The 223,037-nt window shown below is 65.9% G+C and carries 220 protein-coding genes, 11 tRNA genes, 1 other RNA gene, 1 pseudogene and 1 riboswitch (1 of these 234 running past the window's edge); of the genes and pseudogenes, 126 read left to right on the forward strand and 107 right to left on the reverse strand.

Annotated features, from left to right (window positions below; all coding sequences use genetic code 11):
* Positions 1-254 precede the first annotated feature (254 nt).
* The 3 genes from ACWMMN_RS04820 (at position 255) to ACWMMN_RS04830 (ending at position 2,449) form a co-directional block, all read left to right on the forward strand.
* On the forward strand, positions 255-908 hold the full coding sequence (locus tag ACWMMN_RS04820; protein WP_486423033.1) for a DUF4145 domain-containing protein: 654 nt from the start codon (positions 255-257) through the stop codon (positions 906-908).
* A 300-nt stretch (positions 909-1,208) separates the two neighbouring features.
* Positions 1,209-1,688 carry a hypothetical protein gene (locus tag ACWMMN_RS04825; protein WP_486423034.1) on the forward strand — a complete coding sequence of 160 codons (480 nt, stop codon included), beginning with the start codon at positions 1,209-1,211 and terminating at the stop codon, positions 1,686-1,688.
* A 218-nt stretch (positions 1,689-1,906) separates the two neighbouring features.
* Positions 1,907-2,449: a hypothetical protein gene (locus ACWMMN_RS04830; protein WP_486423035.1), complete on the forward strand. Its 543-nt coding sequence runs from the start codon at positions 1,907-1,909 to the stop codon at positions 2,447-2,449.
* A 49-nt stretch (positions 2,450-2,498) separates the two neighbouring features.
* Here ACWMMN_RS04830 and istB read toward each other — a convergent pair whose 3' ends face one another.
* Both istB and istA read right to left on the reverse strand, forming a co-directional pair.
* Complete coding sequence (istB, locus tag ACWMMN_RS04835) at positions 2,499-3,296, reverse strand: IS21-like element helper ATPase IstB (protein ID WP_175223704.1); 798 nt, start codon at positions 3,294-3,296, stop codon at positions 2,499-2,501.
* Complete coding sequence (gene istA / locus ACWMMN_RS04840; protein WP_233621336.1) at positions 3,289-4,767, reverse strand: IS21 family transposase; 1,479 nt, start codon at positions 4,765-4,767, stop codon at positions 3,289-3,291. The genes istB and istA overlap by 8 nt, the downstream gene beginning before the upstream one ends.
* A gap of 230 nt (positions 4,768-4,997) precedes the next feature.
* Here istA and ACWMMN_RS04845 point away from each other — a divergent pair, with 230 nt between their 5' ends.
* Together ACWMMN_RS04845 and ACWMMN_RS04850 are read left to right on the forward strand one after the other, a co-directional pair.
* Positions 4,998-5,486 (forward strand): hypothetical protein, encoded by a 489-nt coding sequence (locus ACWMMN_RS04845; RefSeq protein ID WP_486423036.1) that lies wholly within the window; start codon positions 4,998-5,000, stop codon positions 5,484-5,486.
* 12 nt (positions 5,487-5,498) lie between these two features.
* Complete coding sequence (locus ACWMMN_RS04850) at positions 5,499-6,059, forward strand: helix-turn-helix domain-containing protein (protein WP_486423037.1); 561 nt, start codon at positions 5,499-5,501, stop codon at positions 6,057-6,059.
* A gap of 178 nt (positions 6,060-6,237) precedes the next feature.
* On the opposite strand, the gene ACWMMN_RS04855 is transcribed toward ACWMMN_RS04850, so the two are convergent.
* Positions 6,238-6,498, reverse strand: coding sequence for a pyocin activator PrtN family protein (locus tag ACWMMN_RS04855; RefSeq protein ID WP_486423038.1), 261 nt, complete (start codon positions 6,496-6,498; stop codon positions 6,238-6,240).
* Positions 6,499-6,560: 62 nt separating this feature from the next.
* A complete protein-coding gene (locus ACWMMN_RS04860) occupies positions 6,561-7,052 on the reverse strand; it encodes a hypothetical protein (protein WP_486423039.1) in 492 nt (163 codons plus the stop codon).
* Between the two features lie 301 nt (positions 7,053-7,353).
* Here ACWMMN_RS04860 and ACWMMN_RS04865 point away from each other — a divergent pair, with 301 nt between their 5' ends.
* Together ACWMMN_RS04865 and ACWMMN_RS04870 are read left to right on the forward strand one after the other, a co-directional pair.
* A complete protein-coding gene (locus ACWMMN_RS04865) occupies positions 7,354-8,025 on the forward strand; it encodes an SOS response-associated peptidase family protein (protein WP_486423040.1) in 672 nt (223 codons plus the stop codon).
* A gap of 91 nt (positions 8,026-8,116) precedes the next feature.
* A complete protein-coding gene (locus ACWMMN_RS04870; protein ID WP_486423041.1) occupies positions 8,117-9,130 on the forward strand; it encodes a hypothetical protein in 1,014 nt (337 codons plus the stop codon).
* Between the two features lie 554 nt (positions 9,131-9,684).
* Here ACWMMN_RS04870 and ACWMMN_RS04875 read toward each other — a convergent pair.
* The 20 genes from ACWMMN_RS04875 to rph all read right to left on the reverse strand — a co-directional run bounded on the left by ACWMMN_RS04875 (position 9,685) and on the right by rph (position 25,835).
* Positions 9,685-10,275 (reverse strand): hypothetical protein, encoded by a 591-nt coding sequence (locus ACWMMN_RS04875; RefSeq protein WP_486423042.1) that lies wholly within the window; start codon positions 10,273-10,275, stop codon positions 9,685-9,687.
* Between the two features lie 882 nt (positions 10,276-11,157).
* Entirely contained in the window at positions 11,158-11,361 is a 204-nt protein-coding gene (locus ACWMMN_RS04880) for a hypothetical protein (RefSeq protein ID WP_486423043.1), read from the reverse strand.
* 98 nt (positions 11,362-11,459) lie between these two features.
* Entirely contained in the window at positions 11,460-12,545 is a 1,086-nt protein-coding gene (locus tag ACWMMN_RS04885; protein WP_486423044.1) for a phage baseplate assembly protein, read from the reverse strand.
* Positions 12,546-12,688: 143 nt separating this feature from the next.
* Positions 12,689-13,651 carry a hypothetical protein gene (locus ACWMMN_RS04890; RefSeq protein ID WP_486423045.1) on the reverse strand — a complete coding sequence of 321 codons (963 nt, stop codon included), beginning with the start codon at positions 13,649-13,651 and terminating at the stop codon, positions 12,689-12,691.
* 392 nt (positions 13,652-14,043) lie between these two features.
* Positions 14,044-14,607, reverse strand: coding sequence for a hypothetical protein (locus ACWMMN_RS04895; RefSeq protein WP_486423046.1), 564 nt, complete (start codon positions 14,605-14,607; stop codon positions 14,044-14,046).
* A gap of 138 nt (positions 14,608-14,745) precedes the next feature.
* Complete coding sequence (locus ACWMMN_RS04900) at positions 14,746-15,123, reverse strand: single-stranded DNA-binding protein (protein ID WP_486423216.1); 378 nt, start codon at positions 15,121-15,123, stop codon at positions 14,746-14,748.
* A 125-nt stretch (positions 15,124-15,248) separates the two neighbouring features.
* Entirely contained in the window at positions 15,249-15,647 is a 399-nt protein-coding gene (locus ACWMMN_RS04905; protein ID WP_486423047.1) for a hypothetical protein, read from the reverse strand.
* Between the two features lie 307 nt (positions 15,648-15,954).
* On the reverse strand, positions 15,955-18,633 hold the full coding sequence (locus tag ACWMMN_RS04910; protein WP_486423048.1) for a DUF927 domain-containing protein: 2,679 nt from the start codon (positions 18,631-18,633) through the stop codon (positions 15,955-15,957).
* Complete coding sequence (locus ACWMMN_RS04915; RefSeq protein WP_486423049.1) at positions 18,630-19,028, reverse strand: hypothetical protein; 399 nt, start codon at positions 19,026-19,028, stop codon at positions 18,630-18,632. Before ACWMMN_RS04915 ends, ACWMMN_RS04910 begins: the two co-directional genes overlap by 4 nt.
* A complete protein-coding gene (locus tag ACWMMN_RS04920) occupies positions 19,021-19,233 on the reverse strand; it encodes a hypothetical protein (protein WP_486423050.1) in 213 nt (70 codons plus the stop codon). Before ACWMMN_RS04920 ends, ACWMMN_RS04915 begins: the two co-directional genes overlap by 8 nt.
* Positions 19,226-19,459 carry a hypothetical protein gene (locus tag ACWMMN_RS04925; RefSeq protein ID WP_486423051.1) on the reverse strand — a complete coding sequence of 78 codons (234 nt, stop codon included), beginning with the start codon at positions 19,457-19,459 and terminating at the stop codon, positions 19,226-19,228. Before ACWMMN_RS04925 ends, ACWMMN_RS04920 begins: the two co-directional genes overlap by 8 nt.
* Positions 19,452-19,595, reverse strand: a complete 144-nt coding sequence (locus ACWMMN_RS04930) for a hypothetical protein (protein ID WP_486423052.1) — start codon at positions 19,593-19,595, stop codon at positions 19,452-19,454. Before ACWMMN_RS04930 ends, ACWMMN_RS04925 begins: the two co-directional genes overlap by 8 nt.
* 346 nt (positions 19,596-19,941) lie before the next feature.
* Entirely contained in the window at positions 19,942-20,214 is a 273-nt protein-coding gene (locus ACWMMN_RS04935) for an XRE family transcriptional regulator (protein WP_486423053.1), read from the reverse strand.
* Positions 20,215-20,364: 150 nt separating this feature from the next.
* Positions 20,365-20,688 carry a transcriptional coactivator p15/PC4 family protein gene (locus ACWMMN_RS04940; RefSeq protein WP_486423054.1) on the reverse strand — a complete coding sequence of 108 codons (324 nt, stop codon included), beginning with the start codon at positions 20,686-20,688 and terminating at the stop codon, positions 20,365-20,367.
* A 357-nt stretch (positions 20,689-21,045) separates the two neighbouring features.
* Positions 21,046-21,663 (reverse strand): hypothetical protein, encoded by a 618-nt coding sequence (locus tag ACWMMN_RS04945; RefSeq protein ID WP_486423055.1) that lies wholly within the window; start codon positions 21,661-21,663, stop codon positions 21,046-21,048.
* Between the two features lie 13 nt (positions 21,664-21,676).
* A complete protein-coding gene (locus tag ACWMMN_RS04950; RefSeq protein ID WP_486423056.1) occupies positions 21,677-22,912 on the reverse strand; it encodes a tyrosine-type recombinase/integrase in 1,236 nt (411 codons plus the stop codon).
* Positions 22,913-23,094: 182 nt separating this feature from the next.
* Positions 23,095-23,182 (reverse strand) — tRNA-Ser (locus ACWMMN_RS04955).
* Positions 23,183-23,226: 44 nt separating this feature from the next.
* Positions 23,227-24,441 (reverse strand): radical SAM family heme chaperone HemW, encoded by a 1,215-nt coding sequence (gene hemW / locus ACWMMN_RS04960; protein WP_059235584.1) that lies wholly within the window; start codon positions 24,439-24,441, stop codon positions 23,227-23,229.
* Between the two features lie 34 nt (positions 24,442-24,475).
* A complete protein-coding gene (rdgB, locus tag ACWMMN_RS04965) occupies positions 24,476-25,102 on the reverse strand; it encodes an RdgB/HAM1 family non-canonical purine NTP pyrophosphatase (protein WP_059236860.1) in 627 nt (208 codons plus the stop codon).
* A complete protein-coding gene (rph, locus tag ACWMMN_RS04970) occupies positions 25,095-25,835 on the reverse strand; it encodes a ribonuclease PH (RefSeq protein WP_059235582.1) in 741 nt (246 codons plus the stop codon). Before rph ends, rdgB begins: the two co-directional genes overlap by 8 nt.
* A gap of 173 nt (positions 25,836-26,008) precedes the next feature.
* Here rph and ACWMMN_RS04975 point away from each other — a divergent pair, with 173 nt between their 5' ends.
* The 4 genes from ACWMMN_RS04975 to ACWMMN_RS04990 all read left to right on the forward strand — a co-directional run bounded on the left by ACWMMN_RS04975 (position 26,009) and on the right by ACWMMN_RS04990 (position 30,314).
* Entirely contained in the window at positions 26,009-26,932 is a 924-nt protein-coding gene (locus ACWMMN_RS04975) for a YicC/YloC family endoribonuclease (RefSeq protein ID WP_174994328.1), read from the forward strand.
* 6 nt (positions 26,933-26,938) lie between these two features.
* Positions 26,939-27,622 (forward strand): guanylate kinase, encoded by a 684-nt coding sequence (gene gmk / locus ACWMMN_RS04980; protein WP_059235577.1) that lies wholly within the window; start codon positions 26,939-26,941, stop codon positions 27,620-27,622.
* Positions 27,623-27,680: 58 nt separating this feature from the next.
* Positions 27,681-27,884 (forward strand): DNA-directed RNA polymerase subunit omega, encoded by a 204-nt coding sequence (gene rpoZ / locus ACWMMN_RS04985; protein WP_006025620.1) that lies wholly within the window; start codon positions 27,681-27,683, stop codon positions 27,882-27,884.
* 63 nt (positions 27,885-27,947) lie between these two features.
* Positions 27,948-30,314: a RelA/SpoT family protein gene (locus ACWMMN_RS04990; RefSeq protein WP_059235575.1), complete on the forward strand. Its 2,367-nt coding sequence runs from the start codon at positions 27,948-27,950 to the stop codon at positions 30,312-30,314.
* Between the two features lie 164 nt (positions 30,315-30,478).
* Here the strand turns inward: ACWMMN_RS04990 and ACWMMN_RS04995 are convergent.
* The 3 genes from ACWMMN_RS04995 to ACWMMN_RS05005 all read right to left on the reverse strand — a co-directional run bounded on the left by ACWMMN_RS04995 (position 30,479) and on the right by ACWMMN_RS05005 (position 30,838).
* A tRNA-Arg gene (locus tag ACWMMN_RS04995) sits at positions 30,479-30,555 on the reverse strand.
* Positions 30,556-30,616: 61 nt separating this feature from the next.
* A tRNA-Arg gene (locus ACWMMN_RS05000) sits at positions 30,617-30,693 on the reverse strand.
* Positions 30,694-30,761: 68 nt separating this feature from the next.
* A tRNA-Arg gene (locus ACWMMN_RS05005) sits at positions 30,762-30,838 on the reverse strand.
* A 129-nt stretch (positions 30,839-30,967) separates the two neighbouring features.
* Here ACWMMN_RS05005 and greB point away from each other — a divergent pair.
* Positions 30,968-31,531, forward strand: coding sequence for a transcription elongation factor GreB (gene greB, locus ACWMMN_RS05010; protein ID WP_486423057.1), 564 nt, complete (start codon positions 30,968-30,970; stop codon positions 31,529-31,531).
* A gap of 88 nt (positions 31,532-31,619) precedes the next feature.
* Here the strand turns inward: greB and ACWMMN_RS05015 are convergent, their stop codons facing one another.
* Both ACWMMN_RS05015 and ACWMMN_RS05020 read right to left on the reverse strand, forming a co-directional pair.
* Positions 31,620-32,771, reverse strand: coding sequence for a porin (locus ACWMMN_RS05015; protein WP_059235572.1), 1,152 nt, complete (start codon positions 32,769-32,771; stop codon positions 31,620-31,622).
* 500 nt (positions 32,772-33,271) lie between these two features.
* Positions 33,272-33,538: a hypothetical protein gene (locus ACWMMN_RS05020; RefSeq protein ID WP_256085677.1), complete on the reverse strand. Its 267-nt coding sequence runs from the start codon at positions 33,536-33,538 to the stop codon at positions 33,272-33,274.
* A gap of 393 nt (positions 33,539-33,931) precedes the next feature.
* Between ACWMMN_RS05020 and ACWMMN_RS05025 the strand changes: the two genes are divergently transcribed.
* A complete protein-coding gene (locus tag ACWMMN_RS05025) occupies positions 33,932-34,135 on the forward strand; it encodes a cold-shock protein (RefSeq protein WP_006476615.1) in 204 nt (67 codons plus the stop codon).
* Positions 34,136-34,276: 141 nt separating this feature from the next.
* A complete protein-coding gene (locus ACWMMN_RS05030) occupies positions 34,277-35,404 on the forward strand; it encodes an exonuclease domain-containing protein (RefSeq protein WP_174993452.1) in 1,128 nt (375 codons plus the stop codon).
* 28 nt (positions 35,405-35,432) lie between these two features.
* Here the strand turns inward: ACWMMN_RS05030 and ACWMMN_RS05035 are convergent, their stop codons facing one another.
* Both ACWMMN_RS05035 and ACWMMN_RS05040 read right to left on the reverse strand, forming a co-directional pair.
* Positions 35,433-36,026, reverse strand: a complete 594-nt coding sequence (locus ACWMMN_RS05035) for a chorismate mutase (protein ID WP_174993453.1) — start codon at positions 36,024-36,026, stop codon at positions 35,433-35,435.
* 223 nt (positions 36,027-36,249) lie between these two features.
* Positions 36,250-36,396: a hypothetical protein gene (locus tag ACWMMN_RS05040; protein ID WP_009690993.1), complete on the reverse strand. Its 147-nt coding sequence runs from the start codon at positions 36,394-36,396 to the stop codon at positions 36,250-36,252.
* A 198-nt stretch (positions 36,397-36,594) separates the two neighbouring features.
* On the opposite strand from ACWMMN_RS05040, the gene ACWMMN_RS05045 reads away from it, so the two are divergent.
* From ACWMMN_RS05045 to ACWMMN_RS05060, 4 genes are all read left to right on the forward strand, one after another.
* Complete coding sequence (locus ACWMMN_RS05045) at positions 36,595-36,984, forward strand: DUF2946 domain-containing protein (protein ID WP_059235564.1); 390 nt, start codon at positions 36,595-36,597, stop codon at positions 36,982-36,984.
* Between the two features lie 125 nt (positions 36,985-37,109).
* On the forward strand, positions 37,110-39,455 hold the full coding sequence (locus ACWMMN_RS05050; RefSeq protein WP_174993454.1) for a TonB-dependent receptor: 2,346 nt from the start codon (positions 37,110-37,112) through the stop codon (positions 39,453-39,455).
* Positions 39,443-40,720, forward strand: coding sequence for a sialidase family protein (locus ACWMMN_RS05055; protein WP_342703820.1), 1,278 nt, complete (start codon positions 39,443-39,445; stop codon positions 40,718-40,720). The genes ACWMMN_RS05050 and ACWMMN_RS05055 overlap by 13 nt, the downstream gene beginning before the upstream one ends.
* Complete coding sequence (locus ACWMMN_RS05060) at positions 40,717-41,199, forward strand: TlpA disulfide reductase family protein (protein WP_486423058.1); 483 nt, start codon at positions 40,717-40,719, stop codon at positions 41,197-41,199. The genes ACWMMN_RS05055 and ACWMMN_RS05060 overlap by 4 nt, the downstream gene beginning before the upstream one ends.
* 79 nt (positions 41,200-41,278) lie before the next feature.
* Here the strand turns inward: ACWMMN_RS05060 and ACWMMN_RS05065 are convergent, their stop codons facing one another.
* The 7 genes from ACWMMN_RS05065 to pepN all read right to left on the reverse strand — a co-directional run bounded on the left by ACWMMN_RS05065 (position 41,279) and on the right by pepN (position 49,158).
* Complete coding sequence (locus tag ACWMMN_RS05065; protein ID WP_059235555.1) at positions 41,279-41,533, reverse strand: GlsB/YeaQ/YmgE family stress response membrane protein; 255 nt, start codon at positions 41,531-41,533, stop codon at positions 41,279-41,281.
* A gap of 253 nt (positions 41,534-41,786) precedes the next feature.
* Entirely contained in the window at positions 41,787-42,008 is a 222-nt protein-coding gene (locus ACWMMN_RS05070) for a hypothetical protein (protein ID WP_256085679.1), read from the reverse strand.
* Complete coding sequence (locus ACWMMN_RS05075; protein ID WP_256085680.1) at positions 42,005-43,750, reverse strand: FAD-dependent oxidoreductase; 1,746 nt, start codon at positions 43,748-43,750, stop codon at positions 42,005-42,007. Before ACWMMN_RS05075 ends, ACWMMN_RS05070 begins: the two co-directional genes overlap by 4 nt.
* 162 nt (positions 43,751-43,912) lie before the next feature.
* Complete coding sequence (locus ACWMMN_RS05080) at positions 43,913-44,722, reverse strand: helix-turn-helix transcriptional regulator (protein ID WP_174993456.1); 810 nt, start codon at positions 44,720-44,722, stop codon at positions 43,913-43,915.
* A gap of 165 nt (positions 44,723-44,887) precedes the next feature.
* Positions 44,888-44,963: transfer RNA gene (locus tag ACWMMN_RS05085), tRNA-Thr, on the reverse strand.
* A gap of 206 nt (positions 44,964-45,169) precedes the next feature.
* Positions 45,170-46,183 carry a class 1 fructose-bisphosphatase gene (locus ACWMMN_RS05090; RefSeq protein WP_486423059.1) on the reverse strand — a complete coding sequence of 338 codons (1,014 nt, stop codon included), beginning with the start codon at positions 46,181-46,183 and terminating at the stop codon, positions 45,170-45,172.
* A 281-nt stretch (positions 46,184-46,464) separates the two neighbouring features.
* A complete protein-coding gene (gene pepN / locus ACWMMN_RS05095) occupies positions 46,465-49,158 on the reverse strand; it encodes an aminopeptidase N (RefSeq protein WP_256085681.1) in 2,694 nt (897 codons plus the stop codon).
* Positions 49,159-49,345: 187 nt separating this feature from the next.
* Here pepN and ACWMMN_RS05100 point away from each other — a divergent pair, with 187 nt between their 5' ends.
* On the forward strand, positions 49,346-50,044 hold the full coding sequence (locus tag ACWMMN_RS05100) for a DUF4136 domain-containing protein (RefSeq protein ID WP_059235545.1): 699 nt from the start codon (positions 49,346-49,348) through the stop codon (positions 50,042-50,044).
* A gap of 52 nt (positions 50,045-50,096) precedes the next feature.
* Here the strand turns inward: ACWMMN_RS05100 and ACWMMN_RS05105 are convergent, their stop codons facing one another.
* The 7 genes from ACWMMN_RS05105 to ACWMMN_RS05135 form a co-directional block, all read right to left on the reverse strand.
* Positions 50,097-50,669 carry a TMEM165/GDT1 family protein gene (locus tag ACWMMN_RS05105; protein ID WP_059235544.1) on the reverse strand — a complete coding sequence of 191 codons (573 nt, stop codon included), beginning with the start codon at positions 50,667-50,669 and terminating at the stop codon, positions 50,097-50,099.
* Positions 50,670-50,763: 94 nt separating this feature from the next.
* Positions 50,764-50,885, reverse strand: a riboswitch (yybP-ykoY riboswitch).
* A gap of 74 nt (positions 50,886-50,959) precedes the next feature.
* Positions 50,960-52,279, reverse strand: coding sequence for a guanine deaminase (gene guaD / locus ACWMMN_RS05110; RefSeq protein WP_059235542.1), 1,320 nt, complete (start codon positions 52,277-52,279; stop codon positions 50,960-50,962).
* A 371-nt stretch (positions 52,280-52,650) separates the two neighbouring features.
* Entirely contained in the window at positions 52,651-53,676 is a 1,026-nt protein-coding gene (locus tag ACWMMN_RS05115) for an adenosine deaminase (RefSeq protein WP_059235539.1), read from the reverse strand.
* A gap of 18 nt (positions 53,677-53,694) precedes the next feature.
* Positions 53,695-54,699, reverse strand: a complete 1,005-nt coding sequence (gene xdhC / locus ACWMMN_RS05120) for a xanthine dehydrogenase accessory protein XdhC (RefSeq protein ID WP_486423060.1) — start codon at positions 54,697-54,699, stop codon at positions 53,695-53,697.
* Between the two features lie 612 nt (positions 54,700-55,311).
* A complete protein-coding gene (locus ACWMMN_RS05125) occupies positions 55,312-55,824 on the reverse strand; it encodes a disulfide bond formation protein B (RefSeq protein WP_059235535.1) in 513 nt (170 codons plus the stop codon).
* A gap of 138 nt (positions 55,825-55,962) precedes the next feature.
* The gene (locus ACWMMN_RS05130; RefSeq protein ID WP_342703831.1) at positions 55,963-57,339 is read right to left on the reverse strand and encodes an amidase; all 1,377 of its coding nucleotides are present in this window, start codon (positions 57,337-57,339) and stop codon (positions 55,963-55,965) included.
* 7 nt (positions 57,340-57,346) lie between these two features.
* A complete protein-coding gene (locus ACWMMN_RS05135; protein ID WP_059235531.1) occupies positions 57,347-58,027 on the reverse strand; it encodes a GntR family transcriptional regulator in 681 nt (226 codons plus the stop codon).
* A gap of 278 nt (positions 58,028-58,305) precedes the next feature.
* Between ACWMMN_RS05135 and ACWMMN_RS05140 the strand changes: the two genes are divergently transcribed.
* Together ACWMMN_RS05140 and ACWMMN_RS05145 are read left to right on the forward strand one after the other, a co-directional pair.
* Positions 58,306-59,496, forward strand: a complete 1,191-nt coding sequence (locus ACWMMN_RS05140; protein WP_059235529.1) for a gamma-glutamyl-gamma-aminobutyrate hydrolase family protein — start codon at positions 58,306-58,308, stop codon at positions 59,494-59,496.
* Positions 59,497-59,611: 115 nt separating this feature from the next.
* The gene (locus ACWMMN_RS05145; RefSeq protein WP_059235527.1) at positions 59,612-60,301 is read left to right on the forward strand and encodes a DUF2968 domain-containing protein; all 690 of its coding nucleotides are present in this window, start codon (positions 59,612-59,614) and stop codon (positions 60,299-60,301) included.
* Between the two features lie 76 nt (positions 60,302-60,377).
* Here ACWMMN_RS05145 and ACWMMN_RS05150 read toward each other — a convergent pair whose 3' ends face one another.
* Together ACWMMN_RS05150 and ACWMMN_RS05155 are read right to left on the reverse strand one after the other, a co-directional pair.
* On the reverse strand, positions 60,378-61,313 hold the full coding sequence (locus ACWMMN_RS05150) for a hypothetical protein (RefSeq protein WP_486423061.1): 936 nt from the start codon (positions 61,311-61,313) through the stop codon (positions 60,378-60,380).
* Between the two features lie 206 nt (positions 61,314-61,519).
* Entirely contained in the window at positions 61,520-61,666 is a 147-nt protein-coding gene (locus tag ACWMMN_RS05155; RefSeq protein ID WP_155627165.1) for a hypothetical protein, read from the reverse strand.
* Here ACWMMN_RS05155 and tcuC point away from each other — a divergent pair.
* On the forward strand, positions 61,665-62,960 hold the full coding sequence (gene tcuC / locus ACWMMN_RS05160; protein WP_059235522.1) for an MFS transporter: 1,296 nt from the start codon (positions 61,665-61,667) through the stop codon (positions 62,958-62,960). The genes ACWMMN_RS05155 and tcuC overlap by 2 nt on opposite strands.
* Positions 62,961-63,042: 82 nt before the next feature.
* Here tcuC and ACWMMN_RS05165 read toward each other — a convergent pair whose 3' ends face one another.
* Positions 63,043-64,881 carry a tetratricopeptide repeat protein gene (locus tag ACWMMN_RS05165; protein ID WP_422674301.1) on the reverse strand — a complete coding sequence of 613 codons (1,839 nt, stop codon included), beginning with the start codon at positions 64,879-64,881 and terminating at the stop codon, positions 63,043-63,045.
* A gap of 130 nt (positions 64,882-65,011) precedes the next feature.
* Here ACWMMN_RS05165 and ACWMMN_RS05170 point away from each other — a divergent pair, with 130 nt between their 5' ends.
* Complete coding sequence (locus ACWMMN_RS05170; protein WP_059235519.1) at positions 65,012-66,658, forward strand: FAD-dependent monooxygenase; 1,647 nt, start codon at positions 65,012-65,014, stop codon at positions 66,656-66,658.
* Positions 66,659-66,666: 8 nt separating this feature from the next.
* On the opposite strand, the gene ACWMMN_RS05175 is transcribed toward ACWMMN_RS05170, so the two are convergent.
* Genes ACWMMN_RS05175 through ACWMMN_RS05190 form a run of 4 tightly spaced genes read right to left on the reverse strand, consistent with a single transcriptional unit; the run spans position 66,667 to position 71,966 of the window.
* Positions 66,667-66,918, reverse strand: a complete 252-nt coding sequence (locus tag ACWMMN_RS05175; protein ID WP_059235517.1) for a formate dehydrogenase subunit delta — start codon at positions 66,916-66,918, stop codon at positions 66,667-66,669.
* A 7-nt stretch (positions 66,919-66,925) separates the two neighbouring features.
* Positions 66,926-69,877 carry a formate dehydrogenase subunit alpha gene (gene fdhF, locus ACWMMN_RS05180; RefSeq protein ID WP_059235514.1) on the reverse strand — a complete coding sequence of 984 codons (2,952 nt, stop codon included), beginning with the start codon at positions 69,875-69,877 and terminating at the stop codon, positions 66,926-66,928.
* Between the two features lie 17 nt (positions 69,878-69,894).
* Positions 69,895-71,469, reverse strand: a complete 1,575-nt coding sequence (locus tag ACWMMN_RS05185; RefSeq protein ID WP_340623904.1) for a formate dehydrogenase beta subunit — start codon at positions 71,467-71,469, stop codon at positions 69,895-69,897.
* Complete coding sequence (locus ACWMMN_RS05190; protein ID WP_059235511.1) at positions 71,466-71,966, reverse strand: NAD(P)H-dependent oxidoreductase subunit E; 501 nt, start codon at positions 71,964-71,966, stop codon at positions 71,466-71,468. The genes ACWMMN_RS05185 and ACWMMN_RS05190 overlap by 4 nt, the downstream gene beginning before the upstream one ends.
* Before the next feature lie 131 nt (positions 71,967-72,097).
* Here ACWMMN_RS05190 and ACWMMN_RS05195 point away from each other — a divergent pair, with 131 nt between their 5' ends.
* The 3 genes from ACWMMN_RS05195 (at position 72,098) to ACWMMN_RS05205 (ending at position 74,288) form a co-directional block, all read left to right on the forward strand.
* Positions 72,098-73,204 (forward strand): substrate-binding domain-containing protein, encoded by a 1,107-nt coding sequence (locus ACWMMN_RS05195; protein ID WP_486423062.1) that lies wholly within the window; start codon positions 72,098-72,100, stop codon positions 73,202-73,204.
* 101 nt (positions 73,205-73,305) lie between these two features.
* Positions 73,306-73,575, forward strand: coding sequence for a hypothetical protein (locus ACWMMN_RS05200; protein ID WP_059235507.1), 270 nt, complete (start codon positions 73,306-73,308; stop codon positions 73,573-73,575).
* A 362-nt stretch (positions 73,576-73,937) separates the two neighbouring features.
* Positions 73,938-74,288 (forward strand): DUF4148 domain-containing protein, encoded by a 351-nt coding sequence (locus ACWMMN_RS05205; RefSeq protein ID WP_059235505.1) that lies wholly within the window; start codon positions 73,938-73,940, stop codon positions 74,286-74,288.
* Between the two features lie 277 nt (positions 74,289-74,565).
* Here ACWMMN_RS05205 and ssrA read toward each other — a convergent pair.
* The 4 genes from ssrA to ompA form a co-directional block, all read right to left on the reverse strand.
* Positions 74,566-74,935, reverse strand: a transfer-messenger RNA (tmRNA) gene (ssrA, locus tag ACWMMN_RS05210).
* Positions 74,936-74,952: 17 nt separating this feature from the next.
* The gene (gene gph, locus ACWMMN_RS05215) at positions 74,953-75,666 is read right to left on the reverse strand and encodes a phosphoglycolate phosphatase (RefSeq protein ID WP_059235503.1); all 714 of its coding nucleotides are present in this window, start codon (positions 75,664-75,666) and stop codon (positions 74,953-74,955) included.
* A 13-nt stretch (positions 75,667-75,679) separates the two neighbouring features.
* Positions 75,680-76,378, reverse strand: a complete 699-nt coding sequence (gene ubiG / locus ACWMMN_RS05220) for a bifunctional 2-polyprenyl-6-hydroxyphenol methylase/3-demethylubiquinol 3-O-methyltransferase UbiG (RefSeq protein ID WP_059235501.1) — start codon at positions 76,376-76,378, stop codon at positions 75,680-75,682.
* A 154-nt stretch (positions 76,379-76,532) separates the two neighbouring features.
* A complete protein-coding gene (ompA, locus tag ACWMMN_RS05225; protein ID WP_006476579.1) occupies positions 76,533-77,201 on the reverse strand; it encodes an outer membrane protein OmpA in 669 nt (222 codons plus the stop codon).
* Positions 77,202-77,750: 549 nt separating this feature from the next.
* Between ompA and gyrA the strand changes: the two genes are divergently transcribed.
* The 16 genes from gyrA (at position 77,751) to cysM (ending at position 95,489) form a co-directional block, all read left to right on the forward strand.
* A complete protein-coding gene (gene gyrA / locus ACWMMN_RS05230; protein ID WP_059235499.1) occupies positions 77,751-80,354 on the forward strand; it encodes a DNA gyrase subunit A in 2,604 nt (867 codons plus the stop codon).
* Between the two features lie 83 nt (positions 80,355-80,437).
* Complete coding sequence (locus tag ACWMMN_RS05235; RefSeq protein ID WP_059236858.1) at positions 80,438-81,037, forward strand: DUF2059 domain-containing protein; 600 nt, start codon at positions 80,438-80,440, stop codon at positions 81,035-81,037.
* 155 nt (positions 81,038-81,192) lie between these two features.
* Entirely contained in the window at positions 81,193-82,275 is a 1,083-nt protein-coding gene (serC, locus tag ACWMMN_RS05240; protein WP_059235497.1) for a 3-phosphoserine/phosphohydroxythreonine transaminase, read from the forward strand.
* Between the two features lie 33 nt (positions 82,276-82,308).
* Positions 82,309-83,391: a prephenate dehydratase gene (gene pheA, locus ACWMMN_RS05245; protein WP_059235495.1), complete on the forward strand. Its 1,083-nt coding sequence runs from the start codon at positions 82,309-82,311 to the stop codon at positions 83,389-83,391.
* A 184-nt stretch (positions 83,392-83,575) separates the two neighbouring features.
* On the forward strand, positions 83,576-84,502 hold the full coding sequence (locus tag ACWMMN_RS05250; protein WP_174993466.1) for a prephenate dehydrogenase: 927 nt from the start codon (positions 83,576-83,578) through the stop codon (positions 84,500-84,502).
* Positions 84,503-84,515: 13 nt separating this feature from the next.
* Positions 84,516-85,820 carry a 3-phosphoshikimate 1-carboxyvinyltransferase gene (gene aroA / locus ACWMMN_RS05255; protein WP_486423063.1) on the forward strand — a complete coding sequence of 435 codons (1,305 nt, stop codon included), beginning with the start codon at positions 84,516-84,518 and terminating at the stop codon, positions 85,818-85,820.
* 13 nt (positions 85,821-85,833) lie between these two features.
* Positions 85,834-86,520, forward strand: coding sequence for a (d)CMP kinase (cmk, locus tag ACWMMN_RS05260; RefSeq protein WP_059235490.1), 687 nt, complete (start codon positions 85,834-85,836; stop codon positions 86,518-86,520).
* 142 nt (positions 86,521-86,662) lie between these two features.
* Complete coding sequence (gene rpsA / locus ACWMMN_RS05265) at positions 86,663-88,375, forward strand: 30S ribosomal protein S1 (RefSeq protein ID WP_059236854.1); 1,713 nt, start codon at positions 86,663-86,665, stop codon at positions 88,373-88,375.
* Between the two features lie 22 nt (positions 88,376-88,397).
* Positions 88,398-88,721, forward strand: coding sequence for an integration host factor subunit beta (locus ACWMMN_RS05270; protein WP_006486894.1), 324 nt, complete (start codon positions 88,398-88,400; stop codon positions 88,719-88,721).
* Between the two features lie 208 nt (positions 88,722-88,929).
* Positions 88,930-89,223, forward strand: a complete 294-nt coding sequence (locus tag ACWMMN_RS05275) for a lipopolysaccharide assembly protein LapA domain-containing protein (RefSeq protein ID WP_059235488.1) — start codon at positions 88,930-88,932, stop codon at positions 89,221-89,223.
* A gap of 53 nt (positions 89,224-89,276) precedes the next feature.
* On the forward strand, positions 89,277-90,449 hold the full coding sequence (gene lapB, locus ACWMMN_RS05280; protein WP_059235486.1) for a lipopolysaccharide assembly protein LapB: 1,173 nt from the start codon (positions 89,277-89,279) through the stop codon (positions 90,447-90,449).
* 90 nt (positions 90,450-90,539) lie between these two features.
* Positions 90,540-91,940, forward strand: a complete 1,401-nt coding sequence (locus ACWMMN_RS05285) for a UDP-glucose dehydrogenase family protein (RefSeq protein WP_256085708.1) — start codon at positions 90,540-90,542, stop codon at positions 91,938-91,940.
* 7 nt (positions 91,941-91,947) lie between these two features.
* Complete coding sequence (gene rfaE1, locus ACWMMN_RS05290) at positions 91,948-92,898, forward strand: D-glycero-beta-D-manno-heptose-7-phosphate kinase (RefSeq protein ID WP_155627164.1); 951 nt, start codon at positions 91,948-91,950, stop codon at positions 92,896-92,898.
* A gap of 64 nt (positions 92,899-92,962) precedes the next feature.
* Positions 92,963-93,955, forward strand: coding sequence for an ADP-glyceromanno-heptose 6-epimerase (rfaD, locus tag ACWMMN_RS05295; RefSeq protein WP_059235479.1), 993 nt, complete (start codon positions 92,963-92,965; stop codon positions 93,953-93,955).
* 73 nt (positions 93,956-94,028) lie between these two features.
* Positions 94,029-94,373, forward strand: coding sequence for a ComEA family DNA-binding protein (locus tag ACWMMN_RS05300; RefSeq protein WP_059235478.1), 345 nt, complete (start codon positions 94,029-94,031; stop codon positions 94,371-94,373).
* A gap of 213 nt (positions 94,374-94,586) precedes the next feature.
* Positions 94,587-95,489, forward strand: a complete 903-nt coding sequence (cysM, locus tag ACWMMN_RS05305; RefSeq protein ID WP_059235476.1) for a cysteine synthase CysM — start codon at positions 94,587-94,589, stop codon at positions 95,487-95,489.
* A 76-nt stretch (positions 95,490-95,565) separates the two neighbouring features.
* On the opposite strand, the gene mltB is transcribed toward cysM, so the two are convergent.
* Complete coding sequence (gene mltB, locus ACWMMN_RS05310; protein WP_174993470.1) at positions 95,566-96,909, reverse strand: lytic murein transglycosylase B; 1,344 nt, start codon at positions 96,907-96,909, stop codon at positions 95,566-95,568.
* Positions 96,910-96,952: 43 nt separating this feature from the next.
* Between mltB and ACWMMN_RS05315 the strand changes: the two genes are divergently transcribed.
* Positions 96,953-97,876 carry a histone deacetylase family protein gene (locus tag ACWMMN_RS05315; RefSeq protein WP_342703857.1) on the forward strand — a complete coding sequence of 308 codons (924 nt, stop codon included), beginning with the start codon at positions 96,953-96,955 and terminating at the stop codon, positions 97,874-97,876.
* A 29-nt stretch (positions 97,877-97,905) separates the two neighbouring features.
* Here the strand turns inward: ACWMMN_RS05315 and ACWMMN_RS05320 are convergent, their stop codons facing one another.
* Positions 97,906-98,826 (reverse strand): alpha/beta hydrolase, encoded by a 921-nt coding sequence (locus ACWMMN_RS05320; protein ID WP_342703859.1) that lies wholly within the window; start codon positions 98,824-98,826, stop codon positions 97,906-97,908.
* Between the two features lie 216 nt (positions 98,827-99,042).
* Here ACWMMN_RS05320 and ACWMMN_RS05325 point away from each other — a divergent pair, with 216 nt between their 5' ends.
* The 6 genes and pseudogenes from ACWMMN_RS05325 to ACWMMN_RS05350 form a co-directional block, all read left to right on the forward strand.
* Positions 99,043-100,077 carry a methionine ABC transporter ATP-binding protein gene (locus ACWMMN_RS05325; RefSeq protein WP_059235467.1) on the forward strand — a complete coding sequence of 345 codons (1,035 nt, stop codon included), beginning with the start codon at positions 99,043-99,045 and terminating at the stop codon, positions 100,075-100,077.
* On the forward strand, positions 100,067-100,720 hold the full coding sequence (locus tag ACWMMN_RS05330) for a methionine ABC transporter permease (RefSeq protein ID WP_059235465.1): 654 nt from the start codon (positions 100,067-100,069) through the stop codon (positions 100,718-100,720). The genes ACWMMN_RS05325 and ACWMMN_RS05330 overlap by 11 nt, the downstream gene beginning before the upstream one ends.
* Positions 100,721-100,749: 29 nt before the next feature.
* Positions 100,750-101,544: a MetQ/NlpA family ABC transporter substrate-binding protein gene (locus ACWMMN_RS05335; protein WP_059235463.1), complete on the forward strand. Its 795-nt coding sequence runs from the start codon at positions 100,750-100,752 to the stop codon at positions 101,542-101,544.
* A 227-nt stretch (positions 101,545-101,771) separates the two neighbouring features.
* On the forward strand, positions 101,772-102,521 hold the full coding sequence (locus tag ACWMMN_RS05340; RefSeq protein WP_340623907.1) for an electron transfer flavoprotein subunit beta/FixA family protein: 750 nt from the start codon (positions 101,772-101,774) through the stop codon (positions 102,519-102,521).
* Positions 102,522-102,537: 16 nt separating this feature from the next.
* Positions 102,538-103,473, forward strand: coding sequence for an electron transfer flavoprotein subunit alpha/FixB family protein (locus ACWMMN_RS05345; protein WP_059235460.1), 936 nt, complete (start codon positions 102,538-102,540; stop codon positions 103,471-103,473).
* A gap of 126 nt (positions 103,474-103,599) precedes the next feature.
* Positions 103,600-103,707: pseudogene (locus ACWMMN_RS05350) on the forward strand (acyl-CoA dehydrogenase N-terminal domain-containing protein); the annotation flags it as partial.
* Between the two features lie 191 nt (positions 103,708-103,898).
* Here ACWMMN_RS05350 and ACWMMN_RS05355 read toward each other — a convergent pair.
* A complete protein-coding gene (locus ACWMMN_RS05355) occupies positions 103,899-105,185 on the reverse strand; it encodes a D-amino acid dehydrogenase (protein WP_059235458.1) in 1,287 nt (428 codons plus the stop codon).
* A gap of 145 nt (positions 105,186-105,330) precedes the next feature.
* On the opposite strand from ACWMMN_RS05355, the gene ACWMMN_RS05360 reads away from it, so the two are divergent.
* Both ACWMMN_RS05360 and ACWMMN_RS05365 read left to right on the forward strand, forming a co-directional pair.
* Positions 105,331-105,819 carry an Lrp/AsnC ligand binding domain-containing protein gene (locus ACWMMN_RS05360; protein ID WP_012492860.1) on the forward strand — a complete coding sequence of 163 codons (489 nt, stop codon included), beginning with the start codon at positions 105,331-105,333 and terminating at the stop codon, positions 105,817-105,819.
* Between the two features lie 102 nt (positions 105,820-105,921).
* Positions 105,922-107,088 carry a PA0069 family radical SAM protein gene (locus tag ACWMMN_RS05365; protein WP_486423064.1) on the forward strand — a complete coding sequence of 389 codons (1,167 nt, stop codon included), beginning with the start codon at positions 105,922-105,924 and terminating at the stop codon, positions 107,086-107,088.
* Between the two features lie 51 nt (positions 107,089-107,139).
* On the opposite strand, the gene ACWMMN_RS05370 is transcribed toward ACWMMN_RS05365, so the two are convergent.
* Positions 107,140-107,607 carry an NINE protein gene (locus tag ACWMMN_RS05370; RefSeq protein ID WP_059236852.1) on the reverse strand — a complete coding sequence of 156 codons (468 nt, stop codon included), beginning with the start codon at positions 107,605-107,607 and terminating at the stop codon, positions 107,140-107,142.
* A gap of 109 nt (positions 107,608-107,716) precedes the next feature.
* Complete coding sequence (locus ACWMMN_RS05375; protein WP_486423065.1) at positions 107,717-108,856, reverse strand: PQQ-dependent sugar dehydrogenase; 1,140 nt, start codon at positions 108,854-108,856, stop codon at positions 107,717-107,719.
* Positions 108,857-109,008: 152 nt separating this feature from the next.
* Between ACWMMN_RS05375 and rpsP the strand changes: the two genes are divergently transcribed.
* The 6 genes from rpsP to ACWMMN_RS05405 all read left to right on the forward strand — a co-directional run bounded on the left by rpsP (position 109,009) and on the right by ACWMMN_RS05405 (position 113,138).
* Positions 109,009-109,263: a 30S ribosomal protein S16 gene (gene rpsP / locus ACWMMN_RS05380; RefSeq protein ID WP_006476550.1), complete on the forward strand. Its 255-nt coding sequence runs from the start codon at positions 109,009-109,011 to the stop codon at positions 109,261-109,263.
* Between the two features lie 42 nt (positions 109,264-109,305).
* Positions 109,306-109,983 carry a ribosome maturation factor RimM gene (rimM, locus tag ACWMMN_RS05385; protein ID WP_059235452.1) on the forward strand — a complete coding sequence of 226 codons (678 nt, stop codon included), beginning with the start codon at positions 109,306-109,308 and terminating at the stop codon, positions 109,981-109,983.
* Position 109,984: 1 nt separating this feature from the next.
* Positions 109,985-110,779, forward strand: coding sequence for a tRNA (guanosine(37)-N1)-methyltransferase TrmD (gene trmD / locus ACWMMN_RS05390; RefSeq protein ID WP_486423066.1), 795 nt, complete (start codon positions 109,985-109,987; stop codon positions 110,777-110,779).
* Between the two features lie 133 nt (positions 110,780-110,912).
* Positions 110,913-111,305: a 50S ribosomal protein L19 gene (rplS, locus tag ACWMMN_RS05395; protein WP_059235450.1), complete on the forward strand. Its 393-nt coding sequence runs from the start codon at positions 110,913-110,915 to the stop codon at positions 111,303-111,305.
* 87 nt (positions 111,306-111,392) lie between these two features.
* Complete coding sequence (locus ACWMMN_RS05400; protein WP_059235448.1) at positions 111,393-112,079, forward strand: CoA pyrophosphatase; 687 nt, start codon at positions 111,393-111,395, stop codon at positions 112,077-112,079.
* Between the two features lie 120 nt (positions 112,080-112,199).
* A complete protein-coding gene (locus tag ACWMMN_RS05405) occupies positions 112,200-113,138 on the forward strand; it encodes a CobD/CbiB family protein (RefSeq protein ID WP_059236850.1) in 939 nt (312 codons plus the stop codon).
* A gap of 64 nt (positions 113,139-113,202) precedes the next feature.
* Here ACWMMN_RS05405 and ACWMMN_RS05410 read toward each other — a convergent pair whose 3' ends face one another.
* The 3 genes from ACWMMN_RS05410 to ACWMMN_RS05420 form a co-directional block, all read right to left on the reverse strand.
* Positions 113,203-113,520, reverse strand: a complete 318-nt coding sequence (locus tag ACWMMN_RS05410) for a putative signal transducing protein (RefSeq protein ID WP_011351362.1) — start codon at positions 113,518-113,520, stop codon at positions 113,203-113,205.
* Positions 113,521-113,585: 65 nt separating this feature from the next.
* Positions 113,586-114,527, reverse strand: a complete 942-nt coding sequence (gene rsgA, locus ACWMMN_RS05415) for a ribosome small subunit-dependent GTPase A (protein WP_059235446.1) — start codon at positions 114,525-114,527, stop codon at positions 113,586-113,588.
* Positions 114,524-115,783: a M48 family metallopeptidase gene (locus tag ACWMMN_RS05420; protein WP_059235444.1), complete on the reverse strand. Its 1,260-nt coding sequence runs from the start codon at positions 115,781-115,783 to the stop codon at positions 114,524-114,526. Before ACWMMN_RS05420 ends, rsgA begins: the two co-directional genes overlap by 4 nt.
* 117 nt (positions 115,784-115,900) lie before the next feature.
* Between ACWMMN_RS05420 and orn the strand changes: the two genes are divergently transcribed.
* A complete protein-coding gene (gene orn, locus ACWMMN_RS05425) occupies positions 115,901-116,521 on the forward strand; it encodes an oligoribonuclease (protein ID WP_049030222.1) in 621 nt (206 codons plus the stop codon).
* Positions 116,522-116,537: 16 nt separating this feature from the next.
* Here orn and mog read toward each other — a convergent pair whose 3' ends face one another.
* Complete coding sequence (gene mog, locus ACWMMN_RS05430; protein WP_486423067.1) at positions 116,538-117,155, reverse strand: molybdopterin adenylyltransferase; 618 nt, start codon at positions 117,153-117,155, stop codon at positions 116,538-116,540.
* A complete protein-coding gene (gene yjgA / locus ACWMMN_RS05435; RefSeq protein ID WP_272481527.1) occupies positions 117,139-117,741 on the reverse strand; it encodes a ribosome biogenesis factor YjgA in 603 nt (200 codons plus the stop codon). The genes mog and yjgA overlap by 17 nt, the downstream gene beginning before the upstream one ends.
* Before the next feature lie 127 nt (positions 117,742-117,868).
* Between yjgA and pmbA the strand changes: the two genes are divergently transcribed.
* Complete coding sequence (pmbA, locus tag ACWMMN_RS05440; protein WP_059235437.1) at positions 117,869-119,239, forward strand: metalloprotease PmbA; 1,371 nt, start codon at positions 117,869-117,871, stop codon at positions 119,237-119,239.
* 91 nt (positions 119,240-119,330) lie between these two features.
* Here pmbA and ACWMMN_RS05445 read toward each other — a convergent pair whose 3' ends face one another.
* Together ACWMMN_RS05445 and ACWMMN_RS05450 are read right to left on the reverse strand one after the other, a co-directional pair.
* Positions 119,331-119,831 (reverse strand): dihydrofolate reductase, encoded by a 501-nt coding sequence (locus ACWMMN_RS05445; protein ID WP_486423068.1) that lies wholly within the window; start codon positions 119,829-119,831, stop codon positions 119,331-119,333.
* A 281-nt stretch (positions 119,832-120,112) separates the two neighbouring features.
* Entirely contained in the window at positions 120,113-120,439 is a 327-nt protein-coding gene (locus ACWMMN_RS05450) for a hypothetical protein (protein ID WP_174993478.1), read from the reverse strand.
* 501 nt (positions 120,440-120,940) lie between these two features.
* Here ACWMMN_RS05450 and ACWMMN_RS05455 point away from each other — a divergent pair.
* Both ACWMMN_RS05455 and ACWMMN_RS05460 read left to right on the forward strand, forming a co-directional pair.
* On the forward strand, positions 120,941-122,338 hold the full coding sequence (locus tag ACWMMN_RS05455; protein ID WP_059235431.1) for a sigma-54 dependent transcriptional regulator: 1,398 nt from the start codon (positions 120,941-120,943) through the stop codon (positions 122,336-122,338).
* A gap of 41 nt (positions 122,339-122,379) precedes the next feature.
* The gene (locus ACWMMN_RS05460; protein WP_342703869.1) at positions 122,380-123,351 is read left to right on the forward strand and encodes a thymidylate synthase; all 972 of its coding nucleotides are present in this window, start codon (positions 122,380-122,382) and stop codon (positions 123,349-123,351) included.
* A gap of 100 nt (positions 123,352-123,451) precedes the next feature.
* On the opposite strand, the gene ACWMMN_RS05465 is transcribed toward ACWMMN_RS05460, so the two are convergent.
* Positions 123,452-126,019: a DUF6600 domain-containing protein gene (locus ACWMMN_RS05465; protein WP_486423069.1), complete on the reverse strand. Its 2,568-nt coding sequence runs from the start codon at positions 126,017-126,019 to the stop codon at positions 123,452-123,454.
* A gap of 162 nt (positions 126,020-126,181) precedes the next feature.
* A complete protein-coding gene (locus tag ACWMMN_RS05470) occupies positions 126,182-126,889 on the reverse strand; it encodes an ArsR/SmtB family transcription factor (RefSeq protein WP_486423070.1) in 708 nt (235 codons plus the stop codon).
* A 189-nt stretch (positions 126,890-127,078) separates the two neighbouring features.
* On the opposite strand from ACWMMN_RS05470, the gene ACWMMN_RS05475 reads away from it, so the two are divergent.
* A complete protein-coding gene (locus ACWMMN_RS05475; protein WP_174993482.1) occupies positions 127,079-127,219 on the forward strand; it encodes a hypothetical protein in 141 nt (46 codons plus the stop codon).
* Positions 127,220-127,350: 131 nt separating this feature from the next.
* A complete protein-coding gene (locus tag ACWMMN_RS05480; protein ID WP_012328135.1) occupies positions 127,351-127,863 on the forward strand; it encodes an acyl-CoA thioesterase in 513 nt (170 codons plus the stop codon).
* Between the two features lie 46 nt (positions 127,864-127,909).
* Here the strand turns inward: ACWMMN_RS05480 and fumC are convergent, their stop codons facing one another.
* From fumC to ACWMMN_RS05495, 3 genes are all read right to left on the reverse strand, one after another.
* Positions 127,910-129,304 carry a class II fumarate hydratase gene (fumC, locus tag ACWMMN_RS05485; protein ID WP_486423071.1) on the reverse strand — a complete coding sequence of 465 codons (1,395 nt, stop codon included), beginning with the start codon at positions 129,302-129,304 and terminating at the stop codon, positions 127,910-127,912.
* A 145-nt stretch (positions 129,305-129,449) separates the two neighbouring features.
* Positions 129,450-130,838, reverse strand: a complete 1,389-nt coding sequence (gene norM, locus ACWMMN_RS05490) for a multidrug efflux MATE transporter NorM (RefSeq protein WP_059235424.1) — start codon at positions 130,836-130,838, stop codon at positions 129,450-129,452.
* Positions 130,839-130,975: 137 nt separating this feature from the next.
* Positions 130,976-131,194, reverse strand: a complete 219-nt coding sequence (locus ACWMMN_RS05495) for an RNA-binding S4 domain-containing protein (RefSeq protein ID WP_006486208.1) — start codon at positions 131,192-131,194, stop codon at positions 130,976-130,978.
* Positions 131,195-131,462: 268 nt separating this feature from the next.
* On the opposite strand from ACWMMN_RS05495, the gene ACWMMN_RS05500 reads away from it, so the two are divergent.
* Complete coding sequence (locus ACWMMN_RS05500; protein ID WP_059235422.1) at positions 131,463-131,864, forward strand: hypothetical protein; 402 nt, start codon at positions 131,463-131,465, stop codon at positions 131,862-131,864.
* Between the two features lie 131 nt (positions 131,865-131,995).
* On the opposite strand, the gene ACWMMN_RS05505 is transcribed toward ACWMMN_RS05500, so the two are convergent.
* The 8 genes from ACWMMN_RS05505 to fdxA form a co-directional block, all read right to left on the reverse strand.
* Positions 131,996-132,778: a DUF4088 family protein gene (locus ACWMMN_RS05505; protein WP_059235420.1), complete on the reverse strand. Its 783-nt coding sequence runs from the start codon at positions 132,776-132,778 to the stop codon at positions 131,996-131,998.
* A 161-nt stretch (positions 132,779-132,939) separates the two neighbouring features.
* Positions 132,940-133,278 carry an AzlD domain-containing protein gene (locus ACWMMN_RS05510; RefSeq protein ID WP_174993483.1) on the reverse strand — a complete coding sequence of 113 codons (339 nt, stop codon included), beginning with the start codon at positions 133,276-133,278 and terminating at the stop codon, positions 132,940-132,942.
* Positions 133,275-134,042: an AzlC family ABC transporter permease gene (locus ACWMMN_RS05515; protein WP_059235416.1), complete on the reverse strand. Its 768-nt coding sequence runs from the start codon at positions 134,040-134,042 to the stop codon at positions 133,275-133,277. The genes ACWMMN_RS05510 and ACWMMN_RS05515 overlap by 4 nt, the downstream gene beginning before the upstream one ends.
* Before the next feature lie 99 nt (positions 134,043-134,141).
* A complete protein-coding gene (locus ACWMMN_RS05520; protein WP_059235415.1) occupies positions 134,142-135,047 on the reverse strand; it encodes an AraC family transcriptional regulator in 906 nt (301 codons plus the stop codon).
* A gap of 62 nt (positions 135,048-135,109) precedes the next feature.
* Positions 135,110-135,595 carry a CreA family protein gene (locus ACWMMN_RS05525; RefSeq protein WP_059235413.1) on the reverse strand — a complete coding sequence of 162 codons (486 nt, stop codon included), beginning with the start codon at positions 135,593-135,595 and terminating at the stop codon, positions 135,110-135,112.
* A 126-nt stretch (positions 135,596-135,721) separates the two neighbouring features.
* A tRNA-Asn gene (locus ACWMMN_RS05530) sits at positions 135,722-135,797 on the reverse strand.
* A gap of 71 nt (positions 135,798-135,868) precedes the next feature.
* Positions 135,869-135,944 (reverse strand) — tRNA-Asn (locus tag ACWMMN_RS05535).
* A 96-nt stretch (positions 135,945-136,040) separates the two neighbouring features.
* Complete coding sequence (fdxA, locus tag ACWMMN_RS05540) at positions 136,041-136,364, reverse strand: ferredoxin FdxA (protein WP_059235411.1); 324 nt, start codon at positions 136,362-136,364, stop codon at positions 136,041-136,043.
* A gap of 287 nt (positions 136,365-136,651) precedes the next feature.
* Here fdxA and pncB point away from each other — a divergent pair, with 287 nt between their 5' ends.
* The 5 genes from pncB (at position 136,652) to ACWMMN_RS05565 (ending at position 142,622) form a co-directional block, all read left to right on the forward strand.
* Positions 136,652-137,851 carry a nicotinate phosphoribosyltransferase gene (pncB, locus tag ACWMMN_RS05545; protein ID WP_059235408.1) on the forward strand — a complete coding sequence of 400 codons (1,200 nt, stop codon included), beginning with the start codon at positions 136,652-136,654 and terminating at the stop codon, positions 137,849-137,851.
* Positions 137,852-137,939: 88 nt separating this feature from the next.
* Positions 137,940-138,602 carry a LutC/YkgG family protein gene (locus ACWMMN_RS05550; protein WP_059235406.1) on the forward strand — a complete coding sequence of 221 codons (663 nt, stop codon included), beginning with the start codon at positions 137,940-137,942 and terminating at the stop codon, positions 138,600-138,602.
* A gap of 43 nt (positions 138,603-138,645) precedes the next feature.
* Positions 138,646-140,076, forward strand: a complete 1,431-nt coding sequence (locus ACWMMN_RS05555) for a sodium:proton antiporter (RefSeq protein ID WP_059235404.1) — start codon at positions 138,646-138,648, stop codon at positions 140,074-140,076.
* An 81-nt stretch (positions 140,077-140,157) separates the two neighbouring features.
* Positions 140,158-141,147: a 2-hydroxyacid dehydrogenase gene (locus ACWMMN_RS05560; protein WP_486423072.1), complete on the forward strand. Its 990-nt coding sequence runs from the start codon at positions 140,158-140,160 to the stop codon at positions 141,145-141,147.
* Positions 141,144-142,622, forward strand: a complete 1,479-nt coding sequence (locus ACWMMN_RS05565; RefSeq protein WP_059235401.1) for a DNA recombination protein RmuC — start codon at positions 141,144-141,146, stop codon at positions 142,620-142,622. Before ACWMMN_RS05560 ends, ACWMMN_RS05565 begins: the two co-directional genes overlap by 4 nt.
* A 104-nt stretch (positions 142,623-142,726) precedes the next feature.
* Here ACWMMN_RS05565 and ACWMMN_RS05570 read toward each other — a convergent pair whose 3' ends face one another.
* From ACWMMN_RS05570 to ACWMMN_RS05595, 6 genes are all read right to left on the reverse strand, one after another.
* Positions 142,727-143,212 carry a GNAT family N-acetyltransferase gene (locus ACWMMN_RS05570; protein ID WP_174993488.1) on the reverse strand — a complete coding sequence of 162 codons (486 nt, stop codon included), beginning with the start codon at positions 143,210-143,212 and terminating at the stop codon, positions 142,727-142,729.
* Positions 143,209-143,484 carry a hypothetical protein gene (locus tag ACWMMN_RS05575; RefSeq protein WP_006476519.1) on the reverse strand — a complete coding sequence of 92 codons (276 nt, stop codon included), beginning with the start codon at positions 143,482-143,484 and terminating at the stop codon, positions 143,209-143,211. The genes ACWMMN_RS05570 and ACWMMN_RS05575 overlap by 4 nt, the downstream gene beginning before the upstream one ends.
* Before the next feature lie 39 nt (positions 143,485-143,523).
* Positions 143,524-144,819, reverse strand: a complete 1,296-nt coding sequence (moeA, locus tag ACWMMN_RS05580) for a molybdopterin molybdotransferase MoeA (protein WP_486423073.1) — start codon at positions 144,817-144,819, stop codon at positions 143,524-143,526.
* A gap of 110 nt (positions 144,820-144,929) precedes the next feature.
* Positions 144,930-145,547, reverse strand: coding sequence for a molybdenum cofactor guanylyltransferase MobA (gene mobA / locus ACWMMN_RS05585; RefSeq protein ID WP_174993490.1), 618 nt, complete (start codon positions 145,545-145,547; stop codon positions 144,930-144,932).
* A gap of 28 nt (positions 145,548-145,575) precedes the next feature.
* Entirely contained in the window at positions 145,576-146,688 is a 1,113-nt protein-coding gene (moaA, locus tag ACWMMN_RS05590; protein ID WP_486423074.1) for a GTP 3',8-cyclase MoaA, read from the reverse strand.
* Between the two features lie 130 nt (positions 146,689-146,818).
* Positions 146,819-150,001 (reverse strand): Rne/Rng family ribonuclease, encoded by a 3,183-nt coding sequence (locus ACWMMN_RS05595; protein ID WP_486423075.1) that lies wholly within the window; start codon positions 149,999-150,001, stop codon positions 146,819-146,821.
* 722 nt (positions 150,002-150,723) lie between these two features.
* Here ACWMMN_RS05595 and ACWMMN_RS05600 point away from each other — a divergent pair.
* The 4 genes from ACWMMN_RS05600 to ACWMMN_RS05615 are packed head-to-tail and all read left to right on the forward strand — an operon-like array spanning position 150,724 to position 153,796.
* Complete coding sequence (locus ACWMMN_RS05600; RefSeq protein WP_059235388.1) at positions 150,724-151,728, forward strand: RluA family pseudouridine synthase; 1,005 nt, start codon at positions 150,724-150,726, stop codon at positions 151,726-151,728.
* A 5-nt stretch (positions 151,729-151,733) separates the two neighbouring features.
* A complete protein-coding gene (locus ACWMMN_RS05605; protein ID WP_059235386.1) occupies positions 151,734-152,393 on the forward strand; it encodes an HAD-IA family hydrolase in 660 nt (219 codons plus the stop codon).
* Positions 152,390-152,791 carry a Rieske (2Fe-2S) protein gene (locus tag ACWMMN_RS05610; RefSeq protein ID WP_059235383.1) on the forward strand — a complete coding sequence of 134 codons (402 nt, stop codon included), beginning with the start codon at positions 152,390-152,392 and terminating at the stop codon, positions 152,789-152,791. The genes ACWMMN_RS05605 and ACWMMN_RS05610 overlap by 4 nt, the downstream gene beginning before the upstream one ends.
* 12 nt (positions 152,792-152,803) lie before the next feature.
* Positions 152,804-153,796 carry a S49 family peptidase gene (locus ACWMMN_RS05615; RefSeq protein ID WP_059235382.1) on the forward strand — a complete coding sequence of 331 codons (993 nt, stop codon included), beginning with the start codon at positions 152,804-152,806 and terminating at the stop codon, positions 153,794-153,796.
* Positions 153,797-153,854: 58 nt separating this feature from the next.
* Here the strand turns inward: ACWMMN_RS05615 and ACWMMN_RS05620 are convergent, their stop codons facing one another.
* Together ACWMMN_RS05620 and ACWMMN_RS05625 are read right to left on the reverse strand one after the other, a co-directional pair.
* Positions 153,855-154,577, reverse strand: coding sequence for an SAM-dependent methyltransferase (locus ACWMMN_RS05620; RefSeq protein WP_059235380.1), 723 nt, complete (start codon positions 154,575-154,577; stop codon positions 153,855-153,857).
* Positions 154,574-155,206, reverse strand: coding sequence for a Maf-like protein (locus tag ACWMMN_RS05625; protein WP_059235378.1), 633 nt, complete (start codon positions 155,204-155,206; stop codon positions 154,574-154,576). The genes ACWMMN_RS05620 and ACWMMN_RS05625 overlap by 4 nt, the downstream gene beginning before the upstream one ends.
* A 230-nt stretch (positions 155,207-155,436) precedes the next feature.
* Here ACWMMN_RS05625 and ACWMMN_RS05630 point away from each other — a divergent pair, with 230 nt between their 5' ends.
* The 22 genes from ACWMMN_RS05630 (at position 155,437) to nagZ (ending at position 175,189) form a co-directional block, all read left to right on the forward strand.
* Positions 155,437-156,072, forward strand: a complete 636-nt coding sequence (locus tag ACWMMN_RS05630; protein WP_059235376.1) for a DUF177 domain-containing protein — start codon at positions 155,437-155,439, stop codon at positions 156,070-156,072.
* A 98-nt stretch (positions 156,073-156,170) separates the two neighbouring features.
* On the forward strand, positions 156,171-156,350 hold the full coding sequence (gene rpmF, locus ACWMMN_RS05635) for a 50S ribosomal protein L32 (RefSeq protein WP_006051932.1): 180 nt from the start codon (positions 156,171-156,173) through the stop codon (positions 156,348-156,350).
* Between the two features lie 129 nt (positions 156,351-156,479).
* The gene (gene plsX / locus ACWMMN_RS05640) at positions 156,480-157,586 is read left to right on the forward strand and encodes a phosphate acyltransferase PlsX (protein WP_006476507.1); all 1,107 of its coding nucleotides are present in this window, start codon (positions 156,480-156,482) and stop codon (positions 157,584-157,586) included.
* Positions 157,587-158,576 carry a beta-ketoacyl-ACP synthase III gene (locus ACWMMN_RS05645; protein WP_034186497.1) on the forward strand — a complete coding sequence of 330 codons (990 nt, stop codon included), beginning with the start codon at positions 157,587-157,589 and terminating at the stop codon, positions 158,574-158,576. It begins immediately after the preceding gene.
* An 84-nt stretch (positions 158,577-158,660) separates the two neighbouring features.
* On the forward strand, positions 158,661-159,593 hold the full coding sequence (gene fabD, locus ACWMMN_RS05650) for an ACP S-malonyltransferase (RefSeq protein ID WP_486423076.1): 933 nt from the start codon (positions 158,661-158,663) through the stop codon (positions 159,591-159,593).
* Between the two features lie 36 nt (positions 159,594-159,629).
* Positions 159,630-160,379, forward strand: a complete 750-nt coding sequence (gene fabG, locus ACWMMN_RS05655) for a 3-oxoacyl-ACP reductase FabG (protein WP_486423077.1) — start codon at positions 159,630-159,632, stop codon at positions 160,377-160,379.
* Positions 160,380-160,523: 144 nt separating this feature from the next.
* Positions 160,524-160,763, forward strand: coding sequence for an acyl carrier protein (gene acpP / locus ACWMMN_RS05660; RefSeq protein ID WP_004197638.1), 240 nt, complete (start codon positions 160,524-160,526; stop codon positions 160,761-160,763).
* A 164-nt stretch (positions 160,764-160,927) separates the two neighbouring features.
* A complete protein-coding gene (gene fabF / locus ACWMMN_RS05665; protein WP_059235373.1) occupies positions 160,928-162,160 on the forward strand; it encodes a beta-ketoacyl-ACP synthase II in 1,233 nt (410 codons plus the stop codon).
* 11 nt (positions 162,161-162,171) lie between these two features.
* The gene (locus ACWMMN_RS05670; protein WP_059235371.1) at positions 162,172-162,636 is read left to right on the forward strand and encodes a hypothetical protein; all 465 of its coding nucleotides are present in this window, start codon (positions 162,172-162,174) and stop codon (positions 162,634-162,636) included.
* Positions 162,637-162,727: 91 nt separating this feature from the next.
* Positions 162,728-163,327, forward strand: coding sequence for an RNA polymerase sigma factor RpoE (gene rpoE, locus ACWMMN_RS05675; RefSeq protein WP_006490873.1), 600 nt, complete (start codon positions 162,728-162,730; stop codon positions 163,325-163,327).
* An 86-nt stretch (positions 163,328-163,413) separates the two neighbouring features.
* A complete protein-coding gene (locus ACWMMN_RS05680; protein ID WP_174993494.1) occupies positions 163,414-164,037 on the forward strand; it encodes a sigma-E factor negative regulatory protein in 624 nt (207 codons plus the stop codon).
* Between the two features lie 5 nt (positions 164,038-164,042).
* Positions 164,043-165,095 (forward strand): MucB/RseB C-terminal domain-containing protein, encoded by a 1,053-nt coding sequence (locus ACWMMN_RS05685; protein ID WP_059235366.1) that lies wholly within the window; start codon positions 164,043-164,045, stop codon positions 165,093-165,095.
* Between the two features lie 16 nt (positions 165,096-165,111).
* A complete protein-coding gene (locus tag ACWMMN_RS05690; RefSeq protein WP_059235364.1) occupies positions 165,112-166,611 on the forward strand; it encodes a DegQ family serine endoprotease in 1,500 nt (499 codons plus the stop codon).
* Positions 166,612-166,618: 7 nt separating this feature from the next.
* On the forward strand, positions 166,619-166,855 hold the full coding sequence (locus ACWMMN_RS05695) for a glutaredoxin family protein (protein ID WP_059235362.1): 237 nt from the start codon (positions 166,619-166,621) through the stop codon (positions 166,853-166,855).
* A gap of 196 nt (positions 166,856-167,051) precedes the next feature.
* Positions 167,052-168,845 (forward strand): translation elongation factor 4, encoded by a 1,794-nt coding sequence (lepA, locus tag ACWMMN_RS05700; protein WP_059235360.1) that lies wholly within the window; start codon positions 167,052-167,054, stop codon positions 168,843-168,845.
* A gap of 16 nt (positions 168,846-168,861) precedes the next feature.
* Positions 168,862-169,755, forward strand: a complete 894-nt coding sequence (gene lepB, locus ACWMMN_RS05705) for a signal peptidase I (RefSeq protein ID WP_011544943.1) — start codon at positions 168,862-168,864, stop codon at positions 169,753-169,755.
* Positions 169,756-169,908: 153 nt separating this feature from the next.
* Positions 169,909-171,120 (forward strand): ribonuclease III, encoded by a 1,212-nt coding sequence (gene rnc / locus ACWMMN_RS05710; RefSeq protein ID WP_486423078.1) that lies wholly within the window; start codon positions 169,909-169,911, stop codon positions 171,118-171,120.
* 60 nt (positions 171,121-171,180) lie between these two features.
* Entirely contained in the window at positions 171,181-172,080 is a 900-nt protein-coding gene (gene era / locus ACWMMN_RS05715; RefSeq protein WP_059235356.1) for a GTPase Era, read from the forward strand.
* On the forward strand, positions 172,067-172,903 hold the full coding sequence (gene recO / locus ACWMMN_RS05720) for a DNA repair protein RecO (RefSeq protein WP_059235354.1): 837 nt from the start codon (positions 172,067-172,069) through the stop codon (positions 172,901-172,903). The genes era and recO overlap by 14 nt, the downstream gene beginning before the upstream one ends.
* Positions 172,900-173,676: a pyridoxine 5'-phosphate synthase gene (gene pdxJ, locus ACWMMN_RS05725; protein WP_031400031.1), complete on the forward strand. Its 777-nt coding sequence runs from the start codon at positions 172,900-172,902 to the stop codon at positions 173,674-173,676. The genes recO and pdxJ overlap by 4 nt, the downstream gene beginning before the upstream one ends.
* Positions 173,677-173,709: 33 nt before the next feature.
* Positions 173,710-174,144, forward strand: coding sequence for a holo-ACP synthase (acpS, locus tag ACWMMN_RS05730; protein ID WP_059235352.1), 435 nt, complete (start codon positions 173,710-173,712; stop codon positions 174,142-174,144).
* 16 nt (positions 174,145-174,160) lie between these two features.
* Complete coding sequence (gene nagZ / locus ACWMMN_RS05735; RefSeq protein WP_059235350.1) at positions 174,161-175,189, forward strand: beta-N-acetylhexosaminidase; 1,029 nt, start codon at positions 174,161-174,163, stop codon at positions 175,187-175,189.
* Positions 175,190-175,360: 171 nt separating this feature from the next.
* Here the strand turns inward: nagZ and ACWMMN_RS05740 are convergent, their stop codons facing one another.
* The 3 genes from ACWMMN_RS05740 to earP all read right to left on the reverse strand — a co-directional run bounded on the left by ACWMMN_RS05740 (position 175,361) and on the right by earP (position 178,892).
* Positions 175,361-176,746 carry a sigma-54-dependent transcriptional regulator gene (locus tag ACWMMN_RS05740; protein ID WP_059235348.1) on the reverse strand — a complete coding sequence of 462 codons (1,386 nt, stop codon included), beginning with the start codon at positions 176,744-176,746 and terminating at the stop codon, positions 175,361-175,363.
* A gap of 268 nt (positions 176,747-177,014) precedes the next feature.
* Positions 177,015-177,572 carry an elongation factor P gene (efp, locus tag ACWMMN_RS05745; RefSeq protein WP_047900193.1) on the reverse strand — a complete coding sequence of 186 codons (558 nt, stop codon included), beginning with the start codon at positions 177,570-177,572 and terminating at the stop codon, positions 177,015-177,017.
* Positions 177,573-177,698: 126 nt separating this feature from the next.
* Complete coding sequence (gene earP, locus ACWMMN_RS05750) at positions 177,699-178,892, reverse strand: elongation factor P maturation arginine rhamnosyltransferase EarP (RefSeq protein ID WP_486423079.1); 1,194 nt, start codon at positions 178,890-178,892, stop codon at positions 177,699-177,701.
* A gap of 76 nt (positions 178,893-178,968) precedes the next feature.
* On the opposite strand from earP, the gene uvrC reads away from it, so the two are divergent.
* The 7 genes from uvrC to ACWMMN_RS05785 all read left to right on the forward strand — a co-directional run bounded on the left by uvrC (position 178,969) and on the right by ACWMMN_RS05785 (position 183,019).
* Entirely contained in the window at positions 178,969-181,026 is a 2,058-nt protein-coding gene (gene uvrC, locus ACWMMN_RS05755) for an excinuclease ABC subunit UvrC (protein WP_059235344.1), read from the forward strand.
* Positions 181,027-181,124: 98 nt separating this feature from the next.
* Positions 181,125-181,712: a CDP-diacylglycerol--glycerol-3-phosphate 3-phosphatidyltransferase gene (pgsA, locus tag ACWMMN_RS05760; protein WP_011544951.1), complete on the forward strand. Its 588-nt coding sequence runs from the start codon at positions 181,125-181,127 to the stop codon at positions 181,710-181,712.
* Positions 181,713-181,858: 146 nt separating this feature from the next.
* Positions 181,859-181,934: transfer RNA gene (locus ACWMMN_RS05765), tRNA-Gly, on the forward strand.
* A 53-nt stretch (positions 181,935-181,987) separates the two neighbouring features.
* A tRNA-Gly gene (locus ACWMMN_RS05770) sits at positions 181,988-182,063 on the forward strand.
* A gap of 51 nt (positions 182,064-182,114) precedes the next feature.
* A tRNA-Gly gene (locus ACWMMN_RS05775) sits at positions 182,115-182,190 on the forward strand.
* Positions 182,191-182,289: 99 nt separating this feature from the next.
* Positions 182,290-182,363: transfer RNA gene (locus ACWMMN_RS05780), tRNA-Cys, on the forward strand.
* Positions 182,364-182,677: 314 nt separating this feature from the next.
* Positions 182,678-183,019 carry a GNAT family N-acetyltransferase gene (locus ACWMMN_RS05785; RefSeq protein WP_486423080.1) on the forward strand — a complete coding sequence of 114 codons (342 nt, stop codon included), beginning with the start codon at positions 182,678-182,680 and terminating at the stop codon, positions 183,017-183,019.
* Between the two features lie 43 nt (positions 183,020-183,062).
* Here the strand turns inward: ACWMMN_RS05785 and ACWMMN_RS05790 are convergent, their stop codons facing one another.
* Positions 183,063-183,611 (reverse strand): GNAT family N-acetyltransferase, encoded by a 549-nt coding sequence (locus tag ACWMMN_RS05790; protein ID WP_059235340.1) that lies wholly within the window; start codon positions 183,609-183,611, stop codon positions 183,063-183,065.
* 50 nt (positions 183,612-183,661) lie between these two features.
* Entirely contained in the window at positions 183,662-184,285 is a 624-nt protein-coding gene (locus ACWMMN_RS05795; RefSeq protein ID WP_486423081.1) for a helix-turn-helix domain-containing protein, read from the reverse strand.
* A 146-nt stretch (positions 184,286-184,431) separates the two neighbouring features.
* On the opposite strand from ACWMMN_RS05795, the gene ACWMMN_RS05800 reads away from it, so the two are divergent.
* On the forward strand, positions 184,432-184,668 hold the full coding sequence (locus tag ACWMMN_RS05800) for a ParD-like family protein (RefSeq protein ID WP_027783949.1): 237 nt from the start codon (positions 184,432-184,434) through the stop codon (positions 184,666-184,668).
* Entirely contained in the window at positions 184,668-185,474 is an 807-nt protein-coding gene (gene map, locus ACWMMN_RS05805; protein ID WP_059235336.1) for a type I methionyl aminopeptidase, read from the forward strand. The genes ACWMMN_RS05800 and map overlap by 1 nt, the downstream gene beginning before the upstream one ends.
* Positions 185,475-185,564: 90 nt before the next feature.
* Here map and ACWMMN_RS05810 read toward each other — a convergent pair whose 3' ends face one another.
* A complete protein-coding gene (locus ACWMMN_RS05810) occupies positions 185,565-186,068 on the reverse strand; it encodes a GAF domain-containing protein (protein WP_059235333.1) in 504 nt (167 codons plus the stop codon).
* A gap of 79 nt (positions 186,069-186,147) precedes the next feature.
* Positions 186,148-187,065 carry a LysR family transcriptional regulator gene (locus ACWMMN_RS05815; protein WP_174991998.1) on the reverse strand — a complete coding sequence of 306 codons (918 nt, stop codon included), beginning with the start codon at positions 187,063-187,065 and terminating at the stop codon, positions 186,148-186,150.
* A 111-nt stretch (positions 187,066-187,176) separates the two neighbouring features.
* On the opposite strand from ACWMMN_RS05815, the gene ACWMMN_RS05820 reads away from it, so the two are divergent.
* Both ACWMMN_RS05820 and ACWMMN_RS05825 read left to right on the forward strand, forming a co-directional pair.
* Positions 187,177-188,043, forward strand: coding sequence for a pirin family protein (locus tag ACWMMN_RS05820; protein ID WP_174991999.1), 867 nt, complete (start codon positions 187,177-187,179; stop codon positions 188,041-188,043).
* A gap of 144 nt (positions 188,044-188,187) precedes the next feature.
* On the forward strand, positions 188,188-188,673 hold the full coding sequence (locus tag ACWMMN_RS05825; RefSeq protein ID WP_059235328.1) for a GNAT family N-acetyltransferase: 486 nt from the start codon (positions 188,188-188,190) through the stop codon (positions 188,671-188,673).
* A 22-nt stretch (positions 188,674-188,695) separates the two neighbouring features.
* Here the strand turns inward: ACWMMN_RS05825 and ACWMMN_RS05830 are convergent, their stop codons facing one another.
* The 3 genes from ACWMMN_RS05830 to ACWMMN_RS05840 are packed head-to-tail and all read right to left on the reverse strand — an operon-like array spanning position 188,696 to position 190,666.
* Positions 188,696-189,565 carry a cytochrome c oxidase assembly protein gene (locus tag ACWMMN_RS05830; protein WP_059235326.1) on the reverse strand — a complete coding sequence of 290 codons (870 nt, stop codon included), beginning with the start codon at positions 189,563-189,565 and terminating at the stop codon, positions 188,696-188,698.
* Between the two features lie 10 nt (positions 189,566-189,575).
* Positions 189,576-190,022 carry a copper chaperone PCu(A)C gene (locus tag ACWMMN_RS05835; protein WP_486423082.1) on the reverse strand — a complete coding sequence of 149 codons (447 nt, stop codon included), beginning with the start codon at positions 190,020-190,022 and terminating at the stop codon, positions 189,576-189,578.
* A gap of 8 nt (positions 190,023-190,030) precedes the next feature.
* The gene (locus tag ACWMMN_RS05840) at positions 190,031-190,666 is read right to left on the reverse strand and encodes an SCO family protein (protein WP_486423083.1); all 636 of its coding nucleotides are present in this window, start codon (positions 190,664-190,666) and stop codon (positions 190,031-190,033) included.
* A gap of 281 nt (positions 190,667-190,947) precedes the next feature.
* Between ACWMMN_RS05840 and otsB the strand changes: the two genes are divergently transcribed.
* Together otsB and otsA are read left to right on the forward strand one after the other, a co-directional pair.
* The gene (gene otsB / locus ACWMMN_RS05845) at positions 190,948-191,700 is read left to right on the forward strand and encodes a trehalose-phosphatase (protein ID WP_486423084.1); all 753 of its coding nucleotides are present in this window, start codon (positions 190,948-190,950) and stop codon (positions 191,698-191,700) included.
* Complete coding sequence (otsA, locus tag ACWMMN_RS05850; RefSeq protein ID WP_486423085.1) at positions 191,697-193,082, forward strand: alpha,alpha-trehalose-phosphate synthase (UDP-forming); 1,386 nt, start codon at positions 191,697-191,699, stop codon at positions 193,080-193,082. The genes otsB and otsA overlap by 4 nt, the downstream gene beginning before the upstream one ends.
* A 78-nt stretch (positions 193,083-193,160) precedes the next feature.
* Here the strand turns inward: otsA and ACWMMN_RS05855 are convergent, their stop codons facing one another.
* The gene (locus ACWMMN_RS05855) at positions 193,161-194,993 is read right to left on the reverse strand and encodes an ABC transporter ATP-binding protein (RefSeq protein ID WP_059235317.1); all 1,833 of its coding nucleotides are present in this window, start codon (positions 194,991-194,993) and stop codon (positions 193,161-193,163) included.
* 566 nt (positions 194,994-195,559) lie between these two features.
* Here ACWMMN_RS05855 and ACWMMN_RS05860 point away from each other — a divergent pair.
* From ACWMMN_RS05860 to ACWMMN_RS05870, 3 genes are all read left to right on the forward strand, one after another.
* A complete protein-coding gene (locus ACWMMN_RS05860) occupies positions 195,560-196,624 on the forward strand; it encodes a glycosyltransferase family 4 protein (RefSeq protein WP_059235315.1) in 1,065 nt (354 codons plus the stop codon).
* A gap of 236 nt (positions 196,625-196,860) precedes the next feature.
* The gene (locus ACWMMN_RS05865) at positions 196,861-197,670 is read left to right on the forward strand and encodes a hypothetical protein (protein ID WP_059235312.1); all 810 of its coding nucleotides are present in this window, start codon (positions 196,861-196,863) and stop codon (positions 197,668-197,670) included.
* A gap of 39 nt (positions 197,671-197,709) precedes the next feature.
* On the forward strand, positions 197,710-198,174 hold the full coding sequence (locus ACWMMN_RS05870) for a DUF2214 family protein (protein WP_059235310.1): 465 nt from the start codon (positions 197,710-197,712) through the stop codon (positions 198,172-198,174).
* A 93-nt stretch (positions 198,175-198,267) separates the two neighbouring features.
* Here ACWMMN_RS05870 and gudD read toward each other — a convergent pair whose 3' ends face one another.
* Complete coding sequence (gene gudD, locus ACWMMN_RS05875; protein WP_486423086.1) at positions 198,268-199,620, reverse strand: glucarate dehydratase; 1,353 nt, start codon at positions 199,618-199,620, stop codon at positions 198,268-198,270.
* A gap of 359 nt (positions 199,621-199,979) precedes the next feature.
* Between gudD and ACWMMN_RS05880 the strand changes: the two genes are divergently transcribed.
* Positions 199,980-200,729: a FadR/GntR family transcriptional regulator gene (locus ACWMMN_RS05880; protein WP_059235306.1), complete on the forward strand. Its 750-nt coding sequence runs from the start codon at positions 199,980-199,982 to the stop codon at positions 200,727-200,729.
* Positions 200,730-200,865: 136 nt separating this feature from the next.
* On the opposite strand, the gene ACWMMN_RS05885 is transcribed toward ACWMMN_RS05880, so the two are convergent.
* The 3 genes from ACWMMN_RS05885 to pdxY all read right to left on the reverse strand — a co-directional run bounded on the left by ACWMMN_RS05885 (position 200,866) and on the right by pdxY (position 205,765).
* On the reverse strand, positions 200,866-202,014 hold the full coding sequence (locus ACWMMN_RS05885; protein WP_174992006.1) for a branched-chain amino acid ABC transporter substrate-binding protein: 1,149 nt from the start codon (positions 202,012-202,014) through the stop codon (positions 200,866-200,868).
* Between the two features lie 477 nt (positions 202,015-202,491).
* On the reverse strand, positions 202,492-204,636 hold the full coding sequence (locus ACWMMN_RS05890; RefSeq protein WP_059235304.1) for a phosphocholine-specific phospholipase C: 2,145 nt from the start codon (positions 204,634-204,636) through the stop codon (positions 202,492-202,494).
* 268 nt (positions 204,637-204,904) lie between these two features.
* Complete coding sequence (pdxY, locus tag ACWMMN_RS05895; RefSeq protein WP_041492785.1) at positions 204,905-205,765, reverse strand: pyridoxal kinase PdxY; 861 nt, start codon at positions 205,763-205,765, stop codon at positions 204,905-204,907.
* Positions 205,766-205,938: 173 nt separating this feature from the next.
* Here pdxY and ACWMMN_RS05900 point away from each other — a divergent pair, with 173 nt between their 5' ends.
* Positions 205,939-207,000 (forward strand): alpha/beta fold hydrolase, encoded by a 1,062-nt coding sequence (locus ACWMMN_RS05900; RefSeq protein ID WP_486423087.1) that lies wholly within the window; start codon positions 205,939-205,941, stop codon positions 206,998-207,000.
* Positions 207,001-207,036: 36 nt separating this feature from the next.
* Here ACWMMN_RS05900 and ACWMMN_RS05905 read toward each other — a convergent pair whose 3' ends face one another.
* Positions 207,037-208,035, reverse strand: a complete 999-nt coding sequence (locus ACWMMN_RS05905; protein ID WP_059236839.1) for an LLM class flavin-dependent oxidoreductase — start codon at positions 208,033-208,035, stop codon at positions 207,037-207,039.
* Positions 208,036-208,676: 641 nt separating this feature from the next.
* Here ACWMMN_RS05905 and hpnI point away from each other — a divergent pair.
* The 5 genes from hpnI to ACWMMN_RS05930 all read left to right on the forward strand — a co-directional run bounded on the left by hpnI (position 208,677) and on the right by ACWMMN_RS05930 (position 214,008).
* Complete coding sequence (hpnI, locus tag ACWMMN_RS05910; RefSeq protein ID WP_059235302.1) at positions 208,677-209,852, forward strand: bacteriohopanetetrol glucosamine biosynthesis glycosyltransferase HpnI; 1,176 nt, start codon at positions 208,677-208,679, stop codon at positions 209,850-209,852.
* Positions 209,853-209,986: 134 nt separating this feature from the next.
* Positions 209,987-211,429, forward strand: a complete 1,443-nt coding sequence (gene hpnJ / locus ACWMMN_RS05915; protein ID WP_338083541.1) for a hopanoid biosynthesis associated radical SAM protein HpnJ — start codon at positions 209,987-209,989, stop codon at positions 211,427-211,429.
* Positions 211,430-211,432: 3 nt separating this feature from the next.
* On the forward strand, positions 211,433-212,317 hold the full coding sequence (gene hpnK, locus ACWMMN_RS05920) for a hopanoid biosynthesis-associated protein HpnK (protein ID WP_486423088.1): 885 nt from the start codon (positions 211,433-211,435) through the stop codon (positions 212,315-212,317).
* Positions 212,314-213,363, forward strand: coding sequence for an HpnL family protein (locus ACWMMN_RS05925; RefSeq protein WP_342703912.1), 1,050 nt, complete (start codon positions 212,314-212,316; stop codon positions 213,361-213,363). The genes hpnK and ACWMMN_RS05925 overlap by 4 nt, the downstream gene beginning before the upstream one ends.
* Positions 213,364-213,450: 87 nt before the next feature.
* Positions 213,451-214,008: a hypothetical protein gene (locus ACWMMN_RS05930; RefSeq protein WP_059235294.1), complete on the forward strand. Its 558-nt coding sequence runs from the start codon at positions 213,451-213,453 to the stop codon at positions 214,006-214,008.
* Positions 214,009-214,011: 3 nt separating this feature from the next.
* On the opposite strand, the gene ACWMMN_RS05935 is transcribed toward ACWMMN_RS05930, so the two are convergent.
* Positions 214,012-214,308: a BrnA antitoxin family protein gene (locus ACWMMN_RS05935; RefSeq protein WP_342703914.1), complete on the reverse strand. Its 297-nt coding sequence runs from the start codon at positions 214,306-214,308 to the stop codon at positions 214,012-214,014.
* Positions 214,292-214,588, reverse strand: a complete 297-nt coding sequence (locus tag ACWMMN_RS05940; protein ID WP_342703916.1) for a BrnT family toxin — start codon at positions 214,586-214,588, stop codon at positions 214,292-214,294. The genes ACWMMN_RS05935 and ACWMMN_RS05940 overlap by 17 nt, the downstream gene beginning before the upstream one ends.
* A 398-nt stretch (positions 214,589-214,986) precedes the next feature.
* On the opposite strand from ACWMMN_RS05940, the gene ACWMMN_RS05945 reads away from it, so the two are divergent.
* From ACWMMN_RS05945 to astD, 8 genes are all read left to right on the forward strand, one after another.
* A complete protein-coding gene (locus ACWMMN_RS05945) occupies positions 214,987-215,676 on the forward strand; it encodes an ABC transporter permease (RefSeq protein ID WP_059235291.1) in 690 nt (229 codons plus the stop codon).
* Positions 215,673-216,386: an ABC transporter permease gene (locus ACWMMN_RS05950; protein ID WP_059235289.1), complete on the forward strand. Its 714-nt coding sequence runs from the start codon at positions 215,673-215,675 to the stop codon at positions 216,384-216,386. Before ACWMMN_RS05945 ends, ACWMMN_RS05950 begins: the two co-directional genes overlap by 4 nt.
* A 20-nt stretch (positions 216,387-216,406) precedes the next feature.
* Entirely contained in the window at positions 216,407-217,201 is a 795-nt protein-coding gene (locus ACWMMN_RS05955; RefSeq protein ID WP_059235287.1) for an ABC transporter ATP-binding protein, read from the forward strand.
* Positions 217,202-217,223: 22 nt separating this feature from the next.
* Positions 217,224-218,264: a GlxA family transcriptional regulator gene (locus tag ACWMMN_RS05960; protein ID WP_059235285.1), complete on the forward strand. Its 1,041-nt coding sequence runs from the start codon at positions 217,224-217,226 to the stop codon at positions 218,262-218,264.
* A 1,035-nt stretch (positions 218,265-219,299) separates the two neighbouring features.
* The gene (locus tag ACWMMN_RS05965; RefSeq protein WP_043182068.1) at positions 219,300-220,532 is read left to right on the forward strand and encodes an aspartate aminotransferase family protein; all 1,233 of its coding nucleotides are present in this window, start codon (positions 219,300-219,302) and stop codon (positions 220,530-220,532) included.
* A gap of 30 nt (positions 220,533-220,562) precedes the next feature.
* Entirely contained in the window at positions 220,563-221,615 is a 1,053-nt protein-coding gene (gene aruF, locus ACWMMN_RS05970) for an arginine/ornithine succinyltransferase subunit alpha (RefSeq protein WP_059235281.1), read from the forward strand.
* Positions 221,612-222,643, forward strand: a complete 1,032-nt coding sequence (gene astA, locus ACWMMN_RS05975; protein WP_059235279.1) for an arginine N-succinyltransferase — start codon at positions 221,612-221,614, stop codon at positions 222,641-222,643. Before aruF ends, astA begins: the two co-directional genes overlap by 4 nt.
* A gap of 7 nt (positions 222,644-222,650) precedes the next feature.
* A protein-coding gene (gene astD, locus ACWMMN_RS05980) for a succinylglutamate-semialdehyde dehydrogenase (protein WP_059235277.1) crosses the window boundary here: on the forward strand, positions 222,651-223,037 show its 5' portion. 1,077 nt of this gene lie beyond the right edge of the window; only the first 387 of its 1,464 coding nucleotides appear in the window; its start codon is at positions 222,651-222,653; its stop codon lies beyond the right edge, outside the window.

Genomic DNA, 223,037 nt, shown 5'->3' on the forward strand with positions numbered 1-223,037 from the left:
GCGCGTCGGAACGTGCGGGGAAGGCGCACGGATAAACAAAAACCCCGTCATTCTGCAAATGGACGGGGTTGGGTGTGCTTCCTGGCGGAAGCGGTGTCCGCTAAGGATTAATACCTGGAAAGGGTTCTGGCGGAGCGCGTAGAGACAACCCACCAACCAACCCGCCAAAAAAATGGCTGAGGTAGCTCTCCTTGCCTGACTGACCTGTTTACGGCACCGTAAACGATCAAATAAATCTACGGGGATCGCCAAACATGAAGTGTCCGCATTGTGCCGTTGAAGTGCACCCGGCATTAAAAGAAGAACAGGTGAGCCGTGGCCCAACTTGGTGGAACAAAATCGGATTTCACCAATGGGCGGTTATACATATGACCTGTCCCGCTTGCGACGATGCAATTATCTTCTTGCACGGTCAGGCTGCCGAAAAGCGTCCTGAAGTTGGTCCAGTCCTTATATATCCCAAGTCTTCCGGACGTCAGCGAGCGCCGACTGAGGTCCCGGCACATATTGCAGAGGATTTCCACGAAGCGTGTGCGGTGCTGCGTGACAGTCCCAAAGCCTCCGCTGCATTGAGTCGACGGTGTCTGCAGCTAGTGCTTCGTGAGAATGGCTTCGCGCAGAAGGATCTAGCACCGGCAATCCAAGCGGTACTAGACGCGAAAATCCTTCCCGCAGCGTTGGCCGATAACGTAGATGCGATCCGCAATATCGGGAACTTCGCTGCGCACCCTATGAAGGATTCAAGCACCAACCAAATTTTGCCGGTCGAACCACACGAGGCTGAATGGAACCTTGATGTGCTCGAAGAGTTGTTCGATTTCTTCTATGTCCAGCCGGAAAAGGCACGGCAGCGGCGAGCTGCACTCGACGCAAAACTTGCTGCCGCGGGTAAGCCGCCGATGAAGTGAAACCGATGCAGTCGCAGGCACGCTGCGATCAGCGGCGGTTTCATCAATAGGTCGGCATCACTCGATGAGCAAGATTGATGGCTTGGTGAGGCGGCTTTGCGCTCGGGGGGGCGTAGCGCGAGCCGCGAGCAGTCTCTCGACTGGACGGCCGCGTATGCGATCGACCGGTTGCGGGCCCAAGACTTGGCGCCGCAAATGATCGGTCAGCGATGGGTTAGGGGACCGTGATAGGGGGAAGCCATGTTGTCGTCAAATCGAATCGATCGCGAAGCGTTATACGAACAGGTTTGGTCAATCCCAATGATCGAACTGGCAAAAAAGTTCGGCGTTTCTCGTCCTACTATCAAATGGGCCTGCGAACAACTGCATGTCCCGCTGCCGCCACAGGCCTACTGGATTCATCGTAAGCGAGGCCATCTTTTGCCCCAGTCCGATCTGCCGTCGTTAAGCCAAGGCGAACCGCGGTCCATCGCTGTCACCGAGTTGATCGAGCACGAAGCGCCAAGGCGACTGCGCAAGCAAAACAGATTGAGAGGGCAGCGAGATGCCGATCGTGCCAGGCGCGCAATTGACGAGCACATCCAGTACGAGGAACTGCTGTTTGAGGTCGAATCGTGGAATCGCGCCGAATCCATCCGTCGATACCTCGCAGAGCTTGATCGCCAAAAGCATCTTGGCGCTGCGCCATCGACCGACTATGAGAGTTGGTGCAAATGGGCTCGGGGTGTCGCCGCGGAACTCGACCCGATAGAGCGTCGCCTTCAACGCGGCGTAAGTTAAGTGGCGCATTGTGCACCGTGCTGCAAAGCGTTGCAGGGTAACGCCTCCGAAGAGTTCGACACAAACTTTCGTCGATCGATTTGTCGCGAAACGGTGCGCGAAAATGACTATCAAATCAGTTGCTTGCGCTGCTTTTCGAGCGCGCACGGTCCGTGCGTCATATCTGTGCCGAACTGAAAGGGTAATCTGTTCCTGGTAGGACCGAGAGGAGGGAAGTTGTGAGCGACGAAATTCGGTTCGAGAGAGGGGCTCTATACGAGGAAGTGTGGACCGATTCGGTCAGCACTGTATCGAAGAGGTATGGCATGTCTGACAATGGCTTGCGGAAGATCTGCCAGAAGTTGGGGGTACCGTTGCCACCTCTTGGTTACTGGGCGAAGCTGCGCGCCGGCCAGAAGGTCAAGCGGGAGCCATTGCCACGTCATGATGGACAGACGGTGTTCTACGCTCAGCCGGAAGCCTATGCCCGCCGCGTAGCGGAATCGGCAGCGGAGGCGGGTAACCGTGAAAGCATTGAACGGGAGGAGGCACGACCAGAGAGTCGGATTGCACCAACGGAGCACGGTGAGTGGCGCCATCGCCTCGTAAGGGCGTTGTCCAAGCGCTTGGCCGAGGTCGATAGGCAGATTGCGATCGAGAATGAACCGAGCCGTAATCCGTCTGGGCAGCCGAGATTTCACGCGGTCGAGTTCAACGTTACCAGGCCCGGCGGGGTATTAGATGTCGGGCCGGGCTATGTGTTGATTTCCACCGAATCTTGACCCACCGTTTTCATCTAAATCTGACCCACCCCGAGACAGCGTAGTACATCTATTCCGGTGTGGATAACTCCTCACTGCCTGCTGCTTTTGCTGCTCTTTTTCTGGTTGCCTTCGCCTTGGCAGAACTGGACTTGAAGCGCCAGGATTCATTGCCCGTTTCGACGATGTGGCAGTGATGGGTGACGCGGTCCAGCAGCGCCGTCGTCATCTTTGCGTCCCCGAACACGGTCGCCCACTCACCGAAGCTGAGGTTGGTGGTGATCGCGACACTCGTGTGTTCATACAGCTTCGAGAGCAAGTGGAACAGCAATGCGCCACCGGTCTGGCTGAACGGCAGGTAGCCCAGTTCGTCGAGGATCACCAGGTCGACGTACATTAGCTTATGGGCGATCTGGCCTTGTTTGCCGATGGACTTCTCCTGCTCCAGTGCGTTGGTCAGCTCGACGGTCGAGAAGTAGCGCACGCGCTTGCCATGGCGCTGCACGGCCTCAATTCCGATCGCTGAGGCGAGGTGCGTTTTGCCAGTGCCGGGGCCACCGATGAACACGACGTTGTGTGCGCTTGCGAGGAACGACAGGTCACTGAGTTCTCGAACCAGCGCTTCGTCGACGTGCGCCTGCGCGAAGTCGAAGCCCTTCAGGTCGCGGTGAGCTGGGAAGCGAGCGGCGGTCATCTGATAGGCGATCGAGCGCACCTGTCGCTCCGCCGTCTCAGCCATCAGCAACTGCTTCATGAAGCGCTCCGGGTCGAACTCCGTGTGACGCGACTGCGCCAGCAACTCTGGCCAGGTGCTCGCCATGCCATGCAGTTTGAGCCCCTTGAGCTGGGCGGCGATGTCGTTAGACATGACGGTCCTCCGGTGGGTTGGCACGCAGGGTTTCGTAGCGGCTCACGTCGGCGGCCGGCTCTTCGGTAAGCTGGAGTTTCGTCGTCGCGAGGTTGGTGCTCGTGGTGGGTGCCTTCAACCGGCTCAGCACGTTCAGAACGTGCTCCCCACTAGGGCGTCCCGAGTCCAGCGCTGCCTGCACAGCAAGCAGCACGGCATCGAGTCCGTGTTCGCGCACCGCGGCGAGCACCTGCGTCATGATGCGATCACCTCCCGGGTGCTTCAGTAGGTGCCGCTGCAACTGCTGCAGCGGCTGTGGCATCGTGACGAACGGAGCACCGTTGCGCAACGCGCCGGGTTTGCGTTCGACCAGCGTGATGTAATGGCGCCAGTCGTAGAAGGTCATGTGCCGCTCGAAGCTGCGTTCGTGGCGTGCGATCTCCTGGGCGTCGGCGACGACGCTGAGATATGCCGGATAGCAGCGCACGCTCACCAGCTGGTTCGTGTACTCGGTGGGCACGCTGTAGCGGTTGCGCTGGAAGTGGATGAGGCTGGTCGACGACACCCGCAGCGTCTGCTCGACATAGCCGTCGAACGGGCGTGGATTGGGCATCAGCCTGGTGCGCTCGTCCTGCAGCACGTCCTCGACCGTCAGCTCGGGCCACTGCGGGTGCCGCATCTGCCAGGCCTGACGACACTGGCCCGCGACCCATTCGTTCAGAAGCTCCAGCGTTTCCCAGCGTCGTAGCGCGGCCTCGTGCCAGATCTGGCGGCGCCGGTCCTGCACGTTCTTCTCAACGATGCCCTTCTCCCAGCCGGCGGCACGGTTGCAGAATTCCGGCTCGAACAGGTAATGGCCGCACATTGCCTCGAAGCGGGCGTTGACCGCGCGCTCCTTGCCGCGGCCGACCTTGTCCACGGCGGTCTTCATGTTGTCGTAGATGCCGCGGCGCGGAACGCCGCCAAACGCGGCGAATGCGCGGGCGTGCGCATCGAACAGCATCTCGTGACTCTGGGTCGGATAGGCGACCAGCCAGAACGCCCGGCTGGCATTGAGCTTGACGTGGGCGACCTCCAGGCGTCGCCGCAACCCGCCGATGAAGGCGTATTCGCAGCTCCAGTCAAACTGGAATGCTTCGCCGGGTTCGAAGGCCAACGGTACATAGGCCTTCCTGCGCGGGGCTTCAGCCTGCTCCTCGTGCCAGCGTCTCACGAAGGCGCTGACGCGGCCGTAGCTGCCGGCGTAGCCCTCGCCGCGGATGGCCTCGAACATGAACCGCGCCGTGCGCCGGTCACGCTTCGGGCGATGGCTGTCCGCCCGCAGCCAGCCCGTCAGCTGCGCGGCCCACTCGTCGACGACGCTCGGGCTGACGCGCTTCGGGTACTTCGGCTCAACGGCATCCGTTTGCCGAAGCCAGCTGCGCACCGTGTTCCGGGACAGGCCCGTGCGCCTAGCAATCTCGCGCAGCGGGACCTTCTCGCGGAAATACATCCGCCTGATCTTGGCCAATATGCCCACCGTGATCACCTCTGTATCCCCTGCTCAAAGATTGAGCAGGGCATTCAATCACGTGGGTCAAAATTCGATGAAAATTACTGCCTCAGGTGGGTCAGTTCTGCGTGGACATCAACAGGCAATGGCTAGCATGGGCCCGAGCATCTTGCGATGCCCTCGATCCGATATTCTCTCGGGTATCGAGAGCGAACCAGGAGACTTAGGTTATGGACGTGCGAAACGACCTGGTAGGAGACGATCGGGCGGCGGAACTGGCGCGGCGACAGGCACTGCGAGGCTCACTTGATCAATGGTGGGAGCGCCTGGAGGCATTATCGTCGACCTGGGACCTTGAGACGGTCAAGCATCTAGTGGTGCTGAACGCAGCAGGTTTTGCCGGTGTTGCAACACTACTGGCAGGCGGAAAATTACCGCAACCGAAATGGGCTGGTGCGGCGCCGTTGCTTGGATATGGACTCGGTGTCGTTTTTGCGATCGCCAATATGTATCTCGCCTCGGTGGGCTACAGCAGGATGCGAGAGGAAGTCAAAAACCGGATTGTTGCGGTTGGTGACTTATCTCAGCAAGTCGATCACGTGTTCGACCGTCTCGCCGGCGGTCGGCGCTTCAATATCGCGGGACAGGCATGTGGATGGAGCAGCGCGATGCTTGCGGTTGCGAGTACGGTGATGATCGGCGTTAGCCTCGTCAACTAACCGGCATATCTGATGAGCGATACGAGCAAGTTTGATAGCTTGGCGCGAAGGCTTCGCGCTCGTGTGGAGCGGAGCGCGAGCCGCGAGCAGTCGCTCGACTGGAAGGCCGCAGGTGCGATTGACCATCTGCAGGCTGAATGTGCGAGGTTGGTGGCCGAAACGCGATCATTGCGGAGAGATGTGGGGGAAGTAGAACGACATGCCGCCGCTGCGCCCGCGCAACCTCTCACGGATGTCGGAGTTACAGAAACACGTCCAGCGGCGACGGCGCACGCTCTTGGCTTGCAAGAAGCAGCCGATTTGCTCAACGTCTCGTACTCAACCGTTTTCGCGAATAGGCGAGCCCTGGGCTTTTTCCAGGTTGGACGCCAATGGCGTATATGGCCGGAAACGCTGCGGGAGGAAATGGAACGGCGCACCAAGAAACCGAGTTCCAGGGCTCCTGCCATTGATCCGTATCTGCCGGCTGATCGGATCCCGCCGCTTCGGCCGCATAGTTTGTCGCCGTCCGCGCGCCAGGCGCAGAAGGAGTTTGACGCGTTACTCAAGGCTCACAAACAGAGAAAAAAGTGACGATTCATGTATCCAAGCTCGAGGCCGCGCGACGCCGACTGCGCACGTCAATTCGGATGTTGTTCGACGTGACGGATCGAGTTGCAATTCACACACCGATGGGTGTGGCCTCCGTTCTTGCCGCAGATCTGGCCGCGCATCACTATCCGGGCGAGCAATAGGAGCGTTCATCAAAGCGTTAGGAGCGCAACTGCTCGCATTCCTTCAGTGCGGCTGCACGTCGCTCGTCGATGTAGTTTGCCAGGTCCTGGATGTGAACACCCTTCGCGCATTTTTGCGACCTTTCCATCCGGATCAGGGGGAGTGGAATCTCGCCGGCGGAGATCTTTCGTACGAGCGTCTGCACCGTCATCGCGCCGAAGTAGTCCCTGCAGACGAGCTCGATTGGGACAATCGCAGTCGCGTTGTACTGCGCCATCAGTAAGAAGACCGTATTCATGGGAACCGGGACCTCGCAGTTATCAGTTGCCCTCGGCGCTTTCTGAATTAGGGGTTCATATATCAACGCATTTGGGCACGTCGCATCTCCTCGCGCAAGAGATGCATGAGCCGATACAACTGTCCCTGTGCGCCGCCCAAGCCACCCTTGTTGGCAACGTTTTTGTCTGTGTATTGATACCACTCTTCGATGCGTTCGAGTGACTTGCGCAGTGCGCGGATCTCGAGGATGAGCCAGCGCACTTGAAGGTCTGTGTACTCGCGCCATAGGGCGCGCAGCTCGGCGTCCGTCGGAGCGTCAAACTCCGGAATTGCCGCCTTCATCCTGAAGCGTGGATCGGTGAGCGGCACACGGTTACGATCAATCCTCGTGCCCTCGATCGGCGTGCACGAGCCCAGGAATGCCGACCTCGCGTCCTGGTCGACCCAGAATTCAAATTCCGGTTTCGTGAGCTCGATGGGTGTCCTCAGGCGGCTCTTGTCGCCTTGGAACCCGTACTCCCAAATGTAAGCCCACTGCGGCTTGATCACGTCGCCACCACTGTATAAAAACACAGTGTATCGCGCGGTAAGATGGCGACGTCAAGTCGCAAAAATGGGGATTGCTATGGAAGGGCGTGCCGATAACGTTGACACCTACCTGTTCGGGGGCGGCATATCGATCGAGCACTATTTCGTACAAGGCGACGTTATCGGATATGTGTCAAACGGTCGGACGTTCGACTTGCATACTGGCGATGGTGATCTTCACAACGCCTGTCGGTCCCGGTTGGTAGAGCTTGGGGTGAGGGTGCTGCCGGAGCCGTGATGGCGATGCCGGTGCCGCGGCGGAGTTCGACCAGGGAGGAATCGTTCGATGTGCACCAATTACCGCACGCCACACGAAGACAACGAGCTCCGCGAACTTCGGATCGAGCCATTCAGCGACCTGTACCGCGACTTCCCGTGGAAGCCGGAGATCTACCAGGACTATTTGGTGCCGATCGTCGCAAACGTAGACGGAAAGCTCCGGCCGTTGGCGGCCGGCTTCGGTTTCTGGCCGCAGGCGCTCCAGAAAGCGAATGTCGAGAAGGCCAAGGAGCAGGGCCGGAAGCCGCCAATCATGCGCCGCACGACGAACGTGCGAGACGACAACCTCGGAAAATCGCCGTTATACGGGCCAGCCTGGCGCGCCGGGCGCCGCTGCCTGATCCCAGCCGATTGGATTTACGAGCCGTGCTACGTGACTGGGAAGAACGTATGGCACCGGATCGGGTTGGTCGACTGGCGAACGATGTGCGTCGCCGGGATCTGGCGGACGCTGACGGGCTCGGACGGGACTGAGTACCACACGATGTCGATGATCACGGTGAACGGCGAGGGACATCCGATTTTTTGCCGGATGCACAAGCCCGAAGACGAGAAGCGGGCAGTTGTGATCCTGCATCCGGACGACTATGAAGAATGGCTTACGACGTCGAACGTCGAGGCCGCACGGGCGATGCTCCAGTTGTACCCGGCTGACGACATGGTGGACGAATCCAAATAATTTTGACTTTATCGAATACATGCTTGCAAGTATGATGAATTGTGGGGTGATTCGATGATTTCTCTCGATTAGTATATTTTCGGGGTGAGTGGTGGATATTCTAAAAGAAGTAAACGATAAGATAAAATCGAATGCTGAGTGGGAGGGCGCTAAGGGCTTGCGCGCGGTCCTGGTGCATATCGAAAATGCGGAGCGGTATCACCGCAGAGCTAATGTTGAGCGTGATGATCATCTTTATACGGATGTAATTTATAGAACAAATCACGCATTCGAGGGAATACTAAAAGAAGCATATAGCGTCTTGGCCGGTGGGTCGGCGGATAGGATGACGCCAAATGAGATTGAGGAGTATTTGCTTGAGAATGACGTGTTGCCAGATAGGGTTGTGGAATTGCTGAAGAATTATCGGAGAAATTGGAGAAATCCGTCGACGCATGATTACCAGCTGTTTTTTTCTGAGCACGAAAGCTTTCTCGCGATAGTAACTGTGAGTGCGTTTGTTAGTATTCTTGTGGATCAAATGCTAAAGCAGGTTGCATATCGCGGGGGAGTTGAGGGATTGGAGGATGCTGCTGGTTTGGCCAGGCAGGAGGTCGTGGATTTCTTGTCGTTGAGGGCGATTGAAAAGGTTTGGCGCGCGTTAATCTCATTTGGCCAGCATTATGTTAAGAATTTTGGCAAAATGTCGCTTATGGATCGTAATTCAACGAATGCACAAATGGCGGCGTTCGTTACGAAGTTTGCGCCTGAGCTCGAGGTGCGTCAGGATGTAACTAGGCGAATAGGAGATCATTCGGCGACCTTCGATTTGATAATTCTAGACGGGGAATCTGAGGTTGCGATTGAAACGCGAGATCCGCGACCATATGATTTCGATGGCGGCGGCGTCGTTTTTGATGTGGCGATGGACCAGCTGGCGGAGCGCTTACGCTTGGTTCGACTCAAAGCTGGGGTGGTGTTTTTCTACCCGAATGCTGATACTGACGAGATGATTGCAATTACTGGAAGTACCGCTTGGCCAAGAGACCTTGTTCTGTGTGAAGTCCACGGTGGTCATAAGTCAGAGTATGATTTTGATGATGAAACTGGAGAGGCGGAAAAATGAACATTGACGAGGTGTTCCCATTTGTGGGGATGCCGATGGAGTTGAGATATTCGTTTTTTTCATATTTGAGAGATATGAATACGCCTTGAAATCATGTGGTTTCTTGGTTGGCGGCAAAGCGTGGTCCGATGGATGATGTTTGCGATTCCGCTGACCCAGAGTGTTACCTCTATCGCTATCTGGGTAACAGGTTTGTTGTTACCTTCCAGAGAGTGGGTAACACTTTGGGTAACAGTAGGTAGGCCAGATCCACTACATCACGGCGGATGCGTTTCCGGTTCGCTAGCGAAGATTCCGTCGCCGGGAAAGGCAAGACAGGAAAGCTTCTCGCGCTTCTTGCCTGTCTCCCGACAGTGGCGTGAGAGCGTCGCGAACGCGCTCTGATTCATCGCACGATCTGTTACCTGTTACCCAAATTTCAAACCCTGTAGCTGGTCGAAATCCGGGGGTTATTGTCCGCGCCCTGTCGATCCCCTGGATAAGGACCCGCCGCACCACCTCGGTGCGGGCGCCCCTCCGGGCCTCTCGCCTCGGCCACGCAGAATCCGGCTCCATCAAGCGATGGATGCTGTGGAAGCCGGCAGTGTTTTGGACGATCCCGCGATTACTGCGCGGCAGGCGTAGACAAAGTCACGCACAGCCGCGGCAAGGTTCGCGAAATTAACTTCGTTGAATGCGTGCATGACGCCCGACATGTCGGGATAGTTGAACGCTGATGCTCCGCCTGGAAAGCCCTTCCCGGCATTCAGGCTAGTCTCGATCGCGATAATGTCGGACTGACTCAATGCATCGCATGCGAAGGTGCCATTGAGCTCCGGAGTGCCAATACTGATCACGGTCAGCCCCCCTTGGAGGAGCGCCCTTGCTTTCTCAGCGTCGGTCAACGGCGGCTCGACGGGCGCACCGAAAGCCCAAGTACCATCGATTTCTGTTGCGATCCACCTCGGCTGCGGTTGCGGAGAAATCGACGAGATGTCCGCCATCGTTGCCACTAGGTCAGGGTGGAAGCGATCTGCGATCGGAATTTCGTCGCCGGCGCGCCAAGCAGCGATGCCAGCATTATTGAGCGGACCGTCTTCGCGATATGCCACCGGAAGAATGATCTCGACAACAACACCGTTACTGATTCGAGCATAGGTACCCATCACACGCCTCCGTATTCTTCGACGATCACAATTGCGTCACCACCCTTGCCGCCAGTGAGTGCTGCCGAGTTCTGTGTTTGGGAGGCGCCCCCGCCGCCGGCACCGTATCCAGCTGCTGGCTGGCCGTTCACCCCGGTATTCGTGGCTGGCGCACCCGAACCGATGATTGATGCCCCACCTTGGCCCGCGCCCAATGCGTTGAGCGAAGTAGCAAAAGCGTAACCACCACTCGCACCTGCAGTACCGACGATGTTTCCTCCGCTAGGCGCAGCACTTACCGTCACTGACGCCGGGGGGAACGGCGGGTTAGAGGGTCCGGCGCTCGTACCGCCATTCCCACCAGGTGCGGTCACCAGCGATCCGAAAGATGCGGATGCTCCGCTTTGACCAGTGGTACCCGATACGCCGTTCGGACCGGTAGGAGCGGTAACGACTGCAGTTGCCGGGACAGTCGATCCGGTTATCCACGCCTCCGCATACGCGCCAGCGCCGCCGCCGGATCCGATAGAAGCCTGTCCAGTGCCGGTCGCGGGCGCACCACCTCCAGCTCCACCGCAGGCCTGAACACGAACACGAAGTGCAGTGGTCCCGCTTCCCTTCGTCCAGGTGAAAGTGCCTCCGGTGTATGTGGTCACGTATAGCAAGCGACCGGTCGCTTGAGCGACCATCACTTTTATTGCGTCGCGGACCTGTGTGTAAATCGTCTTGTTCGGCGTCAGGCCGCCAGCGACCACGACGGCGCGTAGTTCTTCTTGGACCATGTTCATCCAAGATCCGCGCACGTTCGTGGCTGGCGTGCCCGCCACAGGATCTCCTTCGGTGAAGAATCCTTCCGCACCCGCTGTTTCAGGCGTGGGGAGCGAGCTCGCCGCAGTCGCGTCGTCAATTCGATACATTGTTCACCTCGACGTCGTGGCTATGTTCCTTGCTGTTTGCAGCGATACGCCCACAAGGTTGTCCGGCTTTGAGGCACTGCCCCCCCTGCGTTGCTTCGACCGGGGGCGGCGATGATGGCAGTTGCTCTTCGTCTTCATTCAATCGATTTCTCCTTTGCGCTCGATAGCGCCTGCTGAGAATTGCGGTCATCGTTGCTTCCTAATTTGAGGTACTGCCAACTTGTACGTTAGAACCCAGCGGGGGGAGGCTGTGGCTTCGCCCCCATCTAAGTCGTCAGGTTGGCGAAGTCACTCATGGACCGTGCTGCCGTCGACAAACATCGGTTGCAGAGCCGTCGGCTCCGGTAGATACGCCTCGGGTCGCATGGCCGTGATCGTCGCGGTCGTGCCGGTTTGCAGATTTCGCTGATAGGTCACTTCGCCAATGAGCCACGCCACGGGCCCGGTTCCCGACTCATCGGCCAGCTTCAGCTGCGGCAAGAGAATCGGCACCAGCGTGTTTGGCGTCCATAGCGTGCCGGCCGAATCCCGCCATGAATCCGTCGTGAGTGTCACGACGGCAGCGCGGCCATTGCGTCGATTCATCTCCCAGCTCGCGCGCCGCTTCGTCAGATCGGGATAGCCTTGGACGGCTTCGGCGAGAATTATCCGCACGCGCGGCCGCTTAACACCGTTATCAGGAACTTCAGTAATGAAGCCACCCGACGACCCAACATCCGAATACACTTGAACGGATTGGCTATAGGCCATGTACAACGAGAAGCGCTGATCCGAGGAATACTGGACGGTCGCGGCTTGCACGTTGATGCCTTGCTGAAACCCGCTTGCCGCGTGAACCGTACCGGCCTGCGCAAGCACCAGATTCCCGTCGGGCGCGTCATACACGAGCAGCGAGCTGTATCGGCTGATACGCTCAATGATCTCGTAGCAGGATTCGCCGAGAAACAGGTTGAACTGCGGTATTGCCGGCAGGTTTTTCACGTCGCATGAGACGGAGATCCCGTAGTAAGCCGAAAGCTTTGACGCTACGTCGAATGCAGATGTGCCGCTAATTTGACCGTTCGGCCACATCGCTGCGCAATCGACCAAGTCTTGGCACTTGCCGCGGCCGGCAACGCGGATCGTGTGGCTGTGCGCATCCATCGACGTGACATAGCGGTCGACATAGCCCGTGAGCACAACGTCCGCGCCAATCTTCACGACACAATCGTCGCCTGGCTGCACGACGACGCGGTCAAGCTGACCTGGATATAGTTCTGTCAAACCGAGCTCGAAGTCGCTCGGCAATCTTTCGACGCCTCTCGAAACTCTTACATCAGTCCATCCCGAGATCGACTGGCCACCGATACACAGAGAGATTTCGTCGTTGCTCAATTCTGTACTCCTATGCTGAATAGCTGGGTTTCTGCCGCCCGTCGCGCTGAATCCAGGGGTTCCAACCAGATTCGGCGTTTCCATTACGTCAGCAGATGCCGGTGTTGGCGCCCACCGCCGGCTGGGGCCCAGAGTTCAATCCCTCACTGCTCGGCAGACTGCTGCGCGCTGGAGATTTCGGCAGCCATGTTCATTTCATGAACTTCCTTCCATGGCCGGACACCGCCGGAATGGCCTTTGATTACGTACGGCTCAGCGAGAGCCTCCTCGATCGTTTTCATGCGAACCGGTGGGTCGCCTTGCATTTCCCGGAGCGGCGGACGGCCGCCGATGGGAGATCCTTTGATCTCGTATGGTTTGGCTGGCGGTTTCGGCGGTTGGAATTTCGGATGCACGCGGCATTTGCGCTCCATGTCGACGATTGGCTTAAGGGTTGTGGCGATGGCCTGCGTGTCGATGTCATCGGCGGGAAGTTGAAGGAGGTCGCTCCCTTCGATGGACGAGCCGCCAAACGCAATCGGGACGATTTTGGCGAGAGCAGGATCGACGACTTTTATCGCGCCGAGGTATTCCCGCATGAAACCGTCCGGAAGATTTGCGCTGATGGCCCGCGCTTGAGCTACGACCCTCGCCAATTGACCCACTGCGGATAGCACTTGCTCTGAGAAAACAGGAACGAGGTCCTTCGCCATAGCAGAGGCAGCTTTTTTGATTTCGGCGCGAGCAGATTCGATCGCGCCGTCAGCTGTTGCAGCTTCCGCATGAAGAACAGGCTGGATGCGCTCGCATCGTTCGAGCTCTGATTGAGCCGCCGACACTGCGTCGCGTGCCTTGTCGACCAGTTTCTTCAGTCGTGTCGCTTCCTGTTTTTTATCCGGGTCGAGAACTGCTCTCGTTTCCGCGAGCAGGTGCTCCTTCTCGAGGTCGGTGAGTCCCACGGTCGATAATTCGATTTCGGAGACGAAACGAGCTTTCTCCTCATGCAAGCGGCGCACCGCGAAGACGACGTTCTGTTGAGCATCGAGGGCGGCCTGAGCTTTTCCGAGAGCGGCCGTGACTTCAGGCGTAAGCCCGATCGAGCTTGCCAGTGATTGAACCTTTGGCATGGGATATATCCTTTCTTGGGGTGGGTGGTCGCAGTCAGCGAGTGGCTAAGTTCTGAGCGCGCGCCGCAACGCGCCGACGTTGAACCGAACTGATCGACCGAATTTTTTGGGCTGGGGCAGATCGCCGCTCTTCACCCTGCGATCGATGGACGATCGCGAAATGCCGAGGAGCGATTCGACGAACGCCGGCCCAACGTATGCTTCGTCGGTGAGGTCGGAAAATCGGGGAATGGCTGGCGTTACGTGGGCCGGCGTTAGGGCTTTTGACACGTCAGTTCTCCTGCGAGAATCTGACGCGGGCTGCTTATGTGGGAAGCGTCAGGATGTCTCGCGAACGTTGGGAGGCAACCTGACGATCATCATATGAAGGGGTGACGGCTAGCGCGAATACGTTATCGCGTTGACGTATCGGAGCGCTTCGACAATTCAACAAATCCGTCTTCGAGGAGCCAATTCGATACGGTTGCTCGTCCGCGACTCGTCATCGGTCGACCGGTTGAACTCAGATAGCGAGCCATCACCGATTCAAGAATTTCGTTTAGAACGCCGGTTTTTGTACGCGCTGTCGACGCATTTGCTAGGTCCAGCGCGTATTTTCTGACAGGCAGAATCTTTTTGTCTCTTGCGTCTACTGCAGTCCGGCCACTTTCCGATTTTGTAGTCTTGATCCCGGCTACACGCGCAGCGGCGAAGCGATCCGGCAACTCTGCGAGATACTCCAGAGAGGGCAGCACATGGCCTTGAGTTAGGGACGCAGACAGTTCACGAACGTGGTCGGCTATCTCTGATGTAGGGACGGCACGATCCGCAATGGATTCCTCGCATTTGATGATCGTCGCGTAGCAAGTGACGAACAGTGTCGCCGCCAGGTCCTTGAGTTGATCGTGAGAGAGGTTTCGAGCGTCGAGCATCGACCGATACGACAACCTGAGGCTGTCGATGGGGTTCGGTTTCATTTGCGCCTCTACACGCGCTCCATCAGACGAGATGCTGCGCCGGCGAGAGGATAGAGGGGCTCTCGGTATCGCCCCGTCGGGCTAGGCGCAGCATGGTCGATGAAGAGTTATCAAAATGGCGTTTACAAGCGCTTCGATTCACATGGGGTCATCTAGGTGATCGTCTGCGTGAGTGTCTTGAGGCGCCGATTCACCGCTTACCACCTGCCGCTTGCGGCGAACGTGGTAAGCCGTCAGAAGACCATGGGCGACCATATCGAGCGCCGGTTTCACGGTGCCATTCTTGTCAGTCCACACCTTCGGCGTGAGCGCGCCCGAGAGCGATACGCTGTCCGCGTCGCCGAGAGCGAGCAACGCAGTCTGTACGTCGTCGTTGAACGCGATCACATTCACGAATAGTGTTTCACCGTCGCCGGCAGTCGCGCGCACCTTGCATGTCACGAATCGCTTTCCGTTTTGTCCCGTCCCGATCTGGGCTTCGCCGTAGAGGCGGCCGCTTACCAAGCCATCGATCACCATTTACCCCCTGGTCGTGTGTCACGTCGAGCGGCGTTCTGCCGCATCCGCATATGATCCCATGCCCGTCAAGCTGAAGAAGCCCTCCATCGTCGCCGACTCGGGCTCGCGTGCGTCGATGGCACTCATCGATCGAACTTCCACGCCCGCTGAGCTGCTGTCTGCCGCGCCAGATCCTCGGAACGAGCGATCTGGAGGCGGTCCCGGAAATAGCTAAGGTCGGGAAGCAACGTGCTGATCGGCTGCCTCTCGATGCACATCACCATATGGTCATAGTCCGAATCTCGCCAGTGTTCCAGCTCCGCCAGCTCGTCGACGGCGATCAGGAGCTCACGTTGAATTGTCGCGAGTTGCTCCGGATTGATGCGAGGGCCCCACGGCCAGAACGGGGCACCGCTTTCCCGATCGATGAGCGCGCCTTTGCCGTCATCCGGCAGCGGCATTTTGGCGCTATCGCTCGCCAGCGCGCGGTTGTTGGCCCGATCCGCATATGGTCCGACGTGCTTCAGGTTGCGGGGGATCATCGCGCACCCCTCGAAAACTTGCGGACATTATCCTTTTTCACGGTTACAGCAGTTACAGCGGTTACGCATCCCTCATTCCCTTTATGGGTAAGGGTTTGGGCGTAACCGTGACCCTGTAACCGCGCAGAAGCGTAACCGCGTATCCGGTTACGGCGTACGTCATTTCTCGGGAGGTCGCGGTTACGGTGTGGCGCGGTTACGCTTATGCCGTTACGGCGAGCGCCTTTACTGGAAAGGCTTTCGCAACCTCGTAACCGAAGTAACCGCTGTAACCGCGATTTTTGATGTGTTGCGACAACCGATCCGTTCATTTCGATGCCTCCCATATCTTTGCGGTGAAGACGTAGACCTTCGTCGGTCCTTTGCCCGGCAGTCGTTCGGCGCGCTGCGCCCATCCATTGGAGGCCGGCCGGATCCAACTAGATTCAATCAGCGTGCGCGCCACGGTCTTCGGATCGAGGCCCGTGCATATCTCCCGCTTGAATACCTCCGGAAGTACTAGGTATTCGACACCGGTTTCCACGTTGCGCCGGAACCCGGCCCGGTTGATGGTCGGCCGATCGGATATTTCGTTGAGGTCGGAGAAGCGCGATTCCTCGTGCGCCTCGAAGAATGCCTTCACGTGCGACAGGATCGCGTCCTTTTCCTGATTGCCGGCGCCGCCTCGGCCGTCGAGCCAAACCGCGAAGCAGTCAGCAGCCGCACCCAGCGCGTCGCCCGCGCTCCAGTCGGTAATGCCTGCAGCGGTCGCGTACTCGCCGGCCAATCCGATCAGGGCGAACCGCTGGCAGACACGATGAGCCTGGCCGCTGGAATCGGCCGGCAGATTTCCATCAACAAACTGGCGGATCTCCTCCTTGAGCCAAGTTCCGATTTCATCGCGGTCGCGACAGAGCGCCTCGAGGAAGGCGACGGCCGCCGTGCCGTAATGATTCACGGCAGCTTCGTTGATCGCGGTCGACAGCTCGGCACCGCCTGCAACGCCGTGGAGGTGTTCGAATAGTCCGAACCCGGCACCCGCATCGGCCGGGATCTCGACCAGACGCACCTCTTGGCCGGCTTTCGTCTTCTTGCCGACCGATTGCAGGTGCTGGCTCAAACCGATCTCGCCCGCCGACAGGAACAGCAATTTCCAAGTTTGCCGTGCGCGTGCAGTGCCGGACCGTCCTGCACGTGCTTTGCCGCTGCCGTTGGCGAGCATGTAGGCGATTTCCCCGGCTTCGCGTGCATCGACCTGTGCGAGCTCGTCAAGCACGAGCAGCGTGTCATTGTGGAGCGAGGCCAGCCCCTCCAGACCGTTCGCCGTTGCGCGCCAGCGCTGCATGTATTCCTTGCCACCGAATACCGAGCACGCCGCTCGAAGCACCGTTGTCTTGCCAGAGGACGATTCGGCGACGAAGTTCAGGCCGCCGGATTCCTGCCCGGAATACTCGAGCATCATCGAAGCGAAGGCCGCAGACACGGACAGCAGGAGACGCGAGTTGCCGACGCAGAATCGCGCAACGCCGGCTTTCCAGTCGTCGAGCGTGCCGGACTGCGAATACGTGCGCATGATGCTCTCGGCCTGGAAGATCACGCGCTCGTTCGCCGCGCCGATCGTTCGATCGGGAAACACGAACGCGCCACCGTGCCAGCCAGTACGCGTGACGCACCGACCGCGTGCCTTCGGCTTGGCACACGTGACGTACTCGGTCAGCTTATTACGGGCCTTGTTGCCTGGCGCGATGTCGAGACCGAGCCGCGCAAGCTCGCCTCGCATGTCGGCTCCGTCCGATCGCAACATCTCCATTGGCATCGCCCAGACGTGCGGATGGCCGTCGGCGTCATTCCATTCGAGCAGGCGTCCCCAGTTTTCGGACGATCGGTCTCGGACCAATGCTCGCACATGCAGCGGTGAACAGATCCAGTGCGGTGTGCCATCGTCCTCTTCGTAGAATACGCCGCGTTCGGTTACGAGAAAGCCGGCCGGGACGTGACTGTCCGGCTCCGTGGTCGCGTCAGGCGCTTGTCGCTGGTCGACCGCGACGTCGATGCACCGCTTCACCGCGTCGAGGCTCTTGAGGCGATGCAGGTCGTTGAAATCGGATGCGCCGGCCGGACGGTCAGTGTCGAATACTGGAACGGCGAGCGCACCATCGACGGCACGCGCTGCAGCGGCCGCTTTGGTCATACCGGGATTGCCTGGCGTCTCGGTATCGTCGTCGGCGCAAATGATGATCGCCAACTCGGGGTAGCGGTCGCGCCAGGCCTTCGCCACGCTCATCAGATTGCCGGCGTTCATCGCCGCGGCAACCGGGTATTCGGTTGCCTCATGGAGCGTGCAGGCTGTCGCATAGCCCTCCGCGATGAGCAACGGGGCGCCGATACCGGGCTTCGCGCCGGTGGAGACGGCCACGAAGCACCCGCTTACACGCCCGCCAGTCTGGAACTGTTTCCCGCCAGAGGGCTGGATGTACTGGCTCGAATGATGCTCGCCGTCGATGTCCTGCAGCTTGACGACGAGCTGGTCGCGCAGTTGCTTTGCGCCGTAGGGCTTGATTTGCTTCGCACGGATATAGGCGTGGTCGGCATGAACTGTCCCGGCCTTCTCCCAGAGATTGTGTGCCTTGGCAGCAGCTTCCGTCTGGGTGCGTTGGTGGATCTCGGCCGCGACAGCCGCTTCGCGCGCGCGCTCAACTCGCCGGCGTTCGCTCTCGTCGGCCGACAGCGGGGTCATGGGCTCGCTTTCATGGTAGCCATGCTCGATCGCCCGCTTGAACAGACTGGCGATCGTGATGCCGCCCGAGCGAAACGATTTCCAGACCGATTTCGCATCGCTCTCGCTGTAGCTCGGCGCCGAGCGCGACCAATCGTCCCAGAAATCGAATCCGGCTTCGCCGAGTTCCGCTTTGATCGCCATACCCATTTGAACCCAGGTCTCGCGATCGTCGGCGGGAACGTGGCTCAGCGCTGAGCGGATACGTTCCTCTTCTACGTAAACGCTCACGCAGCCTCCTTATCTGTTGAGGATTGCAAATCTATTTGGATGTGAGGAGATCTGCTGGCCGAGAGCTCCGCTGTCAACCGAGTGCGCAGCTCGCAATCCGCCTCGCTTCCGATGTAGGCCAGGTGACCGATGACTTCGACCTGTTTCGCGATGCGATACAGTAGGCGCGCTTGTTCGTCATCCTGAAGAGATCCACATTTTTGTTTGTTGTCTCGGTCACATTCGATCAGGCCGCCCAAATCGGAAATGTGATCGCTGAGTTGCCAGGCTTCGGATGACGCCTCTTCTGCAGCACCAGCCAGATAACTAAGATCTTTGTCGGATGCCGCTTTCGCATCAAATCGAGCCCAGAAAAAGGCGAGAAGACCGGCTGCGTCGGGTTGTCGATTAGCCATGGCGGGCCTCCGAAGTCGCGACTTTCTGCATGGTGGCCGCGAAGCCACTCGCGATCTCTTGCCCGAGATTCGCCAACTGATACGCGTAGCAATCCGTTTCGAGCTCGCTGCGGATCGCATGGAACATCGCCTCGAGTTGCTCCAGTTGCTGGACAGCCGTCGACGCGAACGGCGTGGCCGGATGTATTTGTGCCACGTTAGCCATGGGACACCTCCGCACGGGCGCGACGTTCCTCGACACGGATTCGCGCGAGCTCGTATTCTTCTCGCAACATCTGCGTGAGCAAGGGAAGGGCGGTTTCGAACTGCTCTGGCTCGAAGTGGTCAGCATCGACCGACAGGCCGAAGATCGCACGACCGCTGATAGCACAGTCTCGACTTACGCCCGGGACTCGCAGGAACTTGCCCGCGTCGCGACTGTTGTTAGCCATGGGGCACCTCCGCGCGGACGAGTTCAGCCAGATTGAGCAAAGCGGTACCGAGGACGTCGATTGCATCGTTCGGACGGTCCGAAAGCGCGGCGTCCCGCAAGGCACGGCGGATGATTTCGAGAGCGGTCGAGTTCATGCGCGCACCTCCGTGGCATTGCGGTCGGCGCGGGCGGCAGCCTCGATGCGGCGCTTGAATGCGCGCTCGAATGCCGCGAGGCAGTCAGCGTAGGAGGGGATGCGGCCGAGGCCGGCGACGAGATTGTCGAACGTCGACCGACACCATTGGTTCGGGCGCGACGTGGGATGAGTCGCCAGCCAGTGTTCAGCAGCACGGGTGCCGGCAATTGCAAACAGATCCGGGCTGACGGTCAGCGTCGGTTTTGCTTGCCGACCGGTGCGCCAGGCGCTCGGAATAAGGTCGAACGGATCAGCCGACTGGGTGAGGGTATTCGGGGTGGCGGCAGCGAGCGCGCCGCCGGCGGTTACTCGCTGTCCGGCTCGATCGTCGCGCCGACCTCGCGCATCCGATTCAAGATCCGATCGAACGTTTCGGTATCCAGCTCGAGCCGAGCCATCGCAAAGAACAGCATGTGCATTCCCATGTCGCGACGATTGTTCGGATCCTCGGACAAATACCGACGCCACTGCCGGCCGTTCGCTAGGCTGAACAATTCGGCCATCTCGCCGCTGCTCATACCCAATTGCTCTTTGAGCCGTTCCAGATCCTCTGGCGAAGGGGGCGCGTATTGAGTCATTTTTTTTAGGCGCGTGCGGACGCGCACGAAGAAGGGTCTTCATGGATCATTCCTTTCGGAGTTTCGAACCACGCGGATTGCGCGGCTCTATGGGATGGAATTTAATACCCGTTGGGTACTTCGTCAAGTGGGAGTCGCTCGGGGTTTTCATCAGCGCATCTCCTTCGCATCGAACGCCCGGCCGGCGATCATCAGCGCCTGGACGAGCTCGGCGAGCTGGGACGGGCTGAGGGTGACGCCTTTCTGGCTTGGCCGGTATTCGCCGTCGTCGGCGAGATACCAGCAGCGCACGTCGAGGAACTCGCGACCACGGTACTGGCGTCGTTGGACGCGAAGGCGTTCCGATGCGCTACGGAGAACGTCGAGGAAGCAAGTCGAATAGTCGACGAGCGAGGTATCATTGCCTCGGGTCGTCTGGGTCGCGCTCTTGCCGGAGTCGCGGCCCTTTTCATTTTGGGTCGTCGGGATCGTCATGCGTGCGCTCCCGTAAGAACCGCACGCAGCTCGCCGACGTTCCAGCGGGCAGAGCCCCCGATCTTGCGGGGCTTGGGCAGTGCGCCGCGGCGGGATCGATCCCACGCGGTGGAGACGCTGCATCCACAAAGCGCCGCGACAACTTGCACGTCGACAGACGCAGCGTTGGGCAGGCTATCGAAGTTCCTGAGATTGTCTTTCGTTTTCATTCGCATCGACTCGAAAAGCGTCCGGGATTGGACGGGTCGATACGGATTTTTTACGCCGCGCGGGAAGCCGTGAACCCTAGGTGCGCGCTCAATGCAACCTCTGCGTGCGCTGATTTCAACGAGCGCGCACTGTGTAGCCTGAGCGCGCTCAGCGTCTTGACAAATCGAATTCTGAGACGTACCGGCGTGCCGTTCTAAACGCAACGGGAACAATTTTCGTGAGACGTTCCGCGGCGTCGTCCTTACTCTTGCATTCATTCCGGTGGTTTGACATCCACTCGAATGCGGCCTCCTTCAACGCTCGATTTTCGGTGTTCCGCGCATAAGCCGCTCTGCGCGCAATCTCGTTGATACTGGGCGACTCTTCTTCGTCACCGGCGGGGCGTGCCAAACCCATCGCGAGCCCCCACCAAAATGACGCATGTCCCATTTGGCTACATGCCCTCGTCGGCAGCCCGGCCAAGCTAGCAAGATTGGCAGAGTAGGCGTACCCGTACGCAATCACGATAGGAATTTCGATCAAAGGCCATGCGCCGAGTTCGCGCTTGCTCACGTGGGCAACGGCTTGATATTGCGATTCGAGTTCGGTGGCTTCGACGTCGTGGTAATCAAAGAGGTTATGGACCTCGTTTTCGAAATCATCTTCCGATTTTCCAGGAGCCATCGACAACCACAATTCCTGCAACTCGAGCATGATCTCCGTCGCTCGGTCGCCGGGCTTCTGAGCATCGCGCTCAAGATCGGCGAGGTTATTGTTAATGGTCATTGCCTTTCCTCGGTCAGTCCTGCTGCGAACTATCGCTCGTATCGCGATTGCGATCGATCGCTATGAACTCCGCCCAGTCAGCCATCATGCGACGCCGCTTTTCCAGTACATCGCCCCGCCAGTAGGCGGCCTCGGTCGCATCCGCCTTGATGTGTGCCAGAGCGACCTCGGCGAGCTCGCGCGGATAATTGGTGTATTCGCCAGCCCAGTCCCGGAACGTCGAGCGAAAGCCGTGAGGCGTCGCCTCGAGGCTCTGTCGACGCATCAGTTCCAGTAGGGCCATGTCGCTGAGCACGCTGCCCGACCGTGGGCTGGGGAACAAGAGATCCTGATCCTCATTTCGCTTGATCGCCTTGAGCAATTCAATGGCGGTGGACGACAGTGGCACGCGGTGCTCCTTCTTCGCCTTCATTCGCTCTGCAGGGATCGACCAGATGCCGCGCTTCAAGTCGATCTCGCTCCATCGTGCTCCTCGGGCCTCGCCAGAGCGCGCGGCAGTCAAGATTACGAATTCTAAGCAGCGAGCGCTAACGCCATTCGTTGCCCGCAACGCTTCCATGAACGTCACCATCTGGTCGATGGGAAGCGCGGGATGGTTTCGAACGCGCTTCGTCCGCTTCGGGGCAGATAGGAGCTTGTCGAGATTGCCACGCCATGAGGCGGGATTGGTTCCGTCGTCGCGGAAGCCCTTCACCTTGGCCCAGTCGAGGATCGCTTCGAGGCGGCCGCGCAGGCGTGATGCCGTTTCCGTCTTGGTTGCCCACATCGGCTCCAAGATTTCAATGACGTGCGCGCGCGCGATGTGCCTGACCATCAGATTGCCGATCTTGGGGTATGCGTACTCAGCGAGGGTATTTCGCCACTGGTCGCCATGCTTGGCATTCTTCCATTCCGGCGCCTTGGCCTTGATGAAGCGCTTCGCGGCTTCTTCGAAGGTCATCTCGAAAGCTTGGCTGGCTCGTAGTCGGCTTGCAATTTCTTTTCGCGCGAGTACGGGATCGATGCCGCTCGCAATTTCGTCTCGTGTGGCTTGGGCTTTTGCGTGAGCCTCCTGCAGACGAACTGCAGGGTAGGGGCCGAGGCCGATCTCGCGGCGCCGGTCTCCGACCGTTACTCGGAGCAACCAAGACTTTGTGCCGGTCGGACTGATTTGCAAGACGAGACCAGGAACACGTCCGACGGCATGCTTGCCCGGCTTCGACAGCTTCGATACGGCCAGAGCGCCTAGCTCAGTCGCTTTCCTCGGCATCGCATCGTTTCCTCATCAAATTCTCAACCCACCAACCGACCCACCGAAAACTTTACGATTATTCCGGATGGATCGCAACAATCTCGGACGATTTTGGTTTGATGTTTTGCCCGGAGGTCCTTTTGTGACAAGGGTTTGGGCGATGGATTCGGATGAATCTGGACTGACAAGGAGGAGGGTTCTGGCGGAAGCGGTGAGATTCGAACTCACGGACAGTTTCCCGTCGCCGGTTTTCAAGACCGGTGCCTTAAACCGCTCGGCCACGCTTCCACACGAGGCGGCATTGTAACCGAAATGCCGCCTCGCTCATGCCTTCAATCGTCGCGCAGGAACAATTCCTGCAGGTCGTTGAGGAAACGCTGGCCGAGCGGCGTCGGCGCGATCTGCGTGAAATCGCGCGTGATCAGCCCGCGTCGCTCCGCTTCCTTCAGCGCCGGCTCGATCGTGCTCATCGGCAGGCCCGTGCGTTCGGCGAAGCTGTGCACCGGGAAACCCTCGACGAGCCGCAGCGTGTTCAGCATGAACTCGAACGGCAGGTCGCGCGCACCGACTTCACGCTCTTCCTGCACGGCGTTGCCGGCCTTCGCCTGCTCGATGAAGGTGGCCGGATGCTTGTGGCGCGCCTGCCGCAGGATCCGGTTCGGGAACGACAGCTTCGTGTGTGCGCCCGCACCGATCCCGAGATAGTCGCCGAAACGCCAGTAGTTCAGGTTGTGCTTGCACTGATGATTCGGCTTCGCATACGCGGACACTTCGTAGCGCCCGTAGCCGGCTTCGGCCGTGCGCGCATGAATCCATTCCTGCATGTCGGCCGACGCGTCGTCGTCGGGGACGACCGGCGGGAACTTCGCGAACAGCGTATTCGGCTCGAGCGTCAGGTGGTACAGCGACAGATGCGGCGGCGCGAACGACAGCGCGGTCTCGATGTCGGTGCGGCATTCGTCGAGCGTCTGGTTCGGCAGCGCGAACATCAGGTCGAGGTTGAAGTTGTCGAAGTTCTTCGCGGCGATCTCGACGGCCGCGCGCGCCTGCGCGGTGTCGTGAATCCGGCCGAGCGCCTTCAGGTGCGTTTCGTTGAAGCTCTGGATGCCGACCGACAGGCGGTTCACGCCGCTCGCGCGGAACTGCGCGAACTTCGCGGCTTCGAACGTGCCCGGATTCGCCTCGAGCGTGATCTCGGCGTCGGCGTCGAGCGGCAGCAGCGCGCGCACGTCGGACAGCATCCGGTCGAGGCCGGCCGCCGACAGCAGGCTCGGCGTGCCGCCGCCGATGAACACGGTATGCACCTGCCGCCCCCAGACGAGCGGCAGCGCCTGCTCGAGATCGGCACGCAGCGCGTCGAGGTACTCGGTTTCCGGAAACCGTTCGCCTTTCCATTCGTGCGAGTTGAAATCGCAGTACGGGCACTTGCGCACGCACCACGGGAAATGCACGTACAGCGCGAGCGGCGGCAGCGACGTGAGCCGTACCTGGCCGGGCGACGTGAAGGTCGCGACGACGCGCGCGCCGGTTTCCGCAGCCTGGCTCATGCACCCCCCTGCAGCGAACGGGTATCGGGCACGCTCATGCTTCCTCCGCGAGCCGCGCCAGCAGCGCCTTCAGCGCCAGCGCGCGATGGCTGTGCGTGTTCTTCACGGCCGGATCGAGTTCCGCGGCCGTCGCGCCGAGCGCCGGCAGGTAGAAATACGGGTCGTAGCCGAATCCGTGCTCGCCGCGCGGCGTGTCGACGATCTCGCCGGCCCAGCGGCCTTCGGCGAACAGCGGTTCGGGATCGTCCACGTGGCGCACCAACGCGAGCACGCAGCAATAGTATGCGCGCCGGTCGTCGACGCCGCGCAGCTGCTCGACGAGATACGCGTTGTTCGCCGCGTCGCCCTTGTCGCGGCCCGCGCGCTGCGCGTAGCGCGCCGAATAGACGCCCGGCGCGCCGCGCAGCACGCGCACGCACAGGCCCGAATCGTCGGCGATCGCCGGCAGCCCGGTGAGGCGCGACGCGTGACGCGCCTTCGTCAGCGCGTTCTCGATGAACGTGCCGAACGGCTCTTCCGCTTCGGGCACGGCGAGGTCGCCCTGCGGGACGATCTCGATGCCGACCGTCGAGAACAGCGCGGTGAATTCGCGCAGCTTGCCGGGATTGTTCGACGCGAGAACGATGCGCGACAGCGGCGCGAGGGTGCGATCGTCAGGCATGGTCGGCGCCCAGGACATCCTTCTGCAGCTGCACGAGCGCGGCGATCCCGCCCTGCGCGAGGTCGAGCAGCGCGTTCATCTCGGCGCGCGAGAACGGCACGCCTTCGGCCGTGCCCTGGACTTCGACGAAACCGCCGGCGCCCGTCATCACGACGTTCATGTCGGTGTCGCACTGCGAATCTTCCGCGTAATCGAGGTCGAGCACCGGCGCGCCTTCGTACACGCCGACCGAGATCGCGGCGACGTGGTCGGTGATCGGCGAGCGCGCGAGCTTGCCGGCCGCGATCAGCTTCGACACGGCGTCGTGGGCGGCGACGAAGGCGCCGGTGATGCTCGCCGTACGCGTGCCGCCGTCGGCCTGGATCACGTCGCAGTCGATGTGGATCGTGCGCGGGCCGAGCGCCTCGAGATCGAACACCGCGCGCAGCGCGCGGCCGATCAGGCGCTGAATTTCCTGCGTGCGGCCCGTCTGCTTGCCGCGCGCGGCTTCACGGTCGCTGCGCGTGTGCGTCGCGCGGGGCAGCATCCCGTATTCGGCGGTCAGCCAGCCTTGCCCGCGGTCGCGCAGGAAGTCGGGCACGCGTTCGGAGACGCTCGCGGTGCAGAGCACCTTGGTGTCGCCGAATTCGACCAGGACCGAGCCTTCGGCGTGTTTCGTGTAGTGGCGCGTGAGGGCGACCTTGCGCAGTTCGTCGGCGCGGCGGCCGCTCGGGCGGGAAACGGAAGACGTCATGGGGAAATCGCGGAAGGAGAGGAAACCCCGATTTTAGCGCCGAACGGCGGGCGTGCCCGGCGGGGTGGTCCGCAAAAATGGGATAATGCGCGCTTCCCGCCCCGCGCTTTCCGATGCGCCGGGCGCCTCGACATATCCCTGCCCGCGAGGGCACCCAGACGGCGAGACGAACCATGATCTACAGCATGACGGGCTACGCGAACGCGACGCGCGAACTCGCAACGGCCACCGGCAACGGCGGCACCAGCGTGTCGGTCGAACTGCGCACCGTGAACTCGCGCTTCCTCGACCTCAATTTCCGGATGCCGGACGACGTGCGCGCGTGCGAACCCGCGCTGCGCGAAATGCTGATGAACAAGCTGTCGCGCGGCAAGGTCGACGTGCGCATCAACCTGCAGCGCGGCGAACAGAGCATCGGCGCGGGCGCGCTGAACCAGTCGGCGCTCGGCCAGCTTGCCGATCTCGAGCGCGCGGTGCTCGACTCGTTCCCGGGCGTCGGCCGCCTGCGCGCGGGCGAAATCCTGCGCTGGCCGGGCGTGCTGGCCGAGAGCGGCGTGTCGGCGGAAACGATCCGCGATGCGGTGCTCGCGTGCGGCAAGGAAGCGATCGGCGAGCTCGTCGTCGTGCGTTCGCGCGAAGGCGCGCAACTGGCGGCGATGCTGCTGTCGAACGTCACCGAGATGGAAGCGATCGTCGCGCGCATCACGCCGCTCGTGCCGGAGCTGATCGCGAAGCATCAGCAGAAGATCGTCGAACGGCTGCAGGAAGCGCTCGGCATTGCAGCGCCCGAAGGCAGCGCGGCGATCGTCACGCGCGAGGAAGCCGCGGAACGCATTCGTCAGGAAGTGACGATGTACGGGATCCGGATCGACATCGCGGAAGAACTGTCGCGTCTCACCGCGCACCTGAACGAAACGCGTCACGTGATCGAGAAGGGCGGCCGCGTCGGCAAGCGTCTCGACTTCATGATGCAGGAACTGAATCGAGAAGCAAACACGCTCGGCTCGAAGGCGGCGGCGAAGGAGCTGGCCGACGCATCGATGGCGCTCAAGCTGTTGATCGAGCAGATGCGAGAGCAAGTGCAAAACCTGGAGTAAAGCATCATGACCGAATCCACCCGCGACGGCCACGCGTCGCATTCGCTGCACGGCGGCGTCTATCCCGGCAACCTGTTCATGGTCGTCGCGCCGTCGGGCGCCGGCAAGTCGACGCTCGTGAATGCGCTGCTGTCGAAGGACAGCGACATCTGCCTGTCGATTTCGTACACGACGCGCAAGCCGCGCCCGGGCGAACAGGACGGCCAGCACTATCACTTCACGACCGTCGACGATTTCCGCACGCGTCACGCGGCGCACGAATTCCTCGAGAGCGCGGAAGTGCACGGCAACTATTACGGCACGTCGCGCGTCTGGATCGAAGAGCAGATGAAGAACGGCCACGACGTGCTGCTCGAAATCGACTGGCAGGGCGCACTGCAGGTGAAGAAGCAGTTCCGCAACGCGGTCGGCATCTTCATCCTGCCGCCGTCGCTCGATGCGCTCGAGGAACGTCTGAAGAAGCGCGGCCAGGACGAGCCGAACGTGATCACGCGGCGCCTGCTGGCTGCCGGCAGCGAGATCGCGCACGCGTCGGAAGCGGAATACGTGGTGATCAACGAGAATTTCGAGCGTGCGCTCGCAGAGCTCGAATGCATCGTCGCGGCGACGCGCCTGCGCTTCGCTTCGCAGTACGCGCGACACACCGAGCTGTTCATCGAGCTCGGCATCCATCTGCCCCACGCGGAATGACGCGGGGGCCGAGGGACATAAGGTAGAATAACGACTATATTCAGAAGGAATTACCAACATGGCTCGCATTACCGTCGAAGACTGCCTGAAGCAAATCCCGAACCGCTTCGAACTGGCGCTCGCCGCCACCTACCGCGCGCGGCAGCTCGCGCAAGGCCATACGCCGAAGATCGAAAGCCGCGACAAGCCGACCGTCGTCGCGCTGCGCGAAATCGCTGCCGGCCAGGTCGGCGTCGAGATGCTGAAGAAGGTGCCGGTGTAACGCGCATCCGGCCCGTTCCAGCCATGTAATCCACGCGCGCAACGACTCGACCTGGAGGCGAATATGAGCACCACCCCATCGTCCGCCTCCGCGGATTCGACCACCGAAGCCACGGCCCAGTCGCCTGCGCGCCAGTACATCGACGCGGTCCTCGAACAGTCCTTTCGGCATCTGTTCGGGCCGACCGCCACTCCGGAGCAGCCGCGCAAGCACGGCGTCGTTTCGATCGCGAAACTGACGACCGTACTTGCCGAGTATCTCGCCCCGGACGAAATCAAAGAGGTCAAGGCGGCGTTCCACTTCAGTGACGAAGCCCACCTCGGTCAATATCGCCAGAGCGGCGAGCCCTACATCACCCATCCCGTCGCCGTCGCGGAAATCTGCGCCGGCTGGAAGCTCGACGCGCAGGCCGTGATGGCCGCGTTGCTGCACGACGTGATGGAAGACCAGGGCGTGACCAAGAACGAGCTGGCCGAGCGGTTCGGCCCGAAGGTCGCCGAACTGGTCGACGGCCTGTCCAAGCTCGACAAGATGGAATTCCGCAGTCGCGAGGAAGCGCAGGCGGAAAACTTCCGCAAGATGCTGCTCGCGATGGCACGCGACGTGCGCGTCATTCTCGTCAAGCTCGCCGACCGCCTGCACAACATGCGCACGCTCGGCGCGGTGCCGATGGAAAAGCGCCGCCGCGTCGCGCGCGAGACGCTCGACATCTACGCGCCGATCGCGCACCGGCTCGGGTTGAACAACACGTATCGCGAGCTGCAGGACATGAGCTTCGCGAACTTCAACCCGCATCGCTACGCGACGCTCGAGAAGGCCGTGAAGGCCGCGCGCGGCAACCGCCGCGAAGTGATCAGCAAGATCCTCGAGGCCGCGCAGCGCGCGATGGCCGACGCGAAGATCGACGCCGAAATCACCGGCCGCGAGAAGACCATCTACAGCGTCTATCGCAAGATGCGCGACAAGCAGCTGTCGTTCTCGCAGGTGCTCGACGTGTACGGTTTCCGCGTTGTCGTCGACAGCCCGCTCGACTGCTACACGTGCATCGGCGCATTGCACGCGCTGTACAAGCCGGTGCCCGGCAAGTTCAAAGACTACATCGCGATCCCGAAGATCAACGGCTATCAGTCGCTGCACACCACGCTCGTCGGCCCGTTCGGCGCGCCGATCGAGTTCCAGGTGCGCACGCGCAAGATGCACGAGATCGCCGAGGCGGGAGTCGCCGCGCACTGGCTGTACAAGAACGGCAGCGCGGATCTCAGTGACGTGCAAAAGCGCGCGCACCAGTGGCTGAAATCGCTGCTCGACATCCAGAGCGAAGCCGGCGATTCGAGCGAATTCCTCGAGCACGTGAAGATCGACCTGTTCCCCGACGCGGTCTACGTGTTCACGCCGAAGTCGAAGATCATGGCGCTGCCGCGCGGCGCGACGGCGCTCGATTTCGCGTATTCGATCCACAGCGATCTCGGCAACCAGTGCGTGGCTGTGAAGATCAACAACGAGCTGCTGCCGCTGCGCACCGAGCTGAAGAGCGGCGACATCGTCGAGGTGATCACCGCGCCGTATTCGAAGCCGAACCCCGCATGGCTCGGCTTCGTGCGGACCGGCAAGGCCCGTTCGGCGATCCGCCATTACCTGAAGACGATGCGCCTGAACGAGTCGGTGCAGCTGGGCGAGCGGCTCGTCGACCAGAGCCTGAAGGGCTATGGCCTCGCGCTGGCCGACGTCGAGCCGGAAGTGTGGGAGAAGCTCGTGCAGTGGACGGGCAACAAGAGCCGTCAGGAAATCTTCGCGGATATCGGCCTCGGCCGCCGCGTGGCCGCGGTGATGGCCAAGCGCATCGAGGTGTTGATGAGCGGCCGCGACGCGGACGACGATCTGCCGAAGTCCGAGCGGCATCCCGCGCATCATGCGCCGCCGGTCGTGATTACCGGCACCGAAGGGATGTCCGTGCAGTTGTCGGCATGCTGCCGGCCGATCCCGGGCGACGCGATCATGGGCTACATCGGCATCGGCCTGGGCATGGCGATTCATACGACCGATTGCCGTGTCGCGCAGCGTATCCATCGCCGCGATCCGGGCCGCTGGATCGACGTCGAATGGGCGCCGCAACCGGGCCGCCTGTTCGATGTCGCGGTGAAGGCGCTCGTGAAGAACACGAAGGGCATCTTCGCACGCGTCGCGGCGGACATCACGTCGGCCGACGCGAACATCGTGCATATCGCAATGGACGAGGATCTGACGCACGAATCGACGGTGCTGCGCTTCGTGATCCAGGTCAGCGACCGCGTGCATCTCGCGAACGTGATGCGGCGCGTGAGAACCAATCCGGACGTGATGCGGATCATGCGCGAGCGCTCGACCGACGACGGCGCGCATGCGCGCCACGACGGCGGCATGCGTATCGAGCGCGAGCGGCAGGATTATTGACGCCGCGCGCGAGCGGGCGATCGATCGACGGCGGCCAGTGGCCGCCGTTTTCATTGGCGCCGTGCAACGAGTGTGCGCCGCCGCCGGGGCGGTGCGATGGTGCGAGCGAGGGAGGGGGGAGTGGAAAAGAAAAAGGGCTTTCCCGGAGGAAAGCCCTTTTAAGGTGGCGCGGCTGGCAGGATTCGAACCCACGACCCCTTGGTTCGTAGCCAAGTACTCTATCCAACTGAGCTACAGCCGCACGCAAAACGGTACTGCTTCAACTGTCGGAACCTTCTGCGATGGGAAGATCCCCAAAAAAGTGGCGCGGCTGGCAGGATTCGAACCCACGACCCCTTGGTTCGTAGCCAAGTACTCTATCCAACTGAGCTACAGCCGCACGCAAAAACAAGACTTCTACTGCTTCGAACTGAAAGGGCCTTCGATTCGGAAGGCCCTCGAAAAAAGTGGCGCGGCTGGCAGGATTCGAACCCACGACCCCTTGGTTCGTAGCCAAGTACTCTATCCAACTGAGCTACAGCCGCACGCAGAAGCGGAAGTATAGCAGGGTTGTATAAAAAGGGAAGCCTTATTCGCGAATTAGGTGCCATGACCTTGCCGGGGCGCCCTTCGTGTACCCTTGGAGCATCAGTCATCCATGTTGAATCCGCATCATGAACAAGGCGTTTGTCAAAGAGTCGGACGGCGACGACGACGATCTCGACCAGGCTCAACCCGCGATTCCGGCGGGCTCGAAGAACTACATTACGCCGGCCGGTCACAAGCGGCTGCGCGACGAGCTGCTGAACCTGATCGACGTCGAGCGTCCCGAGGTCGTGCGGCTCGTGTCGTGGGCCGCGTCGAATGGCGACCGGTCGGAGAACGGCGACTACATCTACGGCAAGCGGCGGCTGCGCGAGATCGATCGCCGCATCCGCTTCCTGACGAAGCGGCTCGATCTCGCCGAAGTCGTCGACGCGAGCCGGCAGGAGAATGTCGACCAGGTGTTCTTCGGCGCAACGGTCGATTACGAGACGCCGGACGGCGAGGATCACACGGTGACGATCGTCGGCATCGACGAGGTCGATCTCGACCGCGGCTGCGTCAGCTGGATTTCGCCGGTCGCCCGCGCGCTGATCAAGGCAAGGATCGGCGATACCGTCACGCTGATGACGCCGGCCGGCCCGCAGCCGATCGGCATCCTCGACGTTCGGTATCCGGCGCGGAGCGACGCCTGAGCGACGGCCGGCCCGGTGGTGCGGTAAAGAAAAAGCGCCCCGGTGGGGCGCTTTTTTTCTTCCGGCGTACGGTGGTGTTGCCGATTGCTCAGAAGCGATGACGCAGGCCGGCCGTGACCGCGATCTGCTTGTTGGTCGACGACGCGCCACCGAGGCCATTGACATAGGCGCCGATGCCCAGGCCGTCCGTGCTGACGCGCTGATACACGCCTTGCACGTACACGTCGGTCCGCTTGGACAGCGCGTAGTCGGTCTGCAGGTTGAACTGATTCCAGCCCGGATGACGGCCGTCCAGGAAGCCCGCGGTGTACGTGTACGACCCGGCCAGCGACAAGGCCGGCGTGAGCGCGTAGCGTGCGTTCACTTCGTAGTTGTTGAAGCGGGCAAACGTGCCGTCGAGACCCAGGCCGCTCGACACGCCCGAGGCACCCGCAGAGATGCCGAGCGCCCGGTTCACGCGCGATTGCGTGAACACGAAGCCGGCCGTTGCCGGGCCGAACGTGTAGTTCAGGCCGCCGCCGAACACGCGCTGACGCTTGCCGACGAACGTGTTGTCGCCTGCCACCGCGCCGCCGCTGTTGGTGACCGCAGCCGACGTGAGGCCCGAAATGTCATTGTTCAACTGCAGGTAGCCGGCGCCGATATTGAAGCCGGCGTAGGTGTACGACACGCCCGCGCTGTATGCGCGATTGTTCGAGAACTGGTTGCTGTTCGAGAAGCCGTACAACGCGCCGAACTTCAGGCCGCCGTAATTGACGCTCGTATACTTGACGGCGTTATTGATCCGGAACGAATTGTTCAGGTTGTCGTTATCGAACGGGTGGGCAAACTGGGTGCCGCCAAATTGGGTACCGGTCAGCGACAGCGGCCCGATGTAGTCGACGACGCTATCGTACTGGCGACCGAGGGTCACGGCGCCGAGCTGGTCGTGCGACAGGCCGACGAACGCCTGGCGGCCGAATTCGCGGCCATTCTGGCCGAGCGTGCCATTGGCGATGTTGAAGCCGTTTTCCAACACGAAGATCGCTTTCAGGCCGCCGCCGAGATCTTCCGTGCCGCGCAGGCCCCAGCGGCTGCCGTTGATCTGGCCACTGCGTTCCGACCACGAGCTGTGGCCGCCCTGGTTGTTGGTGTAGGTGATGCCGGCGTCGATCAGGCCGTACAGCGTGACGCTGCTTTGAGCATGTGCTGCGGTAACGATTACACCCGACAACGCGGTGAAGATCAGGGTTTTTTTCATGGATCTGTCTCCAAACAGGATGATATCGATCGAACCTGCGGTGGACTGGCCGTGTTTTGCTTGACGCTGCAGCCGGTCCGGCAGAACGGCGGTGCGCTTATCGGAAAGCCATCTGCAGTGTACGGAGTGCGCGGAGTGGGGACGGTTCGCGCTTTAAGCAATAATGTATTTTGGAATCCGCAAAGATCGAAAAAATCGCGCAAACGATTGCCTGTCAAGGCTTTGCGGCAGTGCAGCGGAAGAATGGGGCGATCAGGACTACGTAACGGGCGTTGCGCGATTGCGACAGGTGGTCAGCAGCAGGCAGGGGTGCCCCTAGCGCGATTATTGACACATCGGCAATAGAGGTTTGTGTGGAGCATGGATAATGAAAGGTTGTTCTCTCGCTATACTGCGATCTCTGCTTTCCGAAGCAGACTTTTTCGTTGACGGAAAAGATCTCCAAACCTTTGTCGGCGCGACTTCCCAGTCGCGCTTTTTTTTGCCCCGCTTTCCGTGCGCTATTGCGTGTACGAGCGCCGCTTGCGCTTGGCCGCAGGCGCGGCTTCCTCTGCTTCGACCGGCGGCGGCGTGTAGGTCCAGTCTTCCATCACGTAGTGACGGGCATCCAGGGGCGATGCGAGCAGGTTCTGCCAATGATCGCCGTGCCACGTCGTATCGAATTCGCTGTCGCACGGCGCCTCGCGAGCGGACTCGGTCAGGGCGCGGGACTTGCGGCGTACGCGTCCGAAGCGGCTCGCGAAGCGCTTGATTCCGTCCAGCCACATGACCTTCTCCTTCCTTTCGGCGTTGAGTCAGCATCGCAATGTCCCCGGGTTTCCGCAACCCGGAAAAAACCCGATGAATTTACCGGGTTGATTTGTCCCCGGTAGGAATTTCATACCTGCGATTATTGACAATCTGATCCCGGTAATATTGACAGGTTTTTCAGGTGAATCAATTAATCAAAGGCGATGGTGTACCGATTCCAGTGGTATTAGCGTCCTTTTGATAAAACTATCGTTAAAAATTTTCTTGACGCACCCGGATTGTCCAATTTATAAAGTCACCACTCCGTCCTCGGGCGGCGTGCTGGTGCGGGTGCTGGCGCAATGTTTCGGGATTTCGGGAAACGGCTATAAAAATAGCTTTTTTGATCTAATCGAGTGGGGAACGAAGACATGGATACCGGTATCGTGAAATGGTTTAACGATGCTAAAGGTTTTGGTTTTATTACGTCGGACAATGGTGGTGAAGATTTGTTTGCGCACTTTTCCGAAATCCGCATGGACGGCTTCAAGACGCTGAAGGAAAACCAGCGTGTTTCGTTCGACGTCAAAGTCGGGCCGAAAGGCAAGCAGGCAGCGAATATCCAGGCCGTCTGACGCGCCACGCATTGCCGATCACGTCTGGCCCCCGCATGGCGGGGGCTTTTCGTTTTTCGGGGACAGTACATTCGGGCCTGGGCTGGCCGCGGGCATGCATGCCGGTGCATACTCACGGAAGCATCGTTTCCCTGTCTTTTCATGTCCGATTCCCGTCCGTCCGATCCCGCGAGCGAACAGCCGCTCGTTTTCGTCGACCTTGAAACCACCGGCGGCTCGTCCGCCGAACATCGCATCACCGAAATCGGCGTCGTCGAAATCGGGCCGCTCGGCGTGTCGACGTGGACCAGCCTCGTCAATCCGGGGCAGGCGATTCCGCCGTTCATCCAGCAACTGACGGGCATATCGGATGCGATGGTGCGCGACGCACCGACGTTCGCGTCACTCGCTCCGGCGCTGTTCGAGCGGCTCGACGGCAAGCTGTTCGTCGCACACAACGCGAGTTTCGACCGCGGTTTCCTGCGCACCGAATTCGAGCGCGCGGGCTTCGCGTTCAATCCCGATGTGCTGTGTACGGTGCGGCTGTCGCGCGCGTTGTTTCCGCGCGAATCGCGGCACGGGCTCGATGCGTTGATCGAACGGCATGGGCTCGTTCCGGCCGCGCGCCACCGGGCACTGGCGGACGCCGACCTGCTCTGGCAGTTCTGGCGTCAGCTGCACGACATCGTGCCGCTCGAGCGGCTGCGCGACCAGATTGCGTTGACGACGCGTCACTTCCGCCTGGGCGGGGAACTGACCGAAGCGTGGCTCGATACCGCGCCGGCGGGATGCGGCGCGTACGCGCTGTTCGGAGAAGGGGATGCTGCGCTGTATGTCGGCCGCAGCGTGCGCGTGCGGCAGCGGCTGCGCGCGCTGCTGACCGGCGAGCGCCGCTCGTCGAAGGAAATGCGGCTGGCGCAGCAGGTGCGGCGCGTCGAATGGCGCGAGACCGGCAACGAGCTGGGGGCGATGCTCGCCGAAGCGCAATGGATTGCCCAACTGCGCCCGTCGTACAACCGGCGCCCGGCGGCCGATGCCGCTCGCGCGGGCGGCGCGCCCTGGCCGTTCGAAGGCGCTGTCGCGTTCGAGGCGCACGGCGAGCGCCGTCTGTTTCATGTGATCGACGGCTGGCGTTATCTCGGCGCGGCGGAATCGCTCGATGCGGCCGCGCGGCTCGTGGCCGACGGAGCAGCCGGCGCGTTCGAACCCTTTACCCACCGTTTGCTGCAGACGCATCTCGCGCGTGGTCTGCAAGTGATTCCGCTCACGGCGCTCACGCCGGCGGACTGAGCGCCGGCATCATCCACGCCGCGTCGCGTCAGCCGATCGCGCTGGCGCCGCCGCCGGAGCAGACGTGTGACAGCGCGGTATCGAGTGCCTGCGACTGTGTGGAATCGTAGCGCGTGAGCGTCTTCCAGTTCGCGATGCTGCGCGCGAGCCGCGCCTGGCAATCGGGCGCATCGCGAAGCGGCGCGACCCGTGCGAGACCCGTGAGCATTTTCTGCGTCAGACGGTCGAGTGCCGGCCGCGTGCTGGTCGCGAGATCGGGCGGCGTGCCTTCCGGCGGCTGCGTCGCGCGCCAGGTCGCGAACAGGGCGTTCTGCACGTCCTTGCTTGCCGTGATCTGATCCTCGAAGAACGTGCGCGCGAACGCGGGATCGACGCCGGCCTGTCCTGCGCGCTTTTCGACTGCGGTGAGCAGCGCTGCTTCGCGCGGCTGATCCTCGATCGCCTTGTGATTTGCCCATTTCCATCGTGCGACCGGCTCGGCGAGCGCGAGGCGCTGCGACGCGAGCGCAACGATGTTGGTGAGGGCGGTGTCGTCGCCGTCTGCGCGGGCGATATGCGGAGACGCAAGGAGGGCGACGCCGAGCGCGGCGACAGCGAGGCTGGCACGAATGGCTTGCTTCATCGGAACGATCGGGAGAGCCGGGCGGGCCGGACGTGGAAAACCAGAAGGATAGACGAAGACAGTCGCGCGGCGTAGCGTCGCGACAGGAGAATCAGCAGGCGAGCTGATCCGGCACCGTCAGGCTGTTGCAGCCCGGGTGCGAGGCGAATTGCGCGCGATGCGCAGGGATGAACCGCACGATAGCGATGATCGACACGTGGCGGTTACAGATCCGAACTGTCGTTCACTTCGGCGAGTACAGCTTGTGCTGCTCGTCGAAGAATGCCCGAACGTGTTCGGGCAATTCGGCGAGGAATTCCACGCCGACGGGTTCCGGATCCGGGCTCATCACTTGCTCGGGCGGTGGCATGCGAGTTGGTCTTTCGTCCATGATCGTTTCTCCAGCAGGTTCAATGATTATCAACCTCGCGCTTGGATTTATGCCAGTGGCGAATCGTTAGATTTTGTCTCTGTTGTATTAACGGCACATGCGCTGCGATGCGAGGTGTGATGGCCGCTATTGCATCCTGCGCAGTCGGCAGCGAACGGGTCGCTTGCTATACTTGCGCGCACTTTTTCCTGGACCGCGATGAGACGAACGACGCGATGGATCGGCCTCGTATGGCTGGCGCTGGTACTGAACGTACTGTCGCCCGTCGTCGGCTACGCGCGTCTTGCGTCGAGCGGCTCCGGCGCGCTCACGCTCGAATTGTGCAGTGCGGCAGGTGCGCGCCAGGTCGTGCTCGCGCAAGCGGGCGGCGACGCGGGCACGTCGTCGTTCGACCATGCCGGCGTGCCGCACTGCGTGTACTGTCCCGGCTTTGCGGCGAACCTCGCGCTCGGCACGAGCCTGCCCGAGATGCCGGGCTTCGTGCGGACGTTCGCCTATCGCGTGGCCGCACCGGCCGTTCCCGATTTTCCCCGCAAGGGCATCCGTCTCGCGCAGCCGCGCGCCCCGCCTGAAAACGCCCCGATCTGATTGATGTCGTCCGCGCGCCCCGGTGGCGTGCGAGCCGCCCGCGGCCGGGTCCGCGTGTCGCGCCGTGCGTGCGCGGTGCGCGCCCGTGTCCGGCGGCGTCCGATCACGTTTTCAGGAACTCACTCATGTCGTCTACCTTTGCCGCGCGGCCGTCGCGCGGCCGGCTCGCGCTCGCATGCGCGGCCGCTTTCGCGTGGCCGGCCGCGCACGCCGCCTCGACGGACGAGGCTCGCGCCGAGGCGGCCCGCGCGGGCGCCGATCGTCCCGCTTCCGCCGGCGTCGTCGCGCCGGCTGCACCGGCCGGCGATACGCTGACCGCCGTCAGCGTGACCGCGCAGCGGCAACCCGTCGATCCGGATACGCCGGCCGTCGTCACGTCGATCACGCGCGAGCAGATCGAGTCGCACACCAACGTCACCACCGAGGACGCGCTGAAGTACGCGCCGAACCTGATGGTCCGCAAGCGCTATATCGGCGACCGCAACAGCGTATTCGCGGGCCGCGACTTCAACGAGCTGCAGAGTGCGCGCGGGCTCGTCTATGCCGACGGCGTGCTGCTGTCGAACCTGCTCGGTTCGAGCTACGCGTATCCGCCGCGCTGGTCGCTGATTCCGCCCGACGACATCGCGCGTGTCGACGTGCTCTATGGCCCCTTTTCCGCGCTGTATCCGGGCAACGCGATCGGCTCGACCGTGCTGCTCACCACGCGCCGCCCGGAGAAGCTGGAGGCGTCGCTGTCGACGCAATTCTTCACGCAGCGCTACCACGACGGCTACGGGTTCGCGGACAGCTTCGGCGGCAATCATCAGACCGCGCGGATCGCCAACCGCGTCGGCCGGTTCTGGTTCGCCCTGTCGCTCGACCGGCTGGAGAACGACGGCCAGCCGATGCAGTATGCGAGCCCCAATTCCGCCTACAACCCGAAGCTGGGCGCCGCCGTGCCCGTGACGGGCGCCGCGACCGACATCGGGCCCAATGGCAGGCCGCGGACGATCGTCGGCGCGCAGACGATCGAGCGGACCGAACAGCTCAACGAGACGGTCCGCATGGGTTACGCGTTCACCGACCGCGTCGAGGCGACGCTCACGCTCGGGCATTGGGAAAACCACTACCGCCAGCACGGCGAAACCTTCCTGCGCGACGCGGCCGGCAATCCGGTCTACGGCGGCAACGTATCGATCGGCGGCCAGAACATGACCGTCGCGCCGAACGCGTTCGCGCCGCAGCGCGGCGACCAGGAGAACTGGCTGTACGCGCTCGGCCTGAACGGCCGGCTCGATTCGGGCTGGCGGCTGTCGGGCGTCGTGTCTGCATACGATGTGTCGCGCGACGTGCTGCGGGCGGCGTCGACCGTGCAGGGCGGTGCGGGCACGCTGTTCCAGGGCGACGGCACGGGCTGGCGCACGCTCGACCTGAAGGCCGAGGCGCCGGAGGTGAAGGGCCACACGTTCACGTTCGGCTATCACTACGACAACTACTTCCTGCGCAACGTCACGTACAACACGGCCGACTGGCTGGCCGGGCCGACCACGTCGCTCGCGAGTGTCTATCGCGGCGATACGCGCACGCAGGCGCTGTTCGGGCAGGACGCGTGGCGTTTCGCGCCGGGCTGGCTCGCGACGCTCGGGCTGCGCTACGAGCGCTGGGATGCGTATGGCGGCGCGCTCGGCAATGCGGGCGGCACGCTGGGTTACGCGGACCGCGGCGCAAACGCGCTGTCGCCGAAGGTCGCGCTGCAATGGGATGCGACGGACGTGTGGCGCTTCCGGCTGTCGTTCGCGACTGGCACGCGATTCCCGACGGTCGGCGAGCTGTTCCAGGGCACGATCTCGAACAACGCGATCGTCAACAACAACCCGAACCTGCGGCCGGAAAAGGCGATCGACTGGGACTTCACGGCCGAGCGCGACGTGGGCGTCGGCGTCGTGCGCGCGAGCGTGTTCCAGAGCGACCTGCGCGACTCGATCTACAGCCAGACGACGGTGTCGGGCGCGACGACCGTCACCAACATCTCGAACGTCGACCGCGTGCGCGTACGCGGCGTCGAACTCGCGTTCAGCGGCGAGAACGTCGGGCTGAGGGGGCTCGCGATCGACGCGAACGTGTCGGCAAGCAATGCGCAGATCCTCGCCGATGCCGCGAATCCGGCCTACGTCGGCTCGCGCTTCCCGCGCATTCCGCGCATGCGCGCGAACCTGCTCGCGTCGTATCGCTTCGACGAGCACTGGCTCGCGAGCGTCGGCGTGCGCTACTCGGGCCGCCAGTTCAACACGCTCGACAACAGCGACGTGAATCCGGATGTCTACGGCGGCACGAGTTCGTTCACGGTCGTCGACCTGAAGGCGCGCTACCGCCTCGATCGTCACTGGAGCGCGTCGCTCGGCATCGACAACCTGACGGACCGCCGCTACTACGTGTTCCATCCGTATCCGGGCCGCACCTTCTATGGAGAATTGAAATGGTCGCTGTGAAGTCGTTCGCGGCAGGCTGCGCGCTGTGGCTCGCGGTGCTGACGCCGGCCGGCGCGCATGACGCGCATGACGCGCACGATGCGTCGAAAGCCGCCGATCCGCATGCCGCGCACATGAACATGCAGGCCGCGCCTGCCCAGCAGAAGCAGCCGCTCGCGACGGGCGCCGCGTTCGATGCGCGTCACCGGCTGTGGGTCGCGTGGGTCGAAGGCGCGCATGTCGTCGTCGCGCATTCCGACGACGCAGGCCGCACGCTGTCGGCGCCTGTTCCCGTCAACGCGATGCCGGAGCCGGTCTACACGAGCGCCGAGAATCGTCCGAAGATCGCGACAAGTCCGGACGGGCGTGCGGTGTACGTGTCGTGGTCGATGCCGCTCGATGCGCCGTACACGGGCATGGTGCGTTTCTCGCGCTCGCTCGACGGCGGCGCGACGTGGAGCGTGCCTGTTACCGTGCACCGTGACCGGCAGGCGATCACGCACCGCTTCGACATGATGGCCGTCGATCCCGCCGGCAACATCGCGATTGCATGGATCGACAAGCGTGATCTCGTCGCGGCGAAAGCGGCGGGGCAGGCGTACGAAGGCGCGGCCGTCTACTACGCGGTGTCGCGCGACGGCGGCGCATCGTTCGAACCCGAGCGCAAGGTGACCGACCACACGTGCGAATGCTGCCGGATCGCGATGGCGATCGATCCGGCCGGGCGCATCGAGGCCGTATGGCGCAACGTGTTCCCGGGGCAGATTCGCGATCACGCGCTCGCGGTGCTGCCCGTCGTGGCGTCGGAGCAGGTCGTGCCGGTGCGCGCGACGTTCTCGAACTGGCATGTCGAGGCATGCCCGGAGCACGGGCCGGCACTGGCGATCACGCCGGACGGTACGCGCCACCTCGCATGGTTCGGCGTCGTCGACGGCCGGGCCGACGTGTTCTATTCGCGCATCGGCGCCGATGGCCAGCCGCGCGGCACGCCCTGGGCGTTCGGCGCGAATCCCGCCGCACCGGGCGAGCAGGCGTCGCATGCGGCGCTCGTCGCGCGCGGCGACGTCGTTTGGCTCGCATGGAAGGCGTTCGACGGCGACACGATGCAGATCAAGCTGCGCCGGTCGGACGATCGGGGCGAGCACTGGTCGGCGCCGCGCGTGATCGCGTCGACGTCGGGCGCGAGCGACAACCCGCAACTGCTCGACGATGCGGGCCGCCTCTATTTGTCGTGGCGCACGCGTAACGACGGTTACCGGCTGATCGCGGCGGAGGGGGCGCAATGATGCGGCTGATTGGGTTGATCGGCATCGTGCTCGCGAGCATGTCCGCGTGGGCCGGCGGCGAACTGCAGCCGCTGCGCGCGGCCGACGTCGCGCGGTTGGTTGCAACCGCGCACGAGCGGCCGCTGGCGATCGAGATCTGGTCGCTCGATTGCGGATACTGTCGCGAGAACGCCGCCCATCTGGTCGCGTGGCAGCGCCGTCATCCGGACGTGCAGCTCGCGATGGTCGCGATGGATGCGTATGACGACAACGGTGCGGCGATCGCGCAGGCGCTTGCGCAGATGAACCTGCCGCCGCAGGTTGCGCAGTATGCGAACGCGGAACCGATGCCCGAGCGTTTGCGCGCGGCACTGGATGCCGGATGGCGGGGGGAAATGCCGCGCACCGTGTGGATCGGGCGCGATGGCGCACGCGAGGCGCGCAGCGGATTGCTGACGGCCGACGTGCTCGATGGCTGGTTGCAGCACGCGAAGCGTTGAACGCGCGGGGGGCGCGCGGCGAACGGGCCGCGCGCCGGCCTGATGCGAAAACGCGCCCGAAGGCGCGTGGAGAGAAGCGTCAGGCCGCTCGCTTGAATAGCCGGATCACGAACAGCAGGATCACCGCGCCGACGACCGCGACGATCACCGAGCCGATGAAGCCGCTGCCGACGCTGATGCCGAGTATCCCGGCGAGCCAGCCGCCGATCACCGCGCCGACGATCCCGACGATGATGTCGACGATCAGCCCGAAGCCGCCGCCCTTGACGAGCAGGCCGGCAAGCCAGCCGGCGATTGCGCCGATGATGAGCCACATAATCAAGCCATGAGTCATGGTGGTCCTCTCCTTGGGTTGAGTCGAAATGACCGGACGCCGGCTGTCGCGCCGCAAGCTGGTTGAAAGCGGCGTGCGACCCGCCGCGCCGCCCACGCAATGTAACGCGATAGGCGGGTCAGAATCGTTAAGTAATGTTATGCACCCTTAAGCGGATTTTCCAGGGAATTCGTCTGGCTACGGCGCGGTTCGTGCGGGGACGATGCGCGACGAAATGAATCTGTAAGAAATGGCTGCCGTCGAAGTGCGTCGGTCACGCGTGTGACCGCCCGTGCGTTGTTGCCGGCAGGTGCGCGTCGGGCAGACCGTCGCCCGCATCGGCGATCAGTCGCGCGACAGTTGCGGCATCGCCGATCGCTTCGATCGACAGCAGTGCGAAACGGGCGAGAAAGAGCGACGCATCGGCTTCGCCGATCCGGGTCATCGTGTGGCACAGGTCGGTGTAGAGCGTGTCGCGTTCGGTGTCGGTCATCATGCGGTCTCCTGACGATCGGTTTCGGTTTCGGTGGATGTGCGCGGATGGAGCGCATGATCGAGTGCGGTGGCCAGATCGTCGGCATGCGCGTCGTGCCAGCGGCCGAGCACGTGCCCGTCCGGACGGACGAGATAGACGGTGCCGTTGCGTGCACCGTACAGGGCGAACAGCCTGCCGTCGTCGTCATGGCCGCTGCACGCCGGGTGCCGTGGTGCAGCATGCCGCGCGAGCGTGACGAGTGCGAACGGCACGTGCGCCTCGTGCAGGCGTTGCTCGAGCGCGGCGAGCGACGGATCGGGTACGCCATCGCTCGTGAAGCAGAACGCGGTGAAGCGTGGTGCGACGAGATCGGTCAGGTGGCCGCGGCGTGTGTCGTCGCCAGGTGCCGCATACAGCGTCAGCGGACATTCGGCGAGTACCGTGCCGGGTGCCGGGCCGGCCGCGAACGTGTCGCGTTCGGCTGCGTTGAGCGGTGACGCCGCATACGCGATGGCCGATGTCTGGCGCGGATTGATCAGCGAACGCAGTGCCGGATGCCGGACCGCGAGCGTCAGCACGGCCTTGCGCATCAGTTCGAATGCAAACGACGGCGGTGCCATGAACTCGGTGCTCTTCGTGCCGTAGCGCAGGTTCTCGTGCGTCGCGAATACGCGCTCGTCCGAGTAGCTGTCGAGCAGGGCGTCCGACGCGATGCCGCGGATCACGTACGCGAGTTTCCACGCGATGTTGTCGGCATCGTCGATACCCGAATTCGCGCCGCGCACGCCGAAGATCGGCACGAGGTGTGCGGCGTCGCCGCAGAACAGCACGCGGTCGTGCCGGTAGCGTTCGAGCGTCAGTGCGTTCGCCTTGTAGATCGTGATCCAGATCGGCGACCATGCGCCGCGCTCGCCCATCATGTCGAGCAGGTTCTGCACGCGCGGGATCACGTTCTCGGGCTTCACGGCCGCCTCGGCATCCTCGTCGTCGCGCAACTGGTAGTCGATCCGCCACACGTTGTCGGGCTGCTTGTGGACGAGCACCGTCGAGCCCGGGTTCGACGACGGATCGAAGTACGCGAGGCGCTCGGTGGGCCGGTCGCTGTCGAGCGCGATGTCGACGATCACGTAGCGGCCCTCGTAGCTCGTGCCCTGGAGCGACAGGCCGAGTGCATCGCGCATCGTGCTGCGTCCGCCGTCGCACGCGACGACCCGGTCGGCATCGAGCGCGTAGCCGCCGAGCGGCGTGTCGACGTCCAGGCGCACGCCGTCCGGTTGCCGCGTCACACCGGTGACCTTCGTCTGCCAGCGGATCTCGATGAGATCGGGGCGGCGGCGCGCGGCGTCCAGCAGGAACTGCTCGATGTGATACTGCGCGAGGTTCACCATCGGCGGCAGCTTCTGGTTCCCGTCCTGCGGCATCGTGAAATGCAGGACTTCATCGCGACGGTAGAAACTGCGTCCGCCGGTCCACGGCAACCCGACGCGCAGGAAATCGTCGAGCGCGCCGAGCCGTTCGATGATCTCGAGGCTGCGGCGCGAGATGCAGATCGCGCGGCTGCCGTGGCAGACCGAGTCGTCGGCTTCGATCAGCACGCTGCGGATGCCGTGATTCGCGAGGCCGAGCGCGACGGCGAGACCCACGGGGCCGCCGCCGACGATCGCAACGCGATGCCGGTGCGTATCGATGCCGTCGACGCAATCCGGCAGATGCGCGGGATGGCGCTCGGCGACGAACGGATAAGGTTTGAACGTGATGCTCATCGTTGGCTTCCACCGTGGTCGGGTTCGATGCGCACGCATCGATCGACGCGTGCAGCAGGTCGATGCAGTATGAAAGCCGGTCGTGCCGCCGGTGTCCCCATTTCGGGTACGGCGAAACACGGCGCGCGTGGCCGCGCTACGCCCGGCGCGAACGGAAACGCGTCAGGGCTGCAGGCACAGCGCAAACAGCTCGCGCTGGCTCGAAATGCCGAGGCGCCGGTACGCGCGCTTCTGGTAGGTGACGACGCTCGATGCCTTCACGCCGATGGTCTCGCCGATCTCGTGTGCGGTCTGGCCGTCGAGCACGCCGCGCAGCACGTCGAGTTCGCGCTTGGACAGGTCGGGGCACGCATGACGCAACCGCGCGAGCATCCGTTGCGGAATGCCGATCTGCGTCGCGCCGGCGAGCGCGTAGTGATGTTTCGCGGCCTGGGCGATCAGCGGCGCGAGTGTTTCGATCGCCGCGATCTCGCGCGGCTGGAACGCGCCGCTGCGATGCGCGCGGTACAGGTTGATCGACAGCCACGTCGCATCGTCGGGCTGCATCAGCAGCGCCAGCCGGTCGGATACGTCGGGGCCGCGATAGCATGCCGCGCGATACGCTTCGTGATCGATCTCGTCGCCGGCCTGCCGGTGCAGCAGCAAGTCGTGCCGGTGCGTGCCGCGATGGGCGGTCGATACGATCTGCTGGTTGCCGTCGAGTGCGTAGAAGTGCCGCGCGTAGGTGTCGGCGACGTCGCGCAGGTAGCGGCCGCCGCGACGATCGGCGACCGAGATCGTGCGCGGACGATTGCCGAACTCGTACGCGAAGATCGTGCATTGCGTGATCGACAGTGCATCGTCGAACAGCGTCAGGACTTCGGCCGCGAATGCGTTCGGCTCGCTGCCGCCGATCGCGGCGACGAGCCGCGTCGCGCGGGACACGTCCAGCTGTGCGTTGAGAGTCGGTCGCTCGAGACGCCAGGTGCGCATGATGCGGGGAAGGGGCGGAATGGTCCGGCGATTGTAATCGGCGGCACGCGGCGCGTGAGTCGGGGGATGCCCGCAAGCGGGGTGAGGCGGGGAAGGGCGCGCACGATTTCGGCGCCGGAAAAGAGAAAAGGTCTGACAAGCGATGCTTGTCAGACCTTTATGTCTTGGTGCCGGAGATAGGAGTCGAACCTACGACCTTCGCATTACGAATGCGCTGCTCTACCAACTGAGCTACACCGGCAGCAGAGAAATGAAATTATATGGTGAAATCCGAGATCTTGGCAATAGGTTTTGCGAACTTTTTTTCAGCTTGCTGCTGCTGCTTCGCGAAACCCTCGATCCGGCGGACTTCCCGCTTTCACTTCACTGTGATGCGACCGGTCAGGGCCACATCAAGAGGCGCGATTGTACTTGCGCATCGCACCTCCGTCTAGTGCTGCAGTGCAATTATTTTGCTTCGTCGTGATAGCCGGTGACGCGCTCGACTTCGTTCTTCGAGCCAAGGAACACGGGCACGCGCTGGTGCAGGCCCGTCGGCTGCACGTCCATGATGCGCTGCGTGCCGGTCGTCGCGGCGCCGCCTGCCTGTTCGACGATGAACGACATCGGGTTCGCTTCGTACATCAGGCGCAGCTTGCCCGGACGATCGGGCGTGCGCTTGTCGGCCGGGTACATGAAGATGCCGCCGCGGTTCAGGATCCGGTGCACGTCGGCGACCATCGATGCGATCCAGCGCATGTTGAAGTTGTCGCCGCGCGGGCCGTCCTTGCCGGCGTTCAGTTCGTCGACGTAGCGCTTGACCGGGTCGTACCAGTGGCGCGCGTTCGAGGCGTTGATCGCGTATTCGCGCGTGTCGGCCGGGATCTGCATGTTGCTCTGCGTGAGCACCCACGAGCCGACTTCGCGGTCGAGCGTGAAGCAGTTCACGCCGTTGCCGGTCGTCAGCACGAATACCGTTTGCGGGCCGTAGACGGCGTAGCCGGCCGCGACCTGCTGCGTGCCGGGCTGCAGGAACGACTCTTCGGTCGCCTGCTTGCCGTCCGGGCAGCGCAGCACCGAGAAGATCGTGCCGATCGACACGTTCACGTCGATGTTCGACGAGCCGTCGAGCGGATCGAACACGAGCAGGTATTCGCCGCGCGGATAGTTCGCCGGGATCGGGAAGAACGTTTCCATTTCTTCCGATGCCATCGCGGCGAGGTTGCCGCCCCATTCGTTCGCGTCGAGCAGGATTTCGTTCGACAGGATGTCGAGCTTCTTCTGCACTTCGCCCTGGACATTCTCGCTGCCGGCAGTGCCGAGCGCTTCGCCGAGCGCGCCTTTCGACACGTTGTAGCTGATCGCCTTGCACGCGCGTGCGACGACTTCGATCAGCAGGCGCAGGTCGGCGGGGAGGTTGTTGGTCTCACGTTGCTGTTCGATCAGGAACTTCGACAGCGTGGTGCGGCGGGCAATGGACATGACAGACTCCAAAAGGCCAAAGAGAATCCTTGAATGGCCGCAATTTTACCTGTCGCGCCTCCCGTGCCGCCGGCTTTTTTCGTCCGGTTACATCGCCGGGCGGCCGAACCGGCCGGGTTTCCGGCGGCACCGGCGGGCGGGTCGCGCGTCGCAGCGGCGGCCGGCCGTGCGGTCAGACCCCGTGATCGAGCCCGGTTTCAGCCGCGCTCGCGCAATAAAAAAGCCGGCGCCGCATCAGGCGGCACCGGCTTCATCGCGCGAATGCGACGCGAGCGGCGGCGTTACGCGAGCGCCTTCTCGACGATCTCGCGCACGTCGCGCGACTTCGCGCCGGCCGCGACCTGCTCGAGCGCTTCGCGCATCCGCTCGCGCAGTGCCGGCGTGAAACGGCGCCACAGTTCGAGCGAGCGCGCGAGGCGTGCCGCGACCTGCGGGTTGATCGCGTCGAGCGCGAGCACCTGTTCGGCCCAGAACGCGTAACCCGAGCCGTCCGCCGCGTGGAATTGCGCGGGGTTGGCCGCGCAGAAGCTGAAGATCAGCGAGCGCGCGCGGTTCGGATTCTTCAGGTTGAACGCCGGATGCGCGAGCAGCTTGCGCACTTTCGCGAGCGTCGGCTGCGCGGGCGTGCCGCGTTGCGCCGCCTGCATCGCGAACCACTTGTCGATCACGAGCGCTTCCTTCTCGAAACGACGATAGAAATCGTCGAGCGCCTGCTCGGCCGGCCCGCTCGCGCCCGCGGCGGCGGCGGACAGCAGTGCGCCGAGCGCGGCCGCGCGATCGGTCATGTTGTTCGCCGCGTCGTACTGCGCGGTTGCGAGGCGCACGGCATCGGCCGGATCCTCGAGTTCGGCGAGATACGCGAGCGCGAGGTTCTTCAGCGCGCGGCGGCCGGATGCCTCCGGCGTCGGCTCGTAGGCGCCGGGCGTCTGGTGCTGCTCGTACGCGGCGAGCCAGTCGGCGCGCAGCGCGGTCGCGAGCTGGCGGCGCACGAACTGGCGCGCACGATGCACGGCGGCCGGATTGGCTTCGGCCATCTGGTCGGCGAGATAGGTTTCCGACGGCAGCGTCAGCGCGAGTTCGCGGAACGCCGGCGACAGCGTCGCGTCGGTCAGCACGCGGCGGAACGCGGCGACGAAGTTCTCGCCGAGCACGAGCGGCTCGTTCGCGGCGGCACGCGCGGCGAGTGTCAGCAGCGCGCGCGTCGCGAGGCGCTGGCCGGCCTCCCAGCGGTTGAACGGATCGCTGTCGTGCGCGAGCAGGAACGCGAGATCGTCGTCGCTGTAGTCGTACTCGACGATCACCGGCGACGAGAAGTTGCGCAGCAGCGACGGCAGCGGCGCCTCCGGCACGTCGACGAACGTGAAGGTCTGCTCGGTGTCGGTGAAGTCGAGCACGCGCGTCGTGCCCGATGCGGCGGCTTCGCCGTCGAGACGCAGCGGCAGGTCGCGGCCGTCGCGGCCGATCAGGCCGATCGCGAACGGGATCAGCAGCGGCCCCTGCTGCGTGTCGCGCGCGGCCGGCGACGCGTCGCCGTAACCCTGCGCGAGCGTGACCGTGTAGCGGCGCGCGGCCGCGTCGTACGCGGTGCGCACCGATACGCGCGGCGTGCCGGCCTGGCTGTACCAGCGCTCGAACTGCGCGAGGTCGCGCCCGTTCGCGTCGGCCATCGCGTGACGGAAGTCGTCGCAGGTCACCGCGTGGCCGTCGTGACGCTTGAAGTACAGGTCCATCCCCTTGCGGAAGCCGTCGCGGCCGAACAGCGTCTGGTACATCCGCACGACTTCCGAGCCTTTCTCGTAGACCGTCATCGTGTAGAAGTTGTTGATCTCGACGTAGCTTTCCGGGCGCACCGGGTGCGCCATCGGGCCGGCGTCCTCGGCGAACTGCAGCTGGCGCAGCACGCGCACATCCTCGATGCGCTTGACCGCGCGGGCCGCCGATTCGACGTCGTCACCCGCGGCCATGTCGGCCGAGAATTCCTGGTCGCGGAACACCGTCAGGCCTTCCTTCAGGCTCAGCTGGAACCAGTCGCGGCAGGTCACGCGGTTGCCGGTCCAGTTGTGGAAGTACTCGTGGCCGACCACCGATTCGATGTTCGCGAAGTCGGTGTCGGTCGCGGTCTCGGGGTTCGCCAGCACGTACTTCGTATTGAAGATGTTGAGCCCCTTGTTCTCCATCGCGCCCATGTTGAAGTCGCCCACCGCGACGATCATGAAGCGGTCGAGATCGAGCTCGAGGCCGAAGCGCTTTTCATCCCAGCGGATCGAGTGGATCAGCGAATCCATCGCGTGACGCGTCTTGTCGAGATCGGCCGGCTCGACCCATACCTGCAGCAGCTTTTCCTTGCCCGAGCCGGTCGTGATCTTCTCTTCGATCGCGACGAGCTTGCCGGCGACCAGGGCGAACAGGTAGCTCGGCTTGCGGAACGGGTCTTCCCACTTCGCGAAGTGGCGGCCGTCGGGGAGGTCGCCCGAATCGACGAGGTTGCCGTTCGACAGCAGCACCGGGTACGCGGCCTTGTCGGCACGCAGCGTCACGATGTACGAGGCCATCACGTCGGGGCGGTCGAGGAAGTAGGTGATGCGGCGAAAGCCTTCGGCTTCGCACTGCGTGAAGAAGTTGCCGCTCGACACGTAGAGGCCCGACAGCGTCGTATTCTGGTCGGGTGCGCACGCGCTTTCGAGCGTCAGCTCGAACGCGTCGGGCACGTTCTCGACCGTCAGCCCGTGTTCGTGCGCGCGTACCGCACCGTGCGGCGCGCCGTTCAGCCAGGCGCCGAGGCATTCGAGCGCTTCGCCCATCAGTTCCAGGTGCGGCGTAGGCGCGGCATCCGGATTGCGGCGCACGCGCATCGTATTCCTGACGATCGTGCGGGCCGGCGCGAGATCGAATTCGAGCGCGACGGAATCGATGAGGAAGGCCGGCGGCGTGTAGTCGGCGCGGCGGATCACGGTGGAGGAGGCGTTGTCGGACATGGTCGTCGAGATCGGTGGAGTGGGGGACGGGCCCGTTGCGCGGGCCAGGCGAACCGGGCCATTGTACAAAGGCTTGCGGCCGCGTGCCGGGCGAACTTTTTACCGCTTTCGGCAGTCCGCGTATTATCGGCATCCCGTTACGGTTCGCGCGGTGCGACGAACGGGTGACGGATCGACGAGGATCAACATGAAACGCGATTGGATTATTCGCGGTGCGGGCTGGGCGGCGGCGCTGTGCGTGGCGCTGCTGACGGGCTGCACCAGCTATGTGACAACCCAGGTCACGGCCTTCTCCGACTGGAGCGGCAGCGACGCGACACGCACCTATGCGTTCACGCGCACCGATGCGCAGAAGAACAGCATCGAGCAGTCGACCTACGAGCCGATCGTCGCGAACGAGCTGTCCGCGTATGCGTTCCGGCAGGTGCCGCCGGCGCAGGCGCGCTATCTCGTCGGGCTGACCTATGCGGTCGGCAGCGATCTCGTGACGGTGCCGCAACCGGTCTACTACGATCCGTGGTTTGCGCCCGGGCCGTACTGGCGGCGCGGGCCGTGGGGCCCCTGGGGCCCGTGGGGGCCGATGCCGGCCGGCTATGTCGCGCAGACGTACCAGGTGTTCGACTACACGCTCGGGATCCGCATCACCGAGCGCGCGACGGGCAAGGAGGTGTACAACGTGTCCGCGCGCACGACCGGCGACAACGGCACGCTGCTGTATGCGATGCCGTTCCTCGCGCGCAGCGCGCTCGCCGATTTCCCGCTGTCGAACGGCGCGGTCCGCTCGGTCCGGCTGCCGGTCGACAAGCGCGGCGGGCCGGCGGCGCCGGCCGCCAACGAGCGCGCGGTGCCGGCTGCACCGGCGTCGGGCGCGGCCGTCGCGAAGTAGCGCAGTATCCCGCTCGGCGCGGCCGTCCGGCCGCGCCGGCCATTCCCCTCCGTCAGACCCCGATACCCAGCAGCGCCAGCACGCCGAGCACGACGAACAGCACGGCTGCGATCCCGTGCACGAGCTTGGTCGGCAGGCGGTGCGCGAAGCGGTCGCCGAGCAGGATCGCCGGCACGTTCGCGAGCATCATCCCGAGCGTCGTGCCGGCCACGACGCCGATGTAATCCTGGAAGCGTGCGGCTAGCGCGACGGTCGCGATCTGCGTCTTGTCGCCCATTTCCGCGAGGAAGAACGCGACGAGCGTCGCGCCGAATACGCCGAGCCGCGAGCGGTTGGCGTTGGCTTCGTCGGCATCGAGCTTGTCGGGCACGAGAATCCACAACCCCATCGCGATGAACGAGAACGCGAGCGCCCAGCGCATGATCGACGGCGTGACGAGCGCGCCGAGCCATTCGCCGAGTGCGCCTGCGAAACCGTGGTTCACGAGCGTCGCGACGAGCACGCCGAGAATGATCGGCACCGGCTTGCGATAGCGCGCGGCCAGAACGAGGGAAAGCAGTTGGGTCTTGTCGCCGATTTCAGCGAGGGCGACGGCGCCGGTGGAGATCAGGAAAGCTTGGGACACGGATGGGGTTCCACGGGCCGATGTTGTGCGTGCGAGCGACGATCCACGCCGCGCCGGGCCCTGATGCGGCGCGCTGTGAACCATCGGTCTCGCCAGGCCAACGTGGCTGCGTCCGCCATGGCCAAACGGCCAAGTCTGTTGACGGACGCCTCCGTCACGATGCGCGCCCGGGGCGCGGGACATCGAGCGGAGCGGCTACTCCCCAATGAGCGGCGAATTCTAGCACGGCGGATTGCGTGCGGGAAAGCGGCCGGGCCGGTGTGGGGCAGCGCTCCGGCACGCCGTTACCGTTACGCGGTGGCCGCGCGGCGCGCGGCGCCACGCTCGTGGACGAGTTCGCCGGCTGCGTAGGTGCGGTACACCGCGCGGTCGTCGCCGAGCAGCGCGAACGCGAACAGCAGTTCCTCGAGTGAATCCGCGCGCTTCGTGCGACGCGCGAGCAGCGGCGTGGCCTGCGGGTCGAGCACGACGAAGTCGGCTTCGGTGCGCGGCTTCAGCGTGCCGACCGTGTCGGCGAGGTCGAGTGCCTGCGCGGCGCCGGCCGTCGCGAGCCAGAACATCCGCGTGGCGGTCAGGTGGTGGCCCGACAGCCGTGCGACCTTGTGCGCCTCGTTCATCGTCTGCAGCATCGAGAACGACGTGCCGCCGCCGACGTCGGTCGCGAGCGTGACCGGCACGTCGTGTTCGCCGGCCTTGTCGAAGTCGAACAGCCCGCTGCCGAGGAAGAAGTTCGACGTCGGGCAGTGTGCGACGACGGTGCGCGTCTCGGCCATCCGGCGGCGGTCCTCGTCGTCGAGGTGGATGCAGTGGCCGTACACCGCGCGCGGACGCAGCAGCCCGTAGCGGTCGTAGATGTCGAGATAGCTGCGATGGCCGGGGAACAGTTCGGCCACCCATTTCACCTCGTCGACGTTTTCCGCGACGTGGCTCTGCACGAACACGTCCGGATGGCGGCGCGCGAGTTCCCCGCACGCCTCGAGCTGCGCCTCGGTCGACGTCGGCGCGAAGCGCGGCGTCAGCGCATACATCTGGCGGCCCTTGCCGTGCCAGCGGTCGATCAGCTCGGCGCTGTCGTCATAACCCGATTGTGCGGTGTCGCGCAGGAACTCGGGGCAGTTGCGGTCCATCAGCACCTTGCCCGCGATCATCCTCAGGTCTCGCGCGTCGCTCGCCGCGAACAGTGCATCGGCCGACTGCTTGTGCACCGTGCAGTAGACGAGCGCGCTCGTCGTGCCGCACGCGAGCAGTTCGTCGACGAAGAAATCGGCGACTTCGCGCGCATGCTCGGGATCGCCGAACTGGCGCTCGGTCGGGAACGTGTACTTGTCGAGCCACGGCAGCAGGCCCGGCGCCGGCGACGCGATCATGTCCGTCTGCGGATAGTGGATGTGCGTGTCGATGAAGCCCGGCACGATCAGCTTGTCGCGCAGGTCGTGGACGACCGCGTCGCGCGCGAGCGTTGCCGCGAGTTGCGCGTACGGGCCGGCCGCGACGACCTTGCCGTCGGCGACGATCAGGAGGCCGTCGGTCTCGTAGTTCGCGGCCTGGCTCGATTGCGCCGGGTCGCCGTTGAAGGTCAGCAGCTGGGAACGGAAAGCGGTTTGCGTCATGACGAATGGTCCTGCATCAAGGTAAGGCGAACAGAAGAAAGCGATCGACGCCGCACGGGGGCGGGACGGTGCTTCGCGAGCGGTGGCGGCACGTTGCGTGCGGCACGACCGGAGGCGATTGCGCGGGCGAATGCGGCGGCCGAAGCCGCCAGCCAGTGGTTGCCGGCTAACCTCGCGACCGTTGCGCTCGCGACCGATGCGGCGGCGAACGGAACGGCACACCGCGACGGCAGGCACCGGCGAGCGACGACGCATAGCGCCGTCGTCACTCGCGCACGCACGCGAGCGGCCCGGCGCAAGGCCGGACCGGTGGTCGCGAGGCGGATGCCGTTGCCGTGTCTCATCTGTCTAGCGTTCCTCGATGCGGGCCGTCACGCGGCCTGCCAGTACGCGTCGAGGCGCGCGTACAGTGCGTCGCGCTGCGCCGGTTCGATGAACGACGCCTCGAAGCCGTTGCGGATCACCGCGTGGACTTCCGCATCCGTGAGCTGCAGCCCTTCGGCCGTCGCGAAGTAGTTTTCATTGACGTAGCCGCCGAAATACGCCGGATCGTCGGAGTTGATCGTTACCGCGACACCGCGGTCGAGCAGCGCCTTCAGCGTGTGCTTCGCCATGTCGTCGAATACGCACAGCTTCAGGTTCGACAGCGGGCAGACGGTCAACGCCGTGCGCGTTTTCGCGAGGCGTTCGACGAGTGCGGCGTCTTCGATGCTGCGCACGCCGTGGTCGATCCGGTCGACCTTCAGCACGTCGAGTGCTTCGTAGATATAGGCCGGCGGGCCTTCCTCGCCTGCGTGTGCGACGAGCTTCAGCCCGAGTGCGCGCGCCTTCTCGAACACGCGTGCGAACTTGGTCGGCGGATGGCCGAGCTCGGACGAGTCGAGGCCCACGCCGATCAGCCGGTGGCGATAGCGCTCGAACAGCGGCAATGCGGATTCGAACGTCGCGAGCGCGTCCTCTTCGGACAAGTGGCGCAGGAAGCACAGGATCAGCTTGCTCGACAGCCCGCGCTGCTCGGCATCGGCGAGTGCGCGCTCGATGCCCGCGACGACCGTCCCGATCGGCACGCCGCGCTCGGTGTGCGTCTGCGGATCGAAGAACAGCTCGGTGTGGACGACGTTGTCGGCGAGCGCGCGTTCGCAGTACGCGGCCGTCATGTCGTAGAAATCCTGCTCGGTCAGCAGCACGCTCGCGCCGGCGTAATAGATGTCGAGAAACGACTGCAGGTCGGTGAACGCGTACGCGGCGCGCAGCGCGTCGATCGAGTCGTACGCGAGCTTCACGCCGTTGCGCTGCGCGAGCGCGAAAATCAGTTCGGGCTCGAGCGAGCCTTCGATATGGATGTGCAGCTCCGCTTTCGGCGCGCGGGCAATCTTGTCCTTGAATGTCGGGGTCATGGCGTCGTTCTTGGTCGGTCAGTAGGTAGGGGAAGCCTGCGCGGACGCATTCGCCTCGACGGCCTGCAGCAATTGCGCAGCCACCGAGATCGCGATCACTTCGGGCGCCTTGTCGATGATGCCTTCGACACCGATCGGGCAGCGCATCCGCGCGACCTGGGCCGGGTCGATGCCGATCGCCGCGAGGCGATGATCGAACTGCACGCGTTTTGCGTGCGAGCCGGTCATCCCGAAGTACGCATAGTCGCCCCGTCGCAGGATGCGCTCGGCCAGCACGAAATCGAGCGCGTGGTCGTGCGTCATCACGACGAAGTAGGACTGCGGCGGCGCTGCGTCGACCGCGTCGGCCGGGGCAGCGGCCGCGTCGATCGCGAGATTGCCGATGCCGGCGAGCGCGTCGGCTGGCGGGAACACCGCATCGGGCCCGTCGATCCAGCGCACGTGGCACGGCAGCGTCGCCAGCACCTTCACGAGCGCGGTGCCGATGTGCCCGGCGCCGAACAGCATGACGGGGAACGCATACGGCGCGATCGTTTCGGTCATCAGCGATACGCCGCCGGTTTCCCACAGCAGGCAGTCGGCATGCGCGGCTTCCGATTCGGGCTCGCTCAACAGCGGCGCGCCCGGCGAGGGGCCGAATGATACGCTACGCACGGTCGCGGTGCCGGCCGCGACGCGCTTCGCGAGCGACATGATCCAGCCGAGATCGCCGACGTCGAGCCGCTCGAACGCGAGCACCACGGCGCCGCCGCAGCACTGGCCGAGACTCGGGCCGAGCGCGAGCCGCTCGAGCCTGCGTGCGTGCGGCACGTGCGCGCCATCCTTCAGCAGATGCCGTGCGATCTCGATCGCCTTCCATTCCAGATGACCGCCGCCGATCGTATGGCGGGCCGTGTCGCGCGTGACGAGCATCTTGGTGCCGGCTTCGCGCGGCGCGGAGCCGTCGGTATGCGCGACCGTCACGAGCACGGCCGCTTCGCCGTGCGCGAGCAGTTGCTGCAGATCGCCGAGCCAGGCTTCCATCAGCACACCCCGTTCGGAACGACGCGGCACGACACGCGGCGCGGGCTGGCGGGCGTGGCAATGACGAGGACGGACGGGAACAGGGCAGGCCGGCCGCACGCTTGAAGCGGTGCGACGGCAGCGCGCCGACGGCGCGCGCGAACGGCGCCGCCGGACTCGCGGACGCCATGAGGGTGACGGATGCGGATGGTTTGCGTTGTCATGATGAATCCAGTCGACATTGCGGATCGGGCGCGCGTTACGCAGGGGTGGTGAGACCGCCTGGCCTCGCGCACGTAGATCGCCATCCAGTCCCGAAGATAGCACCGCCACGCGGCGCGAACATGGCCGGGCGGTGATCCGGGCTATCAGGAGGCGATCATGTCGATCATAGGCCCGCCGCGCGGGATCGGGGCGCCGATGCGTGCACATCGGGCTGGAACGCATGCGTGACGGGGCGTGGGCGCGACGGTCGCGCGACGCGCGTTCGCCCGGCGATCCGGGCGGCGGCGGAGTAGGTGTTTACGCGTGGCCGGCCGGAGAGGGCCGGCGAAAGCGCCGGTTGGCGTCGTCGGCGCACGGCCCGCGCGAGCGGGCCGTGCATGCCGGGTGGCCGGCAAAGCGGCCGGCCGGTCAGCCCGCGAGCTTGCGGCGATGGCGCCAGAGGCTCGAGACGGCCGCCACCAGGATCACGGCGAAGCCGATCAGCGCCCAGCCGGGCAGCAGGATGCCGAAGATCGGCGGGTAAACGGTCTCGCACAGGCCGGCGACCTTGAACATGCCGGGGAACCACTGCGCGGGCGGCAGGCTGTCGACGATCGGCTGCAGCGTGTCGAAGCCGCAGCTGAAGCCCGGATTCATCTGGATCGACAGGTGCCGCGCGGCCGTGCCGACGCCACCGGCCGCGGCGATCGCGATCAGCAGTTCGAGCACCCAGACGCCGCGCCAGTTGCGGATCCCGGCGGCCAGGAACGCGAAGATCCCGATCGCGGAGAAGAAGTAGCGCTGGATGATGCACAGCGGGCACGGATCTTCGTTTTTCACGTACTGCAGGTACAGCGCGCCAGCCAGCAGGGCGATGCACGCCCATCCGAGCAGCATCAGCAGGCGGCGTTCACGGCGTAGCGCAAGCGTGTAGTCGTTCATGTCGGCGGGGTTCCTCGTCGGTCGGTCCGGAAAACAATCGCGCGATTTTAGCGCGAACGGTCTGGCACGAAACTGACAGCGCGCGTGCGGCAACCTGCCGCACCGCGCGCATGGCCCGCCGGCGCCGGGCTGGCGCGGTCAGCGGATCGTGTTCAGCACGGCCTCGACCGCCTGGCCGATCGCAAGCAGCGCGTCGTCGCGATGCGGCGCCGCCGTGAGCATCAGGCCGACCGGCGCCGCGTCGCGCGGATGGCACGGCAGCGACAGGCCGCACGCGTCGAGGAAGTTGAACGCGCTCGGGTTGCGCAGGATCAGCGCATTGGTGCGCGTGAACGCGTCGTCGTCCGTTTCGAGGTCGGCGATGCGCGGCGGCACGACCGGCACCGTCGGCGCGACGAGCGCATCGAAGCGTGCCCAGACCGTGTGCGCGGCTTCGTCGAGCATCGCGGCGCGCGCGGCGAGCAGGTCGAGGTAGTCGGCCGCGCTCGCGGGTTCGCCCTTCAGGATCCGCGTGAGCACGCGCGGGTCGTACTGGTCGCGATGCTGGGCGAGCAGCGGGCGATGCCATGCGTACGCCTCGATCGGCGAGAAGCCGAAGCGGTTGATCTCCGGCAGCCGGTCGAGTGCGGGGAAGCGCACTTCGGTGACGATCGCGCCGGCGGCTTCGAGATGCTTGAGCGCGGTGTCGAGCGCGGCTGCAACGTCGGCGTCGACGCCGTCCGTCACATAGTTCGTCAGCACGCCGAGCCGCACGCCTTCGAGCGGCCGGGCGGCCGGCACGTGCGGCTCGAGGCCCGCGAGCATCCGGTCGACGAGCGCGCAGCACGCGACCGTCAGGCCGATCGGGCCGAACGAGTCGAGCGTCGTCGACAGCGGCACGCCGCCTTGCGTCGGGATCCGGCTCGCGGTCGGCTTGAAGCCCGTCAGCCCGCACAGCGCGGCCGGGATGCGGATCGAGCCGCCGGTGTCGGTGCCGAGCGCGACGGCGGCCATCCCGTCGGCGACGGAGGCGGCCGCCCCGGACGACGAGCCGCCGGAAATCCGCGCATCGCCCGGCACGTCACGGTGATACGGCGAGCGCGGATGGCCGAAATGCGGATTCAGCCCGAGCCCCGAGAACGCGAATTCGCTCATGTTGGTGCGGCCGACCAGCACCGCGCCCGCCCGCTTGAGCCGCGCGACGGCGACCGCATCGGTACGCGCCGCCGGCGCCCCGTCGAGCACGCGCGACCCCGCGCGCGTCACCTGGCCGGCGACGTCGAACAGGTCCTTCACCGATACGGGAATGCCCGCGAGCGGCGACAGCACGGTGCCCGCGGCGCGCAGCCGGTCGTGCGCGTCGGCGGCGGCGCGCGCGTTGTCGGCGTCGACTTCGGTGAAGACGGCCGCGCCCTGACCCGACGGATCGGCGATCCGCTCGAGCGCGGTGTCGACGAGCGCGCGGCTGGTGGTGCGGCCGGCCGCGAGATCGGCGGCGAGCTGGGCGAGCGGGGGGAAGGGCGTGAAAGTGGTCATGGGCGGCTCAGGGGCGAAGATGTTGAAGAAGCGTGGAGCGGAACGAATCGATATGGCCTTCGACGGCTGCGCGTGCGCCGGCGGCGTCGCGCGCGGACAGCCGCCCGAACAGCTCGCGGTGTTCGTGCTGGACGTCGGCGAGATGGTGCGGTTCGGACAGCGTGACGAACCAGAAGCGCAGCGAGCGCTCGTGCAGCGCGCGCAGGATTTCGGCGAGGACCGCATTGCGCGCGGCCGCGGCGATCGCCTGATGAAACGCGCGGTCGAGTTCCATCATCCCCTCGACGTCGTGCGTATCGACGCAGGCCTGCCCGTCGTCGAGCAGCGCGGCCATGCGCGCGAGATCGTCCGGCGTCGCATGGCGCGCGGCGAGTTCGGCGCAGTGCGCTTCGTTGATGCGCCGCACGTCGATCACCGCGACGATGTCGTCGAGCGACAGCGGCTGCACCATCAATCCCTTGCGCGGCATCACGGACAGCAGCCCTTCGAGCACGAGCCGATGCACGGCCTGGTGCACCGGCGTGCGGCCGATCCCGGTGCGTGCGACGAGGTCGGCTTCGTTGAGCGCGGCGCCCGGCTTCAGGCGCATCGTGATGATGTCGCGCTGAATCAGCGCGTACGCGCGGTCGGCGAGGCTGGCGGCCGGCGCGGCGGGCCGCTCGCGGGTGACGTCGGGCAGGGTACTCATGCGGGGTGCGGCGTGGCGGCCGAACGGGGCGCGATCATGGCGCGGGCAAACGGGAGCGTGGGCGATGCATGGATATTATTGTGATATATCACTGGTGTCCAGTGCGGGCGACGAGACGCCGGTGGCACCGGCACGCAAACGGGGACGCGCCCCGGCGCCGCGTGCGTCGAGTTGCAACAATATCGACAGGATGTTGCAGGTTTGCCGTGCGATCGTGCACTGAAGCATAATGAATCCTCGTCTATCCATACGCGCGAGCGACGTACCAGACCATCGTCATGAGCGAAAACACGTCTTCCCCGGCCGGTCTGCCCGGCACCTTTTCCGCTTCTTCCGATTCCCCCCGTCCCGATCCGGCGAAAACGCCCGATGCGCCGGCAGCCCAGGCTGCCGCGCAGAACGTCGCCGCGGACGGCGCGTCGCCGGTCACGGCGGCATCCGAGCCCGGTGCGCCTGGCGCGGCGGCTGCCGCCGTCGATGGCGTTGCCGCTGCGGCGGCGCCGAAGCCTGGTGCGCCCCCGCCCGGTTTCGGCGCGCAGCCCGATTTCGATTCGCCGCGGCCGCCGCCCGCGAGTGCGCAGAATGTGCCGCCGGCCTACCTGAAGCAGAGCGATACGCCGTGGTCGGTGTTCGGCCGGATCGTCGCGGCCCGTGCGCGGCGGCTGTTCGACCGCGCGGGCCAGCGCATCACGCAGCGCACGCTGCGCATCGGCGTGTCGGCGCGGATCTTCCATCCGGAGCCCGGCGCGAAGGGGTTGCGCGGCAAGACGCTGCAGTATCTCGAGGAATCGATCGCCCACTGGGTGATGTCGCGCGACGTGCTCGTGTTCATGATTCCGACCGTCGGCCACCAGGGCATGATCCACCCGAGCAACATCCGCCTGCGCGACTACGCGAAGCATCTCGATGGCCTGTTGCTGCAGGGCGGCGCCGACGTGTCGCCGCAAACCTACGCGGCATCGGATGTGCGCCCCGAATGGCCGGGCGATCGCGTGCGCGACATGTACGAACTCGAGCTGCTGCATGAATTCGTCGAGTCCGGCAAACCCGTCCTCGGTGTGTGCCGCGGCTGCCAGCTGATCAACGTCGCGTTCGGCGGCTCGCTGTACCAGGACATCGCCACCGATGTGCCGACCGCGAATGCGCACGTGAGCGAGCATTACGACCAGCATCGTCACGCGATCCGCTTCCCGGATTCGTCGACGCTGGCGAGCATGTTCCCCGGGCGCAGCGAAGCGATCGTCAACTCGATCCATCACCAGGCGATCCGCGATCTTGGCCGTGACCTGAACATCGAGGCCGTGTCGGCCGGCGACGGGATCATCGAGGGCATCCGCCATCGCCGTTCGCCATTCGTCGTCGGCGTGCAATGGCACCCGGAGTTCCATCGTGCGGGCGGCTCGGAGCTGCTCGACTGCACGCCGCTGCTCGATGCATTCCTGCGCGCGGCGCGCGAAACGCGCCTGTAGCAAGCCGCCTGCTCCGCGTGGCGCGAGGGCCGGCCGCATCCCGATTAATTCGAGATGCGGCCGTTTCGTTTTGAACGATAATCGCGAGTCCCGATTCGTTCGCCGGAGTCTGACGTTGGCTTTCCGAAATTTTTCCCCTGCACGATGCGCGACGTGGATCGTTGCGCTGGCGGCCTGCGCGCAAGCGGGCGCGGCCTGGTCCGCCGACGCGACCGCCCCCGTCGCCGGTACGCGTCCGGCGGTGACGAGCCTGAGCGGTGGCACCGCGCCGGCAGCTGCGTCGGCTGACGCCGCCACGCAAGGCAACGTTGCCGAGCTGACGCAGATGCTGCGCGACGGCCGGATCGTCGAGATGCGTACCACGTACAACGGCAGTTACGGCGCGAGCCTGCTGTTCGATCCGCGCGAGATGACGTATTACGTCGCGCTGTTCCAGGACAAGAATCTGTGGCGCGTGATCCGCTCGCAGGAGAAGAGCCGCGCGGAGATGGTGTACGCGAACTTCGTCCAGCAGACCGTGCAGCTCGCCGATATCGAGATCCGCCGTACCGAACTGCAGGCGCAGAAAGCGTTTCTCGAACGCGTGATCGCGCTGCAGGCGAATCGTGCGCAGCAACTGCAGGCCGACCTGAGTGTCGCGCGCAGCCAGCAGGCCGAAGTCGCGCAGCGGCAGAAGTCGGCGCAGGAGCAGACGCAGGCGCTGCAGGTCGAGAAGCGCGCCGCGCAGTTGCAGTTGCGCGATCTGCAGGAGCAGGTGCGGCAACTCGAGAAGCAGACCGAGACGGGGCTGCCCGCGCACAAGTAACGAGGGGGCAGACGGACGGCAGAGACGAGCGAAACCCGGCGAAGCGAGCTTCGCCGGGTTTTTTATTGGGCGGCCGTCAGTGCGCGAACGCGTCCGGCATGTCGGTCATGCGGCGGTGCGACAGTTGCGACGTCCAGTCGAAACCGGCGGCGCTCGCGTGCGTTGCGCGGGCGGGCTCGGTGCCGCGCAGCGCGTTTGCCGTCGCGATCAGCGTGAGCGGATCGTCGAGCGTGTCGGTCGCAAGCGGCGGCGGAGCGTGCCGTTCGCGTGCCGGCAGGGTGACTGCAATGTGCTGGCGCGGCGGCCGTGCGGCGAGCCGCCTGACGGTCGGCGTTGCGGCCGAGGGCGGTGCCGGATGAGGATCGTTTGCCCGATGCGGCGATGCAGCGGCAGTGCGCTGCATGTCGGACGTTGCCTTCGGGGGAGGGGGCGCCGGACGACGTGCGACGCCGTGCGGGGCCGGCCGTGATTCGACCGTTTTCGTGACAGGTGTCGCCGCCGTGCGCGGCGGCGCAGCGTGCGTCGACGGGCCGGCCCGATCCGCGGCGGCGCGCACGGTGCCGGTGAGCGACGTAGCGTGATCCGGCGCGGTGCTCGCCATTGGAATCGTGAACACGGGCCCGAAACCTGCGGACGGTTCATGCGCGGCGATCAGCCAGCCGATGATGCCGAGCGCGCCGAGGGTCCAGCAGATGGCGTACATCGCGCGCCGGTCATGCGGGCCGCCGGCCGTATGCCGGAAGCGCCGGCCCGCAGCAGCCGGCGTAATGGGCGAACCTGCGGAAGCGGGCACCGGCGTCATCACGGGTAACGGCTGCCAGCGACACGCGCGATGCGGCCGGTCGACGTCGATACAGGATGTCGTCAGTGTCGCAAGGCAGTTCTTGCTGGGCCGCGCGCCGGGCGCGCCGCGAAACTTCCATTCGCGGCCGAACGGCGGCACGCGGTCGAGCGGGGCGACGCGAGGGCGGGCGAGCGCGCCTTCGACGGGAACGAGGGGCGATGGAGTCATGAGGGCGGTGCGCGGTGCGACACGGGTAACCGTGCCGGCGCGGCGCGGAAGTGTCGTCGCAAATCGTGACATTGTGGTCAGCCGGCGAAGGCCGGTCGATCTGATCAATCTGATTCTTGTGCCTGTTTCGGGCCGACTTGTACGAGGCGGATACCGCGACGGCAACGACCGTGCCGGTACAAGGCAAATGTCGGCTTCGCGTGGCATCATTCGCGAATCATGCCGGTGCACGCGTCGTTGTGCGATGCGCCGCCGGCGGGCAGCGATGCCCGTGCGCGCCGGCCCGGTGCGTCGCGCATCGCCGGGTCCATGCGGCGCGGATTCGCGCCATCCGAGCTGAGCGAGAAAAACATGTCCACAGCGTCACACGCCATCGCGCAGGAATCGAAAGTCCGCACCGTGTTCCGGGTCGTCAGCGGCAACTTCCTGGAAATGTACGACTTCATGGTCTACGGGTATTACGCGTCGGCCATCGCGAAAACCTATTTCCCGAGCGGCAACGCATTCGCGTCGTTGATGCTGTCGCTGTCGGTGTTCGGCGCGGGCTTCCTGATGCGGCCGGTCGGTGCGATCGTGCTCGGCGCGTACATCGACCATCACGGTCGTCGCAAGGGGCTGATCCTGACGCTCGGGCTGATGGCGATCGGCACGCTCGCGGTGGCCGCGATACCGGGCTACGCGACGATCGGCGTGCTCGCACCGGTGCTCGTGTTGCTCGGCCGGCTGCTGCAGGGTTTCTCGGCGGGCGTCGAACTCGGCGGCGTGTCGGTCTACCTGTCGGAGATCGCGACGAAGGGGCACAAGGGGTTCTATACGTCGTGGCAGTCGGGCAGCCAGCAGGTGGCCGTGGTGTTCGCCGCGCTCGTCGGCGTGCTGCTGAACCGCGCGCTGCCGGTCGAGGAGATGACGGCGTGGGGCTGGCGCATCCCGTTCCTGATCGGCTGCCTGATCGTGCCGTTCCTGTTCCTGATCCGCCGTTCGCTGAAGGAGACCGACGAATTCCTCGCGAAGCGTCATCGTCCGACGATGGGCGAGATCATGCGCTCGATGCTCGACAACTGGGGCGTCGTGGTCGCCGGCATGGGGATGGTGATCATGACGACGGTGTCGTTCTACATGATCACCGCGTATACGCCGACCTTCGGCAAGGAAGTGCTGCACCTGTCGTCGCTCGACGCGCTCGTCGTGACCGTCTGCGTCGGTATCTCGAACCTCGTGTGGCTGCCGCTGTCCGGCGCGCTGTCCGACCGCATCGGCCGCCGCCCGGTGCTGATCGCGTTCACCGTGCTGACGCTGTTGACGGCTTACCCGGCCGTGCTGTGGCTCGTCGGCGATCCGTCGTTCCTGCGGCTGCTCGCGGTCGAGCTGTGGCTGTCGTTCCTGTATGCGTCGTACAACGGCGCGATGGTCGTCGCGCTGACCGAAGTGATGCCGGCCGACGTGCGCACGGCCGGCTTCTCGCTTGCATACAGCCTTGCGACGACGATCGGCGGGTTCACGCCGGCGATCTCGACGCTGCTGATCCACCAGACGGGCAACAAGGCGGCGCCGGGGCTGTGGCTGAGCGTGGCCGCGGTCTGCGGGCTGATCGCGACGCTCGTGCTGTATCGCACGTCCGAGGCGCGCAACCAGTACAAGGCGGCCTGACGGGCGTCAGCCCGTTGCGCGGCGCTGGCCGTGCATCGCATCGACAAAGGGAGCGCCGTGCGCTCCCTTTTTTCATTTGCGTTCAGGCGTCGCGCAGCTTGCCGGCAACCTTGGCTGCCACGTCGAGCCATTCGCCGGCCGCGGGCTGGCGCGCGATCCTGGCCTGCGGATACCACGGGCAGTCGTCGCCGGTGAACCAGCGCCAGTCGGGCGCGAACGGCAGCATGACCCACAGCGGCTTGCCGAGCGCGCCCGCGAGGTGCGCGACAGCCGTGTCGATCGTGACGACGCCATCGAGCCGCTCGATCAGTGCGGCCGTGTCGGCAAAGTCGTTCAGCCGGCCGTCGAGGCGATGCACGCGCGGATGCGCGTCGACGCGTGCACGTTCGTCGTCGTCGAGGGCGGGCTGCAGCACGATCCAGTCGATGTCCGGCAGCGCGAGCAGCGGCGCGAGCGCGTCGAACGGCATCGAGCGATTTTCCTGCGCCTGCCGGCGCCCCGACCACGCCAGGCCGAACTTGCGCTTCGACTGTCCGCCGAGCGAGCCGCGAAAGCGCCGGCGGGCGCCGTCGGGCGCGTCGAGGTAGCGCGAGCCGCCGACGATGTCGTCCGGCTGAAGCCCGAGCAGGAACGGCAGGCTCATCAGCGTGCAGGCGACGTCCGCAGCCGGCGGCTTGGCGGCACCTTGCGCGACGAGCGTCACGCGCCAGCGCGACGCGGCCGGCGCCAGCAGCGCGACGAGTTCCGGCTGGACTTCGAGCACGACGTGCGCGCAGCGTGCGCGGGCCAGCGGCACGAAGCGGACGAACTGCAGCGTGTCGCCGAACCCCTGTTCCGCCCGGATCAGCAGCGTACGCGACGCAATCGGCTCGCCTTGCCAGCGCGGCAGCGTGCCGAGCGACGTCGCGCCCGGCGTCTCGTGGCGCGCTTCGTAGGCGGGCAGGCCGCGCGTGAAGTCGCCGAGCGTCAGCAGCGTGACCGCGCGGTGCAGCCGCGCGAGCGTGAGATCGGGGGCGACCCGCAGCGCCTGGTCGAACGCGCGCAGCGCCATCTCGTGTGCGCAGAGCGCGTGATGCGCGTTGCCGAGATTGAGCCATGCGAGGCCGAACGACGGATCGAGGCCGACGGCGCGCTCGTAATAGGGCAGTGCGTCGCGATGGCGTGCCTGCGCGCAGAGCGCGTTCGCCAGCCCGAACAGCGCGAGCGGAAACGGCGGGTGCAGCGCGAGCGCGGTTTCGAACGCGGCGGCCGCTTCGGCATGCCGGCCGACTGCTTCGAACGTGTTGCCGAGATTGAAGTGCGCGGCGACGAAGCGCGGCTGCGCGGCGATCGCGGCCTGGAAGTGCGTGATCGCGTCGTCGGCGCGGCCCATCGCGTTCAGCGCCATCGCGAGGTTGTTGTGCGCGCCCGCATGCCCGGGGCGCAGCTCGAGCGCACGGCCGAACGCGGCAAGCGCTTCGTCGTGGCGGCCGAGCGCGTTCAGCGCGTTGCCGAGATTGTTGTAGATCGATGCGTCGTCGGGCGTGAGCCGTAGCGCGCGGCCGAACGCATCGATCGCATCGTCGTGACGCTGCAGTGCCGCATACGCGTTGCCGAGGTTGTAGTGCGCGAGCGGAAATTCGGGCGCGAGCGTCAGCGCGTTGCGGAAGCGGTCGATTGCTTCGTCGAGGCGGCCGAGCGCTTTCAGCGCGTTGCCGAGATTGAGCTGCAGCGCGGCATCGCCCGGACGCAGCGCGACGGCGCGCCCGACGAGATCGGCTGCCTCGGCGTGCTGGCCCTGCTGGTGCCGCAGCACGCCGAACAGGTGCAGCGCGTCGGCGTCGGCGGGGTTGGAGGCGAGCGCGTTGCGATAGCCGTGCTCGGCCTCGGCGAGGCGGCCTGCGCGGTGTGCGGCGTACGCCCGGTCGAATGCGGAATCCATGACGCGAAAACTGACGGAAAGCAGGTATTTTCCCACACCGCGCGATGATGCCGCGCATCGGCCGGTCGGCATATGGCCCCGTCACGCGGAGCGGCGTAGACTTGCAGGATCGCGTGTCATCGAGGTTCGCATGGCTGACACACTGTCCGATATCCCGCCCGTGCTGATCGTCGGCGCGGGGCCGACCGGTCTTGCCGCGGCGATGAGCCTCGCGCGGGCCCGTGTGCCGGTGCGCATCATCGATCGCCTCGCGGCACCCGCGCCGCATTCGCGCGCGATCGGCATCCAGGCGCGCACGCTCGAGCTGCTGGAGCAGCATCGCGCGGTCGAACCGTTTCTCGCGCTCGGCCATCGCGCGCATGCGGCCGCACTGCACGCCGACGGCCGCGTGATCGCGCGGCTCGATTTCGATCCGCTGCAAACGCGCTATCCGTATCTGCTGTTTCTCGACCAGAGCATCACCGAGCGGCTGCTCGCCGAGCACCTGGCTGCGCTGGGCGTGACCGTCGAGCGCGGCGCGGTACTGGCCGCATGCGACGCAGGCGGCACATCGCTCGGCGTGACGATCCACCGCGCCGATGGCCGCGACGAGTCGTTCGCACCGTCATACCTGATTGCCGCCGACGGCGCGCACAGCACCGTCAGGCATCTGCTCGGTCTGGGCTTTACCGGGCATGCGTTCGAACAGACTTTCCTGCTGGCCGATTTCGCGGCGATACCCGACTGGCCGGATGAAGAGATCCACCTGTTCGCAACGCCCGAAGGCATGGCGGGCCTGTTTCCGATGGGCGACGGCCGTTACCGGCTCGTCGCCGACCGGCCGCCTGGCAGCGACGCGTCGCCCGACGCGCCGACGCCGTCGCTCGCGGAATGCGATGCAATCGTTCGTGCTCGCGTGGGCGTATCGATCTCGCCGAGCGATCTCGCGTGGTCGTCCTATTTCCACCTGCACAGCCGGATGGTCGACCGGCTGCGCCACGGCCGCGTGTTCTTCGCGGGCGACGCTGCGCACGTCCACAGCCCGGCCGGCGCGCAGGGCATGAACACCGGCATCCAGGAGGCGTTCAACCTGGGCTGGAAGCTCGCGCGCGTGCTCGGCGCGGGCACGCCCGAGCGGTTGCTCGACACGTATCACGCGGAGCGCCATCCGATCGAGCGCGATGTGTTGCGGCAGACCAGTTTCGTCACGCAGGTCGTCGAAGCCGAGCGCGGCGCGATGAAGCTGCTGCGCGATCATGTCGTGCCGCTGCTGGCGTCGTTCGGGCCGATGCGCGATGCGGTAAGGCGCACGGTCAGCGAGCTCGGCGTGCAGTACCGGAAGAGTCCGCTCACGCTGGAGCGCGTGCTCGACGGCGGTCCACGCGCAGGCGAGCGGGCGCCCGATGCACTCGTGCACGTGCTCGACGGGCCGCTCGGTCGCGCGCCCGGAACGGCGCGGCTATACGATCTTCACGATCCGGCGAGCTTCACGCTGTTGCTGCTGGAAGATCCGGTGAATGCCGCCACCGGCGAAGTGCCGCCGATGCCGGCCGATGCGCAGGCGCTCGTGCAGGGGCTCGAACGGGTCATGCCGGACGCGGTGCGCGTGTGGCGCGTCGCCGATGCCGAGGGCGACGGCGCCGCCGGGCTGGCGCAGGAATACGGCCGCTCGCGGCCGTCGTTCTATCTGCTGCGGCCCGACGGTTATGTTGCCGCGCGCGGGCGCACGGCAACCGACGCGAACGGGCTGCTGCGCCACTGCGAAAGCTGGTTCGCGGGCATGACGCAGTCCGCGTAGCGGCGCGATCAGGCGCTCGCGGCGGCGGGCACGAGCGATGCGCGGTAGGTGGCGATCGCGTCGCGCACGATCGGTGCCGCGCGTTGCGCGCCTTCGCCCGACGGATCGTCGAGCGCGGCGAGCAACGCGCGGCGCATCCGCGGTTCCCAGAAGCGCCGGATATGGTCGGCGATGCCGGCCAGCGCTTCGTCGCGATCGGGCATCGACTCGAAGAATGCGCCGATCTGGTTGGCCATGTCGATCAGGTGTTCGTGGTTCATCGCGGCCTCACTTGCCTGTCGTCACGGTATCGGGCGTGGCCGCGCGGCGCTCGAGCAGGTCGATCTGCTCCGCATTGAAGCGCGCGTACGCGCGTTGCCAGTCGGAAGGCTGCGCAACCGGCATCACCTGCACGGCCGTCACCTTGTACTCGGGGCAATTCGTCGCCCAGTCGGAGCTGTCGGTCGTGATCACGTTCGCGCCCGATTCGGGGAAGTGGAACGTCGTGTACACGACACCCGGCTGCATGCGCTCCGTCACGAGCGCGCGCAGCACCGTATGCCCGGCGCGCGATTCGATGCCGACCCAGTCGTCGCTCCGGATCCCGCGATCCTGCGCGTCGTGCGGATGGATCTCGAGGCGGTCCTCTTCGTGCCACCGGACGTTTTCCGTCCGGCGCGTCTGCGCGCCGACGTTGTATTGCGACAGGATGCGGCCCGTCGTCAGGATCAGCGGATAGCGCTGCGTGACCTTCTCCGGCGTCGGAATGAACTGGGTGATCACGAACCGGCCCTTGCCGCGCACGAACGCGTCGATGTGCATGGTCGGCGTGCCTTCCGGGGCGTGTTCGTTGCACGGCCACTGGATGCTGCCGAGTGCGTCGAGCTTCTCGTACGACACGCCCGAGAAGGTCGGCGTGAGCCGCGCGATCTCGTCCATGATTTCCGACGGATGCGTGTAGTGCATGTCGTAGCCGAGCGCCTGCGACAGCAGCAGCGTCACTTCCCAGTCCGCATAGCCCGCGAGCGGCGGCATCACCTTGCGCACGCGCGAGATGCGGCGCTCGGCGTTCGTGAACGTGCCGTCCTTCTCGAGGAACGTCGAGCCCGGCAGCAGCACATGTGCGTATTTCGCGGTCTCGTTCAGGAAGATGTCCTGCACGACGATGCATTCCATGGCCGACAGCGCGGCCGCCACGTGCTGCGTGTTCGGGTCCGACTGGACGATGTCCTCGCCCTGGCAGTAGAGCCCCTTGAAGCTGCCGTCGAGCGCCGCGTCGAACATGTTCGGGATGCGCAGCCCCGGTTCCGGTTGCAGCGTGGCCGACCACGCCTGCTCGAACTGCGTGCGTACGACCGCGTCGCCGATGTGCCGGTAGCCGGGCAGTTCGTGCGGGAACGAGCCCATGTCGCACGAACCCTGCACGTTGTTCTGGCCGCGCAGCGGATTGACGCCGACGCCTTCGCGGCCGAGGTTGCCGGTTGCCATCGCGAGGTTCGCGATGCCCATCACCGTCGTCGAGCCTTGCGCGTGTTCGGTGACGCCCAGCCCGTAATAGATCGCGGCATTGCCGCCCGTCGCATAGAGGCGTGCGGCTTCGCGCACGCGTTCGGCCGGCACGCCCGTCACGCCGGCGGTCGCCTCCGGAGAATTCTCTTCGCGCGACACGAATTCGCGCCATTGCTCGAATGCGCGCGTGTCGCAGCGCTCGGCGACGAACGCGTCGGCAACGAGCCCTTCGGTGACGATCACGTGCGCGAGCGCGTTGACGATCGCGACGTTGGTGCCGGGGCGCAGCTGCAGGTGGTGCGTGGCCTTCACGTGCGGGCCGTCGACGACGTCGATGCGGCGCGGGTCGATCACGATCAGCTTCGCGCCTTCGCGCACGCGGCGCTTCATCCGCGAGCCGAACACCGGGTGGCCGTCGGTCGGGTTCGCGCCCATCACGACGATCACGTCGGCCTGGCCGACCGATGCGAACGTCTGCGTGCCGGCCGATTCGCCGAGCGTCGTCTTGAGACCATAGCCGGTCGGCGAATGGCACACGCGTGCGCAGGTATCGACGTTGTTGTTGCCGAACGCGGCGCGCACGAGCTTCTGCACGAGATAGGTTTCCTCGTTCGTGCAGCGCGACGACGTGATGCCGCCGATCGAATCGCGGCCGTACTTCTGCTGCAGCTTGCGGAATTGCGTTGCCGCGTAGGTGAGCGCTTCGTCCCAGCTCACTTCGCGCCACGGGTCGGTGATCTTCTCGCGGATCATCGGCTTCGTGATGCGGTCCTTGTGCGTTGCATAGCCCCACGCGAAGCGTCCCTTCACGCACGCGTGGCCTTCATTCGCGAGGCCGTTCTTGTGCGGCGTCATGCGAACGACCTGGGTGCCCTTCATTTCTGCCTTGAACGAGCAGCCGACGCCGCAGTACGCGCAGGTCGTGACGACCGAGTGTTCGGCCTGCCCGAGCTGCACGACGGATTTTTCCTGCAGCGTGGCCGTCGGGCATGCGGCGACGCATGCGCCGCACGACACGCATTCCGACGCCATGAACGATTCGCTTTCGCCCGCGGCCACACGCGATTCGAAACCGCGCGCGGCGATCGTCAGCGCGAAGGTGCCCTGCGTTTCCTCGCATGCGCGCACGCAGCGATTGCAGACGATGCACTTCGACGGGTCGTACGTGAAGTACGGGTTCGATTCGTCCTTGCGGTCCTTCAGGTGATTCGCGCCGTCGAAGCCGTAGCGCACCTCGCGCAACCCGACGACGCCCGCCATGTCCTGCAGCTCGCAGTCGCCGTTGGCGGGGCAGGTGAGGCAGTCGAGCGGATGGTCGGAGATGTACAGCTCCATCACGTTGCGGCGCAGCGACTGCAGCCGGTCCGATTGCGTGCGCACCTTCATGCCGGCTTCGGCAGGTGTCGTGCACGACGCCGGATAACCGCGCCGGCCTTCGATCTCGACGAGGCACAGCCGGCACGAGCCGAACGGTTCGAGCGAATCGGTCGCGCAGAGCTTCGGGACATTGACGCCGGCCTCGATCGCCGCGCGCATCACCGACGTGCCGGCCGGCACCGTGACCGGCTGGCCGTCGATTTCGAGCGTGACGTCGGTATCGGCATGCCGTTGCGGCGTGCCGTAATCGGTATCGTCGAACGGGTCGCGGGCACGCGCCTGCGCGGCGCTCTTGCATGCGCATTGGCCTGAGCCGCAGCCGCCTTGGCGGACGTTGTTCGTGTCGAGGGACATGCAGGGCTCCTTCTGGGTCAGGCCGCGGCCTTGACCGGGCCCGACGCGGCATCCTTGCCGGCGAGCCCGAAATCTTCGGGGAAATGATCGAGCGCGGACAGCACCGGGTACGGCGTCATCCCGCCCATCGCGCACAGCGAACCGGCCAGCATCGTGTCGCACAGGTCGCGCAGCAGCGTGACCTGGCGCTCCGACGTATCGCCGTCGCGAATGCGTGCGATCGTCTCGACGCCGCGCGTCGAACCGATCCGGCACGGCGTGCACTTGCCGCACGATTCGATCGCGCAGAACTTCATCGCGTATTCGGCCAGCTCGGCGAGGTTCGACGTGTCGTCGTGCAGTACGATGCCGCCATGACCGACGACCGCGCCGATCGCCGTGTAAGCCTCGTAGTCGAGCGGCACGTCCCACTGATGGTCGGGCAGGTAGGTGCCGAGCGGGCCGCCGACCTGTGCGGCGCGAGCGGGCCGGCCGCTGGCCGTGCCGCCGCCGAAGTCGAACAGCAGCTCGCGCAGCGTGACGCCGAACGCAAGCTCGACGAGACCGCCGTGACGGATGTTGCCCGCGAGCTGGAACGGCAGCGTGCCGCGCGAGCGGCCCATCCCGTAGTCGCGATAGAACGCGGCGCCGCGCGCGAAGATCACGGGCGCCGTCGCGAGCGTGATCACGTTGTTGATGACGGTCGGCTGGCCAAACAGGCCCGCCAGCGCGGGCAGCGGCGGCTTCGCGCGCACGACGCCGCGCTTGCCTTCGAGCGATTCGAGCAGCGCCGTTTCCTCGCCGCATACATACGAGCCCGCGCCTTTCGCGACGTGCAGCTCGAATGCGTGCGCGGAGCCGAGCACGTGCTCGCCGAGCCAGCCGGCTTCACGCGCGCGGACGATCGCGGCTTCGAGCGTCGCGATCGCGTGCGGGTATTCGCTGCGCACGTAGATGTAGCCGATCGTCGCGCCCGTCGCGATGCCCGCGATGATCATCCCTTCGATCAGGCAGTACGGATCGCATTCCATGAGCAGGCGGTCGGAGAAGGTGCCCGAATCGCCTTCGTCCGCGTTGCAGACGATGTACTTCTGCGCGGCGCGCGCGTTCCGCACGGTGCGCCACTTGATGCCGGCCGGGAATGCCGCACCGCCGCGGCCGCGCAGCCCCGATTCGAGCAGCGTTTCGCACGCGGCATCGCCGTCGAGCGCGAGTGCGTTCTTCAGGCCGGCGAGGCCTTCGTGCTGCAGGTAATCGTCGATCGACAGCGGATCGGTCAGGCCGATGCGCGCGAACGTGAGCCGCTGCTGGCGCGCGAGATAGGGCAGTGCGTCGACGAGGCCGACGGCGCTCGGATGCGTGCCGCCTTCGAGCCAGCTGGCGTCGAACAGGGCCGGCACGTCGGCGGCCGACAGGTTCGCATAGCCCACGCGGCCCGCGGCCGTGCCGATCTCGACGAGCGGCTCGAGCCACAGCAATCCGCGCGAGCCGTTGCGGACCAGTTCGATCGCGACGCCGCGCCGTTCGGCTTCCGCGACGATCGCGGCGGCAAGCGCGTCGGCGCCGAGCGCCAGCGCGGACGAATCGCGCGGAACGTAGATGCGGGTCGTCATGCGGCCTCCGGCGTGTGGGCGACCGCGTCGGCGAGCAGCGCGTCGAATTTTTCCGGTGTGACTTTCGCGTGCAGCACGCCGTTGACCGTCAGCGACGGCGATTGCGCACACAGACCGAGGCAGTAGACCGATTCGAGCGCGACGGCGTCCGGCGCGTGTGCGGCCGCGGCCTCGTCGTGCGCCGCGTCGAACCGGCAGCCGGTGCGCGCTTCCGCGTGAGCGGCCAGCGTTTCGCAGCCCATGCTGCGGCACGCTTCGGCGCGACACATCTGGATCGTCACGCGCGCGGGCGGCGCAGTGCGGAAGTGGTGGTAATAGGTCAGTACGCCGTGCACTTCGGCACGCGACAGGTTCAACGCTTTGGCGAGCGGCGCGACGCAGCCCGGCGGCACGTAGCCCGCGTCGTCCTGGATCGCGTGCAGGATCGCGACGAGCGACCGGCCGGCGCGCGCATGGCGCTCGACGAGCGCGTCGGGCGCAGGGGAATTCGGGGACATCGGTTATGCTCCTCCAAAGTCTCATATGCGCTCGAAATTCATATAGTGCGCATCGCGACTTCGTTCTGATTGATTTTGACCAACGATAAGCGGAAGATTTGGCAGTCGCAATAGGAAATCGGAGTGCATAATTGATTCGAATCGAATGCGACGCGTATCTGACCGTACGCGACACGGAGGGCCGTTCGGCCAGCCTGTCAGACGTCGCGCCGCTGCTGGAGCTCGTGGCCGACACGGGCAGCATTGCGCAGGCGGCGCAAGCCAAGGGGCTGTCGTACCGGCACGCGTGGGGCATGCTGCGCGCGCTGGAGTCGTGCATCGGCGGTGAGCTGATCGAAACCGCGCGCGGCAAGGGTTCGACGTTGTCGGCGCTCGGGCAGGCCGTCGTCGATGCGCAGCGTCTCGCACGCAGCCGGCTCGACGGCAACTTGCGCACGCTGACGGCCGAGGTGGCGAGCGACCTGAACCGGCGTCTCGCGCAGCGCGACGGCGCCGTGCGAATCCACGCGTCGCACGGCTACGCGGTCGCGACGCTCGTCTCCGCGCTCGTCGATGCGCAGGCGGCCGTCGACATCAAGTATCGCGAGAGCGTCGAGGCCGTTCAGGCACTCGCCCGCGGCGAGTGCGACCTCGCCGGCTTCCATTTGCCGCGCGGCGCGTTTCGCGCGCAGTGTGCGCAGATCTACCGGCCCTGGCTCGACGACACGCGCCATGTGCTGATCCACCTGACGCGCCGCCAGCAGGGGCTGTTCGTCCCGCGCGGCAACCCGAAGCAGGTCAGCGGGCTTGCGGACCTCGCGCGCAACGACATCCGCTTCGTCAACCGGCAGCCGGGGTCGGGCACGCGCATGCTGCTGGATCTCGCGCTGCGCGCGATCGGCATCGATCCGGAGCGCATCGACGGCTACGCGTCGGCCGAGCTCACGCATTCGGCGATCGCGGCGTTCGTCGCGAGCGGGATGGCCGACCTCGGCTTCGGCGTCGAGCCGGCCGCCCATCATTTCGGGCTCGACTTCATCCCGGTCGTGGACGAAGACTATTACTTCGCATGCGAACGCGCGCGGCTCGATGCGCGGCCGCTTGCCGGCGTGCTGGCGCTGCTGCGTGACGCGCGCTTCGTCGAGCGCGTCGCGCATCTCGACGGTTACGATCCGGCCGCATGCGGCACGCTGACGAGCATCGCGACGGGATTGGCCGGCGGCGACGGCACGTACGCGCAGGACGGCAATTCGCGGTAACGGGGACGCGATCGAGCCGCGCTGCAACAGCAGGGGATTTGCGCTACGCTTGCCGCTTGATCAACGTTCCAACAAGCACGCCGTTCAGGCGTCATTCCGCCATGAAATTTTCCGTTCCCCTCGCCGCGGCAGCGTTGACCGCGGGGCTGTTGGTCGTCGCTTCGCCGTTTGCGTTTGCGCAGAATTCCCCGGGCGTGCCCGGCGGCATCCTGAGCGAACAGTTTCGCCTGAACGAGCATCCGCAGATGCCGTTCGCGGCGTCGGCGCCGTCGCAGAAATACCAGGGCAGCAAGAAGTCGGCGTTGCGCCGCAAGGGCGACCTGGGCGACCCGAACGGCTGCAACCTGAAGTGCCCGATGGATACCCGGTAAGGCTCTGACTGGCGTATTCGTGCCGGGACGGGGCGGGCGTGCTTGTGCACAACGACCCGATCGCCTGACCGACGGCTGTACGCGTTCCGTTCCGAACCTGGCTGTGATCGAGCCCCGCGAAGCGTTGCTGCTTCGCGGGGCTCGTGCTTTTCGGCAGGCCCGCACGCAACGCGGCGCCATGTGAAGCCGCCGTTTTCACGCGTTGCCGCTTCGCCAGCCAATCTAGGGTTAACCCGTAATTCAGGAAGGATGTCTTCCAGAAACCTGCCTTATTCTTAAGCATCCGCCTACATAAACTTCGGGTTGTCAGCGATGAACAAGGTGTTCACCGCGAACACAGACAAATCTGGAGGTAGGTCATCATGAAGTCGCTCGTTCAAGCTGTTGTCGTTGCCGCTGCTCTCGTTGCCCCGGTCGTGTCGTTCGCCCAGTCGGGCTCGACGATCACCCGCGCGCAGGTCCGTGCCGAACTGGTCCAGCTCCAGCAGGCCGGTTACAACTCCGCCCGCGGCGAAGATCCGCACTACCCGGAAGCGATCCAGGCAGCGACGGCCCGTGTTGCAGAGCAGCAGCGTGCACTGGCGCAGGCGCAAGGTGCCGACGCCAGCGGCTACGGTGCGCAGGCACAGGGCGCATCCGCATCGGGTTCGCGTGCAATGGGCGTGCGCCCGGCCAGTGCTGAAGAAATGAAGTCGCTGTATCGCGGCAGCTAAGCTGCACGTCGCCCGATCTGCACGAGCATGGGGGCGGCGATGCGCTGCGCCCGAAGCCGGGGCAACCGGGCTGGCCGCTGCCCGGTGCAACCGATGACTGCGCGGGCGCGGCAGAACACCTGTCACCTCCTGCCGCCGGAGCACCGGTGGCATTCCGCCCGGCCGCCCGTCCGTGGTCGGGCGCTTTTTCGGCAGGAGAGGGATGCATGCGTGTCGCCGGCAACAAAAAACCCCGCAGACTTGCGTCATGCGGGGTTCGTGCGGCGAACGCGGAATTTGGTGGAGGCGGCGGGAATCGAACCCGCGTCCAGAAGCGCTCCACGACTAGTTCTACATGTTTAGTCCAGTCTTTTGATTTAACCGCAGCGACGCGGACGAACACGCTGCACTACGGCGATTCGCTAGATTTTCGACCCTGGCGTCGCGACGCCGACAGAGCTTAACTGACGTAAATGACCTCTGGCGGTATTGCTACCGGTCTTGCGACACTAGCCCGTCAGTGAACTAGGCAGAGGACGGCGGCCGTTAGGCTGCCAGTGCGAACGTATCGTCGTTTGCAGTTACGATTTTCCCATTGATTAACGAGGTGACGGGTCCTCGACATGCCCTAGCCGCTTCACAACCCCTGTCGAAACCAGGTCGCCCCCGCGGATAAGATCTAGCATTATAGCCCAACATCGCGCAGCAGTTCGCGCAGTTCCTGCGTCGTGTCGACGAGATGCTGCGCCTGCCAGTCGGCCGGCGCAACGCCGTCGCCGCAATAGCCGTACGCGGCTGCGACCGTCGCCATGCCGGCCGCGCTGCCGGCCTGAATGTCGCGCAGGTCGTCGCCGACGTAGACGATGCGCGCGGGGGCGAGCGTCAGCTGGTCGGCCGCATGCAGCAGCGGGGCCGGGTGCGGCTTCGGGTGCGGCGTCGTGTCGCCCCCGACCACGCAGGCGGCGCGCGGGGCGAGGCCGAGCAGCTCGACGAGCGGCGCCGTGAGGCGCATCGCCTTGTTCGTGACGATGCCCCAGCGCACGCCGCGCGCATCGAGTTCGTCGAGCACGTCGCCGATGCCGGGAAACAGCGTCGTATGTACGCAGAGGTCCGTCGCGTAGTTGGTCAGGAACTCGTCGCGCATCGCGTCGTAGCCGGGCGTGTTCGGATCGATGCCGAACGCGCCGCCGAGCAGGCCGCGCGCGCCGGCCGAGGCCAGCGGGCGCAACACGTCGAGCGACGTTTCGGGCAGCCCGCGATCGCGCTGCATCCTGTTGACGGCCGCCGCGAGATCGGGCGCCGTGTCGGCGAGCGTGCCGTCGAGGTCGAACAGCACGGCATCGCAGTGCAGCAGGCGCGGTTCGTCTGCTACCCGCGCGGTCGAAAGGGGAGTCGTCATGCCGGTCGGGGGGTCACGCGCCGCGGCGGCACGCGATGAGGTAGTTGATGTCGGTGTCGTTCGACAGCGCGAAGCGCTTGCCGATCGGATGATACGTGATGCCCTTGATCTCCACGATGTGCAGATCCGTCGCGCGCACGAAGCCGGCCAGTTCCGACGGGCGGATGAAACGCGCATAGTCGTGCGTGCCCTTCGGCAGCATCTGCGCGATGTACTCCGCGCCGATCACCGCGAACAGGTAGGACTTCAGGTTGCGGTTCAGCGTCGAGAAGAACACCCAGCCGCCCGGTTTCACGAGCGTCGCGCACGCGGCGACGACATCGCCGGGCGACGGCACGTGCTCGAGCATCTCCATGCACGTGACGACGTCGTAGGTGCCCGGTTCGCGCGCGGCGATCGCTTCGGCGGCGATGGCCTCATAGTCGACCGAGATGCCGCTTTCGAGGCTGTGCAGGTCGGCGACGCCGAGCGCTTCGGTCGACAGGTCGATGCCCTTCACCTGGGCGCCGAGCCCGGCCATCGATTCGGACAGGATGCCGCCGCCGCAGCCGATGTCGAGTGCACGCTTGCCGGCCAGGTGTGCGTGCGCATCGATCCAGCCGAGCCGGACCGGGTTCAGGTCGTGCAGCGGCTTGAATTCGGCATTCGGATCCCACCACCGGTGGGCGAGGTCGCTGAATTTCTGGAGTTCGTGCGGATCGGCGTTGGTCATGTCGGCAAACGGGCTACGGGAGGAGGGCAGTGCTGCGGTTCGTCAGACCCGAGTATATAAGAAGCGGACGAGCGGCGAAGCGACGAGCGCCCGGACGGGCGTCAAAGAAAAAGCCCCGCCGGAGCGGGGCTTTGAAGCAGTCGAAAACCGCGGCTTAGTTTGCCGGAACGGTCGTCTTCTGCACTTGCTGCGTACCCACCACTTCGACTTCCACGCGGCGATCCGGTGCGAGGCAGGCGATGAGTTGCTTGCGGTTCTTCTGGTTGCAGCCAGTCGTAACCGGGTTGCGCTTGCCCTTGCCTTCCGTGTAGATCTTGTTGGCCGGCACACCCTTGCTGACCAGGTACGACTTCACGGCTTGCGCACGGCGCAGCGACAGACGGTCGTTGTACTTGTCCGAACCGATGCGGTCCGTGTAGCCCGTTGCGACGACCACTTCCGTGTTCATGCCTTCGATCTTCGAAGCCAGTTCGTCCAGCTTTTGCTTGCCCAGCGGCTTGAGCGTTGCCTTGTCGAAGTCGAACAGTGCGTCAGCTTGATACGTGATCTTCTGGCTCGTGATGGCCGGAGCAACCGGAGCGACCGGCGGCTGCGGTGCCTGGGCGACCAGTGCGCCATCGCACTTCGCGTTGGCGGTGGCCGGCGTCCAGAACGCATCGCGCCAGCAGAGCTCGTTCGTGCCGTTCATCCACACCCATTCGCCCGTGCCGTTCACCCAGTTGTCATTGACGGCTTGACGCGACGCCGGCACCGACTGTGCCGAAGCGGATGCAGCCATAACTGCGGTAGCTGCAATGAACGCGAGCTTTGAAAGTTTATTCATATTTCTCCTCTCGAAATTGAGATTACCGCAGGTTTACTGCGAGCCTGTTGACGGTGACAAGTCATACATTGCTCGAAGTATAACATTGGTGCGGCACAAAAAACGCGGCGCGCTCCTGTGTAGACTTCGAGCAGCGTCTAACTTTCAGTGCGTTGGCATTTTGCCATATCGTTCCCTTCCTACGAAAAAAAATCCTCCCCACCCTAAGATCGCTCCAACTTTGTGGTGCATGCGCAACACCGGCCTGCCGCAACTTTTAGAGATTGTCAAGAGTGTGTCGGCGAAATTGCGCGGGTGTGTGCATTTGTTTACTCGTGCGCGTGAAACAAACTGCTCGTGAGCGTGAAACAAACCGGATGCGATTGGCTGCGACGTCGCGTCGCGCGGGATTTGGGCCAATTCGCCGTCGCCGCGATTTTTGCTATTTATATATAGAGGGGGAGGCGAATTGGCGGCTGATGGGCGCATGTTAGAATCTCGCGTTGCGTTGCGCATGCAGCGCCCACGCGAAAGGCGTTCGCCGTCTTCGCTCCGAAACGATACGGATACATGGATCAATTCGCCAAAGAGACCCTGCCCACCTCCCTAGAGGAGGAAATGCGCCGTTCGTATCTCGATTACGCGATGAGCGTGATCGTCGGACGTGCCCTCCCGGATGTCCGCGATGGCCTGAAGCCCGTGCACCGGCGCGTATTGTTCGCGATGCACGAACTGAACAACGACTGGAACCGCGCGTACAAGAAGTCGGCGCGTATCGTCGGTGACGTGATCGGTAAGTACCACCCTCACGGTGACACCGCGGTCTACGACACGATCGTGCGGATGGCGCAGGATTTCTCGCTGCGCTACATGCTGATCGACGGGCAGGGCAACTTCGGCTCGATCGACGGCGACAATGCCGCGGCGATGCGTTACACCGAAATTCGCATGGCGAAGATCGGTCACGAGCTGCTCGCCGACATCGACAAGGAAACGGTCGATTTCGAGCCGAACTACGACGGCAACGAAACGCAGCCGTCGGTCCTGCCGTCGCGCATCCCGAACCTGCTGATCAACGGCTCGTCGGGTATCGCCGTCGGGATGGCGACCAACATCCCGCCGCACAACCTGAACGAAGTCGTCGACGCGTGCCAGCACCTGCTGGGCAACCCGGAAGCGACGATCGACGAGCTGATCGAGATCATCCCGGCGCCGGACTTCCCGACGGCCGGCATCATCTACGGCGTCGCCGGTGTGCGCGACGGCTACCGCACCGGGCGCGGGCGCGTCGTGATGCGCGCGGCCACGCACTTCGAGGAGATCGACCGCGGCCAGCGGATGGCGATCATCGTCGACGAGCTGCCGTACCAGGTGAACAAGCGCTCGCTGCTCGAGCGGATCGCCGAACTCGTCAACGAGAAGAAGCTCGAGGGCATCTCCGACATCCGCGACGAGTCCGACAAGAGCGGCATGCGTGTCGTGATCGAGCTCAAGCGCGGCGAAGTGCCGGAAGTGGTGCTGAACAACCTGTACAAGGCGACGCAGCTCCAGGACACGTTCGGCATGAACATGGTCGCGCTCGTCGACGGCCAGCCGAAGCTGCTGAACCTGAAGGAAATCCTGCAGTGCTTCCTGTCGCACCGACGCGAAGTGCTGACGCGCCGCACGATCTACGAACTGCGCAAGGCCCGCGAACGCGGCCACGTGCTCGAAGGTCTCGCGGTCGCGCTCGCGAACATCGACGAGTTCATCGCGATCATCAAGGCCGCGCCGACGCCGCCGATCGCGAAGCAGGAGTTGATGGCGAAGCCGTGGGATTCGTCGCTCGTGCGCGAGATGCTGACGCGCGCCGAAGCCGAGAATGCATCGGCAGGCGGCCGCTCCGCGTATCGTCCGGAAGGCCTGAACGCGGCGTTCGGCATGCAGAACGACGGGCTGTACCGCCTGTCCGACACGCAGGCCCAGGAAATCCTGCAGATGCGCCTGCAGCGCCTGACCGGCCTCGAGCAGGACAAGATCATCGGCGAGTACCGCGAAGTGATGGCCCAGATCGCCGACCTGCTGGACATCCTCGCGCGCCCCGAGCGGATCACGACGATGATCGGCGAGGAGCTGACCTCGGTGAAGGCCGAATTCGGCGACGCGCGCCGCTCGAAGATCGAACTGAACGCGACCGAGCTGAACACCGAGGATCTGATCACGCCGCAGGACATGGTCGTCACGATGTCGCATGCGGGCTACGTGAAGTCGCAGCCGCTGTCCGAGTACCGCGCGCAGAAGCGCGGCGGCCGCGGCAAGCAGGCGACGCAGATGAAGGAAGACGACTGGATCGAGACGCTGTTCATCGCGAACACGCACGACTACATCCTGTGCTTCTCGAACCGCGGCCGCGTGTACTGGGTCAAGGTCTATGAAGTGCCGCAGGGTTCGCGCAACTCGCGCGGCCGCCCGATCGTCAACATGTTCCCGCTGCAGGAAGGCGAGAAGATCAACGTCGTGCTGCCGGTCAAGGAATTCTCGGCCGACAAGTTCATCTTCATGGCGACGTCGCTCGGCACCGTGAAGAAGACGCCGCTCGAAGCATTCAGCCGTCCGATGAAGAAGGGCATCATCGCGGTCGGCCTCGACGACGGCGACTACCTGATCGGTGCGTCGATCACCGACGGCGCGCACGACGTGATGCTGTTCTCCGACGCCGGCAAGGCCGTGCGCTTCGACGAGAACGACGTGCGTCCGATGGGGCGCGAGGCGCGAGGCGTGCGCGGCATGCAGCTCGAGGACGGGCAGCAGGTCATCGCGATGCTGGTTGCCGGCAGCGAGGAGCAGACCGTGCTCACCGCAACCGAGAACGGCTACGGCAAGCGCACGCCGATCACCGAATACACGCGTCACGGCCGTGGCACGAAGGGCATGATCGCGATCCAGACGTCCGAGCGTAACGGCAAGGTGGTGGCCGCGACGCTCGTCGACGCCGAGGATCAGATCATGCTGATCACGACGGCCGGCGTGTTGATTCGCACCCGTGTATCGGAGATTCGCGAGATGGGGCGGGCTACGCAAGGTGTTACACTCATCAGTCTCGATGAGGGTACCAAGCTCTCCGGCCTGCAGCAGATCGCGGAGGCTGAAGAGGGCGATGGCGAGGCCGACGAGGCGTCGGACGGCGAAGCCTGAAGAACGGATGAGACTCTAGCCGCCGCGGGCGAAAAGCGCCGCGGCCGGCGAGCAACCATTCATATTTCCAAAAGGGAGTGATGATGCAAAAGCAATTCAAGCAACTGGTTCTGCTGGCTGCACTGGTGCCGACGTTCGCGATGGCGCAGGCGCTGTCGAATTCCGCACCGGCTGCTCCGGCGGCAGCTGCGCCGATCGACGCCGACAAGAAGGCAGCGATCAAGGATCTGCTCGACGCGATCGATGCGCCGAAGCTCGTGTCGGCAATCGGCAACAGCGCCGAAATGCAGGCCAAGCAACTCGTGCCGGCAATCCTGTCGGACGCGCTGTCGGAAAACAAGACGCTGAACGACAAGCAGAAGCAGGCTGCCGTTCCGACGCTGCAGAAGAACTCGGTGCCGAAGCTGGTTGACGGCGCAGGCAAGGTATTCGGCACGCAACAGTTCCAGAACGACGCGATGTCGGCTCAGTACGACGCCTACGCGAAGTACTACAGCACGTCGGAGATCAAGGATCTGACGACGTTCTACAAGAGCCCGACGGGCCGCAAGTTCATCCAGGTTCAGGATCAGGTCGGTCGCGACGTGGTCAACGGCCTGATGCAGAAGTACATGCCGCAAGCGATCCAGGCAACGCGTACGCAGGCTGACAAGGAAGTCGCAGCAGTCAAGCCGGGCAAGTAAAGCTGTCCGGGCACGCCACCGGCCGTTCGGCCGGGTTTGGCGGGAGCCTGACGACAGTGCGATAATGGCCGTTTGCGCGTGAGCGCAAGCGGCCATTTCTTTTCTGGCGCGTTCTGCCGGCGGCGAGCCGGTCGCGTCCCTCCGAGGTTTTCACGATGCGCGTCTTTAATTTCTCCGCCGGCCCTGCGGCGATGCCCGAGGAAGTGCTGCGGCAAGCTGCCGACGAAATGCTCGACTGGCACGGCAGCGGCATGAGCGTGATGGAGATGAGCCATCGCGGCAAGGAATTCATGTCGATCCACGAGGCTGCGCTGACCGATCTGCGCGACCTGCTCGGCGTGCCGGCCAGCCACCGGGTCCTGTTCCTGCAGGGCGGCGGCATCGCGGAAAACGCGATCGTGCCGATGAACCTGCTCGGCTCGCGCAAGACCGCCGACTTCGTCGTGACGGGCTCGTGGTCGCAGAAATCGTTCAACGAGGCGAAGAAGTTCTGCACGCCGCATCTCGCAGCGAACGGCAAGACGGACGACGGCTTCACGCGTGCGCCCGCGCGCGCCGAATGGCAGCTGTCGGACGATCCGGCCTACGTGCATCTGTGCACCAACGAGACGATCGACGGCGTCGAGACGTTCGAGATCCCCGATCTCGGCGACGTGCCGCTGGTCGCGGATGTCTCGTCGCACATCCTGTCGCGCCCGATGGACGTCGCGAAATACGGCGTGCTGTTCGGCGGCGCGCAGAAGAACATCGGGATGGCCGGCGTGACGGTCGTGATCGTGCGCGAGGATCTGCTCGATCGCGCGCTGTCGATCTGCCCGTCCGCATTCGAATGGAAGACCATCGCCGCGAACAACTCCCTGTACAACACGCCGCCCACCTACGCGATCTACATCGCGGGCCTCGTGTTCCAGTGGCTGAAGCGGCAGGGTGGCCTCGAAGCGATCGAGGCCCGCAATATCGAAAAATCGAAGCTGCTCTACGACACGATCGACGCGAGCAGCTTCTATCTGAACAAGGTCGAGCCGGCAGCACGTTCGCGGATGAACGTGCCGTTTTTCCTGGCCGACGAAACGCGCAACGAAGACTTCCTTGCCGGCGCAAAGGCGCGCGGGCTGCTGCAGCTGAAGGGCCACAAGTCCGTCGGCGGCATGCGGGCGTCGATCTACAACGCGGTGCCGCTCGAGGGCGTGAAAGCGCTCGTCGAGTACATGAAGGACTTCGAGCAGCGCGGCGCCTGACGGCGGCGCTGTTCAAACAGCACGGCAAAACGCATGGACGACGAACTGAATTCCCGCCTGAAACCGCTGCGCGATCGCATCGACGCGATCGATGCGCAGCTGATCGCGCTCCTGAACCAGCGCGCCGCGGTGGCGCTGGAGGTGGGCGAGGTCAAGAAGCATTTCAACGCGCCGGTGTTCCGGCCGGAGCGCGAGCTGCAGGTGATCGCGCGGCTGCAGGACATGAGCGCCGGGCCGCTCGCGAGCGAGCACATCAGCGCCATCTGGCGCGAGATCATGGCTGCGAGCCGCGCGCTCGAGCAGACGATCCACGTCGCGTTCCTCGGGCCGGTCGGCACGTACAGCGAACAGGCGATGCTCGAGTATTTCGGCCAGTCGATCGAAGGGCTGCCGTGCCCGTCGATCGACGAGGTGTTCCGCTCGGTCGAGGCCGGTGCGTCCGCATTCGGCATCGCGCCGGTCGAGAATTCGACCGAAGGTGCCGTGTCGCGCACGCTCGACCTGCTGCTGCAGACGCAACTGCTGATCAGCGGCGAGCTCGCATTGCCGATCCACCACAACCTGCTGACGCAAAGCGGCACGCTCGACGGCGTGAAGCGCGTCTGCGCGCATGCGCAGGCGCTTGCGCAATGCCAGCAGTGGCTCGCCGCGAATGCGCCTCAGCTCGAGCGGCAGGCCGTGGCGAGCAACGCGGAGGCTGCGCGTCTCGCGGCCGCCGATCCGACCGTCGCGGCGATCGCGGGCGACCGCGCAGCCGCGCATTACGGTTTGCAGATCGCGTTCTCGCTGATCCAGGACGATCCGCACAATCGCACGCGCTTCGTGATCGTCGGCAAGCAGCCGGCGGGCCAGAGCGGTCACGACCAGACGTCGCTGATCGTGTCGGTGAAGAACGAGCCGGGCGCCGTGTTCAAGCTGCTCGAGCCGCTCGCGCGGCACGGCGTGTCGATGACGCGCTTCGAGTCGCGTCCGGCGCGCGTCGGCACGTGGGAGTACTACTTCTACATCGATATCGAAGGGCACCGCGACGATGCGGCGGTGGCGGCCGCGCTCGCGGAACTCGGCCAGAAGGCCGCGTTCCTGAAGATACTCGGTTCGTATCCGAGCGCACGCTGAGGCGCGCTGGCCCGTCGCCGGGTCACGCAGGTGACGGACAGGCGGGCAGGGCAGGCCGGTCGGCGCTGCCGAAGGCGGGTTCGGGCGGCACCCGGTGCAGGTTGCGCCGGGTGCGGGCTCGTTGCCCGGAATCTGGAATTCCGCATGCGGGGCGTCGTGCCGCACGCATAACTTGGCTCTTGTCGTGTCAGGCTTTGCATTCAACAAACTGGTCATCTTCGGCGTCGGCCTGATCGGCGGATCGCTGGCCCGCGCGTTGCGCGAGCGCGCGCCGGGCGGCGCGGGCGAAATCGTCGGCGTGGGCCGCTCGCGTCGCTCGGTCGAGCGCGCGCTGTCGCTCGGCGTGATCGACCGCGCAGCGGCGCTCGACGACGACGCGCAATTGCGCGACGCGCTCGCCGGCGCCGATCTCGTGCTGCTGGCCGCGCCCGTCGCGCAGACGGGCCCGTTGCTGGCGCGCATCGCGCCGTGGCTCGACGATGCGACGATCGTCACCGACGCGGGCAGCACCAAGTCCGATGTCGTCGCGGCCGCGCGCGACACGCTCGGCGCGCGAATCGCGCAGTTCGTGCCGGGGCATCCGATTGCCGGCCGCGAGTCGAGCGGCGTCGAGGCCGCGTTGCCGGACCTGTACGTCGGTCGCAACGTCGTGCTGTGCCCGCTGCCGGAGAACGCGCCCGAATCGGTCGCGCGCATCGACGCGATGTGGCGCGCAACCGGCGCCGACGTGCGCACGATGAGCACCGGGCAGCACGATCGGGTGTTTGCGTCGATCAGCCACCTGCCCCACGTGCTGTCGTTCGCGCTCGTCGAGCAGATTCTCGGCGAGGCCGACGCGGAACTGAAATTCTCGTACGCGGCGGGCGGTTTCCGCGATTTCACGCGCATCGCGGCGTCGAGCCCCGAGATGTGGCGCGACGTGTGCGTCGCGAACCGCGCGGCGCTGCTCGACGAACTCGACGGCTACACGCGCGTGCTCACGCGGCTGCGTGAGGCGATCGACGCCGGCGACGGCGCGGCGCTCGAAGCGGTGTTCACGCGCTCGCGCGCCGCACGCAAGGCATGGCAGGAGCGCGGCGGTGCGCCCGCTGCCGAACCGGTCAAGAAATAACAGGACGATTCCCATGGACTATCTCGATCTCGGCCCGTACTCCAGCGCATCGGGCACCGTGCGCCTGCCCGGCTCGAAGAGCATTTCGAACCGCGTGCTGCTGCTCGCGGCGCTGGCCGAAGGCGAAACGACGATCACGAACCTGCTCGACTCCGACGATACGCGCGTGATGCTCGACGCACTCGGCAAGCTCGGCGTGAAGCTCGCGCGCGATGGCGACACCTGTGTCGTGACGGGCACGCGCGGCGCATTCACCGCGAAGACGGCCGACCTGTTCCTCGGCAACGCGGGCACGGCCGTGCGGCCGTTGACCGCCGCGCTCGCGGTGAACGGCGGCGACTACCGCGTGCACGGCGTGCCACGCATGCACGAACGGCCGATCGGCGATCTCGTCGACGGCCTGCGGCAGATCGGCGCGCAGATCGACTACGAGCTGAACGAAGGTTATCCGCCGTTGCGCATCAAGCCCGCGACGATTTCGGTCGATGCGCCGATCCGCGTGCGCGGCGACGTGTCGAGCCAGTTCCTCACGGCACTCCTGATGACGCTGCCGCTCGTGAAGGCGAATGATGGCCGGACCGTCGTCGAAGTCGACGGCGAGCTGATCTCGAAGCCGTACATCGACATCACGATCCGCCTGATGGAGCGCTTCGGCGTGACCATCGAGCGCGACGGCTGGCAGCGTTTCGTCGTGCCGGCCGGCGTCCGCTACCGCTCGCCGGGGCGGATCATGGTCGAGGGCGACGCGTCGTCCGCGTCGTACTTCCTCGCGGCCGGCGCGCTTGGCGGCGGCCCGCTGCGGGTTGAAGGCGTGGGGCGCGCGAGCATCCAGGGCGACGTCGGTTTCGCGAACGCGCTGATGCAGATGGGCGCGAACGTGACGATGGGCGACGACTGGATCGACGTGCGCGGCATCGGCCACGACCACGGCAAGCTCGAGCCGATCGACATGGACTTCAACCTGATCCCCGATGCGGCGATGACCATCGCGGTCGCGGCGCTGTTTGCGAACGGCACGAGCACGCTGCGCAACATCGCGAGCTGGCGCGTGAAGGAGACCGACCGCATCGCCGCGATGGCGACCGAGCTGCGCAAGGTCGGCGCGATCGTCGAGGAAGGCCCCGACTATCTCGTCGTCACGCCGCCGGAAAAGCTCACGCCGAACGCGGCGATCGATACGTACGACGATCACCGGATGGCGATGTGCTTCTCGCTCGTCAGCCTGGGCGGCGTGCCCGTGCGGATCAACGATCCGAAGTGCGTCGGCAAGACGTTCCCCGACTATTTCGACCGCTTCGCCGCGCTCGCCAAAGCCTGACCCGACTGTTCCGATGAAATCGACCCGACCCTTTCACCCGACTCCCGTCATTACGATCGACGGCCCGACCGCCTCCGGCAAGGGCACCGTCGCGGCGCTCGTCGCTGCGAACCTTGGCTTCCACCTGCTCGACAGCGGCGCGCTGTATCGGCTTGCCGCCCTCGCGAGCGTGCGCTACGGCATCGCGGCGGAGGACATCGACGCGCTGGTGAAACTGATCGACGATCTGCACATCACGTTCCGCGAAGGCTGTGCGCAGCTCGACGGCGTCGACGTGTCGAACGACATCCGCGCCGAAGCGGTCGGCAATCGTGCATCGGCCATTGCCGTGCACGGGCCCGTACGCACCGCGCTCGTCGCGCGCCAGCGCGCGTTCCGCAAGACGCCGGGCCTCGTCGCAGACGGGCGCGACATGGGCACCGTGATCTTCCCGGACGCCGTGCTGAAGGTGTTCCTGACGGCCAGCGCCGAGGCTCGCGCGACCAGACGGCATAAGCAATTGATGCAAAAAGGTTTTTCTGCTAATATAGATGACTTGCTCCGGGATCTTCGTGAACGTGACGCGCGCGACAGCAATCGCGCAGCCGCGCCGCTGAAGCCTGCAGCAGATGCCGAGCTGCTCGATACGTCGGCACTTTCGGTCGATGAAGCCGTCGACCAGGTGCTGCAGTGGTACCGGGCACTCGGCCAGCCCGCCTGAGAAGGCGGGTAGCGGTAGGTGCTCCGTGCCGCAAGCGCGGAGCGTGTTTTGAACCCTTAACCCCGTGTGGTCTTCGATCTGGCCCTTTCAGCCTGCCATTCCGGCCGGCGTGGCACAGCGAGCCATGCACAATCAGATTTTTATGTCCGACCTGCAAACCTCCACCCCGAATACCGAATCCTTTGCGGCTCTGTTCGAAGAGTCGCTGACCCGCCAAGACATGCGCGCCGGCGAAGTGATTTCCGCCGAAGTCGTGCGCGTCGACCACAACTTCGTGGTCGTCAATGCAGGCCTCAAGTCCGAGGCTTACATTCCGATCGAGGAATTCCTGAACGATCAGGGCGAGGTTGAGGTGCAGTCGGGCGATTTCGTGTCCGTCGCGATCGACGCGCTCGAAAACGGCTACGGCGACACGATCCTGTCGCGCGACAAGGCGAAGCGCCTTGCATCGTGGCTGTCGCTGGAAAAGGCACTCGACAACAACGAACTCGTCACCGGCACGATCACCGGCAAGGTGAAGGGCGGCATGACCGTGATGGTCAACGGCATCCGCGCGTTCCTGCCGGGTTCGCTGGTCGACACGCGTCCGGTCAAGGACACGACCCCGTACGAAGGCAAGACGCTCGAGTTCCGCGTGATCAAGCTCGATCGCAAGCGTAACAACGTCGTGCTGTCGCGTCGTGCGGTGATCGAAGCAACCCAGGGCGAAGAGCGCGCGAAGCTGCTCGAGACGCTGAAGGAAGGCGCGATCGTCAACGGCGTGGTCAAGAACATCACCGACTACGGCGCGTTCGTCGACCTCGGCGGCATCGACGGCCTGCTGCACATCACCGACATCGCATGGCGTCGTGTGCGTCACCCGAGCGAAGTCCTGTCGGTTGGCCAGGAAGTCACCGCGAAGATCCTCAAGTTCGACCAAGAGAAGAACCGCGTCTCGCTGGGCATCAAGCAACTGGGCGACGATCCGTGGGAAGGCATCTCGCGCCGTTACCCGTCGGGCACGCGCCTGTTCGGCAAGGTCACGAACATTACCGACTACGGCGCATTCGTCGAAGTGGAATCGGGCATCGAAGGCCTCGTCCACGTGTCGGAAATGGACTGGACGAACAAGAACGTTGCACCGTCGAAGGTTGTCCAGCTGGGCGACGAAGTCGAAGTCATGGTCCTCGAGATCGACGAAGACCGCCGTCGTATCAGCCTCGGCATGAAGCAGTGCAAGCCGAATCCGTGGGATGACTTCAGCCGCAACTTCAAGAAGGGCGACAAGATCACGGGCGCAATCAAGTCGATCACCGACTTCGGCGTGTTCATCGGTCTGCCGGGCGGCATCGACGGCTTGGTCCACCTGTCGGACCTGTCGTGGAGCGAAACCGGCGAAGAAGCCGTTCGCAAGTACAAGAAGGGCGACGAAGTCGAAGCCATCGTGCTCGGTATCGACGTCGAGAAGGAGCGTATTTCGCTCGGCATCAAGCAGCTCGAAGGCGACCCGTTCAGCAACTACGTTGCAATGAACGACAAGGGCTCGATCGTCGACGGCGTCGTGAAGACGGTCGATGCGAAGGGTGCGGTCGTCACGCTGACGGGCGACGTCGAAGGCTACCTGCGTGCGTCGGAAATCTCGCAGGATCGCGTCGAAGACGCACGCAACGTGCTGAAGGAAGGCGACAAGGTCAACGCGATGGTGATCAACATCGATCGCAAGTCGCGCGGCATCAACCTGTCGATCAAGGCGAAGGATTCGGCTGAACAACAGGAAGCGATCCGCGGCCTGCAGTCGGACTCCAGCGCTGCTGCGACCGGTACGACCAACCTCGGCGCGCTGCTGAAGGCGAAGCTCGACGGCCAGAACCAGTAAGCCTCACGAGGTCTGCTGAAGTATGACCAAATCCGAGTTGGTCGCGCAGCTGGCATCGCGATTTCCGCAACTTGTCCTCAAGGATGCGGATTTCGCGGTGAAAACGATGCTCGATGCGATGTCCGACGCCCTGGCGAAAGGGCATCGCATTGAAATTCGGGGTTTCGGCAGCTTTGGCCTCAACCGTCGCCCGGCGCGCGTCGGACGCAACCCGAAGTCGGGGGAGAAAGTGCAGGTGCCCGAGAAGTTCGTGCCGCACTTCAAGCCTGGCAAGGAATTGCGTGAACGCGTCGACGGCCGCGCGGGTGAACCGCTGAAAGCTGACGATCCGGACGACGAGCGTTGAGCGTCGTTCGGTGTGCCCGGAACCTGTCCGGCGAAGGCTGAAAAGAAAAGCGCCCCTTGGGGCGCTTTTTTCATGTCCGGCGGCAGCCGCGCAACGCCTGGCGCAGGATGTGCGCAGCCGCGGAAACGCTTCCTTTACAATACGGGTCGATTCGGTGCGACGAAGGGGAGTCGCGCGCCGCGGCAAACCTCAACAAAGAGAGGGCTTCATGAAGTTTATCGTCTGGCTGATCCGGGTATTGGTGTTCGTCCTGCTGCTGGTGCTGGCGCTGGCCAATACGCAAACCGCGACGCTGAATTTCGTTGCCGGCTACGCATGGCAAGCGCCGCTGATCCTGATCGGCCTGGCATTCTTCGCCGTCGGGTTGCTGGCCGGCCTGCTGTCCGCGCTGCCTTCGATCTTCCGCCTGCGTCTCGAGAACGGGCGTCTGAAGCGCGATCTGCGCGCGGCGCGTGAAACGCCCGCGATCGTCGACCAGCCGCCGATGCCGCCCGTCATTTAACACGGACGCCGCGCGATCATCGCGCGGTTTTCGTCTCTGCTTCGATATTTCGCATGGATCTGGATTTCTGGTGGTTGCTCGCGATTCCGGTCGCATTCGCGCTCGGTTGGGCGGCGTCACGCTATGACCTGAAGAATCTCCTGTCGGAGAGTGCCAACCTGCCGCGCTCGTATTTTCGCGGCCTGAATTTTCTGTTGAACGAACAACCCGACAAGGCGATCGACGCGTTCATCGAGGTCGCCAAGCTCGATCCCGAGACGGTCGAACTGCACTTCGCGCTCGGCAACCTGTTTCGCCGCCGCGGCGAGACCGACCGCGCGATCCGCGTGCACCAGAACCTGCTGAGCCGCACGGACCTGCCGGTCAACGAGCGCGACCACGCGCTGTACGAGCTCGGCCAGGACTTCCTCAAGGCCGGCCTGCTCGATCGCGCCGAAGAGGCGTTCCACAAGCTCGCCGGCGGCGACTACGCGCTCGGTGCGCAGCGGGCGCTGCTGACGATCTACGAGATCGAGAAGGACTGGAACAAGTCGATCGATACCGCGAAGCGCATCGAGTCGATGAGCGACAAGCCGCTCGGTACCGAAATTGCGCAGTTTCACTGCGAACTCGCGCAGGACGCGCTGCAGCGCAAGAATGCGGCAGCGGCAGCCGAACAGCTTCGGCTCGCGCTGACCGTGAACCCGCAGAACGTCCGCGCGACGATTCTGTCGGGCGACGCAGCCGAGGCGGCCGGCGATCACGCGGCCGCGATCGAGCACTGGAAGCGTGTCGAGGCGCAGAACCCCGCGTATCTGCCGCTCGTCGCCGACAAGCTGATGAAGGCGTACGTGGCGCTCGGCAAGAACGTCGAGGGCGCCGAACTGCTGATGGGGTATGTCGACCGCTATCCGTCGAACGACCTGCTCGACATCGCGTACCAGCACATTGCCGGATTGCGCGGTCAGGATGCGGCGCACACGCTCGCACGTGCGCAGATGGAGAAGTCGCCGAACCTGTCGGGGATGCTGCACCTGCTCGATGCGCAGATCGCGGCGGCCGACGAACCGCGCCGTAAGGAACTTGAAATGATGCGTGCGCTGATCAAGCAGCGCACGAAAAATCTCCCGCGGTATACGTGCCAGAATTGCGGTTTCCGGGCACGGCTCTTCTACTGGCAGTGCCCTGGATGCAGCGGCTGGGAAACCTATGCGCCGCGCCGCGTCGAACCTGCGATGCCGGGCTGATCCCGGCACGCGGAGCCAACGCGCTGCGGTTGCCGCCGGGCTTGTCCCGGCGGCCAAGTTAGTCAATTACCGGGAAGTACCGGAACATCTATGAAAATCACCATCATCGGCACCGGCTATGTCGGTCTCGTCACGGGCGCCTGCCTCGCGGAGATCGGTCACGACGTCTTCTGTCTCGACGTCGATCCGCGCAAGATCGACATCCTGAACAACGGCGGGATGCCGATTCACGAACCGGGGCTGCTGGACATCATCGCGCGCAACCGCGCGGCAGGGCGCCTGCGCTTCTCGACCGACATCGAGGCGAGCGTCGCGCATGGCGAGATCCAGTTCATCGCAGTCGGCACGCCGCCCGACGAGGACGGCTCGGCCGACCTGCAATACGTGCTCGAGGCCGCGCGCAACATCGGCCGCCACATGACGGGCTTCAAGGTGATCGTCGACAAGTCGACGGTGCCGGTCGGCACCGCGCAGCGCGTGAGCGCCGTGGTCGACGACGCGCTTGCCGCGCGGGGGCTCGGGGGCAGCGTCGCGCATCGATTCTCGGTCGTGTCGAACCCCGAGTTTCTGAAGGAAGGCGCTGCGGTCGAGGACTTCATGCGTCCGGACCGGATCATCATCGGCGTCGACGACGACGAGACCGGCACGATCGCGCGCGAGAAGATGAAGAAGCTCTACGCGCCGTTCAACCGCAACCACGAGCGCACGATCTACATGGACGTGCGTTCGGCCGAATTCGCGAAGTATGCGGCGAACGCGATGCTCGCGACGCGCATCTCGTTCATGAACGAGATGTCGAATCTCGCCGACAAGGTCGGCGCCGACATCGAGGCCGTGCGCCGCGGGATCGGCTCCGATCCGCGCATCGGCTACCACTTCCTGTATGCCGGCGTCGGCTACGGCGGCTCGTGCTTCCCGAAGGACGTGCAGGCGCTGATCCGCACCGCGAGCGAGAACGGCCAGCCGCTGCGCATCCTGGAGGCCGTCGAGGCGGCCAACCATGCGCAGAAGGACGTGCTGATCGGCAAGATCGAGCAGCGTTTCGGCGCGGATCTGACCGGCCGTGAATTCGCGGTCTGGGGCCTGGCGTTCAAGCCGAACACCGACGACATGCGCGAGGCGCCGAGCCGCCGGCTGATCGCCGCACTGCTCGAACGCGGGGCGACCGTGCGCGCCTACGATCCGGTCGCAGTCGACGAAGCGCGGCGCGTGTTCGCGCTGGATTTCGGCGACGATGCGGCGGCGCTGGCACGACTGCATCTCGTCGAGACGCAGGACATCGCCGTCACGGGCGCGGACGCGCTCGTGATCGTGACCGAGTGGAAGGAATTCCGGAGCCCCGATTTCACGCGCCTGAAGGCGGAGCTGAAGGCGCCGGTGATCTTCGACGGGCGCAACCTGTACGAGCCGGATGCGATGGCCGAGCTGGGCATCGACTACTACGCGATCGGCCGGCCGTATGTCGATCCCCAGTCGTCCTCCCGTGGCTGAGCGCACGATGAATACTCCTCGCGAAGTCGTTCCGGTGCCGCGTGCGCAGCTCGCGCGCTCGCGCGTGCTCGTCGTCGGCGACGTGATGCTCGACCGCTACTGGTTCGGCAACGTCGATCGCATTTCGCCTGAAGCGCCGGTGCCGGTCGTGCACGTGCAGCGTCAGGAGGAGCGGCTCGGCGGCGCGGCCAACGTCGCGCGCAACGCCGTGACGCTCGGCGGCCAGGCCGGGCTGCTGTGTGTTGTCGGTTGCGACGAACCCGGCGAGCGGATCGTCGAGCTGCTCGGCAGCAGCGGCGTGACGCCGCATCTCGAACGCGATCCGGCGCTGCCGACCACGATCAAGCTGCGCGTGCTCGCGCGCCAGCAGCAGCTGCTGCGCGTCGACTTCGAGGCGATGCCGACGCACGAGGTGCTGCTCGCGGGGCTCGCGCGCTTCGATGCGCTGCTGCCGCAGCACGACGTCGTGCTGATGTCGGATTACGCGAAAGGCGGCCTGACGCACGTCACGACGATGATCGAGAAGGCGCGTGCGGCCGGCAAGTCTGTTCTGGTCGACCCGAAGGGCGACGACTGGGCACGCTATCGCGGTGCTTCGCTGATCACGCCGAACCGCGCGGAACTGCGCGAAGTGGTCGGCCAGTGGAAGTCGGAAGACGATCTGCGCGCGCGCGTCGCGAATCTGCGTGCGGAACTCGGCATCGACGCGCTGCTGCTCACACGCTCGGAAGAGGGCATGACGCTTTTTTCCGCCACCGGTGAACTGCACGCACCAGCCCTCGCGCGCGAGGTGTTCGACGTGTCGGGCGCGGGCGATACCGTGATCGCGACGGTCGCGACGATGCTCGGCGCCGGCGTGCCGCTGGTCGACGCGGTCGTGCTCGCGAATCGCGCGGCAGGCATCGTGGTCGGCAAGCTCGGCACGGCCACGGTGGATTACGACGAACTGTTTCACTGAGCCCATTGGTGCGGCGCGACGAGCGCGCCGCACCAATGGCTCGCACTTTTCAGGCAGGACGATCATGACTCTCATCGTCACCGGCGCAGCCGGTTTTATCGGCGCGAACATCGTCAAGGCGCTCAACGAGCGCGGCGAGACGCGCATCATCGCGGTCGACAACCTGACGCGCGCGGACAAGTTCCGGAATCTCGTCGATTGCGAGATCGACGACTATCTCGACAAGACGGAATTCGTCGAGCGCTTCGCGCGCGGCGATTTCGGCAAGGTGCGCGCGGTGTTCCACGAAGGCGCCTGTTCGGACACGATGGAAACCGACGGCCGCTACATGATGGACAACAACTTCCGCTACAGCCGCGCGGTGCTCGATACCTGCCTCGCGCAGGGCACGCAGTTCCTGTACGCATCGTCGGCTGCGATCTACGGCGGCTCGACGCGTTTCGTCGAGGAGCGCGAGGTCGAGGCGCCCCTGAACGTGTACGGCTATTCGAAGTTCCTGTTCGACCAGGTGATCCGCCGCGTGCTGCCGAGCGCAAAGAGCCAGATCGCCGGCTTCCGCTATTTCAACGTGTACGGCCCGCGCGAGACGCAAAAGGGGCGCATGGCGTCGGTCGCATTCCACAACTTCAACCAGTTCCGCGCGGAAGGCAAGGTCAAGCTGTTCGGCGAGTACAACGGCTATGCGCCGGGCGAGCAGACGCGTGACTTCGTGTCGGTCGAGGACGTGACGAAAGTGAACCTGTTCTTCTTCGATCATCCGGAGAAGTCGGGCATTTTCAACCTCGGCACGGGCCGTGCGCAGCCGTTCAACGACATCGCGTCGACGGTCGTGAACACGCTGCGCGCGCTCGACAACCAGCCGGCGCTGACGCTCGCGCAGCAGGTCGAGCAGGGGCTGATCGAATACGTGCCGTTTCCCGATGCGTTGCGTGGCAAGTACCAGTGCTTCACGCAGGCCGACCAGACGAAACTGCGCGCGGCCGGCTACGACGCACCGTTCCTGACCGTGCAGGAAGGTGTCGACCGCTACGTTCGTTGGCTATCCGGCCAGGTTTAAACGCAGGCGTTGCATCGATAGACTGGGTCTCACGGTCGGCAGCCGCCGGCCGTTTTCTTCGGAGATCCAGCACATGATCAGGAAATGGTTTGCCGCAGCGGTCATGCTCGGCGCAGTCGCGTCAGCCTGGGCCGCGGTCGACGTCAACACCGCGAACGAGGATGCGCTCATCGGCATCAAGGGCATCGGCCCGGCGCGTGCGAAGGCGATCGTCGACGAGCGCGGCGCACGCGGTCCGTTCAGGAATGCGGAAGATCTCACCGCGCGCGTGAAGGGAATGGGCGGGCACACCGTCGAGCGGCTCCAGCAGGAAGGGCTGACGATCGGTACGGCCGGCGCAGGCGCGACCCAGCAGGCCGCAGGCAAGCCGGCGGCCGCGAAGCCTGCCGCCGCACCGGCCCGCACCGCACAGAAGTAACGCGTCGCGCGCGACCGACAAAAGGCTCCTTCAGTCGCCGTCGTTACGACGGCTTCCCGCGGCATGCCGCGGGTTTTTTGCGTGATGCGGCGTGCGCGGCAAGCGCGAATCGCGCGGCACGCGTATTCCATCGCGGTGAAGGGGTTGCCGGCGCGAGCGGCGGTGCTGGTTTACAATCGATTGGTTGATCGGCCTCGTACTCACGGTATACCCATGGCTTACAAAACTATCGAAGACACGATCGGCAACACGCCGCTCGTGCAACTGGTCCGCTTGCCGGACGACGAGATTCGCGCGCGCAACAACGTGGTGCTCGCAAAGCTCGAAGGCAACAATCCGGCCGGTTCCGTGAAGGATCGTCCGGCGCTGTCGATGATCAGCAAGGCCGAGGCGCGCGGGCGCATCAAGCCGGGCGATACGCTGATCGAGGCGACGAGCGGCAACACGGGCATTGCGCTCGCAATGGCAGCGGCGATCCGCGGCTACAAGATGGTGCTGATCATGCCGGAGGACCTGTCGGTCGAGCGGCGTCAGAGCATGGCGGCTTACGGCGCTGAAATCATCCTGACGCCGGTGAAGGGCGGGATGGAACTGGCACGCGACCTCGCGGAGCAGATGCAGCGCGAAGGCAAGGGCGTGATCCTCGACCAGTTCGGCAACCCCGACAATCCCGTTGCGCACTACGAAGCGACGGGGCCGGAGATCTGGCGCGATACGGAAGGGCGCATCACGCACTTCGTGTCGGCAATGGGCACGACGGGCACGATCATGGGCACGTCGCGCTACCTGAAGGAACAGAATCCGGCGATCGAGATCATCGGTGCGCAGCCGGAAGACGGCTCGCGCATTCCGGGCATCCGCAAGTGGCCGGAAGCGTATATGCCGACCATCTTCGATCGCAGCCGCATCGACCGCGTCGAGAATGTGAGCCAGGCTGCGTCGGAAACGATGACACGCCGGCTGGCGGCCGTCGAAGGCATCTTCGCGGGCATTTCGTCGGGCGGCGCATGCGAAGTCGCGATGCGCATCGCACGCCAGGTCGAGAATGCGACGATCGTGTTCATCGTCTGCGATCGCGGCGACCGCTACCTGTCCACGGGCGTGTTTCCTGCCTGAACATCGGCTGGCGCGTCGCGCGCCGGCAATAAAAAAGCGCCGCTTGTGCGGCGCTTTTTCTTTGGGCGGCCGGTGCTTACTGCGACTGTGCCTGGGTAGCAGCGGGTTGCAGCGCGCCGGTCGCCTCCATCTGCGCCTTCACGGCTTCGCCGAGCTGGTACACGGTGAGCGCGTAGAAGAAGCTGCGGTTGTAGCGCGTCAGCACATAGAAATTCTTCAGGCCGAGCATGTACTCGGTCGCACGCCCCGGCGACGGCAAATCGACCACGGTCACCGGCGTGCCGGCTTCGGTCGTGATGTTGACCGTCGGCTCGTTCAGCGTCATGCCGGCGCGCAGCAGTTGCGATAGCGCCCAGTGCGGTTCGGGCTGGCCGTCGGCGGCGGCCTGTGCGATGCCCAGGCTGCCCGTGTCGGGCGTGATCTGCCAGACCACCGGGCGGTCGGTTTCCCAGCCGTGCTGCTTCAGGTAGTTCGCGACGCTGCCGATCGCATCGACAGGACTGCTGCGCAGATCGACATGGCCCGTGCCGTCGAAGTCGACCGCATACTCGCGGATGCTGCTCGGCAGGAACTGCGGGATCCCGATCGCGCCCGTATACGAGCCGAGCACGGTGGTCGGGTCGAGTTGGTTGTCGCGGGTCCAGACCAGGAAGTCCTCGAGGTTCTTGCGGAACGTGGCCTGGCGGCTGTCGCGATTCGGCGTGTCCGGGTAGTCGAAAGTGAGCGTCGTCAGCGCGTCGAGCACGCGGAAATTGCCCATGTAGCGGCCATAGATCGTCTCGACGCCGATGATGCCGACGATCACCTCGGGCGGCACGCCGAACTGCTCGGACGCGCGCTGCAGCGTTGCCTGGTTCGCCTTCCAGAACTTCACGCCCGCGTTGATGCGGATCGGCTCGATGAAACGCGAGCGGTAGACGCGCCAGTTCTTGACCGTCGGCGATGCGGCGGGCCTCACGAGCTTGACGGCCGTCGCCGAGTAGCTGATGCGCGAGAACAGCGCATGCAGGCTCGCCGAGTCGAAGCCGTTGCGGCTCACCATCTCGTCGATGAACGTGTCGACCTTCGCATTGTTCGCGTAACGCTGCGGAACGATTTCCTCTTCGAAGGTCTGGCCTTGCGGCACCGGCTGTTGCGGCTGGGCCTGTGCGACGAGCGTGCCGGCGGGCTTCGCGGGCTGCGTCTGCGCGCCGGCAGGCGCGATGCCGAGGGTCGCCGCGACGGCAGCGACGGCGAGCGGCGCGCGAACACGGAACAGCGCGGAGAGAAGGGCGGCAGGCTTGCTGGAATTCATGTCGAAGCGGGCGGACAGGGCGATTGGGTTCGGCGCAGTATACCCGACGCATCCGGCGTGCCGGGACGAAGCTGGCCCCCGTTGTGGTAAGTTAGCGGCGAATTCGCGGCAGACGATGGACATCATTGATGGAGACCTGCGGCGCACCGTGCGCCGCGGATGACAGCTTATGGCAACCGCTTTCTATACGCACCCCGACTGCATGCTGCACGAGATGGGGGAATGGCATCCGGAATGTCCGGCCCGCCTGTCGGCGATCCAGGATCAACTGATTGCGAGCCGCATCGACGATCTGATCGTGCACGAAACCGCGCCGTTCGCGAGCGAGGTCGCGCTGGGCCGCGTGCATACGCAGGCGCACATCGACTACATCCGGAGCATGACGCCGGTCGACGGCTACGTCGAGATCGATCCCGATACGCTGATGAATCGCGATACGTGGCGCGCGGCGCTGCGCGCGGCCGGCGCCGCGATCGCGGCGACCGACGCGGTGATCGAGGGCCGCTACGCGAATGCGTTCTGCGGCGTGCGTCCGCCCGGTCACCATGCGGAACCAGCGCGCGCGATGGGCTTCTGCTTCTTCAACAACGTCGCGATCGCCGCGCGGCATGCGCTCGACGTACACGGTCTCGAGCGCGTCGCGATCATCGATTTCGACGTGCACCACGGCAACGGCACCGAGGCCGCGTTCGCGAACGACGAGCGCGTGCTGATGTGCAGCTTCTTCCAGCATCCGCTGTATCCGTTCTCGGGCGTCGATCACCAGGCGCCGAACATGGTCAACCTGCCGATGCCCGCGCGCAGCAACGGGATGGCGATCCGCGAAGCCGTCGACATGTTCTGGGTGCCGCGCCTCGACGCGTTCAAGCCGCAGATGCTGTTCGTGTCGGCCGGCTTCGACGCGCATCGCGAGGACGACATCGGCAACCTCGGCCTCGTCGAGGCCGACTTCGAATGGCTGACCGCGCAGATCGTCGACGTGGCACGCCGGCATGCGCAGGGCCGCATCGTGAGCTGCCTCGAAGGCGGCTACAACCTGTCCGCGCTCGGGCGCAGCGTCGTCGCGCACCTGCGCGTGCTGGCCGGTATCTGATTCCTGACGAGCGGCCGGGCCGCGCGCACTCAGCGCGCCGGCACGCGCGCGTGGATCCATGCGATCAGCGCGTCGATCACGCGGTCGCGGTCGAGATCGTTCATCGTTTCGTGGAAACCGCCTTCGTACAGCGTCAGCGTACGATCGGGCGAGCCGACGCGCGCGCCGAACGCGCGGCTGCCGTCGGGTTCGGTCAGCTTGTCCTCGGTGCCGTGATAGACGAGCACCGGCACGCGGAGCGCGCCGCGGCCGCTTTCGATGCGCGTCATCGCGTCGAGGATCTCCGCACCGGTGCGTGCGGGCACCGCGCCGTGATGCACGAGCGGATCGGCGCGATTGGCCGCGACGATGGCCGGATCGCGCGACAGCAGCGCCGCATCGATCTTGATGGCGGGGAAGGTCGGCCAGGCCCGGCTGATGATGCGGCTGACCGCGAGCATCCAGCGCGGCACGTCGCGCCCGGGCGCGAGCGCCGGGCTCGACAGTACGAGGCCCGTCAGCGCATGGCCGCGAGCCGGCGCGCGTTCGATCGCGTAGAGCGCCGCGACTGCGCCGCCCATGCTGTGCCCCATCAGGAACAGCGGCGTATTGCCGCGTGCGGCTTCGGCGACCAGCGCGTCCGCATCGTTCAGGTAGCCGTCGAAACGCTCGGCCCACACGCGCTTGCCGGGCGACTGGCCGTGCCCGCGCAGGTCGATCGCAAGTACGTCGATGCCGGCGGCATTGAGCCGCCCGGCGAGCGCGGCATAGCGGCCTGCATGCTCGGCGAGGCCGTGCACGAGCGCGATCGTCGCGCGCGGCACCGCCGTGCCGCCACCGGCCGGCCAGCGGTACGACGCCAGTTCGAGCCCGTCCGCGGTACGCAGCCGGCCCATTTGCGGCGCGGGCGGCGCGGAAGGCGCCGATCCTGCAGTGGCGGGTGCGGCGGCCGGCGTGGTGGTGGCGGTCATCTGGCGTGTCCCCTGTTCGTTGGTCGGTGTTCCGGATCATAGTCGCGGCCCTCTCGCGACGGGCCAGCGGCACTCCTCTAATTTCGTGTGGTTATGAAAAGATCGAAATCGATTATTAAGGGGAATGAGGGGTTTGCGGTAAAATCGACGGTTATTCCAGATGCATCGGCGGCTGACTGGCGGGCCAACTCGCCAGCCGGTCGCCGTTTTGTTTACATGATCGAATTACGCAATCTTTCGCAGCGTTTCCCCGGGCCGAGCGGCTGGGTCGACGCGTTGCGCAACGTCAACCTGACGATCCCGCAGGGCGAGGTGTTCGGCATCATCGGCCGAAGCGGCGCCGGCAAGAGCACGCTCGTACGCACCATCAACCTGCTCACGCGGCCGACCGAGGGCAATGTCGTCGTCGGCGGGCGCGATTTGATGCTGCTGCCGGCAGGCGCGCTGCGCGAGGCGCGGCGCGAGATCGGCATGATCTTCCAGCACTTCAACCTGCTGTCGTCGCGCACGGTATTCGACAACGTCGCGCTGCCGCTGGAACTGGCCGGTGCAAGCCGCGCCGAGATCGAGGCCGCGGTGCTGCCGCTGCTCGATCTCGTCGGGCTGTCCGCTCAGAAGGATCGTTATCCGTCGCAGATCAGCGGCGGGCAGAAGCAGCGTGTCGGCATTGCCCGCGCACTGGCGAGCCAGCCGAAGGTGCTGCTGTCGGACGAAGCGACGTCCGCGCTCGATCCCGAAACCACGCGTTCGATCCTCGATTTGCTGAAGCGCATCAACCGCGAGCTTGGCCTGACGATCGTGCTGATCACGCACCAGATGGAAGTGATCAAGCAGGTGTGCGATCGCGTTGCAGTGCTCGATGCGGGGCGCGTGGTCGAGGAGGGCCGCGTGATCGACGTGTTCCTGCAGCCGCATCACGAAGTGACGCGCGCGCTGATCGGCGACGTGATCGCGCAGGAACTGCCGCCCGCGCTGAAGGCGCGCGTGGCCGAGCGGCTGAAGACGGGCCGCGGGCATCTGCTGCGGCTCGCATTCACGGGCTCGGGCGTCGACCAGCCGATCCTGTCGGAGACGATCCGCCGGTACGAACTCGATTTCAACATCCTGCATGGCCAGATCGACGAGATCCAGGGGCAGGCATTCGGTTCGCTCGCGGTGCTCGCGGGCGGCGAGCCGGGCAAGGTCGGGCAGGCGCTCGCGTTCCTGCGCGAGCAAGGTGTGGTGGTAGAGGAGCTTTCGTATGTTGAGTGAGATGTTCGATATGTTCGTGCAGTCGTTCTGGGAGACGCTGATCATGGTCGGCATCTCCGGAGTGGTCGGCGCGCTCGTCGGCCTGCCGCTCGGCGTGCTGCTCTACCTGACCGATCGTCAGGGCGTGCTGCAGAACCTTGCGGTAAATCGCGTGCTCGGCGGCATCGTGAACGCCGTCCGCTCGACGCCGTTCATCATCCTGCTGGTCGCGGTGATTCCGTTCACGCGTCTCGTCACCGGTTCGTCGATCGGCACGGCCGCGGCGGTCGTGCCGCTGACGCTCGCGGCCGCGCCGTTCGTTGCGCGTCTCGTCGAAACGGCGCTGCGTGAAGTCGATCGCGGGCTGATCGAGGCCGCGCAATCGATGGGCGCGACCACGTCGCAGATCGTCTTCAAGGTGCTGTTGCCCGAATCGCTGCCGGGCGTCGTCGCGGGCCTGACGATCACGTTCGTGTCGCTGGTCGGCTATTCGGCGATGGCAGGCGCGATCGGCGGCGGCGGGCTCGGCGATCTCGGGATCCGCTACGGTTACCAGCGCTATCTGCCGGAAGTGATGTGGACGGTCGTCGCGATCCTGATCGTGTTCGTGCAGATCGTGCAGTCGTTCGGCGACTGGCTGGTCCGCCGGCTGAGCCACAAATAAGACCAGATTGATCCGATAGGGGAGACACGATGCAACGACGCTTCATGCTGAAGTTCGCGGCGGCACTGGGTGCGGCCGCGCTGTTCGCGGGCGCCAACGCGCAGGCCGAAACCATCAAGGTAGGCGTGACGGGCGGCCCGCACGCGCAGATCATGGAAGCGGTGAAGAAGGTCGCGGCGAAGAGCGGCCTGGATATCCGCATCGTCGAATTCTCCGATTACGTGCAGCCGAACGCCGCGCTCGCATCGGGCGACCTCGATGCGAACAGCTACCAGCACGATCCGTATCTGCAGGCGCAGGTGAAGGATCGCGGCTACAAGCTGATCAAGATCGCGGATACCGTCACGTTCCCGATGGGCATCTATTCGAAACGCGTGAAGTCGCTGGCCGAGCTGAAGCCGGGTGCGCGCATTGCGGTGCCGAACGATCCGACCAACGGCGGCCGCGCGCTGCTGTTGCTGCAAAAGCAGGGGCTGCTGAAGCTGCGTGCGGATGCGGGATTGAAGGCGACGCCGCTCGATATCGTCGACAATCCCCGCAAGCTGAAGATCGTCGAACTCGATGCGGCGCAGATTCCGCGCTCGCTCGGCGACGTCGACGCGGCCGCGATCAATACCAACTACGCGATGGAAGCGGGGCTGAAACCGAAACAGGACGCGATCGCGATCGAGGGCCCGAACGGCCCGTACGCGAACATCCTCGCGATTCGCGAGGCGGACCGCAACAAGCCGTGGGTCGCAAAACTGGTCGCGGCCTATCATTCGGCCGACGTGAAGCAGTTCATCGAAGGCAAGTTCGGCGGCGCGGTCATTGCCGCCTGGTAACGGGCAGAGCACGGGCGCCCGGCGGGTTTAGAGTTGATGATCGAAAACCCGGGCTTTGCGTCCGGGTTTTTTCTCTTTTAAAATAGAACGACCGTTCGCTATCATTGGCGCGTCGCCAAGAAGCGGTATCCTCGACAACCACGATGGTTGGGTCCGCTTGGCCGCGCAGTCATGAGGCCTCGCTATAAAATGGCCTCTGGTCGTATTCGTAACTTTGGAGCGTGTGCATGAAAATCCTGGTGCCAGTGAAAAGAGTGGTCGATTACAACGTGAAGGTCCGCGTGAAGTCGGACAACACGGGCGTCGACATCGCGAACGTGAAGATGTCGATGAACCCGTTCGACGAAATCGCGGTTGAAGAAGCGGTGCGCCTGAAGGAAGCGGGCGTGGCGACCGAAGTGATCGCCGTATCGGTCGGCGTCACGCAAGCGCAGGAAACGCTGCGTACGGCGCTGGCGATCGGCGCGGATCGCGCGATCCTCGTCGAGTCGACCGACAGCGTCGAGCCGCTGGCCGTCGCGAAGATCCTGAAGGCGCTGGTCGACAAGGAACAGCCGCAACTGGTGATCCTCGGCAAGCAGGCGATCGACGACGATTCGAACCAGACGGGCCAGATGCTGGCCGCGCTGGCCGGCCTGCCGCAAGCGACGTTCGCGTCGAAGGTGACGGTGGCCGACGGTAAGGCAACGGTTGCCCGCGAAGTCGACGGCGGCGCGGAAACGCTGTCGCTGGCGCTGCCGGCGGTGATCACGACCGATCTGCGCCTGAACGAGCCGCGCTACGTGACGCTGCCGAACATCATGAAGGCGAAGAAGAAGCCGCTGGAAACCGTGAAGCCGGAAGACCTGGGCGTGAACGTCGCGCCGCGTCTGAAGACGCTGAAGGTGGTCGAGCCGCCGAAGCGCGCAGCCGGCGTGAAGGTGCCGGACGTGAAGACGCTGGTCGAGAAGCTGAAGACCGAAGCCAAGGTGCTGTAAGAGGGAGCGCAATAAAATGACGATTCTGGTGATTGCAGAACACGACAACGCGTCGGTCAAGGCCGCGACGTTGAACACGGTGGCGGCGGCGGCGAAGATCGGTGGCGATATTCACGTGCTGGTCGCGGGCCACAACGCGCAAGCGGCTGCGGATGCCGCGGCAAAGATCGCAGGTGTGTCGAAGGTGCTGCTGGCCGACGCGCCGCAGCTCGAAGCGGGCCTGGCGGAAAACGTCGAAGCGACCGCGCTGAACATCGCGAAGGACTATTCGCACATCCTCGCGCCGGCAACTGCGTACGGCAAGAACATCGCGCCGCGTATCGCCGCGAAGCTGGACGTCGCGCAGATCTCGGACATCACGGCGGTCGATTCGGCCGACACGTTCGAGCGCCCGATCTACGCGGGCAACGCGATCGCGACGGTGCAGTCGAGCGACCCGATCAAGGTCATCACGGTGCGTGCGACGGGTTTCGATCCGGTTGCGGCCGAAGGTGGCAGCGCAGCGGTCGAGAAGATCGAAGCAGCGGCCGACGCAGGCAAGTCGCAGTTCGTGAGCCGTGAAGTGACGAAGCTGGACCGTCCGGAACTGACGAGCGCGAAGATCATCGTGTCGGGCGGCCGCGGTCTGGGCAGCGGCGAGAACTACACGAAGGTGCTGGAGCCGCTGGCGGACAAGCTGTCGGCAGCACTGGGCGCATCGCGTGCCGCAGTCGACGCCGGCTACGTGCCGAACGACTATCAGGTCGGCCAGACCGGCAAGATCGTCGCGCCGCAGCTGTACATCGCGGTCGGCATCTCGGGTGCGATCCAGCATCTGGCCGGCATGAAGGATTCGAAGGTGATCGTTGCGATCAACAAGGATCCGGAAGCGCCGATCTTCAGCGTGGCCGACTACGGCCTCGTCGGCGATCTGTTCGCGCTGGTGCCGGAGCTCGTGAGCGAGCTCGGCTGACGCGGCATCACGCTTCAGCGTTAGGTACACGGGAAAAGGGGCGCGACGAGCGCCCTTTTTTTTGCGCCCTCGACGGAAGAGAGAAGAGGGAGGCGCACCAGGGGTGATGTCGCACCGGTCACGAGCATGCTGTTCGTGTTGAAGGAACTCGCGGGCATCGACGCCGTTGCGCCGTCGCCGGGTTTCGAGGATGCCGGCTACGACACGGCGCAGGCCGTGCTCGGCGAGTCCGCGTAGGTCTGCGGCGAGGTGCCGGCTCGCTCGGGACGTCGATCGTCAATGCGAAGGGCAACGCGAGCGGGCTCGCGTTGACGGACGCCCCGTTCTGACCGCGCGCAACGCTCTCGACGCAATGAAAAAGGCGCCCCGAGGGGCGCCTTTCTTTTTGTCGCCGACCGGCCCGCGTGGCGGCAGGCCGTCGCGGCTCAGGCGTAGGCGGGGCGCGTCTGGCCGGCCACGTCCTTCAGGTAGCGATGCACCGACAGGTCGTCGGCCTGGATCGCAGGCATCTTGCCCGAGATCAGGTCGGCGAGCAGCTGGCCCGAGCCGCACGACATCGTCCAGCCGAGCGTGCCGTGGCCGGTGTTCAGGAACAGGTTCGACACCGGCGTGCGGCCGACGATCGGCGTGCCGTCCGGCGTCATCGGGCGCAGGCCCGTCCAGAACGTGGCCTTCGACGTGTCGCCACCGCCCGGGAACAGGTCGTTCACGCACATTTCGAGCGTTTCGCGGCGTGCGGCGCGCAGCTTCTTGTCGAAGCCGACGATTTCCGCCATGCCACCGACGCGGATGCGCTGGTCGAAACGCGTGATCGCGATCTTGTAGGTCTCGTCGAGCACGGTCGACACGGGCGCCGCCGCTTCGTTGACGATCGGCGCGGTGATCGAATAGCCCTTCAGCGGATAGACGGGGATCTTCATCAGGTTCGAGATGAAGTTCGTCGAGTACGAGCCGAGCGCGACGACGTACGCGTCCGCGCGCACCGTCTCGCTGCCGCACTGCACGCCGGCGATCCTGCCGCCCGCGATCGCGAGCGCATCGATCGGCGTGTTGTAGCGGAACTTGACGCCGAGCGATTCGGCGAGCGCTGCGAGGCGCGTCGTGAACAGCTGGCAATCGCCCGTTTCGTCGCCCGGCAGGCGCAGGCCGCCCGTCAGCTTGTGCGAGACGGCCGCGAGTGCCGGTTCGGCGTGCTTCAGTTCGGCCGGCGACAGCAGTTCGAACGGCACGTTCGCTTCCTGCAGCACGGCGATATCCTTCGCCGCGCCGTCGAGTTGCTGCTGCGTGCGGAACAGTTGCAGCGTGCCGCCCGTGCGGCCTTCGTACTCGATGCCGGTATCGGCGCGCAGCGCCTGCAGGCAGTCGCGGCTGTATTCGGCGAGACGGACCATGCGGCCCTTGTTGACCGCATAGCGCTCGGCCGTGCAGTTGCGCAGCATCTGGTACATCCACTGGAGCTGGAAACGCGTGCCGTCGAGGCGGATCGCGAGCGGCGCATGCTTTTCGAACATCCACTTGACGGCCTTCAGCGGCACGCCAGGCGCGGCCCACGGCGCGGCATAGCCGGGCGAGATCTGGCCTGCGTTCGCGAAGCTCGTCTCGAGCGCCGGGCCGGCTTCCCGGTCGATCACGGTGACTTCATGACCGGCGCGCGCGAGGTAATACGCGCTTGCCACGCCCACCACACCACTGCCCAGAATGACGACTCGCATAGCTGCTCCAGATGGAAGGGACCAGGTCGAGGCCGGGCGCATGTGCGGCTCCGTGTAACCTCTAGCTGATCTAGTTTTTTGCGCTATGGTATTGTCGAATGTGCAGGTTTTGTTATCGTATTTTTCAAGTTTTCAGCATAAAAAAATGAGAACGCAACGTCAGCCAGTACGCTCGCTCGACAAGCTCGACCGGCGCATCCTGAAACTGCTCCAGGACGACGGCCGGATGGCGATGAAAGACCTCGCGGAACAGGTCGGACTGACCGTCACGCCGTGCATCGAGCGTGTGCGGCGCATGGAGCGCGACGGCGTGATCACCGGCTATCACGCGCGGGTCGACCCGGGCCAGCTGGGCGCCGCGCTGCTGGTGTTCGTCGAGATCACGCTCGGCCACAAGGGCGGCAACATGTTCGAGCAATTCCGCCGGGAAGTGATGAAGATCGACGAGGTGCTCGAGTGCCATCTCGTGTCCGGCGACTTCGACTACCTGATCAAGGCGCGGATCGGCGAGATGGCCGACTACCGGAAGCTGCTCGGCGACATCCTGTTGCAGCTGCCCGGTGCGGTGCAGTCGAAGAGCTATGTCGTGATGGAAGAAATCAAGGAGACGCTGACGATTGCCGTCGGCGAGTGACGTGCCGGCGGCCTGTTGTCGGGCCCCTTATCCCGCCCTTGGCATGCCGCACCCAATACTGTATAAATGTACAGTATTGGGTGCGGGCGAAGGGGTGGGCACATGGACGATCGGTCCGACAATGAATTTCCGATAGCGCCGCCGGTGCCCCGCAAGGGGCGCGGCGCGGTCGACAACCTGCAGGGGCGGTATGAAATCGCGCAGCGCGAAGCGGTCGACGACGGCTGGACGCACGAGTTCGGCGACGACGATTTCGCCGCGCCGCTGCGCACGCAGGTATTCGAGGAGCGGGCGAAGAGCATCCTGACGCACAACCAGTCGCCCGATATCCCGTTCAGCGTGTCGCTCAATCCGTATCGCGGCTGCGAACACGGTTGTATCTACTGCTTCGCGCGGCCGACACACAGCTATCTCGGCCTGTCGCCGGGGCTCGATTTCGAAAGCCGCATCTACGCGAAGGTCAATGCGGCCGAACTGCTCGAGCGCGAGATTTCGCGCAAGCGCTACGTGCCGGAGCCGATCGCGCTCGGCGTCAATACCGACGCTTACCAGCCGGTCGAACGCGACCTGCGCATCACGCGCAGCGTGATCCAGGTAATGCACGATCGCGGGCTGCCGTTCGCGGCGATCACGAAATCGTCGCTGATCGAGCGCGATCTCGACCTGCTCGCACCGATGGCCGAGCGCGGGCAGGTGATGGCGGCGGTCACGATCACGACGCTCGATGCCGATCTCGCGCGGACGCTCGAGCCGCGTGCGGCCACGCCGGCGCGACGGCTGCGCACGATCCGCGCGCTGCGCGACGCGGGCGTGCCGGTCGGCGTGAGCATTGCGCCGGTGATTCCGTTCGTGACCGAACCCGACATGGAGCGCGTGCTCGAGGCCTGCGCGGAAGCCGGCGCGACGTACGCGAGCTACATCATCCTGCGGTTGCCGTGGGAGGTCGCGCCGCTGTTCAAGAGCTGGCTCGCCGCGCATTTTCCCGATCGTGCGGAGCGCGTGATGAACCGCGTGCGCGACATGCGCGGCGGCAAGGATTACGACTCGGATTTCTCGAAACGGATGAAGGGCGAGGGGGTCTGGGCCGACCTGTTGCGCCAGCGCTTCCGCCAGACCGTCAAGCGGCTGGGGCTGAACGAGCGCACGAACGGCATTCTCGATCTGTCGCAGTTTCGCGGTGCGCCGGCCGCTGTCGCGCCGGCGCCGCGTGTTGCCGGGCGTTCGGCCGGCGCGCAGCTGCGCGACGACATGCAGTTGAATCTGTTCTGACACGCGAGCGAAGCCGTCGCGTGTCGGCCGCGGATGCCGCCTGCGTTGTCCTTACTGCGAAAGCTGCTTCGCCGCTTCGACCTGCGATTCGAAGTACGTCTGGAACGACAGCGCGAGGGCGGTCATCAACAGGAATGCGCCGATCAGCAGCGAGAAGATCACGACGAAGATCACGGTCCAGCCCGACTTGCTGTGCTTGCCGGTGTCCGCGTTGAATTGCGCATCCCATTTCTCGTCGGGGCGCAGCCCGTAGACGAGTGCGGCGAGGAACGCCGCCAGCAGCGAGATCGCTCCGGGTACCGCGAGCCACCAACCGAGGCCGGCGCTGCGTTGGGTCGCCGCGAGCAGGAGGAAGCCCGGAATGCCGACGATCGTCGCGAGCAGGTGTGCCCAGCCGTACACGTCGCGAAAGCCATACAGATAGAAGCGGTGCGCGCCGAGCGATCCGAGCAGGAATGCGAGGGCGGCGGTGAGCGTCTTGGAGCGGAAGCGGCGGGACGGTGCGGTGCTGCTGGACATGGATGGCGGCGTATTGTCGTTGGCATGGGCGGCCGGCGGGCCGGCGCGGGCGCGCGGCCCGGCACGCATTCTACGATGCCCGGTCGGACCCGGTCACCCCTTGCCTGCGTCAAGGTGCCGCATAGGTCACGCGGTAGATCGCGCCCGCGTAATCGTCGCTGACGAGCAGCGAGCCGTCCGGCAGCGGCAGCACGTCGGCGGGGCGGCCCCATACCGTGCCGTCGGGCCGTAGCCAGCCGGTGACGAATGGCGTCTGGCGCGCCTGGCTGCCGTCCGCCGATACGACCACGCGCATCACGCGGTAACCGACCTTCGTGCTGCGGTTCCACGAGCCGTGTTCGGCAATGAACACGTTATTGCGATACGACGCCGGAAACATCGGCCCGGTATAGAAGCGCATGCCGAGCGCGGCAACGTGCGCACCGAGTTTCAAGACGGGCGGCACATAGCGGCGGCAGACGTCGGCGCTGCCGAATTCGGGGTCGGGCGTATCCCCGCCATGGCAATATGGAAAGCCGAAATCGAGGCCGGCGCGCGGCGCACGGTTCAGCTTGTCGTCGGGTACGTCGTCGCCCATCATGTCGCGCCCGTTGTCGGTGAACCACAGCTCGCCCGAGTCGGGATGCCACGCGAAGCCGACCGTATTGCGCACGCCGCGGGCGACCACCTCGCTGCCGCTGCCGTCGGCCTTCATTCGCGCGATGATTGCGTAGCGGCTGCGATCGGGGAGGCAGACGTTGCACGGCGCACCGGTCGGCACGTAAAGCTTGCCGTCGGGGCCGAACGCGATGAATTTCCAGCCGTGATGGTGCTCGGTCGGCAGCGCGTCGGTCACGACGACCGGGGCGGGCGGTTTGGCGAGCCGGTCGTCGATATGATCGAGGCGCAGGATGCGCGACACGGCGGATATATAGAGGGCGCCATCGCGGTAGGCAACGCCGACCGGCATGTCGAGCCCGGAAGCGATCACGTAACGCGCACTGATCCGGCCCTCTTGCATCACGAATGCATGGACGCGTCCTTCCCGCGTGCCGACATACAGGATGCCGCGCGGCGACCACGCCATTTCGCGCGCGGCCGGTACCGCGTCGGTCAGGACTTCGACGTGGAAGCCGGGCGGTACGACGAGTTCGCTCACCGGCAACGGCGCGGCAAACACCGGTGCGGACGCGAGGCAGGCAAGGCCGGCGAGCAGCGCCGTGAGACGGGGCTGCGCGCGGCGCGTCGAGGCGGCGCGAAGGGACGGCATGACGGTGGGAAACGTCCAGGACACGACGATTGTATGCCCGCCCGACAGGCCGACCGCGGATTTTTTGCGCGTAAGTGTTTGTTGTACCTCTGGTTTCCGGCTATAATCGCGTGTTTCAGTAGTTTCGAACCCGGTTTTCCGAAGGACATCATATGGTTATCATCCGTCTGGCTCGTGGCGGCTCGAAGAAGCGCCCGTTCTACAACATCGTTGCTACCGATTCGCGTAACCGTCGTGACGGCCGCTTCATCGAGCGCGTCGGCTTCTACAACCCGGTCGCCACGAAGGGCGAATCGCTGCGTATCGCTCAGGATCGCCTGACGTACTGGCAAGGCGTTGGCGCGCAACTGTCGCCGACCGTCCAGCGTCTCGTGAAGGAAGCGCAAAAGGCGCAACCGGCTGCCTAACATGGCACGGTGTGCCGGTCGTGCCGGCTGTGAGGTGCATTGATGGCGGGTCACGATTCCGGTAATGCAAGGCGCGGGCGTGCGTCATTCGGCGCATTCGTCCGCAAGCCGGTCGAGCGCGACGCTGTCGCGAACGCCGGTGAGGCTGCCGAGCAAGGTAGTCTCGATACGACGCAAGCCTGGCCCGACGATGCCGTCGAGGTCGGGGCGGTCGTCGACGCCTACGGACTGAAGGGCTGGGTCAAGGTGGCGACACATGCCGATGCCGGTCGCGGTGGCGATGCGCTGCTCAACGCGCGTCGCTGGTGGCTGGAGCGCGGTGCGGAGCGGCTTTCCGTCCGCATCATGCAGTCGAAGACGCACAGCGACACTGTCGTTGCGCAACCCGCGGGCGTCAGCGACCGCGATGCTGCGCTTGCCATGCGCGGCTTTCGCGTGTTCGTGCGCCGGGAGGATTTCCCGGCACTGGCCGCGGACGAATTCTATTGGGTCGACCTGATTGGTCTCGAAGTCGTCAACGAGCAATCGGTGGCGCTCGGGAAGGTGAGCGGGATGATCGACAACGGCGTGCATTCGATCATGCGTGTCGAGTATCCGGCGACCGGCAAAGACGGTCAGCCGACCACCGACGAGCGGTTGATTCCGTTTGTCGGCGTATACGTCAAAACGGTGGATCAGGCGGCGCGTCGTATCGTCGTCGACTGGGAAGCCGATTACTGAAATGAACCAGGTTACCGAGAGCGCGGTGCAGTTCGACGTCGTCACGCTCTTTCCCGAGATGTTTCGCGCGCTGACCGACTGGGGAATCACCAGCCGGGCCGTCAAGCAAGGGCGCTTCGGGCTGCGCACCTGGAACCCGCGTGATTTCACGACGGACAACTACCGCACGGTCGACGATCGTCCGTACGGCGGCGGTCCGGGCATGGTGATGCTGGCCAGGCCGCTCGAAGCTGCGATCGATGCCGCGAAAGCGGCGCAGGCGGAGCAGGGCATCGCGAGCACGCGCGTCGTGATGATGTCGCCGCAGGGCGCGCCGCTCACGCACGATCGTGCGGCGCGGATGGCGCAGGAGCCAGGTGTCGTCGTGCTGTGCGGCCGCTATGAAGCGATCGACCAGCGTCTGCTCGACCGGTGCGTCGACGAGGAAATCAGCCTCGGCGATTTCGTGCTGTCGGGCGGCGAACTGCCGGCGATGGCGATGATGGATGCGGTCGTGCGGCTGCTGCCCGGCGTGCTGAACGATTCGCTGTCGGCCGTGCAGGACAGTTTCGCCGATGGCCTGCTCGATTGTCCGCACTACACGCGCCCCGAGGAGTATGACGGCGTGCGCGTGCCGGACGTGCTGCTCGGCGGGCATCATGCCGAGATCGAGCGGTGGCGGCGGCAGGAAGCATTGAGGAATACGTTGCGGAAGCGGCCGGACCTGATCGTCCGGGCGCGCCGCGAGAAGTTGCTGAGCCGGGCCGACGAGGCGTGGCTTGCGAACCTCGCACGCGAAGCGAAGAACGCCTCCTGAGGCGGCTGCGCGAGCGGGAATTGGCGGTGTCGTGCATGCGTGCGCGGCGCCTGATGTGAATCCATCCTCTATCGGGGCCAGGCCTGGAAGCAGGCGGGTGCCAACGCCGACAAGATGGCATAAGGAGTCAGTAATGAATCTGATCGCAAAACTTGAGCAGGAAGAAATCGAGCGCGCGCTCGCCGGCAAGACGATCCCCGATTTCGCCCCGGGCGACACGGTGATCGTGAACGTGAACGTGGTTGAAGGTACCCGCAAGCGCGTTCAGGCTTACGAAGGCGTCGTGATCGCGATTCGCAGCCGTGGTCTGAACTCGAACTTCATCGTCCGCAAGATCTCGTCGGGCGAAGGCGTCGAGCGTACGTTCCAGACGTACTCGCCGCTGCTGGCAAGCATCGTCGTGAAGCGTCGCGGCGATGTGCGTCGTGCGAAGCTGTACTACCTGCGCGAGCGTTCGGGCAAGTCGGCTCGTATCAAGGAAAAGCTGGTGTCGAAGGATCGCGCCGCAGCAGCTTCCCAAGAGTAAGAGCTGTAAGGAAAAAGCACCCAACCGGGTGCTTTTTTCATTCTGGCGCGACAATATGCTCGATACGACACGACCCCGAGAGCCCCATTGAATCGCCGCCCCATCATCGATCCCGAAGTCCTGCCGGTCGAAGGCACCGGCGCCGGCCTGCCTGTCATCGATCCCCGCCTGATGACGCCGTCCGGCTTGCGCGAACGTTTCGCGCGCACGCTTGAATGGAGCGTCGAGCCCGGCGAAGCGAGGCTGCAGGAAGGCGTCGATCCGCGGAGCGCGGCCGTCCTCATGCCGCTCGTTGTTCGCGAGTCGGGCCTCACCGTGCTGCTGACCCAGCGCGCCGACCACCTGAACGACCACGCCGGACAGATCAGCTTCCCCGGCGGCCGTCGCGAACCGTTCGATCGCGATGCCACGGCCACCGCGTTGCGCGAGGCGAAGGAAGAGATCGGGCTGGCCGCGGAGCGCGTCGAGATTCTCGGTGCGCTGCCCGACTACCTGACCGGCACGGGTTTCTGCGTGACGCCGGTGGTCGGCCTCGTGCATCCGCCGTTCACCGTGCAGGCCGACACGTTCGAAGTCGCCGAGATTTTCGAAGTGCCGCTCGCGTTCCTGATGAATCCCGCGAACCACCAGGTCCGCGTGTTCCGCTGGGAAGGCGGCGAGCGTCGTTTTTTTGCGATGCCTTATCCGAATGGCGAACCGGCCGGGCATTACTTCATCTGGGGCGCAACTGCCGCCATGTTTCGCAATCTCTACCGCTTCTTGGCCGCCGGCTAGGTGCATGCACCGGCCGGCGCGCGCCGCCGGCCGCCGGGCGACCGCGCCGGCAGCCATGCGGGGCTTACGCTGTGCTATCGTTATGCAAAAAATGACATAACTCCGAAGACGGCGCCACGCATGACTTTCTTTTCGGTTCTCCTCGCCCTCATCATCGAACAGGTCCGCGCGTTATCACCGAGCAATCCGGTGTTTGCGCTGTTCCAGTTTCATGCGGAAACCGTCGCGCATGGCCTCGACGCCGGCAAGCAGAAGCACGGCATCCTCGCATGGCTCGCGGTCGTGCTGCCGTGGGTGCTGATCGTCGCGCTGATCTATTTCCTGCTGTTCAAGGTGAGCTTCGTGCTCGCGTTCCTGTGGAACGTCGTCGTCGTGTATTTCACGCTCGGCTTCCGCCAGTTCAGCCATTACTTCACCGATATCCACCTCGCGCTCAACAACGACGACGTGCCGCGTGCGCGCGAAATCCTCCACGAGTGGACGGGCATCGACACGGTCGACATGCCGGTCGGTGAAATCGTCCGCCACACGCTGATCCACGCGGTTGTCGCATCGCACCGCCACGTGTTCGGCGTGTTCTTCTGGTATGTGCTGCCGATCGGCCCCGCCGGCGCCGTGCTGTACCGGATTTCCGAATACCTCGCGCGCACCTGGTCGACGCCGGGCGACGACCGCACGGCTGCGTTCTCGACGTTCGCGCAGCGCGCGTTCTTCGTGATCGACTGGATTCCCGCGCGTCTGACGGCGCTCGGCTTCGCGATCGTCGGCAATTTCGAGGATGCGATCTACGCGTGGCGCAATCACACGCGCCAGTGGCCCGACCCGAACGACGGCGTGCTGCTCGCAGCCGGCAGCGGCGCGCTCGGCGCGCGTCTCGCGGGGCCGCTCGCGGAGCCGTCGAGCCTCGATGCGCTGGCGGTCGGCGACAGCGGTCCTTTGACGGTCGGTGACGATTGCACGCCGCGAACGCTGCAGTCGGCGGTCGGCCTTGTCTGGCGCGCGGTGATCCTGTGGATGATCCTGCTGCTGATGCTGACGCTCGCCGTCTGGGTGTCGTGACGGAGCACCGCAATACCCGATGAAAGAACAAGGCCGGCTTGATGCCGGCCTTGTTGCTGTGGGGTCAGTCGTCGAGCGGATCGCGCACGGCGCCGCATTGCCAGCACGCGGTGAACTGCGCTTCGAGCGCTTCGCCGCACTGCCGGCAGCGCCACGGCGCTGCGCCGGCCGACGGGCCGTGCGACGCGGCGTCGAGGAGCCGGCGGGCGAGCGCGTCGTCGCGTTCGTCGTCGAGCCACAGTTCGGGCGTGCACGCATCGGCCGGCAGGCCGCCGAGCGCGCCCGTCGCGTAGCAGTTATGCAGCTCGCAACCGATGCCGGCCACCTGAAGCACGTTGGCCCAATGCTGCGCGGTCGCGAGATCGGGTGCCTTGAAACGCATCGCGGCTCCTGTCGGTGAAGGCGGGCCCGCAGCGTGCCGGCCGGCGCCGCGCGCGTCCCGCGCGCTCAGCGGACGATCTGGCTCGCTTCGTGCACGAGCTGCGCGTACAGCGCGTGCCGCGTCGGTGCGATGCGGCCATCGGCGACGGCGTCGAGAATCGCGCAGCCGGGCTCGTGCAGATGATGACAATTATAGAAACGGCAGTCCGCGAGTAGCGGACGGAACTCCGGAAACGCACGTTCGAGGCGGCCTTCGGTCAGGTGGTAGAGGCCGAATTCCTGGAAGCCCGGCGAATCGATCAGTGCGCCGCCGCCTTCCAGCGGGTAGAGGCGCGTGAACGTCGTCGTGTGGCGGCCGCTGTTGAGCGCGGCCGAAATTTCGCGCGTGGCGGCCTCGGCGTCGGGCACGAGCAGGTTCACGAGCGTCGATTTGCCCATCCCGGACTGACCGAGCAGGATCGTCGAATGTCCGGCGAGGTGCGGCATCAGTTGCGCACGCGCGTCGTCGGGCGAACCTTTCACCGACAGCTCGAGCACGTCGTAGCCGAGCGCACGGTAGGGGGCGAGGCGTTCGCGCGCGACCGGCAGTGCGGCCTCGACGTCGATCTTGTTCAGCACGACGAGCGGCTTCAGCTCGTTCGCCTCGGCGGCGATCAGCGCGCGGCCGAGCAGATCTTCGCTGAAATAGGGCTCGGTCGCGAGCACGATCAGCAACTGGTCGAGGTTGGCCGCGAACAGCTTCGACTTGAACTGGTCGGAACGGTACAGCAGGTTGCGTCGCTCGCCGATCTCGACGATCACGCCCTGGTCGGCCGATGCGAGTTCGTACACGACGCGGTCGCCGACCGCGATGTCGCTCTTCTTGCCGCGCGGGAAGCACTGCAGCATCGGGCCGCCGTCGTCGGGTGCGACAATGTAGTGGCGCCCGTGCGCCGCGATCACGCGGCCTTCGGCCCGTTGCGCGTTCGACGCGCGCGGGGCCGGCTTGCGGGAAGTCGGGCGGCTCATGCGTGTTGCAGCAGGCGGTCGATCCGCTGCGACGCAGGCGGATGCGAGTAGTAGAAGGCCGTGTAGACGGGGTCGGGCGTCAGCGTCGACGCGTTGTCCTCGTACAGCTTCACGAGCGCGCTGACGAGATCCTGCGCGTCGGTCTGGCTGGCCGCGAACGCATCGGCCTCGAATTCGTGCTTGCGCGACGTCAGGCTGCTGAACGGCGTCGCGAAGAACAGGAACACCGGAATCGCGAGGAAGAACAGCACGAGCGCCGCGCCCGCGTTGCTGGTGTCGAGCGACGGTATGACGCCGAGCCCGGTGTAGAACCACGTGCGTTGCGCGAGCCAGCCGAGCAGCGCGAGCAGCACGAGGCTCAGCACGAACGACACGAGCATGCGCTTCATCACGTGACGGCGCTTGAAATGGCCGAGCTCGTGCGCGAGCACGGCCTCGATTTCCTGGCCGGACAGGCGCGCGAGCAGCGTGTCGAAGAACACGATCCGCTTCGATGCGCCGAAGCCCGTGAAATACGCGTTGCCGTGCGCGGAGCGGCGGCTGCCGTCCATCACGAACAGCCCCTTCGCCGCGAAACCGCAGCGCTTCATCAGCGATTCGATGCGCGAGCGCAGCGCGTCGTCCTTCAGCGGCTCGAACTTGTTGAAGATCGGCGCGATGAAGGTCGGGTAGATCAGCAGCACGAGCATCTGGAACGCGACCCAGACGATCCAGGTCCACAGCCACCACAGGCTGCCGGCCTGGTTCATCAGCCACAGCACGACGAACAGCAGCGGCAGGCCGAGGGCCGCGCCGAGCAGCGAGTTTTTCAGCATGTCGGTGAAGAACAGCCGTTTCGTCATCCGGTTGAAGCCGAATCGCTGCTCGATCCCGAACTGGCGGTAGTACTCGAACGGGATGTCGATCACGCTGGTGATCACGAGCACCGCGGCGACGAGCGCGACCTGCTGCCCGTAGCCGCGTCCGAGCCAGCCGGTCAGCAGCGTGTCGAGCGCACCGACGCCGCCGAGCAGCGTGAGGCCGACCAGCACGGCTGCGCTGACGACGATTTCGAGCATCGTCAGCCGGGTGCGCTCGACCGTATAGTCGGCCGCGCGCTGGTGGGCGGTCAGCGGGATGGTCGCGCTGAACTGCGCGGGCACGCCGTTGCGGTGCGCCGCGACGAAGCGGATCTGCCGCGACGCGAGCCACAGCTTGGTGACGACCATCGCGAGTACGGCGATCGCGAACAGCAGGGTGAACGAAAAGGGTGACATCGAAGGCGCCAAAGGGTTCTATGCGAGAATTATATGTTCTTGCGGACCGGCCCCGCTGATGCGATGCCGGCCGCCCGGGCGGCGCCGCGCGCCGTCCGCCATTTTCCAGGATGACTCATGACCGATACCGCCGCTTCCGCCAGCCAGCCCGCGCTCGTGCGCAACGAGTTGAACCTCGTCTGGCTCGACATGGAGATGACGGGCCTCGACCCGGATAACGACCGCATCATCGAGATCGCGGTCGTCGTGACCAATTCCACGCTCGACATCGCGGTCGAAGGCCCGGTGTTCGCGATCCACCAGAGCGACGAAACGCTTGCGAAGATGGACGACTGGAACAAGTCGACGCACGGCCGCTCGGGCCTGATCGACCGCGTGCGCGCGTCGACGGTGACCGAGGCGGAAGCCGCCGCGCAGCTGCAGGCGTTCCTCGCGCAGTACGTGTCGCCGGGCAAGTCGCCGATGTGCGGCAACTCGATCTGCCAGGACCGCCGCTTCATGGCGCGCTGGATGCCGGAATTCGAGCGGTTCTTCCACTACCGCAATCTCGACGTCAGCACGCTCAAGGAGCTGTGCCGCCGCTGGCAGCCCGCGATCTACAAGGGTTTCCAGAAGCGTGCGATGCACACGGCGCTCGCGGACATCCACGAGTCGATCGACGAGCTGAAGTATTACCGCGAGCATTTCCTGATTCCGGCCGCATCGGCGCCGGCAGGCGAGTCCGCGCCGGCCGCCTGAGCGGGCCGGCACGCGCTCAACGCGGCGCGCGCTGCGCGCTTTTCGGCCGGAACGCCGCGACCACCGCGGCGTCGGTCTCGATGTACGGGCCGCCGATCAGGTCGACGCAGTAGGGCACCGCGGCGAAGATGCCGGGCACGGTCGACTTGCCGTCGGCATCGCGCAGCCCTTCGAGCGTTTCCCGGATCGACTTCGGCTGGCCGGGCAGGTTGATGATCAGCGCCGCATGGTCGGCCGTCTCGCGGATCACCGCGACCTGCCGCGACAGGATCGCGGTCGGCACGAAATTCAGGCTGATCTGCCGCATCTGCTCGCCGAATCCCGGCATTTCCTTCGTCGCCACGGCCAGCGTGGCCTCGGGCGTCACGTCACGGCGCGCGGGGCCCGTGCCGCCGGTCGTCAGCACGAGGTCGCACCCCGCGACGTCGACGAGCTCGGCGAGCGTGGCGGAAATCGTCGGCGCATCGTCCTGGATCAGGCGCGTTTCGGCCCGCCACGGCGAAACCAGCGTGCCGGCGAGCCACTCCTGCAGTGCCGGAATGCCCTTGTCTTCGTAGACGCCCGTGCTCGCGCGGTCGCTGATCGACACGAGGCCGACGACCAGCTCGTCCGGGTGGTTACGCTTCGTCGTCATGGTCGTCTTCGGTGTCGTCCGGCGCCTCGTCACCCGCATCGGGCGTGCCGCTTGCGGTCTTGATCCACTGGAACAGCTCGCGGAAATAGCGCGGCGGCTTGCCTTGCTGCGCTTCCTTGCGTGCGTTGCGGATCAGCGTGCGGCCTTCCTGGATATCCGCTTCCGGGTGCTGGCGCAGGAATTCGGTCAGCGCGTCGTCGTTGGCGAGCAACTGGTCGCGCGTGCGCTCGATCCAGTGCAGGCGGGCCGTCGCGGCCTTGTTCACGCCGCGTTGTGCGTCGAGTGCGGTGCGCAGCGCGGCCGTTTCGTCGTCGGTCAGCGAGCGCATCACGCGGCCGACGTACTGGAGCTGGCGGCGCTTGCCTTCGTGATCGGTGATCCGGCGTGCCTCGCGAACGGCATCCGAGAGACTTTCGGGCATCGGCATGCGCTTGAGGGCGTCTTTCGGCAGATCGACGAGCGCCTGGCCGAGCACCTGCAGCTCGTGCATCTCGCGCTTCAACTGGGATTTGCTGGGGCGATCGTAGCCGTTGTCGTCGTCCTCGACGGCATGCTCGATCGGCTGGATTCGGGTTTTGCGTGTCATAGGCGGCATTGTATCGCGGCGCGGACACCCCAAGCTTGTCGGTGCGCGGCCCCGGACCTTGCTATGATCGCGGGATACGCAACATTTTGACCATGCGGGCGCCCGCCCGCCACCGGATACCAAGACGATGGCAGCCAATCTCGACGTACAAGCGCGCTATTTCCCGCACACGCAGGACCAGCTCAAAGAAATCGCGTCGGACATCCTTCGCCATGCGAAGGCGCTCGGCGCGTCGGACGCCGCGACCGAAATCTCCGAAGGCGACGGCCTGTCGGTGTCGGTGCGCCGCGGCGAAGTCGAAACGATCGAACACAACCGCGACAAGATGGTCGGCGTGACCGTGTTCATCGGCAAGAAGCGCGGCAACGCGAGCACGTCCGATTTCTCGCCGGCCGCGATCAAGGATACCGTCGCCGCCGCGTACAACATCGCGCGCTTCACGGCCGAGGACGAAGCAGCCGGTCTCGCCGAGGCCGAACTGCTCGAAACCGACCCGCGCGATCTCGACCTGTACCACCCGTGGGCGCTGACGGCCGACGAGGCCGTCGAGCTCGCCCGCCGCGCGGAAGACGCCGCCTTCGCGGTCAGCCCGCAGATCCGCAATTCGGAAGGCGCGAGCGTGTCGGCGCAGCATTCGCAGTTCGTGCTCGCGACGTCGCGCGGCTTCCTGTCCGGCTACCCGTACTCGCGCCACTACATCGCGTGCGCGCCGATCGCGGGCAGCGGCCGTCACATGCAGCGCGACGACTGGTATTCGTCGAAGCGCAGCGCGATCGATCTCGCGGCGCCCGAAGCGGTCGGCCGTTACGCGGCCGAGCGCGCGCTCGCACGGATGGGCGCACGCCGTCTCGACACCCGCAAGGTGCCCGTGCTGTTCGAGGCGCCGCTCGCGGCGGGCCTGCTCGGTGCATTCGTGCAGGCCGTGAGCGGCGGCGCGCTGTACCGCAAGACGTCGTTCCTCGTCGACAGCCTCGGCAAGCCGGTGTTCGCACCGCACATCCAGGTCGTCGAGGATCCGCACGTGCCGCGCGCGATGGGCAGCGCACCGTTCGACGAGGAAGGCGTGCGTACGCGCGCGCGCAGCGTCGTGAAGGACGGTGTCGTCGAAGGCTACTTCCTGTCGACCTATTCGGCACGCAAGCTCGGCACGCAAACCACCGGTAACGCGGGCGGTTCGCACAACCTCGCGCTGCGCAGCTCGAGCACGCAGGCCGGAGACGATTTCGACGCCATGCTGAAGAAGCTCGGCACGGGCCTGCTGCTGACCGAGCTGATGGGGCAGGGCGTGAACTACGTGACGGGCGACTATTCGCGCGGCGCGGCGGGTTTCTGGGTGGAGAACGGCGTGATCCAGTATCCGGTCGAGGAAATCACCGTCGCGAGCACGCTGCAGGAAATGTTCCGGCACATCGTCGCGATCGGCGCCGATTCGATCGTGCGCGGTACGAAGGAAACGGGCTCGGTGCTGATCGAGCAGATGACGATCGCGGGGCAGTAAGCGACGCGCGGCGTCAGCCGCCATCCAGCGAAAAAGCCCGACCGGCTCACGCCGGTCGGGCTTTTTTCATCGTGCGTGACTGCGAAACACGTCAGCCGCGCTTGCGCGCGTAGACGACGAACGCATAGCCGAACGTATTCGGCGCGGCGGCCTGATGCGCATCGCGCGACACTTCCTGCCAGTGTGCGGCGTCGGGCGCGGGGAACGACGCGTCGCCGTCGAAGTCGGCGTCGATCTCGGTGACGACCAGCTTGTCGGCCAGCGTGAGGCCTTCCGCATACAGTTGCGCGCCGCCGATCAGGAATGCCTCGGGCACATCGTCTTGCGCGGCAAGCGCCAGTGCATCGGCAAGCGACGTGACCGTGTCGCAGCCGTCGAAGCGACGCATGGCGTCGCGCGTGACGACGATATTGCGGCGGCCCGGCAGCGGCCGGCCGATCGATTCGTGGGTCTTGCGGCCCATTACGATCGGCGCGCCCATCGTCGTGCGCTTGAAGAATGCGAGATCCTCGGGAAGTTTCCAGGGCAACTGGTTGTCGCGGCCGATGATGCCGTTGCGGGCACGCGCGACGATCAGGGTCAACGTCGTCATGAAGGTCTGGGAACAGGGAAAACGGAATGGCGCCGATTCTACCGGAACGGCGGCGCGTGCCGGATTCCGCGCACACGCGCATCGGCTTGCCTGCGCTGCGCGCCGCGACGCGTCATGTCATGCGTCGCGGCGGCGATCCGAATAAAAAGAGTGCCCGCCGGGGGACGGAGCACAAAAACGTGTCGCGTGCGAGATCGGCGATGCCGTTCCGGCCGATGACATCCGGCCTGGTTCGATCGTCAATTCAGTACGTCATCCTTATTGATTTTTCCGGTGCAGCCTCACTGACGTGTATTGCCCTGAGCATTGCCTTCCATCGCATGCTGCATGTCGCCCGGTTGCGGTACCGGAAGCGGCATCGGCAACTGGGGCGGCGGCGGGATCTCGTCCCACAGCGTCACGGAAGCCTTGCCGGCCGGCAGCGGTTGCGGTGCCGACACGGTCACGATGCCGAACCCGTTGCCGTGCTGCATGCTCGGCGCGATATCGGCGAGCAGCATGGCGCGATCCGGCTGCGCGGCTTCGTCCGCGCGTGCCGGCGCAGGCGGGCCGGCGGCCGTGAGCGCAAGCGCCAACGGCACGAAAGAAAGTAAAAGATGTTTGCGCATGATGGCCGTCTCCGATCGTTTGCGTATTCAGCGAAATACATGCCATCGTGCCGGGATCGTTGTCGCCATTGCGATTCGCGCTCAAGCGTTGCGAATTGTGGCTGAAAACGCCTGAAAATGTTTCAGGCCTGAAACGAAGGGGGTCGGGAATACTGCGGATTCAATCGGCGCGCTTCAAGGATGAAAATCGGCCCGTGTGTTGATGAAGGCTCCTTCGCTGCGCAAGTGCTATGTGCAGATGATTGACCTGCATCGACCTGTTGAGCGATCGGGCCGCATCGCCATCGGCGCTGAAACGGGTTTGTCGTATTCGGTGCCTATAACTAAGCTGTCTTGATCAAAAAGAACTGGACGCGAGATAAGCGCCATCATGCGAGGCTTTGTCGTTGCCGCGCATCGGCATGGCGAATCGAGCCACCTCTGGCTGACCCGATTCGATCCTTTTTCACGTGACTTGACGTGTGCGGCAATCGTTAGACGGTTGATGAACGGGGTGAGCATATGGGAGCCGATCAGCGGCACGTGATCTACTATTCGCGCGAACCGAACGACGCGTTGCGCGGTCATTTCGACGAATGCGGCTGGAGCGTCGATCTCGCGGAGACCGTGCGCGATGTGCGGCGCGTCGTGCAGCATGGTGTCGCCACGGCCGGCCTGCTCGATTTCTCGCCGGGCTTCAAGCCGTCGGATCTGCGCGAACTCGAAACCTGCCTGAGCATCCAGCACATCGGCTGGATCGCGGCGACGCGGCGCGGCCAGTTGCAGGACGCGACGCTGCGCCATCTCATTCGCGATTATTGCTTCGACTACGTGACGATGCCCTACGAAACGTCGCGGATCGTCGAGACCGTCGGTCATGCGCACGGCATGGTCGCGCTGACCGATCCCGTCGCGCCGCCCGTCGGCGCCGGACGCAGCGAAGGCGAGATGGTCGGCACCTGCGACGCGATGCTCGGGCTGTTCAGGACGATCCGTCGCGTCGCGGCGACCGACGCACCCGTGTTCATCTCCGGCGAATCGGGCACCGGCAAGGAGCTGACGGCGGTCGCGATTCACGAGCGTTCGTCGCGCGCCCAGGCGTCATTCATCGCGATCAATTGCGGCGCGATTCCGTCGACGCTGCTGCAGGCCGAACTGTTCGGCTATGAACGCGGCGCGTTCACCGGTGCGAACCAGCGCAAGATCGGCCGCGTCGAGGCCGCCAACGGCGGCACGCTGTTTCTCGACGAGATCGGCGATCTGCCGCTCGAAAGCCAGGCGAGCCTGTTGCGTTTCCTGCAGGAAGGCAAGATCGAACGGCTCGGCGCGCACGTGTCGGTGCCCGTCGATGTGCGCGTGATCTGCGCGACGCACGTGGACATGGAGACGGCGTTGCGTGAAGGGCGCTTCCGCGAGGACCTGTACCATCGCCTGTGCGTGCTGAAGATCGAGGAGCCGCCGCTGCGCGCGCGCGGCAAGGACATCGAGGTGCTCGCGCGGCACATGCTCGAGCGTTTCAAGGGCGATGCGCATCGTCGCCTGCGCGGTTTTTCCCCTGACGCGGTCGCGTCGCTGTACGGCTATTCGTGGCCGGGCAACGTGCGCGAACTGATCAACCGCGTGCGCCGCGCGATCGTGATGTCGGAGGGCCGGATGATCACCGCGGCCGATCTCGAGCTGAACGACTTCGCGACGCTCGCGCCCGTGTCGTTGCTGGAGGCGCGGGAAGCGGCCGAACGGCAGGTGATCGAGCAGGCGCTGCTGCGCCACCGCGGCCGGTTCGCGGATGCCGCGCGCGAGCTTGGCGTGTCGCGCGTGACGCTCTATCGGCTGATGTGTGCGCACGGGATGCGCGATCGCGGCGACACGCTGGCAGGGTTTTCGGCGCCGTTGCCGGAGCTTCCTCACCACGCTTGCTAAAATTGGCGGGTACGGCCGCCCTCGCGGCCGAAGGAACCCGCATGAAACAGTATCTCGATCTCGTTCGTACCATTCTCGATACCGGCACCTGGCAGGAAAATCGCACGGGGATCCGCACCATCAGCATGCCGGGCGCGATGCTGCGCTTCGACCTGCAGCAAGGCTTTCCGGCCGTGACGACCAAGAAGCTCGCGTTCAAGTCCGCGATCGGCGAGCTGGTCGGCTTCCTGCGCGCGTCGCGCAGCGCGGCCGATTTCCGTGCGCTCGGCTGCAAGGTGTGGGATGCGAACGCGAACGAGAACGCGCAGTGGCTCGCGAACCCGTATCGCCAGGGCGTCGACGATCTCGGCGACGTGTACGGCGTGCAATGGCGCCAGTGGCCGGGCTACAAGGTGCTCGACGCGGGCGCCGACGCGCAGATCGCCGATGCGACGCGCCGCGGCTACCGGATCGTCACCCGTTTCGACGAAGACGGTGCGCCGAAGGTACTGCTGTACAAGGCGATCGACCAGTTGCGCCAGTGCCTGGACACGATCATGGAGAACCCGTCCGACCGTCGCATTCTGTTTCACGCGTGGAATCCGGCCGTGCTCGACCAGATCGCGCTGCCCGCGTGCCATCTGCTGTACCAGTTCCTGCCGAACGCAACGAAGCGCGAAATCTCGCTGTGCCTGTATATCCGCAGCAATGACGTCGGCCTCGGCACGCCGTTCAACCTGACGGAAGGGGCCGCGCTGCTGGCGCTCGTCGGCCGGCTGACGGGCTACACGCCGCGCTGGTTCACGTATTTCATCGGCGACGCGCACATCTACGAGAACCAGCTCGACATGCTGCAACAGCAACTCACGCGCGAGCCGTACGAAAGCCCGCAGCTCGAGATTGCCGAGCGCGTGCCCGACTACGCGAAGACGGGCATCTATGCGCCCGAATGGCTGGAGCAGATCGAGCCGTCCGATTTCTCGCTGGTCGGCTACCGTCACCATGAGCCGCTGACCGCGCCGATGGCGGTCTGAGCGCACGCCCGGGGCGTGCGGTTTCATCGATCCGCACCCCGATAAAAAAGGCCCGACCGGCTGATACCGGGCGGGCCTTTTTGTTTCACATTTGCGGCACTTACTGGCGATGCCGCTCATCGTGACCGCCTGGCGGCGGCGAGTTGCCCGGGTGCGGCGCCTCGACGTGCGGCGCCGGTTGCGGCCGCGGTTCCATGCGAGGGGCGGGCATCGACGGGCGCGGTTCCATACGGGGTGCCGGTTGCGGTCGCGGCTCCATACGTGGCGCGGGTTGTGGCCGAGGTTCCGTATGCGGCATCTGCGGTTGCGGACGCGGCATGTCGTGCACGGCGGGGGCCGGCGGGCGGTACTCGTTCACGCGCGGCGGAGCGACATCGCGATGCGGCGCCGGTTGCGAGAAGTCGGGATGCGGCTGCTGCGCCGGGATGGCCCGTTCCGGTTGCGCATGCTGGGCCGGTGTCTGGAAATCGGGGCGCGGACGCGGCTGCGGAAGCTGCGCCGTGTTGTCGATCCTCGGTTGCGGCAGCGCGCGCGGCGCTTCGTTCCGGCCGCCGGGCGGCTTGCCTTCTTGAGCCGCTACGCCGCCCGGATGCGGCACCGCCGCGCTGCGCACGGGCGGCAGCGCATTCTGGCCTGCCGCGTGCAGCGCGGTCGGCGGGGCGGGGCGCTGACGTTCCATCGGCGTGTGCGGCTGCATCCATGCGGGTGACGGCGCGTCGGCTGCGTGCGCGTTGCCGATGCCCGACGGCATGTTGTTCGCTACCGGCGGATGCGGGACGCCGTTGCCTGGCGCGAATGCCTGATGCGGCATCGGGTTGCCGGGTGCCTGAGGCAAGCCGCCGTTGGCGAAACGCGGCGCGCCGGGGTTTTCGCCGTTCGCCGGCCGTCCGGCATTCGGCACGCCCGGCACCGGTGCACCCGGCCGCCCGGCCTGCACGGCGGCCGGCTGACCTTCGCGCGGCGCGCGCGACGGCTGCACGACGGGGCCGTGCGGATTCACGAGCTGCACGTTGTGCATCGCCCACGCGCCGCCGCCGGGATTGCCCGGCACGCGAACCGGGCGTGCCCGGTAGTCGGCCGGCACGCTCGTCTTCACGACAGGTGCGCCGGCGCCTGGCACGCGTCCGCCCTGGTGCGCGAGGCGGGCAGCGGCCTGGTCGCGATACGCGGCCGGCACGGCGGGGTTGCGCGTCGCGACATACGGGTGCTGCGCGATCGCCGCCGGCGGACGGTAGCTGGCGTTGCGCAGCCCGCCGGTAAAGCTCTGGCGTACCGGAGCGATGCCGGGCGTGCCCGGCGTGACGTGCGCGTTGCGCCATTGCTGCGGATCGACGTGCTGCGAGAAGTGCGCGACCGGCTGGCCATGCACGAACGCGGAGGCTGGGACGGCCGTGATCGCGTGCGGTGCGCGGAAGTTCACGTACGTCTTGTTGATGTTGGTGATGTTGGTGATGTTCGTCACGTTCACGGTCTTGTTCACGTTGACGTTGTTCACCACGATGTTGCGATTGACGCGGTCGTAGTAATGCGGACTCCAGCCGCCCCAGCCCGGGTGCCACGGTTCGCCGGGGCCGAGCGCGAACCACGCGCAACCGGCCGCGGCGACGCCGCCGACCGTGAGCGCGACGCTCCAGTCGGGACCGCCGCCGCCACCCACGAACGCGACGAGCGCCGGTGCATAGACGGGCGGCTGGCTGACGAACATCGGGCCCGGCACCCATGCCCAGCTATCGTCCACGTAGGCCCAGCGGCCGTAGTGATACGGCGCGAAGCCCCACGGTTGGTCGTCGACCCAGGTCCAGCCCCACGGCGCCTGCCAGATCCAGTGACCGTCGTGATACGGCGCCCAGTCGGCCGGCGTGTCGTTCGGCACCCAGACCGAGCCGTAATTCGGGGTTTCGCGCCACGTGCCGTTGGCGTCGAGATCCTGGTAACCGGGCACGTCACGCGACACGTAGCGGGCCGACACCGAGCGCTCTTCGGCCGCGTCGCGGCTGGCGGCCCATTGGTCGAGCGGGTCGGGGCCCGGCGCCGCCGATTGCTGCGCGACCTGCAGGTCGGTGCCCGTGAACACGACCTGCTGCCCGGGCGACAGCGGGTACTGCCCGTTGCTGCCGTACACGGTCGCGCTGCCGCTGCGTACCGTCACGGTCGTGCTCGCGCCGTTCGGCGCGACGTCGACGCGATAGTCGCCGGGGCCCGTGATGCCGAGCGCGAGGTTCGGCGTATCGATTTCGTACGATCCGCCGGCAGGCAGGGCGCGCACGTGCGTCGAGACGGTGCCGAGGCCGACTTTCAACTGCGTCGTCGTGTCGTCGAGATTGAGTACCGACAGGCTCGTCGATTCGCCGAGCCGCACCGCGGACGAGCCGATGTGCAGTTCCGAGCGCGCGCCGGCATCGTTCCAGAGCTGGTCGCCGGTCGTGAGCGGCCGGTTCACGGCCGCATACGACCACGTATCGCTGCCGGCCGGTTCGGTCGTGACGGCACCCGACAGGTAGTTGAGCCGCGCGACGCGGCTGGGCGGGTCGCCGCCCGGTTGCCGTGCAGCGGCCGCGTACTGAGGGGCCGCGGCCGATTGCGCGAATGCGGGCGGTAGTGCCGCAAGCGCGGCGAACGCGAGCAGCGTGCAGCGGGCGGTTCGCTTGAGCGTGAACTGGGTGGCCATGGTGAGCGGGATCGTCGTTGTCGCGGCGCGTCGATTCGTGCCGTTGAATTCACAATATCCGCTTGGCCTGTTTCAATGCTCGGTGTTTTGTAAGTCGGATGGCACGCGATGTAACAAAACCTGTCCATCGCGTGCCGTTGTCGTAGAGACGCAATGCAGGCGTCAAGCGGACGTAAGCCACCCTTCGAAAACCTGCTGGCCGGGCACCGTGACGCGCAGCACGCGCGGCCGCGCGGAGCGCTCGATCCAGCCGTTTTCACAGAAGCTCTCGAGTAGCGCCGCGCCGAGCGCGCCGCCGAGATGCGAGCGCCGCTCGCTCCAGTCGAGGCAGCCGCACGCGAAGCGGCGCCGGCGCGTGCGCTGCTGCGCGACGTCGATGCCCCATTGCGCAAGGGCCTGCGTGCCGAGCTCGGTGGCTTCGATCGCGTCGCCGTTCGCGAGCAGCCAGCCGCGCGCGGTGAGCCCGTCGAAAATGCGCACCGCAAGTTCGCCGGCCATGTGGTCGTAGCAGGTGCGCGCGTAGCGCAGTTCGGCCGGGACCGTGCGCGACGGTGGCGGAACCGGGCGGTGCGGTGCGGCTGCGCGGGCGACGTTCGCGAGCGCTTCGAGCGACGCCGCGATGTCGGCCGACGCGATGCGGTAATAGCGGTGCCGGCCGCGCACGTCGAGGGCGAGCAGGCCGCCTTCGGTCAGGCGCGCGAGGTGTGCGCTGGCCGCGGACGGCGACAGCCCCGCGATCATCGTCAATTCGCCGGCCGGCCGTGCGCTGCCGTCCATCAGCACCCACAGCATCGCGGCACGCCCGGGATCGGCGATCAGTGCGCCGATGCGGCTCAGGCCCGGAAAGTGGTGGTCGTCTTGGTCGGTCATCGTCGTGTCTCGTCAGCCCGGATGATTGGCAGTGTAGTCGGTGCGGGCATTCGATGTTTCGCTTCCGGATGAAATGTCGGATGCAGCGATGCCGTCCCGGCGGCGGGCCGGACTGCGGCCCGTTGCAGGGCGCGCGTAGAATGGCCTGACGCGGCGGCAGCGGGCCGCCGCACGGGACACGATGCAACGATGAAGACGATTTTCTGTGTATTGGCAGCCGCGCTCGTCTGCGCGGCCTGTGCGCAGGGCGGCGCGGGCGCCACCGGCGGGCAGGGCGGCAGTATCGAGATGTACGGGACGATCGACCAGGGCATCACGGTGCGCCGCTGATCGGAGCCGGTCAGCGGGCGTGTCGGGCATGGCCGCCACAGCCGTGCCACACGGGGTTTGCCGCGACGCGTTGCCGCAGTGCAACGTATAATGGCCCGATTACAGCGCCCCTGCCGCCTGGAGCCAGAACGATGTCCCAACCGTCCCCCGTGCCGGCCGCCCTCGACCGCACCGAAACCGTATTCCGCTTCCTTGCCGAGCCTTCGTCCGTGAACTTCGGCGGCAAGGTGCATGGCGGCGCGCTGATGAAGTGGATTGACGAGGTCGCGTATGCGTGCGCGGCCGTCTGGTCGAGCCGCTATTGCGTGACGGTCAGCGTCGGCAACATCCGTTTCCAGCGTCCGATCCTCGTCGGCAATCTGGTCGAGCTGAAGGCGCGCGTCGTGGCGACGGGCCGCACCAGCATGCACATCCATGTGTCCGTGCACGCCGGCGATCCGAAGGGCGGCGTGCTGCGCCAGACGACCGATTGCCTGGTCGTGTTCGTCGCGGTCGACGAGAATGGCAACCCGGTGCCGGTGCCGCCGTTCGTGCCCGAGACCGACGAGCAGAAGGTGCTCGCGAAATATGCGGCCGACGTGCGGGCCGCGCTCGACAAGATCGTCGAGATGAAACCGGAAGAAGTCGCGAAGGGCGCGGTCTGACCGCGACGGGCGCCGCGCTCGACGCGCCGCGCCCGCTGTCCTGCCGTTACTGCGTCCCGATCATCTGTTCGGGGCGTACCCACGCATCGAATTCCGCCTCGGTCAGATAGCCGAGCGCGAGTGCGGCCGCTTTCAGCGTCGTGCCTTCCTTGTGCGCCTTCTTCGCAATCTGGGCGGACTTGTCGTAGCCGATGTGCGGATTGAGCGCCGTCACGAGCATCAGCGATTCGTTCAGCAGCAGGTCGATCCGCGAACGGTTCGGCTCGATGCCGACCGCACAGTGATCGTTGAAGCTCTGCGCGCCGTCGGCGAGCAGCCGCACCGATTGCAGCACGTTGTGCGCGACCATCGGCCGGAACACGTTCAGTTCGAAATTGCCGCTCGCGCCGCCGACGTTGACCGCGACGTCGTTGCCGAACACCTGGCAGCACAGCATCGTCACGGCTTCCGACTGCGTCGGGTTCACCTTGCCCGGCATGATCGAGCTGCCCGGCTCGTTCTCCGGAATCGACAGTTCGCCGAGCCCGCAGCGCGGCCCGCTCGCGAGCCAGCGCACGTCGTTGGCGATCTTCATCAGGCCGGCCGCAACCGTCTTCAGTGCACCGTGCGCGAACACCAGCGCGTCGGCGGCCGCCATCACCTCGAACTTGCTCGGCGCCGTCACGAACGGCAGCTTCGCGAGCCGGCCGATTTCGTCGGCGACACGCACCGCGAACTCCGGATGCGCATTCAGCCCGGTGCCGACCGCAGTGCCGCCGAGCGCGAGCTCGTACAGGTGCGGCAGCGCCGATTCGACGTGACGGATGCTCTGGTCGAGCTGCGCGACGTAGCCGGAAAATTCCTGGCCGAGCGTGAGCGGCGTCGCGTCCTGCAGGTGCGTGCGGCCGATCTTCACGATGTCGGCGAACGCCTTCGACTTCGCGTCGAGCGTCGTGCGCAGCGTGCGCAGCGCCGGCAGCAGGTGGTTGACGATCGCGTACGCGGCCGCGACGTGCATCGCGGTCGGGAACACGTCGTTCGACGACTGGCCGCGGTTCACGTCGTCGTTCGGATGCACCTTGCGCGCCTCGCCGCGCTCGCCGCCCATCAGCTCGCTCGCGCGGTTCGCAATCACCTCGTTGAGGTTCATGTTGGTCTGCGTGCCGGAGCCCGTCTGCCACACCGCGAGCGGGAATTCGCGCGGATGCTTGCCGGCGATGATCTCGTCTGCCGCGTCGATGATCGCGCGCGCCTTGTCGTCGGCGAGCACGCCGAGCGACTGGTTCACGGCTGCCGCGGCGCGCTTGACGATCGCCAGCGCGTGGATCAGCTCGGGCGACTGCTTCTCGGTCGAGATCCGGAAATTCTGCAGCGAGCGCTCGGTTTGCGCGCCCCAAAGTCGGTCGGCCGGCACGGCGATTTCGCCGAACGTATCGCGTTCCATCCGAACTGCTTCGTTCATGATGCACTCCTCCTGGAAAGGGGAAAGGCCGCGCGTCGTCGCGCGGCATCAGACGTATCGTGAGGCAGTCGCGCCGCTCGCGCGGCGTCTCGAGGTGTTCAACCGACAAGCATAGCGCCGGCCGCGATTTCGCGTCGTGTCGCGCCTAGTGCGCCGCCGCAATGAGCGACGCGGTCTTGCGGTGAAAGCGCCATGCCATCAGCGCGGCGACGCTCGCGAGGCCGGCCGCGAGCCCCCACCACAGGCCGCGCGCGCCGAGGCCCGCGTGGAACGCGAACCAGTAGCCGGTCGGAAAGCCGATGCCCCAGTAGCCGAAGGTTGCGGCGAGCATCGGAATGCGCGTGTCCTTCAGGCCGCGCAGCGCACCCGACGCGACGGTCTGCATCCCGTCGACGATCTGGAACACCGCGGCGATGCCGAGCAGCGACGCGCCGAGCGACACCGTGGCCGCGTTGGCCGGGTCGTCGAGGTGCAGGTACAGGCCGACGATCGTATGCGGCGCGACGATCATCACGACGCCCGACAGCGACATGAACGCGACGCCGAGCGCGAGTGCGACGAAGCCCGCGTGCCGTGCGGCGACGGGCGAGCCCGCACCGACCCAGTAGCCGACGCGCACGTTGGCGGCCTGGCCGATCGCGAGCGGCACCATGAACGACACCGACGCGACGTTCAGCGCGATCTGGTGCGCGGCGAGCGACGTCGCGCCCAGCACGCCGACCGTGAGGCCGGTGGCGAGGAACAGCGTCGATTCGACCCCGTACGTGATCGCGACAGGCCAGCCGATGCCGATCAGTTCGCCCATCATGGGCAGCTTCGGGCGCGACGCGGTCACGAAATGGCGGAAGCGCTGCCGGCCGTGCAGCAGCCAGATGAGTGCGAGCGCGGTGAGCCAGATCGTGATCGTCGTCGCGACCGCCGAACCGAGAAAGCCGAGGCGCGGCAGCCCGAATGCGCCGTGGATCAGCCCGTAGTTCAGCACGCCGTTGACGCCGACGCCGCCGATCGACACCCACAGCAGCCGCTTTGCGGCGCCGATCGCCGGCAGGAATGCACGCATCAGCCCGACGCCGATCAGGCTGCCGAGCGCCGCGTAGCGCAGGATCCCCGTGTATTCGCCGACGTGATGCGCGAGCAGCGGCGGCTCGTGGAACATCAGCAGGATCGTTTCGGACAGCGACAGCGCGACGATCGCCGGAATCGCGAGCAGCACGGACAGTGCGAAGCCGGTCCAGTAGATGTGCGGCACGCGGTGCTCGGCCTGCGCGCCGCGCGCATGCGCGACGCTCACGCTGACCGACGACAGCACGCCTTGCAGGATGGTCACGATGACGAAGAAGAAGTTCGCGCCGAGCCCGCCCGCCGCGAGCGAATCGGGGCCGAGCGAACCGAGCAGCACCGTGTCGGTGACGCTCATCGCCATCTGCGAAAGTTGCGCGATCGCGAGCGGCGCGGCGAGGCGCGCGGTATCGGCGGCGTGACTGGATAGCGACGGCGGCGCAGCGACCGTCCGCGTAAGACCGGAATGCGACATGGAATGGGCGCTCGCGCGGGTGCGGGCCCGCGCTGTATGTATTTATTTTGAGAGACGCTTAGCTTACGGCTTTATTCAAACCGTGTCGAACGCGTGCGCCGATGGCCATGTCGCGGACAGGGGGAACGACGCGAGTGCTAGGCCTCGCGCACCGCGATGCGCGTGTCGCCAAGCAGCACGACCTGGCCCGCGCGGATCTTGCAGGTCTTGCGCAGCTCGACCGCGCCGTCGACTTTCACCGCGCCGGACGCGACGATCAGCTTCGCGGTGCCGCCGCTGTCCGCGAGGCCGGTGATCTTGAGAAGGTTGTGCAGCTCGACGTATTCGCCGGTCAGCGTGAAATCCAGGTTGGGCATGACGAAGAAGGTGCGCAAGGCGCGGGAGGAAACGCTCCGCATCATACGGCACCGCGGCCCGGCACGCGAGCGCGGGCCGCTGCTGCGGGCAGTTGTTAAGGACTGTGAGCGATTCGTCAGCAAATGCAACGGTGGGTAACAGTCTGAGAAATCGACGAACCGGCCGTGCGGGCGGCGGGTCTTCTGTCGTACCTGCTGCGTGTTGCGGCAGGGACGCGACGGGCCGCATCGCTGCGGTCCGGGCTCACAACTCTTGAGGAGAATTGCCATGTCCAAGATTCGTACGATGCTGATCGGTGCCGCGCTGACGGCGTTCGCCACTTCGGCCGCGTTTGCCCAGACGGGTACGGCGGCGCAGGGTGCAGCCGGTGCCGGCGTGCAGGCGCAAGCTCCGGCGGCAGGTGTCGGCGCAGGCGTGCAGGGCGGTGCCGGCGCGAACGCGTCGGGCAATGCGGCCGGCGGTGCGACCGATGCGGTCGGCGCGGCAGCCGACGGCGCGAAGGATTCGGCGACGTCGACCGTCCATTCGGCCAAGAAGCACACGAAGCATGCCGCGAAGTCGGCCAAGGGCCATGCCGGTTCGGCCAAGGCGAAGGCCGGCGAAGCGACCGAAGGCGGCGCCTCGGTCGGGGCGGAGGGCGGTGCATCGGCCCAGGGCGCCACGCAGTAAGCGGGTGCCCGGCGCCGTCGCGATGTTTGCCGGAAGCGGTGTTGCGACGGCCGTTGTCAAAAGGCCCGGTTCGCTTTGCGCGAACCGGGCCTTTTTCATCGCGTCGTGTTGTCAGCGGAACGGGCGTGCGGTCACGGCCGGCGCTGTCCTTGCCCTTGTCCCTGCCCCTGGGCCGGTCGCACGGCCGCAGGTGTGAATACGCTGCGCAGCCATGCAGCGAGCCGCGCGAAGACGTCGTACGGTTCCTCGACGAAGATCTCCGGCTTCAGCAGCCGCAGGTATTCCATGATCTGCTGCGCTTCCTGCTTCTGGAACGACCCGTGCGCGAGCCCGAGGCGCAGCAGCCCGCGCAGTTCGCCGAGCTTGTCGCGCGCGGTGCTGCCGACGCTCATCTCGCACGCGAGCTTGGCCTCGTAGATCCGCTGCCGCAACGATTCCGCGAGCCGCCACGCGGGCGTCTGCATCAGTTCCTCGAGCGTCTGGATGTCTTGCGCCGCGCCCTTGATCTGCGATGCGAGCGGATCGATCAGCGACGGGTCGCCCTGCGCTTCGGCGACGATCGCCTTCGCCCAGTCGCGGCACGCTTTCGCGAGTTCGTCGGGGGTCCATTCGGAGCGCGACGCAAAGCCGAAGCCGAATTCGCCGGCCTGCCGCATCAGGATCGCGACGACGTCCGGAAATTCCTTGTCGAGCGTGCGCTTGGCCCACGCGTACTGGCCGCCCTGCAGCATCCGCTGCACCGCGTGCTCGGTCAGCGGCACCATGTTGTCGAGCAGCTTCGCGCGCAGGAAATCCTCGAACGACGGCGTTGCGAACTGCGGGTCGAGTTTCAGCGACACGCGCACGAATGCGTCGTAGTCCTTGCGCAGGGACTCGAGCGTGTCGTCCTTGAGGGAAAGGGTGATCTGGCCCATGAATCGTCTCGATGGCGGCCCGCGCAAGCCGACGGCCGGCACGGCGCACCGGGGCGGGCGCCGTGTCGACTGACCGGTGCGCGCCGAGGCCGGTGGCGGGTCTTCATTCCCTATATCGGCGCGCCGGGCGGAAACTTGAGCGCGCGCGGTAGAGCGTGTGCTCAGGCGGGCAGCCAGTGCGGGATCACGACCCCTTGCCAGAAGAAGAACACCACGAGCCCGGCCGCGATCGTCACGAGCGGGCGGCGGGTTGCCGCCGACACGAGCACGGCGGCGAGCGCGCCGACGAGCTGCGGATTGCGCCAGGTCAGCTCGGCCGTGCCGCCGTGCGGCGAGACGGCCATCGGCACGATGATCGCGGTCAGGACGGTGACCGGCACGAAGCCGAGCGCGGTCCGCACGAGCGGGGGGAACGTCAGCCGCTCGCCGAACAGGAACAGCGTCGAGCGGATCGCGTACGTGATGACGGCCATCCCCAGGATCAGCAGCGCATAGCTCACGATGCAGCCTCCCTGCGCGAGCCGGCACGCGTGCGTTCATGCAGCAGCGTGAGCGCAACGCCGATCGCGACGCCGGCGGCGACCGCGCCGAGCAGCCCGAGCTTGTACGGCCAGCCCTGCCAGAAGTACGCGAGCGTGCCGGCCGTCGCGGCCGCCGCGAAATAGCGCAGCGTGCCCAGCTGCGGGACGACGATCGCAATGAAGGTGGCCGCCATCGCGAAATCGAGGCCGAGCGACTGCAGGCCCGGGAACGCCGCGCCGAAGCCGATGCCCGCGAGCGTCCAGACCTGCCAGTTCAGGTACATCGCGAGCCCTGAGCCGAAAAAGTAGTGGGGGCCGATCGCGCCGGGCGGGAAGTGCCGGTAGTGCGCATAGGCGACCGCGAACACCTCGTCGGTCATCAGCGCGCCGAGCGTTGCGCGCCAGCGCAGCGGCAGATGCGCGACATAGGGCGCGAGCGTCGCGCTGTACAGCAGGTGGCGCAGGTTCACGATCAGCGTCGTCGCGAGCACGACGACGAAGCTCGCGCTGCCGGCGATCAGGCCGAGCGCGATGAACTGCGCGGAGCCCGCGAACACGGCGAGCGACATCAGTGCGCCGTGCCATGCGGCGAGCGGGCCGCCGCCGACGAGCGTGCCGAAAATCACGCCGAACGGTGCTGCGCCGATCATCATCGGAATCGTGTCGCGCGCGCCGTCGAGCCACTCGTTGAGCGGGCGGCGCGGGGGCGATGCGGGTGTCGGGTTCAAAGAGCGCTTCTCCATGAATTGGAGGATAGCGAGCCGGTGGCGGGCCGGCTTGTATGTTCTTGCGCTCGCGGAATCGGGGGCGGGGCTCGCGTGCCGGCCGCGGGGCGCCGCGGGTCAGCTCGCCTGCCAGCGGCCGGGCGGCACGCCGAACATCCGTTTGAAATGCCGCGTGAAGTGGCTCTGGTCGACGAAGCCGCTGGCCGCGGCGACGTCGGCGACGGGTACGCCCGCGCGCAGCGGCGCGAGCGCACGTTGCAGCCGCAGCTGGTTGCGCCACGCATGCGGCGGCATGCCGGTCGTGCGCGTGAACAGGCGTGCTGCGTGGAACGGCGACAGGCCGGCCGCCTGCGCGACGTCGTCGAGCGTTACCGTGGCCATCAGGTCGGCGGCGAGCCGCTCGCGCATCGCCTCGACGCGCGGTTCGTCGGACGCGAGCGGCGCCGGTCGCGGCAGCGCGTCGGCGTGACGCACGATCAGCGTCGACAGCGCGTCGAGCATCGCCGTTTCGGCGGCGAGCGGATCGTAGATGCGCGATGCGGTGTTGGCCGGGTCGTCGGCCGCTTGCCCCGGCGCATGTGCATTCGAAGACAGCGCGCGGTCGCTGCCGGCTTCCATCATCCGGTGCGCGAGCGTGAGCCGGGCTGCGAGATCGGCGTCGTGAATCACGTCGGGGGCGAACCACGGCGCGTCCTGCTGGCGGCCGGCGATCGCACTCGTGAGTTCGCGGATGAATTCGACGGGCATGTAGCTGACGCGATAGCACCAGCCTTCGTCGGCTGCGCGCGACCCCGTATGCACTTCGCCGGGATTGATCACGGGCACGCTGCCCGTTTCGGCGACATAGCCGTTGCCGCGATAGGTGAAGCGTTCCGCGCCTTCGAGAATCACGGGGATCGTGTACGCGTCGTGCCAGTGCGGCGCGAACGTGTGGTCGCGATAGGTCGCCGTGACGAGATCCGCCTCCGGCAGCAGCGGCGTGCGCCAGTAGCGTGCGGAATCCGGAAGGTGGGCGGCGGACATGATCGGGCGCGGGAGCGGTCGAACCGACAGTGTATCGCTCGCGCGCCCGGCCGGTGTGCGTGTTACTTGACCGGAATCGTCGTGCCGGCCGGCATCGGCACCGCGGTGACCGCGTTCTTCGGGCTGCCGCTGACGATGCGGTCGCTGTAGGTCAGGTAGACGATCGTGTTGCGCTTCTTGTCGACGACGCGCACGACATGCAGCGTCTTGAAGATGAACGACATGCGTTCGCTGAACACGTCGGTCTGCTGCTTGAGCGGTTCCTTGAAGCTGATCGGGCCGACCTGCCGGCAGGCGATCGACGCTTCGCTCGGATCCTCGGCGACGCCGAGCGTGCCCTTGATCCCGCCGGTGCGCGCGCGAGACACGTAGCAGGTCACGCCGTTCACGACCGGATCGTCATACGCCTCGACGACCACGCGGTCGGAGCCCGTGACGCGGAAATGGGTGTTGACGCTGCCGACTTCCTCCGCGTGCGCGAGCGGTGCCGCGGTGAAGGCGGAGAGCAGGAGGGCGAACGGGGCGGAACGGAGGAGGCGATGCTTCATCGACGGAACCGGATGCGAATGCGGGACAGAGACTCTAGCATGCGCGTGACCGGGCGATGAAAGGCGGAACGCGAGAGGGCGGCCGGAAAAACAAAAGGCCCGTCGAATGACGGGCCTTTCGCTGTCTGGCTCCCCGACCTGGGCTCGAACCAGGGACCTACGGATTAACAGTCCGGCGCTCTACCGACTGAGCTATCGGGGAATAAATCGGTATATCTGCGTGCGTTGTTTCCAACAAAAAACCCGTCCACTTTCAACGGGCTTGTGTGTTTTTGGCTCCCCGACCTGGGCTCGAACCAGGGACCTACGGATTAACAGTCCGGCGCTCTACCGACTGAGCTATCGGGGAACAAACAACAACAGCAGAGAAACGAGATTGTATGGAGTGTTCGCTAACCTGTCAACACTTTTGGGCCGCGGCACACAAAAATTTTATGCGGCGCGATCAGCGCTCGAGCAGGTGCAGCTTCTCCTGCACGTCCTTCCACTCGTCCGCGTCGGCCGGGGCCGGCTTGGTCTTCGTGATCGACGGCCAGCCCTTTGCCAGCTCGGCGTTCAGCTCGGTGAACTGCTGCTGGTCGCCCGGAACGTCTTCTTCGGCATAGATCGCATTGGTCGGGCACTCGGCCACGCACACGGCGCAGTCGATGCACTCGTCCGGATCGATGGCGAGAAAGTTGGGACCTTCACGGAAGCAATCCACCGGGCACACATCCACGCAATCCGTGTATTTGCACTTGATGCAGCCTTCGGTCACAACGTGAGTCATTAAAACGCTCCTGCTTGGCGGTATATATGGGGTGGCGTTTGCGCCAAAAGCGGCATTGTAACTGAAGCGCAAAACCCGCATGGCGTGGTCGGCTATCCGGCTTATATCGTTTCGTGATTAGTTTATGGGGTGGGCAAAGCCCATCCCCGCACACGGGCGCCGGCGCGACGGGGCAGGGCGGCGGGCGGTTTCGCGATGGTCGGGCCCGCATTCGGGTAACATGACCGGCAGACCGGGCGGCGCGCGGTGCGCCGGGGCCCTGTCACGATATTGGCGGTGCCGTAATCATGATCATCACTTCGCTGCTCGACACGGATCTCTACAAGTTCACGATGATGCAGGTCGTCCTGCATCACTTTCCCGCCGCAAGCGTCGAATACCGTTTCCGGTGCCGTACGCCGGGCGTCGATCTCGTGCCGTACATCGACGAGATCCGCGACGAGGTGCGCGGCCTGTGCGCGCTGCGCTTTTCGGACGTCGAACTCGACTACCTGCGGCGGATGCGCTTCATCAAGAGCGATTTCGTCGACTTCCTCGCGCTGTTCCATCTGAACGAGAAATACATCTCGATCACGCCGTCGCCGAGGGGCCATGGCGAGATCGACATCGTGATCGAGGGGCCGTGGCTGCACACGATCCTGTTCGAGATCCCGGTGCTCGCGATCGTCAACGAAGTCTATTTTCGCAACACGCAGCGCGAGCCCGACTATCGCGAGGGCCGCGAGCGGCTGCGCGAGAAGATCACGCTGCTCGGCGCGAAGCCCGAGTTCGCCGACTGCAAGATCGCCGACTACGGCACGCGCCGGCGCTTCTCGAAGGTCTGGCACGAGGAAGTCGCGCTCACGCTGCGCGACGGGCTCGGCCCGCAGTTCGCGGGCACGAGCAACGTGCTGTACGCGATGAAGCACGACATCACGCCGCTCGGCACGATGGCGCACGAGTACCTGCAGGCGTGCCAGGCGCTCGGCCCGCGGCTGCGCGATTCGCAGATCTACGGCTTCGAGATGTGGGCGAAGGAATACCGCGGCGACCTCGGGATCGCGCTGTCGGACGTCTACGGGATGGATGCGTTCCTGAACGACTTCGACATGTACTTCTGCAAGCTGTTCGACGGCGCGCGCCACGATTCGGGCGATCCGTTCGACTGGGGCGAGCGGATGCTGCGCCACTACGAGGCGAACCGCTGCGACCCGCGCACCAAGGTGCTCGTGTTCTCGGACGCGCTCGACATCCCGAAGGTCATGCAGTTGTACGAACGGTTCCGCGGTCGCTGCAAGCTTGCGTTCGGCGTCGGCACGAACCTCACCAACGATCTCGGCTACGTGCCGCTGCAGATCGTGATCAAGATGGTCCGCTGCAACGGCCAGCCGGTCGCGAAGCTGTCGGATTCGCCGGGCAAGAGCATGTGCGACGACAAGGCGTATCTCGCGTACCTGCGCCAGGTGTTCGGCATCGCGCAGCCGGTCGAGGAAGACGCGTCGAAGTAAGCACCGGCCGTTCGGCCGAAGGTGCGTGGCGGCAGGGGTGGCCGGTATAATCGGACGGTATTGCACGCCAACGTCACGAGGACCGTTCATGGACACTTCCGCTGCCCGTCGCCAGATCCTCGCGCGCATCCGCGCGGCGCAGGGGCGCGCGGCCGAACCCGACGCAGCAGAGCGCGACGGCGTCACCGACTACCTCGCACGGCATCCGCAGGGTCCGCGCCCGCCGGCGCCGGCCGACCTCGTCGCCGCCTTCGTCGACGAAGCGGCGCGCCTGTCGACCACGATCGACGAAGTCGCGACGCTGGCCGACGCGCCCGCCGCCGCCGCCCGCTATCTTGCCGCTCAAGGCCTGCCGACGCAGGCTGTCGCCTGGCGCACGCTGGCCGATTTCGACTGGGCCGGCGCCGGCCTGTCGGTCGAATGCCGCAAGCCGCGCGACGGCGATCTCGTCGGCCTCACCGGCTGTTTTTGCGCGACCGCCGAAACGGGTTCGCTGGTGCTGCTGTCCGGCCCCGACACCTATGCGTCGGCCGGCCTGTTGCCGGAAACACACATCGCAATCGTACCGGCTTCGCGGATCGTTGCCGGGCATGAAGACGCGTTCGCGCTGATTCGCACGGAGCGCGGCGAATTGCCGCGCGCGGTCAATTTCGTGTCGGGCCCGTCGCGCACGGGCGACATCGAGCAGACCATCGTACTGGGTGCGCACGGCCCGTACCGCGTGCACGTGATCATCGTACGGGGCGCATGACGCACCCGCTGCATCCTCTACCACTCGAACAAGGAAGTTCTGCATGAAACGACATGCCGCCTGGGCGGGCATGGCGTCGGGAATCGCGCTTGGCGCGGCTCCCGCGCTTGCATCGGCCGCCACGCTCGACGGCGCCACGCTGTCCGCACTCTGGGGCATCCCGTTCGCCGGGATCCTGCTGTCGATCGCATTGTTCCCGCTCGTCGCGCCCGTGTTCTGGCATCACCACTTCGGCAAGATCGCCGCCGGCTGGGCGGTCGTATTCCTGGTTCCGTTCGCGTTCGCGTTCGGTGCCGGCACCGCGTTCGGCACGCTCGTGCATGCGCTGCTCGAGGAATACATTCCGTTCATCGTGCTGCTCACCGCGCTTTATACGGTTGCGGGCGGCATCTGCGTGAACGGCAACCTGCACGGCTCGCCGAAGCTGAACACCGCGATCCTCGCGCTCGGCACGCTGCTCGCGAGCGTGATGGGCACGACGGGTGCCGCGATGCTGCTGATCCGGCCGCTCCTGCGCGCGAACGACAACCGCAAGCATGTCGTGCACGTCGTGATCTTCTTCATCTTCCTCGTCGCGAACGCGGGCGGTTCGCTGTCGCCGCTCGGCGATCCGCCGCTGTTCCTCGGTTTCCTGAACGGCGTGAGCTTCTTCTGGACCACCACGCATCTCGCGTTGCCGATGCTGTTCATCTGCGTCGTGCTGCTGACGCTGTTCTTCGTGCTCGATACGTACTTCTACCGGAAGGGCGGCGAGGAGCGGCCGGCCGCGCTCGACCCGACACCCGACGGCGCGGCGCTGTCGATCGACGGCAAGATCAACTTCGTGCTGCTCGCGGCCGTGATCGCGCTCGTGCTGATGAGCGGCGTCTGGAAGCCGGGCATCACGTTCGACGTGTGGGGCACGCACGTGGCGTTGCAGAACCTCGTGCGCGACGTCGCGCTCGCGGGCGTGACGCTCGCGTCGCTTGCATTGACGCCGCGTTCCGCGCGTGAAGGCAATGCGTTCAACTGGGCGCCGATCGAGGAGGTCGCGAAGCTGTTTGCCGGGATCTTCGTGACGATCGCGCCGGTGATCGTGATCCTGCGCGCGGGCGCGGACGGCGCGTTTGCGCAGATCGTCCATCTCGTCACGGGGCCGGACGGCAAGCCGGTCGATGCGATGTACTTCTGGGCGACGGGCCTGCTGTCGTCGTTCCTCGACAATGCGCCGACCTATCTGGTGTTCTTCAACCTCGCGGGCGGCGACGCGCAGGCGCTGATGACGACGGGCGCGTCGACGCTCGCCGCGATTTCCGCGGGCGCGGTGTTCATGGGCGCGAACAGCTACATCGGCAATGCGCCGAACTTCATGGTGAAGGCGATTGCGGAGTCGCGCGGCGTGAAGATGCCGAGCTTCTTTGCGTACCTCGGCTGGGCACTCGTGATTCTGGTCCCCGTGTTCCTGCTGACGTCGCTGATCTTCTTCCCGGCGTAACCTGACAACTTTCAACCCAGCGCGGGCGATCCCGGCGGCGCGACGCGCGTCTCGATCGGCCCGCAGCATACGGAGATGGCGATGCAGAAGATCCTGGTCGCACGTCCGATCTTTCCGGACGTGATCGAACGGCTCGAGCAGTATTTCGAGGTCGACTGGAACAACGGCGACGCGCTCGCGCCCGATGCGCTCGCCGCGCGTCTGGCCGACAAGGACGGCGCACTGACGGCCGGCGACCCGGTCGGCGCGGCGACGCTCGCGGCGGCCCCGCGCCTGCGCGTCGTGGCGAACATGGCGGTCGGCTACAACAACTTCGACATGGCCGCGTTCAACGCGGCGAACGTGCTCGGCACCAACACGCCTGACGTACTGAACGAGTCGACCGCTGATTTCGGCTGGGCGCTGATGATGGCTGCTGCGCGGCGGATCGCCGAATCCGAGCACTGGCTGCGTGCCGGTCACTGGCAGAAGTGGGCATACGACGGTTTCCTCGGCACCGACATCTACGGCTCGACGCTCGGCGTCATCGGGATGGGCCGCATCGGCCAGGCGCTCGCACGCCGCGCACGCGGCTTCGGAATGCAGGTGATCTATCACAACCGTTCGCGGGTCGCGCCCGAGATCGAGGCCGAGCTGAGCGCCGAGTACGTGTCGAAGGAGGCGCTGCTCGCACGTGCCGATCACGTCGTGCTCGTGCTGCCGTACACGAAGGAGAATCATCACACGATCGGTGCGGTCGAGCTCGCGCAGATGAAGCCCACGGCGACGCTGACCAACATCGCGCGCGGCGGAATCGTCGACGACGCGGCGCTGGCTGCCGCGTTGCGCGACGGGACGATCGCCGCGGCCGGCCTCGACGTGTACGAGGGCGAGCCGGCCGTGCATCCGGCGCTGCTCGAGGTGCCGAACGTCGTGCTGACGCCGCATATCGCGAGCGCGACCGAAAAGACGCGCCGCGCGATGGCGAACCTCGCTGCCGACAACCTGATCGCCGCACTGGGCGAGGGGGCGCGCGCCGGGCAGCCGCCGAATCCGATCAACCCTGACGTGATCGGGAAGCCGCGCGCATGACGATGACGTTGTTGCTTGCGGCGGTCGTCGTGCTGGCCGTTGCGCTCGCGGTGGCGGTCGTCGCGCTTGTGCGCGGCGGCGGCCGCCACGATGATGTGGCCGTACTCGGCGACCAGATCGAGGACGCCGCGCATGCGCAGGCGCGTGCGGTCGAGCGGCTCGAACGCGAATTGCGCGGCGAGATCGTCGAGAACGCGCGCGGCTCGCGCACCGAGCTGGCCGGCAGCTTTGCGCAGCTTCAGCAGACGCTCGCCGCGCAGCTGACGAGCGTGGCGACCGTGCAGAACAACCAGATCGAAGGCTTTGCGCAGCAGCTCGGCAAGCTCGTCGCCGGCAATGCGCAGCAGTTCGACGCGATGCGCGAGAGCGTGCAGCGCCAGGCACAGCAGGCGCGCGAGGAGCAGACGGGCGCGCTGCGGCTGTTCGGCGATACGTTGAACCGGCAGCTCACGCAGCTGACCGAGGCGAACGATCGCCGGATCGGCGAAGTGCGCGCGACGCTCGAACAGCGGCTGAAGGAAATCGAGACCAACAACGCGGCGAAGCTCGAGGAGATGCGCCGCACGGTCGACGAGAAACTGCATGCGACGCTCGAGCAGCGTCTCGGCGAATCGTTCAAGCTCGTGTCGGACCGGCTCGAACAGGTCCATCGCGGGCTCGGCGAAATGCAGACGCTTGCGGCCGGTGTCGGCGACCTGAAGAAGGTGCTGACCAATGTGAAGACGCGCGGCACCTGGGGCGAAGTGCAGCTTGAGGCGCTGCTCGAACAGATGCTGACGCCCGACCAGTACGCGAAGAACGTCGCGACGGTGCCGAAGAGCACCGAGCGCGTCGAGTTTGCGATCCGGTTGCCGGGGCGCGACGCCGGCACGCGCGATGCGCCGCCCGTGTGGCTGCCGATCGATGCGAAATTCCCGCGCGAAGATTACGAGCGGCTGATCGATGCGCAGGAGCGCGCCGATGCGGTGGCCGTCGAGGAGGCGGCCCGTGCGCTCGAGGCGCGCGTGCGGCAGGAAGCGCGCACGATCGCCGAGAAGTACGTCGCGCCGCCGCACACGACCGATTTCGCACTGCTGTTCCTGCCGACCGAAGGGCTCTACGCGGAGATCCTGCGTCGCCCCGGCCTGACTGATCTGCTGCAGCGCGACTATCGCGTGACGGTTGCCGGGCCGACGACGCTCACCGCGCTGCTGAACAGCCTGCAGATGGGCTTCCGCACGCTCGCGATCGAGCAGCGCTCAAGCGAGGTGTGGCAGGTGCTGGGCGCGGTCAAGACGGAGTTCGGCAAGTTCGGCGACGTGCTCGCACGCACGAAGGCGCAGCTCGAAACGGTCACGCGCTCGATCGAGTCCGCCGAGCAGCGTACGCGCGTGATGAGCCGCAAGCTGAAGCAGGTCGAGGCGCTGCCGGGCGACACGGCGGCCGGGCTGCTCGGTGCGGAAGGCGCTGATGGCGCCGATGCGGACGACGCGTGACGTGTGGTTGCCGGCAGCAACCGGAACGAAAAAAACGGGCGCCGAGGCGCCCGTTTTCTTTTGAAGCAGTTTCCGACGTGTTCACCGGCGCGGCCGGCCCGCGCTCATCGTCCGGCGAGCGTATCCAGCGCGTCGCCCGTTACGCGAACGATGCGCCAGTCGGGCAGCACGGTTGCGCCCATCTTCTCGTAGAAATCGATCGCGGGCTGGTTCCAGTCAAGGACCGACCATTCGAAGCGGCCGCAACGGCGCTCGACGGCCAGCGCCGCGAGGTGACGCAGCATCGCGGTGCCGAGGCCCGTGCCGCGCTGCGACGGCTGCACGTACAGATCCTCGAGATAGAGGCCGCGACGGCCGAGGAACGTTGAATAGTTGTGGAAGAACAGCGCATACGCGACGATCGCGCCGTCCTGCTCGGCCACCCGTGCTTCGGCGGCGGGGTGTGCGCCGAACAGCGCGTCGGCGAGATCGGCTTCCGTTGCAACGAACAGATCCGTGAGCTTCTCGAACTCGGCCAGCTCGCGCATCAGCGCGAGGATCGCGCCGACGTCGCGCGATTCGGCTGCGCGGATCCGCGGCATGCCGCTCACGCTTCCTCCGGCGGATCGGACAGCACGATCTCGATGCCGCCGAAGCGCGACGCGACCCAGTTGTACGCGTGGCATGCGATCCACAGCAGCACGAAACCGAGGATCGCGTTCAGCAGCAGCGCGCTCAGGATCGTGCTCAGTTCGACCATCCCGTAGCGGATGTACGCGACGAGAATGCCGAGCAGCACGATCGGCACGCTGAACGTCAGGTAGACGAGGATCAGTGCCTTTGCGGTCTGCCCCGCGGCGATCGAGGAGATTTGTTTCTTCATGTGTGGATTGCCCCCGTAGAGATATACCGATAGTGGAATTCAGATCAGGCCGTCGAGCGGCAGGATGTCGACCGGGGTGCCCGCGTCGACTGCCGCGGTATCGTGGCCCAGGACGATGAAACAGTTGGCGGCCGCGAGGCTGCTCAACGATGCGGAGCTCTGCGAACCGGCCGGTGTGACATGCCAGCGGCCGTCGGCGGCGCGCGTCGCGATGCCGCGCAGGTATTCGGTGCGGCCGGGGCGTGTCTTCAGCGCATGCGTGCTGAGCGCCGTGTACATGGCCGGCGGCGGTGTCGGTGCGCCGGCCAGCGTCAGCAGTGCCGGGCGCACGATCGCGTAGAACGTCACGGCGGACGCGACCGGATTGCCGGGCAACCCGAAGAACAGTGCGTGTCCGGCGCCGCCGGCCGCGCGAGCGAGCGTGCCGCAGGCGAGCGGGCGGCCGGGCCGCAGCGCGAGGCTCGCGAACGTCACGTCGCCGAGTGTCGCCATCACGTCGCGCGTGAAGTCGGCTTCGCCGACCGACACGCCGCCCGACGTGATTACCGCGTCGGCCTGCGCGGCGACGGCGTCGCGCAGTGCGGCTTCGAGCGCGGCCGGATCGTCGCGGACGATCCCGAGATCGATCGCGTCGACGTGCAGCCGTTCGAGCATCGCGATCAGCATCCCGCGATTGCTGTCGTACAGCGTGCCGCGGCCGAGCGGCTCGCCGGGCTCGCGCAGTTCGTCGCCGGTCGAGAACACGGCGACGCGCACGCGGCGGCGCACCGTGACGTCGGTGCAACCGAACGAGGCGAGCAGGCCGAGATCGGACGGGCGCAGGATGCGGCCCGCGGCGAGCGCGCAGGCGCCGCGCGCGAGATCCTCGCCGGCCTTGCGGCAGTTCGCGCCGCGCGCGACGTCGTGCGCGGCGAAGCGGATCGTGTTGCCGTCGACGCGCACGCGCTCCTGCGGAATCACCGTGTCGCATCCGGCCGGCATCGGCGCACCCGTCATGATGCGAACGCATGCACCGGCTGCCGTCACGCCGTCGAACGGATGGCCGGCGAACGCGGTGCCGGCGACCGTCAGCGCGACGTCGCCCTGCGGCGACGCGTGCGTGGCGCTGCCGTCGAATGCATAGCCGTCCATCGCCGAGTTGTCGTACGCGGGAATGTCGAACGGCGCGTTCACGTCGGCCGCGAGCACGCGGTCGAGCGCGTCGCGCAGCGTCACCGTGTCGCACGCGTCGACCGGCACCGCGAAACGGCACGCGAGCGCCTGCGCGTCGGCGAGCGACAGCGGCGCATCGGAATCGGGTGCGGTTCGGGAGGCGGGCGAGGATTGCGTGATCATCAGTCGGACTGCGCCGCGAGGCGTATCGGGTTCGTGGCCGGTGGCGCGAGGGGGGCCCTGGGCGCGGGTTGCGCGTGTGGCGGGCGCCGGGCGGGAACGGCGCGGGCGCTTCAGCGGCGGGCCAGCGCGGCGAGTTCCTGCCAGGAGTTGGCATTGTAAAACGCACGCTCGTCGCGAAACTCGACTTCGACCGTCTTGTGGCGTGCGTACCACGCACGCACCTTGCGGTCGCCGGCCGCGAGCCGGGCCGCCAGATCGTCGGCCAGCGACGTGCGCAGCAGCGCGAACGTCGGCTGCGGCGAGCGCACCTGCTGCGCGTCGACGGTCACGGCCATCGCGATGTCGGCCTGCTGGGCGTCGAGCGCTGCGTGCAGCCGTGCGACGAGGTCGGCGGGCAGATACGGCGTGTCGCACGGCGAGCTCGCGACGAGCGGCGCGCGCGCCGCCCGCAGGCCGGCGAGCAGGCCCGCGAGCGGGCCGGGGAAGTCGGGCGTTTCGTCGGCGACGATGCGCGCGCCGAACGGCGCACCCAGCTCGGCATAGCGATCGGCGTGGCGATTCGCGCTGATCAGCGTCTCGTCGACCTGCGGCGACAACCGGCGCAGCACGTGCAGCGCGAGCGGCGTGTCGTCGAGCAGTTGCAGGCCCTTGTCGACACCATCCATGCGCGTGCCGCGCCCGCCTGCGAGCAGCAGGCCGGCGATCGACGGAGATGCGGAAGCGGGCATCGTACGAAGGCGAAAAGGGCGGCGCGCGTCAGCCGCCGATATAGGACATTTCGACGCGCTTGCCGGCGCCGTCGGGCAGGGCTTCGGCCGACGCGCTGCCCCGCAGCTGCGAATAACGGTCGGTACGGGCCTGCCAGATGCGCGCGATCGCGGTCGCGATTTCGGTATCGCTCGCGCCGCCGCGCACGAGCGCGCGCAGGTCGTGGCCGGTCGATGCGAACAGGCACAGGTACAGCTTGCCTTCGGTCGACAGCCGCGCACGCGTGCAGTCGCCGCAGAAGGCCTGGGTGACGCTCGAGATCACGCCGATCTCGCCGCTGCCGTCCGCATAGCCCCAGCGCTGTGCGGTTTCCGCCGCCGTGTGCGGCTCGAGTGGCACGAGCGGGAAATGTTCGGCGATCCGTGCGACGACGTCGGCCGACGGCAGCACCTCGGTCATGTTCCAGCCGTTCGACGTGCCGACGTCCATGTATTCGATGAAACGCAGGATCACGCCGGTGCCGCGGAAACGCTCGGCCATCGGCAGGATCTCGCTGACGTTGGTGCCGCGCTTCACGACCATGTTGACCTTGACCGGCGCGAGGCCCGCGGCCTGCGCGGCAAAGATGCCGTCGAGCACGTCGGCGCTCGCGAATTCGGCATCGTTCATGCGCTTGAACAGCGTGTCGTCGAGCGCGTCGAGGCTGACCGTCACGCGCGTGAGCCCGGCGTCCTTCAGCGCGCGCGCCTTGCGCGCGAGCAGCGAGCCATTGGTCGTCAGCGTCAGGTCGAGGGGGCGGCCGGCGTGCGTCGTCAGGCGCGCAAGGCGCTCGATCAGGAATTCGAGATTCTTGCGCAGCAGCGGCTCGCCACCCGTGATGCGGATCTTCTCGACGCCGTGTGCGACAAAAAGCCGCGCCACACGTTCGATTTCCTCGTGCGTGAGCAGCGCGCTGTGCGGCAGAAACGGGTAGTCCTTGTCGAAGACCGCACGCGGCATGCAGTACACGCAGCGGAAGTTGCAGCGGTCCGTCACCGAAATGCGGAGGTCGCGCAGCGGCCTGGCGAACGTGTCGGCCAGCGTGCCGTCAGGGGCATGCGCGACGCCGGAGACGTCCGGCATCCCGCTGACGTCGGCGAGAGGAATGATGCGTCGGGACATGGTGAATGAAGTGCGAACCGGACTTCTATTTTAGCCGCAAGCGGCCGGCTGGTCCGGTGGGCGGAAACCCGCAGCGCGGACATGAAAAAGCCCGCCGGGGGGCGGGCTTTTCCTGGTCAGGCGATGCGACTTAGTGATGCGTCGTTTCGACCTGCTGCATCGGGGCCGTATCGGCCGGCGGCAGCGTCTTGCGTTCGCGCGGCACGCGGGCTGCGCGCGGAAGTTGCGACGCGGCTTCCTGCGCAGCTGCGAACTTGTCGGCGTCCGTGTTCACCCAGACGAGGCCGGCTTGCTCCAGCACAACATCCAGGCTCGCCGAAGCGGGCGCGGCTGCCGATTGCGCGGGAGCCGGTGCCGGTGCTGCGACAGCCTCGACCGGTGCAGCTTCGACCGGTGCCGGCTCGACAGCCACCGGAGCGGCTTCGGTCGTCGCGGCCGGTGCGGCTTGCTCGACGGGTGCGGATTGCGGCGCCTCGACAGCGGCCGGGGCCGCCGCCGGGACTGCCGGCACTTCGAACGCGTCGGTCGGCGAAACCGCGACCGGTGCCGGGCCGCTTTCCACGACGGCCGGGGCGACCGGTGCCGGTTCTGCTGCCTGGACAGCGACGGCGGGCTCGACCGGGGCGGCCGGAGCGGCTTCGGCGTGTGCCGGTGCCGACTGGGCTTCGACCGCGACCGGGGCAGCATGCTGCTCGACGACGGCTTCCACGACGACGGCGCTTGCCACGGCTGCGACGACTGCCGGTGCGGCCGTGTGGGCCGGTTCGGCGGCAGCCGGTGCTGCCTGCGTCACAGTTTGCACGGCGGCTTCGTCATCCGCGCCTTGCTCGGCCTGGTCGACGATTGCGCCGTCTTCCTCGCGCTCGCGACGACCGCCGCGACGGCCGCGGCGGCGGCGGCGGCGTTCTTCGCCGTCACGCGCGCCGGCTTCCGAATCGGCTGCCAGCTCGGCGTCGGGCAGGGCCTCTGCAACGGCCTTGTCGTCTTCCGCTTCCGGGTGGTTTTCGCCACGGGTGACGGTTTCGAGCGTGGCCGCATGCTGAGTCGGCTTGCGGCGCTCGCGACGCTCGCCGCGTTCCTGGCGCTCGCCACGGCCGCCTGCCTCGACGCCTTCCGGCTGCTCGGCACGCTCGCGCGGCTCGCGGTTTTCGCGCGGCTCACGGCTTTCACGCGGCTCACGGCTTTCACGCGGCTCACGGCTTTCACGCGGCTCACGGCCTTCGCGCGGCTCGCGGCCTTCGCGCGGTTCGCGACCTTCGCGCGGGCCACGGCCCTCACGACCTTCGCGGTTTTCGCGACCTTCACGCGGTTCACGGCCTTCACGCAGTTCACGACCCTCGCGCGGCTCGCGGCCTTCACGCGGCTCGCGCACTTCCTTGCCTTCGCGCTCCTGGCGTTGCGGCTGGCCACGGCCTGCCGCTGTCTGGTCGCGGCCGCCTTGCGCCTGCTGCGTGCCGCCGCGACGGTTGCGGTTGCGATCGCCGCCGCGCTGCTCGGTCTTCTCGGTCCGCTCGCGGGCCGGGCGGGCTGCCTGCTCCTTCGCCGGTGCCGGAGCAACCGGTGCGGGCGCCGGTGCCGGCGACACGCCGAACAGGCCCTTCAGCCAGCCGATGAAGCCGCCGCTTGCCGCGGCGACAGGGGCGGGCGCGGCAACCGGTTCGACCGGGCGCTGCGGTGCCGGGCTCGGGGCCGGACGCTCGGGCGTGATGCCCTTGACCGCGGCTTCCTGCTTCGGCTTCACTTCTGCGGCGCGCTTGCTGTAGCCGGTTTCCGACTCGAGTTCGCGAGCGGCTTCCTCGGCCATCTTCCACGACGCGCGCGGATCGTCGAGGCGCGCATCGTCGTGACGCAGGCGCTCGAGCTTGTAGTGCGGCGTATCGAGGTGCTTGTTCGGGATCAGCACGATGCCGACCTTGAAGCGCGACTCGATCTTGTTGATTTCCTGACGCTTTTCGTTGAGCAGGAAGGCGGTCACCTCGACCGGCACCTGGCAGTGGATCGCCGCGGTGTTTTCCTTCATCGCTTCTTCCTGAATGATCCGCAGGACCTGCAGTGCGGACGATTCGGTGTCGCGGATGTGGCCGGTGCCGTTACAGCGCGGGCACGTCACGTGGCTGCCTTCCGACAGGGCCGGACGCAGGCGCTGGCGCGACAGTTCCATCAGGCCGAAGCGGGAGATCTTGCCCATCTGCACGCGCGCACGGTCGTGCTTGAGCGCGTCCTTCAGGCGTTGCTCGACTTCACGCTGGCTCTTGGCCGATTCCATGTCGATGAAATCGATCACGATCAGGCCGCCGAGGTCGCGCAGGCGCAGCTGGCGGGCGACTTCGTCGGCCGCTTCGAGGTTCGTGCGGGTCGCCGTTTCCTCGATGTCGGCGCCCTTGGTCGCGCGCGCCGAGTTCACGTCGATCGCGACGAGCGCTTCGGTGTGGTCGATCACGATCGCGCCGCCCGACGGCAGCGGCACCGTGCGCGAGTACGCGGTTTCGATCTGGTGCTCGATCTGGAAGCGCGAGAACAGCGGCACGTCGTCGTGGTAGCGCTTCACCTTTGCGACGTTGTCCGGCATCACGATGTCCATGAATGCGCGGGCCTGATCGTGGATTTCGTTCGTGTCGATCAGGATTTCGCCGATATCGGGCTGGAAATAGTCCCGGATCGCGCGGATCACGAGGCTCGATTCCAGGTAGATCAGCATCGGCTGGCCGGCATTGCCGCTTTGCGATGCCGCTTCGATCGCGCGCCACAGTTGCAGCAGGTAGTTCAGGTCCCACTGCAGTTCCTCGGCGCTGCGGCCGATGCCCGCGGTACGGGCGATCATGCTCATGCCGTCCGGAATCTGCAGCTGCGCCATCGTTTCACGCAGTTCCTGACGCTCGTCGCCTTCGATCCGGCGCGACACGCCGCCGCCGCGCGGATTGTTCGGCATCAGCACGAGGTAACGGCCGGCGAGCGAGATGAAGGTGGTGAGGGCGGCGCCCTTGTTGCCACGCTCTTCCTTCTCGACCTGGACGATCAGCTCCTGGCCTTCGCGCAGGGCATCCTGGATGCGCGCGGAGCGCATGTCGATGCCTTCCTTGAAGTACTGGCGGGCGACTTCCTTGAACGGCAGGAAGCCGTGGCGGTCTTCGCCGTAGTTGACGAAGCACGCTTCGAGCGACGGCTCGATGCGGGTGATGACACCTTTGTAGATATTGCCTTTGCGCTGTTCGCGCCCGGCTGTCTCGATGTCGATGTCGATGAGCTTTTGCCCATCGACGATGGCGACGCGCAGCTCCTCCTGCTGCGTCGCATTGAACAGCATGCGTTTCATGAACGACTCCAGGCGGCTCCGCTGCCGGCGCCTCGCGGTTGTCAGGCGCGAGGGCGGGAACGACGGCAGGCCGCACCTTGTTGTGTTGTCACAAGCACGCTGGAGCGGGAACGATGGCGGGGAGAATTGCCTGAAGAGGCGCTTGGGCCCGAAACATGGGGCCGGCGGCCATAGGGCACCTGCGAATACGGTTTCAAAGCACGGCGTTCACACACCGCACGCTGCAAAAGCGCGCTAAGCCTGAGTCCGGGCATTGCCACGGGCGCGCGCAATGCGTCGCGCGCACCGACGGGCGGCAGATGCTGCGGCTTGGGCCGCAGCGGGGAGTATCGAATCCAGCCCGACTTTCCCGCTTGGGGTGTACTTCCCTGGTTTGACGTCGCCAAGCCCCGCACGCTTCGCGGGACCAAATCGGGCGCAACGCCGTAATTTTCGCAACCGGCAGCCTGCGGACGCACCTCGCGCCGTCGGGCTGCCGATCAAATTCTTTTCAACCAACTTTCCGTTACCGCGGCGCCTTGCCGACCGAATCCGCCTGTGGGCGCGATCCTTGCCGACGGGCGGCGCCGTGCGTGCAACTTGCTGCATCTCTTTGATTAGGGGCGAGCAGCAGACCCCCGGCGCAAGTAAAATAACGGTTTCCGCTTGCGCCTTGCCCGACTCGGTCGGGGCCGGCCGGTCAGGCCACCCTCAACGTCAGGCTGGGCAAAATTATATTCAGTATGAATGAGTTAGGCAAAATATCCCAGAATTCAGTCGCAAGCGGCCAGGTATCGATGATCGAGATCGACGAAAACTCGGCCGGTCAGCGGATCGACAACTTCCTGTTGCGCGTCTGTAAAGGCGTGCCGAAAAGCCATATTTACCGGATCCTCCGCAGCGGCGAAGTGCGCGTGAACAAGGGTCGGATCGATGCGCAGTACCGCCTGGCCCTGGGCGACATCGTCCGCGTGCCGCCCGTGCGCGTGGCGGCGGCGGACCTCGCGCGCGCCGACACGCTCATCGTGCCGCCGGCCAATTTCGACGTGCTGTACGAGGACGACGCGATGCTCGTCATCGACAAACCGGCCGGCGTCGCCGTGCACGGCGGCAGCGGCGTCGCGTTCGGTGTGATCGAGCAGATGCGCCAGGCGCGCCCGCGCGCGAAATTCCTCGAACTCGTGCACCGGCTCGACCGCGAGACGTCCGGGGTCCTGATGCTCGCGAAGAAGCGCACGGCGCTGGTCGGCCTGCATGAGCAGATCCGCGAGAACCGGATGGACAAGCGCTACTTCGCGTGCGCGCACGGCGAATGGCAGCCCGACTGGGGCCGCCGCCGCGCGGTGAAGGCACCGCTGTTCAAGTATTCGACTCCGGAAGGGGAGCGCCGCGTGCGCGTGCAGGACGACGGGCTGCCGTCGCATACGGTGTTCAACCTCGTCGACCGCTGGTCCGACTATGTGCTCGTCGAAGCGGAACTCAAAACGGGTCGGACCCATCAGATCCGCGTGCACCTCGCGCATCTCGGCCTGCCGATCGCCGGCGACGCCAAGTATGGCGATTTCGCACTGAACAAGGCGCTGGCGCGTGCGAACGCGCAACCGTCGCTGAAGCGGATGTTCCTGCATGCGCACCGGCTGCGGCTTGCCCATCCGCTGACTGGCGAGGCGCTGCAGTTCGACGCGCCGCTGCCGGACGAATGCCGGCGCTTCCTCGATCAACTCAGCGCATTGCGCGATACCGCCTGAACCGCATGGCCCGACAGCAATTTGACCTGATCGTCTTCGACTGGGACGGCACGCTGATGGATTCGACTGCGCACATTGCGCACAGCATCCAGGCCGCATGCCGCGATCTCGGCCTGCCTACGCCGTCCGACGAGGCGTCGCGCTACGTGATCGGCCTCGGCCTGCGCGATGCGCTGCAGATTACCGCTCCGACCCTCGATCCATCCGAGTACTCGCGACTCGCCGAGCGCTACCGCTATCACTATCTGCTCGACGACCAGCGCATCGAGCTGTTCGCCGGCGTGCGGGAACTGCTCGCCGAGCTGCGCGATACGGGCTACCTGCTCGCGGTGGCGACCGGCAAGGGGCGGGTGGGGCTGAACCGCGTGCTCGACCAGTCGAAACTGACGAGCCTGTTCGATGCGACGCGCTGCGCGGACGAGACGTTCTCGAAACCGCACCCGGCGATGCTGCACGAGTTGTCGCGGGAATTGGGGCAGGACCTGGCGCGCACCGTGATGATCGGCGATACGACGCACGACCTGCAGATGGCCGCGAGCGCCGGTGCGGCGGGCGTCGGTGTCGCGTATGGCGCGCACACGGCCGATGCGCTGGCGGCGCTCGCGCCGCGCTTTGTTGCGCCCGATGTCGCGGCGCTGGCCGCATGGCTGCGGGAGCACGCATGAGCGCGGCGCCGGACGCCGTGCGCGTGTGCGCATCGGACGCGCTGAGCGACGGCGGCGCCGGCGTGCGCGTCGATGCGACGCTGCGCGGCGAGCAGGCCGTCGTGTTCTTCGTGCGCTACGACGGTCGTGCGTACGGCTACCTGAACCGCTGCGCGCACGTACCGATGGAGCTGGACTGGGCCGAAGGGCAGTTCTTCGAGTCGTCGGGCCTCTATCTGATGTGCGCAACGCACGGCGCGATCTATGCACCGGATACCGGCAAATGCGTCGGCGGCCCGTGCCGCGGCGGCCGTCTGCGGCCGGTCGAGGTCGACGAACGCGACACGCCCGACGGCCGTGCGGTATTCTGGGTGCCCGATGCCGACCTGCATCCCGCCACTCCCGCCACGACCGACTGACGACACCACTGCATGGCCGACCAACCGAATTCCCCGGAATCCTCCTCCCGTCCCGACAGCCGTGAACCGAACTGGGAGCGCGCGGCGCTCGAGCGGATCGCGCTCGCGGCCGTCAAGGAACAGCGCGCGGCACGGCGCTGGAAAATCTTCTTCCGCTTCGCGTTCCTCGGCGTGTTCGTGCTGTTCGCATTCGCGCTGATCGATTTCTCGAGCGATTCGAAATTCTCGTCGAGTGGGCGGCATACCGCGCTCGTGACGATCGACGGCGAGATCGCGGCCGGCGTCAATGCGAATGCCGACGACATCAACACGGCGCTCGACGCCGCATTCGACGACGACGGTACCGCCGGCGTCGTGCTGCGGATCAACAGCCCGGGCGGCAGCCCCGTGCAGGCCGGCATGGTCTACGACGAGATCCGGCGGCTGCGTGCGAAGCACCCGGACAAGCCGCTGTACGTCGTCGTGACCGACATGTGCGCTTCGGGCGGCTATTACATCGCGGCCGCGGCCGACAAGATCTTCGTCGACAAGGCGAGCATCGTCGGGTCGATCGGCGTGCTGATGGACGGTTTCGGCTTTACCGGCCTGATGGGCAAGCTCGGCGTCGAGCGCCGCCTGCATACGTCGGGCGAGAACAAGGGCTTCTACGATCCGTTCTCGCCGGAAACGCCGAAGATGGATGCGCATGCGCAGGCGCTGCTCGACCAGGTGCACGCGCAGTTCATCAAGGCCGTGAAGGATGGCCGCGGCAAGCGGCTGCACGAGACGCCCGACATGTTCTCGGGCCTGTTCTGGACCGGTGAGAAGAGCGTCGAGCTCGGGCTCGCCGACGGCTACGGCACGACCGACACGGTGGCGCGCGACGTGCTGAAGGCGCCTGATCTCGTCGACTACACGGTGAAGGAAAGCCTGACGAACCGTGTCGCCCGCAAGTTTGGCGCGGCCGTCGGCGGCGCCGCAATGAAGGCGCTGACGGCCGGCGGCGCATCGGTCAGCCTGCGCTGACTGGCCGGCGGCGGGCCGCAACGGCCCGCCCCGAGTCACTAGTTCATCGGCCGCGGCTTCAGTTCGCGAGCAGCAGGAAGATTGCGGGGCGCTTGTGCAGATTCGGCGCAGGCGCCTTTTTCCAGTCGGTCACGGTGCGGCTCGCGATCGTCTCGGTCGCGAGGGTCAGATCGGCCGCGACGCAGATCTGCGTCGACGGCGCGCAGGTCGCGACCAGCGTGTCGAGCATCGCCTGATTCCGGTACGGCGTTTCGATGAAGATCTGCGTCTGGCGCGCCTTGCGTGACAGTTGCTCAAGTTCGCGCAGGCGTTTCGCGCGCGCGGCCGCATCGACCGGCAGGTAGCCGTTGAACGCAAAGCTCTGGCCGTTCAGGCCCGACGCCATCAGCGCGAGCAGGATCGAACTCGGCCCGACGAGCGGCACGACCTTCACGCCGCGCTCGTGTGCGCGGCGCACCAGCAGCGCGCCGGGATCGGCGACGGCCGGGCAGCCGGCCTCCGACACGAGGCCGGCGTCCGCGCCGGCCAGTATCGGCGCGAGCAGCCGGTCGATGGCGCCGGCCGGCGTATTGACGTTCAGTTCGCTGATCTCGATTTCCTGGATCGGGCGCGTCGTGCCGATCTTCTTCAGAAACGCGCGCGTCGTCTTCGCGTTCTCGCCGATGTAGTAGCCGAGCGTGCCGGCGCGAGCCTGAACGGCCGCGGGCAGCACGGCGGCGAGCATCGATTCGTCGCCTTCGCCGAGCGTGTTCGGGACGAGGTAAAGCGTGCCGGCGGTCATGCGCGGTCTCCACGGGTGGTTGCAAACAGCGGGTATTCGGCGGCGCGCAGCATCCGCGTGAGCGCGATCAGCGGCAGGCCGACGAGTGCGGTCGGGTCGTCGGAGTCGATCGCGTCGAGCAGCGCGATGCCGAGCCCCTCGGATTTCGCGCTGCCGGCGACGTCGTACGGCGTTTCCGCGCGCAGGTAGGCGTCGAGTTCGGCCTCGGGCAGCGAGCGGAAGCGCACGTGCGTGACGACGTCCTCGACCTGGGCTTCGTCCGTGCGGCTGTCGTACAGGCACAGCGCGCTATGAAATTCGACTTCGCGGCCCTGCATCGACACGAGCTGCGCGAGCGCGCGCTCATGCGTGCCGGGCTTGCCGATCTGCAGGCCGTCGAAGGTCGCGACCTGGTCCGACCCGATCACGAGCACGCCGTCCGGCGCGTCGAGCGTCGCGGCCACCGCGCGCGCTTTCGCGCCGGCGAGGCGCAGCGCGGTCGCGGCCGGCGTTTCGCCGGCAAGCGGGGTTTCGTCGAGGTCGGGCGACAGGACGTCGAACGGCACGCCGAGGCGCTCGAGGAGCGCGCGGCGGTAACGGGAACTGGAGGCGAGAATCAGCCGCGGCGGGCGGCAAACGGTATCCGGCATGGTCGGTTGGATCGGTGAGTCGTCAGGTGTGGCGCGGCGTTGCGCGGACGCAAGCTTAAGTGATTGACCGCAAAAGGTAAAACAGGTATGCTTTCCCGCTTTTCGTCGGCAGGCTTTCGTTGTGGTGGCGCCTGCCGGGTCTTCGGAAGTAAAGTACGTCATCCGCGGATGAGCCGTACGCGAGCGGTAGCAAGCCGGATTCGCAAGTCAGCCTGTAGGCAGGAGCGCACATGAACACTTCTTCTGGCAAACCTGCGGCGGCGCTTGATCCGCACGCGGTCGACCTGTTCGAGTTCGCCCGCAGCGGGCGGCAGGCAGCAGGAGCGGTGCACCTCTCGCAACTGCCGCGCATGTTAAACGAAGTGCCGGCGGACGCGCCAGATCGCGACACGGTCTTCACTTGGCAGGCGGAAGGGTTCACGCAGAAGGAGTTGCAGGACGACGGCGCCGATGGGCAGCAACCGTACCTGCGCCTCGCGGTGCATGGCCATGCGTGGCTCACGTGCCAGCGTTGCATGACCCCGTACGACCAGGCGTTCGGCGTCGACATGACGTACCGGGTCGTCGCGACCGAAGAAGAAGCTGAAGAATTTCCGCTCGACGACGATGAAGCCGATGTGATCGTGGGCTCACGCCAGTTCGATCTCGTCGACTTGATCGAAGAGGAATTGCTGCTTTCGTTGCCGCTCGTGCCCAAGCACGAGGTTTGCCCGGCAGTTCACGAAAGCCTCGTGTCGGGTGCGAGCGGTCCCGCGGAAGAGACGGACGAGGAGTCCGACGAAGCCGGGGACGAAGGCAAACGGCCGAATCCGTTCGCAGCGCTGGAAGCGTTGAAGAAGGACGGTGACGGCACCAAGAAACACTAAGCAGTTGTGGCGCGGGAAGGCGTAAGGGCTTTGGGCCAGGGTAGTTAAGCGCCGGATCGGGCTGTGTTAGAATCCGGAAAATTATTTAGGAGTTAGTCATGGCAGTCCAGCAAAACAAGAAGTCGCCGTCGAAGCGCGGCATGCATCGTTCGCACGATTTCCTGACGGCAGCGCCGCTGGCAGTCGAGCCGAGCACGGGTGAAGTGCATCTGCGTCACCACGTCAGCCCGAACGGCTACTATCGCGGCAAGAAAGTCGTCAAGACGAAGAACGACTAAGCGTCAAGTCACGCGTTGCGCGCTACGTTCGCCGTTCGCGTGACAACTGGTTCGCTTGACACTTTCCTGGCGCAACAAAAAGGCGGCATTCAACTGCCGCTTTTTTGTGCCTGAAATTCGTCGCATTCCATGACCGTAAAGCTCACTATCGATTGCATGGGAGGCGACCACGGCCCGTCCGTGACCGTTCCCGCGGCAGTCAAGTTCGTCCGCGCGCATCCCGATGCGCACCTGATGCTCGTCGGCATCGAAAGCGCGATCCGCGCTCAGCTGAAGAAGCTGAAAGCCCTCGACGATCCCGCGCTGACCATCGTTCCCGCCACCGAAGTCGTGGCGATGGACGACCCTGTCGAAGTGGCGCTGCGCAAGAAGAAGGATTCTTCGATGCGCGTCGCGCTCAACCACGTCAAGGAAGGCGCGGCGCAGGCCTGTATCTCCGCCGGCAACACCGGCGCGCTGATGGCCGTTTCCCGTTACGTACTCAAGACGCTGCCCGGCATCGAGCGGCCCGCGATTGCGTTCGCACTGCCGAACCCGACCGGCTACACGATGATGCTGGACCTCGGCGCGAACGTCGACTGCGAACCGCAGCACCTGCTGCAGTTCGCGGAGATGGGGCACGCGCTCGTGGCCGCGCTCGAAGGCAAGGAACGCCCGACGATCGGCCTGCTGAACATCGGCGAAGAGGTCATCAAGGGCAACGAGACGATCAAGCGCGCAGGCGAACTGCTGCGCGCCAGCACGCTCAATTTCCGCGGCAACGTGGAAGGCAACGACATCTACAAGGGCACCGTCGACGTGATCGTGTGCGACGGCTTCGTCGGCAACGTCGCGCTGAAGACGTCGGAGGGGCTGGCACAGATGCTGTCCGACATCATCCGCGAGGAGTTCGGCCGTTCGCTGATGTCGAAGCTGATGGCGCTGCTCGCGCTGCCGGTGCTGATGCGTTTCAAGAAGCGCGTCGACCACCGCCAGTACAACGGCGCAGCGTTGCTGGGGCTGAAGAGTCTCGTGATCAAGAGCCATGGTTCGGCCGACGCCTACGCGTTTGAGTGGGCGATCAAACGCGGGTATGATGCCGTCAAAAACGGCGTGCTGGAGCGCCTCGCGCGCGCGATGGCGGATAATTCAGTGTCGCTCGGCGACGGCGAACACGACGCGGGCGGCGCGGGCCAAGCAAGCCCGGCCGCAGGCCATCACGCCGAACCTTCCGCTGCGCAATCCTCTAAAGCATAAATGGCCCAATCGACTCTCTATTCCCGCGTGCTCGGCACGGGCAGCTACCTGCCGCCCGACCGCGTCACGAACCAGCAGTTGACCGATCGTCTTGCGAAGGAAGGCATCGAGACGAGCGATGAGTGGATCGTTGCGCGCACGGGCATCCATGCGCGCCATTTCGCCGCACCGGACGTCACGACGAGCGATCTCGCGCTCGAGGCGTCGCGTCGGGCGATCGAAGCAGCCGGTGTCGATCCGCAGTCGATCGACCTGATCATCGTCGCGACTTCGACCCCCGATTTCGTGTTCCCGAGTACCGCGTGCCTGCTGCAGAACAAGCTCGGCATCAAGAACGGCGGCGCGGCATTCGACGTGCAGGCCGTGTGTTCGGGCTTCGCCTATGCAATGGCGACGGCCGACAGCTTCATCCGCAGCGGCCAGCACCGTACGGCGCTCGTGGTCGGCGCGGAGACGTTCTCGCGCATTCTCGACTTCAAGGACCGCACGACCTGCGTGCTGTTCGGCGACGGCGCGGGCGCGGTGATCCTGTCCGCATCGGAAGAGCCGGGCGTGCTCGGCAGCGCGCTGCACGCGGACGGCAGCTATTCGCACATCCTCTGCACGCCGGGTAACGTCAACCGCGGCGTGATCGAGGGCAGCGCGTTCCTGTACATGGACGGGCAGGCCGTGTTCAAGCTCGCGGTCAACGTGCTCGAAAAGGTCGCGATCGAGGCGCTCGCGAAGGCGAATCTCGCGCCCGAGCAGATCGACTGGCTGATCCCGCACCAGGCCAACATCCGCATCATGACCAGCACCTGCCGCAAGCTCGGCCTGCCGCAGGAGCGCATGGTCGTGACGGTCGACCAGCACGGCAACACGTCGGCCGCGTCGATCCCGCTGGCGCTCGACACCGCGGTGCGCGACGGTCGCATCCAGCGTGGCCAGCACGTGCTGATCGAAGGCGTCGGCGGCGGCTTCACCTGGGGCGCGTCGGTCTTCCGCTTCTGATCCGCGGCGCGCGACAAGCTGCGCGCGGATCCCATCGGCGCGCCGTTCGTGCGCGCCGTCCGAATCGATTCAATTGGGGACGATATGAAATTTGCATTCGTTTTTCCGGGGCAGGGCTCGCAGGCGATCGGCATGCTCAACGCATTCGCCGATCTGGCCGTCGTGCGCGAGACGCTCCAGGAGGCGTCCGATGCACTCAATCAGGACCTCGGCAAGCTGATCGCCGAAGGCCCGGCCGAAGAGCTGAACCTCACCGCCAATACGCAGCCCGTGATGCTGACCGCCGCCTACGCGTGCTACCGCGCGTGGCAGCAGGCTGGCGGCCCGGCGCCGTTGATCGTCGCCGGCCACAGCCTCGGTGAATACACGGCGCTCGTCGCCGCGGGTGCGCTCGCGTTCAAGGACGCGGTCCCGCTCGTGCGCTTTCGCGCGCAGGCGATGCAGACGGCCGTGCCGGTCGGCCAGGGCGGCATGGCCGCGATCCTGGGCCTCGACGACGACACGGTGCGCGCGGTGTGCGCCGAAGCCGCGGAAGCGGGCGTCGTCGAAGCGGTGAACTTCAATGCGCCCGCGCAGGTCGTGATCGCAGGCAGCAAGGCCGCGGTCGAAAAGGCGTGCGAGATTGCGAAGGCGAAGGGCGCGAAGCGCGCGCTGCCGCTGCCGGTATCGGCGCCGTTCCATTCGTCGCTGCTCAAGCCGGCGTCGGATCGACTGCGTGACTATCTCGCGAACGTCGACGTCAAGGCGCCGCAGATTCCGGTCGTCAACAACATCGACGTGGCCGTGGTCAGCGATCCGGCTGCGATCAAGGACGCGCTGGTACGCCAGGCCGCGGGCCCGGTGCGTTGGGTCGAGTGCGTGCAGCACATCGCCGGCACCGGCGTCACGCACGTGATCGAATGCGGTCCGGGCAAGGTACTCACCGGCCTGACGAAACGCATCGACGGCAACCTGACGGGTGCGTCGGTGTTCGATCCGGCGTCGCTTGACGAAGCCCTCAAGCTGGTGACCGCCTGACGCGGCGCCTTTTTTCAAGAGACGGATATTCGATTCATGGAAAAGACTCTCGATAAACAGGTCGCGATCGTGACCGGCGCGTCGCGCGGCATCGGCCGTTCGATCGCGCTCGAACTCGCGCGCCTGGGCGCGACGGTGATCGGCACGGCAACGAGCGAATCGGGCGCCGCCGCGATCACCGCTGCATTCGCGGAAGCGGGCGTCCCGGGCCGCGGCGCGGTGCTGAACGTCAACGATGCGGCTGCCGCCGAGGCACTGATCGATGCGACCGTGAAGGAGTTCGGCGCGCTGAACGTGCTCGTCAACAACGCAGGCATCACGCAGGACCAGCTCGCGATGCGGATGAAGGACGAGGACTGGGACGCGGTGATCGACACCAACCTGAAGTCGGTGTTCCGCCTGTCGCGCGCGGTGCTGCGCCCGATGATGAAGGCACGCGGCGGCCGTATCATCAACATCACGTCGGTGGTCGGCTCGGCCGGCAACCCGGGTCAGGTCAACTACGCGGCCGCGAAGGCCGGCGTGGCGGGCATGACGCGTGCGCTCGCGCGCGAGATCGGCAGCCGCGGCATCACCGTGAACTGCGTTGCGCCGGGCTTCATCGATACCGACATGACGAAGACGCTGCCGGAAGAACAGCAGGCCGCGCTCAAGACCCAGATTCCGCTCGGCCGCCTCGGCAGCCCGGAAGACATCGCCCATGCCGTCGCGTTCCTCGCATCGCCGCAGGCCGGTTATATCACCGGCACGACGCTGCACGTGAACGGCGGCATGTACATGTCGTAACGGTTTTCGTTTACCATCCGCGCCGTATCCCGTTTTTCAGTCGGATCGGCGCTTGATCGACCATCAAGCCAACGCGCGTTTTGGCGTCAGCAAACCTGATAAAATGCGCGCACTTGTAATTCTGAACTTTCCCTCGGAGGGGTAATGGACAACATCGAACAACGTGTCAAGAAGATCGTCGCTGAACAACTGGGCGTTGCGGAAGCCGAGATCAAGAACGAAGCTTCGTTCGTGAACGACCTGGGCGCCGATTCGCTCGACACGGTCGAACTGGTGATGGCTCTGGAAGACGAGTTCGGCATGGAAATCCCGGACGAAGAAGCAGAGAAGATCACGACCGTTCAGCAAGCGATCGACTACGCTCGCGCAAACGTCAAGGCGTAAGCGCCTTTCGCGCTTGTCCGCCACGTCGCCGCGATCTTCGCGATTGACGCGTCATCCAGCCGGCTTCGCGCCGGACGGACTAACAGCCACAGGGCTCGCAGGGCTGATTCCTGTGGCCACTGTGGCTTTTGTTTTTGTCATCCAATAATGGAAAAGAGGTTACCGTGAGCCGCCGTCGTGTTGTCGTTACAGGCCTGGGGCTGATTTCGCCTGTTGGCAATAGTGTTGCCGACGGCTGGGCCAATCTCGTCGCCGGCAAGTCCGGCATCGCCACCGTCACGAAGTTCGATTCGTCGAACCTCGCCGTCCATTTCGCGGGCGAAGTGAAGGGTTTCAACGCCGAGGAATACATCCCGGCGAAAGAAGCCCGGAGCATGGATACGTTCATCCATTACGGCATCGCCGCCGGCGTCCAGGCCATCAAGGACAGCGGGCTGGAAGTGACCGAAGCCAACGCGGAACGCATCGGCGTGATGGTCGGTTCCGGCATCGGCGGCCTGCCGATGATCGAAGATACGCACCAGACCTACGTCGATCGCGGCCCGCGCCGGATTTCGCCGTTCTTCGTGCCGGGTTCGATCATCAACATGATCTCGGGCCACCTGAGCATCATGTTCGGCCTGAAAGGCCCGAACCTCGCGGCCGTGACCGCCTGCACGACCGGCCTGCACAGCATCGGCCTCGCCGCGCGCCTGATCCAGGCCGGCGACGCCGACGTCATGGTCGCGGGCGGCGCCGAATCGACGGTGTCGCCGCTCGGTATCGGCGGTTTCGCGGCAGCGCGGGCGCTGTCGACCCGCAACGACGATCCGGCCGCGGCTTCCCGTCCGTGGGACAAGGATCGCGACGGCTTCGTGCTGGGCGAGGGCGCGGGCGTGATGGTGCTCGAAGAGTACGAGGCGGCGAAGGCACGTGGGGCCAAGATCTACGCGGAAGTCTCGGGCTTCGGCATGACGGGCGACGCGTACCACATGACCGCGCCGAACATGGACGGCCCGCGCCGCTGCATGGTCGCGGCACTGCGCGACGCCGGCGTGAATGCCGACGAGGTCCAGTACCTGAACGCGCATGGCACGTCGACGCCGCTGGGCGACAAGAACGAGTCCGACGCGGTGAAGGCAGCCTTCGGCGAGCATGCGTACAAGGTCGTCGTGAACTCGACGAAGTCGATGACGGGTCACCTGCTGGGTGGCGCGGGCGGCCTCGAATCGGTGTTCACGGTGCTGGCGCTGCACAACAACGTGTCGCCGCCGACCATCAACATCTTCAACCAGGACCCCGAGTGCGATCTCGATTACTGCGCGAACACCGCGCGTGACATGAAGATCGACGTCGCCGTGAAGAACAACTTCGGCTTCGGCGGTACCAACGGCACGCTGGTGTTCAAGCGCGTCTGACGCTGAATCGCTTGACGAGTCCATTCGATGCACCGGCCGGGCGTCCGCAGCGCTTTGCGTTGCGGGCCTCGGCCGTGTCGTATCTCGTGCTGGCCGCGTTCGTCGCGGCGGCTGCCGCGTCGGCATACCTGTTCTGGGCGCCGCGCGCGGGCGCTGCTGCCGGCGCAGGCGTGTCCGCCGCGACGGCCGCGCTGCTGGCCGTGTGTGCGGCGCGGGCCTGCGCCCGCCGGCTGCCGGCCGAGCTGCGGATCGATGCATTCGGGGAGATCGCGGCGTTTGGCCGCACCGGGCGGTTGCTGGCCCGCGGCCGCGTGACCGGCCATGCGCACTGGAGCAGCCTGCTGCTGGTGCTGTCGGTCGGGCAGGGCGCCCGGCGGGCCCGGCCGCTGCTGATTCCGGCCGATGCGCTCGACGCGGCGTCGTTCAGCGCGCTGTCCGTGCTGGCGAGAACCGCGGGCGCGGCGGGGCGGCCATGACGGCGGCACGGTTACCGACCGTAACCAGCGGTCGGCGCCGGAACGCTACAATGATGCTCCGCGTTGCATCCCTAGTTAACGGATTTGTCAGGTGAGTGAAAAAGAAATCGATCAGGCTCTGGTCGAACGCGTACAGAAGGGCGACAAGGCGGCGTTCGAACTCCTGGTCTCCAAATACCACCGCAAGATCATTCGGCTGATCTCGCGCCTCGTGCGGGATCCCGCCGAGGTCGAGGATGTGGCCCAGGACGCGTTCATCAAGGCGTATCGTGCGCTGCCGCAATTTCGCGGCGAATCGGCGTTCTATACGTGGTTGTACCGAATTGCCGTCAACACGGCGAAGAACTACCTTGCGACGCAAGGCCGCCGGGCGCCGACCTCGACCGAGGCCGATGCAGAGGAAGCGGAAACTTTCTCCGACGCAGACCAACTAAGGGATATCAACACGCCAGAGTCGATGTTGATGAGCAAGCAGATTGCCGAGACGGTCAACGCTGCGATGGCTCTGCTGCCCGAAGAATTGCGCCAGGCAATCACGCTGCGCGAGATCGAGGGCCTGAGCTACGAAGAGATCGCGGAAATGATGGGCTGTCCGATCGGGACGGTCCGGTCGCGGATCTTCCGCGCGCGCGAAGCAATCGCTGCCAAATTGCGTCCGCTGCTCGATACGCCCGAAGGCAAGCGCTGGTAAGCGCCTGGGGTGGAACGACGCGGGTCGGGGTCTAGTTACGGATAGAGTCGTGAAGTCACGACGGGGTGTGCAAGATGGGGAGCATCATGGGGTCGGTCAATACGCAATCGCAATCGCAGGCGGGCTCGCGCGGCGAGCGCCTTTCCGCGCTGGTTGACGGCGAAATGTTCGATGGCCCGGACCACGGGCAGTTTCTGGCTGAGCTCGATCGCGCGGACCGCGCTACATGGGCCCATTACCACCTGATCGGCGATGCGCTGCGCTCGGACGAGCTCGCGCTGTCGCCCGCGTTGAGCGTCGCGTTCACCGCGCGCATGTCGGCTGCGCTCGAAAGCGAGCCGCACCTGCTCGCGCCGGCGGCCGCGCCGGTCGCGCGCAAGCTGCTGTCGCTGCGCCGGCGCGTCGTGCCCGCGTTCGCGGTGGCGGCCGCGGCGGCCACGCTGACGTGGATCGTCGTCCCGCAGATGCAGACGGCCGGTGCCCCGGGCGCCGTCCAGGTCGCGTCGGCCGGTGCGCAGCAAGGCGGCAGCCTGCAGCGCGTGACGGTTGCGCAGGCATCGGCTCAGCCGGGCCTGCAGGACGTCAACATCATTCGCGATGCAAGCCTCGACCAATATCTTGAAGCGCACCAGCAATTCGCGCAGCAGCCCGTCGTCACGGGTTCGATGCCGCTGATCCGCGCAGCCGTGACCACCACGCCAGGCCAATAAACCCGATGCGGACATTGCAGTTGAATCACGCCATCTCCGGATGGAAGCGGCTGCCGGCCCTCCTGCTTTGCGCAGCCGCCCTGTTGTCCGTTCAATCCCTTCCCGCCAGCGCCCAGCAACCGGACGATCCCGTCGCGACCCGCAAGGGCGCCGCGGACTGGCTCGACCGCGTCCAGCAGGCGGCGCAGCAGCAGAGCTACGAAGGCACGTTCGTCTACCAGCGCGGCGGATATGTGCAGTCGTCGCGCATCGCGCACGTCGCGTCCCGCGACGGCGAATTCGAGCGGATCGAGACGCTCGACGGCAAGCCGCGCAAGCTGCTGCGGCATAACGACGAGCTGTACACGTTCGTGCCCGAGCGCAAGCTGTGCGTGGTCGAACGCCGTCAGACGCGCGACTCGTTCCCCGCGCTGCTCGGCGCGAGCGGCGAGCACGTGATGTCCGTCTACGACGCGAAGTCGCTCGGCAAGGACCGCGTGGCCGGGATCGACGCGCAGGTCGTCGAACTCGTGCCGAAGGATGCGTACCGCTTCACGTACAAGCTGTGGGCCGACGCGCGCACCGGGCTGCTGCTGCGTTCGCAGACGCTCGATGCGAACGATCACGTGCTCGAACAGATTGCGTTCTCCCAGTTGCAGGCGGGCGGCGCGAGCGGTGACAAGGCCGCGATCGCGGCCGGCATGCGCAACCTGAGCGGCTGGACGGTCGTGCGGCCGCCGGTCGCGGCGGTCGACATGGAAGCGCAGGGCTGGCAGCTCGCCCCGAGCGTCGCCGGTTTCCAGAAGATTCGTGAAGTGCGCCGGCCGATGGCTGCGCGCGATGCGGGCGATCCGCCGATCGCGGTCGATCAGGCCGTCTTCACCGACGGTCTCGCGACGATCTCGGTGTTCATCGAGCCGGCCGAGAAGAATACGCGCAAGGAAGGCGCGGGCAGCACCGGTGCGACGCACGTTCTCGTGAAGCGCCGCGGCGACTACTGGATCACCGTGCTCGGCGAAGTGCCGCCGGCTACGTTGCAGCAGTTCGCGTCTGCCATAGAATACAAGGCTTCCAAGTAACGCTACGGCTTCCGACATGATGAAACTCACGCTGCGCAAATGGTTCGCGGCGGCGGCGCTGTCTGCCTGCCTGCCGCTCGTGCCGCATACCGCGTTCGCCGTGACGGCTCCCGCTGCCAGCCTGCCCGACTTCGCCGATCTGGTCGAAAAGGTCGGGCCGGCGGTCGTGAACATCCGGACCACCGCCAACGTGCCGACGAGCAGCGGCCCGCGCGGGATGCTCCCGCCGGGCTTCGACAACGGCGACATGTCGGAATTCTTCCGGCGCTTCTTCGGCATTCCGCTGCCGCAGGCGCCCGGCAACGGCGGCGGCAACGGCAGCAACCCGAAGAACGCGCCGGCGCCGGACAATCCGCCCGATACCGAGCAGAACCGCGGCGTGGGCTCGGGCTTCATCGTGTCGGCCGACGGTTACGTGATGACCAATGCGCACGTCGTTGACGATGCGGACACCATCTACGTGACGCTGACCGACAAGCGCGAATTCAAGGCGAAGCTGATCGGTGTCGACGATCGCACGGACGTCGCGGTCGTCAAGATCCAGGCGTCGAACCTGCCGGTCGTTGCGATCGGCGATTCGAACAAGGTGCGCGTCGGCGAGTGGGTCGTTGCGATCGGTTCGCCGTTCGGCCTCGACAACACGGTGACGGCCGGTATCGTCAGCTCGAAGAGCCGCAACACGGGCGACTACCTGCCGTTCATCCAGACCGACGTCGCCGTGAACCCGGGCAACTCGGGTGGCCCGTTGATCAACATGCAGGGCGAGGTGATCGGCATCAACTCGCAGATCTACAGCCGCACTGGCGGCTTCATGGGCATCTCGTTCGCGATTCCGATCGACGAGGCGATGCGCGTGGCCGATCAGTTGAAGGCGACCGGCAAGGTCACGCGCGGCCGGATCGCGGTGGCGATCGGCGAGGTGACGAAGGACGTGGCCGATTCGATCGGGCTGCCGAAAGCCGAAGGCGCGCTGGTCAGCAGCGTCGAGCCGGGCGGCCCGGCCGACAAGGCGGGTATCCAGCCGGGCGACATTATCCTGAAGTTCAACGGCCGTTCGGTCGATACGGCGTCGGATCTGCCGCGCATGGTCGGCGACACGAAGCCCGGCGCGAAGGCGACGGTCAGCGTGTGGCGCAAGGGTCAGGCGCGCGATCTGCCGATCACGATCGCGGAGACGCCGGCCGAGTCGACGGCGAAGGCCGAGCAGCGCAAGAACGTGCCGCAGAAGCCGCGCCAGACCAATTCGCTCGGCCTGACGGTCAGCGACCTGACGGCCGATCAGATGAAGACGCTGAAGTTGAAGAACGGCGTGCAGATCGACGGTGTCGACGGTCCGGCCGCGCGTGCAGGCCTGCAGCGCGGCGACATCGTGCTGCGCGTCGGCGACACCGACATCACGAACGCGAAGCAGTTCGCCGACGTGACGGCGCAGCTCGATCCGCAGAAGGCGGTCGCGGTGCTCGTGCGGCGTGGCGACAACACGCAGTTCGTGCCCGTGCGGCCGCGCCAGAAGTAACGCGCCGATGTTCACGCTCTACGGCCGCGGCTGGTGCCACCTGTGCGACGACATGCGCGACGCACTGGCGCCGGTGGCGGCCGAATTCGGCGTCGTGGTCGAATACGTCGACATCGATGCGGATGCGGCGCTGGTTGCCCGTTATGACGAGGACGTGCCCGTGCTGTTGCTGGACGGGGCGGAAGTGTGCCGTCACCGGTTCGACGACATGCGGGTGCGCGACGCGCTGGCAGCCCGGCGCTGAGCCTGGCCAGCCGCCGGCCGGCGCCGCCTGGCACGGGGCTCGACCCGGGGGCGCCTCCGGCGGGCCGCTGCGCGGCCCGGCGTCCGAAATCCCGCCCGTCGTAAGCCTTTTCGGCTAAAATAGGCTGTTTTTTCACCGACTTACAAGGCGTGCTCCGCAGTCGTCGAGCGCGCCTTTTTCGCTTGATCGGCACTGAATGGATCATATTCGCAATTTCTCGATCATCGCGCACATCGACCATGGCAAGTCGACGCTCGCGGATCGCATCATCCAGGTATGCGGCGGTCTCGCCGACCGTGAAATGGAAGCGCAGGTGCTCGACTCGATGGATATCGAGCGCGAGCGCGGCATCACGATCAAGGCACAGACGGCGGCATTGTCCTATCGCGCGCGCGACGGCAAGGTTTACAACCTGAACCTGATCGATACGCCGGGGCACGTCGACTTCTCGTACGAGGTCAGCCGCTCGCTGTCCGCGTGCGAAGGCGCGCTGCTGGTCGTCGATGCCAGCCAGGGCGTCGAGGCGCAGACGGTCGCGAACTGCTACACGGCGATCGAGCTCGGTGTCGAAGTCGTGCCCGTGCTGAACAAGATCGACCTGCCGGCCGCGAACCCCGAGAACGCGATCGAGGAGATCGAGGACGTGATCGGCATCGACGCGACCGACGCGACGCGCTGCAGCGCGAAGACGGGGCTCGGCGTCGAAGACGTGCTCGAAGCGCTGATCGCGAAGGTGCCGCCGCCGAAGGGCGACCCCGACGCGCCGCTGCAGGCGCTCATCATCGATTCGTGGTTCGACAACTATGTCGGCGTCGTGATGCTGGTGCGCATCGTCAACGGCACGCTGCGTCCGAAGGACAAGATCAAGATGATGGCGACCGGCGCGCAGTATCCGGTCGAGCACGTCGGTGTGTTCACGCCGAAGTCGCGCAATCTCGATTCGCTGTCGGCGGGGCAGGTGGGCTTCATCATCGCCGGCATCAAGGAACTGACGGCCGCGAAGGTCGGCGATACCGTCACGCATGTGACCAAGGCCGCCGCCGAAGCGCTGCCGGGCTTCAAGGAAGTGAAGCCGCAGGTGTTCGCCGGACTCTACCCGGTGGAAGCGAACCAGTACGACGCGCTGCGCGAATCGCTCGAGAAGCTGAAGCTCAACGATGCGTCGCTGCAGTACGAACCGGAAGTGTCGCAGGCGCTCGGCTTCGGTTTCCGCTGCGGCTTCCTCGGGCTGCTGCACATGGAAATCGTGCAGGAGCGCCTCGAACGCGAATTCGACATGGACCTCATCACGACCGCACCGACGGTTGTCTACGAGGTCGTGATGAACGGTGGCTCGATCGTCAAGGTCGAGAATCCGGCGAAGATGCCGGAGCCGCCGAAGATCGAGGAGATCCGCGAACCGATCGTCACGGTGAACCTGTACATGCCGCAGGACTACGTCGGCTCGGTGATCACGTTGTGCGAGCAGAAGCGCGGCTCACAGATCAACATGCAGTATCACGGCCGCCAAGTGCAGCTGACCTACGAAATCCCGATGGCCGAGATCGTGCTCGATTTCTTCGATCGCCTGAAATCGGTGTCGCGCGGCTATGCGTCGATGGATTACGAGTTCAAGGAATACCGGTCGGCCGACGTTGTGAAGGTCGACATGCTGATCAACGGCGACAAGGTCGACGCGCTGTCGGTGATCGTCCACCGGTCGCAATCGCAGTATCGCGGCCGCGAAGTGGCGGCGAAGATGCGCGAGATCATTCCGCGCCAGATGTACGACGTGGCGATTCAGGCGACGATCGGTGCGCATATCATTGCACGCGAGAACATCAAGGCGCTGCGCAAGAACGTGCTGGCGAAGTGTTATGGCGGCGACATCACGCGTAAGAAGAAGCTGCTCGAAAAGCAGAAGGCCGGCAAGAAACGCATGAAGCAGGTGGGTTCGGTCGAGATCCCGCAGGAAGCGTTCCTTGCGATCTTGCGCGTCGAAGACAAATAACAGGACTGTTCCTTTTATGAATTTTGCGCTGATTCTTTTTGTGCTCGTCGTCGTGACGGGCGTAGCGTGGGTGCTGGACAAACTGGTGTTCCTGCCGCGGCGACGCAAGGCAGCCGACTCGGCGATCGAGGAGTTCGATCGCCAGCAGTCGCGCATCGACAAGCGTTTCGCGGATGAAAACGCGGTGCAGACGCGTTCGAAGCTGCGTGACGAGAAGCTGCGCCAGCCGTGGTGGCTCGAGTACACCGCGAGCTTCTTCCCGGTGATCCTGGCCGTGTTCGTCGTGCGTTCGTTCGTCGTCGAGCCGTTCAAGATTCCGTCGGGCTCGATGGTGCCGACGCTGCTCGTCGGCGATTTCATTCTCGTCAACAAGTTCGAATACGGGCTGCGCCTGCCCGTCACGAACACGAAGATCACGCAGGGCAGCCCGCTGTCGCGCGGCGACGTCGTCGTGTTCCGTTATCCGAAGGACGAGTCGGTCGACTACATCAAGCGCGTGATCGGCCTGCCGGGCGACACGGTCGCGTATCAGGACAAGCAGCTCACGATCAACGGCCAGCCGGTGCCTGAGACGCCGCTGCCGGATTTCTTCGACGACGAGCGCCAGAATTACGCGAAGCAGTTCGAAGAAACGATCGGCAACAAGAAGAACGCGATCCTCAACAACCCGGCCGTGCCGCCGTTCGTGATGGGCGCCTACGACTATCCGTATCGCGACAACTGCACGTACAACAGCCGCGGCGTGATCTGCAAGGTGCCGCCCGGTCACTACTTCATGATGGGCGACAACCGCGACAACAGTGCGGACAGCCGCTACTGGGGTTTCGTGCCGGACCAGAACATCGTCGGCCGCGCGTTCTTCATCTGGATGAACTTCAGCGACCTGAAGCGCATCGGTTCCTTCAACTGATCGCAGCCGACTCGCACGCAATACGCGACGCACGGGCCGTGTCGCGTATTGCCGAACTACTTTAAGAACTGGCGGTAACACCGCCTCGTCACGCCTTTTCGTGTCCGGCCGAGCCGTTTCGGCCCGACCGGCGCCCGCGTTATACTCCTGCACATGCCCCTATCCCAGTTGGAAAGCCGGCTGCGCTACGAATTTCGCAATGCGGAATTGTTGCGCCAGGCTTTGACCCATCGCAGTCACAGTGCCACGCACAACGAACGGCTCGAGTTTCTCGGCGACTCCGTTCTGAATTGCGCGGTGGCCGCCCTTTTGTTCCAGCGTTTCAGCAAGCTGGACGAAGGCGATCTGTCGCGCGTACGCGCCAATCTCGTCAAACAGCAGTCGTTGTACGAAATTGCTCAGGCCCTGAATATTTCGGACGGACTGCGGCTGGGCGAGGGCGAGCTGCGCAGCGGCGGGTTCCGGCGCCCGTCGATCCTCGCGGACGCGTTCGAAGCCATCATCGGGGCCGTGTTCCTCGATGGCGGCTTCGAAGCCGCCCAAGGGGTCATCAAGCGCCTCTACATCCCGATTCTCGACCACATCGATCCGCGCACGCTCGGCAAGGATGCGAAGACGCTTCTGCAGGAATACCTGCAGGGGCACAAGATCGCACTGCCGACCTACACGGTCGTCGCCACGCATGGTGCGGCGCACAATCAGCAGTTCGAGGTTGAATGCACGGTGCCGAAGCTGGACGTGAAGGTCTCGGGCTCCGGCGCGAGCCGGCGCGCGGCCGAGCAGGCCGCCGCGAAGAAGGCGCTCGACGAAGTGATGGCCGCCGCGCCGATGCTGGCCGCGAAGCCGAAGCGCTCGAAAAACGCGCGCGGATCGAAGCATGTCGAGCCTGAGATCGTGCCGGGCGTGAAGGGGGTGCAGGAAGCACTCGACTTGCGCTCGCCCGAGCGGAAGGAACGCGCGGCTGCACGCGAGGCCAGGGCGGCCGCCGGTGCGGCGCCCGCGGCAACGGCTGCGACCGGCGCCGAGCCGTCCGTCGCGCCGATGGCCGCGATTCGCGCGGCGCATGTCGAGCCGGCTGCCGACAAGGGCGAACGGGCGGCGAAGCCGGCGACCGACAAGCCGGCCGAGCGGCTCGACAAGGCCGTGGAAAAGCCCGTCGACGCCACGCCGCGTGCAGCCGACAAGCCGGCCGGCCAGGCGGCCGATCCGGCATCCTCGTCCGCCGACAAGTCTTCCGCCGGGTCCGACCCCGCTGCGCGCCCGACCGCACGTGTACGCGACGCCGCTGCACCGGACGCCGAGACGCCGCCGGGCGGTTCGAGCCTCGCCGCCGCGCAGGCGCGCGTGGCCGATGCCGACCACTGAATTGCCCAGCGATCGTGCCGCGCGCCGCGCGGCCGTTTCCGAACCTGTCTCCCAAACGATATGAACACTCCCGCTCCTACCGGCTTCCGTTGCGGCATGATCGCGATCGTGGGCCGCCCGAACGTCGGCAAGTCGACGTTGATGAACGCACTCGTCGGCCAGAAGATCAGCATCACGTCGCGCAAGGCGCAGACGACCCGCCACCGCATCACCGGCATCAACACGTTCGACGACGCGCAATTCGTGTTCGTCGACACGCCGGGCTTCCAGACCCGTCACAGCACCGCGCTGAACCGTTCGCTGAACCGTGCGGTCACGTCGACGCTGACGTCGGTCGACGTGATCCTGTTCGTGATCGAGGCCGGCCGCTTCGGGCCCGACGACCAGAAGGTGCTCGACCTGATCCCGCCCGGCATGCCGACGCTGCTGATCACGAACAAGATCGACCGGGTGGCCGACAAGGCCACGCTGTATCCGTTCATGCAGAAAATGAACACGCTGCGCGAATTCGCCGAGCTCGTGCCGCTGTCGGCGCAGCAGCCGGACGACATCAAGCGGCTGCTGGAGACGATCAAGCCGTACCTGCCGGAAGGCCAGCCGATCTACGGCGAGGACGAGCTGACCGACCGCAGTTCGCGTTTTCTCGCGGCTGAAATCCTGCGCGAGAAGGTGTTCCGCTGGACCGGCGACGAACTGCCGTACACGAGCACCGTCGTGATCGACAAGTTCGAGGAAGAAGGGCGGCTGAAGCGCATCTTCGCGACGATCCTCGTCGAACGCGATTCGCACAAGGCGATGGTGATCGGCAAGAAGGGCGAGAAGCTCAAGCAGATCAGCACCGAGGCGCGGATGGACATGGAAAAGCTGTTCGACGGCCCCGTGTATCTCGAGACCTTCGTGAAGGTGAGAAGCGGCTGGGCAGACAACGAGGCCGGACTGCGCGCCTATGGGTACGAATGACGCGCTGACGTCGACTGAAGACGCGGTGACGGCCGGCGCGAACGACGCGCCGCTGCCGGCTCCGCCCGAACCGCCGCGCAAGGCGCGGCGCGCGACGTCTCGCACGTCCGATTTCCGCGTCGCCGAGCAGCCGGCGTTCGTGCTGCACAGCTATCCGTATCGCGAAACGAGCCTGATCGTCGACGTGCTGACGCGCGATCACGGCCGGCTCGCGCTCGTCGCGAAGGGCGCGAAGCGCCCGCACTCCGCGCTGCGCGGCGTGCTGCAGACGTTCCAGCCGCTGCTGCTGTCCTGGTCCGGCAAATCCGAGGTGCGCACGCTGACGGGCGCCGAGTGGGTTGGCGGCATGCTGCCGCTCGGCGGCGACGGGCTGCTGTGCGGCTTCTACGCGAACGAGCTGCTCGTCAAATTCTGCGCGCGCGAGGATCCGCAGCCGCCGCTGTTCAATCACTACGTGCTGACGCTCACGCGCTTGGCGCACGGCGAACCCGCGGTGCAGGTGCTGCGCTCGTTCGAACGCGTGCTGCTGCGCGAGACCGGCTATGCGATGGCGCTGAACCGCACGGTCGCGCGCCGCGCGGTCGAACCGGATGGCCGTTACGTGTTCGATCCCGAGCGCGGCGTGCGCCATGCGGACGACGATGTGCCGTCGCACTGGCCGGTCATCACCGGACAGACGTTGCTCGACATGGAGCAGGACGATTACCATCGAGCCCAGACGGTTGCGCAAAGCAAGACGCTAATGCGCTTCCTGCTGAACACCTATCTTGGCGGTACGCCGCTCGCCACGCGTCAGATCCTGATCGACCTGCAAAACCTATGAGCTTCTTCCTGACAACGCCCACCGCCATCGACCTCGGCGTGAACATCGACCACGTCGCGACGCTGCGCAATGCGCGCGGCACGACTTATCCGGATCCGATCCGCGCGGCGCTCGCCGCCGAAGAGGCCGGTGCGGACGCGATCACGCTGCATCTGCGCGAGGATCGCCGTCACATCGTCGACGCCGACGTGCGCAAGCTGCGCCCGCTGCTGAAGACGCGCATGAATCTCGAGTGCGCGGTGACGGCCGAGATGCTGGACATCGCATGCGAAGTGCGCCCGCACGATGCGTGTCTCGTGCCCGAGAAGCGCGAGGAGCTGACGACCGAAGGCGGCCTCGATGTCGCCGGGCACTTCGAGGCCGTGCGTGCGGCGTGCAAGCAGCTGGCCGACGTGGGCGTGCGCGTGTCGCTGTTCATCGATCCGGACGAAACGCAGATCCGCGCCGCGCACGAAGCGGGCGCACCGGTGATCGAACTGCATACGGGCCGCTACGCGGAAGCGCACGACGAAGCCGAACAGCAGCGCGAGTACGAGCGCATCGTCGCAGGCGTGCAGGCCGGCGCGCAGCTTGGCCTGAAGGTCAATGCGGGGCACGGGCTGCATTACACGAACGTGCAGCAGATCGCCGCGATCGACGGCATCGTCGAGCTGAACATCGGTCACGCGATCGTCGCGCACGCGATCTTCGCGGGCTGGGACAACGCGGTGCGCGAGATGAAGGCGATCATGGTCGCCGCCCGCGTCGCCGCGCTGCACGGCGGCGCGCGCTGAAGATGACATACGGCCGCGTCCGCGCGTACTGACATGGCGATCTACGGCATCGGTACCGACATCGCCCAGGTGAGCCGCGTCGCGGCCGTGCTCGAACGCACGGGCGGCCGGTTTGCAGAGAAGGTGCTGGGCCCCGACGAGTTGCGCGTGTTTCATGCGCGCCGCGCCCGCTCCGAGGCGCGCGGCATCGCATTTCTCGCGACGCGTTTCTCCGCGAAAGAAGCGTTCTCGAAGGCGATCGGGCTCGGCATGCACTGGCCGATGACGTGGCGTGCGCTGCAGACGCTCAACCACCCGAGCGGCGAGCCGTACGTGGTCGCGTCGGGCGAGCTGGCCGACTGGCTTGCCGCGCGCGGCATCACCGCGCGCGTGACGGTCAGCGACGAACGTGACTACGCGGTGTCGTTCGTGATCGCCGAAACGGACGCCGCGCCTGCCCCCGTACCTGTTTCCCGAACCTCCTCCTGACGGAATTCCCGATTCGATGAAAACGACTCCCGGCCCGGTCATGCTCGACGTCGTCGGCACGGCCCTGTCGCGCGACGATGCGCGGCGCCTCGCGCATCCGAATACCGGCGGCGTGATCCTGTTCGCGCGGCACTTCCAGAATCGTGCGCAGCTGACCGCGTTGACCGACTCGATCCGCGCGGTGCGCGAAGACATCCTGATCGCCGTCGATCACGAAGGCGGGCGCGTGCAGCGGTTCCGCACCGATGGCTTCACGGTGCTGCCCGCGATGCGCCGCCTCGGCGAGCTGTGGGATCGCGACGTGCTGCTCGCGACGAAGGTCGCGACCGCCGTCGGCTATATCCTGGCCGCCGAACTGCGCGCGTGCGGGATCGACATGAGTTTCACACCCGTGCTCGACCTCGACTACGGGCACTCGAAGGTGATCGGCGATCGTGCGTTCCATCGTGACGCGCGCGTCGTTACGCTGCTCGCGAAGAGCCTGAACCACGGACTGTCGCTCGCCGGCATGGCGAACTGCGGCAAGCATTTCCCCGGGCACGGCTTCGCGGAAGCCGATTCGCATGTCGCGCTGCCGACCGACGACCGCACGCTCGATGCGATCCTGAAGCAGGACGTCGCGCCGTACGACTGGCTCGGCCTGTCGCTGTCCGCGGTGATTCCCGCGCACGTGATCTACACGCAGGTCGACAAGCGGCCGGCCGGTTTCTCGCGCGTGTGGCTGCAGGACATCCTGCGCGGAAAGCTCGGTTTCACGGGCGCGATCTTCAGCGACGATCTGTCGATGGAAGCCGCCCGCGAAGGCGGCACGCTCACGCAGGCGGCCGACGCCGCGCTCGCCGCCGGTTGCGACATGGTGCTCGTCTGCAACCAGCCGGAGGCGGCCGAGGTCGTGCTGAACGGGTTGAAGGCGCGGGCATCGGCCGAGTCGGTGCGGCGCATCAAGCGGATGCGCGCGCGCGGCAAAGCGCTCAAGTGGGACAAGCTGATCGCGCAGCCGGAGTATCTGCAGGCGCAGGCGTTGTTGAAAAGCGCACTGGCGTAAGCGGAGAAGGAGGGCGCGCGGTGCGCGTCACCCGGGCACCGGAACAAAAAAGCCGCGCAATTGCGCGGCTTTTTTCATGGATTGCAGCAGGCTGAATCAGGCGATCGCCGGAGTGGATTGACCGCAACTAACGGTCAGATCTGACCAGCGCCTCCGGTCATCGCGGCCCGCTCAATTCACCTTCATCCGCTGCAGCTTGTTGTACAGCGTCTTCGGGCTGATGCCGAGCAGCGTGGCCGCACGATGGCGCGTGCCGCCGACCGCGTCGAGGGTCGCGCGGATCAGCAGATCCTCGACGTCGGACAACGGCGTGCCGACCTTGATCTGCACGCTGCTGCCGTTCAGCGCGGCGCCGGAGGAGAAGCTCGGCTCGCCTGCGCGCAGCGTCTCGATGAAATCGCCCGATGCGTCGTATGCGAAGCGCACGCGCTCCTGCAACTCGCGCACGTTGCCGGGCCACTCGTAGGACACGCATTCGCGCACGAAACCCGGGGCCGCGCGCTTGTCGGTGGTGCTGCGGCCGGTTGCGCGCGCTTCGCGGTTCAGTTCGTCGATCAGCGCGTCCGCAATCGCGAGCGCATCGCCGTCGCGCTCGCGCAGCGGCGGCATCGTGATCGACGCTGCATCGAGGCGCAGCCACAGATCCTCGCGCAGCGTGCCGTTCGCAACGGCTTCGCGCGCCGGGCGGCGCGTGGTCGCGATCAGCCGGAAGTCGCTCGTGATCGAGCTCGTGCCGCCGATCCGCATGAAGTTCTGCGAGTCGAGCGCATGCAGCAGCGCTTCCTGCAGCACGAGCGGTAGCGCGGTGATCTCGTCGAGGAACAGCGTGCCGCCGCCGGCCTGTTCGAACAGGCCCGATTCGCGGCGCTCGGCGCCGTCGAACGCGCCGCGTTCATGGCCGAACAGCACGCTGTCGAGCGATGCGCCGTGCCGGCCCGCCTGCGCGATCATCCGGCAGTCGAACGATACGAACGGCCCTTTGCGGCGCCGGCTCAGCTCGTGCAGCGTACGCGCGGCCAGCTTCTTGCCGGTACCGGCTTCGCCCGAGAACAGCACGGCCGTTTCAGTGCCGGCGTTGTGCTCGATCATGTCGTACACGTGCTGCATCGCGTCGCTGCGGCCGACGAGCGAGCCGAAGCGGCCGAGATGGCGCAGCGACGCGCGCAGCGACTGCACTTCGTCGATCAGTTCGTACGGGCGGGGGATTCGCGCGAGCAGGCTGCGCAGGCGCGGAATGTTGATCGGCTTCAGCAGGTAGTCCCAGATGCCGTGGCGCAGGCCCTCGATGGCGCTCTCGACCGTCGCATTGCCCGTCAGCACGATGACGGGCAGCGAGCCGTTCGGCTGTTGCTGCGGCAGGTGCTGGAGCAGGTCGAACCCGCTGCCGTCCGGCAGGTTCAGGTCGACCAGGACGACATCGGGAATCGAGCGGCCGAGCGCCGTGCGCGCTTCCGCGAGCGAAGTGGCCGTGTCGACCGAGAAGCCGTCTGCGGCGAGCAGCGCGGTGAGGCCGGAGAGACTGTTGGGATCGTCTTCGACAATCAGGGCGTGTGGCATGGTGGACGCGAGTCGAGTCAAGAGAGGCGGGCTGTCGGCCATCGGGGCCGCAGCCGCATGTCAGATTAAAAACTGATTTTATGCCCCACCGAACGCGTAACGAGCATTATTTCTCCCGCGCTATAAAACAGTTACCGATGATACAAATTGAATATCTTTACCGGTGGATTTTGTGCTTCTTCTAGCGCTGGCTGACTGCCGCTGTTGGCGCCAGACAAACAAAAAGCGCCCCGAAGGGCGCTTTGTTCGATGCGGGAATCGCTGACGATTACGCGCGGCTGCGGTATTCGTTCGTGCGCGTATCGATTTCGATCTTGTCGCCGGTGTTGCAGAACAGCGGAACTTGCAGTTCGAAGCCCGTTGCGAGCTTGGCGTTCTTCAGCACCTTGCCCGACGACGTGTCGCCCTTGACGGCCGGTTCCGTGTAGGTGATCTCGCGAACGAGGACCGTCGGCAGGTCGACCGAGATCGCCTTCTCGTTGTAGAACACGACTTCGCACGCCATGCCGTCTTCGAGGTAGTTCAGCGCTTCGCCCATCATTTCGGCTTCGACTTCGTACTGGTTGTAGTCGGCGTCCATGAACACGTACATCGGATCGGCGAAGTACGAATACGTCACTTCCTTGCGGTCGAGCACGACGACGTCGAACTTGTCGTCTGCCTTGTAGACCGATTCCTGGCCTGCGTTCGTCAGCAGGTTCTTCATCTTCATCTTGACGACGGCGGAATTGCGGCCCGACTTGTTGTATTCCGCCTTGGCGATGACCCAAGCATCGCTGCCGATCTGCACGACGTTGCCTACGCGGAGTTCCTGTGCGGTCTTCATAAAAACTGTCCTGATCAAATCAAATAAATAGGTGCCTGAGCGTTGCGCAACGGCTGACGGCGCAAGCGGCGCGTTCCGGTGGACGCCAAAAGCGAGCGCTTGCCTGGTCAGCCGTCGGATAACCGCTTATTTTAACTGAGATTTTGCGTATTCCGCCAGCTTTCCGGCGAGATCGCCGACGGCCGCGAGCGCGTCGGCCCAGCGGGCAGCGTTGGCGTCGAGCGCTGCGCGGTGTTGCCAGAAATCGGCCCAGTCGGGCGTGCCGACGCCGTTCCATGCGTGCCAGAACCGCTCGAGCGCCGCGCGCGGCGCGTCGGCGAGGCCGGCCGACAGGTGTGCGAGCGCGGCATCGAGCTTCGGCAGGTGCACGTCGTCGGCCTGCGGGTAGATGTGCCACACGAAGGGCTTGCACGCCCACTGCGCACGGACGAACGAATCCTCGCCGCGCACGAAATTGACGTCGGCAGCCCACAGCAGTGGATCGTAGTCGGCTTGCGGGACGAATGCGAGCCCGTGGGCGACCAGGTTGCCGGCGCTTGCGCGGGCGCCCGCCGCGAACGACTCGACCCCGAAAAAGCGTGCGACGGCCGGCGACAGGCGGCCGGCCGGCACGAGCGCGACGACGGGAGACGGGCCGTCGCGCCACTGCGCGAGCAGCGCGTCGACGGCCGGATTCTCGTACGCGAACAGGCTGACGACCGTCGTGCCGGGCGCCGGCGGCGCGCCGCCGGTCGCGCGCTGCCACCAGGCGGCGCGGGCTGCCGGGTCGGTTTCGAAAGCCGTGCGGCGCGCGTCGAGGTCGCGTTCCTTCGGCACGCCGCCCGTGCCGGCCGACAGGCCCGGGAAGAAGAAGGTTTTCAGCAGCGGGTAGCGCGGATGCGGCGACGGCCGCAGATGGAAATCGGCGACCCAGTCCTCGGCGCTCAGGTATTCGAGGTTGATCCACACGGGGCGACGCTCGCGGCGCGCCATCGCCGCGAGATACGCGCCGGGCAGCTCGCACGCGAATGCCTCGATCACGACATCGGCGATCTCCAGCGCGTCGCCGACTTCCGCATGCCAGTGCTCGATCGCGATCGAATCGACCGTCTGCCGCCCCGCGTCGGGGTCGACCCCCGGCAGCAGGCGCGCGAACGTGTGCAGGTCGTCGACGAACAGGCGAACCTGCCAGCCGTGCTCGTGCGCGAGCTGGCGCACGACGCGCCAGCACACGCCGATGTCGCCGAAATTGTCGATCACCGTGCAGAAGAGGTCGCAGGCGATCGGTTCGCCCGGCGCGAGCGGCACGGTGGAGAGTGGGGCAGCGGTGGTGCGTGGCATCGAAGCGGGACGGTGAATGCTCTAAACTGGCGATTCTAATAGACCCGTTCCGCGTTACAAGGCGCCCGGATCACGCATGACATCCCCAGAAGCCTCCGATACTCCGTTCGAACCGAAGAAGATCCTTGCGCAGTTGCCGCACATGCCGGGCGTCTATCGTTATTACGACACGGCGGGCGCCGTGCTCTACGTCGGCAAGGCGCGCGACCTGAAGAAGCGCGTATCGAGCTATTTCACGAAGACGCAGCTGTCGCCGCGCATCGCGATGATGGTCACGCGCATCGCGCGCATCGAAACGACCGTCACGCGCTCGGAAGCCGAAGCGCTGCTGCTCGAGAACAACCTGATCAAGGCGCTCGCGCCGCGTTACAACATCCTGTTTCGCGACGACAAGTCTTATCCGTACCTGAAGCTCACCGCGCACCGCTTTCCGCGGATGGCCTACTACCGCGGGTCGGTCGACAAGCAAAACCAGTATTTCGGGCCGTTTCCGAGCGCGTGGGCCGTGCGCGAGAGCATCCAGATTCTGCAGCGCGTGTTCCAGTTGCGGACCTGTGAGGATTCGGTGTTCAGCAACCGCACGCGGCCGTGCCTGCTGCATCAGATCGGGCGCTGCACGGCGCCGTGCGTCGGCGCGATCTCCGGTGAGGATTACGCGGTCGACGTGTCGAACGCCGCGCGGTTCCTGCTCGGCCGGCAGTCCGAAGTGATGAAGGAGCTCGAGCAGAAGATGCATGCGTTCGCGGCCGAGCTGAAATTCGAGCAGGCGGCGGCCGTGCGCAACCAGATGAGCTCGCTCGCGACCGTGCTGCACCAGCAGGCGATCGAGGTCGGCAGCGACAGCGACGTCGACATCCTGGCCGTCGTCGCGCAGGGCGGGCGCGTGTGCGTGAACTTGGCGATGGTGCGCGGCGGACGGCATCTCGGCGACAAGGCGTATTTCCCGACGCACGTCGAAAGTGCGCTGACGCTCGCCGAAGGCGGTCTCGGCGACGAGTCCGAACTGGCGGAGGCAGCCGATGCGGCCGTCGCAACGGGCGCGGCCGCCGACGCGGCGCCGGACCAGCCGGCGGAAGAAACCGGCCGCGCGCGCGGTGGCGCGGCGGCGTCAGCGTCGGTCGAGGCCGAGGTGCTCGACGCATTCATCGCGCAGCATTATCTCGGCAACCGCGTGCCGCCCGTGCTCGTCGTCAGCCATGCGCCCGCGAGCCGCGACCTGCTCGAGCTGCTGTCGGAGCAGGCCGGCCACAAGGTATCGCTGGTGCGGCAGCCGCAGGGGCAGCGGCGCGCGTGGCTGTCGATGGCCGAACAGAATGCACAGATCGCGCTCATGCGGCTGCTGTCCGAGCAGGGCTCGCAGCAGGCGCGCACGCGTGCGCTCGCTGACACGCTCAGTTACGACAGCGACGATCTCGCGACGCTGCGGATCGAATGTTTCGACATCAGCCATACGATGGGCGAGGCGACGCAGGCGTCGTGCGTCGTCTATCACCATCACAAGATGCAGTCGGGCGAATACCGCCGCTACAACATCACGGGCATCACGCCGGGTGACGATTACGCGGCGATGAGGCAGGTGCTCACGCGCCGCTACGAGAAGATGGTCGAGCAGGCTGCGCAGGCGGCCGCGGTGGACGAAGCGGCCGGCATCGACGGCGAGTCGACGCGCCAGGCCGAGGCGTCGAGCCTGCTGCCGAACATCGTGCTGATCGACGGCGGCAAGGGGCAGGTCGAAATCGCGCGCCAGGTGTTCACCGAGCTGGGGCTCGACACGTCGATGCTGGTCGGCGTCGCGAAAGGCGAGGGGCGCAAGGTCGGCCTCGAGACGCTCGTGTTCGCGGACGGCCGCACGCCGCTCGAACTCGGCAAGGAAAGCGCCGCGCTGATGCTGGTCGCGCAGATCCGCGACGAGGCACACCGCTTCGCGATCACCGGCATGCGGGCAAAGCGGGCGAAGGCGCGCCAGACCTCGCGGCTCGAGGAGCTCGAAGGTGTCGGCGCGAAGCGCCGGCAGCGGCTGCTCGCGCGGTTCGGCGGATTGCGCGGCGTGGTGGCCGCGAGCGTCGAGGAACTCGCGAGCGTCGAGGGCATCTCGCACGCGCTCGCCGAACAGATCTACAAGCAGCTTCACTGACACGGCCGTGCGGCCGGCTGCCTCGCGCGCTTTTTCGCGTTCTTGTGGCAGGCCGGTCGACACGGCACAATTGCGAATCCTTTACTGTCCCGCATGCCATGCCGTTCAATTTCCCGATTTTCCTGACGTGGGTACGGATCGTGCTGATTCCGCTCGTCGTCGGCGTGTTCTATCTGCCGGACACGGTGATGGGCGGCGCGCACCGCAATCTCGCGGCGGCGGCGATCTTCATCCTCGCGGCGCTGACCGACTGGTTCGACGGCTTCCTGGCACGCAAGTGGAACCAGACATCGTCGTTCGGCGCCTTTCTCGATCCGGTGGCGGACAAGCTGATGGTGACGGCCGCGCTGCTGATCCTCGTGCAGATTTCGCGGGTCGACGCGGCGATCGCGCTCGTGATCGTCGGCCGCGAGATCGCGATTTCGGCGCTGCGCGAATGGATGGCGCAGATCGGCGCGTCGAAGAGCGTCGCGGTGAACCAGCTCGGCAAGTTCAAGACTGCGTGCCAGATGGTCGCGATCCCGATGCTGCTGTTCTACGGGCCGCTGCCGCTCGGCGTCGTGACGATCGACACGCGTGTGTGGGGCGAGTGGCTGATGTATCTCGCGGCGGTGCTGACGATCTGGTCGATGCTGTACTACATGAAGCTCGCGTGGCCGCAGATTCGCGAGCGCGGCGGCGCGTGAGCAGTACGTCTCGCGTGCCGGCGAGCACGTTTTTGGAAAAAGGGCTGGAAAAGCCCTTGACACACGAATGTGCCTTCGACATAATCTCGCTTCTCCGCTGCACGACGAAGTAAGTGTGTGACGGGGAAGCAGTAGTGCAGCAATACGCGGGAGTAGCTCAGTTGGTAGAGCGCAACCTTGCCAAGGTTGAGGTCGCGAGTTCGAGACTCGTCTCCCGCTCCAGATTTTTTCTGGCAGCGCGTGGTACGGCGAAGCGCTGCAGATGCAGGACACATGCGGGAGTAGCTCAGTTGGTAGAGCGCAACCTTGCCAAGGTTGAGGTCGCGAGTTCGAGACTCGTCTCCCGCTCCAGATTTTTCTGGCAGCGTGTGGTACGGCAAAGCGCTGCAGGTGCAGGACAATGCGGGAGTAGCTCAGTTGGTAGAGCGCAACCTTGCCAAGGTTGAGGTCGCGAGTTCGAGACTCGTCTCCCGCTCCAAGTCATGGGGAAGCCAAGCTTCCCTTTTTATTTGATGGACTTCCGGTCCTCGAATAAAAATCTGTCGCTTGCCTCACGGCATCCGGACAGTCCGCTTTTGGCGCGATAGCAAAGCGGTTATGCAGCGGCCTGCAAAGCCGTTTAGGCCGGTTCGACTCCGGCTCGCGCCTCCAGCAAGAAAAGAAAAGCCCCGCTTCGGCGGGGCTTTTCTTTTTTCTGCGTCCGTTGCGGAGAGGGGCCGGCGGGCACATGCGGTAGCCTGGCACGATGCCCGGGCTTTCGAAGCCTGCCCGAGACGTCGAGGTGATCGATGACGTACCACCATCTCCCGTACTTCGCGATGTTTTGCTGGATTGGCGGCGTCAAGCCGCATATATCCGCGACCCACGATCGAAAGGGCGGGCGAGCGTTGCCGGGGGAATCGCAATGAATTTCCCGGGAACTCGCAACGAGGGAAACGCGGCTGTCTGATTGCGTTGAAATCGCGATGCTGCTGCATCAGCCCGGATATGAAGCGACGCTCGCGCTGAATCACGAAAAGCTGCACGCGTTGGCCGGCAGTCCATGCGACCGGATTTACGTGGCGACCGTGGATGACGAGTTCGTCGGCGGCATCAGCCTGCCCATCCTCCCGCTCTTTCATGCGAACGGGAATCTCGGGTGCATCACGAGCATGGTCGCCGACGCGCGCTGCAGAGGAGGCGGGATCGGCGGTGCGCTGACGGCGGCTGCGGAACGCTGGTTCGAGAATGGCGGATGCGTTCGTAGCCTACTGAGCAAAAAAGCCCGCTTTGTGCGGGCCCTTTTTCGACGCACGCGGCTCGAATGACGTGTCGGCCACATGGTGTCTCAGACGTCGTGGCGACGCCTGATCAACCATCCACCGGCTGCACCGGCGTCTCGAGCTTCAGCTGATAGAACGCCGCATCGAGCCAGCGGCCGAACTTGAATCCCGCCTCCGTGATCGTGCCCGAGTGCACGAATCCCAGTTTCGTATGCAGCGCGATGCTTCCGGCATTGGTCGCATCGATGCAGCCCACCAGCACGTGCACCTGCGCTTCGCGGGCACGCCGGACCACTTCGCGCAGCAGCAGTTCGCCGAGCCCGCGGCCGCGCTGGTCGCCGCGCACGTAGACGCTGTGTTCCACCGTGTACTTGTACGCGGGGAACGCACGGAACGTGCCCCAGCTCGCGAAGCCGAGCAGCGTGCCCGATTCGTCGACGGCGCCGATGACCGGAAACCCGCCCGCGCGCTTCGTCGCGAACCACGAGACCATCGCTTCCGGCGGGCGAGGCCGGTAGTCGTACAGCGCGGTCGAGTTCGCGATCGCGTCGTTCAGGATCTCGAGGATGGCCGCTGCATGCTCGGCCTCGCTGCAATCAATCAGGCGCACGTCGTCGCGCTGTTTCGGGGAATTCATACGGGCTCCTTCCTGTTGGCTCTAAACCGATTGCGCACACGCGGTGCGCATCACGCGCTCCGCACGCCGGCGGCGGCGGATGCATCGCAGATCACGACGACATAGCGCGCGGCATGCGACGACGGGTTGCTGAAGATCAGCGGCTGGTCGAGCCGCATGGCCAGACAGTCGCCTTCGTGAAGTTCGTGAAGCGCATCGCCGAACGTGACGTCGACGCGGCCGTTGATGATCCATACCTGCTGGTGCAGCGCGCTTTCGCGCCCGCCACTGTCGTATGCGACGCGCGCGCCGGGCGGGAAATCGACCTCGACGAGCTGAATCGGCGACGGCCAGCCGGCCGGAGAGAGGTTGCGCCGCACATAGCCGGACGCCGGATCGCGCCATTCGGCCTGCTGCGCGCGCCGGGCCAGCGGCTGCGCGGGCGCGTCGTCCCGGTCGCCGCCGAACAGCCCGGCCAGCGAGACGCCGAGGCCGGCCGCGAGCTTGTCGAGCACGACGGCTGTCGGGCTGGCCGACGCGCGTTCGATGAGCGAGATCATCGAACGGCTGACGCCGGAGCGCGCGGCCAGCGCATCGAGCGTGTAGCCTCGAACGGTGCGCAGGTCGCGCACGCGTCGGGCAATGCGCTCGTTGATGCCGGTGTCGTCGGCCGTGGTGATCGCTGTTTCTTTCATGATGGATTTATTTTCCAGCAAACTGGAATTCGATGTCAACGGCATTTGTCGCGACCGGCGAAGGGGGGCGGAAATCGGACGGCTTGCCCGGCAGGCGTACGCAGCGTAATATACGAAACAGCTACGTTTCGTTTAATTGGGGATATATGGGCATCATCAAGATTTCCGAGCACATGCATGAACGGCTGCGCTCGACGAGCACGGCGCTGAGCCGTTCGATCAACGCGCAGGCTGAGCACTGGCTGCGTGTCGGAATGCTGGCGGAACTCAACCCGGCGCTGTCCTACGGCGACATCTGCAAGATGCTGATCGAGGCCGAAGCGCGGGGCGGTGACGTGGGACCGGCTGAACCGGTCGCGCAGCACATCGAGCAGGTGGCGTAATGGCGAAGCGAGAAATTCCGATCCGCGGCGCCGCGGAAATCGCCAAGTCGCGCGAAGCCGCGAAGCTCGCGTCGCAGGTGCTGACGATGATCACCGAGCACGTGAAGCCGGGCGTCACGACCGACGAGCTGGACGCGCGCTGCCGCGAATACATCGTCGACGAACTCGGCGCGATTCCGGCGAACATCGGGTATCACGGCTATCCGAAGACACTGTGCACGTCGGTCAACCACGTGGTCTGTCACGGCATTCCGACGTCGCGGCCGATGCGCGACGGCGACATCGTGAACCTCGACATCGCGGTGATCAAGGACGGCTGGTTCGGCGATACGAGCCGCATGTATTTCGTCGGCGAGCCGAACGAACTCGCGCGGCGGCTCGTCGCGGCGACCTACGAGGCGATGCACGCGGGCATCCGCGCGGTGCGTCCGGGCGCGACGCTGGGCGATGTCGGCTACGCGATCCAGCAGGTCGCGCATCGCGAAGGGTTCAGCGTGGTGCGCGAGTACTGCGGGCACGGCATTGGCGACGTCTATCACGACGAGCCGCAGGTGCTGCACTACGGCCGCCCGGGCACCGGCGTGCCGCTGCGGCCGGGGATGATCTTCACGATCGAGCCGATGCTCAATGCGGGCAAGCGCGACACGCGCGTGCTGGGCGACGGCTGGACGGTCGTCACGAAGGACCATTCGCTGTCCGCGCAATGGGAGCACATGGTCGTGGTGACGGAAACGGGCTTCGAGGTGCTGACCGAGGATGCGAAGCCGCAGGCGTTCGCGGCGCTTTCAGGCACGCACGCGGCCTGACGGCGCAACCCCAAACGAAACGGGCCCCTTCGCGGGGCCCGTTTCGTTTGGGGTTGCGCAGCATCCCGCTGCGCGACGCGCAACGGCCGTTCAGCCGCGCGCCTTCTGCCACGCGTGTTCGACGAACACGCGGCACAGCGCTTCCATCCCTTTGCGGTCCTCGTCGTCGAAGCGCGCGGCGACCGGGCTGTCGACATCCCACACGCCGATCAGCGTGCCGTCGCCGGCCACCAGCGGTACGACGATTTCCGATTCCGATGCCGCGTCGCATGCGATGTGGCCCGGGAAATCGTGCACGTCGCGCACGACCTGCGTCTCGCGCGTCTGCGCGGCCGTGCCGCACACGCCCTTGCCGAGCGCGATCCGCACGCACGCGGGCTTGCCCTGGAACGGCCCGACCACGAGTTCGGTGCCGTCGAAGAAGTAGAAGCCGGCCCAGTTGAGGCGATCGAGCGAGTGATAGACGAGCGCGGAGAAATTCGCGGCGTTTGCCGTCAGGTCGCGTTCGGACTCGACGAGGGCGCGTGCCTGCTCGACGAGCGTCGCGTATTGATCGGCCTTGGAGGCGTTGGGGTCGTTGGACAGCGTGAACATGACGGGAAAGCGATAAGGGTTGTGAAAATGCGCGTGGCGCGTACCGCAGTCTACGGCACGCGCGCGCGGCCTGCAGCGCTCAGTCGGGGTCGAGTTCGGCAAACCGCTCCGCCAGGAAGTCGAGCAGCGCGCGCACCGCGGGCAGCAGCCCCCGGCGCGACGCGAACACCGCATGCACGATCTCGCGACGTGGCGCCCAATCCGGCAACACCGTGACCAGTTCGCCGCGTGCGACCTCGTCGCGCACCATCATCGTCGGCAACTGCACGACGCCGACACCCGCGACGGCCGCCGCGCGCAACGCGAGCATGCCGCCCGTCACGAAGCGCGGCTGGTGATGGATTTCCGCGTGCGCACCATCCGGCCCGCGCAGCCGCCATACGTGTGTGGACTGCGGCGCGCCGTGATCGAGGCTCGGCACGCGTGCGAGATCGGCGGGAACGGCTGGCGCGCCGTGCTCGCGCAGCAGCGCGGGGCTCGCGACGAGGCACTGGCCGCGTTCGGCGAGCACGCGCAGCGCGAGATCGCTGTCCTCGAGCGGCGGCGGGCGCACGCGGATTGCAACGTCGATCCCTTCGCCGACCACGTCGACGCGCCGGTTGGTCGCTTCGAGGTGGATCTCGACGCGCGGGCATGCGGCCATGAACGCGGCGATCATCGTGCCGACCAGCGAATCGAGCAGCACGATCGGGCAACTGACGCGTACGATGCCGCGCGGCTCCTCGTGCAGCAGCGCGATCGCCTCGTCGGCCGCATCGGCCTCGACGAGCATCGCGCGGCAATGTGCGTAGTACGTCTGGCCGACGTCGGTGACCGTGAAACGGCGCGTCGAACGCTGGATCAGCCGCATCCCGAGCCGGGCCTCGAGCAGCGCGATACGGCGGCTCAGCTTCGATTTCGGCATGTCGAGCGCACGCCCGGCCGGCGCGAAGCCGCCGTGTTCGACGACCTGCACGAAATAATAGAGATCGTTCAGATCCCGTGCTTTATCGTTCATGAAATAGAACGCTGAGTGTGATTTCGGCAGTCTACCGGATCGATCGTTCCACCTCTATATTGCTACTCATGGATGCGAAACACGTGTTTCGCCGCAATTTGGAGAAGGGCAATGAAGAAGATCCAGGGTGTGTACAGTGCGCCGCGCGGCCATTGGGTCGGCGACGGTTTCCCGGTGCGTTCGATGTTCAGCTACCAGTCTCACGGCACGCACCTGAGCCCGTTCCTGCTGCTCGACTACGCCGGCCCCGCGACGTTCGAGCCGGCGACGGCGCCGCGCGGAGTCGGCCAGCATCCGCACCGCGGGTTCGAAACGGTGACGATCGTCTATGACGGCGAAGTCGCGCACCGCGACTCGACCGGCGCGGGCGGCGTGATCGGCCCGGGCGACGTGCAATGGATGACGGCCGCGAGCGGGATCCTGCACGAGGAATTCCACTCGGAGGCGTTCACGAAGCGCGGCGGTGCGCTCGAGATGGTGCAGCTGTGGGTGAACCTGCCCGCCGCGGACAAGATGGGCGCGCCCGGCTATCAGACGCTGCTGGACGCCGACATCCCGGTGGTCGAACTGCCGGACGGCGCAGGGCGCGCGCGGATCATCGCCGGTGAACTCGACGGGCGGCGCGGCCCGGCCCGTACGCATACGCCGATCGACGTGTGGGACGTGCGGCTCGTGGCAGGCGGCCATGCGCGGTTCCCGGTCGCCGAAGGGCGTACGCTCGCGGTGGTCGTGCTGAGCGGCACCGTGCAGGTGAATGGCGAGACGGTCGCTCGCGAAGCGCAGTTCGTGCAACTCGGCCGCGACGGCAGCGACGTCGAGATCGAAGCGAACGGCGACGCGAAGCTGCTGATCCTGAGCGGCGAGCCGATCGACGAGCCCGTCGTTGGCTACGGTCCGTTCGTGATGAACTCGCAAGCGGAGATCCGCACCGCGATCGAGGACTTCAACGGCGGCCGCTTCGGCCAGATGCCGGCATGACTGTCATGACGGCATGACGAACACGCCCCGCACCATGCGGGGCCTTTTTTTCGCGCGCGGGCAGGCGGTCGCGCGCGATGTGCGCTTCGAGGCATAATCGACGGTTGCCGCGCGCCGGCCGGCGCGCTTGAATCAGGACCGCACATGAACGCATCCGCCGCATCCCCGGGCGCCGCCGATCTCGACTGGCGCTGGAAATCCTTCGACGCGCTGACGGCGCGCGAAGTCTATTCGATCCTCGAAGCGCGCAGCGCCGTGTTCGTCGTCGAGCAGAACTGCGTGTATCGCGACATCGACGACGCGGACCAGGCCGCGTGGCACCTGGCCGCATTCGATCCGGCCGGCCGCCTGGCCGGCTATCTGCGCGTGCTGCTGCCCGATGCGCAGAACACCGACGTGCGGATCGGCCGCGTGCTGACGACCGCCGCGTTCCGCGGCGCGGGCCTCGGCAACGGGCTGCTGTCGCGCGCGCTCGAGCATATCCGCGCGCAGTGGCCGGATACGCCGGTGAGCCTGCATGCGCAGGCTCACTTGCAGCGTTTCTACGGCGCATTCGGCTTCACGCCGAGTTCGGACGTGCACGACGAGGACGGCATCCCGCACGTGTGGATGAGCAGCGCGCGCGCATGACGCGCGCCGCGCCGCGCAGCGGTCAGTGCGCGGCGTGCGGTACCGGCGGCTTGTCCGCGCGCTGCACCGCACGTTCGCCGATCAGGCGTCCGCGCGCGGACAGCCGCAGCCAGTGCCGCAGCGCGATCAGCGCGCCGATCACGCTCATCATCGAGCCCGGAATCCACAGCAGCAGCCCGCCGATCTGCTGATCGCGCAGCGGGCTCAGCCACGTGAACGCGCGGCCGCAGATCGAGTAGATCGGATACAGCTCGTGCGGCGTAAAGAAGATCAGCGCGCCGAGCGCGATCTGCGGCGGGATCGCCGCGACGACGATCAGGATCCGGCGGCCCGGCGACAGCCGCGCGGGCGGCGCCGGCCGCGGATCGACGACGAGCCACCAGAACAGCAGCCCGTCGATCACCATGCTCCAGTTCATCACGCGATAGAGACGCCAGTCGAGCATCGCGATGAAGTGGATCGGCGACAGCAGCCAGAAATAGATCAGCCCGACGAACAGCACGACCGCGACGACGGGATGGAACACGACGTCGAGGGTCGCGCGCACGGGCGCCCACGCGAGCGCGGGGCGCACGAAGCGCTGCCGCCAGCTGAACGGGATGCCCGCGCGGATCGCCGCGCCCGGATACGACAGCGCGATGAAGAACGGCCCGAGGTGATGCAGCACGAGATGCTGCGCGCGGTGCAGGAAGAACTCGTGCTCGAAGAAATAGTCGAGCCGCGTATGCAGTGCGATATAGAGCGCCGTCAGCCCGAACCAGAACGAGAACTGCCGCAGCGGCGTCACCTTCGCCTTCTTCACGCCGCGCGCGAACAGCACGGCGGCGGTCAGCACCGCGATGACGACCGTCGGCGACGGTTCCCACGGATCGAGCCAGTACAGGAGGTTCATCGCGCGCGGATCACTTCGTCTGGGCCGGCGACTTCACGGCGAACGGTGCGTCGACCGTTTCGCCGTCGGAGAATTTCAGGCGCAGGTGCACGGTGTCGCCCGGCTTGATCGCGTGCTTCGGTTCCTCGAGCATGAAGTGATAGCCGCCCGGCGCGATGTCGACCTTGCCGCGTGCGGGGATCGTCAGCTTGTCGACCATTTCCATCTTCTGCGTCGAACCGTTCGACACGGTCTGGTGCAGCATCGCCATCCCGTAGTCGGGGCTGTCGACGTCGACGAGGTCGATCGGCTTGTCGCTCGTGTTCACGAGCGTCACGTAGCCGCCCGCGGGCAGCTTGTTCGGCAGCCAGCGCACCCATGCGCCCTGCGCGGTGATCGCGCCGGCGGCATACGCGTGGGCGCCGACGCACAGCGCGGCGAGGAGGGCGAACGTCTTGAGAGTCGTCTTCGTGTTCATGTCGGAATTCAGGTGTGGGAGGCGGTGTCGATGATCCGGCGCACATCGGCGGCGATGGCGTCGGGCGAATCGCGATCGGTCGCGAGCAGGCGCGCGCGGCCGGTTGCGTCGAAGATGTAGACGGCCGAGCTGTGCGTGACTTCGTAGCCGCCGGACGGATCGCGCTGTTCCATCTGATACGCGACGCGATAGCGTTTCGCGAGCGATTCGATCTGGCCGTCGGTGCCGGTCAGCCCGCGCGCATGCGCGGCGTCGAACGCGGCGACGTACGACTGCATCATCTGCGGCGTGTCGCGCGCGGGATCGACCGACACGAACAGGATGCGCACGTCATCGGCCCGCGGGCCGAGCTTGGCGAGCACTTCCATCAGCCGCGCCATCGTTTCGGGGCAGACATCGGGGCAGTGCGTGTAACCGAAGTAGACGAGCGCGATGCGGCCGTGGAACGCGTCGGCGTCGACGGGATGGCCGTCGCCGCCTGTCAGCGTGAACGACAGGTCGGGCAGGTGGCCGGTGACGTTGGTCAGGTTCCAGCGCGGCTCGTCGTGCGTGCACGCGGCGAGCGCCACGGCGGCGGCGACGGCCGCGGCCGTGTGGATGAGGCGGGACAAGCGCCGGTGCGGCGCGGGACGGGGAGACGACATCCTGGGGCTCGATCGGACGGAAAGGTGGCCGGCCGGCGCGATGCCATGCGTCGCGCGGCAGGCGGTTGCGACTGTAGCGCAATTCGTCCGTCCGCGTCCTTTCGAAACCCGTACGGGGCGCGCGAGCGGGGCAATATGTCGCAGTTGACGCAACGGGGCGCGTGAGGCTGGCAATGCACCGGTTTCGCCCATCTCGGTGCGCAGGCGCGGTAAGATGCGCACAATTCCATTCGCGCAGCGGCGGCCTGCGTTTGCCGGCCGACCCCCAGACTATCGAATCGATGCAATCCGTTCCGGCTTCCCTGTCCCTGACCGATACCGCGTTCTTCTTCGACTTCGACGGCACGCTCGTCGAACTGGCGCCGACCCCCGACAGCATTCACGTTCCGTCGTCGCTGCTGACGCTGCTCGACGAGCTGCGCCGCCGCTCGCACGGCGCGGTCGCAGTCGTGTCCGGACGCGGGATCGACAACCTCGACACGTTCCTGAAGATGCCCGATCTGCCGATCGCGGGCCTGCACGGCGCGGAGCGCCGCGATGCGAACGGCGACACGCAGCGTATCGGCTTCAACGACGAACGCCTCTTGCGCATCGAGCGCGAGCTTGCGGGCGTCGTCGACCGTCATCCGGGCATGCTGCTCGAAATCAAGGGCGCGGCCGTCGCGCTGCACTTTCGCAATGCGCCGGAGCGCGAGGCCGTGGCGCGCGAAGCGGCCGAGCGTCTCGTCGCCGACTATGCCGATGCGTACGTGCTGCAGCCCGGCAAGATGGTGTTCGAGATCAAGCCGAAGGGTGTCGACAAGGGGCGCGCGCTGACCGCGTTCCTCGACGAGCCGCCCTTTGCGGGGCGCGTGCCGCTGTTCGCGGGCGACGACCTGACCGACGAGAAGGGCTTCGCGGTGGTCAATGCGCGCGGCGGCCTGTCGATCAAGGTCGGCGCCGGCGAGACGTCGGCCCGTACGCGGCTCGATTCGGTCGACGCGCTGCATGAGCAGATCGCGCGCTGGCTCGGCGCGGGGCAGCCGCACGCATGAGCCGGCTCATCATCGTTTCAAACCGCGTCGCGCCGATTTCGGAAGGCGAACCGGCGGCGGGCGGTCTCGCGATCGGCGTCTACGACGCACTGAAGGAGACGGGCGGCATGTGGTTCGGCTGGAGCGGCGAAGTGGTCGCGTCCGGTGCGCCGCAGCCGCAGATCCGCGTCGAGGAGCGCGGGCCCGTGACGTTCGCGACCGTCGGGCTGTCGCGCCGCGATTACGACCAGTATTACCGCGGTTTCTCGAATGCGACGCTGTGGCCTGCGTTCCATTACCGCGCGGACCTGATTCAGTACGACTGGCACGAATTCGACGGCTACCGTCGCGTCAACGTGTGGCTCGCGCAGCAGCTCGTACCGCTGCTGCAGGACGACGACGTGATCTGGGTGCACGACTATCACCTGATCCCGTTCGCGCGCGCGCTGCGCGATGCCGGCGTGAAGAACCGCATCGGCTTTTTCCTGCACATCCCGTTTCCGGCCGCGCAGGTGCTCGTCAACGTACCGCCGCACCGCGAGCTCGTCGAGTCGCTGTGCGCGTTCGATCTGCTCGGCTTCCAGACCGAGCCCGATCTGCGCGCGTTCTGCGACTACGTCGAGTTCGAGGCGGGCGGCGAGGCCGAGCGCGACGGGCACACGGTGCGCGTGCGCGCGTTCGGCCAGACGCTGTGCGCGGCCGCCTATCCGATCGGCGTGTATCCGGACGAAATCGCGTCGCTCGCGCAGGCGGGCGAGCATGGCAAGGCCGTGCGCACGCTCGCGACGTCGCTGCGCGGGCGGCAGCTGATCATGAGCGTCGACCGGCTCGATTACTCGAAGGGGCTCGTCGAACGCTTTCGCGCATTCGAGAAGCTGCTCGAGCACCAGGCGTCGATCCGCAACCGCGTGTCGTTCCTGCAGATCGCGCCATCGACGCGCGCGGACCTGCGTGCGTACCAGGACATTCGCCTGCAGCTCGAAGCGGAGTCGGGGCGCATCAACGGGCGCTACGCGGAGCTCGACTGGGCGCCGATCCTCTACATTCACCGCCAGTACGACCGCCAGGTGCTGGCGGCGCTGTACCGGCTTGCGCGCGTGGGGTTCGTGACGCCGCTGCGCGACGGGATGAACCTCGTCGCGAAGGAATACGTGTCCGCGCAGAATCCGGACGATCCGGGCGTGCTCGTGCTGTCGCGTTTCGCGGGCGCCGCGCGCGAGCTGACGGGCGCGCTGATCGTCAATCCGATCGACATCGACGGGATGGCCGATGCGCTGTCGCAGGCGCTGACGATGCCGCTCGCCGAGCGGCGCGCGCGCTACACGGACATGATCGCGCAGCTGCGCGAGAACAACGTGTCGGTGTGGCGCGACAATTTCCTGCGCGATCTGCAGCACGTCTGACCGGCTGCTTCCGGTGCAATGAAAAAAGCCGCCGTGCGTGATGCACGGCGGCTTTTTTGTCGGCTGGATGCCTGCGCGTCAGGCGACGCGCTCTCCGGTCGGCGTGTTGCCGTCGGGTGCGGCGTGATGGCGGCCGTGCTGCTTCGCGAGCAGGTCGCGATACAGGCCGGGGCGGTTGCGCAGCACGTCGGGCGGGCCGTCGTCGATCACCTTGCCGTTGCTCATCACGATGATCCGGTCGAAGTTGCGCAGCGTCGACAGGCGGTGCGCGATCGCGATCACCGTGCGGCCGACCATCAGGCGGTCGAGTGCGCTCTGGATCGCTTCCTCGGACGCGCTGTCGAGTGCCGACGTCGCTTCGTCGAGCAGCAGGATCGGCGCATCCTTCAGGATCGCGCGCGCGATCGCGATGCGCTGGCGCTGGCCGCCGGACAACTTGACGCCGCGATCGCCGACGATCGTGTCATAGCCTTCCGGCATGGCCTCGATGAACTCCGCGCAGCGCGCGTCGCGCGCGGCGGCGAGCACTTCGTCGCGGGTCGCCTCGGGGCGGCCGTACGCGATGTTGTCGTAGATGGTCCGGTGCAGCAGCGAGATGTCCTGCGGCACGAGCGCGATCGCATGGCGCAGGCTGTCCTGCGTGATCGTCTTCACTTCCTGGCCATCGACCTTCACGGCGCCGTCCTGCGTGTCGTAGAAGCGCTGCAGCAGGGCAAGCACGGTCGACTTGCCGGCGCCCGACTTGCCGATCAGGCCGACGCGCTGGCCCGGTTCGATATGGAGGTCGAAGTGGTCGAGGATCGCGCGGCGGTGCGGGTACGCGAACGTCACGCGCTCGAAGTCGACGCGGCCGCCCGTGGCCGACAGCGGTTGCGCGTCGGAGCGGTCCGGCATCCCGTGCGGTTCGAGCAGCGTCTTCACGGCCTCGGAGAGGCGTGCGACGTGCTGCGTGACGTCGACGAGCGCGACCGCGAGGTCACGCGTGCCGTGCAGGATCGTGAAGCCGAGCGAACTGACGAGCACGATGTCGCCCGACGTTGCGCGGCCCTGGTCCCACAGCCACAGCGCCCAGCCGAGCAGGCCGGCCGACAGCATCGCGGTGATCACCGCGTGCAAGAGGCGCAGCTTTTCGAGATAGAGCAGGCTTTGCTGGCGCGCGTCCATCTCGGCCTTGACCGTCGCGCCGAAGCGCTTCTGTTCGCGCAGCGTCATGCCGAACGCGCGCACGAGGCCCATGTTGCCGATCACGTCGACGAGCTCGCCGTCGACCGCGGCGGCTTTCGCCGCGAACGCATGATGGCGAGCCGAGCCGCGCCCGGCGAGCTTGAACAGGATGACGGACAGCACGGCCGAACAGCCGAGCAGGCCGGCGGCCATCAGCGGATTGACGACGATGATCATCAGGATCGCGCCCATCACCGCGATGCACGGCGGCAGCACGTTCCACGCCATCGTGTTCTCGGACGTGTAGACCGCGTTCGACGTGGCCGTGATGCGGCTCGCGAGCGTGCCGGGCTGCTTCTCCGAGTAATACGTCGGCGAATGGCCGATCAGGTACTGGAACAGGTCGCGCCGCAGGTCGCCTGTCACCGCGACGAACGTGTGCGCGGCGACCCAGCCGCCGACGCGCCACAGCAGGTTGTCGGCCGCGATCAGCCCGACGAGCAGCGCGAACGCGCTCCACAGCGGGCCCGGGTGATGGCGCCCGGTCGCGAGTACGTCGATCAGGTGCTTGATCGCGTATTGCGAGCCGAGCGCGCAGCCGACGGCGGCCAGCACGCTGCAGAACACGATGAGGTGCGCGACGGGGTGGAGACGGATGTAGCGGAACAGGAACGCGATCGGCCGGTGCGCGTAGCTCGACAGCTCCGCGTTGTGGGCGTTGCGCTGGGCAGGGGTGAGAGATTCCAAAATATGCGTGCGGTGATTCGGTGATTGAGCGTTGCGGCTGGATCGCATGCCGGCGTTCGCCCGGACTGAATAATCCGGCATTGTAAACAAGGCCGTGCGTCGCGCTGCGCGAATCTTGCCTTGGCCAGGGGGCTCGCGATCGATTTTGAGATAAAATCCGGCATCCCGTCCTGCCTCATGTGCCGGAATCGTGCTGCCGGCAGCCACGGGTGACCTGGATCGCCAAAAGGGCCTTCCACTCTAGAACGGACACCCAAGTCCGCGGGTTGCAAAGTGTTGCACCTTTGTAACAAAGTAAAGTGTTTGAAATGTTGTGCGCCGTATCAGGATTAACCCTAGATAATCGGCTCCGGGTTCGATTCCAGGTTTTTTTACGAACCCCTGTCAACGGGTCTTCGTTTCAAACGTTCTATGCCTGTCGCGTCGCCGACGCTCCTTGAGCAGCGCGGGTTCGACGCCCCCGGCAGGCTGATTCGTCTGATTGTCGGACGAGATGCTTCCAGCCCGGACCGCCGGCAGGTTGCCGACCCATACCTGGTTTTTAGCCGATTTTTTAGGAGTTACGCATGCGAATCGCCCAAATCGCTCCGTTGCATGAAGCGGTGCCCCCGAAACTGTACGGTGGTACCGAGCGAGTGGTGTCCTACCTCACCGAAGCACTTGTCGAGATGGGGCATGACGTCACGCTCTTCGCGAGCGGCGATTCGCAAACCTCCGCAAAGCTCGAAGCGTGCTGGCCGCAGGCGCTGCGCCTCGACCCGACGATCCGCGACGTGATGGCCCCGCACATGCTGCTCCTCGAGCAGGTGCGCCGCCGCGCGGAAGAGTTCGATGTCCTGCACTGCCACATCGACTACTACCCGTTCTCGCTGTTCTCGCGCCAGCCGGTCCCGCATCTGACGACGATGCACGGCCGTCTCGACCTGCCGGAACTGCAGCCGATCTTCAATGCATTCAACGACGTGCCGGTCGTGTCGATCTCCGACAACCAGCGCATCCCGCTGCCGCAGGCGAACTGGCTGTCGACCGTGTACCACGGCCTGCCGGAAAACCTGCTGACGCCGATCCCGAACGTGAAGCCGAGCTACCTCGCGTTCCTGGGCCGCATCTCGCCGGAGAAGCGCGTCGACACGGCGATCCGCATCGCCGAACAGGCCGGCCTGCCGATCAAGATCGCCGCGAAGCTCGACAAGGCTGACCGCGCGTACTACGAAGAAAAGATCAAGCCGCTGTTCGCGCTGCCGCACGTCGAGTACATCGGCGAAATCAGCGAGTCCGAAAAGACCGAATTCCTCGGCAACGCGCATGCGCTGCTGTTCCCGATCGACTGGCCGGAGCCCTTCGGCCTGGTGATGATCGAGGCGATGGCATGCGGCACGCCGGTGATCGCGTTCAAGCGCGGCTCGGTGCCGGAAGTGATCGACAACGGCGTGTCGGGTTTCGTCGTCGAAGACGAACTGTCGGCCGTCGCGGCGCTCAAGCGCCTCGATACGCTGCCGCGCGAGAAGGTCCGCGCCGCGTTCGAAGCACGTTTCTCGTCGAAGGTGATGGCGCAGAACTACGTGAAGGGCTACGAGGAACTGCTGCGCCAGAAGCGCCGCACGGTGCTCCGCGAAGTCAACGCAAGCTGATTGCGGGCCGCTGCCGCGCTGCGGCGCGCGGCCGTCATCGACGCCCCGTCCGGGTTTCCGGCGGGGCGTTGTCACATCCGCGGCGCGGATGTGTTGTATTCTCGCCGCGCCCGGCGCCGCGAACGGCCCCCGAAGCGGCCCGGCACGCCATCCAGCCGTCTGTCCAGCCGGTAATGTCCCTATAATGGCCGTGCCGTGAAATCCGGCCCTGTACGAATATCCAGAGGAGAGCAGTCTTGGCGAGAACGAAAACCACGCGCGCAGCGCCGGCCCCCGGCGCCGGTGTGATCTTCGCGTTGCGCGCGATCGGTCTCGTGCTGCTCGCGCGCTGGCTGTTCTCGATGTCCCAGATGGGCTATCGCTCGTCGCTGTCCGCGATGGTGTCGTCGCCGTGGGCGTTCGTCTACCTCGTGCTGATCTTCCTGCTGCTCGCGCTGCCGGGCGCCGCCGCGCGTGCCGAGCGGCCGTTTCATCCGCTGCCGCAGTGGCTGCGCCAGGCGCTGCGCGTCTTCGCGCTGATCGGTTTCCTGTTCGCGGTCTGGTCGATCGGCATGTTCGCGTGGGTGGCCGGCTGGCGCCACGCGCTGCATGCGGTGACGGCGACCAACGGCTGGCTCGTCGCAGCGCCGGCGCTCTACGCGGCAATCGTCTGGATCTGCCGCCCGCGGCCGCTGTGGCGCACCAACGTGGCCGCTCGCCGCTTCGCGGTCGGCCGGTATGCGATTTCACTCGACGTGCTGACGCGCACCGCGATCGTCTGGATGGAAAGCCGCAAGGTCGGCCAGTACGACGCGCGCGAGCTGTCGGTGCGCTGGCCCGGCCGGGCGGCACCTGCCGTTGCGGGCGAGGGCGCGCTGGAGACGCAGCCGGCAGTCGTGCCGCCGCGTCGCGGCAGCCTGTTCAATCGGCCGAAGGTCGAACTGCTGTGGGATTCGCCGGCGGCCGTCGGCCATAACCGGCAGATCGTGATGCGCGCGCGGCTCGCGACCGAAGGTGACCGCGTCGCGGTGCTCGCGCTCGACGCCGCGCTCAAGCAGATCGTCTGACAGGGCCTGCGCACCGGGCGCGGGCGACAAGGAGGCGCGATGATCGTCCGCTGGTTGCTGGCTGCCATTCACCTGAGCGCGTTCGGCGTCGCCTTTGCCGCGATCGCGGGGCGTAACCGCGCATTGCGCCGGCTCATCGCGTCCGCGCAGGCCGCCGACCTGCCTGGCGTCTTCAAGGCGGATGCTGCATGGGGAGTGTCCGCGCTCGTGCTGGTCGTGACGGGCCTCATGCGCGCGTTCGGCGGTTTTGAAAAAGGCGCCGCGTACTATCTGCACGAGCCACTCTTTCACCTGAAGATGACAGCGCTCGTGCTGATCCTGCTGCTCGAGGTCGTGCCGATGCTGGGGCTGATCCGATGGCGCGTTGCCGCGCGGCAGCAGCAGATGCCCGATCTCGGCCGTGCGCGCACCTATGTGCGGATCGGCCATTGGCAGGCCGTGCTCGTGATCGTCATCGTGTTCGCCGCGTCGGGGATGGCGCGGGGGATCGGGCTGGCCGGGTAGGTGCGGCCGGCCAGGCCCGACCAGGTCGTCGTGGCCGGCAAGGGCCGGTCACACCGGTCACCGGGCGGCCCTGCCGCCCGGTTCGTCCCGCGCTCAGCGCACGAGACAGGGGCGCTTGTTGTTGAACGTCCACCCCGGGATCAGATACTGCATGGCCGCCGCATCGTCGCGGGCGCCCAGGCCATGCTGCTTGTACAGTTCGTGCGCGACCGCGACCGCATCCATGTCGATGTCGACGCCGAGACCCGGGCGTTTCGGCACTTCCACCAGCCCGTTCTCGATCTTCAGCGGCTCGCGCGTCAGCCGTTCTCCGTCCTGCCAGATCCAGTGCGTGTCGATCGCGGTGACCTGACCCGGCGCGGCGGCCGCGACATGCGTGAACATCGCGAGCGACACGTCGAAGTGGTTGTTCGAATGCGAACCCCACGTGAGGCCCCAGTCGCGGCACATCTGCGCGACGCGTACCGAACCCTGCATCGTCCAGAAGTGCGGGTCGGCGAGCGGGATGTCGACGGCCTGCAACTGTACGGCGTGGCCCATCTGCCGCCAGTCGGTCGCGATCATGTTGGTCGCCGTCGGCAGCCCCGTCGAGCGGCGGAATTCGGCCATCACCTCGCGGCCCGAGTAACCGTTCTCCGCGCCGCACGGATCTTCCGCATACGCGAGCACGTGATGCTGATCGCGGCACAGTCGCACGGCCTCGTCGAGTGACCATGCGCCGTTCGGGTCGAGCGTCACGCGTGCGTCGGGGAAGCGCTCGGCGAGCGCCGTCACGGCCTCGATCTCGCTTGCGCCTTCGAACACGCCGCCCTTCAGCTTGAAGTCGTTGAAGCCGTAGCGCGCATGCGCGGCCTCGGCGAGCCGCACGACGGCCTCGGGCGTCAGCGCGGCTTCGTCGCGCACGCGGGTCCAGTCGTCGGTCGCGCCGCTGCCGTCGCGATAGGCGAGTGCAGTTTTAGTGCGGTCGCCGATGTAGAACAGATAGCCGAGCATTTCGACGCGCTCGCGCTGCTGGCCTTCGCCGAGCAGGGCGGCGACCGGCACGCCGAGATGCTGGCCGAGCAGGTCGAGCAGCGCAGCTTCGAGTGCGGTGACCGCGTGGATCGTCGTGCGCAGGTCGAAGGTCTGCAGCCCGCGGCCGCTCGCGTCGCGGTCGGCGAAGGTGCGCCGCACGTCGTTGAGCACCGCGTGGTAGTTACCGACCGGCTGGCCGACGACGAGCGCGCGTGCGTCGTCGAGCGTGCGGCGGATGCTTTCGCCGCCGGGCACTTCGCCGACGCCGGTCCGGCCCGCGCTGTCCTTCAGGATCACGAGGTTGCGGGTGAAGAACGGACCGTGCGCGCCGCTCAGGTTGAGCAGCATGCTGTCGTGGCCGGCGACCGGAATCGCTTGCAGGTCGACGATGCGCGGCGTGTCGTGGGAAGGCGAGGCTGTGACGGCGTTCATGGGCGGCGATGGCAAAAGAGTGGGGCAATGCCGTGCGGCAAAAGCTTTGCCGCGCGCGGCGGGAGGTGCGATCATTCGACAACCGACGTGCGCGGCGCGCAAGGCCCGCATGTCGACGCAACCCGAAACGGGGTGGGAGCGACAACGAGACCAGCAAAGCGCAGAACGCGAACACTGGCCGATCGTAAGGCATGGGACCGGGCGGCGCTGGAATGCCGGCCTGAGTCGACAGGAGATCCGCGCACCGATCATCAGTCGTCGGATGACTTGTGACGCAGTATAATGAATCATCGGCTTTCGCTCAAACCCCGCGTAAACCCTCGGCTCACATTACGATCATTCAAAAAGGAACCGGCCTCATGTCCGTGCCTACGCTTCCCGCAGCGCCGCGCCGTCGCGCACGCAGCCTCGCACAAGATGTCGTCGACGCGCTGACCGCGCAGATCGAAAACGGCACGCTGCGCCCTGGCGACAAGCTGCCGACCGAAACCGAAGTCATGGCGGCGCAGGGCGTGAGCCGTACGGTCGTGCGCGAGGCGATCTCGCGGATGCAGGCGAGCGGCCTCGTCGAAACGCGCCACGGCATCGGCAGCTTCGTGCTGGAGCCGTCGCGCCGCCAGGCGCTCGGCATCGATCCCGCGACGATCACGACGCTGCGCGACGTGCTCGCGGTGCTGGAACTGCGCATCAGCCTCGAGAGCGAGTGCGCGAGCCTGGCCGCGCAGCGCGCGAACGATACCGACCTCGCCGCGCTGCGGCGTGCGCTCGACGCGATCGCGACGGGGGCGGGCGGCGGGCGTGACACCGCGCAGCTCGACTTCCAGTTCCACCTGCAGATCGCGCAATCGACCGGCAACCGCTATTTCGTCGACATCATGACGCAACTCGGCACGTCGATCATCCCGCGCACGCGTGTGAATTCGGCGCGCTTCGCGGGCGACGATCTCGAGCGCTACGTCGGTCGGCTGAATCACGAGCACGAGGACATCTACGAGGCGATCGCGCGCCACGACCCGGAAGCCGCGCGCGCCGCGATGCGCACGCACCTCACGAACAGCCGCGAGCGGCTGCGCCGCGCGCACGAGGCGGCGGAAGCCGAGGCCGGCTGACCGTTGCATGACGAGGCCCGCGTTGCCGCGGGCCCAACCGAATCGCGCCAACATCAGTCGTCATACGAGATCGGTGTCGCTTCATCGATCTGCGCGGCCAGGCGGCGCATCCGCCGCCGGCCGCCGAACCCGCCGATCAGCCTCCCTTCGTCACGATCGTCTTCCACGCGCCGCTCTTCACCTGGTACAGCGTCGACATCCCGCTCTTCAGCGAGCCGTCGTTCGCAAATGAGATGCGGCCGGTCACGCCTTCGAAGTCGATCTTCTTCAGCGCCGGGCGATAGACCTTCGGGTCGGTCGAGCCGGCCGCCTGCATCGCCTTGATTGCCGCCCACGCCGCGTCGTAGCCGAACTGCGCATACGACAGCACGTCGACGCCGAAGCGCTTCTTGAACCGCTGTTCGAAATCCTTCCCCTGCGGCAGCTCGTCGAGCGGCCGGCCGTATTCCCACGCCATCGCGCCTTCGGCGGCCGGGCCCGCGATCTTGATGAACTCGTTGTCCTTCACGCCGCCGCCGCCGACGAACTGCGCATTCAGCCCAAGCTGACGCATCTGCTTGATGAAATTCGCGGCGAGCGAGTCGAGGCCGCCGAAGAAGATCAGGTCGGGGTTCTTGCCTTTCAGGCTCGTGATCTGCGCGCGGAAGTCGACCGCCTGGTTGCTGGTGAACTCGCGGCCGATGATGTTGCCGCCGGCGGCCTTCACGGCCTTCTCGAATTCGTCGGCCTCGCCCTGGCCGAACGCCGTGCGGTCGTCGATGATCGCGATGCGCTTCGCCTTCGTCACGTCGACCGCGTACTTGCCCGCGTTGCCGGCGTTCTGGCCGTCGGTCGCGATCACCATGAACATGTTCGCGAGCCCGCGCGACGTGAGCGTCGGGTTGGTCGCGGCCGGGTCGATCACCGGGATGCCGGCCTTGTCGTAGACGACCGAGGCCGGAATCGTCGTCCCCGAGTTGAAGTGACCGACCACGACCGACACGTTCTGGTCGACCAGCGCCTGCGCGGCCTGCACGCCGATGCGCGGGTCGGCCTGGTCGTCCTGCACGACGAGATTGAAGTGCGCGGGCTTGCCGGCGATCTGCACCTTCTGCGCGGCGGCATCGTCGAGCGCGAGCTGCACGCCGTTCTGCAGATCCTTGCCGTAGCCGGCGTTCACGCCCGTGAGCGGCGCGGCGAAGCCGACCTTCACGTCGGTTGCGTCGGCGGCCTGGGCGGCCTGTTGCGAGAGGAGGGCAAGCGCGGATGCAATCGACACCGACAGCAGGGAATGACGGAATTTCATGTTGTTCCTCTTGTTCGACACCTGCGAGTGGGTACCGCGCGCGTCCGGGCGGGCCGGGCGCGTGCGACGGGCGGGCGGTTCGACCGCTTCTCGGAATCGGGCGGGGAGGTCGGCATCGTGATCCTCGGAAGAATCTCCCGTCAGGCTCCGTGAGAAGCCCCGATCGCCTCGATATATAGGTCGCCGATATGCCCGGGTCTTGGCAATTTGCCGCGCATTCGGTGCGGATTTGCGCATAGCTTCCGCGCGAGCGGGATCGGCCGGTATCGGGAGTTTCCCGTCGCGAACGGAACGGGCGGAGAGGCGGAGAGGCGGAGAGGCGGAGAGGCGGAGAGGCGGAGAGGCGGAGAGGCGGAGAGGCGGAGAGGCGGAGAGGCGGAAAGGCGGAAAGGCGGAAAGGCGGAAAGGCGGAAAGGCGGAAAGGCGGGGCAAAGACGCGGCGCGGCCCGCCGGGGCCGCGCCGCGCGCGGGAGGCCGTCAGTCGGACAGGGCGTCCGATGCGGCTTCGGCGTCGTCGTGCGACGCGTGCGTGCGGATCAGCGGATCGCTGGTGCTCGGGCGGCCCGTTTCGACGTGGCCCGCGAAGCGGCGCAGGAAGCCGAGCAGCCGGCCGTCGCTGACGGTCAGGTCGTACCAGCCGTGGCTGCCGCGCAGATCCCAGTAGTCGTCGACGTGCGCGCCCGGCGCGAGGTCGAACGTGCGCGAGCGGCCGTGGCCGTACGCGTTCGTGACCTTGAGCCGCACGGCCTTGTGGCCGCGGTTCATCAGGCGCAGCGTGATGTTGCCGTTCGCGACGTCATAGCCGTAGATCACTTCGGGGTTCACGTTCGCGCTGCCGACGCCGGTCGCGAACGGGCCGCGGAAATGGCAGTAGAAGCCGTTCGGGCCGTACACGTCGAGGTCGTACAGGCCGAGCGATGCCGCAGCGCTCCACGTGTCGGCAACCCGCTTGCCGGCTTCGACCGTGTAGGCCCACGGACCGTCGAGGCGGTTGCGCGACTGGACCTGGAACGCGGCGCCTGCGCGGCCCGTGTTCGCGAAGGTCAGCCGGAACTGGCCGTTCACGGATTCGACGCGGCCGTGCACGAACAGCTCGTACGGCAGCGCGCGCGCCGGACGCAGCCCGGCCTCCTGCTTCGGCAGCTTCTGCAGCACCGGCGGCACCGGGATGTAGTCGGGGTGGCGGGTGCGGTCGGGCGGCGCGTAGCTGCTCGTGTCGGGCAGCGTCGGCCACGCGGCATCGGACGTCGCGAAGTCGAATGCGGCGGTCAGGTCGCCGCACACCGTGCGGCGCCACGGCGACACGTTGGCGGCCGTGACCGGGTATTGCGCGCCGAACCGTGCCTCGATGAATTGCAGCAGCGACGTGTGATCGAAGGTCTGCGAGCAGACCCAGCCGCCCTTGGTCCACGGCGACACGACGAGCATCGGCACGCGCGGCCCGAGCCCGTACGGGCCGGCCATGTGCGACGCGTCGCCGGGGAACACCTCGTTGGTCGTCGCGACCGTCGACAGCCCGTTGTCGCGCGACTGCGGCGCGAACGGCGGCTGCACGTGATCGAAGAAGCCGTCGTTTTCGTCGTACGTGATGAACAGCGCGGTCTTGCTCCACACGTCGGGATTCGACACGAGCGCCTTCAAGACCTGCTCGATGTACCACGCGCCGTAGTTCGCGGGCCAGTTCGGGTGCTCGGAATACGCTTCCGGTGCGCAGATCCACGACACCTGCGGCAGCGTGCCGTTCTTCACGTCCTGCTGCAGCACGTCGAACAGCGTGCCGCCGGCGCTGATGTTGGTGCCGGTGCGCGCCTTGTCGTACAGCGGCGTGCCGGGCAGTGCGGTGCGGTACTGGTTGAAGTAGAGCAGCGAGTTGTCGCCGTAGTTGCCGATGTACGGGTTTTGCGTCCAGCCCCACGAGCCGTTCGCGTCGAGCCCCGTGCCGACGTCCTGGTAGATCTTCCACGACACGCCGGCCTGTTCGAGCACTTCCGGATAGGTCTTCCAGCCGTAGCCCTTTTCCTCGTTGCCGAGCACCGGGCCGCCGCCCGTGCCGTCGTTGCCGACGTAGCCCGTCCACATGTAGTAGCGGTTCGGGTCGGTCGAGCTCGGGATCGCGCAGTGGTATGCGTCGCAGATCGTGAATGCATCGGCGAGCTGGTAGTGGAACGGGATGTCGTCGCGCTTCAGGTACGCCATCGTCGTGGTGCCCTTGTTCGGCACCCACTGGTCGTAGCGGCCCTTGTTCCACGCGGCGTGCATGTCCTGCCAGCCGTGCGGCAGGTCCTGCAGGAACTGCAGGCCGAGCTTGTCGGCGCCCGGGTGGAACGGCAGCAGTTCGGCCGGGCCGACAGGCTGGTGGAACACCGACTTGCCGTTCGCGAGGCGCAGCGGGCGCGGGTCACCAAAGCCACGGACACCGCGCATCGTGCCGAAGTAGTGGTCGAACGAACGGTTCTCCTGCATCAGGATCACGATGTGTTCGATGTCGCGGATCGTGCCGGTGCGGCGGTTCGCGGGAATCGCGAGCGCATCGCGGATCACGGGCGGAAACAGGTTCAGCGCGGCGGCGCCGGCAGTGCCGGCGGCGACGCGCAGGAAGTCACGACGGTTCGATCGGGTCATGGTCGTTATCGTGCGGTAAATGGGGGAGCCGATTGGCGGGACCTACGGGAAGGCGCGCACCGGGGCGCAGGATGCGGCTGCGCCGGTTCGTGCCGCCGCGAGCATAGCGAGGAATCGGTGTCATTCATGTGAAGTCCGGAAACGTTTGCATGTGCGGCGAAGCGGCATCGGGACGTATGTCGTCAACGGTCGTGAAGCAGCAGGGGGAAGCAGGAAAGCGGCGCGGCGCGAGCGATACGCCGGCGAAGCGGAGGGCGGTGCCGGTGCGTCAGGCGTCGGTCACCCACGCGCCGAACCATTCGCTCGGGCGTGCGATCTCGTCCTGCGCGGCGACGAGTTCGAGTTCGTAGCGGCGTGCATCGTAGGTGGCCTTCACGACCGCATGCACGGCCGCGAGCGTGTGTTCGAATGCGGCGCGCACGGAGTCGCCGCGTAGCCGGCACGCGACGAAGATCGCGCTGGTCAGGTCGCCGACGCCGACGGGATGGCGCGGAAACGCATACAGCGGACGCTGGCCGATCCACGCTTCGGTTTCGGTGACGGCGAGCATGTTGAAACGGTCGGCCGGACTGTTGCGGTCGTGCAGGTGCTTGACGAGGATGATCTGCGGGCCGCGGCGGATCAGTGCGCGGCAGGCTTCGACGGCTTCGGCGACGGTTTCGATGCGCCGCCCGGCGAGTTTCTGCAGCTCGGTGTGGTTCGGCGACATGCCGTCCGCGAGTGCCGGCATCTCCTGGACCATGAATTCCTCGACGCCGGGCTCGGGCCGGATACCGCCCGTCTGGCCCATCGCCGGATCGCAGAAGTACCACGCATTGGGGTTCATCGCCTTCACCGAGCGGACGATCTCGACGGCCGCGCGCGCCTGCGGCGGCGAGCCTAGGAAGCCAGACAGCACGGCGTCGCAGCGCTTGAGCGCGCCGATCGCGGCGATGCCGTCGACGAGCTGTTCCATCTTCGCGGCATCGATCGCGCTACCGGCCCAGTGGCCGTACTGCATGTGATTCGACAACTGGACGGTGTTGAGCGGCCAGACGTTGATGCCGAGGCGCTGCATCGGGAACACGGCCGCACTGTTGCCGGCATGGCCGTAGATGACGTGCGACTGAATGCTGAGGACGTTTTTCATGGGAATTCGCCTGCACGCGTTTCAGGGTCACGTCACACGATACCCGAGTTCGTCATACGCGCGAAAGTCGCGCGGCCCCGGAGTGTTGCGCGCCGTCGTCACGCGACCGCGTAGAATCCCGGGGCGCGGGGCAGCCCGGCTGCCCGCGTGCATCTCCAATCACAGTGATCGCCATGCTTTCGATTTGCAAGATGTTGTCTGTCGCGCGCGCCGCCGTGCTCGGCGCGGGTATCGCTGCCGCGTGCGCCATGCCTGTTGCGGGCGTCGAAGCGGCGCCCGCCGCCAATGACGGTCCCGTGTACGGCCCGCGCCTGGAAGGGTTCGCCTATCCGGCGCCCGTGCACGCGTACGCGTTCGTGTCGCAGCGCGAAACCCTCGAGATGGCGTTTCTCGACGTGCAGCCGGCGCACCCGAACGGCCGCACCGTCGTGCTGCTGCACGGAAAGAACTTCTGCGCGGCGACCTGGGAGGACACGATCGGCGTGCTGAGCCGTGCCGGCTATCGCGTGATCGCGCCGGACCAGATCGGCTTCTGCAAGTCGTCGAAGCCCGAGCGCTATCAATACACGTTCCAGCAACTCGCGCGCAACACGCACGCGCTGCTTGAATCGATCGGCGTGAGATCGGCGACGATCGTCGGCCATTCGACCGGCGGGATGCTCGCGATCCGTTACGCGCTGATGTATCCGAAGTCGACCGACCAGCTCGTGCTCGTGAACCCGATCGGCCTCGAGGACTGGAAGGCGCTTGGCGTGCCGCCGCTGTCGGTCGACTTCTGGTATGCGCGCGAACAGAAGACCACGGCCGACGGCATCCGCCGCTACGAGCAGGGTACGTACTACGCGGGCAAGTGGTCGCCGTCGTACGAGCGCTGGGTGCAGATGCTCGCCGGGATGTATCGCGGCGCCGGTCGCGATGCGGTCGCATGGAACTCGGCGCTGATCTACGACATGATCCTCACGCAGCCGGTGGTCTATGAACTCGGCGCGATCCGCGTGCCGACGCTGCTGATGATCGGCGACAAGGATACGACCGCGATCGGCAAGGACGTTGCGCCGCCCGACGTGCACGCGAAGCTCGGTCATTATCCGGAGCTCGCGAAGCGCACGCAGGCCGCGATTCCCGGCGCGCAGCTCGTCGAATTCCCGGCGCTCGGCCATGCGCCACAGATCCAGGATCCGGACGCGTTCCACAAGGCGCTGCTCGACGGGCTGGAGGCCGTGCACCCGCAGTGATGCGGGGCAGGCCGCCGGCGGCACGCGGCCGTGCCGTCAGCGCGCCTCGTTCGCGAGTTCGTCGCGGATCTGCGCGGCCAGTTCGAACGAGCGCAGCCGCGCGGCGTGATCGTAGATCTGCGCGGTGATGATCAGCTCGTCGGCACCCGTTTGCGCGATGCGGTCGCGCAGCTTGTCGCGCACCGTGTCGCGCGAACCGACTGCCGCGAACGACAGCGAATGCGCGACGGTCGCGAGTTCGAGTTCATTGGCCTCGAGCACGTCGACGGGCGGCGGCAGCTTGCCCGGCGTGCCGCGCCGCAGGTTGATGAACTGCTGCTGCAGCGACGTGAACAGGCGCCGCGCCTCGTCGTCGGTCTCGGCCGCGAACACGTTGACGCCGACCATCGCATGCGGCTTCGGCCATGCGGCCGACGGCCGGTACTGCGCGCGATAGATCTCGAGTGCGCGCATCAGGTAGTCCGGCGCGAAGTGCGACGCGAATGCGAACGGCAGCCCGAGCATCGCGGCAAGCTGCGCACTGAACAAACTCGAACCGAGCAGCCACACGGGGACGTCGAGCCCCGCGCCGGGCACCGCGCGCACGCGCTGGCCGGGCACCGGCTCCGCGAAGTAGCGCTGCAGTTCCGCGACGTCATCCGGAAACGAATCGGCGCTGCCGATCAGGTCGCGGCGCAGCGCGCGCGACGTGGTCTGGTCGGTGCCGGGCGCGCGGCCGAGGCCGAGGTCGATGCGCCCCGGGTATAGCGATGCCAGCGTGCCGAACTGCTCGGCGATCACGAGCGGTGCGTGGTTCGGCAGCATGATGCCGCCCGAGCCCACGCGGATCGTCTGCGTCGCGCCCGCGACATGGCCGATCACGACGGCGGTGGCCGCGCTCGCGATGCCCGGCATGTTGTGATGCTCGGCCAGCCAGTAGCGCTGGTAGCCCCAGCGCTCCGCGTGCTGCGCGAGATCGACGGAATTGCGGAACGCCTGGGAGGCGTCGGCGCCCGCCGGAATGGGGGCGAGATCGAGTACGGAAAACGGTGTCATCGGGTGGCCTTCGAAACGGGGGAGCGCGGTGATGCGCTGACGCAACAAATGCCAAGGATTTTGCCAAAGGGTTCCGGAACGTGCTGGCGACGCGCCGATACCCATGCGCCTTACAGGGGTGCAGGGTCGAATACCTTGATTGTTGCAAAAATCAATTCAATCGCGGATTAATTACTAATCTTTACGGCGATTGGCCGTGAATCCGCATCGACGTACAAATTTGCACGAAACGTTTGATTTTCAAGACTGCAATACGCCTGCAAAGTGCTTACGCTAATGTGAACGTGGCTGTGCCGATAAGGTTCGTCGACCACTCAGCTTTGCCGGAACTGCACCAGTCCGTTTCTCGTAGTGCCGAGCGCGGGGTGCCGCAGACTGCTAAAATCCGGCGCCTGCCCATGTTGTGCCGATGGTAGCCATTCGAGTCTTCCCGCATCCCGACCGGGTAGTGCGCGGAGAGATGCCACGCGAAGCCGGGCATGGCCGTACCCGAAGAACGGGTCGTGCTTCCCCCAAATTACAGACGCTGCTGGAACAAGGAGTCGGGTCGTGCCCGCGTTCGTCGTTGTCGGAATACCGCATCACGCTCAATCAAGCTCAAGCGTTCTCCATGGCGTTCAGGTCGCCGGGAGGCGTTGCGCATGACGCCAACCGCAACGTTGCTCGACTGGCTCCTGATCGTGTTCACGCTGGCCGCGGCCGGCTATGCGCTCGTCGCCGCGTTCGCGCCGCGGCCGCGTACGCCGCGTACCGCCGCGCGCGACGGTTTCGAGCCGGTCAGCGTGCTCAAGCCGCTGTGCGGCGCGGAGCCGCACCTGTACGAAAACCTCGCGACGTTCTGCGAGCAGCGCCATCCGCGCCATGAGGTGCTGTTCGGCGTCGCGTCGTCGGCCGATCCGGCTATCGCGGTCGTCGAGCGGCTGCGCGCCGATTATCCCGAGTGCGACATCACGCTCGTGGTCGACGCGCGCGTGCACGGCAAGAACCTGAAGGTCAGCAACCTGATCAATCTCGCCGAGCGCGCGAAGTACGGCCGCATCGTGATCGCGGACAGCGACATCGCGGTGCAGCCCGACTATCTGGAGCGCGTGACGGCGCCCCTCGCCGATGCGTCGGTCGGGGTCGTCACGTGCCTGTATCATGCGCGCAGCGTCGGCGGGTTCTGGACGCGGATCGGCGCGCAGTTCGTCGATGCGTGGTTCGCGCCGTCGGTGCGGATCACGCACCTCGGCCGCTCGAGCCGCTTCGGCTTCGGCGCGACGCTCGCGCTGACGCGCGACACGCTCGAGCGGATCGGCGGCTTTTTCGCGCTGAAGGATGAGCTGGCCGACGATTTCTGGCTGGCCGAGCTGCCGCGCCGCCTCGGGCGGCGCACCGTGCTGTCGGAAGTCGAGGTCGCGACCGACGTGATCGAACCGTCGTTCGGGCCGCTGTGGCACCGCGAGACGCGCTGGCTGCGCACGATCCGTTCGCTGAATCCGGCCGGCTTCGCGTTCCTGTTCATTACGTTCACGGTGCCGTGGCTCGCGATCGGCGCGGCGCTCGCGCTGCGTCTGGATGGCACCTTCGCCGGCACGCTGGCGGGCGGGGCGGCCGCGGTCGGCGCATTCGGGCGGCTCGTGCTGCATGCGCGCGGCGAGGACGGCTGGCGTGCATTCTGGCGCGACCTGCCGCTCGTCGCGGTGCGCGACACGCTGCTCGCGCTCGAGTGGCTCGCGGCCGCGTTCGGCACGCACGTCGTGTGGCGCGGCGCAAGGATGACGGTCGTCGGCGGCGAACGCGCGACGGCGGCAGTGGAAGCAGTGGACGGCCGCTAGGGCCGTCGCTCGAACCCGGCCCGAGGGCCGAGACGCGTTGCGCGGCGAAACCGCGCAGCGCGACATGACAGAGAGGCGGGCGCCGGTACGGCGGCCCGCGGTTTTTTGACTGAATCGTTGTGACGAATCGAACTATGCAGGCTACCGGAGCATTCATGAAAACGCTGTTCTTGCAGGCCCCTTCGTATGACGGCTTCGACGGCGGAGCCGGCTCGCGCTATCAGGCGAAGCGCGAAATCCGTTCCTTCTGGTATCCGACGTGGCTCGCGCAGCCGGCCGCGCTCGTGCCGGGCAGCCGCGTCGTCGATGCGCCGGCCGACGGCCTGTCGGTCGAGGAAACGCTGAAGATCGCCAACGACTACGACCTCGTGATCATCCACACGAGCACGCCGTCGTTCCCGACCGACGCGATGTTCGCGCAGGATCTCAAGAAGATGAAGCCGTCGATGCTGGTCGGCATGGTGGGCGCGAAGGTGATGGTCGATCCGCACAACTCGCTCACGGCGAGCGAGGCAATCGACTTCGTGTGCCGCGAGGAATTCGACTACACCTGCAAGGAAATCGCCGAAGGCACGCCGTTCCCGCAGATCAAGGGCTTGAGCTGGCGCGCGAAGGACGGCTCGATCGAGCACAACGAAGCGCGTCCGATCCTCGAGAACATGGACGAACTGCCGTTCGTCGCGCCCGTCTACAAGCGCGACCTGAAGATCGACAACTACTTCATCGGCTACCTGAACTATCCGTACGTATCGATCTACACGGGCCGCGGCTGCAAGTCGCGCTGCACGTTCTGCCTGTGGCCGCAGACGGTCAGCGGCCATCGCTACCGCACGCGCTCGGTCGAGAACGTGCTCGCGGAAGCGAAGTGGATCCGCGACAACATGCCGGAAGTGAAGGAACTGATGTTCGACGACGACACCTTCACCGACGACCTGCCGCGCGCCGAAGCGATCGCCATCGGCCTGGGCAAGCTCGGCATGACGTGGTCGTGCAACGCGAAGGCGAACGTGCCGTACAAGTCGCTGAAGATCATGAAGGAAAACGGCCTGCGCCTGCTGCTGGTCGGCTTCGAATCCGGCGACGACCAGATCCTCGTGAACATCAAGAAGGGCGTGCGCACCGATTTCGCGCGCCGCTTCAGCGCGGACTGCAAGAAGCTCGGCATCAAGATCCACGGCACCTTCATCCTCGGCCTGCCGGGCGAGACGCAGGAGACCATCAAGAAGACGATCGAGTACGCGAAGGAAATCAATCCGCACACGATCCAGGTGTCGCTCGCCGCGCCGTATCCGGGCACGACGCTCTACAAGCAGGCCGTCGAGAACGGCTGGATGGAAGAGAACAAGACCATCAACCTGGTCAGCAAGGAAGGCGTGCAACTGGCGGCGATCGGCTATGCGCACCTGTCGCGCGACGAGATCTATCACCATCTCGAGCAGTTCTATCGCCAGTTCTACTTCCGTCCGTCGAAGATCTGGGAAATCGTCCGCGAGATGCTGACGAGCTGGGACATGATGAAGCGCCGTCTGCGCGAAGGCGTCGAATTCTTCCGCTTCCTGCGCGCGCACGAGGCCTGATTCGTGACGACGCAGCGGGCGGCGCGGGCGCTGATCTTCACCGCGGACGACTTCGGGCTGCACCCGCGCGTCAACGCGGCGGTCGAGCGCGCGCATCGCGACGGCGTGCTGAACGCCGCGAGCCTGATGGTCGGCGCGCCCGCCGCGCAGGATGCGATCGAACGCGCGCGACGGCTGCCGTCGCTCGCGGTCGGCCTGCATCTGGTGCTCGCGGACGGGCCCGCCACGCTGCCCGCGCATGAAATTCCCGCGCTCGTCGGCGCCGACGGGCGGTTCGGCGACGCGATGGCGAAGGACGGCTGTCGCTTCTTCTTCCTGCCGCAGGTTCGCGCGCAACTGCGCCGCGAGATCCGTGCGCAGTTCGACGCGTTCGCGGCGAGCGGCCTGCCGCTCGACCACGTGAACGCGCACAAGCATTTCCACCTGCATCCGACCGTGCTGTCGATGATCATCGAGATCGGCCGCGACTACGGGCTGCGCGCGGTGCGGTTGCCTTACGAGACGAGCGCCCCCGCGCTGCTCAAGCCGTGGATCGCGCTCGTGCGTGCGCGGCTCGACCGCGCGGGGCTCGTGCACAACGATTACGTGGTCGGGATCGAGCACACGGGCGCGATGGACGAGGCCGTGCTGCTCGATGCGCTCGCGACGCTGCCGCCGGGTGTCGGCGAGATCTACTGCCATCCGGCCGAGGCCGGCGACGGCCCGATCACGCCGACGATGGCGGCCTACCGTCCGGTCGACGAACTCGATGCGTTGCTGTCGCCGCGTGTCGCGGCCGCGCTGCAGGCGGCGGGCGTCGCGACCGGCGGCTTTGCCGACGTGTTCGGTCAGCCCGCGGCACGGCGCGGCACGCCCGCGTCGCGCGCACCGGGAGCGCAGCCGTCGTGAGCAAGTTGATCAAATGGCTCGGCTGGCCGATCGGCATTGGCATCCTGCTCGCGCTGGGGTTGCACGAGGGCGTCGGCGACGTGTCGCAGATGCTCGCGCGCGCCGGTTATGCGCTGCTGTGGCTCGTGCCGTTCCATGGGCTGCCGTTGCTGCTCGATGCGTACGCGTGGCACCTGCTGCTCGACCGGCGCAGTTCGCTGCCGTTCCTGTGGTGGATCGCGACCGTGCGCGAGGCCGTGAACCGGCTGCTGCCCGTGGTCGGGATCGGCGGCGAGATCGTCGGCATCCGGCTTGCGCGCTGGCAGGTGCCCGACGCGAGCCGCGTCACCGCGTCGGTGATCGTCGAGGTACTCGTGACGATCGTCGTCCAGTATGCGTTCGCGGCGCTCGGCCTCGTGCTGCTGCTTGCCTCGACGGACAACATGGGCGGCGGCACGATCGGCCTCGCGCTGCTGCTGACGCTGCCGTTGCCGGTGCTCGGCGTCGTGCTGATGCGGCGCGGCGGCATCTTCCACGCGATCGAGCGTTTCGCGGGCCGCCTGCTCGGCGATTCGCACCGGCTGCTGCAGGGCGTCGACGGCCGCCGGCTCGACGCCGACATCGATTCGCTGATGTCGCGTACGGGCCTGCTGTTCAGCGCATTCTTCTGGCAGCTGGCCGGTTACGTGCTCGGCGCGCTCGAAATCTACTGGGCGCTGTCGCTGCTCGGCCATCCGGTGTCGATCGGCGGCGCGATCGCGATCGAGGCGATGACGCAGGCCGTGCGGCATGCGGCGTTCATGGTGCCGGGCGGGCTCGGCGTGCAGGAGGCGACCGTCGTGCTGCTCGCGCAGATGTTCGGCGTCGACCGCGAGACGGCGCTGTCGCTCGCGCTGGTCAAGCGCGGCCGCGAGGTGCTGTTCGGCTGCCTGGCGCTCGGCTCGTGGCAGCTGGCCGAGCTCGTGCGCACGCGCCGCCGCCTCGGCGCGCCGCCGGCCGTGCCGCGTGCGCCGCACCCGGCGAACCGTGTGCACGACGCTGAAACGGAAACCGAAACGACGCATTGAACGAGAGACGGGCCGCGCGCCCGTCTCGCGCTTTTGGCGCTGCGCGGGTATCCTTGCCGCGTGTTTTCTCCACGCGCATTTCTTCCGATGACTTTTCGTTTCCGGCTGCTTCCCGTGACGATGCTGGCCGCCGCGCTGGCGCTGACCGGCTGCGACGACAAGCAAGGCAATCTCGACGTGCAACGCATCAGGGACTTCTTCACCGCGATCAAGCCCGCGCCGCTGCTGCTCAAGGGGCTGAAGGCCGGCGAATCGACCGAGGCCGACGTGCGCGGCACGATGGGCAAGCCCGAGACCGTGCGCGAGTTCACCGACGGCTCGAAGCGCTACGAATATCCGCGCGGCCCGATGGGCAACCAGACCTGGTTCGTCGATCTCGATGCGAACGGGCGCTACACGGGCGCGACGCAGGTGCTGACCGCCGAGAATTTCGCGAAAGTGCGCCCGGGGATGAACGAGGACGAGGTGCGGCGCCTGCTCGGCAAGCCCGGCGACATCGCGCAGTATCCGTTGAAGCCGGAGACGGTCTGGAGCTGGCGCTGGCTCGAGGACGGCGTCAACACCGACGCGTTCTTCAACGTCCATTTCGGCCCGGACGGGCTTGTCTATACGACTTCGCGCTCCGACATCCTCAAGGGGCGCTGACGTTCACGCGCGGCGCTTCTTCAGCCATTCGCGCAGCGCGTCGTTCATGCGCGTCTGCCAGCCCGGGCCCTCTGCCCGAAACGCGGCGAGGATATCGGCGTCGTAGCGGATGCTGACCTGTTCCTTCGGGTGTTCGAGTTTCGGACGCCCGAATTTTTTCGCGACGACTTCGACGAATGGCTCCATCGCATCCATTTCTTCGTCGCTGAGTGCATGAGCATCCGGATCGGCGGCGATGCCGCGCGCGATCGCCGCTTCTTCCCCGGGCGTGTTGCATATGAATTTAACCGCCTTCTTCATATCGACTCATCTCTCGGTTGTTGGCTTTTCGCAGGCTGACGACACGTAGTGTGCGGCCGCGCGGGACGACGATCGCCGCGTGGAGGCGAGCGCCGATCGGCACCAGGCAGATCCACCGCGTCTCGCCGCAATCGCGGCGGGTGTCCGGCCACACGCACGCTGCTTCCCACTCGGCGAGTTCCGCCATTCGCAACGATTTGCCGTGTTTCAGCCGGTTCGACAGATCCTTGGCATCGTCGAAAACGAACGGAATTTCGACTAATTGTGGATGCGAAAACATCAGATGATAAGAGGTTTTCGTAGATGCAGAAATGGAGCCCTGTCGCGGGTGGCATCGACTACGCGCGCATCGTGTCGCGGGGATGAGCGAGCGATTGTGTGGCGTGGGCCCGGATGTGCCTGTTCGGCCCGATGGCCAGTCCGGCGCTATATCGAAAAAGCGACCGGAAAATTGCAAAAAGTCTGCTTCCCTGCGTGTCATCTGACTGTCAGGGAGCGGCTTTTTTCCTTTTGAAACAGCGGAGTAGGTTGCGGTTGTAAATGATGGGACGGATTGCTGCGATGCAGCAACCGCACGCAAGGTGATTTGAGGCAATCCATTTCGCTTGCGACTATCCGCGTCAGCCCGGCGCGGGACACGCATACGCGTCGGCATTCATTCCAACTCTGGAGACGCGCGTGTTCCTTTACGGCTTTGGTCCTGTCCTCTGGGCCGGCACCGTGCAGACCATCGAGCTGTCGGTGCTGTCGCTCGCCACTGCGGTGGCGCTGGGGCTGATCGGCGCGGTGGCGAAGCTGTCGCACAACCGGGTGCTGCGAGCGATCGCGACCGGTTATACGACGCTGATCCGCTCGGTGCCCGATCTTGTGCTGATGCTGCTGCTGTTCTACAGCATCCAGATCTGGCTGAACCAGTTCACCGACCTCGTCGGCTGGGACCAGATCGACATCGACCCGTTCGTGGCCGGCGTGCTGACGCTCGGCTTCATCTACGGCGCGTACTTCACCGAGACCTTCCGCGGCGCGTTCCTGTCGGTGCCGCGCGGCCAGCTCGAGGCCGGCGCGGCTTACGGGATGAGCGGCGCGCGCGTGTTCGTGCGGATCATGTTCCCGCAGATGATGCGCTTCGCGCTGCCGGGGATCGGCAACAACTGGCAGGTGCTCGTGAAGGCGACCGCGCTGGTGTCGATCATCGGTCTTGCGGACGTCGTGAAGGCCGCGCAGGACGCCGGCAAGAGCACGTTCAACATGTTCTTCTTCATCCTCGTCGCGGCGCTGATCTACCTCGCGATCACGACCGTTTCCAACCTCGTGCTGATCCAGCTCGAGAAGCGTTATTCCATGGGCGTGCGGCACGCAGAACTATGATCGAGATCCTCCAGGAATTCGGCAAGGCGTTCCTTTTCTGGGACGGCCAGCGCCTCTCCGGCCTCGCGGTGACGCTGTGGCTGCTCGTTGCGTCGATCTCGCTCGGCTTCGTGTGCGCGGTGCCGCTCGCGGTTGCGCGCGTGTCGAAGAAGAAGTGGGTGTCGATGCCCGTGCGGTTCTACACGTACGTGTTTCGCGGCACGCCGCTCTACGTGCAGCTGCTGCTGATGTACACGGGCATGTACAGCCTCGAGTTCGTGCGTTCGCACTCGCTGCTCGACGCGTTCTTCCGCAGCGGTTTCAACTGCGCGATTCTCGCGTTCGCGTTGAACACCTGCGCGTACACGACCGAGATCTTTGCCGGCGCGATCCGTGCGATTCCGCACGGCGAGGTCGAGGCGGCGCGTGCGTACGGGATGTCGCCGTTCACGATGTACTGCCGCGTGATCCTGCCGTCGGCGCTGCGCCGTGCGCTGCCGCTCTACAGCAACGAGGTGATCCTGATGCTGCACGCGACGACCGTGGCGTTCACGGCGACCGTGCCGGACATCCTGAAGGTCGCGCGTGATGCGAATTCCGCGACCTACATGGCGTTCCAGTCGTTCGGAATCGCCGCGCTGATCTATCTTGCGGTATCTTTCGCACTCGTCGCGGCGTTTCGCCGCGCGGAGCGCCACTGGCTCGCGTATCTCGCGGCCGCCCGTCATTGATTCACTTCGAGGAGAGCCAGTTGGCCGAGATCACTCAAACGAGCGCTGCCACCAAGCTTGCGGCGCTCGACATCCACAAGCGCTACGGTGACAACGAGGTGCTCAAGGGCGTGTCGCTGAACGCGAAGGCCGGCGACGTCATCAGCATCATCGGTGCGAGCGGCTCGGGCAAGAGCACGTTCCTGCGCTGCATCAATTTCCTCGAGCGACCGAATGCGGGGCAGATCGTCGTCGACGGCGAGGCCGTGCGCACGAAGGCCGACCGCGCCGGCGCGCTCGAAGTCGCCGATCACAAGCAGTTGCAGCGGATCCGCACGAAGCTCGCGATGGTGTTCCAGCACTTCAATCTGTGGGCGCACATGAACGTGCTCGAGAACGTGATGGAAGCGCCCGTGCACGTGCTCGGCATTTCGAAGAAGGAAGCCGAGGACCGTGCGCGCGAGTACCTGGAGAAGGTCGGCTTGCCGCCTCGCGTCGAGAAGCAGTATCCGTCGCACCTGTCCGGCGGCCAGCAGCAGCGCGTGGCGATTGCGCGTGCGCTCGCGATGCATCCGGACGTGATGCTGTTCGACGAGCCGACGTCGGCGCTCGACCCGGAGCTGGTGGGCGAAGTGCTGAAGGTGATGCAGAAGCTGGCCGAGGAAGGCCGCACGATGATCGTCGTCACGCACGAGATGGGTTTCGCGCGCAACGTATCGAACCACGTGATGTTCCTGCATCAGGGGCGGACCGAGGAAGAGGGTGATCCGAAGGAGGTGCTGGTGCGCCCGCAGAGCGAGCGGCTCAAGCAGTTCCTGTCGGGCAGTCTCAAGTAACGCGACAGGGCAGGTTTCAGCCGTGGTACCGGTGTCTCGTCCCGCAGGCGCCACCCGCACGACGCAGGTGGCGATCGTTGCATTGCCGCCCGTGTCGATGTCGGGCGTGGGTCCGATCGTCGATGCGTTGAATCTGGCGAACGAGATCGACGGGCGGTTGTTGTACCGCTGGCAGGTGTGTTCGTGGGACGGGCGGCCCGTGCCGCTCGCGGGCGGTGCGCAGTGGCATGCCGATGCGGCGTTCAACGATGCGATCGCGTGCGACTGGCTGATCGTCGTGACGGAGCGGTTCCAGCAGTTTGCCGATTACCGGTTGTTTCTCGCGAGTCTCGCGCGGGTCGGGCAGCGGACGCCGGTCGTGACCGGGATTCACCACGGCGTGTGGTGGCTTGCGATGGCCGGGCAGCTTTCCGGGTATCGCGTGAGCGTGAACTGGGAGACGTATCAGCAGTTCGCCGAGCAGTTCGAGCGGTCGATCGTCACGCAGCAGATCTTCGAGATCGATCGCGATCGGGCGACCTGTGCCGGTGGGCAGGCTACCGTCGATTTCATGTTGGCCATGATTGGCCGGGAACATGGGGCGGACCTCGCGGAGCGGATTGCCGATGCACTCGGGGTCGGGACTTTGCGGAGTGGTGAGGAACGGCAGCGGATTCCTTTTGTGACTGCGCCGGGCGAGCGGCATCCTCGGTTGAACGATGCGTTGCAGTTGATGGAAGCCAATGTCGAGGATCCGCTGACTACCGATGAAATCGCCGAGTTGGTTGGCGTGTCACGCCGGCAGCTGGAGCGGCTCTTTCGACAGTATCTCGGGGCGATGCCCTCCAAGTATTACCTCAATCTTCGATTGCTCAAGGCTCGTACCCAGTTGCAGCGGACCAGCAAGTCGGTCGTGCAGGTTAGCCTCGCCTGTGGGTTTTCTTCTGCTGCGCACTTTTCTAATGCGTACCGCGAAAGGTTTGGGGTCACGCCTCGGGAGGATCGGCGAGCGTGGCTCGAGAAGCAGACTGGCGGGGGGAGTGAGCCTCGCGGGGGCGCGTTGGTCGAGCGCGGGAAGGATTGATCAAGGTTTCTGCGGGGCGCTGGTGTTTTCGCGAAGCACCTGTGATCGTGTCGGTCTATTTGCGTCGCCCCTGCGCGGGGCGGCGGTTACTTTTCTTTGTCTTGCCAAAGAAAAGTAACCAAAAGAAAGGCGCTCGGAGAACGCATGACTTCCCGGTGCCGCAGTCCACGGAGTGGACCCCGCCTAAGTGTCCGCGCCAGTCAGGATGCCGGAGTGGTTCGAGCAATGGTTCCGACACCCACCAGTACCCAACAAAGCGGTATACCGCCCGCTCGCTCCATCCTCGCTTCGCTCGGCTGCAAGATACTTCAGGTCGGGTGGTTGAGCTTGGTGCTCTCCTGTTCGGACGTGTCGCCTGCCGGGCATTTCCTCCATTCACATCATTCGTGTGACCACGTCGTTTGCGGATCGATAATTGCTCGATGGTGTGTTGGCTGCCCGATATTTATTGGCAGGGCAGCAGACCTCGTACCTATTGAAAACGGTGGTCCGTCCATGTGTGGGCGTTCGGTGATCGACGACGATTTTTGAGGGGGTGTACCTGTCGGCCGAGCGAAGCGAGGATGGAGCGAGCGGGAGGTATACCGCTTTGTTGGGTACTGGTGGGTGTCGGAACCATTGCTCGAACCACTCCGGGATCCTGGCTGGCGCGGACACTTAGGCGGGGTCCACTCCGTGGACTGCGGCACCGGGAAGTCATGCGTTCTCCGAGCGCCTTTCTTTTGGTTACTTTTCTTTGGCAAGACAAAGAAAAGTAACCGCCGCCCCGCGCAGGGGCGACGCAAATAGACCGACACGATCACAGGTGCTTCACGAAACCGCCGGCGAGCCGCCCCAAAAGCCTCCATTCACGAAACCGCCGGCGAGCCGCCCCAAAAGCCTCAAAATACCGACACCCAGCAACGAACCCACCCGCCCGAGAGGGCAAAACCAAAACCTTCCGATAGAACCCGTCGCAAATCCGCAAGACGCTTGCGTCACCCTTACCTAAACTTGATCCTGTTGAACCCTCTTACGAAACCGAAAGGAACGACCATGACGACCTCGACCGTGAACCGCCAGACATTCGACGAAGTGATGGTGCCGGTATTTTCACCCGCCCCGTTCGTGCCGGATCGCGCAGAGGGCTCCCGCGTGTGGGACACGGCCGGCCGCGAGTACATCGATTTCGCGTGCGGCATTGCAGTAACGTCGCTCGGCCACGGCCACCCGGAACTGCTGAAAGTCCTGGACGAACAAAGCCGCAAGCTCTGGCACATCGGCAACGGCTACACGAACGAGCCGGTGCTGCGCCTCGCGAAGCGCCTCGAATCGCTGACCTTCGCCGACCGCGCATTCTTCGCGAACTCCGGCGCGGAAGCGAACGAAGCCGCCCTGAAACTCGCACGCCGCGTCGCGTTCGACCGCCACGGCGCCGACAAGGCAGAAATCATCTCGTTCGTGCAGTCGTTCCACGGCCGCACGTTCTTCACGGTCAGCGTCGGCGGCCAGCCGAAATACTCGGAAGGCTTCGGCCCCGTGCCGGCCGGCATCAAGCACCTGCCGTACAACGACATCGAAGCGGCGAAAGCCGCGATCGGCCCGCAAACCTGTGCCGTGATCGTCGAACCCGTGCAAGGCGAAGGCGGCGTGATCCCGGCCGATCCGGCCTTCCTGAAGGCGCTGCGCGAAGCGTGCGACGCACACGGCGCACTGCTGATTTTCGACGAAGTGCAAACGGGCGTCGGCCGCACGGGCCAGTTCTACGCGTACATGGACACGGGCGTCACGCCGGACATCCTGACGACCGCGAAAGCACTCGGCAACGGCTTCCCGATCGGCGCAATGCTGACGACCAACGAACTCGCCGCCCACTTCAAGGTCGGCGTGCACGGCACGACGTACGGCGGCAACCCGCTCGCATCGGCCATCGCGGACAAGGTCGTCGAACTGATCGGCGATCCGGCACTGCTCGAAGGCGTGCGCGAACGCAGCGTGCGCCTGAAGGGCGCGCTCGAACGCATCAACGCACGCTTCGGCATCTTCAAGGACGTGCGCGGCAAGGGCCTGCTGGTCGGCGCCGAACTCACCGCCGCATTCGACGGCCGTGCGAAGGACTTCGTCACCGCCGCCGCCGAGAACGGCCTGATCATGCTGATCGCCGGCCCGAACGTGCTGCGCTTCGTCCCGTCGCTGGTGATCCCGTTCGACCTGCTCGACGAAGGCATGAAGCGCTTCGAGAAGGCAGTCGAACAAGTGCTCGCCGCACAGGAAGCCACCGCGCGCTGATCGGCGCCCCCATCGCAGACAGGAACGACGATGCTATTTGTTCGCCCCGGCAAACTCACGGATCTCGATGCGCTCGCGCACATGGCGCGCACCGCGCAGCCGGTCCTGCACTCGCTGCCGCACGACCGCGCGGCGCTCGAAGCGCGCGTGGCGCTCTCCGAAGATTCGTTTCGCGCGGACGTCGACTTCGCCGGCGAGGAGTTCTACCTCTTCGTGCTCGAGGATTCGTCGACGGGCAAGCTGCTCGGCACGGCGAGCATCGTGGCCGCGGCCGGCTACTCGGAACCGTTCTACGCGTTCCGTAACGACGCGCTGATCCACGCGTCGCGCGAGCTGCACGTGAACCGCAAGATCCACGCGCTCACGATGTCGCACGAGCTGACTGGCAAGAGCCGGCTCGCGGGCTTCTACGTCGATCCGTCGCTGCGCGGCGACGCGGCCGCGCACCTGATCTCGCGCGCCCGGATGATGTACATCGCCGCGAACCGACGCCGCTTCACGCCCGAAGTGTTCACGCTGCTGCTCGGCGTGAGCGACGGCAACGGCGCATCGCCGTTCTGGGAAGCGGTGGGGCGCAAGTTCTTCGGCCGCAACTTCACCGACGTCGACATCGCATCGGGCGGCCGCAGCCGCACGTTCATCGCGGAAGTGATGCCGGCCTATCCGCTCTACGTGCCGCTCCTGCCGGAAGCCGCGCAGCGCGTGCTCGGCGAGCCGAACGAAACGGCCTTGCTCGCATACGACATCCATCTCGAGGAAGGCTTCGAGCCCGACCGCTTCGTCGACATCTTCGACGCGGGCCCGGTGCTGACCGCGCAGGTCGACCGCACCGCATGCGTGAAGCAGGCGTCGGAGCGTATCGTGCGCGAGGCCGCGCACCAGCAGGGCGACGTCGCCTACATGGTGTCGACGGGCAGCGGCGAATCGTTCCGCTGCGTGCTGGCCGACCTGCCGGGCGACACGGCCGACGCGCCGCTGGCCGGCGACGTGCGCGCGGCGCTCGATGTGAAGGATGGCGATGTCGTGCGCTGCGTGCCGCTGCACCGCCGCGACGATGAAGATTTGACGGGAGACGCAGCATGATCGTCGTTCGGGTCGTACAAACGGGCGATGTCGACGCGCTCGTGTCGCTCGCGAAGGAAACCGGGCCGGGCCTGACCACGTTCAAGCCCGACCGCGACGCGCTCGCCGCGCGCATCGAGCGCTCGCGCCGTACGCTCGACGGGCAGGCGGCGCCGGGCGAAGCCGGCTACTTCTTCGTGATGGAAGAATCGAAGACGGGCGACATCGCGGGCGTGTGCGGGATCGAAACGCAGGTCGGCCTCGAACAGCCGTTCTACAACTATCGCGTGAGCACGGTCGTGCACGCGAGCCAGGAACTCGGCGTGTGGACGCGGATGTCCGCGCTGAACATCTCGCACGACCTCACGGGTTACGCGGAAGTGTGTTCGCTGTTCCTGAGCCCGCGCTATCGCACGGGCGGCGTCGGCGGCTTGCTGTCGCGCTCGCGCTTCATGTTCATCGCTCAGTTCCGCGAGCGCTTTCCGGAACGCATCTGCGCGGAACTGCGCGGCCACTTCGACGAGGACGGCACGTCGCCGTTCTGGCGCGCAGTCGGTTCGCACTTCTACCAGATCGATTTCAACGCGGCCGATTACCTCAGCTCGCACGGCCGCAAGTCGTTCCTCGCGGAACTGATGCCGCGCTACCCGGTGTATGTCGACCTGCTGCCGCAGGACGCGCAGGACGCGGTCGGCCTCACGCACCGCGACACGCTGCCGGCCCGCAAGATGCTCGAAGCGGAAGGGCTGCGCTACCAGAATCACGTCGACATCTTCGACGCGGGCCCCGTGCTCGAATGCCATGTCAACGATCTGCGCACGGTGCGCGAGAGCGTCGTCGTGCCGGTCGCGATCGGCGTGCCGGACGCACGTGAAGATGGGCCGAAGTCGCTCGTGTCGAACACGTCGCTCGGCGATTTCCGCGTCGGCGTCGCGCCGGGCGTGGTCGCGAACGGCGCGTTCGTGCTGTCGGCCGACGATGCCGTCGCGCTCGACGTGAAGGCCGGCGATCCGGTCCGCGTACTGCCGCTCAAAGTCAAACAGGGATAAACGAATCATGACGGAACTCTTCATCGACGGCGCCTGGGTCGCAGGCTCGGGCCCCGTCTTCGCTTCGCGCAACCCGGGCACCGACGAGATCGCATGGCAGGGCGAGAGCGCGTCGGCGGCCGACGTCGACCGTGCGGTCGCGAGCGCACGCCGCGCATTCGCCGGCTGGTCGGCGCTCGACTTCGAATCGCGCTGCGCGATCGTCAAGCGTTTCGCCGCATTGCTCAACGAACGCAAGGAAGCGATCGCGACCGCGATCGGCCGCGAGACGGGCAAGCCGCTGTGGGAAGCACGCACCGAAGTCGCGTCGATGGCCGCGAAGGTCGGCATCTCGATCCAGGCGTACCAGGAACGCACTGGCGAGAAGCGCCAGGACATGGCCGACGGCGTCGCG

The organism is Burkholderia cepacia complex sp. TUM26381 (genome assembly GCF_057439935.1).

Excerpts from the sequence above, each read along its gene's own strand:
- ACWMMN_RS04820 (WP_486423033.1), top strand. The coding sequence starts at position 255 with ATGAAGTGTCCGCATTGTGCCGTTGAAGTGCACCCGGCATTAAAAGAA.
- ACWMMN_RS04825 (WP_486423034.1), top strand. The coding sequence starts at position 1,209 with ATGATCGAACTGGCAAAAAAGTTCGGCGTTTCTCGTCCTACTATCAAA.
- istB (WP_175223704.1), bottom strand. The coding sequence starts at position 3,296 with ATGTCTAACGACATCGCCGCCCAGCTCAAGGGGCTCAAACTGCATGGC.
- istA (WP_233621336.1), bottom strand. The coding sequence starts at position 4,767 with ATGTATTTCCGCGAGAAGGTCCCGCTGCGCGAGATTGCTAGGCGCACG.
- ACWMMN_RS04845 (WP_486423036.1), top strand. The coding sequence starts at position 4,998 with ATGGACGTGCGAAACGACCTGGTAGGAGACGATCGGGCGGCGGAACTG.
- ACWMMN_RS04850 (WP_486423037.1), top strand. The coding sequence starts at position 5,499 with ATGAGCGATACGAGCAAGTTTGATAGCTTGGCGCGAAGGCTTCGCGCT.
- ACWMMN_RS04855 (WP_486423038.1), bottom strand. The coding sequence starts at position 6,498 with ATGAATACGGTCTTCTTACTGATGGCGCAGTACAACGCGACTGCGATT.
- ACWMMN_RS04865 (WP_486423040.1), top strand. The coding sequence starts at position 7,354 with ATGTGCACCAATTACCGCACGCCACACGAAGACAACGAGCTCCGCGAA.
- ACWMMN_RS04875 (WP_486423042.1), bottom strand. The coding sequence starts at position 10,275 with ATGGGTACCTATGCTCGAATCAGTAACGGTGTTGTTGTCGAGATCATT.
- ACWMMN_RS04880 (WP_486423043.1), bottom strand. The coding sequence starts at position 11,361 with ATGACCGCAATTCTCAGCAGGCGCTATCGAGCGCAAAGGAGAAATCGA.
- ACWMMN_RS04890 (WP_486423045.1), bottom strand. The coding sequence starts at position 13,651 with ATGCCAAAGGTTCAATCACTGGCAAGCTCGATCGGGCTTACGCCTGAA.
- ACWMMN_RS04895 (WP_486423046.1), bottom strand. The coding sequence starts at position 14,607 with ATGAAACCGAACCCCATCGACAGCCTCAGGTTGTCGTATCGGTCGATG.
- ACWMMN_RS04905 (WP_486423047.1), bottom strand. The coding sequence starts at position 15,647 with ATGATCCCCCGCAACCTGAAGCACGTCGGACCATATGCGGATCGGGCC.
- ACWMMN_RS04915 (WP_486423049.1), bottom strand. The coding sequence starts at position 19,028 with ATGGCTAATCGACAACCCGACGCAGCCGGTCTTCTCGCCTTTTTCTGG.
- ACWMMN_RS04920 (WP_486423050.1), bottom strand. The coding sequence starts at position 19,233 with ATGGCTAACGTGGCACAAATACATCCGGCCACGCCGTTCGCGTCGACG.
- ACWMMN_RS04925 (WP_486423051.1), bottom strand. The coding sequence starts at position 19,459 with ATGGCTAACAACAGTCGCGACGCGGGCAAGTTCCTGCGAGTCCCGGGC.
- ACWMMN_RS04930 (WP_486423052.1), bottom strand. The coding sequence starts at position 19,595 with ATGAACTCGACCGCTCTCGAAATCATCCGCCGTGCCTTGCGGGACGCC.
- ACWMMN_RS04935 (WP_486423053.1), bottom strand. The coding sequence starts at position 20,214 with ATGACTCAATACGCGCCCCCTTCGCCAGAGGATCTGGAACGGCTCAAA.
- ACWMMN_RS04940 (WP_486423054.1), bottom strand. The coding sequence starts at position 20,688 with ATGACGATCCCGACGACCCAAAATGAAAAGGGCCGCGACTCCGGCAAG.
- ACWMMN_RS04945 (WP_486423055.1), bottom strand. The coding sequence starts at position 21,663 with ATGACCATTAACAATAACCTCGCCGATCTTGAGCGCGATGCTCAGAAG.
- ACWMMN_RS04950 (WP_486423056.1), bottom strand. The coding sequence starts at position 22,912 with ATGCCGAGGAAAGCGACTGAGCTAGGCGCTCTGGCCGTATCGAAGCTG.
- hemW (WP_059235584.1), bottom strand. The coding sequence starts at position 24,441 with ATGAGCCAGGCTGCGGAAACCGGCGCGCGCGTCGTCGCGACCTTCACG.
- rdgB (WP_059236860.1), bottom strand. The coding sequence starts at position 25,102 with ATGCCTGACGATCGCACCCTCGCGCCGCTGTCGCGCATCGTTCTCGCG.
- rph (WP_059235582.1), bottom strand. The coding sequence starts at position 25,835 with ATGACGTCTTCCGTTTCCCGCCCGAGCGGCCGCCGCGCCGACGAACTG.
- ACWMMN_RS04975 (WP_174994328.1), top strand. The coding sequence starts at position 26,009 with ATGATCTACAGCATGACGGGCTACGCGAACGCGACGCGCGAACTCGCA.
- gmk (WP_059235577.1), top strand. The coding sequence starts at position 26,939 with ATGACCGAATCCACCCGCGACGGCCACGCGTCGCATTCGCTGCACGGC.
- rpoZ (WP_006025620.1), top strand. The coding sequence starts at position 27,681 with ATGGCTCGCATTACCGTCGAAGACTGCCTGAAGCAAATCCCGAACCGC.
- ACWMMN_RS04990 (WP_059235575.1), top strand. The coding sequence starts at position 27,948 with ATGAGCACCACCCCATCGTCCGCCTCCGCGGATTCGACCACCGAAGCC.
- greB (WP_486423057.1), top strand. The coding sequence starts at position 30,968 with ATGAACAAGGCGTTTGTCAAAGAGTCGGACGGCGACGACGACGATCTC.
- ACWMMN_RS05015 (WP_059235572.1), bottom strand. The coding sequence starts at position 32,771 with ATGAAAAAAACCCTGATCTTCACCGCGTTGTCGGGTGTAATCGTTACC.
- ACWMMN_RS05020 (WP_256085677.1), bottom strand. The coding sequence starts at position 33,538 with ATGTGGCTGGACGGAATCAAGCGCTTCGCGAGCCGCTTCGGACGCGTA.
- ACWMMN_RS05025 (WP_006476615.1), top strand. The coding sequence starts at position 33,932 with ATGGATACCGGTATCGTGAAATGGTTTAACGATGCTAAAGGTTTTGGT.
- ACWMMN_RS05030 (WP_174993452.1), top strand. The coding sequence starts at position 34,277 with ATGTCCGATTCCCGTCCGTCCGATCCCGCGAGCGAACAGCCGCTCGTT.
- ACWMMN_RS05035 (WP_174993453.1), bottom strand. The coding sequence starts at position 36,026 with ATGAAGCAAGCCATTCGTGCCAGCCTCGCTGTCGCCGCGCTCGGCGTC.
- ACWMMN_RS05040 (WP_009690993.1), bottom strand. The coding sequence starts at position 36,396 with ATGGACGAAAGACCAACTCGCATGCCACCGCCCGAGCAAGTGATGAGC.
- ACWMMN_RS05045 (WP_059235564.1), top strand. The coding sequence starts at position 36,595 with ATGAGACGAACGACGCGATGGATCGGCCTCGTATGGCTGGCGCTGGTA.
- ACWMMN_RS05050 (WP_174993454.1), top strand. The coding sequence starts at position 37,110 with ATGTCGTCTACCTTTGCCGCGCGGCCGTCGCGCGGCCGGCTCGCGCTC.
- ACWMMN_RS05055 (WP_342703820.1), top strand. The coding sequence starts at position 39,443 with ATGGTCGCTGTGAAGTCGTTCGCGGCAGGCTGCGCGCTGTGGCTCGCG.
- ACWMMN_RS05060 (WP_486423058.1), top strand. The coding sequence starts at position 40,717 with ATGATGCGGCTGATTGGGTTGATCGGCATCGTGCTCGCGAGCATGTCC.
- ACWMMN_RS05065 (WP_059235555.1), bottom strand. The coding sequence starts at position 41,533 with ATGACTCATGGCTTGATTATGTGGCTCATCATCGGCGCAATCGCCGGC.
- ACWMMN_RS05070 (WP_256085679.1), bottom strand. The coding sequence starts at position 42,008 with ATGATGACCGACACCGAACGCGACACGCTCTACACCGACCTGTGCCAC.
- ACWMMN_RS05075 (WP_256085680.1), bottom strand. The coding sequence starts at position 43,750 with ATGAGCATCACGTTCAAACCTTATCCGTTCGTCGCCGAGCGCCATCCC.
- ACWMMN_RS05080 (WP_174993456.1), bottom strand. The coding sequence starts at position 44,722 with ATGCGCACCTGGCGTCTCGAGCGACCGACTCTCAACGCACAGCTGGAC.
- ACWMMN_RS05090 (WP_486423059.1), bottom strand. The coding sequence starts at position 46,183 with ATGTCCATTGCCCGCCGCACCACGCTGTCGAAGTTCCTGATCGAACAG.
- pepN (WP_256085681.1), bottom strand. The coding sequence starts at position 49,158 with ATGTCCGACAACGCCTCCTCCACCGTGATCCGCCGCGCCGACTACACG.
- ACWMMN_RS05100 (WP_059235545.1), top strand. The coding sequence starts at position 49,346 with ATGAAACGCGATTGGATTATTCGCGGTGCGGGCTGGGCGGCGGCGCTG.
- guaD (WP_059235542.1), bottom strand. The coding sequence starts at position 52,279 with ATGACGCAAACCGCTTTCCGTTCCCAGCTGCTGACCTTCAACGGCGAC.
- ACWMMN_RS05115 (WP_059235539.1), bottom strand. The coding sequence starts at position 53,676 with ATGACCCCGACATTCAAGGACAAGATTGCCCGCGCGCCGAAAGCGGAG.
- xdhC (WP_486423060.1), bottom strand. The coding sequence starts at position 54,699 with ATGGAAGCCTGGCTCGGCGATCTGCAGCAACTGCTCGCGCACGGCGAA.
- ACWMMN_RS05125 (WP_059235535.1), bottom strand. The coding sequence starts at position 55,824 with ATGAACGACTACACGCTTGCGCTACGCCGTGAACGCCGCCTGCTGATG.
- ACWMMN_RS05130 (WP_342703831.1), bottom strand. The coding sequence starts at position 57,339 with ATGACCACTTTCACGCCCTTCCCCCCGCTCGCCCAGCTCGCCGCCGAT.
- ACWMMN_RS05135 (WP_059235531.1), bottom strand. The coding sequence starts at position 58,027 with ATGAGTACCCTGCCCGACGTCACCCGCGAGCGGCCCGCCGCGCCGGCC.
- ACWMMN_RS05140 (WP_059235529.1), top strand. The coding sequence starts at position 58,306 with ATGAGCGAAAACACGTCTTCCCCGGCCGGTCTGCCCGGCACCTTTTCC.
- ACWMMN_RS05150 (WP_486423061.1), bottom strand. The coding sequence starts at position 61,313 with ATGACTCCATCGCCCCTCGTTCCCGTCGAAGGCGCGCTCGCCCGCCCT.
- tcuC (WP_059235522.1), top strand. The coding sequence starts at position 61,665 with ATGTCCACAGCGTCACACGCCATCGCGCAGGAATCGAAAGTCCGCACC.
- ACWMMN_RS05155 (WP_155627165.1), bottom strand. The coding sequence starts at position 61,666 with ATGTTTTTCTCGCTCAGCTCGGATGGCGCGAATCCGCGCCGCATGGAC.
- ACWMMN_RS05165 (WP_422674301.1), bottom strand. The coding sequence starts at position 64,881 with ATGGATTCCGCATTCGACCGGGCGTACGCCGCACACCGCGCAGGCCGC.
- ACWMMN_RS05170 (WP_059235519.1), top strand. The coding sequence starts at position 65,012 with ATGGCTGACACACTGTCCGATATCCCGCCCGTGCTGATCGTCGGCGCG.
- ACWMMN_RS05175 (WP_059235517.1), bottom strand. The coding sequence starts at position 66,918 with ATGAACCACGAACACCTGATCGACATGGCCAACCAGATCGGCGCATTC.
- fdhF (WP_059235514.1), bottom strand. The coding sequence starts at position 69,877 with ATGTCCCTCGACACGAACAACGTCCGCCAAGGCGGCTGCGGCTCAGGC.
- ACWMMN_RS05185 (WP_340623904.1), bottom strand. The coding sequence starts at position 71,469 with ATGACGACCCGCATCTACGTTCCGCGCGATTCGTCCGCGCTGGCGCTC.
- ACWMMN_RS05190 (WP_059235511.1), bottom strand. The coding sequence starts at position 71,966 with ATGTCCCCGAATTCCCCTGCGCCCGACGCGCTCGTCGAGCGCCATGCG.
- ACWMMN_RS05200 (WP_059235507.1), top strand. The coding sequence starts at position 73,306 with ATGAAATTTTCCGTTCCCCTCGCCGCGGCAGCGTTGACCGCGGGGCTG.
- ACWMMN_RS05205 (WP_059235505.1), top strand. The coding sequence starts at position 73,938 with ATGAAGTCGCTCGTTCAAGCTGTTGTCGTTGCCGCTGCTCTCGTTGCC.
- gph (WP_059235503.1), bottom strand. The coding sequence starts at position 75,666 with ATGACGACTCCCCTTTCGACCGCGCGGGTAGCAGACGAACCGCGCCTG.
- ubiG (WP_059235501.1), bottom strand. The coding sequence starts at position 76,378 with ATGACCAACGCCGATCCGCACGAACTCCAGAAATTCAGCGACCTCGCC.
- ompA (WP_006476579.1), bottom strand. The coding sequence starts at position 77,201 with ATGAATAAACTTTCAAAGCTCGCGTTCATTGCAGCTACCGCAGTTATG.
- gyrA (WP_059235499.1), top strand. The coding sequence starts at position 77,751 with ATGGATCAATTCGCCAAAGAGACCCTGCCCACCTCCCTAGAGGAGGAA.
- ACWMMN_RS05235 (WP_059236858.1), top strand. The coding sequence starts at position 80,438 with ATGCAAAAGCAATTCAAGCAACTGGTTCTGCTGGCTGCACTGGTGCCG.
- serC (WP_059235497.1), top strand. The coding sequence starts at position 81,193 with ATGCGCGTCTTTAATTTCTCCGCCGGCCCTGCGGCGATGCCCGAGGAA.
- pheA (WP_059235495.1), top strand. The coding sequence starts at position 82,309 with ATGGACGACGAACTGAATTCCCGCCTGAAACCGCTGCGCGATCGCATC.
- aroA (WP_486423063.1), top strand. The coding sequence starts at position 84,516 with ATGGACTATCTCGATCTCGGCCCGTACTCCAGCGCATCGGGCACCGTG.
- cmk (WP_059235490.1), top strand. The coding sequence starts at position 85,834 with ATGAAATCGACCCGACCCTTTCACCCGACTCCCGTCATTACGATCGAC.
- rpsA (WP_059236854.1), top strand. The coding sequence starts at position 86,663 with ATGTCCGACCTGCAAACCTCCACCCCGAATACCGAATCCTTTGCGGCT.
- ACWMMN_RS05270 (WP_006486894.1), top strand. The coding sequence starts at position 88,398 with ATGACCAAATCCGAGTTGGTCGCGCAGCTGGCATCGCGATTTCCGCAA.
- ACWMMN_RS05275 (WP_059235488.1), top strand. The coding sequence starts at position 88,930 with ATGAAGTTTATCGTCTGGCTGATCCGGGTATTGGTGTTCGTCCTGCTG.
- lapB (WP_059235486.1), top strand. The coding sequence starts at position 89,277 with ATGGATCTGGATTTCTGGTGGTTGCTCGCGATTCCGGTCGCATTCGCG.
- ACWMMN_RS05285 (WP_256085708.1), top strand. The coding sequence starts at position 90,540 with ATGAAAATCACCATCATCGGCACCGGCTATGTCGGTCTCGTCACGGGC.
- rfaE1 (WP_155627164.1), top strand. The coding sequence starts at position 91,948 with ATGAATACTCCTCGCGAAGTCGTTCCGGTGCCGCGTGCGCAGCTCGCG.
- rfaD (WP_059235479.1), top strand. The coding sequence starts at position 92,963 with ATGACTCTCATCGTCACCGGCGCAGCCGGTTTTATCGGCGCGAACATC.
- ACWMMN_RS05300 (WP_059235478.1), top strand. The coding sequence starts at position 94,029 with ATGATCAGGAAATGGTTTGCCGCAGCGGTCATGCTCGGCGCAGTCGCG.
- cysM (WP_059235476.1), top strand. The coding sequence starts at position 94,587 with ATGGCTTACAAAACTATCGAAGACACGATCGGCAACACGCCGCTCGTG.
- mltB (WP_174993470.1), bottom strand. The coding sequence starts at position 96,909 with ATGATGTCCATCGTCTGCCGCGAATTCGCCGCTAACTTACCACAACGG.
- ACWMMN_RS05315 (WP_342703857.1), top strand. The coding sequence starts at position 96,953 with ATGGCAACCGCTTTCTATACGCACCCCGACTGCATGCTGCACGAGATG.
- ACWMMN_RS05320 (WP_342703859.1), bottom strand. The coding sequence starts at position 98,826 with ATGACCGCCACCACCACGCCGGCCGCCGCACCCGCCACTGCAGGATCG.
- ACWMMN_RS05325 (WP_059235467.1), top strand. The coding sequence starts at position 99,043 with ATGATCGAATTACGCAATCTTTCGCAGCGTTTCCCCGGGCCGAGCGGC.
- ACWMMN_RS05330 (WP_059235465.1), top strand. The coding sequence starts at position 100,067 with ATGTTGAGTGAGATGTTCGATATGTTCGTGCAGTCGTTCTGGGAGACG.
- ACWMMN_RS05335 (WP_059235463.1), top strand. The coding sequence starts at position 100,750 with ATGCAACGACGCTTCATGCTGAAGTTCGCGGCGGCACTGGGTGCGGCC.
- ACWMMN_RS05340 (WP_340623907.1), top strand. The coding sequence starts at position 101,772 with ATGAAAATCCTGGTGCCAGTGAAAAGAGTGGTCGATTACAACGTGAAG.
- ACWMMN_RS05345 (WP_059235460.1), top strand. The coding sequence starts at position 102,538 with ATGACGATTCTGGTGATTGCAGAACACGACAACGCGTCGGTCAAGGCC.
- ACWMMN_RS05355 (WP_059235458.1), bottom strand. The coding sequence starts at position 105,185 with ATGCGAGTCGTCATTCTGGGCAGTGGTGTGGTGGGCGTGGCAAGCGCG.
- ACWMMN_RS05360 (WP_012492860.1), top strand. The coding sequence starts at position 105,331 with ATGAGAACGCAACGTCAGCCAGTACGCTCGCTCGACAAGCTCGACCGG.
- ACWMMN_RS05365 (WP_486423064.1), top strand. The coding sequence starts at position 105,922 with ATGGACGATCGGTCCGACAATGAATTTCCGATAGCGCCGCCGGTGCCC.
- ACWMMN_RS05370 (WP_059236852.1), bottom strand. The coding sequence starts at position 107,607 with ATGTCCAGCAGCACCGCACCGTCCCGCCGCTTCCGCTCCAAGACGCTC.
- ACWMMN_RS05375 (WP_486423065.1), bottom strand. The coding sequence starts at position 108,856 with ATGCCGTCCCTTCGCGCCGCCTCGACGCGCCGCGCGCAGCCCCGTCTC.
- rpsP (WP_006476550.1), top strand. The coding sequence starts at position 109,009 with ATGGTTATCATCCGTCTGGCTCGTGGCGGCTCGAAGAAGCGCCCGTTC.
- rimM (WP_059235452.1), top strand. The coding sequence starts at position 109,306 with ATGGCGGGTCACGATTCCGGTAATGCAAGGCGCGGGCGTGCGTCATTC.
- trmD (WP_486423066.1), top strand. The coding sequence starts at position 109,985 with ATGAACCAGGTTACCGAGAGCGCGGTGCAGTTCGACGTCGTCACGCTC.
- rplS (WP_059235450.1), top strand. The coding sequence starts at position 110,913 with ATGAATCTGATCGCAAAACTTGAGCAGGAAGAAATCGAGCGCGCGCTC.
- ACWMMN_RS05405 (WP_059236850.1), top strand. The coding sequence starts at position 112,200 with ATGACTTTCTTTTCGGTTCTCCTCGCCCTCATCATCGAACAGGTCCGC.
- ACWMMN_RS05410 (WP_011351362.1), bottom strand. The coding sequence starts at position 113,520 with ATGCGTTTCAAGGCACCCGATCTCGCGACCGCGCAGCATTGGGCCAAC.
- rsgA (WP_059235446.1), bottom strand. The coding sequence starts at position 114,527 with ATGAGCCGCCCGACTTCCCGCAAGCCGGCCCCGCGCGCGTCGAACGCG.
- ACWMMN_RS05420 (WP_059235444.1), bottom strand. The coding sequence starts at position 115,783 with ATGTCACCCTTTTCGTTCACCCTGCTGTTCGCGATCGCCGTACTCGCG.
- orn (WP_049030222.1), top strand. The coding sequence starts at position 115,901 with ATGACCGATACCGCCGCTTCCGCCAGCCAGCCCGCGCTCGTGCGCAAC.
- mog (WP_486423067.1), bottom strand. The coding sequence starts at position 117,155 with ATGACGACGAAGCGTAACCACCCGGACGAGCTGGTCGTCGGCCTCGTG.
- yjgA (WP_272481527.1), bottom strand. The coding sequence starts at position 117,741 with ATGACACGCAAAACCCGAATCCAGCCGATCGAGCATGCCGTCGAGGAC.
- pmbA (WP_059235437.1), top strand. The coding sequence starts at position 117,869 with ATGGCAGCCAATCTCGACGTACAAGCGCGCTATTTCCCGCACACGCAG.
- ACWMMN_RS05445 (WP_486423068.1), bottom strand. The coding sequence starts at position 119,831 with ATGACGACGTTGACCCTGATCGTCGCGCGTGCCCGCAACGGCATCATC.
- ACWMMN_RS05450 (WP_174993478.1), bottom strand. The coding sequence starts at position 120,439 with ATGCGCAAACATCTTTTACTTTCTTTCGTGCCGTTGGCGCTTGCGCTC.
- ACWMMN_RS05455 (WP_059235431.1), top strand. The coding sequence starts at position 120,941 with ATGGGAGCCGATCAGCGGCACGTGATCTACTATTCGCGCGAACCGAAC.
- ACWMMN_RS05460 (WP_342703869.1), top strand. The coding sequence starts at position 122,380 with ATGAAACAGTATCTCGATCTCGTTCGTACCATTCTCGATACCGGCACC.
- ACWMMN_RS05465 (WP_486423069.1), bottom strand. The coding sequence starts at position 126,019 with ATGGCCACCCAGTTCACGCTCAAGCGAACCGCCCGCTGCACGCTGCTC.
- ACWMMN_RS05470 (WP_486423070.1), bottom strand. The coding sequence starts at position 126,889 with ATGACCGACCAAGACGACCACCACTTTCCGGGCCTGAGCCGCATCGGC.
- ACWMMN_RS05475 (WP_174993482.1), top strand. The coding sequence starts at position 127,079 with ATGAAGACGATTTTCTGTGTATTGGCAGCCGCGCTCGTCTGCGCGGCC.
- ACWMMN_RS05480 (WP_012328135.1), top strand. The coding sequence starts at position 127,351 with ATGTCCCAACCGTCCCCCGTGCCGGCCGCCCTCGACCGCACCGAAACC.
- fumC (WP_486423071.1), bottom strand. The coding sequence starts at position 129,304 with ATGAACGAAGCAGTTCGGATGGAACGCGATACGTTCGGCGAAATCGCC.
- norM (WP_059235424.1), bottom strand. The coding sequence starts at position 130,838 with ATGTCGCATTCCGGTCTTACGCGGACGGTCGCTGCGCCGCCGTCGCTA.
- ACWMMN_RS05495 (WP_006486208.1), bottom strand. The coding sequence starts at position 131,194 with ATGCCCAACCTGGATTTCACGCTGACCGGCGAATACGTCGAGCTGCAC.
- ACWMMN_RS05500 (WP_059235422.1), top strand. The coding sequence starts at position 131,463 with ATGTCCAAGATTCGTACGATGCTGATCGGTGCCGCGCTGACGGCGTTC.
- ACWMMN_RS05505 (WP_059235420.1), bottom strand. The coding sequence starts at position 132,778 with ATGGGCCAGATCACCCTTTCCCTCAAGGACGACACGCTCGAGTCCCTG.
- ACWMMN_RS05515 (WP_059235416.1), bottom strand. The coding sequence starts at position 134,042 with ATGGAGAAGCGCTCTTTGAACCCGACACCCGCATCGCCCCCGCGCCGC.
- ACWMMN_RS05520 (WP_059235415.1), bottom strand. The coding sequence starts at position 135,047 with ATGTCCGCCGCCCACCTTCCGGATTCCGCACGCTACTGGCGCACGCCG.
- ACWMMN_RS05525 (WP_059235413.1), bottom strand. The coding sequence starts at position 135,595 with ATGAAGCATCGCCTCCTCCGTTCCGCCCCGTTCGCCCTCCTGCTCTCC.
- fdxA (WP_059235411.1), bottom strand. The coding sequence starts at position 136,364 with ATGACTCACGTTGTGACCGAAGGCTGCATCAAGTGCAAATACACGGAT.
- pncB (WP_059235408.1), top strand. The coding sequence starts at position 136,652 with ATGATCATCACTTCGCTGCTCGACACGGATCTCTACAAGTTCACGATG.
- ACWMMN_RS05550 (WP_059235406.1), top strand. The coding sequence starts at position 137,940 with ATGGACACTTCCGCTGCCCGTCGCCAGATCCTCGCGCGCATCCGCGCG.
- ACWMMN_RS05555 (WP_059235404.1), top strand. The coding sequence starts at position 138,646 with ATGAAACGACATGCCGCCTGGGCGGGCATGGCGTCGGGAATCGCGCTT.
- ACWMMN_RS05560 (WP_486423072.1), top strand. The coding sequence starts at position 140,158 with ATGCAGAAGATCCTGGTCGCACGTCCGATCTTTCCGGACGTGATCGAA.
- ACWMMN_RS05565 (WP_059235401.1), top strand. The coding sequence starts at position 141,144 with ATGACGATGACGTTGTTGCTTGCGGCGGTCGTCGTGCTGGCCGTTGCG.
- ACWMMN_RS05575 (WP_006476519.1), bottom strand. The coding sequence starts at position 143,484 with ATGAAGAAACAAATCTCCTCGATCGCCGCGGGGCAGACCGCAAAGGCA.
- moeA (WP_486423073.1), bottom strand. The coding sequence starts at position 144,819 with ATGATCACGCAATCCTCGCCCGCCTCCCGAACCGCACCCGATTCCGAT.
- mobA (WP_174993490.1), bottom strand. The coding sequence starts at position 145,547 with ATGCCCGCTTCCGCATCTCCGTCGATCGCCGGCCTGCTGCTCGCAGGC.
- moaA (WP_486423074.1), bottom strand. The coding sequence starts at position 146,688 with ATGTCCCGACGCATCATTCCTCTCGCCGACGTCAGCGGGATGCCGGAC.
- ACWMMN_RS05595 (WP_486423075.1), bottom strand. The coding sequence starts at position 150,001 with ATGAAACGCATGCTGTTCAATGCGACGCAGCAGGAGGAGCTGCGCGTC.
- ACWMMN_RS05600 (WP_059235388.1), top strand. The coding sequence starts at position 150,724 with ATGAATGAGTTAGGCAAAATATCCCAGAATTCAGTCGCAAGCGGCCAG.
- ACWMMN_RS05605 (WP_059235386.1), top strand. The coding sequence starts at position 151,734 with ATGGCCCGACAGCAATTTGACCTGATCGTCTTCGACTGGGACGGCACG.
- ACWMMN_RS05610 (WP_059235383.1), top strand. The coding sequence starts at position 152,390 with ATGAGCGCGGCGCCGGACGCCGTGCGCGTGTGCGCATCGGACGCGCTG.
- ACWMMN_RS05615 (WP_059235382.1), top strand. The coding sequence starts at position 152,804 with ATGGCCGACCAACCGAATTCCCCGGAATCCTCCTCCCGTCCCGACAGC.
- ACWMMN_RS05620 (WP_059235380.1), bottom strand. The coding sequence starts at position 154,577 with ATGACCGCCGGCACGCTTTACCTCGTCCCGAACACGCTCGGCGAAGGC.
- ACWMMN_RS05625 (WP_059235378.1), bottom strand. The coding sequence starts at position 155,206 with ATGCCGGATACCGTTTGCCGCCCGCCGCGGCTGATTCTCGCCTCCAGT.
- ACWMMN_RS05630 (WP_059235376.1), top strand. The coding sequence starts at position 155,437 with ATGAACACTTCTTCTGGCAAACCTGCGGCGGCGCTTGATCCGCACGCG.
- rpmF (WP_006051932.1), top strand. The coding sequence starts at position 156,171 with ATGGCAGTCCAGCAAAACAAGAAGTCGCCGTCGAAGCGCGGCATGCAT.
- plsX (WP_006476507.1), top strand. The coding sequence starts at position 156,480 with ATGACCGTAAAGCTCACTATCGATTGCATGGGAGGCGACCACGGCCCG.
- ACWMMN_RS05645 (WP_034186497.1), top strand. The coding sequence starts at position 157,587 with ATGGCCCAATCGACTCTCTATTCCCGCGTGCTCGGCACGGGCAGCTAC.
- fabD (WP_486423076.1), top strand. The coding sequence starts at position 158,661 with ATGAAATTTGCATTCGTTTTTCCGGGGCAGGGCTCGCAGGCGATCGGC.
- fabG (WP_486423077.1), top strand. The coding sequence starts at position 159,630 with ATGGAAAAGACTCTCGATAAACAGGTCGCGATCGTGACCGGCGCGTCG.
- acpP (WP_004197638.1), top strand. The coding sequence starts at position 160,524 with ATGGACAACATCGAACAACGTGTCAAGAAGATCGTCGCTGAACAACTG.
- ACWMMN_RS05680 (WP_174993494.1), top strand. The coding sequence starts at position 163,414 with ATGGGGTCGGTCAATACGCAATCGCAATCGCAGGCGGGCTCGCGCGGC.
- ACWMMN_RS05685 (WP_059235366.1), top strand. The coding sequence starts at position 164,043 with ATGCGGACATTGCAGTTGAATCACGCCATCTCCGGATGGAAGCGGCTG.
- ACWMMN_RS05690 (WP_059235364.1), top strand. The coding sequence starts at position 165,112 with ATGATGAAACTCACGCTGCGCAAATGGTTCGCGGCGGCGGCGCTGTCT.
- ACWMMN_RS05695 (WP_059235362.1), top strand. The coding sequence starts at position 166,619 with ATGTTCACGCTCTACGGCCGCGGCTGGTGCCACCTGTGCGACGACATG.
- lepA (WP_059235360.1), top strand. The coding sequence starts at position 167,052 with ATGGATCATATTCGCAATTTCTCGATCATCGCGCACATCGACCATGGC.
- lepB (WP_011544943.1), top strand. The coding sequence starts at position 168,862 with ATGAATTTTGCGCTGATTCTTTTTGTGCTCGTCGTCGTGACGGGCGTA.
- rnc (WP_486423078.1), top strand. The coding sequence starts at position 169,909 with ATGCCCCTATCCCAGTTGGAAAGCCGGCTGCGCTACGAATTTCGCAAT.
- era (WP_059235356.1), top strand. The coding sequence starts at position 171,181 with ATGAACACTCCCGCTCCTACCGGCTTCCGTTGCGGCATGATCGCGATC.
- recO (WP_059235354.1), top strand. The coding sequence starts at position 172,067 with ATGGGTACGAATGACGCGCTGACGTCGACTGAAGACGCGGTGACGGCC.
- pdxJ (WP_031400031.1), top strand. The coding sequence starts at position 172,900 with ATGAGCTTCTTCCTGACAACGCCCACCGCCATCGACCTCGGCGTGAAC.
- acpS (WP_059235352.1), top strand. The coding sequence starts at position 173,710 with ATGGCGATCTACGGCATCGGTACCGACATCGCCCAGGTGAGCCGCGTC.
- nagZ (WP_059235350.1), top strand. The coding sequence starts at position 174,161 with ATGAAAACGACTCCCGGCCCGGTCATGCTCGACGTCGTCGGCACGGCC.
- ACWMMN_RS05740 (WP_059235348.1), bottom strand. The coding sequence starts at position 176,746 with ATGCCACACGCCCTGATTGTCGAAGACGATCCCAACAGTCTCTCCGGC.
- efp (WP_047900193.1), bottom strand. The coding sequence starts at position 177,572 with ATGAAGACCGCACAGGAACTCCGCGTAGGCAACGTCGTGCAGATCGGC.
- earP (WP_486423079.1), bottom strand. The coding sequence starts at position 178,892 with ATGCCACGCACCACCGCTGCCCCACTCTCCACCGTGCCGCTCGCGCCG.
- uvrC (WP_059235344.1), top strand. The coding sequence starts at position 178,969 with ATGACATCCCCAGAAGCCTCCGATACTCCGTTCGAACCGAAGAAGATC.
- pgsA (WP_011544951.1), top strand. The coding sequence starts at position 181,125 with ATGCCGTTCAATTTCCCGATTTTCCTGACGTGGGTACGGATCGTGCTG.
- ACWMMN_RS05785 (WP_486423080.1), top strand. The coding sequence starts at position 182,678 with ATGCTGCTGCATCAGCCCGGATATGAAGCGACGCTCGCGCTGAATCAC.
- ACWMMN_RS05790 (WP_059235340.1), bottom strand. The coding sequence starts at position 183,611 with ATGAATTCCCCGAAACAGCGCGACGACGTGCGCCTGATTGATTGCAGC.
- ACWMMN_RS05795 (WP_486423081.1), bottom strand. The coding sequence starts at position 184,285 with ATGAAAGAAACAGCGATCACCACGGCCGACGACACCGGCATCAACGAG.
- ACWMMN_RS05800 (WP_027783949.1), top strand. The coding sequence starts at position 184,432 with ATGGGCATCATCAAGATTTCCGAGCACATGCATGAACGGCTGCGCTCG.
- map (WP_059235336.1), top strand. The coding sequence starts at position 184,668 with ATGGCGAAGCGAGAAATTCCGATCCGCGGCGCCGCGGAAATCGCCAAG.
- ACWMMN_RS05810 (WP_059235333.1), bottom strand. The coding sequence starts at position 186,068 with ATGTTCACGCTGTCCAACGACCCCAACGCCTCCAAGGCCGATCAATAC.
- ACWMMN_RS05815 (WP_174991998.1), bottom strand. The coding sequence starts at position 187,065 with ATGAACGATAAAGCACGGGATCTGAACGATCTCTATTATTTCGTGCAG.
- ACWMMN_RS05820 (WP_174991999.1), top strand. The coding sequence starts at position 187,177 with ATGAAGAAGATCCAGGGTGTGTACAGTGCGCCGCGCGGCCATTGGGTC.
- ACWMMN_RS05825 (WP_059235328.1), top strand. The coding sequence starts at position 188,188 with ATGAACGCATCCGCCGCATCCCCGGGCGCCGCCGATCTCGACTGGCGC.
- ACWMMN_RS05830 (WP_059235326.1), bottom strand. The coding sequence starts at position 189,565 with ATGAACCTCCTGTACTGGCTCGATCCGTGGGAACCGTCGCCGACGGTC.
- ACWMMN_RS05835 (WP_486423082.1), bottom strand. The coding sequence starts at position 190,022 with ATGAACACGAAGACGACTCTCAAGACGTTCGCCCTCCTCGCCGCGCTG.
- ACWMMN_RS05840 (WP_486423083.1), bottom strand. The coding sequence starts at position 190,666 with ATGTCGTCTCCCCGTCCCGCGCCGCACCGGCGCTTGTCCCGCCTCATC.
- otsB (WP_486423084.1), top strand. The coding sequence starts at position 190,948 with ATGCAATCCGTTCCGGCTTCCCTGTCCCTGACCGATACCGCGTTCTTC.
- otsA (WP_486423085.1), top strand. The coding sequence starts at position 191,697 with ATGAGCCGGCTCATCATCGTTTCAAACCGCGTCGCGCCGATTTCGGAA.
- ACWMMN_RS05860 (WP_059235315.1), top strand. The coding sequence starts at position 195,560 with ATGCGAATCGCCCAAATCGCTCCGTTGCATGAAGCGGTGCCCCCGAAA.
- ACWMMN_RS05870 (WP_059235310.1), top strand. The coding sequence starts at position 197,710 with ATGATCGTCCGCTGGTTGCTGGCTGCCATTCACCTGAGCGCGTTCGGC.
- gudD (WP_486423086.1), bottom strand. The coding sequence starts at position 199,620 with ATGAACGCCGTCACAGCCTCGCCTTCCCACGACACGCCGCGCATCGTC.
- ACWMMN_RS05880 (WP_059235306.1), top strand. The coding sequence starts at position 199,980 with ATGTCCGTGCCTACGCTTCCCGCAGCGCCGCGCCGTCGCGCACGCAGC.
- ACWMMN_RS05885 (WP_174992006.1), bottom strand. The coding sequence starts at position 202,014 with ATGAAATTCCGTCATTCCCTGCTGTCGGTGTCGATTGCATCCGCGCTT.
- ACWMMN_RS05890 (WP_059235304.1), bottom strand. The coding sequence starts at position 204,636 with ATGACCCGATCGAACCGTCGTGACTTCCTGCGCGTCGCCGCCGGCACT.
- pdxY (WP_041492785.1), bottom strand. The coding sequence starts at position 205,765 with ATGAAAAACGTCCTCAGCATTCAGTCGCACGTCATCTACGGCCATGCC.
- ACWMMN_RS05900 (WP_486423087.1), top strand. The coding sequence starts at position 205,939 with ATGCTTTCGATTTGCAAGATGTTGTCTGTCGCGCGCGCCGCCGTGCTC.
- ACWMMN_RS05905 (WP_059236839.1), bottom strand. The coding sequence starts at position 208,035 with ATGACACCGTTTTCCGTACTCGATCTCGCCCCCATTCCGGCGGGCGCC.
- hpnI (WP_059235302.1), top strand. The coding sequence starts at position 208,677 with ATGACGCCAACCGCAACGTTGCTCGACTGGCTCCTGATCGTGTTCACG.
- hpnJ (WP_338083541.1), top strand. The coding sequence starts at position 209,987 with ATGCAGGCTACCGGAGCATTCATGAAAACGCTGTTCTTGCAGGCCCCT.
- ACWMMN_RS05930 (WP_059235294.1), top strand. The coding sequence starts at position 213,451 with ATGACTTTTCGTTTCCGGCTGCTTCCCGTGACGATGCTGGCCGCCGCG.
- ACWMMN_RS05935 (WP_342703914.1), bottom strand. The coding sequence starts at position 214,308 with ATGAAGAAGGCGGTTAAATTCATATGCAACACGCCCGGGGAAGAAGCG.
- ACWMMN_RS05940 (WP_342703916.1), bottom strand. The coding sequence starts at position 214,588 with ATGTTTTCGCATCCACAATTAGTCGAAATTCCGTTCGTTTTCGACGAT.
- ACWMMN_RS05950 (WP_059235289.1), top strand. The coding sequence starts at position 215,673 with ATGATCGAGATCCTCCAGGAATTCGGCAAGGCGTTCCTTTTCTGGGAC.
- ACWMMN_RS05965 (WP_043182068.1), top strand. The coding sequence starts at position 219,300 with ATGACGACCTCGACCGTGAACCGCCAGACATTCGACGAAGTGATGGTG.
- aruF (WP_059235281.1), top strand. The coding sequence starts at position 220,563 with ATGCTATTTGTTCGCCCCGGCAAACTCACGGATCTCGATGCGCTCGCG.
- astA (WP_059235279.1), top strand. The coding sequence starts at position 221,612 with ATGATCGTCGTTCGGGTCGTACAAACGGGCGATGTCGACGCGCTCGTG.